At 34.7% G+C, this 230,686-nt stretch carries 233 protein-coding genes, 1 tRNA gene, 1 other RNA gene, 6 pseudogenes, 3 riboswitches and 2 other annotated features; of the genes and pseudogenes, 185 read left to right on the top strand and 56 right to left on the bottom strand.

Annotated features, from left to right (window positions below; all coding sequences use genetic code 11):
• Positions 1-162: 162 nt before the first annotated feature.
• Positions 163-492 carry a hypothetical protein gene (locus tag BCI01S_RS25240; protein WP_141231675.1) on the bottom strand — a complete coding sequence of 110 codons (330 nt, stop codon included), beginning with the start codon at positions 490-492 and terminating at the stop codon, positions 163-165.
• Between the two features lie 152 nt (positions 493-644).
• Here BCI01S_RS25240 and BCI01S_RS10270 point away from each other — a divergent pair, with 152 nt between their 5' ends.
• On the top strand, positions 645-1,355 hold the full coding sequence (locus BCI01S_RS10270) for a tRNA (adenine(22)-N(1))-methyltransferase (protein WP_061798589.1): 711 nt from the start codon (positions 645-647) through the stop codon (positions 1,353-1,355).
• Positions 1,342-2,457, top strand: coding sequence for a Nif3-like dinuclear metal center hexameric protein (locus tag BCI01S_RS10265; protein ID WP_061798587.1), 1,116 nt, complete (start codon positions 1,342-1,344; stop codon positions 2,455-2,457). Before BCI01S_RS10270 ends, BCI01S_RS10265 begins: the two co-directional genes overlap by 14 nt.
• Positions 2,458-2,844: 387 nt before the next feature.
• Here BCI01S_RS10265 and BCI01S_RS10260 read toward each other — a convergent pair whose 3' ends face one another.
• A complete protein-coding gene (locus BCI01S_RS10260; RefSeq protein ID WP_047941280.1) occupies positions 2,845-3,786 on the bottom strand; it encodes a 4-hydroxy-3-methylbut-2-enyl diphosphate reductase in 942 nt (313 codons plus the stop codon).
• Positions 3,787-4,021: 235 nt separating this feature from the next.
• Positions 4,022-4,612 carry a VrrA/YqfQ family protein gene (gene vrrA / locus BCI01S_RS10255; RefSeq protein ID WP_061798584.1) on the bottom strand — a complete coding sequence of 197 codons (591 nt, stop codon included), beginning with the start codon at positions 4,610-4,612 and terminating at the stop codon, positions 4,022-4,024.
• A 265-nt stretch (positions 4,613-4,877) separates the two neighbouring features.
• Here vrrA and BCI01S_RS10250 point away from each other — a divergent pair, with 265 nt between their 5' ends.
• Both BCI01S_RS10250 and BCI01S_RS10245 read left to right on the top strand, forming a co-directional pair.
• Complete coding sequence (locus tag BCI01S_RS10250) at positions 4,878-6,188, top strand: DEAD/DEAH box helicase (protein WP_047941279.1); 1,311 nt, start codon at positions 4,878-4,880, stop codon at positions 6,186-6,188.
• A 19-nt stretch (positions 6,189-6,207) separates the two neighbouring features.
• Positions 6,208-7,101, top strand: a complete 894-nt coding sequence (locus BCI01S_RS10245) for a deoxyribonuclease IV (protein ID WP_061798582.1) — start codon at positions 6,208-6,210, stop codon at positions 7,099-7,101.
• Positions 7,102-7,144: 43 nt separating this feature from the next.
• Here the strand turns inward: BCI01S_RS10245 and BCI01S_RS10240 are convergent, their stop codons facing one another.
• On the bottom strand, positions 7,145-7,402 hold the full coding sequence (locus BCI01S_RS10240) for a DUF2624 family protein (protein ID WP_016202998.1): 258 nt from the start codon (positions 7,400-7,402) through the stop codon (positions 7,145-7,147).
• 273 nt (positions 7,403-7,675) lie between these two features.
• Here BCI01S_RS10240 and zur point away from each other — a divergent pair, with 273 nt between their 5' ends.
• On the top strand, positions 7,676-8,089 hold the full coding sequence (gene zur, locus BCI01S_RS10235) for a zinc uptake transcriptional repressor Zur (RefSeq protein WP_047941277.1): 414 nt from the start codon (positions 7,676-7,678) through the stop codon (positions 8,087-8,089).
• A 71-nt stretch (positions 8,090-8,160) separates the two neighbouring features.
• Here zur and BCI01S_RS10230 read toward each other — a convergent pair whose 3' ends face one another.
• Complete coding sequence (locus tag BCI01S_RS10230) at positions 8,161-8,739, bottom strand: 5' nucleotidase, NT5C type (RefSeq protein WP_061798579.1); 579 nt, start codon at positions 8,737-8,739, stop codon at positions 8,161-8,163.
• 159 nt (positions 8,740-8,898) lie between these two features.
• Between BCI01S_RS10230 and BCI01S_RS10225 the strand changes: the two genes are divergently transcribed.
• On the top strand, positions 8,899-9,291 hold the full coding sequence (locus tag BCI01S_RS10225; protein WP_061798577.1) for a DUF4190 domain-containing protein: 393 nt from the start codon (positions 8,899-8,901) through the stop codon (positions 9,289-9,291).
• Positions 9,292-9,344: 53 nt separating this feature from the next.
• Here the strand turns inward: BCI01S_RS10225 and ispG are convergent, their stop codons facing one another.
• Both ispG and yqfZ read right to left on the bottom strand, forming a co-directional pair.
• Positions 9,345-10,463 carry a flavodoxin-dependent (E)-4-hydroxy-3-methylbut-2-enyl-diphosphate synthase gene (gene ispG / locus BCI01S_RS10220; protein WP_171510336.1) on the bottom strand — a complete coding sequence of 373 codons (1,119 nt, stop codon included), beginning with the start codon at positions 10,461-10,463 and terminating at the stop codon, positions 9,345-9,347.
• Between the two features lie 236 nt (positions 10,464-10,699).
• Entirely contained in the window at positions 10,700-11,020 is a 321-nt protein-coding gene (yqfZ, locus tag BCI01S_RS10215; protein WP_061798573.1) for a protein YqfZ, read from the bottom strand.
• Between the two features lie 180 nt (positions 11,021-11,200).
• Here yqfZ and BCI01S_RS10210 point away from each other — a divergent pair, with 180 nt between their 5' ends.
• Positions 11,201-12,922 (top strand): methyl-accepting chemotaxis protein, encoded by a 1,722-nt coding sequence (locus tag BCI01S_RS10210; protein ID WP_047941273.1) that lies wholly within the window; start codon positions 11,201-11,203, stop codon positions 12,920-12,922.
• A 128-nt stretch (positions 12,923-13,050) separates the two neighbouring features.
• Here the strand turns inward: BCI01S_RS10210 and BCI01S_RS10205 are convergent, their stop codons facing one another.
• Positions 13,051-13,830: a DUF1189 domain-containing protein gene (locus tag BCI01S_RS10205; protein ID WP_047941272.1), complete on the bottom strand. Its 780-nt coding sequence runs from the start codon at positions 13,828-13,830 to the stop codon at positions 13,051-13,053.
• Positions 13,831-13,977: 147 nt separating this feature from the next.
• Between BCI01S_RS10205 and BCI01S_RS10200 the strand changes: the two genes are divergently transcribed.
• Positions 13,978-14,457, top strand: a complete 480-nt coding sequence (locus BCI01S_RS10200) for a DUF456 domain-containing protein (protein WP_047941271.1) — start codon at positions 13,978-13,980, stop codon at positions 14,455-14,457.
• Positions 14,458-14,594: 137 nt separating this feature from the next.
• On the opposite strand, the gene BCI01S_RS10195 is transcribed toward BCI01S_RS10200, so the two are convergent.
• Positions 14,595-15,290, bottom strand: coding sequence for a Crp/Fnr family transcriptional regulator (locus tag BCI01S_RS10195; RefSeq protein ID WP_053215611.1), 696 nt, complete (start codon positions 15,288-15,290; stop codon positions 14,595-14,597).
• A 550-nt stretch (positions 15,291-15,840) separates the two neighbouring features.
• Here BCI01S_RS10195 and BCI01S_RS10190 point away from each other — a divergent pair.
• The 9 genes from BCI01S_RS10190 to phoU all read left to right on the top strand — a co-directional run bounded on the left by BCI01S_RS10190 (position 15,841) and on the right by phoU (position 27,055).
• A complete protein-coding gene (locus BCI01S_RS10190) occupies positions 15,841-16,449 on the top strand; it encodes a superoxide dismutase (RefSeq protein ID WP_061798570.1) in 609 nt (202 codons plus the stop codon).
• Between the two features lie 167 nt (positions 16,450-16,616).
• Complete coding sequence (locus tag BCI01S_RS10185) at positions 16,617-17,834, top strand: MFS transporter (protein ID WP_061798568.1); 1,218 nt, start codon at positions 16,617-16,619, stop codon at positions 17,832-17,834.
• Between the two features lie 149 nt (positions 17,835-17,983).
• On the top strand, positions 17,984-20,104 hold the full coding sequence (locus BCI01S_RS10180) for a peptidoglycan D,D-transpeptidase FtsI family protein (RefSeq protein ID WP_235844480.1): 2,121 nt from the start codon (positions 17,984-17,986) through the stop codon (positions 20,102-20,104).
• Between the two features lie 264 nt (positions 20,105-20,368).
• Positions 20,369-22,468, top strand: coding sequence for a peptidoglycan D,D-transpeptidase FtsI family protein (locus tag BCI01S_RS10175; protein ID WP_061798565.1), 2,100 nt, complete (start codon positions 20,369-20,371; stop codon positions 22,466-22,468).
• A gap of 188 nt (positions 22,469-22,656) precedes the next feature.
• Entirely contained in the window at positions 22,657-23,625 is a 969-nt protein-coding gene (locus tag BCI01S_RS10170) for a PstS family phosphate ABC transporter substrate-binding protein (protein WP_061798563.1), read from the top strand.
• Positions 23,626-23,692: 67 nt separating this feature from the next.
• Positions 23,693-24,643 (top strand): phosphate ABC transporter permease subunit PstC, encoded by a 951-nt coding sequence (gene pstC, locus BCI01S_RS10165; protein ID WP_061798561.1) that lies wholly within the window; start codon positions 23,693-23,695, stop codon positions 24,641-24,643.
• A 1-nt stretch (position 24,644) separates the two neighbouring features.
• Complete coding sequence (gene pstA / locus BCI01S_RS10160) at positions 24,645-25,523, top strand: phosphate ABC transporter permease PstA (RefSeq protein WP_061798559.1); 879 nt, start codon at positions 24,645-24,647, stop codon at positions 25,521-25,523.
• 62 nt (positions 25,524-25,585) lie between these two features.
• Positions 25,586-26,365, top strand: coding sequence for a phosphate ABC transporter ATP-binding protein PstB (gene pstB, locus BCI01S_RS10155; RefSeq protein ID WP_235844481.1), 780 nt, complete (start codon positions 25,586-25,588; stop codon positions 26,363-26,365).
• Positions 26,366-26,401: 36 nt separating this feature from the next.
• On the top strand, positions 26,402-27,055 hold the full coding sequence (gene phoU / locus BCI01S_RS10150; RefSeq protein ID WP_061798557.1) for a phosphate signaling complex protein PhoU: 654 nt from the start codon (positions 26,402-26,404) through the stop codon (positions 27,053-27,055).
• 188 nt (positions 27,056-27,243) lie between these two features.
• Here the strand turns inward: phoU and BCI01S_RS10145 are convergent, their stop codons facing one another.
• Positions 27,244-27,726: an endolytic transglycosylase MltG gene (locus BCI01S_RS10145; RefSeq protein ID WP_061798554.1), complete on the bottom strand. Its 483-nt coding sequence runs from the start codon at positions 27,724-27,726 to the stop codon at positions 27,244-27,246.
• A gap of 4 nt (positions 27,727-27,730) precedes the next feature.
• Positions 27,731-28,120, bottom strand: coding sequence for a hypothetical protein (locus BCI01S_RS10140; RefSeq protein ID WP_047941261.1), 390 nt, complete (start codon positions 28,118-28,120; stop codon positions 27,731-27,733).
• A gap of 456 nt (positions 28,121-28,576) precedes the next feature.
• Between BCI01S_RS10140 and BCI01S_RS10135 the strand changes: the two genes are divergently transcribed.
• The 7 genes from BCI01S_RS10135 (at position 28,577) to yqgO (ending at position 34,307) form a co-directional block, all read left to right on the top strand.
• Positions 28,577-29,284, top strand: a complete 708-nt coding sequence (locus tag BCI01S_RS10135) for a DUF4912 domain-containing protein (RefSeq protein ID WP_061798552.1) — start codon at positions 28,577-28,579, stop codon at positions 29,282-29,284.
• Entirely contained in the window at positions 29,281-31,734 is a 2,454-nt protein-coding gene (locus tag BCI01S_RS10130; protein ID WP_061798550.1) for a glycosyltransferase, read from the top strand. The genes BCI01S_RS10135 and BCI01S_RS10130 overlap by 4 nt, the downstream gene beginning before the upstream one ends.
• Positions 31,735-31,759: 25 nt before the next feature.
• The gene (locus BCI01S_RS10125) at positions 31,760-32,386 is read left to right on the top strand and encodes a hypothetical protein (protein WP_061798548.1); all 627 of its coding nucleotides are present in this window, start codon (positions 31,760-31,762) and stop codon (positions 32,384-32,386) included.
• Positions 32,387-32,453: 67 nt separating this feature from the next.
• Positions 32,454-32,603 (top strand): 50S ribosomal protein L33, encoded by a 150-nt coding sequence (rpmG, locus tag BCI01S_RS10120; RefSeq protein ID WP_016204868.1) that lies wholly within the window; start codon positions 32,454-32,456, stop codon positions 32,601-32,603.
• 68 nt (positions 32,604-32,671) lie between these two features.
• Positions 32,672-33,241, top strand: a complete 570-nt coding sequence (locus tag BCI01S_RS10115) for a 5-formyltetrahydrofolate cyclo-ligase (RefSeq protein ID WP_061798546.1) — start codon at positions 32,672-32,674, stop codon at positions 33,239-33,241.
• Positions 33,234-34,010 (top strand): DUF92 domain-containing protein, encoded by a 777-nt coding sequence (locus BCI01S_RS10110; RefSeq protein ID WP_061798544.1) that lies wholly within the window; start codon positions 33,234-33,236, stop codon positions 34,008-34,010. Before BCI01S_RS10115 ends, BCI01S_RS10110 begins: the two co-directional genes overlap by 8 nt.
• Positions 34,011-34,106: 96 nt before the next feature.
• Positions 34,107-34,307 carry a protein YqgO gene (gene yqgO / locus BCI01S_RS10105; RefSeq protein ID WP_047941256.1) on the top strand — a complete coding sequence of 67 codons (201 nt, stop codon included), beginning with the start codon at positions 34,107-34,109 and terminating at the stop codon, positions 34,305-34,307.
• A 265-nt stretch (positions 34,308-34,572) separates the two neighbouring features.
• On the opposite strand, the pseudogene BCI01S_RS10100 reads toward yqgO, so the two are convergent.
• A pseudogene (locus BCI01S_RS10100) lies at positions 34,573-35,055 on the bottom strand (DinB family protein).
• Positions 35,056-35,641: 586 nt separating this feature from the next.
• On the opposite strand from BCI01S_RS10100, the gene BCI01S_RS10095 reads away from it, so the two are divergent.
• Positions 35,642-37,159, top strand: a complete 1,518-nt coding sequence (locus BCI01S_RS10095; RefSeq protein ID WP_061798542.1) for a rhomboid family protein — start codon at positions 35,642-35,644, stop codon at positions 37,157-37,159.
• On the opposite strand, the gene BCI01S_RS10090 is transcribed toward BCI01S_RS10095, so the two are convergent.
• On the bottom strand, positions 37,149-38,021 hold the full coding sequence (locus BCI01S_RS10090) for a hypothetical protein (RefSeq protein ID WP_061798539.1): 873 nt from the start codon (positions 38,019-38,021) through the stop codon (positions 37,149-37,151). The genes BCI01S_RS10095 and BCI01S_RS10090 overlap by 11 nt on opposite strands.
• 282 nt (positions 38,022-38,303) lie before the next feature.
• Between BCI01S_RS10090 and BCI01S_RS10085 the strand changes: the two genes are divergently transcribed.
• The 7 genes from BCI01S_RS10085 (at position 38,304) to BCI01S_RS10055 (ending at position 45,352) form a co-directional block, all read left to right on the top strand.
• Positions 38,304-38,519: a YqgQ family protein gene (locus BCI01S_RS10085; RefSeq protein ID WP_047941253.1), complete on the top strand. Its 216-nt coding sequence runs from the start codon at positions 38,304-38,306 to the stop codon at positions 38,517-38,519.
• Positions 38,519-39,481 carry an ROK family glucokinase gene (locus tag BCI01S_RS10080; RefSeq protein WP_047941252.1) on the top strand — a complete coding sequence of 321 codons (963 nt, stop codon included), beginning with the start codon at positions 38,519-38,521 and terminating at the stop codon, positions 39,479-39,481. Before BCI01S_RS10085 ends, BCI01S_RS10080 begins: the two co-directional genes overlap by 1 nt.
• A 290-nt stretch (positions 39,482-39,771) precedes the next feature.
• Positions 39,772-41,670, top strand: coding sequence for an LTA synthase family protein (locus tag BCI01S_RS10075; RefSeq protein ID WP_061798537.1), 1,899 nt, complete (start codon positions 39,772-39,774; stop codon positions 41,668-41,670).
• Positions 41,671-41,800: 130 nt separating this feature from the next.
• Positions 41,801-42,988: a M14 family metallopeptidase gene (locus BCI01S_RS10070; RefSeq protein WP_047941250.1), complete on the top strand. Its 1,188-nt coding sequence runs from the start codon at positions 41,801-41,803 to the stop codon at positions 42,986-42,988.
• A gap of 173 nt (positions 42,989-43,161) precedes the next feature.
• Positions 43,162-44,289, top strand: a complete 1,128-nt coding sequence (locus tag BCI01S_RS10065; RefSeq protein WP_061798534.1) for a YqgU-like beta propeller domain-containing protein — start codon at positions 43,162-43,164, stop codon at positions 44,287-44,289.
• Between the two features lie 96 nt (positions 44,290-44,385).
• Complete coding sequence (locus BCI01S_RS10060; protein ID WP_047941248.1) at positions 44,386-44,703, top strand: MTH1187 family thiamine-binding protein; 318 nt, start codon at positions 44,386-44,388, stop codon at positions 44,701-44,703.
• Between the two features lie 13 nt (positions 44,704-44,716).
• Positions 44,717-45,352 (top strand): MBL fold metallo-hydrolase, encoded by a 636-nt coding sequence (locus BCI01S_RS10055; RefSeq protein WP_061798530.1) that lies wholly within the window; start codon positions 44,717-44,719, stop codon positions 45,350-45,352.
• A 34-nt stretch (positions 45,353-45,386) separates the two neighbouring features.
• Here the strand turns inward: BCI01S_RS10055 and BCI01S_RS10050 are convergent, their stop codons facing one another.
• On the bottom strand, positions 45,387-46,085 hold the full coding sequence (locus BCI01S_RS10050; RefSeq protein WP_061798524.1) for a helix-turn-helix transcriptional regulator: 699 nt from the start codon (positions 46,083-46,085) through the stop codon (positions 45,387-45,389).
• 270 nt (positions 46,086-46,355) lie between these two features.
• On the opposite strand from BCI01S_RS10050, the gene BCI01S_RS10045 reads away from it, so the two are divergent.
• Complete coding sequence (locus tag BCI01S_RS10045; protein ID WP_061798520.1) at positions 46,356-47,399, top strand: flavin-containing monooxygenase; 1,044 nt, start codon at positions 46,356-46,358, stop codon at positions 47,397-47,399.
• Between the two features lie 43 nt (positions 47,400-47,442).
• Positions 47,443-48,375, top strand: coding sequence for a cation diffusion facilitator family transporter (locus tag BCI01S_RS10040; protein ID WP_047941244.1), 933 nt, complete (start codon positions 47,443-47,445; stop codon positions 48,373-48,375).
• A gap of 66 nt (positions 48,376-48,441) precedes the next feature.
• Here BCI01S_RS10040 and BCI01S_RS10035 read toward each other — a convergent pair.
• A tRNA-Gln gene (locus tag BCI01S_RS10035) sits at positions 48,442-48,513 on the bottom strand.
• Positions 48,514-48,735: 222 nt separating this feature from the next.
• On the opposite strand from BCI01S_RS10035, the gene comGA reads away from it, so the two are divergent.
• The 8 genes from comGA to BCI01S_RS09995 are packed head-to-tail and all read left to right on the top strand — an operon-like array spanning position 48,736 to position 52,965.
• The gene (gene comGA, locus BCI01S_RS10030) at positions 48,736-49,800 is read left to right on the top strand and encodes a competence type IV pilus ATPase ComGA (RefSeq protein ID WP_061798515.1); all 1,065 of its coding nucleotides are present in this window, start codon (positions 48,736-48,738) and stop codon (positions 49,798-49,800) included.
• The gene (gene comGB, locus BCI01S_RS10025; RefSeq protein ID WP_061798512.1) at positions 49,790-50,824 is read left to right on the top strand and encodes a competence type IV pilus assembly protein ComGB; all 1,035 of its coding nucleotides are present in this window, start codon (positions 49,790-49,792) and stop codon (positions 50,822-50,824) included. Before comGA ends, comGB begins: the two co-directional genes overlap by 11 nt.
• A gap of 12 nt (positions 50,825-50,836) precedes the next feature.
• Complete coding sequence (gene comGC / locus BCI01S_RS10020; protein ID WP_047941179.1) at positions 50,837-51,151, top strand: competence type IV pilus major pilin ComGC; 315 nt, start codon at positions 50,837-50,839, stop codon at positions 51,149-51,151.
• Positions 51,148-51,585, top strand: a complete 438-nt coding sequence (gene comGD, locus BCI01S_RS10015; RefSeq protein WP_082138260.1) for a competence type IV pilus minor pilin ComGD — start codon at positions 51,148-51,150, stop codon at positions 51,583-51,585. The genes comGC and comGD overlap by 4 nt, the downstream gene beginning before the upstream one ends.
• Positions 51,569-51,892, top strand: a complete 324-nt coding sequence (locus BCI01S_RS10010) for a hypothetical protein (protein WP_047941177.1) — start codon at positions 51,569-51,571, stop codon at positions 51,890-51,892. Before comGD ends, BCI01S_RS10010 begins: the two co-directional genes overlap by 17 nt.
• Positions 51,889-52,335: a competence type IV pilus minor pilin ComGF gene (gene comGF, locus BCI01S_RS10005; RefSeq protein ID WP_235844479.1), complete on the top strand. Its 447-nt coding sequence runs from the start codon at positions 51,889-51,891 to the stop codon at positions 52,333-52,335. Before BCI01S_RS10010 ends, comGF begins: the two co-directional genes overlap by 4 nt.
• A 6-nt stretch (positions 52,336-52,341) precedes the next feature.
• Entirely contained in the window at positions 52,342-52,722 is a 381-nt protein-coding gene (gene comGG / locus BCI01S_RS10000) for a competence type IV pilus minor pilin ComGG (RefSeq protein ID WP_061798510.1), read from the top strand.
• Between the two features lie 54 nt (positions 52,723-52,776).
• The gene (locus BCI01S_RS09995; RefSeq protein WP_061798507.1) at positions 52,777-52,965 is read left to right on the top strand and encodes a YqzE family protein; all 189 of its coding nucleotides are present in this window, start codon (positions 52,777-52,779) and stop codon (positions 52,963-52,965) included.
• Between the two features lie 63 nt (positions 52,966-53,028).
• Here BCI01S_RS09995 and BCI01S_RS09990 read toward each other — a convergent pair whose 3' ends face one another.
• The gene (locus BCI01S_RS09990; protein ID WP_061798501.1) at positions 53,029-53,826 is read right to left on the bottom strand and encodes a YqhG family protein; all 798 of its coding nucleotides are present in this window, start codon (positions 53,824-53,826) and stop codon (positions 53,029-53,031) included.
• Entirely contained in the window at positions 53,795-55,507 is a 1,713-nt protein-coding gene (locus BCI01S_RS09985) for a DEAD/DEAH box helicase (protein WP_061798499.1), read from the bottom strand. The genes BCI01S_RS09990 and BCI01S_RS09985 overlap by 32 nt, the downstream gene beginning before the upstream one ends.
• Before the next feature lie 292 nt (positions 55,508-55,799).
• A riboswitch (glycine riboswitch) is annotated at positions 55,800-55,891 on the top strand.
• Positions 55,892-55,893: 2 nt separating this feature from the next.
• Positions 55,894-55,981: riboswitch (glycine riboswitch) on the top strand.
• Between the two features lie 102 nt (positions 55,982-56,083).
• On the opposite strand from BCI01S_RS09985, the gene gcvT reads away from it, so the two are divergent.
• From gcvT to gcvPB, 3 genes are read left to right on the top strand one after another with little or no spacing between them, the layout of a single operon-like run.
• Entirely contained in the window at positions 56,084-57,184 is a 1,101-nt protein-coding gene (gene gcvT, locus BCI01S_RS09980; RefSeq protein WP_061798497.1) for a glycine cleavage system aminomethyltransferase GcvT, read from the top strand.
• Between the two features lie 58 nt (positions 57,185-57,242).
• Positions 57,243-58,589, top strand: a complete 1,347-nt coding sequence (gene gcvPA, locus BCI01S_RS09975; RefSeq protein ID WP_047941170.1) for an aminomethyl-transferring glycine dehydrogenase subunit GcvPA — start codon at positions 57,243-57,245, stop codon at positions 58,587-58,589.
• The gene (gcvPB, locus tag BCI01S_RS09970; RefSeq protein ID WP_047941169.1) at positions 58,582-60,039 is read left to right on the top strand and encodes an aminomethyl-transferring glycine dehydrogenase subunit GcvPB; all 1,458 of its coding nucleotides are present in this window, start codon (positions 58,582-58,584) and stop codon (positions 60,037-60,039) included. Before gcvPA ends, gcvPB begins: the two co-directional genes overlap by 8 nt.
• A 105-nt stretch (positions 60,040-60,144) precedes the next feature.
• On the opposite strand, the gene BCI01S_RS09965 is transcribed toward gcvPB, so the two are convergent.
• A complete protein-coding gene (locus BCI01S_RS09965; RefSeq protein WP_047941360.1) occupies positions 60,145-60,522 on the bottom strand; it encodes a rhodanese-like domain-containing protein in 378 nt (125 codons plus the stop codon).
• 209 nt (positions 60,523-60,731) lie between these two features.
• On the opposite strand from BCI01S_RS09965, the gene lipM reads away from it, so the two are divergent.
• The 7 genes from lipM (at position 60,732) to BCI01S_RS09930 (ending at position 68,772) form a co-directional block, all read left to right on the top strand.
• The gene (gene lipM, locus BCI01S_RS09960; RefSeq protein WP_061798495.1) at positions 60,732-61,568 is read left to right on the top strand and encodes a lipoate--protein ligase family protein; all 837 of its coding nucleotides are present in this window, start codon (positions 60,732-60,734) and stop codon (positions 61,566-61,568) included.
• A gap of 533 nt (positions 61,569-62,101) precedes the next feature.
• Positions 62,102-64,654, top strand: a complete 2,553-nt coding sequence (locus BCI01S_RS09955) for a vitamin B12-dependent ribonucleotide reductase (RefSeq protein WP_061798492.1) — start codon at positions 62,102-62,104, stop codon at positions 64,652-64,654.
• A 276-nt stretch (positions 64,655-64,930) separates the two neighbouring features.
• Complete coding sequence (locus BCI01S_RS09950; protein WP_061798648.1) at positions 64,931-65,629, top strand: response regulator transcription factor; 699 nt, start codon at positions 64,931-64,933, stop codon at positions 65,627-65,629.
• Positions 65,622-66,734, top strand: a complete 1,113-nt coding sequence (locus BCI01S_RS09945; RefSeq protein ID WP_061798650.1) for a HAMP domain-containing sensor histidine kinase — start codon at positions 65,622-65,624, stop codon at positions 66,732-66,734. Before BCI01S_RS09950 ends, BCI01S_RS09945 begins: the two co-directional genes overlap by 8 nt.
• A 90-nt stretch (positions 66,735-66,824) precedes the next feature.
• Entirely contained in the window at positions 66,825-67,721 is an 897-nt protein-coding gene (vanY, locus tag BCI01S_RS09940; protein ID WP_047941165.1) for a VanY-A/VanY-F/VanY-M family D-Ala-D-Ala carboxypeptidase, read from the top strand.
• Between the two features lie 464 nt (positions 67,722-68,185).
• Positions 68,186-68,485 (top strand): DUF2089 family protein, encoded by a 300-nt coding sequence (locus tag BCI01S_RS09935; RefSeq protein WP_061798489.1) that lies wholly within the window; start codon positions 68,186-68,188, stop codon positions 68,483-68,485.
• Entirely contained in the window at positions 68,485-68,772 is a 288-nt protein-coding gene (locus BCI01S_RS09930) for a hypothetical protein (RefSeq protein WP_047941163.1), read from the top strand. Before BCI01S_RS09935 ends, BCI01S_RS09930 begins: the two co-directional genes overlap by 1 nt.
• 216 nt (positions 68,773-68,988) lie before the next feature.
• On the opposite strand, the gene ymaG is transcribed toward BCI01S_RS09930, so the two are convergent.
• A complete protein-coding gene (gene ymaG, locus BCI01S_RS09925) occupies positions 68,989-69,273 on the bottom strand; it encodes an inner spore coat protein YmaG (protein WP_047941162.1) in 285 nt (94 codons plus the stop codon).
• A 327-nt stretch (positions 69,274-69,600) separates the two neighbouring features.
• Between ymaG and BCI01S_RS09920 the strand changes: the two genes are divergently transcribed.
• Positions 69,601-70,485, top strand: coding sequence for a patatin-like phospholipase family protein (locus BCI01S_RS09920; protein ID WP_061798487.1), 885 nt, complete (start codon positions 69,601-69,603; stop codon positions 70,483-70,485).
• Between the two features lie 60 nt (positions 70,486-70,545).
• Here the strand turns inward: BCI01S_RS09920 and BCI01S_RS09915 are convergent, their stop codons facing one another.
• Complete coding sequence (locus BCI01S_RS09915) at positions 70,546-70,935, bottom strand: SA1362 family protein (RefSeq protein ID WP_235844478.1); 390 nt, start codon at positions 70,933-70,935, stop codon at positions 70,546-70,548.
• Between the two features lie 191 nt (positions 70,936-71,126).
• The gene (locus tag BCI01S_RS09910) at positions 71,127-72,062 is read right to left on the bottom strand and encodes a DUF1385 domain-containing protein (protein WP_061798482.1); all 936 of its coding nucleotides are present in this window, start codon (positions 72,060-72,062) and stop codon (positions 71,127-71,129) included.
• 229 nt (positions 72,063-72,291) lie between these two features.
• Between BCI01S_RS09910 and BCI01S_RS09905 the strand changes: the two genes are divergently transcribed.
• The 15 genes from BCI01S_RS09905 (at position 72,292) to BCI01S_RS09835 (ending at position 91,717) form a co-directional block, all read left to right on the top strand.
• Complete coding sequence (locus BCI01S_RS09905) at positions 72,292-72,822, top strand: YqhR family membrane protein (RefSeq protein WP_047941157.1); 531 nt, start codon at positions 72,292-72,294, stop codon at positions 72,820-72,822.
• A 253-nt stretch (positions 72,823-73,075) separates the two neighbouring features.
• Positions 73,076-74,137: a M24 family metallopeptidase gene (locus tag BCI01S_RS09900; RefSeq protein ID WP_061798480.1), complete on the top strand. Its 1,062-nt coding sequence runs from the start codon at positions 73,076-73,078 to the stop codon at positions 74,135-74,137.
• Positions 74,138-74,149: 12 nt separating this feature from the next.
• Positions 74,150-74,707 carry an elongation factor P gene (gene efp, locus BCI01S_RS09895; protein ID WP_047941155.1) on the top strand — a complete coding sequence of 186 codons (558 nt, stop codon included), beginning with the start codon at positions 74,150-74,152 and terminating at the stop codon, positions 74,705-74,707.
• Positions 74,708-74,781: 74 nt separating this feature from the next.
• A non-coding RNA gene (ssrS, locus tag BCI01S_RS09890) (6S RNA) lies at positions 74,782-74,973 on the top strand.
• Positions 74,974-75,493: 520 nt separating this feature from the next.
• Positions 75,494-77,725, top strand: coding sequence for a glycosyl hydrolase family 95 catalytic domain-containing protein (locus BCI01S_RS09885; RefSeq protein WP_082810044.1), 2,232 nt, complete (start codon positions 75,494-75,496; stop codon positions 77,723-77,725).
• Between the two features lie 112 nt (positions 77,726-77,837).
• Positions 77,838-79,604, top strand: a complete 1,767-nt coding sequence (locus BCI01S_RS09880) for a cache domain-containing sensor histidine kinase (RefSeq protein ID WP_061798475.1) — start codon at positions 77,838-77,840, stop codon at positions 79,602-79,604.
• A gap of 12 nt (positions 79,605-79,616) precedes the next feature.
• On the top strand, positions 79,617-81,071 hold the full coding sequence (locus tag BCI01S_RS09875; RefSeq protein WP_047941148.1) for a response regulator transcription factor: 1,455 nt from the start codon (positions 79,617-79,619) through the stop codon (positions 81,069-81,071).
• Entirely contained in the window at positions 81,040-81,729 is a 690-nt protein-coding gene (locus BCI01S_RS24730) for a DUF624 domain-containing protein (protein ID WP_235844477.1), read from the top strand. The genes BCI01S_RS09875 and BCI01S_RS24730 overlap by 32 nt, the downstream gene beginning before the upstream one ends.
• On the top strand, positions 81,726-83,009 hold the full coding sequence (locus tag BCI01S_RS09865) for a hypothetical protein (protein ID WP_047941146.1): 1,284 nt from the start codon (positions 81,726-81,728) through the stop codon (positions 83,007-83,009). Before BCI01S_RS24730 ends, BCI01S_RS09865 begins: the two co-directional genes overlap by 4 nt.
• 290 nt (positions 83,010-83,299) lie before the next feature.
• Complete coding sequence (locus tag BCI01S_RS09860) at positions 83,300-84,256, top strand: ABC transporter permease (protein WP_061798469.1); 957 nt, start codon at positions 83,300-83,302, stop codon at positions 84,254-84,256.
• Positions 84,257-84,266: 10 nt separating this feature from the next.
• The gene (locus BCI01S_RS09855; RefSeq protein WP_061798467.1) at positions 84,267-85,181 is read left to right on the top strand and encodes a carbohydrate ABC transporter permease; all 915 of its coding nucleotides are present in this window, start codon (positions 84,267-84,269) and stop codon (positions 85,179-85,181) included.
• A 45-nt stretch (positions 85,182-85,226) separates the two neighbouring features.
• Positions 85,227-86,876 (top strand): ABC transporter substrate-binding protein, encoded by a 1,650-nt coding sequence (locus BCI01S_RS09850; protein WP_047941143.1) that lies wholly within the window; start codon positions 85,227-85,229, stop codon positions 86,874-86,876.
• Positions 86,877-87,006: 130 nt separating this feature from the next.
• Complete coding sequence (locus tag BCI01S_RS09845; RefSeq protein ID WP_061798465.1) at positions 87,007-87,921, top strand: ROK family protein; 915 nt, start codon at positions 87,007-87,009, stop codon at positions 87,919-87,921.
• Positions 87,908-90,214, top strand: coding sequence for an alpha-xylosidase (gene yicI / locus BCI01S_RS09840; RefSeq protein ID WP_061798463.1), 2,307 nt, complete (start codon positions 87,908-87,910; stop codon positions 90,212-90,214). Before BCI01S_RS09845 ends, yicI begins: the two co-directional genes overlap by 14 nt.
• Before the next feature lie 39 nt (positions 90,215-90,253).
• Positions 90,254-91,717, top strand: coding sequence for a glycoside hydrolase family 1 protein (locus tag BCI01S_RS09835; protein ID WP_061798461.1), 1,464 nt, complete (start codon positions 90,254-90,256; stop codon positions 91,715-91,717).
• Positions 91,718-91,825: 108 nt separating this feature from the next.
• Here the strand turns inward: BCI01S_RS09835 and BCI01S_RS09830 are convergent, their stop codons facing one another.
• Positions 91,826-92,542, bottom strand: coding sequence for a M23 family metallopeptidase (locus tag BCI01S_RS09830; protein ID WP_053215601.1), 717 nt, complete (start codon positions 92,540-92,542; stop codon positions 91,826-91,828).
• 67 nt (positions 92,543-92,609) lie between these two features.
• A complete protein-coding gene (locus BCI01S_RS09825) occupies positions 92,610-93,995 on the bottom strand; it encodes an alkaline phosphatase (protein ID WP_061798458.1) in 1,386 nt (461 codons plus the stop codon).
• 229 nt (positions 93,996-94,224) lie between these two features.
• On the opposite strand from BCI01S_RS09825, the gene spoIIIAA reads away from it, so the two are divergent.
• From spoIIIAA to spoIVB, 20 genes are all read left to right on the top strand, one after another.
• Entirely contained in the window at positions 94,225-95,151 is a 927-nt protein-coding gene (gene spoIIIAA / locus BCI01S_RS09820) for a stage III sporulation protein AA (RefSeq protein WP_061798456.1), read from the top strand.
• Complete coding sequence (gene spoIIIAB, locus BCI01S_RS09815) at positions 95,152-95,667, top strand: stage III sporulation protein SpoIIIAB (protein ID WP_047941135.1); 516 nt, start codon at positions 95,152-95,154, stop codon at positions 95,665-95,667.
• A 17-nt stretch (positions 95,668-95,684) separates the two neighbouring features.
• Entirely contained in the window at positions 95,685-95,891 is a 207-nt protein-coding gene (spoIIIAC, locus tag BCI01S_RS09810) for a stage III sporulation protein AC (protein ID WP_016204918.1), read from the top strand.
• Positions 95,892-95,899: 8 nt separating this feature from the next.
• Positions 95,900-96,295: a stage III sporulation protein AD gene (gene spoIIIAD, locus BCI01S_RS09805; protein ID WP_047941134.1), complete on the top strand. Its 396-nt coding sequence runs from the start codon at positions 95,900-95,902 to the stop codon at positions 96,293-96,295.
• A 23-nt stretch (positions 96,296-96,318) separates the two neighbouring features.
• A complete protein-coding gene (spoIIIAE, locus tag BCI01S_RS09800) occupies positions 96,319-97,560 on the top strand; it encodes a stage III sporulation protein AE (protein WP_082810041.1) in 1,242 nt (413 codons plus the stop codon).
• Between the two features lie 15 nt (positions 97,561-97,575).
• Positions 97,576-98,208: a stage III sporulation protein AF gene (gene spoIIIAF / locus BCI01S_RS09795; protein WP_061798454.1), complete on the top strand. Its 633-nt coding sequence runs from the start codon at positions 97,576-97,578 to the stop codon at positions 98,206-98,208.
• A complete protein-coding gene (gene spoIIIAG / locus BCI01S_RS09790) occupies positions 98,201-98,851 on the top strand; it encodes a stage III sporulation protein AG (protein WP_047941131.1) in 651 nt (216 codons plus the stop codon). Before spoIIIAF ends, spoIIIAG begins: the two co-directional genes overlap by 8 nt.
• 13 nt (positions 98,852-98,864) lie before the next feature.
• Positions 98,865-99,419, top strand: a complete 555-nt coding sequence (locus BCI01S_RS09785) for a SpoIIIAH-like family protein (RefSeq protein ID WP_047941130.1) — start codon at positions 98,865-98,867, stop codon at positions 99,417-99,419.
• 547 nt (positions 99,420-99,966) lie between these two features.
• The gene (gene accB, locus BCI01S_RS09780) at positions 99,967-100,440 is read left to right on the top strand and encodes an acetyl-CoA carboxylase biotin carboxyl carrier protein (protein ID WP_047941129.1); all 474 of its coding nucleotides are present in this window, start codon (positions 99,967-99,969) and stop codon (positions 100,438-100,440) included.
• 17 nt (positions 100,441-100,457) lie between these two features.
• On the top strand, positions 100,458-101,816 hold the full coding sequence (gene accC, locus BCI01S_RS09775) for an acetyl-CoA carboxylase biotin carboxylase subunit (RefSeq protein WP_047941128.1): 1,359 nt from the start codon (positions 100,458-100,460) through the stop codon (positions 101,814-101,816).
• A 15-nt stretch (positions 101,817-101,831) separates the two neighbouring features.
• Complete coding sequence (locus BCI01S_RS09770; protein ID WP_047941127.1) at positions 101,832-102,239, top strand: Asp23/Gls24 family envelope stress response protein; 408 nt, start codon at positions 101,832-101,834, stop codon at positions 102,237-102,239.
• 275 nt (positions 102,240-102,514) lie between these two features.
• Entirely contained in the window at positions 102,515-102,907 is a 393-nt protein-coding gene (gene nusB, locus BCI01S_RS09765) for a transcription antitermination factor NusB (RefSeq protein ID WP_047941126.1), read from the top strand.
• Between the two features lie 192 nt (positions 102,908-103,099).
• The gene (xseA, locus tag BCI01S_RS09760) at positions 103,100-104,446 is read left to right on the top strand and encodes an exodeoxyribonuclease VII large subunit (protein WP_061798452.1); all 1,347 of its coding nucleotides are present in this window, start codon (positions 103,100-103,102) and stop codon (positions 104,444-104,446) included.
• 2 nt (positions 104,447-104,448) lie between these two features.
• Positions 104,449-104,688, top strand: a complete 240-nt coding sequence (locus tag BCI01S_RS09755; RefSeq protein ID WP_061798450.1) for an exodeoxyribonuclease VII small subunit — start codon at positions 104,449-104,451, stop codon at positions 104,686-104,688.
• 3 nt (positions 104,689-104,691) lie between these two features.
• A complete protein-coding gene (locus tag BCI01S_RS09750; RefSeq protein ID WP_061798448.1) occupies positions 104,692-105,585 on the top strand; it encodes a polyprenyl synthetase family protein in 894 nt (297 codons plus the stop codon).
• A 436-nt stretch (positions 105,586-106,021) separates the two neighbouring features.
• Positions 106,022-107,914 (top strand): 1-deoxy-D-xylulose-5-phosphate synthase, encoded by a 1,893-nt coding sequence (dxs, locus tag BCI01S_RS09745; protein WP_047941356.1) that lies wholly within the window; start codon positions 106,022-106,024, stop codon positions 107,912-107,914.
• 7 nt (positions 107,915-107,921) lie between these two features.
• Entirely contained in the window at positions 107,922-108,752 is an 831-nt protein-coding gene (locus BCI01S_RS09740) for a TlyA family RNA methyltransferase (protein ID WP_047941122.1), read from the top strand.
• A gap of 292 nt (positions 108,753-109,044) precedes the next feature.
• Positions 109,045-109,494, top strand: a complete 450-nt coding sequence (gene ahrC / locus BCI01S_RS09735; RefSeq protein WP_047941121.1) for a transcriptional regulator AhrC/ArgR — start codon at positions 109,045-109,047, stop codon at positions 109,492-109,494.
• 16 nt (positions 109,495-109,510) lie between these two features.
• Positions 109,511-111,199: a DNA repair protein RecN gene (gene recN, locus BCI01S_RS09730; RefSeq protein WP_061798446.1), complete on the top strand. Its 1,689-nt coding sequence runs from the start codon at positions 109,511-109,513 to the stop codon at positions 111,197-111,199.
• A gap of 210 nt (positions 111,200-111,409) precedes the next feature.
• Entirely contained in the window at positions 111,410-112,702 is a 1,293-nt protein-coding gene (gene spoIVB / locus BCI01S_RS09725; protein ID WP_047941119.1) for a SpoIVB peptidase, read from the top strand.
• Between the two features lie 62 nt (positions 112,703-112,764).
• Here spoIVB and BCI01S_RS09720 read toward each other — a convergent pair whose 3' ends face one another.
• The gene (locus BCI01S_RS09720) at positions 112,765-113,679 is read right to left on the bottom strand and encodes a 1,4-dihydroxy-2-naphthoate polyprenyltransferase (protein WP_047941118.1); all 915 of its coding nucleotides are present in this window, start codon (positions 113,677-113,679) and stop codon (positions 112,765-112,767) included.
• 475 nt (positions 113,680-114,154) lie between these two features.
• Here BCI01S_RS09720 and spo0A point away from each other — a divergent pair, with 475 nt between their 5' ends.
• The 8 genes and pseudogenes from spo0A to BCI01S_RS24720 all read left to right on the top strand — a co-directional run.
• Entirely contained in the window at positions 114,155-114,937 is a 783-nt protein-coding gene (gene spo0A / locus BCI01S_RS09715; protein ID WP_047941117.1) for a sporulation transcription factor Spo0A, read from the top strand.
• A gap of 292 nt (positions 114,938-115,229) precedes the next feature.
• Positions 115,230-115,466 (top strand): hypothetical protein, encoded by a 237-nt coding sequence (locus BCI01S_RS26345; protein WP_309325049.1) that lies wholly within the window; start codon positions 115,230-115,232, stop codon positions 115,464-115,466.
• 1,665 nt (positions 115,467-117,131) lie between these two features.
• The gene (locus BCI01S_RS09710; protein ID WP_061798444.1) at positions 117,132-118,328 is read left to right on the top strand and encodes a DUF262 domain-containing protein; all 1,197 of its coding nucleotides are present in this window, start codon (positions 117,132-117,134) and stop codon (positions 118,326-118,328) included.
• Positions 118,318-118,941: a HEPN domain-containing protein gene (locus tag BCI01S_RS09705; RefSeq protein ID WP_061798442.1), complete on the top strand. Its 624-nt coding sequence runs from the start codon at positions 118,318-118,320 to the stop codon at positions 118,939-118,941. The genes BCI01S_RS09710 and BCI01S_RS09705 overlap by 11 nt, the downstream gene beginning before the upstream one ends.
• A gap of 168 nt (positions 118,942-119,109) precedes the next feature.
• On the top strand, positions 119,110-119,436 hold the full coding sequence (gene tnpA, locus BCI01S_RS09700; RefSeq protein ID WP_061798441.1) for an IS66 family insertion sequence element accessory protein TnpA: 327 nt from the start codon (positions 119,110-119,112) through the stop codon (positions 119,434-119,436).
• Positions 119,426-119,701: an IS66 family insertion sequence element accessory protein TnpB gene (tnpB, locus tag BCI01S_RS09695; RefSeq protein ID WP_082810040.1), complete on the top strand. Its 276-nt coding sequence runs from the start codon at positions 119,426-119,428 to the stop codon at positions 119,699-119,701. The genes tnpA and tnpB overlap by 11 nt, the downstream gene beginning before the upstream one ends.
• 142 nt (positions 119,702-119,843) lie before the next feature.
• Positions 119,844-121,381, top strand: a pseudogene (gene tnpC / locus BCI01S_RS09690) (IS66 family transposase).
• Between the two features lie 48 nt (positions 121,382-121,429).
• A pseudogene (locus BCI01S_RS24720) lies at positions 121,430-121,609 on the top strand (transposase); the annotation flags it as partial.
• A 2,589-nt stretch (positions 121,610-124,198) separates the two neighbouring features.
• Here the strand turns inward: BCI01S_RS24720 and BCI01S_RS25920 are convergent.
• Positions 124,199-124,384 carry a hypothetical protein gene (locus tag BCI01S_RS25920; protein ID WP_061798434.1) on the bottom strand — a complete coding sequence of 62 codons (186 nt, stop codon included), beginning with the start codon at positions 124,382-124,384 and terminating at the stop codon, positions 124,199-124,201.
• Between the two features lie 458 nt (positions 124,385-124,842).
• Here BCI01S_RS25920 and BCI01S_RS09675 point away from each other — a divergent pair, with 458 nt between their 5' ends.
• The 13 genes from BCI01S_RS09675 (at position 124,843) to BCI01S_RS09615 (ending at position 137,440) form a co-directional block, all read left to right on the top strand.
• Positions 124,843-125,043 carry a cold-shock protein gene (locus BCI01S_RS09675; protein WP_047941113.1) on the top strand — a complete coding sequence of 67 codons (201 nt, stop codon included), beginning with the start codon at positions 124,843-124,845 and terminating at the stop codon, positions 125,041-125,043.
• Positions 125,044-125,159: 116 nt separating this feature from the next.
• Positions 125,160-125,882, top strand: coding sequence for a glycerophosphodiester phosphodiesterase (locus BCI01S_RS09670; RefSeq protein ID WP_047941112.1), 723 nt, complete (start codon positions 125,160-125,162; stop codon positions 125,880-125,882).
• Between the two features lie 255 nt (positions 125,883-126,137).
• A complete protein-coding gene (locus BCI01S_RS09665; RefSeq protein WP_061798432.1) occupies positions 126,138-127,748 on the top strand; it encodes an AAA-type ATPase lid domain-containing protein in 1,611 nt (536 codons plus the stop codon).
• A 23-nt stretch (positions 127,749-127,771) separates the two neighbouring features.
• A complete protein-coding gene (gene buk / locus BCI01S_RS09660) occupies positions 127,772-128,863 on the top strand; it encodes a butyrate kinase (RefSeq protein WP_047941110.1) in 1,092 nt (363 codons plus the stop codon).
• A 6-nt stretch (positions 128,864-128,869) separates the two neighbouring features.
• The gene (gene lpdA, locus BCI01S_RS09655; protein ID WP_047941109.1) at positions 128,870-130,294 is read left to right on the top strand and encodes a dihydrolipoyl dehydrogenase; all 1,425 of its coding nucleotides are present in this window, start codon (positions 128,870-128,872) and stop codon (positions 130,292-130,294) included.
• 75 nt (positions 130,295-130,369) lie between these two features.
• Positions 130,370-131,362 (top strand): thiamine pyrophosphate-dependent dehydrogenase E1 component subunit alpha, encoded by a 993-nt coding sequence (locus BCI01S_RS09650; protein ID WP_047941355.1) that lies wholly within the window; start codon positions 130,370-130,372, stop codon positions 131,360-131,362.
• Between the two features lie 15 nt (positions 131,363-131,377).
• The gene (locus BCI01S_RS09645; protein WP_047941108.1) at positions 131,378-132,361 is read left to right on the top strand and encodes an alpha-ketoacid dehydrogenase subunit beta; all 984 of its coding nucleotides are present in this window, start codon (positions 131,378-131,380) and stop codon (positions 132,359-132,361) included.
• 25 nt (positions 132,362-132,386) lie between these two features.
• The gene (locus BCI01S_RS09640) at positions 132,387-133,640 is read left to right on the top strand and encodes a dihydrolipoamide acetyltransferase family protein (protein WP_061798430.1); all 1,254 of its coding nucleotides are present in this window, start codon (positions 132,387-132,389) and stop codon (positions 133,638-133,640) included.
• A 102-nt stretch (positions 133,641-133,742) separates the two neighbouring features.
• On the top strand, positions 133,743-134,183 hold the full coding sequence (locus BCI01S_RS09635) for a BrxA/BrxB family bacilliredoxin (protein ID WP_047941106.1): 441 nt from the start codon (positions 133,743-133,745) through the stop codon (positions 134,181-134,183).
• 349 nt (positions 134,184-134,532) lie between these two features.
• Positions 134,533-135,318: a transporter substrate-binding domain-containing protein gene (locus BCI01S_RS09630; RefSeq protein WP_047941105.1), complete on the top strand. Its 786-nt coding sequence runs from the start codon at positions 134,533-134,535 to the stop codon at positions 135,316-135,318.
• 117 nt (positions 135,319-135,435) lie between these two features.
• A complete protein-coding gene (locus BCI01S_RS09625; RefSeq protein WP_061798429.1) occupies positions 135,436-136,095 on the top strand; it encodes an amino acid ABC transporter permease in 660 nt (219 codons plus the stop codon).
• Positions 136,088-136,810 (top strand): amino acid ABC transporter ATP-binding protein, encoded by a 723-nt coding sequence (locus BCI01S_RS09620; RefSeq protein ID WP_047941103.1) that lies wholly within the window; start codon positions 136,088-136,090, stop codon positions 136,808-136,810. Before BCI01S_RS09625 ends, BCI01S_RS09620 begins: the two co-directional genes overlap by 8 nt.
• 123 nt (positions 136,811-136,933) lie before the next feature.
• Positions 136,934-137,440 carry a L,D-transpeptidase gene (locus BCI01S_RS09615; protein WP_061798427.1) on the top strand — a complete coding sequence of 169 codons (507 nt, stop codon included), beginning with the start codon at positions 136,934-136,936 and terminating at the stop codon, positions 137,438-137,440.
• 51 nt (positions 137,441-137,491) lie between these two features.
• Here BCI01S_RS09615 and prli42 read toward each other — a convergent pair whose 3' ends face one another.
• Entirely contained in the window at positions 137,492-137,593 is a 102-nt protein-coding gene (gene prli42 / locus BCI01S_RS25235) for a stressosome-associated protein Prli42 (RefSeq protein WP_152679997.1), read from the bottom strand.
• Between the two features lie 208 nt (positions 137,594-137,801).
• On the opposite strand from prli42, the gene BCI01S_RS09610 reads away from it, so the two are divergent.
• The 5 genes from BCI01S_RS09610 (at position 137,802) to BCI01S_RS09590 (ending at position 142,829) form a co-directional block, all read left to right on the top strand.
• Positions 137,802-138,923 carry a tripeptidase T gene (locus tag BCI01S_RS09610; protein WP_061798425.1) on the top strand — a complete coding sequence of 374 codons (1,122 nt, stop codon included), beginning with the start codon at positions 137,802-137,804 and terminating at the stop codon, positions 138,921-138,923.
• Between the two features lie 156 nt (positions 138,924-139,079).
• Positions 139,080-139,547 carry a chemotaxis protein CheW gene (locus tag BCI01S_RS09605; protein WP_047941099.1) on the top strand — a complete coding sequence of 156 codons (468 nt, stop codon included), beginning with the start codon at positions 139,080-139,082 and terminating at the stop codon, positions 139,545-139,547.
• Between the two features lie 79 nt (positions 139,548-139,626).
• Positions 139,627-140,892: a DNA polymerase IV gene (locus BCI01S_RS09600; protein WP_061798423.1), complete on the top strand. Its 1,266-nt coding sequence runs from the start codon at positions 139,627-139,629 to the stop codon at positions 140,890-140,892.
• A gap of 142 nt (positions 140,893-141,034) precedes the next feature.
• Positions 141,035-142,447, top strand: a complete 1,413-nt coding sequence (gene gnd, locus BCI01S_RS09595; protein ID WP_047941097.1) for an NADP-dependent phosphogluconate dehydrogenase — start codon at positions 141,035-141,037, stop codon at positions 142,445-142,447.
• A gap of 124 nt (positions 142,448-142,571) precedes the next feature.
• On the top strand, positions 142,572-142,829 hold the full coding sequence (locus tag BCI01S_RS09590; protein WP_156485414.1) for a hypothetical protein: 258 nt from the start codon (positions 142,572-142,574) through the stop codon (positions 142,827-142,829).
• Positions 142,830-142,874: 45 nt separating this feature from the next.
• Here BCI01S_RS09590 and BCI01S_RS09585 read toward each other — a convergent pair whose 3' ends face one another.
• Together BCI01S_RS09585 and zwf are read right to left on the bottom strand one after the other, a co-directional pair.
• A complete protein-coding gene (locus BCI01S_RS09585) occupies positions 142,875-143,987 on the bottom strand; it encodes a metallophosphoesterase (protein ID WP_047941095.1) in 1,113 nt (370 codons plus the stop codon).
• A 95-nt stretch (positions 143,988-144,082) separates the two neighbouring features.
• A complete protein-coding gene (zwf, locus tag BCI01S_RS09580) occupies positions 144,083-145,555 on the bottom strand; it encodes a glucose-6-phosphate dehydrogenase (RefSeq protein WP_047941354.1) in 1,473 nt (490 codons plus the stop codon).
• 417 nt (positions 145,556-145,972) lie between these two features.
• Here zwf and rnz point away from each other — a divergent pair, with 417 nt between their 5' ends.
• Positions 145,973-146,887, top strand: a complete 915-nt coding sequence (gene rnz, locus BCI01S_RS09575; protein WP_047941353.1) for a ribonuclease Z — start codon at positions 145,973-145,975, stop codon at positions 146,885-146,887.
• A 56-nt stretch (positions 146,888-146,943) separates the two neighbouring features.
• Here rnz and proC read toward each other — a convergent pair whose 3' ends face one another.
• Positions 146,944-147,780, bottom strand: a complete 837-nt coding sequence (proC, locus tag BCI01S_RS09570; RefSeq protein ID WP_061798418.1) for a pyrroline-5-carboxylate reductase — start codon at positions 147,778-147,780, stop codon at positions 146,944-146,946.
• Positions 147,781-147,834: 54 nt separating this feature from the next.
• Positions 147,835-148,058 (bottom strand) — a binding site (T-box leader).
• A gap of 126 nt (positions 148,059-148,184) precedes the next feature.
• On the opposite strand from proC, the gene BCI01S_RS09565 reads away from it, so the two are divergent.
• Together BCI01S_RS09565 and BCI01S_RS09560 are read left to right on the top strand one after the other, a co-directional pair.
• The gene (locus BCI01S_RS09565) at positions 148,185-149,294 is read left to right on the top strand and encodes a DUF1835 domain-containing protein (RefSeq protein WP_061798416.1); all 1,110 of its coding nucleotides are present in this window, start codon (positions 148,185-148,187) and stop codon (positions 149,292-149,294) included.
• Between the two features lie 179 nt (positions 149,295-149,473).
• On the top strand, positions 149,474-150,265 hold the full coding sequence (locus tag BCI01S_RS09560) for an SDR family NAD(P)-dependent oxidoreductase (RefSeq protein WP_047941092.1): 792 nt from the start codon (positions 149,474-149,476) through the stop codon (positions 150,263-150,265).
• 6 nt (positions 150,266-150,271) lie between these two features.
• On the opposite strand, the gene BCI01S_RS09555 is transcribed toward BCI01S_RS09560, so the two are convergent.
• Complete coding sequence (locus BCI01S_RS09555) at positions 150,272-150,466, bottom strand: YqzH family protein (protein ID WP_061798414.1); 195 nt, start codon at positions 150,464-150,466, stop codon at positions 150,272-150,274.
• 672 nt (positions 150,467-151,138) lie between these two features.
• On the opposite strand from BCI01S_RS09555, the gene BCI01S_RS09550 reads away from it, so the two are divergent.
• From BCI01S_RS09550 to BCI01S_RS09510, 10 genes are all read left to right on the top strand, one after another.
• Positions 151,139-151,600: a MarR family transcriptional regulator gene (locus BCI01S_RS09550; RefSeq protein WP_061798413.1), complete on the top strand. Its 462-nt coding sequence runs from the start codon at positions 151,139-151,141 to the stop codon at positions 151,598-151,600.
• 20 nt (positions 151,601-151,620) lie between these two features.
• On the top strand, positions 151,621-152,811 hold the full coding sequence (locus BCI01S_RS09545; protein WP_082810038.1) for an MFS transporter: 1,191 nt from the start codon (positions 151,621-151,623) through the stop codon (positions 152,809-152,811).
• A gap of 255 nt (positions 152,812-153,066) precedes the next feature.
• Complete coding sequence (gene msrA, locus BCI01S_RS09540) at positions 153,067-153,579, top strand: peptide-methionine (S)-S-oxide reductase MsrA (protein WP_047941089.1); 513 nt, start codon at positions 153,067-153,069, stop codon at positions 153,577-153,579.
• 217 nt (positions 153,580-153,796) lie between these two features.
• Positions 153,797-155,509, top strand: coding sequence for a methyl-accepting chemotaxis protein (locus BCI01S_RS09535; RefSeq protein WP_061798411.1), 1,713 nt, complete (start codon positions 153,797-153,799; stop codon positions 155,507-155,509).
• A gap of 378 nt (positions 155,510-155,887) precedes the next feature.
• Positions 155,888-156,544 (top strand): Type 1 glutamine amidotransferase-like domain-containing protein, encoded by a 657-nt coding sequence (locus BCI01S_RS09530; RefSeq protein WP_061798410.1) that lies wholly within the window; start codon positions 155,888-155,890, stop codon positions 156,542-156,544.
• Positions 156,545-156,758: 214 nt separating this feature from the next.
• Complete coding sequence (locus BCI01S_RS09525; protein WP_047941085.1) at positions 156,759-157,037, top strand: CD3324 family protein; 279 nt, start codon at positions 156,759-156,761, stop codon at positions 157,035-157,037.
• A gap of 145 nt (positions 157,038-157,182) precedes the next feature.
• Positions 157,183-158,073, top strand: a complete 891-nt coding sequence (locus BCI01S_RS09520) for a GNAT family N-acetyltransferase (protein WP_047941083.1) — start codon at positions 157,183-157,185, stop codon at positions 158,071-158,073.
• A gap of 367 nt (positions 158,074-158,440) precedes the next feature.
• Positions 158,441-159,118 (top strand): toxoflavin lyase-like VOC family protein, encoded by a 678-nt coding sequence (locus BCI01S_RS09515; RefSeq protein WP_061798407.1) that lies wholly within the window; start codon positions 158,441-158,443, stop codon positions 159,116-159,118.
• Positions 159,119-159,257: 139 nt separating this feature from the next.
• Positions 159,258-159,413, top strand: a complete 156-nt coding sequence (locus BCI01S_RS25230) for a hypothetical protein (RefSeq protein ID WP_156485413.1) — start codon at positions 159,258-159,260, stop codon at positions 159,411-159,413.
• A 217-nt stretch (positions 159,414-159,630) separates the two neighbouring features.
• Positions 159,631-160,101 (top strand): NUDIX hydrolase, encoded by a 471-nt coding sequence (locus BCI01S_RS09510; protein ID WP_061798405.1) that lies wholly within the window; start codon positions 159,631-159,633, stop codon positions 160,099-160,101.
• Positions 160,102-160,254: 153 nt separating this feature from the next.
• On the opposite strand, the gene BCI01S_RS09505 is transcribed toward BCI01S_RS09510, so the two are convergent.
• From BCI01S_RS09505 to BCI01S_RS26190, 3 genes are all read right to left on the bottom strand, one after another.
• Entirely contained in the window at positions 160,255-161,475 is a 1,221-nt protein-coding gene (locus tag BCI01S_RS09505; protein WP_061798639.1) for an MFS transporter, read from the bottom strand.
• Between the two features lie 68 nt (positions 161,476-161,543).
• Positions 161,544-161,799, bottom strand: a binding site (T-box leader).
• A gap of 256 nt (positions 161,800-162,055) precedes the next feature.
• Positions 162,056-162,964, bottom strand: a complete 909-nt coding sequence (locus BCI01S_RS09500) for an alpha/beta hydrolase (RefSeq protein ID WP_061798403.1) — start codon at positions 162,962-162,964, stop codon at positions 162,056-162,058.
• A 225-nt stretch (positions 162,965-163,189) separates the two neighbouring features.
• Complete coding sequence (locus BCI01S_RS26190; RefSeq protein WP_268874817.1) at positions 163,190-163,324, bottom strand: hypothetical protein; 135 nt, start codon at positions 163,322-163,324, stop codon at positions 163,190-163,192.
• 123 nt (positions 163,325-163,447) lie between these two features.
• Between BCI01S_RS26190 and BCI01S_RS09495 the strand changes: the two genes are divergently transcribed.
• On the top strand, positions 163,448-163,897 hold the full coding sequence (locus BCI01S_RS09495; RefSeq protein ID WP_061798399.1) for an OsmC family protein: 450 nt from the start codon (positions 163,448-163,450) through the stop codon (positions 163,895-163,897).
• A 25-nt stretch (positions 163,898-163,922) separates the two neighbouring features.
• Positions 163,923-164,171 carry a YqkE family protein gene (locus BCI01S_RS09490; protein WP_047941071.1) on the top strand — a complete coding sequence of 83 codons (249 nt, stop codon included), beginning with the start codon at positions 163,923-163,925 and terminating at the stop codon, positions 164,169-164,171.
• 39 nt (positions 164,172-164,210) lie between these two features.
• On the opposite strand, the gene BCI01S_RS09485 is transcribed toward BCI01S_RS09490, so the two are convergent.
• Entirely contained in the window at positions 164,211-164,525 is a 315-nt protein-coding gene (locus BCI01S_RS09485; RefSeq protein WP_047941070.1) for a hypothetical protein, read from the bottom strand.
• Positions 164,526-164,717: 192 nt separating this feature from the next.
• On the opposite strand from BCI01S_RS09485, the gene BCI01S_RS09480 reads away from it, so the two are divergent.
• Both BCI01S_RS09480 and BCI01S_RS26440 read left to right on the top strand, forming a co-directional pair.
• On the top strand, positions 164,718-165,230 hold the full coding sequence (locus BCI01S_RS09480; RefSeq protein WP_061798397.1) for a ribonuclease FAU-1 family protein: 513 nt from the start codon (positions 164,718-164,720) through the stop codon (positions 165,228-165,230).
• Positions 165,231-165,374: 144 nt separating this feature from the next.
• The gene (locus BCI01S_RS26440; protein WP_369988174.1) at positions 165,375-165,557 is read left to right on the top strand and encodes a hypothetical protein; all 183 of its coding nucleotides are present in this window, start codon (positions 165,375-165,377) and stop codon (positions 165,555-165,557) included.
• A 688-nt stretch (positions 165,558-166,245) separates the two neighbouring features.
• Here BCI01S_RS26440 and BCI01S_RS09465 read toward each other — a convergent pair.
• The 3 genes from BCI01S_RS09465 to BCI01S_RS09455 all read right to left on the bottom strand — a co-directional run bounded on the left by BCI01S_RS09465 (position 166,246) and on the right by BCI01S_RS09455 (position 167,918).
• Positions 166,246-166,686, bottom strand: a complete 441-nt coding sequence (locus BCI01S_RS09465; RefSeq protein WP_047941068.1) for a hypothetical protein — start codon at positions 166,684-166,686, stop codon at positions 166,246-166,248.
• The gene (locus BCI01S_RS09460; protein ID WP_047941067.1) at positions 166,683-166,889 is read right to left on the bottom strand and encodes a helix-turn-helix transcriptional regulator; all 207 of its coding nucleotides are present in this window, start codon (positions 166,887-166,889) and stop codon (positions 166,683-166,685) included. Before BCI01S_RS09460 ends, BCI01S_RS09465 begins: the two co-directional genes overlap by 4 nt.
• Before the next feature lie 141 nt (positions 166,890-167,030).
• On the bottom strand, positions 167,031-167,918 hold the full coding sequence (locus BCI01S_RS09455) for a ribokinase (protein ID WP_047941066.1): 888 nt from the start codon (positions 167,916-167,918) through the stop codon (positions 167,031-167,033).
• Positions 167,919-168,103: 185 nt separating this feature from the next.
• Between BCI01S_RS09455 and BCI01S_RS09450 the strand changes: the two genes are divergently transcribed.
• The 15 genes and pseudogenes from BCI01S_RS09450 (at position 168,104) to BCI01S_RS09385 (ending at position 179,235) form a co-directional block, all read left to right on the top strand.
• Positions 168,104-168,655: a short-chain dehydrogenase gene (locus BCI01S_RS09450; RefSeq protein WP_047941065.1), complete on the top strand. Its 552-nt coding sequence runs from the start codon at positions 168,104-168,106 to the stop codon at positions 168,653-168,655.
• A gap of 32 nt (positions 168,656-168,687) precedes the next feature.
• Positions 168,688-169,017 (top strand): HIT domain-containing protein, encoded by a 330-nt coding sequence (locus tag BCI01S_RS09445; protein ID WP_047941064.1) that lies wholly within the window; start codon positions 168,688-168,690, stop codon positions 169,015-169,017.
• Between the two features lie 216 nt (positions 169,018-169,233).
• Complete coding sequence (locus BCI01S_RS09440; RefSeq protein ID WP_235844476.1) at positions 169,234-169,635, top strand: histidine phosphatase family protein; 402 nt, start codon at positions 169,234-169,236, stop codon at positions 169,633-169,635.
• Positions 169,608-169,844 (top strand): histidine phosphatase family protein, encoded by a 237-nt coding sequence (locus tag BCI01S_RS25915; RefSeq protein ID WP_235844475.1) that lies wholly within the window; start codon positions 169,608-169,610, stop codon positions 169,842-169,844. The genes BCI01S_RS09440 and BCI01S_RS25915 overlap by 28 nt, the downstream gene beginning before the upstream one ends.
• Positions 169,845-170,127: 283 nt before the next feature.
• The gene (locus BCI01S_RS09435; RefSeq protein ID WP_053215600.1) at positions 170,128-172,527 is read left to right on the top strand and encodes an Ig-like domain-containing protein; all 2,400 of its coding nucleotides are present in this window, start codon (positions 170,128-170,130) and stop codon (positions 172,525-172,527) included.
• Between the two features lie 127 nt (positions 172,528-172,654).
• Positions 172,655-173,416, top strand: coding sequence for a GNAT family N-acetyltransferase (locus BCI01S_RS09430; RefSeq protein WP_047941063.1), 762 nt, complete (start codon positions 172,655-172,657; stop codon positions 173,414-173,416).
• Positions 173,417-173,543: 127 nt separating this feature from the next.
• Positions 173,544-174,074, top strand: coding sequence for an RNA polymerase sigma factor (locus tag BCI01S_RS09425; RefSeq protein ID WP_047941062.1), 531 nt, complete (start codon positions 173,544-173,546; stop codon positions 174,072-174,074).
• Entirely contained in the window at positions 174,058-174,771 is a 714-nt protein-coding gene (locus BCI01S_RS09420) for a DUF4367 domain-containing protein (protein WP_047941061.1), read from the top strand. The genes BCI01S_RS09425 and BCI01S_RS09420 overlap by 17 nt, the downstream gene beginning before the upstream one ends.
• A 90-nt stretch (positions 174,772-174,861) precedes the next feature.
• A pseudogene (locus BCI01S_RS09415) lies at positions 174,862-175,273 on the top strand (NUDIX hydrolase).
• Between the two features lie 266 nt (positions 175,274-175,539).
• Complete coding sequence (locus tag BCI01S_RS09410) at positions 175,540-175,899, top strand: GNAT family N-acetyltransferase (protein ID WP_053215599.1); 360 nt, start codon at positions 175,540-175,542, stop codon at positions 175,897-175,899.
• A gap of 41 nt (positions 175,900-175,940) precedes the next feature.
• On the top strand, positions 175,941-176,795 hold the full coding sequence (locus tag BCI01S_RS09405) for a DUF2785 domain-containing protein (protein ID WP_061798393.1): 855 nt from the start codon (positions 175,941-175,943) through the stop codon (positions 176,793-176,795).
• A 2-nt stretch (positions 176,796-176,797) separates the two neighbouring features.
• Complete coding sequence (locus BCI01S_RS09400) at positions 176,798-177,340, top strand: DUF4269 domain-containing protein (RefSeq protein ID WP_061798637.1); 543 nt, start codon at positions 176,798-176,800, stop codon at positions 177,338-177,340.
• Positions 177,341-177,368: 28 nt separating this feature from the next.
• A complete protein-coding gene (locus tag BCI01S_RS09395) occupies positions 177,369-178,079 on the top strand; it encodes an alpha/beta hydrolase family protein (protein ID WP_235844474.1) in 711 nt (236 codons plus the stop codon).
• Positions 178,080-178,098: 19 nt separating this feature from the next.
• Positions 178,099-178,674 carry a histidine phosphatase family protein gene (locus BCI01S_RS09390; protein WP_061798388.1) on the top strand — a complete coding sequence of 192 codons (576 nt, stop codon included), beginning with the start codon at positions 178,099-178,101 and terminating at the stop codon, positions 178,672-178,674.
• A gap of 15 nt (positions 178,675-178,689) precedes the next feature.
• Positions 178,690-179,235, top strand: a complete 546-nt coding sequence (locus BCI01S_RS09385; protein WP_061798386.1) for a ribonuclease FAU-1 family protein — start codon at positions 178,690-178,692, stop codon at positions 179,233-179,235.
• Positions 179,236-179,446: 211 nt separating this feature from the next.
• Here the strand turns inward: BCI01S_RS09385 and BCI01S_RS09380 are convergent, their stop codons facing one another.
• Positions 179,447-179,755, bottom strand: coding sequence for a YnaG family membrane protein (locus tag BCI01S_RS09380; RefSeq protein ID WP_235844473.1), 309 nt, complete (start codon positions 179,753-179,755; stop codon positions 179,447-179,449).
• 157 nt (positions 179,756-179,912) lie between these two features.
• On the opposite strand from BCI01S_RS09380, the gene BCI01S_RS09375 reads away from it, so the two are divergent.
• The gene (locus BCI01S_RS09375) at positions 179,913-180,890 is read left to right on the top strand and encodes an HD domain-containing protein (protein WP_061798380.1); all 978 of its coding nucleotides are present in this window, start codon (positions 179,913-179,915) and stop codon (positions 180,888-180,890) included.
• Positions 180,891-181,043: 153 nt separating this feature from the next.
• Here BCI01S_RS09375 and BCI01S_RS09370 read toward each other — a convergent pair whose 3' ends face one another.
• Positions 181,044-181,847 carry an SMI1/KNR4 family protein gene (locus BCI01S_RS09370; RefSeq protein WP_053215559.1) on the bottom strand — a complete coding sequence of 268 codons (804 nt, stop codon included), beginning with the start codon at positions 181,845-181,847 and terminating at the stop codon, positions 181,044-181,046.
• Between the two features lie 196 nt (positions 181,848-182,043).
• On the bottom strand, positions 182,044-182,484 hold the full coding sequence (locus BCI01S_RS09365) for a GNAT family N-acetyltransferase (protein ID WP_047940297.1): 441 nt from the start codon (positions 182,482-182,484) through the stop codon (positions 182,044-182,046).
• Positions 182,485-182,591: 107 nt separating this feature from the next.
• Here BCI01S_RS09365 and pdxR point away from each other — a divergent pair, with 107 nt between their 5' ends.
• Complete coding sequence (pdxR, locus tag BCI01S_RS09360) at positions 182,592-184,004, top strand: MocR-like pyridoxine biosynthesis transcription factor PdxR (protein ID WP_061798379.1); 1,413 nt, start codon at positions 182,592-182,594, stop codon at positions 184,002-184,004.
• A 73-nt stretch (positions 184,005-184,077) separates the two neighbouring features.
• Here pdxR and BCI01S_RS09355 read toward each other — a convergent pair whose 3' ends face one another.
• From BCI01S_RS09355 to mciZ, 4 genes and pseudogenes are all read right to left on the bottom strand, one after another.
• Entirely contained in the window at positions 184,078-184,635 is a 558-nt protein-coding gene (locus BCI01S_RS09355; RefSeq protein ID WP_061798377.1) for a cysteine hydrolase family protein, read from the bottom strand.
• Between the two features lie 110 nt (positions 184,636-184,745).
• Positions 184,746-184,983: pseudogene (locus tag BCI01S_RS24710) on the bottom strand (DUF3977 family protein).
• A gap of 523 nt (positions 184,984-185,506) precedes the next feature.
• The gene (locus tag BCI01S_RS09350) at positions 185,507-186,418 is read right to left on the bottom strand and encodes an aldo/keto reductase (protein WP_061798372.1); all 912 of its coding nucleotides are present in this window, start codon (positions 186,416-186,418) and stop codon (positions 185,507-185,509) included.
• Between the two features lie 71 nt (positions 186,419-186,489).
• Positions 186,490-186,630: a Z-ring formation inhibitor MciZ gene (mciZ, locus tag BCI01S_RS09345; RefSeq protein WP_047940302.1), complete on the bottom strand. Its 141-nt coding sequence runs from the start codon at positions 186,628-186,630 to the stop codon at positions 186,490-186,492.
• Between the two features lie 90 nt (positions 186,631-186,720).
• Between mciZ and BCI01S_RS09340 the strand changes: the two genes are divergently transcribed.
• Together BCI01S_RS09340 and BCI01S_RS09335 are read left to right on the top strand one after the other, a co-directional pair.
• Complete coding sequence (locus BCI01S_RS09340; protein ID WP_061798369.1) at positions 186,721-187,269, top strand: NUDIX domain-containing protein; 549 nt, start codon at positions 186,721-186,723, stop codon at positions 187,267-187,269.
• 2 nt (positions 187,270-187,271) lie between these two features.
• The gene (locus tag BCI01S_RS09335) at positions 187,272-188,438 is read left to right on the top strand and encodes an endonuclease Q family protein (protein WP_061798367.1); all 1,167 of its coding nucleotides are present in this window, start codon (positions 187,272-187,274) and stop codon (positions 188,436-188,438) included.
• A 39-nt stretch (positions 188,439-188,477) separates the two neighbouring features.
• Here the strand turns inward: BCI01S_RS09335 and BCI01S_RS09330 are convergent, their stop codons facing one another.
• Positions 188,478-189,035: a GNAT family N-acetyltransferase gene (locus tag BCI01S_RS09330; protein ID WP_156485412.1), complete on the bottom strand. Its 558-nt coding sequence runs from the start codon at positions 189,033-189,035 to the stop codon at positions 188,478-188,480.
• A 152-nt stretch (positions 189,036-189,187) separates the two neighbouring features.
• On the opposite strand from BCI01S_RS09330, the gene spoIIM reads away from it, so the two are divergent.
• The 7 genes from spoIIM (at position 189,188) to BCI01S_RS09290 (ending at position 195,583) form a co-directional block, all read left to right on the top strand.
• Positions 189,188-189,853: a stage II sporulation protein M gene (spoIIM, locus tag BCI01S_RS09325; RefSeq protein ID WP_061798358.1), complete on the top strand. Its 666-nt coding sequence runs from the start codon at positions 189,188-189,190 to the stop codon at positions 189,851-189,853.
• A 147-nt stretch (positions 189,854-190,000) separates the two neighbouring features.
• Positions 190,001-190,465, top strand: a complete 465-nt coding sequence (gene fur / locus BCI01S_RS09320; protein ID WP_047940307.1) for a ferric iron uptake transcriptional regulator — start codon at positions 190,001-190,003, stop codon at positions 190,463-190,465.
• A 222-nt stretch (positions 190,466-190,687) separates the two neighbouring features.
• A complete protein-coding gene (locus tag BCI01S_RS09315) occupies positions 190,688-190,918 on the top strand; it encodes a YqzK family protein (protein ID WP_047940308.1) in 231 nt (76 codons plus the stop codon).
• 4 nt (positions 190,919-190,922) lie between these two features.
• The gene (gene xerD / locus BCI01S_RS09310; protein ID WP_047940679.1) at positions 190,923-191,816 is read left to right on the top strand and encodes a site-specific tyrosine recombinase XerD; all 894 of its coding nucleotides are present in this window, start codon (positions 190,923-190,925) and stop codon (positions 191,814-191,816) included.
• Between the two features lie 272 nt (positions 191,817-192,088).
• Positions 192,089-193,273, top strand: a complete 1,185-nt coding sequence (gene deoB / locus BCI01S_RS09300; protein WP_047940309.1) for a phosphopentomutase — start codon at positions 192,089-192,091, stop codon at positions 193,271-193,273.
• Positions 193,274-193,285: 12 nt separating this feature from the next.
• A complete protein-coding gene (locus tag BCI01S_RS09295; RefSeq protein WP_047940310.1) occupies positions 193,286-194,107 on the top strand; it encodes a purine-nucleoside phosphorylase in 822 nt (273 codons plus the stop codon).
• A gap of 165 nt (positions 194,108-194,272) precedes the next feature.
• Entirely contained in the window at positions 194,273-195,583 is a 1,311-nt protein-coding gene (locus BCI01S_RS09290) for a pyrimidine-nucleoside phosphorylase (RefSeq protein ID WP_061798346.1), read from the top strand.
• Between the two features lie 58 nt (positions 195,584-195,641).
• On the opposite strand, the gene BCI01S_RS09285 is transcribed toward BCI01S_RS09290, so the two are convergent.
• From BCI01S_RS09285 to map, 3 genes are all read right to left on the bottom strand, one after another.
• On the bottom strand, positions 195,642-196,937 hold the full coding sequence (locus tag BCI01S_RS09285) for a DUF4179 domain-containing protein (RefSeq protein ID WP_061798340.1): 1,296 nt from the start codon (positions 196,935-196,937) through the stop codon (positions 195,642-195,644).
• Positions 196,925-197,461 (bottom strand): RNA polymerase sigma factor, encoded by a 537-nt coding sequence (locus BCI01S_RS09280; RefSeq protein WP_061798334.1) that lies wholly within the window; start codon positions 197,459-197,461, stop codon positions 196,925-196,927. The genes BCI01S_RS09285 and BCI01S_RS09280 overlap by 13 nt, the downstream gene beginning before the upstream one ends.
• A 130-nt stretch (positions 197,462-197,591) precedes the next feature.
• Positions 197,592-198,338 (bottom strand): type I methionyl aminopeptidase, encoded by a 747-nt coding sequence (map, locus tag BCI01S_RS09275; protein WP_061798331.1) that lies wholly within the window; start codon positions 198,336-198,338, stop codon positions 197,592-197,594.
• 192 nt (positions 198,339-198,530) lie between these two features.
• On the opposite strand from map, the gene BCI01S_RS09270 reads away from it, so the two are divergent.
• The 9 genes from BCI01S_RS09270 (at position 198,531) to lysA (ending at position 206,276) form a co-directional block, all read left to right on the top strand.
• A complete protein-coding gene (locus tag BCI01S_RS09270; protein WP_061798325.1) occupies positions 198,531-199,694 on the top strand; it encodes a D-alanyl-D-alanine carboxypeptidase family protein in 1,164 nt (387 codons plus the stop codon).
• 131 nt (positions 199,695-199,825) lie between these two features.
• Positions 199,826-200,176, top strand: coding sequence for an anti-sigma F factor antagonist (gene spoIIAA / locus BCI01S_RS09265; protein ID WP_061798320.1), 351 nt, complete (start codon positions 199,826-199,828; stop codon positions 200,174-200,176).
• Position 200,177: 1 nt separating this feature from the next.
• Complete coding sequence (spoIIAB, locus tag BCI01S_RS09260) at positions 200,178-200,618, top strand: anti-sigma F factor (RefSeq protein WP_047940317.1); 441 nt, start codon at positions 200,178-200,180, stop codon at positions 200,616-200,618.
• Between the two features lie 12 nt (positions 200,619-200,630).
• Complete coding sequence (gene sigF, locus BCI01S_RS09255; RefSeq protein ID WP_061798315.1) at positions 200,631-201,389, top strand: RNA polymerase sporulation sigma factor SigF; 759 nt, start codon at positions 200,631-200,633, stop codon at positions 201,387-201,389.
• Positions 201,390-201,541: 152 nt separating this feature from the next.
• Positions 201,542-202,162 carry a stage V sporulation protein AA gene (locus BCI01S_RS09250; protein WP_061798632.1) on the top strand — a complete coding sequence of 207 codons (621 nt, stop codon included), beginning with the start codon at positions 201,542-201,544 and terminating at the stop codon, positions 202,160-202,162.
• Positions 202,152-202,571, top strand: coding sequence for a stage V sporulation protein AB (locus BCI01S_RS09245; RefSeq protein ID WP_152679991.1), 420 nt, complete (start codon positions 202,152-202,154; stop codon positions 202,569-202,571). The genes BCI01S_RS09250 and BCI01S_RS09245 overlap by 11 nt, the downstream gene beginning before the upstream one ends.
• 37 nt (positions 202,572-202,608) lie before the next feature.
• Complete coding sequence (gene spoVAEA, locus BCI01S_RS09240) at positions 202,609-203,220, top strand: stage V sporulation protein SpoVABEA (RefSeq protein WP_047940319.1); 612 nt, start codon at positions 202,609-202,611, stop codon at positions 203,218-203,220.
• Positions 203,171-204,646, top strand: coding sequence for a spore germination protein (locus tag BCI01S_RS09235; protein WP_047940320.1), 1,476 nt, complete (start codon positions 203,171-203,173; stop codon positions 204,644-204,646). Before spoVAEA ends, BCI01S_RS09235 begins: the two co-directional genes overlap by 50 nt.
• Positions 204,647-204,950: 304 nt before the next feature.
• A complete protein-coding gene (lysA, locus tag BCI01S_RS09230; protein ID WP_061798308.1) occupies positions 204,951-206,276 on the top strand; it encodes a diaminopimelate decarboxylase in 1,326 nt (441 codons plus the stop codon).
• A gap of 52 nt (positions 206,277-206,328) precedes the next feature.
• Here the strand turns inward: lysA and BCI01S_RS09225 are convergent, their stop codons facing one another.
• Entirely contained in the window at positions 206,329-207,195 is an 867-nt protein-coding gene (locus BCI01S_RS09225; protein WP_047940322.1) for a DUF1002 domain-containing protein, read from the bottom strand.
• An 844-nt stretch (positions 207,196-208,039) separates the two neighbouring features.
• Between BCI01S_RS09225 and BCI01S_RS09220 the strand changes: the two genes are divergently transcribed.
• The gene (locus BCI01S_RS09220; RefSeq protein ID WP_047940323.1) at positions 208,040-208,405 is read left to right on the top strand and encodes a GNAT family N-acetyltransferase; all 366 of its coding nucleotides are present in this window, start codon (positions 208,040-208,042) and stop codon (positions 208,403-208,405) included.
• A 78-nt stretch (positions 208,406-208,483) separates the two neighbouring features.
• Here the strand turns inward: BCI01S_RS09220 and BCI01S_RS09215 are convergent, their stop codons facing one another.
• Positions 208,484-209,011, bottom strand: a complete 528-nt coding sequence (locus tag BCI01S_RS09215; RefSeq protein WP_061798304.1) for a DUF309 domain-containing protein — start codon at positions 209,009-209,011, stop codon at positions 208,484-208,486.
• Between the two features lie 210 nt (positions 209,012-209,221).
• Between BCI01S_RS09215 and BCI01S_RS09210 the strand changes: the two genes are divergently transcribed.
• The 11 genes from BCI01S_RS09210 to BCI01S_RS09160 all read left to right on the top strand — a co-directional run bounded on the left by BCI01S_RS09210 (position 209,222) and on the right by BCI01S_RS09160 (position 220,013).
• Complete coding sequence (locus tag BCI01S_RS09210; protein WP_082138214.1) at positions 209,222-209,974, top strand: segregation/condensation protein A; 753 nt, start codon at positions 209,222-209,224, stop codon at positions 209,972-209,974.
• Between the two features lie 4 nt (positions 209,975-209,978).
• Entirely contained in the window at positions 209,979-210,560 is a 582-nt protein-coding gene (gene scpB / locus BCI01S_RS09205) for an SMC-Scp complex subunit ScpB (protein WP_061798302.1), read from the top strand.
• A gap of 222 nt (positions 210,561-210,782) precedes the next feature.
• Entirely contained in the window at positions 210,783-211,676 is an 894-nt protein-coding gene (locus BCI01S_RS09200) for a superoxide dismutase (protein ID WP_047940326.1), read from the top strand.
• A gap of 170 nt (positions 211,677-211,846) precedes the next feature.
• Positions 211,847-212,998, top strand: a complete 1,152-nt coding sequence (locus BCI01S_RS09195; RefSeq protein WP_047940327.1) for a D-alanyl-D-alanine carboxypeptidase family protein — start codon at positions 211,847-211,849, stop codon at positions 212,996-212,998.
• Complete coding sequence (locus tag BCI01S_RS09190) at positions 212,991-213,578, top strand: nucleoside recognition domain-containing protein (RefSeq protein ID WP_047940328.1); 588 nt, start codon at positions 212,991-212,993, stop codon at positions 213,576-213,578. The genes BCI01S_RS09195 and BCI01S_RS09190 overlap by 8 nt, the downstream gene beginning before the upstream one ends.
• 6 nt (positions 213,579-213,584) lie before the next feature.
• The gene (locus BCI01S_RS09185; RefSeq protein WP_047940329.1) at positions 213,585-214,118 is read left to right on the top strand and encodes a spore maturation protein; all 534 of its coding nucleotides are present in this window, start codon (positions 213,585-213,587) and stop codon (positions 214,116-214,118) included.
• Between the two features lie 356 nt (positions 214,119-214,474).
• Entirely contained in the window at positions 214,475-215,203 is a 729-nt protein-coding gene (gene rluB, locus BCI01S_RS09180) for a 23S rRNA pseudouridine(2605) synthase RluB (protein ID WP_047940330.1), read from the top strand.
• A 340-nt stretch (positions 215,204-215,543) separates the two neighbouring features.
• Positions 215,544-216,260 (top strand): response regulator transcription factor, encoded by a 717-nt coding sequence (locus BCI01S_RS09175; protein WP_047940331.1) that lies wholly within the window; start codon positions 215,544-215,546, stop codon positions 216,258-216,260.
• The gene (locus tag BCI01S_RS09170; protein ID WP_047940332.1) at positions 216,257-218,029 is read left to right on the top strand and encodes an ATP-binding protein; all 1,773 of its coding nucleotides are present in this window, start codon (positions 216,257-216,259) and stop codon (positions 218,027-218,029) included. The genes BCI01S_RS09175 and BCI01S_RS09170 overlap by 4 nt, the downstream gene beginning before the upstream one ends.
• A 276-nt stretch (positions 218,030-218,305) precedes the next feature.
• A complete protein-coding gene (sigX, locus tag BCI01S_RS09165) occupies positions 218,306-218,851 on the top strand; it encodes an RNA polymerase sigma factor SigX (protein WP_047940333.1) in 546 nt (181 codons plus the stop codon).
• Positions 218,829-220,013 carry an RsiX family anti-sigma factor gene (locus BCI01S_RS09160; RefSeq protein WP_061798300.1) on the top strand — a complete coding sequence of 395 codons (1,185 nt, stop codon included), beginning with the start codon at positions 218,829-218,831 and terminating at the stop codon, positions 220,011-220,013. Before sigX ends, BCI01S_RS09160 begins: the two co-directional genes overlap by 23 nt.
• Before the next feature lie 370 nt (positions 220,014-220,383).
• On the opposite strand, the gene BCI01S_RS09155 is transcribed toward BCI01S_RS09160, so the two are convergent.
• A complete protein-coding gene (locus tag BCI01S_RS09155) occupies positions 220,384-220,560 on the bottom strand; it encodes a hypothetical protein (RefSeq protein ID WP_235844472.1) in 177 nt (58 codons plus the stop codon).
• Positions 220,561-221,314: 754 nt separating this feature from the next.
• Between BCI01S_RS09155 and BCI01S_RS09150 the strand changes: the two genes are divergently transcribed.
• Together BCI01S_RS09150 and BCI01S_RS09145 are read left to right on the top strand one after the other, a co-directional pair.
• Complete coding sequence (locus BCI01S_RS09150) at positions 221,315-222,091, top strand: M23 family metallopeptidase (RefSeq protein ID WP_082810034.1); 777 nt, start codon at positions 221,315-221,317, stop codon at positions 222,089-222,091.
• 237 nt (positions 222,092-222,328) lie between these two features.
• Positions 222,329-222,463: riboswitch (FMN riboswitch) on the top strand.
• A 168-nt stretch (positions 222,464-222,631) separates the two neighbouring features.
• Entirely contained in the window at positions 222,632-223,213 is a 582-nt protein-coding gene (locus BCI01S_RS09145) for an ECF transporter S component (RefSeq protein WP_047940335.1), read from the top strand.
• A 183-nt stretch (positions 223,214-223,396) separates the two neighbouring features.
• On the opposite strand, the pseudogene BCI01S_RS09140 reads toward BCI01S_RS09145, so the two are convergent.
• Positions 223,397-223,567 (bottom strand): annotated as a pseudogene (locus BCI01S_RS09140) (transposase); the annotation flags it as partial.
• A 395-nt stretch (positions 223,568-223,962) separates the two neighbouring features.
• The gene (locus BCI01S_RS09135) at positions 223,963-224,211 is read right to left on the bottom strand and encodes a ferredoxin (RefSeq protein WP_047940337.1); all 249 of its coding nucleotides are present in this window, start codon (positions 224,209-224,211) and stop codon (positions 223,963-223,965) included.
• 314 nt (positions 224,212-224,525) lie between these two features.
• Between BCI01S_RS09135 and BCI01S_RS09130 the strand changes: the two genes are divergently transcribed.
• The 5 genes from BCI01S_RS09130 (at position 224,526) to BCI01S_RS09110 (ending at position 229,070) form a co-directional block, all read left to right on the top strand.
• Positions 224,526-225,578 (top strand): YpbB family protein, encoded by a 1,053-nt coding sequence (locus BCI01S_RS09130; RefSeq protein WP_061798295.1) that lies wholly within the window; start codon positions 224,526-224,528, stop codon positions 225,576-225,578.
• A complete protein-coding gene (locus tag BCI01S_RS09125) occupies positions 225,575-227,068 on the top strand; it encodes a RecQ family ATP-dependent DNA helicase (RefSeq protein ID WP_047940339.1) in 1,494 nt (497 codons plus the stop codon). Before BCI01S_RS09130 ends, BCI01S_RS09125 begins: the two co-directional genes overlap by 4 nt.
• Positions 227,069-227,077: 9 nt before the next feature.
• The gene (locus BCI01S_RS09120; RefSeq protein ID WP_047940340.1) at positions 227,078-227,662 is read left to right on the top strand and encodes a CPBP family intramembrane glutamic endopeptidase; all 585 of its coding nucleotides are present in this window, start codon (positions 227,078-227,080) and stop codon (positions 227,660-227,662) included.
• Between the two features lie 76 nt (positions 227,663-227,738).
• Positions 227,739-228,488 carry a LysM peptidoglycan-binding domain-containing protein gene (locus BCI01S_RS09115; RefSeq protein WP_061798289.1) on the top strand — a complete coding sequence of 250 codons (750 nt, stop codon included), beginning with the start codon at positions 227,739-227,741 and terminating at the stop codon, positions 228,486-228,488.
• A gap of 123 nt (positions 228,489-228,611) precedes the next feature.
• Entirely contained in the window at positions 228,612-229,070 is a 459-nt protein-coding gene (locus tag BCI01S_RS09110; protein WP_047940341.1) for a DUF2663 family protein, read from the top strand.
• Positions 229,071-229,393: 323 nt separating this feature from the next.
• Here BCI01S_RS09110 and BCI01S_RS09105 read toward each other — a convergent pair whose 3' ends face one another.
• From BCI01S_RS09105 to BCI01S_RS09095, 3 genes are read right to left on the bottom strand one after another with little or no spacing between them, the layout of a single operon-like run.
• Positions 229,394-229,963 (bottom strand): manganese catalase family protein, encoded by a 570-nt coding sequence (locus BCI01S_RS09105; protein WP_047940342.1) that lies wholly within the window; start codon positions 229,961-229,963, stop codon positions 229,394-229,396.
• Between the two features lie 47 nt (positions 229,964-230,010).
• On the bottom strand, positions 230,011-230,271 hold the full coding sequence (locus BCI01S_RS09100) for a spore coat protein CotJB (RefSeq protein ID WP_047940343.1): 261 nt from the start codon (positions 230,269-230,271) through the stop codon (positions 230,011-230,013).
• Between the two features lie 7 nt (positions 230,272-230,278).
• Positions 230,279-230,500: a spore coat associated protein CotJA gene (locus BCI01S_RS09095; protein ID WP_047940344.1), complete on the bottom strand. Its 222-nt coding sequence runs from the start codon at positions 230,498-230,500 to the stop codon at positions 230,279-230,281.
• Positions 230,501-230,686: the final 186 nt, after the last annotated feature.

Raw genomic sequence — 230,686 nt, 5'->3', positions numbered from 1 at the left:
GAAGTGGCTATTTCTTTTTTTTAAGGTTTTATTTTTTCTTGGTTTACTTAATTTAAACTACAGGAAGTGATACTTAAAAATGCAAGATCAGCGAAAAACGATTATTGTTAAGGAAATCGCTTATTGGAAAGAAAATAAAATGCTTCCAGAACATTATTGTGATTATTTACTTACCCTATATACTGAAGGTAATGGGGTAGAGGAAAATACAATTAGTAAAAAAAGAAGGGGTTTCTTACTTTCTTCTTTACTATTTTTTTCTTTCATCCCAATAACTATATTTTTATTATATTTTACTGAATTGTCTTTTATTTTGCAAATGGCTATTTCACTAATTTTTCTGATTTTTTGTTTTGTCGGTATTTTTTTGTATAATAAAAAACAGTTAAATGTAGATATCCCAGCCACTGTTGCTGCTATTATTTTTCTTTTATTCAGTGTAGCATTTGTTTTATACTTTTTTGTAAATGAAATAATATTTTTATATATCATTTTATTTCTTAATTGTTTATTTTGGTATATGTGCGGTAAAAGGTATAAACTGCTATATTTTACGATTTCTGCTTATATTGGAGCCTTTTTATTAGTCATACTTGTTGTATCCAAGTATATGTTTAACTAGAACTTGAAATGTGGGGGATATAATGAATACAGATAGATTATCAAAACGATTAGAAACCGTTGCTAAATACATACCTAGAAATTCAAAATTTGCGGATATTGGTTCAGACCATGCTTATTTGCCATGTTATATGGTAAAAAGAAAAGAAGTTCAGTCTGCCATTGCAGGTGAGGTGGTGGAAGGACCATATCAATCAGCGATTAAACAAGTAAAACAAGAAGGTTTTACTTCGAAAATATCTGTACGCAAAGGAAATGGTTTAGAAGTAATTGGAGAAAATGAAGTAGATTGTATTACCATTGCAGGAATGGGAGGGGCATTAATTACATCCATTTTGGAAAATGGAAAAGATAAATTACAATCTGTGCAGAGATTAGTCCTCCAGCCCAATATTAGTGCATTTTCAATTCGCGAGTGGCTATTAAAAAATAACTGGACTTTAGTGGCAGAAGAAATTTTAGAAGAGGATGGGAAAATATACGAGGTTCTAGTAGCGGAAAAAGGGGAATCTCCATCTTTATCCGAAGAAAGAGCCTTATTATTTGGACCATTTTTAATGAAAGAAAAAGATGCAGCATTCGTTAAAAAATGGAAGCTTGAGAAAAAGAATTGGCAAAGAATTCTTGATCAGTTAGAATCTGCACCTGACTCAGTGGAAAATATGCAGAAACGGACCGAACTACAGAATAAGATAAAATTAGTGGATGAGGTGATAAACAATGAAGAATATTAATGGTTATGAAATAATATCTTTATTTGAACAATTTTCCCCTAAAGTTTATGCAATGGAAGGAGATAAAATCGGGCTGCAGGTGGGAGACTTAAGTAGGCCAGTAAAACGTGTTATGATTGCTCTAGACGTTCTCGATGAGGTAGTCGAAGAAGCAATATCAAAAAAAGTGGATTTAATCATTGCTCACCATCCTCCTATTTTTCGCTCTCTTTCTAAAATAACAATGGACAATCCAGCAGGAAAATTAATGCATAAATTAATTAAGAATGATATTGCTGTATATGCTGCTCATACGAATCTTGATGTTGCAAAAGGCGGGGTAAATGACCTTTTAAGTGACGCTCTAGGCATTCAGGATGCGGAAGTTTTAGTTCCTACTTATGAAGAAAAATTAAAGAAATTAGTAGTATATGTCCCGAAAGAACATGTAGAACAAGTGAAAAAGGCGATTGGCGATGCAGGCGCAGGATCAATAGGGAATTATAGTCACTGCGTTTTTTCGACGGAAGGAATTGGAGAGTTTCAGCCATTGGAAGGAGCTGTTCCCTATATAGGAAGTGTTAATAAGCTGGAGCAAGTAGAAGAAGTCAAGATAGAATCGGTTTATCTTGCTTCGAAAGAAAAGAAAATAGTAAGAGCAATGGTAAAGGCACATCCATATGAGGAAGTGGCTTATGATATTTATGATTTACAGATAAAAGGAGAGCAGTTTGGATTAGGGCGTATTGGAAGAGTAGAAGAGACAACACTGGGAGAATTTGCTGACCATGTCAAAAAAGTCCTTGATGTAAATGGAATACGTGTAGTGGGGAATTTAGATTCTCGAGTTAAAAAAGTAGCAGTATTAGGTGGAGACGGCAATAAGTATTATTCACATGCTTTAATGAAAGGGGCAGATGTCTATATTACAGGGGATATGTATTATCATGTTGCCCATGATGCCCAAGCAGCGGGACTAAATATTATTGATCCAGGACACAATGTTGAAAAAGTGATGAAGAATGGTGTAACAAAAGTTTTAAAGAGGATGTGTGATGAGAAAGGATATGATGTGGAAATTTTCCCTTCCTTAACTCACACCGATCCTTTTACATTTGTATAATCTAGATTCAAGGTAAAAAGCGGACAAACTTTTGGAGGGAGACCAAGGGAATGTCTGCTTTTTTCTTTGTAAAGAAAGTATACAAGGGGCGTTTTTCAAGGGGGAACGCTGAAAAAGGAGTTGAACGCCGAAGTTAGAGAGAGAAAAGAGTAAAGCGGTGTTCATGAAAGGGATGAACACCGAAACCTAAGAGGGAAGAGAGCAAAATGGCGTTCATGAAAGGAATGAACGCCGAAATCGGAGAGGGAAGAGAGCAAAGTGGTGTTCATAAAAGGGGGTGAACGCCGAAATTACCAGTGAAGGAAGAAAACAAGCGTTCATAAAGAGAGAATGTACCAAAATAAAAACAAGCACTCCATTTAAAGAAGAGAGCGCTTGTTCTATACATTATTTTGCCTTAACTTTCGGCAAAATCTTATTTAAAGGAACTTTCTTTTCAAATTGCCATGTTTTCTCGTCTTCTGGATCGTATTGGTCTAGAAAATTTATTACCTCTTTCGTAATAGGAGTCGGAGTGGATGCACCAGCAGTCACTGCCACACTGCTCGCTCCTTTCAACCATTCTAGCTTGAGTTCTGAGATGTCTGCTATGCGATAAGCAGTAGTATGGGCAATTTCTTCGGAAACTTGTGCTAATCGGTTAGAGTTATTGCTCTTAGGGTCGCCAACCACAATTAATACATCTGCTTCACCTGCTTGTTTAGCAACAGCTTCTTGTCTAACTTGAGTTGCTAAGCAGATTTCTTTATGAAATTCAGCTTGTGGAAATTTTTCTTTAATGCTTTCCATTAAATCAGCTACATCCCATTGACTCATCGTTGTTTGGTTTGTTACAAGGATTTTCTCATGGTTAATTTCTAAGCCGCTAAGGTCCTCAAGTGTCTCTACTAGTGAGACGGCGTGTGGAGCGACACCAACAGCTCCTTCTGGTTCCGGATGGCCTTTTTTTCCTATATAAATGATGTAATAACCTTCTTTAACCTTTTCGCTAATTAAATCATGAGTTTTGGTTACATCTGGACAGGTTGCATCCAATGTTACTAACCCTTTTTCTTTCGCTATTCTGCGGACTTCTGGTGATACACCATGGGCAGTGAAAATGATTGTTCCTGAATCAACTTTATCTAATATTTCTTTTCTATTTTCTCCATCTAATGTGATAATACCTTCCTCTTCAAATGCATCTGTTACATGTTTATTATGAACAATCATCCCCAGAATGTAGATGGGGCGAGGTAATGTTTTATCTAAAGCAGCATTTCGAGCAATTACCATAGCATCAACAACACCGTAGCAATAACCTCGTGGTGCAATTTTAATAACTTTCATTCTCCGATTCCTCCTGCATGATCCTACTATATAACAAATATATTAAGTTATAGATACTATTATTTCCTTTATAATATAACATGTTTATTATATATAACATAAGAGAGGTTTACAAAGCATAAGTGTCTGGAAAATAAGTTAGCCAAAAAAGGATAAAAAAATACTGACCAACTGAAGCAAAAACCGATCCAATTCAAATATACTGAATGGTTTTGCTAGTTATGGCCAGCCGAATTTATACATAAAGTTTTGGTTTTGAGGCACCAGTAGTTTTTTCTGGTAATGATTCTGTTTCTGTTTCCAAATCATGATGATCTGTTTCGGGATTTTTAATTTTTTTCTTAGTTTGTGGTTTGCTAGTAGTTTTTTTATTTATTTCCTTACTTGTCTTTTGCTCCGTTACTTCTGTCTCTTCTGTCTCCTTATTTGAACTTGTTAGTCCTCTATACATTTTCCATATCGCAGGGATGTTTTTCACCATTGGTCCATATTGGTTAATCATGGGACCGATTTGGCTTGCGGTATTAAGGAATTTTTGAGAATTAGCCAAAAATCCATTAATGGAGGAAGGGTTAGTTAACGTTTTTAGCAATCCACCGCCTCCAGAAGCGGCACTTCTTGCTCCAGCATTCGTAGCTGCCCCAGCAGCATTATTGCCTCCTCCAAGTAATCTTGATAATAGTCCTCCGCCTCCGCCATTTCCTCTGCTAGGCATTGCACCTCTCCCCATCGGTCCGCCAGGAAAATTTGAAGGACCTCTCATTCCTGGCATTCTTCCGCCCATTTGCGGTCCTTGAAACGGTCCACGCTGTCTTGGTGGCATCATATTTAAAACGCCTCCTTTCACTTATACTACTTTATAGAATATGCAACAGATACTAATATGTTTAGGTTTTAACAGAAAATCTGGATAGCTAGCAAAAGAAAGATAAAAGCTAGAAATAGAGTAAAATACATTGGTAAAAATAAAAAGGGCGCACGTTATAGCCTTTTAAGCGATTTTTTATTATAATTAAATGATGGACAAAAGAGCTATAGGTAAATGTCAAATCTGTGCACACTCATTTATCTGGCTAATAAGGAGTTTTTATATGAGTAATAATCTATTTAACCAATATGAATTAAAACCATTTATTATAGATGCAATTGATGAATTAGGTTTTTATGAACCGACAGAAATTCAGCAGAAGGTCATTCCACTTATCTTAAAAGGGGAAAGCGCCATTGGTCAGTCACAAACAGGGACAGGCAAAACGCATTCTTATGTTTTGCCAATCATTGAAAAAGTCAATCCGGAAAAGCAAGCAGTGCAAGCAGTTATTACAGCGCCGACCAGAGAATTGGCTAATCAAATTTACCAAGAAATACAGAAAATTACGAAGCATTCTGATCAGCCGATTTCTTCGCGATTATTTATTGGGGGAACGGATAAACAACGTTCGATTGAAAAATTAAAAACGCAGCCACAAATTGTTGTTGGAACGCCAGGTAGAATTAATGATCTTGTCAACGAGCAAGCATTATTTGTGCATACAGCAAAAATCCTTATTGTCGATGAAGCAGATCTGATGCTAGATATGGGCTTTATTGAAGATGTGGATCAAATTGCTGCAAAAATGCCTAAGGATTTAAGTATGTTTGTTTTCTCAGCAACAATACCTGAGAAATTAAAACCTTTCTTAAAGAAATATTTAGAAAATCCAACCTTTATTCATATTGAGCCAAAGCAGTTAACGGCAGCAAAAATTGAACATGTGTTAATTCCTTCTAGACATCGAGATAAAATTACAACGGTATATGAGGCATTAGTAAGCTTTAATCCTTATCTTGCTATTGTATTTACAAATACAAAACAGATGTGTGATGAAGTTGCAAATGGTTTATCAAGTAAAGGTCTTAAAGTTGCTAGAATTCATGGTGGCTTAACACCTCGTGAACGTAAAAAAGTAATGAAACAAATTCTTGATTTAGAGTTTCAATATATTGTGGCAACAGACCTAGCAGCAAGAGGAATAGATATTAAAGGAATCAGTCATGTTATCAACTATGAGCTTCCGTCAGACTTAGATTTTTATGTACACCGTGTTGGTAGAACGGCCAGAGCTGGTTATTCAGGTATAGCATTAACGATTTATGAGCCTTCCGATGAGGACAAGCTTAATCAATTAGAAAAACTTGGCGTTGAATTTAAGCATATGGATCTAAAAAAGGGTGAGTGGATTGAATTAGATGATCGCAATCGTCGAAAAAACCGCAAAAAACAAGTAGATGAAATTGATTTAAAGGCAAAATCCCTTGTCAAAAAACCGAAAAAAGTGAAACCGGGCTATAAGAAGAAAATGCAGCAGCAAGTAGAAACAATTAAAAAGAGAGAAAAGCGTATTAAGAGTAGAAGAAAATAGGGAAAGAGGAGAGATTGAATTGCTGAAAATAGGTTCACATGTATCAATGAGCGGGAAAAAGATGTTATTAGGCGCAAGTGAAGAAGCAGCCTCCTATGGGGCAAATACTTTTATGGTCTACACAGGCGCACCCCAAAATACGAGAAGAAAAAAAATAGAAGATTTAAATATTGCTGCAGGACAGCTTCATATGGAGCAAAATGGAATTGGCGATATTATTGTACATGCACCGTACATTATTAATATTGCTAATACTACGAACCCGGCAACCTTTGAATTGGGTGTAAATTTCTTACGCAGTGAAATCGAAAGAACAGAAGCGCTAGGAGCAAAACAAATCGTGTTACATCCCGGTGCTCATGTAGGTGCTGGTGCGGATGTAGGGATTAAAAAGATTATTGAAGGCTTGAATGAAGTACTTACAGGAAATGAAAACTTACAGATTGCTCTTGAAACAATGGCTGGAAAGGGCTCTGAATGCGGTCGTACATTTGAAGAACTAGCGATGATTATGGAAGGCGTTACACATAATGATAAATTATCTGTATGCTTTGATACATGTCATACACATGATGCTGGTTACAATATTGTCGAGGATTTCGATGGGGTTTTAGAGGAATTCAATCGAATCGTTGGAATAGATAAATTAAAGGTATTGCATATTAATGATAGCAAAAATATCGTTGGTGCAAGAAAAGATAGACATGAGAATATAGGGTACGGGCAAATTGGCTTTGATCCATTAATGAAAATTGTTCATCATCCAGAGTTAGCGGATGTTCCAAAGATATTGGAAACACCGTATGTCGGTATCGATAAAACAAATAAAAAAGCGCCATATAAACATGAAATTGAAATGATTAAAAATAAAACCTTTAATGAAAACTTATTGCAAGAAATCCTAGAAAGTTAAAAAAACGCTCATCTGAGCGTTTTTTATTTCCATTAAGTAGATATTACTGTTCGGCAAATAAATTAAATAAATCATTTAGTTCTTTTGCTGTCGCAGGACTTGTTAATTTAGCTACCTCTCTAATTAATTGTGCACGTTCATTAGGCTTAAAAATATTTACCTTTCGGCCGTTAAGATGATTAGCAAGCTTTACTGCTTCTTCATTTGTAATTTTAATTTTGAATTGCTTACTGTATTTCAATAATTCAGTAGAGGTTATGTTGTTAATTTTATGATTGATTATGTTTTCAAAAATTTTCATGTCATCACTCCCCATTCTAACATATGTGGCGAATAACAAAAATGTGCTAACTTTTTTTGATTTCTTTGGCAAACTTATCTGGATGAGATATCTTTACAACAATCAATCGTTCTTGTATACTGATTTTGAATCATTTATTGTAAATAAATCGTAATGATTACTATAGATTTATATTTGTATATTGGGGAAATGAATATTTAGAGAGTATGATGTTTTTCTTCCTCATTATTCAATGAAATTATTTTAAAAAAGTGTAAGAGATGAGGTGGAGAAATGAATGTACAAACTGCACTTGATATTCTGAAGGAAAAAGGGTATAAACATACCGATAAAAGAGAAGATATATTGGCACTATTTTCTAATGAGAATAAATATTTAACAGCTAAGGATGTTCTGGAATCGCTAAAGGATGATTATCCGGGTCTTAGTTTTGATACAATTTATCGTAATTTATCCTTATTTGAAGAATTGGATATTTTTGAAATGACGGAATTAAATGGAGAGAAGCATTTTCGTTTTACTTGTTCGCACCAGCACCACCATCATCATTTTATTTGTTTAGATTGTGGAAAAACAAAAGAAATTATTACTTGCCCAATGGAAGAGCTATCAGAAAGCTTGAAAGGATACGATGTATCTGGTCATAAATTTGAGATTTACGGGAAATGCCCAGAGTGCAGAAATTAAAAAAACGAAGCATATCATAAGATATCGCTTCGTTTTTTTATAGAGATAGTATCTTGCAACGAATAAAGGAGTTATTTAACAGAAGACTTAGCCCATTCATCTACCCATTTTTTTGCTTCACTCCAAGAAGTTACGCGTTTAACACCCTTAGGAATCGGTTTCCGATTATAAGGTGTGTCAAAAAGAATAACTGGTATCCCTAATTCTTCATGGAGCATCACTGCATTATCATGCTTATCTTCAAAGAAAATATCAACCTTATTTTTTTGGGCGGCCGCTATTTTATGATGGGAACCAATTAACTCGATATGGTTAAAACTGATACCTTGATTAAGAAACCATTCTTTTGTCAATTCAAGCATTCCTTCGCCTCTAGCACTAATAAAGATAAGTTCATGTTGTTCAGCCCATTCTTGGAGAACAATATTTGCACCCTCTGCAAGAGGAGAGGCTGCATAAATTCTTGCCTCGTTTTCGATAAACCATTTGTCAAATTCCTCATTAGATACATTTACAAGAGGGTAAAATTCATACTGTACAACATCTTCTAGCGTAATATTTAATTGAAAGCTTTCATTTAAAAAAGGAACAAATGCAGCTGGGCTGGTTACTGTTCCATCAATATCGATTCCAAAACGCAATTTCTTCATTTTGTGCTCCTTTTCCACTGTTGTTCCTCTCTAGCTTACCAAATTATAAAGATAAGGAAAAGAAGGAAGAGAAAAATCATGTAAAACTTTAACAGACATAAGAATCAAAAACTTGGTGATGATAATAAATGCTCCTATGAAAGAAAGCGAGGGATTATCATGGCAGATCAAAATAGCAATGAAGGATATAGTCACGATTTTCAGGATAGAGAGCGAACTAAATCACCTGTAGATTATTTGGAAGAAACATCAGCAGAAATAACACCTCCAATGACTTATAATGCTACACCTCCGATGACCTCTGCTGATACACGCCCTGTCACCTCTGATGTAGAGGGGGACAGAGGAGTAGTAGGCGGTAAAGGGGTTGGTATTGCGGCGTTAGTAATTTCTATCCTATCATTATTTGTAATGCCTATCATTTTAGGGATTGTTGGGATAGTATTAGGTTTCGTCGCAAGAAGCAAAGGAGCAAGTTCATTAGGAACATGGGCTATTGCACTAGGTGCTATCTCCATTATCATTGGAATTTTTATTGCTCCATTCTTTTAGCAAGAAGCAATTAAAAAATCTAACCTCTTATTTGAGGTTAGATTTTCCTAAAGTTATGGCTGGACACTGATAGTATCCATCTCTTTTTCTTCTGCAGCTTTTTTTGCAAAGTATTCCGCTGCAATTGCATCGATTTCTTTCTTTAATTCTTCGACCATCGTATCTTCTGGAACCTTGCGGACTATTTTGCCTTTACGGAAAAGTAGGCCCTCTCCACGAGCTCCAGCAATGCCGATATCCGCTTCTCTTGCTTCTCCTGGTCCATTTACTGCACAGCCTAGCACAGCTACCTTAATAGGTGCCTTTATAGTAGAGATATAATCCTCTACTTCGTTTGCAATACTGATAAGATCAATTTCAATACGGCCGCATGTTGGGCAAGAAATTAATGTTGCAGCATTAGAGGAAAGTCCAAATGACTTTAACAGTTCTCTAGCAACTTTTACTTCTTCAACTGGATCAGCACTTAAGGAAATACGTAAAGTATTACCGATGCCTTTGCTTAAAATAGCACCTAACCCAGCAGCGCTCTTTACAGTACCAGCAAATAACGTACCAGATTCTGTTATTCCTAAATGTAGTGGGTAGTCAAAAGCCTTTGCTGCCTTTTCATATGCTTCTATTGCTAAGTTAACATCAGAAGCTTTCATGGAAACAATGATATCATGAAAATCAAGGTCTTCTAGTATTTTGATATGATGCAGGGCACTTTCAACCATGCCGTCTGCTGTTGGATATCCGTATTTCTCCAAGATTTTCTTTTCTAGCGAGCCGGCATTAACCCCAATTCGGATAGGAATTCCTTTCGCTTTTGCCGCTTTTACAACAGCTTCCACTTTTTCTCTTTTCCCAATATTACCTGGATTGATTCGGATTTTATCTGCTCCGCCTTCAATTGCTTTTAAAGCTAAACGATAATCGAAATGGATATCCACGACTAGTGGTATATTTATTTGCTTTTTAATTTCACTGATAGCATTTGCCGCACGTTCATCTGGACATGCTACGCGCACGACTTGACAGCCAGCTTCTTCTAAGCGTTTAATTTGGGCTACAGTAGCTTCCACATCATGTGTTTTAGTTGTGGTCATACTTTGGATAAATAATTCATTACTTCCCCCAATAGTAATATTACCTACTTTTATTGGTCGGGTTTTTGTACGATGTATAATTTCACTCAATGGTGATTCGCTCCTTTTATATTGGACAAGCCAAAATAATTAGCTTTTTATTTAATTCTTGATATCCTTACCTATTGTATCAATGAAACATTGAAATTGACAAGAAACTTGCTGAAAAATGCTTAGCTTTTTACTGGGAATACTTCTAGGATAGGTAAAAATGAACTTGTTGGTTAAAACAAAAAAACTTCCTCAGATTAGATTATTTTTGGAAGTTCTCTTTTATGCTATTTATAAATCGGAAATAGATAGGTTTGGCCAATTTGAATATCTTCCGGTTTTAATCCATCATTTAATTTTTGAAAGTCATTCACTACTGTCTCAAGACTAACGGATAAACCGCCAGTTGAATATTGTTCAACAATTGAAAGAACGGTGTCACCAGATTTTACTTTTTGCTCAAAGGATAAGGACGAATCTTGAGGAGTGCCCTGTGTCTCTATTGTAGGTTCTTGTTCTTTTTGGGAGGAGAGTGTGCCTTCGTTTAAATCAATATAGATGACATATATGGTAACTAGAACTGCAAAGGTAATAAAAAACCTTTTCATCGTAAATCCCCCTAAACTGATTATAGGAAATTATATGCTTGTCCCCTATTGGTTAGAACCAATGAAATGCTAGGAAGGTGGATATAGGTAAAAAGTCATAAAAATTAACATTAAATTACTTTGCCTTTACATGTCCTTAACAAATATTTGTGAAAATGTTTGAGAAGGGGGGACGAGTAGATGAATAAAATCAAGGACAGGAAAAAAGAAAAGGAAAAGCTTTCTATTCAAAATCGGTTATTTCTGTTTATCTTACCGTTATTTATTATTACTATCTTAATCTTGACATTTATTTCTATTAATAGTTCTACCAAAATGACTATTAAGATGATGCATGAAAGATTAGAAAAAGAGGCAAATACTATTTACGTAATGGCACAAAATACGATGTTAATGTATGTTGGCCAAGAAGAAAAGTTCCAAACAAAAATGGAACAAATAATTAGAGATCAAGATGCTAGTTTTGCCCAAGAAGGTTTAAATGCCTCTTTTTTTGTACTCACAGAAAAGGAAGTCAAGCCTTTTAAAGTAAGTCAAACATCCAATTTTACGTGGGAGGACTCCTTCATTCAAAAGGTAACTGATTTAGAATCGGGAGTATTGGAAACGAAATGGAATGGACAAACATATACCGTTGCCTTTCAGCAAATTCAAGAATTGAAGGGGATATATTTATTAGCAGTTCCACAAGAAGAATACCTGCATAATGTAAAGCAATTAAAAAATAGTTTATTACTGTTTTCGGCATTGAGTATTATTATTATTGCAATTGTTATTCGTTTTTTTGTTAAAACGATGGTAAGTCCCTTATTGAAATTACGGGAAATCATGCGGATTGCCAGAAATGGCCATTTAACAGAGGTAACATCCATTAAAAACTCGATACCAGAAATAAATTCGCTTATAAACAGCTACAATTTATTGATTAAGCGGTTAAAGCATGTCCTATCTGAGATGCAAGCAACAAGTGTTCATTTATCTAAAACAAACGATATATTACATACAGAAGCTGTGCAGATGATTGATAGTGGAGAAAACCTCACGGAAATGATAAATACGGTGAAAAATGGAGCTGAGCAGACAGCTATTAGCTCCGAACATAATATCAGTGTTTTTCAAGAAATGAAGGCATTAAGCGAGCAAATTGAAAAAAGCAGCCAGAAAATAAAGGAGCATACGGAAGAAATGAATCTTGCTGCCATTCATGGCGAAGAAAATATGAATAATTTGTTTGCCAGCCAACATGTACTGCAAGACAAAGTGAAAGTGATATATAGCAATAATGATTTATTAAATAACCATGCTTTATCGATTAAAAAGGTAGTAGAAGATATTAAAGGGCTGGCTGAACAAACCAAGCTTTTAGCTTTGAATGCCACATTAGAAGCGGCTCGAGCAGGCATCCAAGGAAAGGGATTTGCCGTAGTAGCTAATGAAGTAAGAAAACTAGCTGTTTTATCATCTAAATCCGCTGAGGATATTAAATCATTTACGCTCGATATGGATCAAATTATTCAAAAGTCATCATCTGATTTAGAAGATATTCAAATGAACTTCACGAAAAGTGCGGATTTAGTTCAAACAGCAACAGTTTCAATTGATCAGTTATTGGAGGGAATTTCTCTTGTTATTTTTGGGCTAAAAGATAACCATCATTTATTAAATGAACTCCAAGCTTTTTTTCCTAAAATGGAACATAGTACACTTCATGTTACATCGATTAGTCAACAAACACTTGCTAGTTCCGATGAAATGAAAAGGATAGGAGAAATACAGCAAGAGAGTATTCGCGTAAATGCCGAGATAAGCGCTAGATTAGCAACGTTAGTAGCCGCTTTAGAAGAGAATATTAAGATGGAGGAAAAAACTGCTCCTGAGGATGGGAGTGAATTAAATAGATAAACTGATGATTAAACCGCAATTGTAGCTTAATGTAGACAATTCCACTTTATAAATGAAAAAGCCAAACAATCGCACAAAGCGTTTATGATTGTTTGGCTTTATTTCTAAAATACCAAGAGTATTTTTCTTTATGGTTGCAGTGGCTTTTCTGTTTGTATTTCTTTAATAGCTAAGCAGACAAGGAATAAACTAATAAACCAATTTAATAAGTAGCCATTAGGAACAACTGTCTGTAAACAATCCATAATAGCAAAGAAAATTACTGGAATAGTGATACTGTAGACAGTGATTTTCCAGCATTGTGCATAAGTCAATCTTTTGCCGAATATTCTCGCGAAAAAGCTTCCAAACATAGAAAGCACAAGTGTTTGTAATGCTTTATAGAGAAGCATGAACAGAATGTAAATAACAACTAATATAATAATAAACACATAGGATAATGAATCCATTCCTTGGATAAAGTCAATGAGCTCCTCACTTGTCATTGTAAAGTTACCGAATGAGGAATATGCAAATGTTTGAGCTTGTCCAGAAGTTACTATTACGAATTCATTCTTTAAAAGGGCAACTGTATTTCCATAGGAACTAACCTTCGCGTGATCATAAGTTCCTGAGGAATCGACAATGATTGTTAAATCCGGCTTTTCAATAATAGTAGGTTCTTCATCATTATCTGTATGTAGGATATTATCACTTATTGTAAAAGAAGGTACTTCGTCCTCCATGGTTACACTAAACGTATGTATTGCTTCATTTATTCCCTTATTTAAATAATATAAATTAGGTAGTGATGCAATAATCGTCAAAAGCAACAAATAAATAATGGTTTTTCCGATACCTTGAAAACGGAAGCTTGCTATATCTTTTGGAGAATAGAGGCTTCGATAAAACTGCTTAAAAATATTCATTCTTACACATCCTTCAAAAGTTTCATTCCTATTGTATCTTTTTACAACCGATAGATACAAGTCCGAGCATTTGATTTGCAGAAAAAAGTGTGGTAAACAAGATGAATGGGTAACATAATAGATAAATAAGAAGAAAAGAGGATCGGTATGGATATTATTTATTGGACAATTATCAGTGTATTATTCATTATTGCGTTTATTGGATTGATTTATCCAATCATTCCAAGCGTGATCTTTATACTAGCCGGTTATCTTTTATATGGTCTGTTCTTTTCTTTCGAAGAACTTAGTATCCTATTTTGGATTATCCAAGGGATGTTTGTTATTTTATTATTCTTTGCCGATTCCGTATCTAATTGGATTGGAGTAAAGAAATTTGGAGGGACAAAGGCTGGTATCTGGGGAAGTACAATTGGATTACTTATAGGTCCTTTTGTTATTCCTGTGCTCGGAATTCTTCTTGGTCCATTTATTGGGGCAGTCCTAGCTGAGCTCGTTGTAAGTAAGACAAATTGGAAGAATGCCTTGAAAATTGGAGTAGGTTCATTAATAGGATTCCTAAGTAGTGTAGTAACAAAAGGAATTATCCAAGCAATCATGATTATTTATTTCCTCATTAAAATATAAAACAGGCTATAAGCTGAAATCCACAGACCTTCTTTCTGAAATGGAAAAACAACCTGAACGATTATTCGAAAGCATTGCCATTTCAGAATAATTGTTCGGGTTACTATTTGCTTAAAGTAAGTGTGTGCCAGCTTCTTTTAATTAAGTCCACAAATATCGACTGGACAATTTTGACAATCAACTGCTCTTTTTAAATAGGCAAGGTTTTTCACGGTGATTTTTTGGTTACTATAGTCTATTACTTCCCTTTCTCTTAAATCTTTTAATATGCGTTGAATCACTTCTCGTGTCCCAAAAGTTAAGTTTGCTAATTCTTGATGAGTGATAGGGATATCAATCAAAATGCCTTCATTATTTTTTATCCCAAAGGAATGACATAATCGGATTAAAATACTGTAAAGCCCCCCTTTTTTTCCATTCATAATAAGATCCTGGCATTTCATATGTGCTTTTAGATAGCCTGTACTTAACCAACTCGTAATAGAAGTTAATAAGACGGGGTCTTTTAATGCTAATTGTTCAAATTCTGTTCGGTCTATAGCAAGGACATCACAATCAGTTATACTTTTCGCAAAAAAATAGTATTTAGGAGAATGTTTAAATAATTGGTATTCCACTAATAATTCCTCATCATGAAGGATTTTAATGACGAATTCTTTTCCTTTTTCGTGTACTCTTCCAAGTGAAATGGTTCCATTTAATAATATATATATCTTTTGGACAGGGTCTTTTTCTTGGAAAAGTAAAGTCCCTTTTTTTATATGTTCTATTTTTTCAATCTCAAAAAAATGTTGTATGAGTAAACTATATAATGATAGCTGCACTTCATTCATAGGAAAGCACTCCTTAAAAAGCCTCTTTTCTTGATTAAAAAACATTGTGAAATATTTGTCAATCTCAAAATGGAATATAATGGAATTGTAGAAACTGTAATGATTTTTAGGAATATCAGGAATGCTGATGCATTGGGCGAAAATGAAAAAATGACAATTTAACGAACTTATTCTAGGAGAATCTTAGTAGTATATTTATAAATAGGTAATACTTAAGGGTGATGTTAATCACAAGAGAATACAAAGCATTTTTACTTAAGGAATCGAAGAGAGATAGTTAATATATATAAAGAAATAAAATGCTTTTCTCCTTACTGATAGTAAAAGGAAAAAACCATTTGGTATTAGAACTTTAGATTCTTTTATTGAGACGTTTTAAAATGATAACAAATGGGTACTTTAAAAAGGGAATCTTTTCAAGCAAATTGATTGAAAGTAAGCACTTTATTTGATAAGGTATTGTTAAAGGCTTCTCATATAATAATTGTCGGAATAGGGCAAACTATTAGAGGGAAGAACATAATACATAAAATATTAGGAGGAATTAGACATGGCATATTCATTACCACAATTACCTTATGCTTATGATGCATTAGAACCACACATTGATAAAGAAACGATGAACATTCACCATACGAAACATCACAATACTTATGTAACAAATTTAAATAATGCATTAGAAGGAAATGATGAATTACTATCTAAAACAGTGGAAGAGCTTGTATCTAATCTTGATGCAGTTCCAGAAGCTGCTCGTACTGCAGTTCGTAACAATGGTGGCGGTCATGCAAACCATTCATTATTCTGGGAAGTAATTTCTCCAAATGGTGGCGGTCAACCAACTGGTGATTTAGCTGCTGCTATTGACAGCAAGTTTGGAAGCTTTGAAAACTTTAAAGAAGAATTTTCAAAAGCTGCTACAACTCGATTTGGTTCTGGTTGGGCTTGGCTAGTTGTGAACAACGGTGAATTAGAAGTTACTAGCACACCAAATCAAGATAATCCATTAATGGAAGGTAAAACACCTGTTTTAGGATTAGATGTTTGGGAACATGCTTACTACTTAAATTACCAAAACCGTCGTCCTGAATATATTAGTGCATTCTTTAATGTTATTAATTGGGATGAAGTAGCAAAACGTTTTGCTGCTGCAAAATAAGAAATAGAAATGCAAAAACCTGTGAGCATATATTGTTTACAGGTTTTTTTATTGTTCCATTTTATCGGTCATAATGTGGTCTTATTTTCATAATTGTTAGTTTTTATATATAATGCATAACGAAATTTGTTTTGTTAGAAACTACTCTAGAACAAAGGGGAGTTTCTATGATGAAAATAGGAAAATTAATAGGTGATGTAGAGCTAACAAAAGATTTGAAAATTTTGTTGGTTACAGGAGGGCTGTACTCACTTAGTGTAGCACTTTCTAATACTTTCGTTAACGTGTTTCTATGGAAACAATCAGGTGAATTTAGAGATTTAGGCTTATATAATCTTGCTATCATTTTGTTGCAACTATTTACCTTTACACTTGCTGGCAGATGGGCGAAGAAAATTGACCGAGTTATTGTATTTCGAATTGGAGTAGCTTTTCTTACCATATTCTATTTAACAGTATTACTGATAGGAGACAAAGCATCAACGTTTCTGTTAGTACTAGGAGCCATTCTTGGAATTGGCAACGGATTTTATTGGTTAGCCTATAATGTCTTAACTTTTGAAGTAACAGAACCAGAAACGAGAGATTTCTTTAATGGTTTTTTGGGATTGTTAAATTCTGTTGCTGGTATGATTGGACCAATGATTGCAGGATATATTATCTCCCAGCTCACGAAGTCTACAGGGTATATGATTGTTTTTGGAATGTCTCTTGGTCTTTTTCTTCTCGCGGTTGTTTCAAGTTTCTTTCTAAAAAGACGGCCAGCAGAAGGTAAATATTTTTTTAAAAGAATTGTCAAAGAGCGAAAACATAATTATAACTGGAAATTGATTACGAATGCTCATTTTTTCCAAGGGTTACGAGAAGGTGTCTTTGCATTTATGATAACTGTCTTTGTTTATATAGCAACAGATAGTGAATTAGCTTTGGGAAAATTTGGGTTGATCAATTCAGGAATTTCCTTTATTGCCTATTATATTGTTTCAAGGACAGTCAAAAATAAGAATCGGAATAAGTCCATTTTAATTGGAGGAATAATGTTATTCTTATCGATGTTTATTATTGTTTTTGACTTTTCTTATACGAAATTATTGATTTATGCAGGTATAATAGCTATTGCTTACCCATTAATTTTAGTACCTTACACCAGCTTGACCTTTGATGTTATTGGAAAAGGCTGGAAAGCAGGAGAAATGAGAATAGAATATATAGTAGTGAGGGAATTGTTTCTCAATCTGGGAAGACTTTTATCGGTTCTTCTTTTTATCATTGGCGTCAGTGTATTCAATCCAAATAAAGTAATCCCGATACTGTTATTTATACTAGGAAGTGGACATTCTGTGATCTATTTCTTTGCTCGAAAGATTAGGTGGAAAACAGCATAAAGCAAAAAAGGATTTGTCATATCTACAGATCCTTTTTTGCTTTATCAATAAGGTGAAGAAAAGAGTATTCAGTTAAATATAAAATAATCATATAGTAATCTTTGTAAATTTCCTTTAAAATAGAAAATAGGAAAGTTTTGGAGGAAAAGGTGGAATCGATCGTGGGGGAAAAAAAGAAAAAAAAGAGAAATCCAATACCTTTAAGAGTTAACATTATATTCTTTACGGTATTTTTATTGTTTTCAGCACTTATTTTAAGATTAGGATTTGTTCAGATTGTTTATGGAGATGAATATAAAAAGCAAGTCGAGAAGAAAGAGGACATTATCATCAGCACATCTGTCCCAAGAGGAGAAATCTATGATCGAACGGGAGAAAGCATTGTAAGTAATGTCGGTAAAAATGCGATTACCTATACGAATTGGAAAAAATATAAACCGAATGAAATGCGGGATACCGCCGAAGAATTAGCAAAAATTATTAAGATGGACAGTGAAAAAGATCTTAAAAAGATATCAGAAAGAGATAAAAAAGATTACTGGATTCTTATTCATCCGAAAGAAGCAAAGAAGAAAATACCCAAAAAAGAAAATGAGAAACTACAAGAACAATATAAGAATGACAATAAAGAATACCAAAAAGCATATGATGAACTTTTGCGTGAGCGGATAACAGAAAAGGATTTAAACACACTTACAGATCTAGATATGGAAACATTAGCTATTTATCGGGAATTTCAAAGCGGATATTACTATACACCACATATTGTTAAAAATGAGGGGGTTACCGATAAGGAAATCGCTGTAATCAGCGAAAATTTGGACAAACTGCCAGGTGTCGATACAGTTCGGGACTGGGACAGAAAATATGATTTTGGGTCGACATTAAAAACCGTATTAGGGAATGTCAGTACTTCACAAAGAGGGGTTCCTGCAGAAGAAAAAGACAGCTATATAGCAAAAGGTTATAGCATGAACGATAGAGTCGGACTTAGCTATTTAGAAAAGCAATATGAAGATATTTTAAAAGGACAAAAGAAGAAAGTTAAGTTTATGAAAGATAAAAAAGATGAAATAGTTAATTCGGAAGTGATTGCCAATGGAGCTGCCGGTAATGACTTAGTATTGACAATTGATATGAAATTACAGCTAGAAGTAGAAAAAATTATTGAAGAAGAGCTGAAAAAGACGAAATATGGCTATGCTGGCACTCAATATTTAGATAGAGCATTTGTCGTATTAATTGATCCTCATACGGGTGAAGTATTAACGATGGCCGGAAAGCAGTTAGGCAAAGATGAGAAAACAGGCAAGCAAGTTGTGCAGGATTTTGCGTTAGGTAATATTACTACTTCTTATAATGTTGGCTCCGTTGTCAAAGGTGCAATGGTATTGACAGGATATAAGGAAGGGGTTATTTCTCCGGGAGCTCCCATACTAGATGCAACCATGCAAATTAAAGGATCGCCTCCTTTTAAATCATGGAAACCAATGGGCATGATCAATGATTTAACAGCGTTAAAAGAGTCATCTAACGTCTATATGGCTAAAACAGCTATTAAGATTGGGAAAGGGCATTATGGTTATATGCAGCCATTAAACATTGATTTGGAAGCATATCCTAAAATCAGGAATTCCTTTTCAGAATTTGGGTTAGGTATTCGGACTGGAATTGATTTACCAAATGAAACGGCTGGGTTGAGAGGAGTAGTGGATCCAAACCAGCCAGCAAACCTAATGTTCTTGTCGATTGGACAATATGATACGTATACGAACATGCAGTTAGCCCAATATGTTTCAACAATTGCTAATGGAGGGTATCGTATTCAGCCACACTTAGTGAAAGAAATACGTGAAACTTCTAAGGAAGAAGGGAAGTTAGGACCGATTGTTCAAGAAATTCAACCAAAAGTATTAAATAAGTTGGAATTGAAGCCTGGATGGATGGAGCAAATTCATAGAGGATTTCGTCTTGTTATGACAAGTGGTACAGGAGCTAAAGCTTTCGCGGGTTCTTCTTATAGTCCAGCGGGAAAAACTGGCACGGCTGAGGCCTTTTATGATGGACCATTAAGAAAAAATAGAGATGGAGAACCGCCCCAAGTAATGAATGTAAGCTTAATCACCTATGCGCCTTCCGAAAACCCAGAGGTTGCCATGGCTGTCATGGTTCCTTGGGTGTACACAACCAACAATGGACCATCACCAAACTTAACTATCGGAAAACGTGTTATGGATAAATATTTTGAATTAAAGAAAGAAAAAGAATAGATTAAGAGTTTCTTAAATAAAAAACACTATCTATGGGTATGTACATTGCTGCCTTTTAGATAGTGTTTTTGGTTTTTTTTGGATAAAAGAAAGGTGGATATATAGATGTATTTCCTCCCATATTAATGAATAACAGAGCAACTTATAGCAAGATTTGATACATTCAACAATCCTAGCATATTATTCCAATTAGTTATTAATAGAATAATCTACGATTTTCTATTACAATAGAAAAAGAATATCGAAGGAAAGTGTGATTAAACGTTGGGAAAAAAGAAAAAGAAAAAAACGATACCTGTACGTCTTAACATTATTTTCTTTTTTGTCTTTTTATTATTTTCAGCATTGATTCTGCGCCTAGGCTTTGTGCAGATTGTTTATGGTGAAGATTATAAAAGAGAATTAGAGAAAACAGAAGATGTTACAGTAAATACCTCTGTACCACGTGGCAAAATGTATGATGCAACAGGAAAAGTGATAGTAGATAATGTAGCAGAAAAAGCAATTACTTATACGAATTCTGGTGCGAAACAAGAAGATATGCTCAAAACCGCTGAATTACTTTCAAAATATATTATAAAAGATACGAAAAAGGTGACGGAGCGCGAGAAAAAAGACTATTGGATTATAAAAAATAAAAAAGAAGCGGAAAAGAAAGTCACTGAAAAGGAAAAAAAAGCTTTAGCTGAGAAGTATCCAGATCAAGAAGAATACAATAAGCAAGTGTATCAGTTGCAGCTGGATCGGATTACCGCGGAGGATATAAAAACACTTACTAATCATGATTTAGAAGTGCTAGCTATCTATCGTGAGTTTATCAGCGGTTATAAACTAACACCGCAAATGGTCAAAAATAAAGAGGTAAGCGACGAAGAATTTGCTGTAGTTAGTGAGAATTTAGAAGCCTTACCTGGTGTCGATACGACAACAGATTGGGAGAGATCCTATGCATTTGGGGATACCCTGAAATCTGTTTTAGGGAATGTGAGCTCCGCTGAAAGAGGACTGCCAGCAGAGAAATTAGATTATTATGTTTCCCGAGGATATAGCAGAAATGATCGGGTCGGTACCAGTTACTTAGAACTTCAATATGAGGATGTTCTTAAAGGGCAAAAAGAGAAAATCCGCAATAAAACAGACAAAAAAGGTAATATTGTTAGTACCGAAGTCATTACAGAAGGAAAACGTGGCAATGATTTGGTACTATCAATTGATATGGAGCTTCAATTAAAAATAGAAAAAATCATTGAGGAAGAATTAAAAAAAGCAAAAACATTTGCGGGAACGAAATTACTTGATCGTGCCTATGTTGTTTTAATGAATCCCAATACAGGGGATGTCCTGTCCATGGCAGGGAAACGACTAGTGAAAAATGATAAAACAGGTAAAATAGAAGTTCAAGATGATGCACTTGGTAATATTACAACTACTTACAACGTAGGTTCTGTTGTAAAAGGTGCAACTGTTTTAACTGGTTATAAAACAGGAGCGATTTCTCCTGGGACAGTATGGAATGATACACCTGTGAAAATTGGAAATACCATCAAAAAATCGTGGACGACAATGGGACCAATCAACGATCTTACCGCTTTACAACGCTCATCCAATGTTTATATGTTTAGAACGGTAATGAACATGGCTGGTGCTAACTATGTATACGGTAAACCACTATCTGTTTCATTAGCTGACTTCTCGTTAGTGAGAAATGAATTTGCCCAATATGGACTTGGAATCCGTACTGGTATTGATTTGCCGAATGAGCAAGTTGGCTTTAAAGGACAAGACACACTGCCAGGTTTCTTACTGGATTTATCCATTGGACAATATGATACGTATTCCAATATGCAGCTTGCCCAATATGTTTCCACCATTGCTAATGGCGGAAACAGAATGGAACCACATATTGTAAAAGAGATCCGCGAACCAGTGGCGGATGACAGTACACTTGGACCGGTAGTAGAAACAGTTAAACCAAAAGTATTAAATAAGGTTGATGTCAAACCTGAATGGATCAAACGGGTACAGCAAGGATTTAAAATGGTGGCACAAACTCCAAAAGGTACTGCTTATTCTAATCTAGGTGGAAAGGATTATTCACCTGCAGCAAAAACAGGGACAGCAGAGGCATTTTACGATGGACCTTCTCGCAGTGATTATGGAAAAGAACCGCCGCAAGTTATGAATTTAAGTTTAATCAGCTACGCACCTTCCGATAATCCAGAAGTTGCCATGGCTGTAATGGTTCCTTGGGCATACCAAGGAAGTGTGGATAATGGTGCCAATAAGAAAATTGGAGAACGCGTTTTGGATGCGTATTTTGATTTGAAAAAAGAAAGACAAAAAGAAGAGAAAAAAGACAAATAATAGGATCAAAAAGGACAAAACTAGCATTTACTAGTTTTGTCCTTTTTTTATTTGAAAAAGAGTACGAAAACCTTCTAAATTTACAATGTGTTTACATTGATTTACAAATAGTTAAAACCAAGTTAATACTAAAGTCTTATAGTTATCTTGTAAACAAAACAAGCATCCTTAGGGGGTAAAGAGAAAAAATGAAGAGCCTTAAAACAGTAGGATTGACAGCAATGATTGGAACAATGTTAGCATTATCAGCGTGTGGTGGAAATAACGACGCTAGTCCATCAAAGTCATCTGATTCATCAAAAGATAAAGGATCTGAACAATTATCAGGTCAAATCAAATTAGACGGATCATCCACTGTATATCCAATTATGGAAGCAATCGTTGAAGAATACCAAGCAGAGCAGCCCAACGTGAAAGTTTCTGTAGCATCATCTGGTACAGGTGGCGGCTTCAAAGCATTTATCGCAGGGGAAACAGATTTCAGTAATGCATCCCGTCCAATTAAGGATGAAGAAAAATCCGAGTTAGAATCAAAAGGAATTGACTATACAGAATTAAGATTAGCATATGACGGTTTATCTGTTGTGGTGAATAAGGATAACACATGGGTTGACCACTTAACTCTAGATGAATTAAAGAAAATCTGGCTTGAAGATGGTACAGCAAAAAAATGGTCTGATATCCGTGAAGGATGGCCAGAAGAAGAAATTAAATATTATTCTCCAGGAACTGATTCTGGAACTTTCGATTATTTTGATGAAGTAATTTTAGAAGATCAGCCAATTGCTAAAGCAGCGACATTATCAGAAGACGATAATATTTTAGTACAAGGGGTAACAGGCGATAAAAACGCAATTGGATACTTTGGTTATGCTTACTATGCTGAAAACAAAGATAAATTGAAAGTAGTACCAATAGACGGAGGGAACGGCCCAGTTGAACCAACAAATGAAACGGTTGAAAGCGGCGAGTATTCTCCATTATCAAGACCATTATTCACTTATGTAAAAAATGAATCGGTGAAAAAAGAAGAAGTAGCTGATTTTGTAGAATTCATAATTGAAAATGCGGCTGATTTATCAGAAGACGTAGGCTATGTAAAATTGCCAGATGAGGAATACAAAAAAGATTTAGAATTAATCGAAGGACTTAAGTAATAAGTTTTGATGGAAAGCTTTGTACTTAGCTTTCCGTCTTGCTGTTGGATTAAGGGGGACTTAAAGCATGATTAAACAAACGACAAATGTGAATGCAAGATCTGTACAAGAGTTAATTGCTGAAAAAAAACAGAAAAATAATCTAAGTAAGATGTTAGAAAAAATTATGCCTAAAGTATTATTGATTACTGCAATCTTTTCGGTATTAACGACGCTCGGTATCCTATTTACATTAGTAATTGAAACATTTACTTTTTTCGAAAGAGTAAATATAAAAGAGTTCTTAACAAGTAAATCATGGTATCCATTTTCTGATCCAGGTTCTTTTGGAATCATGTCACTTGTGTCTGGGACATTAAAAGTAACGCTGATTGCTGGGATTATTGCTGTGCCGATAGGGTTAGCATCTGCCATTTTTTTAAGTGAATACGCGAGTGATAGAACAAGAAGAATAATTAAGCCAATTTTAGAAGTACTTGCTGGTATTCCTACAATTGTCTACGGGTTTTTCGCTTTAACATTTATAACGCCATTACTTAGATCCATTATTCCTTCTTTAGAAATGTTTAATGCTTTAAGTCCAGGAATTGTTATTGGGATTATGATTACGCCAATGATTGCTTCTCTATCAGAAGATGCAATGAGTGCCGTTCCAAGGGCAATGCGGGAAGGAGCATTAGCAATGGGTTCTACTAAATTTGAAGTTGCTTTAAAGGTAGTCTTGCCTGCAGCAGTTTCTGGAATTGTTTCTTCCATTGTATTAGCTTTATCAAGAGCGATTGGGGAAACAATGATTGTCGCAGTTGCAGGAGGCAGTACACCTAATCTAAGCTTCAATGTAACAGAATCTATACAAACTATGACAGCCTATATTGTTCAAGTAAGTCAAGGAGATGCAGGATATGGAACAACGATTTATTACAGCATTTATGCGGTTGGATTTACCTTATTCCTATTCACTTTCTTGATGAATCTGCTTGCTCAGTACATTTCTCGTCGTTTTAGGGAGGAATATTAAGATGAAGTTAGTAAACCATTCAGAAGTTATTAAGCGAATGAAACCAAGATTAATGAAAAACGTCATAATGAAAGGATTATTCTTTAGCGCAACTTTATTTGGTTTAATTGTTCTGGGTGTCCTTTTTTATCGAGTATTGACTCAAGGAATTGGCTATTTAGATTTTCAGTTTTTAACAAGCCTGCCTTCCCGTAAACCTGAAAATGCAGGCGTCTATACCGCATTGATAGGAACAGTTTGGCTTATGGCAGTAGTTGCACCTGTATCACTTTTAATTGGAGTGGGCACGGCGATATATTTAGAAGAATACGCAAGTAAAAATAAATTCACGAATTTTATCCAGATTAATATATCGAATCTTGCAGGTGTACCATCCATTGTTTTTGGTCTATTAGGATTGACACTCTTTGTTCGTGCTTTATCACTTGGAACAAGTGTCCTTGCGGCAGGGTTAACAATGAGCTTATTAGTATTGCCAATCATTATCGTTGCATCTCAGGAAGCTATCCGATCCGTTCCTAGGGAATTAAGAGAAGCCTCCCTTGGTATGGGAGCAACGAAATGGCAGACAATTGTCAGAGTAGTCATGCCTGCAGCTATACCAGGTATTTTAACTGGAGGGATATTGGCACTTTCACGGGCAATTGGCGAAACTGCTCCACTAGTAGTATTAGGTTTACCTTTATTCCTAGCATTCTTGCCGAGAACTGTTTTTGATATGTTTACAGTGCTGCCAATGCAAATCTATAACTGGACCGGAAGACCGCAAGAAGAGTTTCAGAGTCTTGCAGCAGCAGGAATAATTGTTCTTTTAGTTTTATTGATTTTAATGAATTCTATTGCAGTATTGATTCGAAATAAATTTCAAAAACGTTATTAAACGTATAGGGGGAACTTCAAATGAGTACAGTCTTTGCAGATAAAATTAAGAAAGCAGTAGAAATGAATGCTACAGACGGTAGAGTGAAAAACTCTGTTTATAAAACAAATCAGCTTAATTTATGGTACGGGGATAACCATGCGCTGAAAAATATAGATTTAGACATAATCGAAAACGAAGTAACTTCTATTATTGGACCATCAGGCTGCGGTAAATCGACATATATCAAAACTTTAAATCGGATGATTGAATTAGTGCCAAGTGTAAAAACATCAGGTGAAATTAATTATCGTGGCAGAAATATTTTTGATAAAGACTATGGAGTGGAAGAATTAAGAACAAAAGTCGGAATGGTTTTTCAAAAACCAAATCCATTTCCAAAATCTATTTATGAAAATGTAGCATATGGACCAAAAATTCATGGGATACGAGATAAGAAAATTTTAAATGAGATTGTGGAGAAAAGTTTAAGAGGAGCGGCAATTTGGGATGAAGTAAAAGATAGATTACACCAAAATGCATATGGACTTTCTGGTGGACAGCAACAGCGCCTTTGCATTGCAAGATGTCTTGCGATTGAACCAGACGTTATTCTTATGGATGAGCCAACCTCTGCACTTGATCCAATTTCGACATTAAAAGTGGAAGAGTTAGTTCAAGAACTAAAAGAAAACTACAGCATTATTATTGTTACACATAATATGCAGCAAGCAGCACGTATTTCTGATAAAACAGCATTCTTCTTAAATGGAGAAGTAATAGAGTTTGATGTAACCGATAAAATATTCTCTAATCCAAAGGATAAAAGAACAGAAGATTATATTACAGGTAGATTTGGATAATTATTTAAGCTGAATTCAAAAAAAGGAGATCTTACTATGCCAGTTAGAGAGAAATTTGAAGCAGGGCTTAAGGAACTGCAAGAGAAACTGACAGAGCTTGGTGAATTTTCGATTCAAGCACTTGAAAGATCGTTAGAAGCACTTGAAACACAAAATATAGAAATGGCTTTAGAAATTATTGATGATGATGTAAAGGCTGATAATTTGTATGAAGAAATAAATGACTTTGCTATTCTATTAATTGCGAAGCAGGCACCTGTAGCAATTGATTTAAGACGTATAATTGTTGGAATTAAGATTGCAACCGATATTGAAAGAATCGCAGATTTTGCCGTTAATATTGCAAAAGCTACTATTCGAATTGGGAATCAAGACTTAGTGAAACCAATCATTCATGTAAAAAAAATGTTAGAGATTACTAATGAAATGCTGCGCTTATCCTTAACTGCTTATAATAAAGAAGACACAAAACTAGCTCGAAAAATCGCGGAGATGGATGATGAGGTAGATGGTTTAAATAAACAAGCGTTTGTGGAGCTTTTAGAAATTAGTAAAAATAAACCTGAGTATTTACAGCAAATTTCGCAATTGACATTTGTTTGTCGTTATTTAGAAAGAGCAGCAGACCATACAACTAATATAGCTGAGAATATTTTCTATTTAGTTAAAGGCAGACAATATGATTGGTAAATAAAAAAAGACTGGAACATAGGATTTCACCCCAAATATTATACGGAGATACTTACAACATCTCTATAATATTTGGGGTTTCATTATTTCATAGCTTTTAACTAGTTAGTGTGCTTCATTTATACTTAATAGCTAAATAAGGATTGTTCGACCTTTTAGATCACTTATTTAATTATGTTCCAGCTCGTTTATTTCGTAAGAGTTTCGGCAATTTTTTTATGACTCATGTCACTAGTTAAAGGAAAGCTGCCGACTTGAATTTTTGTATGGTAGCCATTATCAATTAAGTATGTTTCAAACTCTTCTTGATCTTTGACGATTTTTTCTTTATATAATAACTCAGCAATTTGAGAGATGCTCATACCACTTTTAACTTTTAACGTATAGGCAATGTTCTCGTGTTGTTCTTCTTTTGGCTCTTCCTGCTTCTTTTCTTTTGCTGCTGATTTTGCTTGTTCTTGTTTCTTCTCTGCTATTTGCTTTTGTAAATTCTTATATTCGACCTCTGCTAACACAGTAAAACCCTTTTTTTGTAGATAGGATGTTGCTTCAGATACACTAATCGTTGCATGTTCTTGACCTTTATTTTCGAGATAGTAATAAAAACTACCAATAATGCTTGCTGAAAGGAGCATTCCGATGGCAAATGAACGTAAACTATGCTTTTTCATTTAGTTACTTTTCGACCCTTTCCTTTATAATTTGCTGAACTTGAGTGATAGATAAGGAAGATTGATTGGCAATCTGCTCAATCGGTACTCCGCTAGCTGCAAGGGTCCAGACTTGGTTTTTAATAATAGCGTGAATGGGCTGTGGTTTATCCATTTCCATTGCGGATGGGTTTTTTAGGGTAGAAGATGGCTTTAAAGAAAAATCTTCCTCACCGATCATTAACTCTTCTTCTAATAGTTTTAATTTCTTTTTTATTTTGTATAGCTCTTGTACTTGTTGAATGGAAAGCTGATCTATTTCCTCTCGTAAATCTTTAATGGGATCACGAAGGAAAAGAGACAGAATAAGAAGGAATAAAGAAATTCCTATAATTACTAACATTACAATTAACATAATTCACCTCAGAATAAAATCTTCATTTCAAATGACATAAATAATAAGAGACCTAAAGAAGAACAAAGCAAGCTAAAGATATTTTATCATTATCTATCGTTAATTCCTATTAAATCAAGATTGTGGATGACAATATTCGAATAGATCTGCGAAACAGTTAAGAATATGTCGTAATTCATCTTGAATTTTTAAAAACATATGTCGAATCGATGTTGTACTAGCTAATGGAAAAATGCAAAAAAAATTTTTTTGCTCTATTACAATAAACGTACGTAAGTTTAAGCATATTCCGACAAAATCTGTTCGTTGTGGCAATGCCCATTCAGTGGTAACATAATAAATATAAATAGCGAACTAAATGGAATCTTGTATGCATATACTAGTAAATTGCGATCATACACCACAGCAATTAAATGACATTGGATAAATAAAATTTAGAAAGAGGTGCAATTTCTATTGATTGAACAAATTGTAAATTTAAGACGTAAAGGACTGTCTTTCCGGAAAATTGCCATCGAACTAAATTCAACTGTAGGAAAAGTACAATACCAATGGAAAAAATATGTGAAGGAACAAGAACATCATGGGAATGCTGGACAAGCCGAGGAGCAAAAGAATGTAATCCAAATGCAAAAGCAGGAATCATATATAACGGAAAGTTTTTGGACAAGCGTGGATTTATTAGCAAAGAAAAATGGGATGGAAGCTTGGTTAACATCGGAAGACACTGCATTAGTATTTTGGAGAATTCCCGAAGGAAAATGGCAGTTAATTTCAACTTATTATGATATTGATCCGGAAACTTGTTCGCTAGCAGTAAAGATTAATGATATAACTTGTATTATCTATAATGGAAGAAATGCGCATAATTCTCGCATTCTGCCTGTTGAAAATAGGCAAGAATCAGTGGTGTTACAAGACTTATCACCCAATAGAAGTTTTTGTTTCGAAATTGGGGTTCTTGATGTGTATCAATCCTTTTTACCGATATTACAGTCAAATCCCTTGCATACACCGAGAACGGCACATAACCAAACAGGCCAATTAGCAAAGGATTTACAGGAGTGGGAGAATGGGGATGTTTCTGTCCCAAATTGGATTGAACACGTAAGCACCTATAGCTATTATGAATTAGAAGAGCAAGAGGATGTGAAAAAGAAATGAATGGTTCCTATTTTCAACTGATTGTAATTAATAAGATTCCTTTTATGAACTATTTTTCAAAAGATAAACAGAAGAAAAAGGAATTATATGCGGAGACTATTAACTTTATCAAGTTTCTTTTCGAAACAGAAAAGAATCAACTTCCATATACCATTCAAATTGTTGTTCCGCCAATTTATCTCGAACAACTTGATGCGCAGTCATTTCGAGAAGAAATAACAGAATTTTTAGAAAAATACTATCCCGATGATGAATTGTATTCTTTCTGGATAGATAAAGAAACAAATCTATTGAAGGTTCTTAAATCGCTTCTCCAAGAAAAGCGGATCGAATTGCTGGCAAGTCCCGCTTCCTTTTCGCCTTTATCAAATGTATCGACAAGTACAGGTATTCAATTACAAATAGAGTTAGGTTTATCCATTATAGATGATTATTTAGACTACCGGCCGACAGGATTTTGGTTTCCAGAAGGAAATTTTTCACCTGGTTTAGATTTATATTTGAAAAAAGAGAACTTTTCTTATAGCTATCTAAACAGTAGGACAATCGATCATAGTGATCCTTTACCGAGTGATACAGGTATTGCGGTTGAATCACCACATAATATTGTGTTCTTTCCTGTAGAAGAAAAGCTGTATCAACTTTTTAAAGAGGAGAAAGCAACAAAACAAGTATGGGATAAATGGATCTTAGATTTGCTAGAATCCTATCCTCCATACATAAATGAGTCCATTTTAACTTTCCCAATTGATTTAGCTGATTATGTAAAGATACAAGACGAGTTGAATAAAAGTATTCGTTATTTAAATGATGAAGGCTATATGGTTCATATTACGCCTGAAACATATATAAAGCAATTCAGTCAAGGAATGGATTGTGTCCATCTCTGTGCTTCCTTCTTAGAGCGCAGAGGGAGAGAAGAGGTTGTTAAACATCGTTCTTCCTATGCTGCTTTAGCATTTTGGGAAAGAGAGCTTCATGAATGGAGACAAATTTCTTTACCGCCAGCAACTCATAGAGTACAGAAGCAGATGGAAAAGGAATGGTTGTTATTGAGCGCTCTCCTTTATCAAGATAATAATTGGACAAGTGAAGAAGTAACAAACCATCTAGAAGCGGCAAACAAATTAAACGGTTATTGGAAAGGACCAATCGATAAAGACTGGCTTTCCTTAAGAGAAAGTAAATATCCAATTTTAAATACAACGATACAGATCCATAAACCGGTTCGGTCTCAAAAGGAACCGACAAACAAGAAGAGTGTTTTAATCTTATCTTGGGAGTATCCGCCCAATATAGTTGGTGGTCTTGGTGCTCATGTAGTTGGGTTAACAAATAGCTTAATAAAAAATGGCTATGAAGTTCATCTTGTTACAGCACAAGAGATGAATAAAAATCCCGAAGACGTAGAAGAAAAGGCTGGCTTATTTGTTTATCGGGTCAAGCCAATTTATAGTAAAGATCAAAACTTTATTCACTGGATTGGCGGCTTAAATTTAGCAATGTGGGATAAAGCAATAGAGATAGGAAAGAACACAACATTTGAATTAGTGCAGGCACATGATTGGTTAGTAGGTGCAGCTGCTATTTCTTTAAAGAATCAATTAAATGTTCCTTTAATAGCCACCATACATGCAACAGAGCATGGAAGAAACGGTGGTATCTATACAGAAATGCAGAAATTTATCCATAGGAAAGAAAGCCAGTTAATAGATACAGCTGATTCTTTAATTGTGTGCAGCGAATATATGCAGAATGAGTTAATGACAATTTTTGAAGTAGAACAAACGAAAATTAATATCATTCCCAATGGAGTAGAAATCTTGAAGAAGGAAGCTATATCGGCTGCTCCGGTTGAAAATTTTTCAAAGGACAACAAAAAAGTGGTTTTTGCTATGGGGAGATTGGTAAAAGAAAAAGGCTTTGGAACTTTATTAGAAGCAGCAAGAAAGTTGCATAAAAAGCGAAATGATCTATGTTTTGTTATTGCTGGAGTCGGTCCGATGTATGATGAATATCAACAATTTATTGAAAGACATCAATTAGCAGAAAGTGTTCACTTAATAGGGTATTTGCAGGAAGAACAGAAGAATGCACTCTATGCACTAGCAGATATAGTTGTTATACCGAGTTCCTATGAGCCTTTTGGAATCGTAGCATTAGAATCCCTTGTTTTCGCTATTCCAACAATTGTATCCCAGACAGGCGGCTTAAAAGGAATCATTAAGGATAGAGAGACAGGACTATATATGGAGCCAAATAATGCAGAAAACTTAGTAAAGAATATCGAGTATTTAGTAGAAAATCCAGCCGTGGGTAAAGAAATTGGTAAGAAAGGGCAAATATTAGTTAGCCAGCTTTTTAGCTGGAATCGAATTGGCGAAGAGACAAAAAGAATTTTTGATGAATTGATTGTACAGGCAAAGGTGAAGGAATCCATATCTAATTAAAAATATTAGAGTAGGTGAAGGAAGAATGAAAATTGAGGCCAATTTACAAAAAGACTATCAAAGTGTTCAAAGAAAGTTATTAGTAAAAAAAATAACGACAACTCCTGGAATCTGGGTTGATGGAAAAACGTATTGGATTCAAAATGGTTATGAAAAATTAATACCAGAACATTCTATTTCCGTTCATGTAAAACAAATACACAAGCACTCAAAAATTCAATATAATGAGATTTTTGTCAGAAATCACTCTCAAGAACCGAAAAAAATGAAAGTTTTAGTTTTGAATTATTTTCCAAAAGCTTTTCATAATCATCTTTCTTTTGTATCACCTACGGAAAACGTCATCTATCATTCCATTGAGGAACAGCTATATTTAGTAAATGGAGAACATAATTCAAGCTGCATGGAACAGAGAACCGTACAACCTCTGTGGAATGTTCATACTGATCATATTTGGAGCAATAATCAAAATGGTACCCTCAAATATCAGCCTATGGCAAAAGGCTCCAGTGTAAGTATTTTTTCTTTAAATATGGAGGTAATGCCTCAATCAACTGGTATTAGTCGGGCTTGGTCCATTATGGGGACAGAAAAAAAGGATATTTTAGATATGAATCATATTCTAATGAAAACAAGTACTAGCATTTCCTAACAAAAGATGTTATCATATAAAAGTCGTATGCACGAACTAGCAACCTATAGTTTGGAGGGAAATAAACATGCGTGTAAACATTACGTTAGCTTGCACTGAATGTGGTGATCGTAACTACATTTCTAAAAAAAATAAACGAAATAATCCAGATCGTCTTGAGCTAAAAAAATATTGCTCAAGAGAAAAACGTACTACAGTTCATCGTGAAACAAAATAAGCAGAAGGGGGATATCCCTTCTGTTTTTTTCATATTTATAACGAAAATGTAAGGAAGGTGTACATAAAATGCAGGAAAAAAAACAATTCCGATCAGATATGATAAAACAACTCCAATCAATCAATAAACCACAATATGAGCATATGTCCTACCAAATAGCTTCCCAATTATATAATGATGCTTCCTTTATTTCTGCTAGTCATATAGGGATTACCATTTCCAAGTTTCCTGAGGTGGATACATACCAAATTATTCGTACAGCTTGGCAATTAGGTAAAAAAGTAAGTGTTCCCAAGTGCATCCCTGCATCTAGACAAATGATTTTTCGCGAATTAGAGCAATTTAATCAACTTGAATCGGTTTATAGTAACCTGTTTGAACCAGTTATAGAAAAAACGAAACCAACAGATTCTAAACTAATTGATTTACTTCTTGTTCCTGGATTAGCTTTTTCGCCAAAAGGATATAGATTAGGATTTGGGGGCGGTTATTATGACCGCTTTTTGCAAAATTATGATGGACAAACAATATCACTAGCATTTTCTATGCAAATACAGCAGCAAATTCCCGTTGAGAATCATGATTTAGCTGTTCAGAAAATAATTACAAATGAAGGAATTATTTACGCAAATGAGTAGTATGATGTATGCAGTAGTCATTTTATTTGTCTCTTTTTTGGCATATAAACGCAGATCATTAACGATGAGTGGCGCAATTGCGGCTTTTTTTGTTGGGAGCGGAATTGCGCTAGGATTTGGCTCTAAGGGATTAGTAGTTCTAGGAGTATTTTTTGTTTCTTCTAGTATGCTTTCAAAATATAAAAGCAAAACTAAACAGGCGATGGAGGACAAAACCAAAAAAGGGTCACAACGAGATGCATGGCAAGTTATGGCAAATGGAGGTTTTGCAGCAATTGTTGGTATCATCTATTATTTTGCAAAAGAATCAGTTTGGATTAGTGTATTCGCCATACTTCTTGCAGCTGCCAACTCGGATACATGGGCATCAGAGATTGGATCCTTAAGCAAGAAAAAGCCAATCTCTGTTCGAACGTTTAAACAAGCGGCCACTGGAACATCTGGAGCAGTCAGTGTCCTAGGAACAATTGCTGCATTTGCTGGATCACTCTTAATAGCGTTAACAGCGAATTTCTTATTTGCTTTGGAGTTTGGTAGTTTTTTTGTCATCCTTGTATTTGGATTCTTAGGTAATATCGTGGATACTCTTTTAGGTGCCTTTGTACAAGTGGAATATAAATGTCCTGTTTGTGGTCGAATAGTTGAATCAAAAGTAGAATGTCACACTAACTTAGTGAAAATAAAGGGTTTTGCACTTTTTAATAATGATATGGTAAATGTTCTTTCCGGCTTCTTAGCTGCGTTGATATATAGATTTTTCTTTTTGTAATAATTTTAATCACGTCAATACATTAACATTTTTATTCGTTTACACGGATAAAAAATAATATTATTACCAAACTAGTTAGTAGGAGGGATTTCAAAAATGTCAAAAGTATTCTCCATTTTACTAATTGTTTTAGGTGGATATTATTTATTTCAAAAACGGTATCGTGTCATTAATACGGTATTAAGAAGTCCATTTATTCGTAAATATGCAGTTAGAATATTAATGAATATTCCAAGTGTAAAAAGAATGACAATGAACTCTGTTTTTGGACGATCGCAAAATACGATTTATCAATGAATAAAAAAGAACAGATGCGACGGAAAATAGCGTTTAAATGAGCTGGGAATAAGTAGCCTGCACAAAAATAAGGCCGAACAATTACAAGAAGTAACGTAATTGTTTGGCTTATTGGCTTCTAAAAGTGTAAGGGACAGCTACTGTAAGCTTGAATACACAAGTCATGTTAATCCTATGCTCTGCTTTTAGACTGCCGAAACTCAGCTGTCTTGCTAATCTATGCCAAGGTGTACATTTAGTATTACAAGGATATCTTCTTGAACTGTTAAAGTGGTGGATTGTCTTTGTCTAGTCCTACAAGAATCCAACCTTCCTTTGATGGTCCATAAACTCCAAATGGTTTGACTCTTGCTGCATCAGAATTGTAACTTGTTGTCCGCGGTGATGAACAATATGCTTAATGAGCCCCATTAAAATTTGATCATTTGTTTCTTCTCTGCCAAAGGCTGATTGCACTTCCTTCAAGGATTCGTCTGTCCATTGTTCTTCTATCACTTTGATTGCAGTAGAACTGAGAAGTTTAAATGTATCGGTTATTTCTTTAGCTGCAGCAGGAATATTTTTTGCATTATCTAGTTCATTTATTTTCTGCCCGAATTTGAGCTAAATATTCCGGTCTTCCTAATGTACGACCTTCAGGGGAGACTTTTTGCTGTAAAGAATTATCGGTTAAACCTTCTAAAATCTTTTGAGTCAGCTCTGCCTCCCACTTCCACTCTATAATAAAATCTGCAATCGTTACATACATATTATAAAAGACCTCATAGTTAAATTTTAAAGATTTTTATTTGATACAGTAAGACTTTCCGCTTTTTGTATACGGTAATTGGTTGATATCCTTTGACATAGTGTTAAATAATTGCTATCTTAATATCTATTCGAACGTTCGTTCTCAAATGGATAATATCAAGATTTTGGTCATATATAAATATCTTTAATTGGATTTTTTGAAAATATGATAAATAGATCCCGAAAAGGGAGAAGGTATACACAGAGTGTCCGCAACATAATGGTACCAATTGGTTACTTTTGTTCTATCCTTTTTTCCTTTTACCAAATGTGTTTTTAATCTTTTTAAAAAGGTAATAACAAATAATAACGTTCATATCTTCAAGCGATATGCTTGTCGAATGTCACTTTCATTTATAAAATACATAAAATAAGCTAAAATGAAAGATGGATTTTGTGACATTTAAATGAAATGAAGGAAAAAAGAAACATATATAGTATTGTTACATAGAAAGCGTATTTCCTTAAAAAGCAACTATTTTTAAGAACTTGAAGAATATAGTGTCATTACCTTTCAGGATGTTCGGAGAGTAGGGAGAGAACAGATGGAGCTAGAACATTATAAGTATTGGAGAATCATCCATATACTAGTAAATGAATATCAGTATAAAATTATCTACTTATCAGAAGATCAACAAGAAATATGGCTAGAGGCTCAAGAGAATAAATCAAAATCTCCCGTTATTCGCTTATTTCAAATCGATATTAACTGGAGTAATTGGTTAAGCAGGGATATAGAAAGGACAGCGTTAAATGCTGAAAGGATAAGAAGTTCGCTGCATAGTCGTTCCCTTAGGGTGGTGAGCATTTATATATCTGCTTATCCGCCTGTAGATTCATATGAACATATTATCAATCCAGTATTTTTAAGCCCAAATAAAAAAATACAAATTGAAACAGTTCTTCTTGATCGATCCGTCCAAGACTGGGAAATAGGAGAGTTTAAAATAGCAGAATTACAAGGTATGCCAGAAACGGAAGCAGAGCGAGAAACGCATATTCAAAAATATAAAGATGCTATCTTTACACGCTTAAGACAAAATGAAAAAGAAGAAAGACAGTTATTTAATTTTGGAAAACCATGTATCACGTATTTTTTCATTGCTATTCAAGTGATTGTATTTTTCTTAATGGAATTAAGTGGCGGAAGTACAAACAGTGAAACGTTAATTAAATGGGGAGCAAAAGTAAATTATTTAATTGCCAATGGGGAATGGTGGCGATTTGTAACACCTGTTTTTTTACATATTGGTATTTTGCATTTACTTATGAATTCCATTGCTCTATATTATGTTGGACCATTGATTGAGCGGATTTTTGGATCGAGCCGATTTATGTTTATTTATTTATTTGCTGGGTTTAGTGGGGTATTTGCTAGTTATTTATTAAGTCCGTCTTTATCGGCTGGTGCAAGCGGCGCGATTTTTGGCTGTTTTGGTGCACTTCTTTATTTTGCGTGGCGCTTTCCCCAGCTATTTTTTCGTGTAATGGGCTGGAATGTCATTATCATCATAATTATCAATCTTATTTTTGGTTTTACTATACAAGGAATCGATAATGCAGGACATATTGGTGGTTTGATAGGCGGCTTCTTAGCCACAGCGATTGTTCATTTTCCAAAGAAAAAAAACTGGAAAATCCAGCTTGGTGCCGCCTTTGTTACTATACTGCTTTTGGGAATAGGTGTCCTTTATTCATTCCATCAAGATGTATTGCAAAGACAAGAACAATCAGCCTATATGCTGATCCATGATTATATCCATGATGAGAAATTTCATCAGGCTGAATTGGCTTTGGAGAAACTGGAACCAAAGAATAATGAAGATTACTACTTTTTACTTTCTTATATTCAACTTAAGAAGAGTAATCTAAATGATGCAGAGAAGAACCTGCAAAAAACAATCGCGATAAATCCAGAATTTCATGAAGCATATTATAATTTAGCGGTTGTAAGTATATATAATAAGAACTTGGAAGAAGCAAGGAAGTATTTACAATCAGCGATAAAGTTGGACGAAAACAATTCTAAATATCTTCTATTATGGGATAAAATTAAAGAGTAGATATTTGTTGTCTTAAAACAATTGCCTCACCATCTACTGTTGTAAATAAGATAAGAAGATGGTTATCATTAATTAATAATACAGGAATAGAACTACCGATGGGATCAGCAATGGTTCCATCTTCTTTTATAACGCCAAGAAAATAATTTTTATAGAGCCCCTCTGTTAGTTGTCCAATTATTTTTGCGCTTTGTTCTTTTGAAAAGTTCGGGAGAGGTGCATCGTTATAGTTGATTAAGTCTGTAAGTAATAGTTTTGTATGATATTGCTCAGGTGAAATATGGAATTTTTTTAATACTTGAAGATAAGCATACTCTACATTGTTTAATGCTTCTTTCTCTAAGGTCTTTGCCCAATCCTTTTCTGTTAAGTTACTGGCAGTATGAAAAGTTAGGGGAGCATTTTCAAACTTGGAGTTAATAATATATAAGTTGTCCGTGGAAGTTTTTTGTGAACTGAAAATTCTTTCACTACTATCGTGTATTTCCGCATAATGAAAAGTTATTGCTTGTAAAAAGTTACTTTCTCTTTCCACGATTGTTTTTTTTCCTGAAAGCTCCAAAGTGTTTTGTTTCCATTCTCCCATTGTGTTTATTAGTTTTCCATTTGCATACAATAAGCTCATATCCTGCCGTAAATATGCGACCTTATTAATGGATGAATGGCTCTCCCAAAGAATACTGTATTCATCAAATCTTTTTTTACTAAAAGTAAGAGTTGTGTTTGCTTTCGGAAAAGTGACAGTAGGATCAATCGGAAAATAGGTGATACTCTCCTTAGCAATCTGCTTTTGTTGAAAAATATAGAAAATAGAAATAAGGATAATAAGAGAAAGACTTAAACGAATAAAATCTTTTTTCATTATTTTCACCGCTCCATGTTAAGTATGCTCAAAATATGAGCCTGTCTCATCTATACTTCTTTAAATATATGTATGGAAAAGAAAATTATGATAAAAGAAGAAAGAGGAGGGAATATCTTTTGTTTTCTAGCTTTAAACATATATTTACTTTCCTAATAAGGGAAAAGAATCTGCTGTTGAGGAAACAGTCCGTATCCTTTATACTTAATTTGAAAACGATTAATTTATCACTTTATGCAAACCTTTGCAGTGGATAGAAAAAGAATGAAATCGAGGGGTACCATGCAAACAATTTATGACGTGCAGCAGTTTTTAAAAAAGTACGGGACAATCATTTATGTTGGAGATCGAGTAGGCGATTTACAATTAATGAAATCCGAAATTAAAGAATTATATCAATCTCAATTAATAAAAGAACAAGAATTCGATTCTGCTATGCGACTGCTTAATCAAGAAATACAATACTTAGAGGATAAGAGAAATCGGGGGAATGTGTGATGCAAGAAAAATGGGTAGCTGGAATAGATTTAGGCGGAACAACGGTGAAAATTGCTTTTTTATCTTTAAATGGCGATTTAATTGATCATTGGGAAATCCCAACAGATAATTCTGAGGAAGGGAAAAATATAACATCTGATATTGCAAAATCCATTGATGCTAAATTGAAGGAATTAGGTCATTCGAAAGAGGATGTTTTAGGTGCAGGAATGGGTGCGCCAGGTCCTTTTGATTATGAAACAGGAATTATTTTTAATACGGTAAATTTAGGCTGGCCCGATAATTTTCCTTTAAAGGCTCGCCTTGAAGCAGATTTAGGATTGCCAGTAACGATTGATAATGATGCTAACTGTGCTGCTTTAGGTGAAATGTGGAAGGGAGCTGGAGAAGGAGCAAAGGATTTAGTTTGCGTAACACTGGGTACTGGTGTTGGCGGAGGCGTTATTATTAATGGAGATATTGTGCAAGGCGTTAAAGGAGCTGCTGGTGAAATAGGTCATCTAACTGCAATTGTGGAAAATGGAGCTCCTTGTAACTGTGGGAAAACTGGCTGTTTAGAAACGATTGCATCTGCAACGGGAATTGTTCGTTTAACGAAAGAAAGATTAGCGGAAAGACATACATTAAGCGAGCTTCATTCGTTACTAGATCAAGAAGGGGCGATTACAGCAAAAGATGTATTCGATGCAGCTAAAGGAGGGGACGAATTAGCTAATGAAATCGTTCAATTTGTTGCATTTCATTTAGGGCTAGTGTTAGCAAATATTGCTAATACGTTAAATCCTGAGAAAATTGTCATAGGTGGAGGAGTATCAAAAGCTGGAGATGTCCTGTTAGATCCTGTAAAAGAGAATTTTATGAAATTTTCCTTTAAAAGTGTAGCAGAGTCAACTGTCATTGATGTTGCGACTCTTGGAAATACAGCAGGGGTAATTGGTGCTGCGTGGTTGGCTAAAAGTTAATCGAGCTAGGTACAAATAGATAGGATTATTAAGAATGAAAAAAATCTTCTTCCGTTTGGAAGGAGATTTTTTTTAGGTATTTTAAATGATAGGAATAATTACGATAAAATTTCTGAAACTTTTCGTCTGATTGGACGTTTAAAAAAGAGTAAGCTATTATAATAATACACAAAGATGAAAATTAGATTAAAATTTCATAAAGATTAGCTTTATATAATAAAAATATTGTAAAATGTGTAAAGTGATAATTTTCGAGATTTTGTTTGATCAATAGTTAGGAGGATTCACCATTGTTTAAGAAAAAATTGGAGTGGTCAAAGCTGTCACTTATAACGATTGCAACAGTTTTACTATGGATTAAAACAAATATTGCCTATATTACAAGCTTTGATATTAAAATTGAAAATTGGATTCAACAATTCATATTAATCATTAATCCTTTAAGTTCCATATTATTTATACTAGGAATATCCATGTTTTTCTCAGAAAAAAATCAAAAGAGATATATATTAATTTCAAGTCTGATTCTCTCGTTTGTTTTGTACGCAAATGTGGTTTTTTATCGAGTTTATACAGATTTTTTAACTCTGCCGCTTTTATTTCAAACAAGTAATATGAGTGATTTAGGAAGTAGTATTAGAGAGTTAATCCATGTTACGGATATTCTTTTCTTTGTTGATATTATTTTGCTTATTGTCATTATGAAAAAGAAACCAGCCTTTGTAAAAATTCCGAAATACACAAGAGTTCACAAGAGTATTTTCTATTTACTTACGATAAGCTTAGCTTTTTTTAATCTAAGTTTAGCAGAAACGCAAAGAACGCAATTGTTAACTCGAACATTTGATAGAGAGCTTTTAGTGAAAAATATTGGAACATATAATTATCAACTTTATGATATTTTTCTGCAAACAAAGACTTCTGCACAAAGAGCATTTGCAGATGGCAGTGAATTAACAGATATGGTTAATTATAATCAGGCAAATTATACAGAACCAAATAAGGACATGTTTGGTATTGCTAAAGGTAAAAATGTAATCATGGTTAGTCTAGAGTCTACTCAGTCGTTTACAATCAATCGAGAAGTTAATGGCGAAGAAATTTCACCATTTTTAAATGATTTTATTAAACAGAGCTTCTATTTTGAAAATTTCTACCACCAAACTGGACAAGGTAAAACTTCAGATTCGGAATTCATTGTGGAAAATTCATTGTATCCATTAAGTAGAGGGGCTGTTTTCTTTACTCATTCTGGAAATGAATATCAGGCAACTCCTGAAATTTTAAATGAAAATGGATATTACACAGCTTCCTTACATGCAAATAATAAGAGTTTCTGGAATCGTGATATTATGTACCAAAGTATAGGATACCAACGATTTTATGAGATTAATGATTATGAGGTGAATGAGGAAAACTCTGTTGGCTGGGGGCTGAAGGATATTGACTTCTTCGAGCAATCAATCGCTCATTTAAAAGAAATGCCGCAGCCTTTTTATAGTAAATTTATTACGCTGACAAATCATTTTCCTTTTGAGTTAGAAGAGGAAGACAAATTTATCGAGCCATTAACAACCGGCAGTAAAACACTGAATAATTATATTCCTACTGTCCGTTATCAGGATGAAGCATTGAAAAATTTTATTGAGAAACTAAAAGAAGAAGGTCTCTATGAAAATAGCATTATTGTACTGTATGGAGATCATAATGGCATTTCGGAAAATCATAATAAAGCAATGAGTGAGTTATTAGGAGAAGAAGTGACTCCTTTTGTAAGCACTCAATTACAAAGAGTGCCTTTTGTTATCCATATTCCAGGAATGGAAGGGAAAACATTGTCAACAGTATCTGGTCAAGTGGATATCAAGCCGACTCTTCTTCATTTGCTCGGGATCGAGACAAAAAATGATATTCAATTTGGATCTGATCTTTTCTCTGATAACAAGGATCCGTTTGTTGTCTTACGAGATGGCAGCTTTATCACAAATGATTATGTGTATACGAAAGAAGTTTGTTATGATCGAGCAACTGGAGAAGCAGTCAATGGAGACGGGTGTGAGCCTTATATAGAGCAGGCGAATTTAGAATTGCAGTATTCTGATAGTATTATTTATGGAGACTTATTGCGGTTCTATGATAAAGAAAAAGGGATGCTTGAGATAGTGGAAGAAGCGAATAAAAAAGAGTAGAATGATGGAGCTTTGTGATAAATGTAGAAATACCTACTTTGTCACAAAGCTTTTTTTATGAATAAGAAAAAGTACCATAAGTAATGTTTTTTAGTGCGGTTCATATATATATAGGGAGAGGAGTGGGCATATGGAGATTAAATTGAGACCAGGAGATACACTTTGGTACTATAGTCAGCTTTTTATGGTTCCCTTGAATCTTATTTTAGACAGTAATCCTCATGTTAATCCAAATAAATTAGCAGCTTCAGAAACTATCCAAATACCTGGATTTGAATTACAGGTTCATAAGATAAAGCAGGGAGAAACTCTGTGGAAATTGGCAGGAGTAAGAAATATTTCAGTGGATAGTATTTTATTAATAAACCAACATGTAAATCCGAATAATCTTCAAGTAGGCGATGAAATTTATATTCCAAATCGCATTATTGGAAGAATAGTACAGGGAAAGAAAAAGTATGATTATCATTCCTTGCAAGTCGATCTAACTAGATTAAAGAAAATTTTTCCATTCATTCAAGTGAAGAGTATTGGTAAAAGTGTATTAGGACATAATATTGAGGAAATTAGAATAGGAAAAGGTACAAAAAAGGTTCATATAAATGCATCATTCCATGCCAATGAATGGATTACTACGCCGATTTTAATGGTGTTTTTGAATGATTTTTTATTATCTTTAACGAATGGGACAAATATTCATCGTGTTCATACAATGCCATTATATCAGTCTGTTGACTTATCCATTGTACCGATGGTCAATCCAGATGGAGTTAATTTGGTCTTAAATGGTCCTCCAGAAGAAGAGAAGGAGAAATTATTCTCGATAAATGGTGGAAGCACTGATTTCACTAGCTGGAAGGCAAATATCCGTGGGGTTGATTTGAATAATCAATTTCCGGCAAATTGGGAAATTGAAAAGGAAAGGAAAGAACCAAAATCGCCAGCACCAAGAGATTATCCGGGAGACACGCCATTGTCTGAACCTGAGGCTCAAGTGATGGCGAAGCTTGCGCATAAAGAGAATTTTGACTGTTTAATAGCATTGCATACGCAAGGAAAAGAATTTTATTGGGGCTATGAAGGGCTAGAGCCAGCAGAATCGCAAACGATAGCAAATGAATTTTATAGAGTGAGTGGGTATAAAGCCATTCAAAATGTAGATAGTCATGCTGGTTATAAAGATTGGTTTATTCAAGAATTTAGAAAGCCAGGATTTACATTAGAGTTGGGAAAAGGGATAAATCCTCTTCCTCTATCCCAATTTACTGAAATCTATCATGACACATCAACGATTTTCTTAGCGTCTTTATATTTGTAGATTTACAGTAGATGAAATGTATGGAGTGTAAATAAGCACCTATTATGGAGGAATATTTCTCATTTTAGTAAAATATCAAAGCGTATTTGAAAAAAAGCCGAAAAAATCGGCTTTTTTATGTTACTATTCTATAGAGTAAATAAAACATGAAAAGTAGTATAGGAGTGTGAAAAATGTTTCCATTAGGTAAGAGAAACACACTAGGAATAGTTCTTCTCTTCACTTTTTTCACACTTATTCTGTCTGGCTGTGTACCAAGACAGAATAATTCAGCCAGTGAAAATGAAGCGAAGGACAAAAATATCAATAACAACACGATGCTTCCTCCTATTAGTCCAGTTGAAGGAGATTTTGAGCAAGTATATGGCTGGATAAAGAATGATACAATTTGTTATTCGGCGAAAGTAGAGGGTGTTAATAAAATTTACACTTATAACATCTATACTGGAAAGCATATTCCTTTATATGAATCGGTAACAGAATTGTCAAATGTGATACTCAATAAAAATCAACTTTTAATATACAATGCTCTTTCTGATGAAGAAGGAGAAATTCATATCATTGATATGAAGGGAAATGAAGTGCTTACTAGAAAATTGCAAAGCTATGAAACAGATTTTGCGTGGAATCCTTATAGTGAAAATGAACTATTAATTACTACTTTCACCAAGGATTGGGAAAGTAAAGTATCTGTATTGGATATTCAAGAAAATGAATTAAGTGATTTTCCTGTGTCTACGCCCTTTCCCCAATGGCAATCAAAGGAAAAAGTAATGTATTTAGAGTGGGACCAAAGCTCCCCTTCCTTTTACGCTCCTCTTAAAATTTTCAATTTGGAAACAAAAGAAGAAAAAGAATGGGACGTACCTGATATTTATTTTATAGAAGAGAAAAATGGTTATCTCCTTACTCTGGCCGGTTCATCTAAAGAAGAGGAAGCCATTTATACCTTTTATGATTCTGAATTAAAGAAGCAAGGAAGTGTCCGCTTACCTAGATTATCTAAATTTTCCAATTGGTTAGTACCAAACTATACTTTTTATGAGAATAAATTTCTTACTTTTGTTCCCAAAAATAGTGGTAATGCGGAAACTTATCAAGATGGCTTTAATCTTGTTGAAATAAATATGGAAACAGGTGAAAGCAAAAAGATAGATACGGAAATGGAATTAGAGGATCAGCCTATCCAAATTTCGAGTGATGGAAAATATTGTCTATTTGGTTATTATTATGAAAATATGCTGGATATGGAAACGGGCGAAATTAGCTCCTTATTTTCTACCACTATTCACAATAGTTGATGATGGCATAAAAATATGCCATCATAATCATGGAACATAATCAAGTATCTTGTCTTATATATGGTTAAATATACGGTTGAAAGGAGAATATAGTTAATGGCAATTGTAGATGTAACAGTTATACCAGTAGGAACACAAACACCAAGTGTAAGTGCATATGTAGCAGATATACAAAAAGTGCTTATGGGTTATGAGGAAAAAGGGCAAATTCGGTTCCAATTAACGCCGATGAATACAATTATTGAGGGAGAGCTTCCTGTTTTATTTGAAGTAATCCAAGCTATGCATGAAGTTCCTTTTGAAAAAGGGCTTGTTCGTGTTTGTACAAATATCCGAATTGATGATAGACGGGACATTAGTAGAAAAATGGAAGATAAAGTAGAACGTGTTGTAAGTCAATTAGAGAGTAGATAGGAGGGGTTATGGGATGGAGTATAAACAAATTCCTTTAGGACCAATCCAGACAAATTGTTATTTAATATGGAATGAAAACAAGGATTGTTTGGTGATAGATCCTGGGGCAAATGGAGGAAAGTTAATAAAGATAATTCAGGAGTTAGGATTATCTCCTATAGCAATTCTGTTAACACATGCTCACTTTGACCATATTGGTGCAGTGGAAGATGTTCGGACAGAGTATAGTATTCCCGTATATGTACATAGCAAAGAGGAAGAATGGCTAATTAATCCGAAATTAAACGGAAGTGAAGCATTTAGGCTGCCGAATCCGATTGTAACAAGACCTGCTGAGCATTTCTTAGATGAAAATCCAAGCATGACAATCGGTGATTTTACCTTTCAAGTGATGGAGACACCAGGGCATTCTCCAGGCAGTGTTACGTTTTATTTTGAAAAGGAGAATTGGGCATTTGTAGGCGATGCCCTTTTCTATGAAAGTATCGGCCGAACAGATTTAGCTGGCGGGAATCAAAGAACATTGCTAACTAGTATCCATGAGAAGTTATTGAATTTACCTGAAGACACATTAGTGCTTTCCGGTCATGGCAGAAAAACGACGATTGAGCATGAAATGGAACATAATCCATATATTAATGGCTTTTAAATGAGAAAAAAGAGAAGGGGCTCCTTCTCTTTTTTTATTGCACGATCGTTTTATAAGCGCATTGATCACAACCAGTAATAATATTTTGTTTCTCGATTAACTGAACATCTTTAAACAAAGCTTCGAACATTCCTGTAAAGAAGGATTGGTGCATGGTACAAACTTTATTCTTATGTTCTACAGCTACTTCTTTAAATGGACAGTTATAAATTTCAAAATATAAAGAGGTTTGATCATCATTCCATTCCAATGCAGGTAACTGTCCGGTCATTAAACTAGCATTTTGTAATAAACGTATTTTATCCTCATTCGATAATAGTGCTGTGTTGTTTGTAATACGTGCAATCTCCTGCTCCATCATGTCTTTGCCAAATGTTTTTCCTGTTTCATAAAGTGCTTTGCTTCCCTCTGCTCCAAGGCTTTCAAGCGTTTTCAATAAAATGCTGCTTAATAATTGATAATCTCGAAAAGGAAAGCTAAATTGAATAACTTCATCTGATAAACGATATAGTCTGCTGGGGCGACCACCTTTACCTGTTTTTTTTGTTTCTGAGTGTAGCATTCTTACATCTTCTAACTTAGATAAATGCAAGCGAGCTACATTTGGATGGATGGAAAATTCATCCGCTATTTCTTGAACAGTGACATCTTGATGACGTTTTGTAATGTACTGATAAATATAGAAACGAGTTGGATCTGATAAGACATTTGTAACTTTTAGTGTATTTTCCATATTAAATGTTCCTCCTGAGGACTAATTTTCTTTATTATAATATAGCAATCTACCATAAACATGGTTAAAACGATAAGTTTATAAAATGTTCACAACTTCACAAATGTTTTGTTCATAAATTGTACATATTCACTATTTGAAGCATGAGCAACGTTTTAAGTAGTTTATTAAAAGAGAAGTGGAACTTATTGTTAATTTTTATTGACAGATTTATTAATTAGATTATAATGAATATATGAACATATATTCATATAATGGAGGACGGTTGTTATGAGTTACGATGTAATAATAATTGGCGGCGGGCAAGGCGGGCTTGCGATGGGTTACTTTTTAAAGAAAAGCGGCTTATCTTTTCTCATAGTAGAAAAAGAAACATCTATAGGTGAAAGCTGGAGAAAGAGATATGATTCATTAACTTTGTTTACTCCACGTTTTTACAGTTCTCTTCCTGGATTTCCGCTGTATGGGGATTTGGATGGCTATCCCACAAAAAATGAAATAGCAGACTATTTATTTGATTATGCGACCACGTTTTCGCTGCCAGTTCAATTAAATACAGAGGTAAAGGAACTATCAAAGACAAAGGAAGCCTTTAAGGTAGTTACTAATGAGGGTGTATTAGCAGCTAAAAAAGTGATTATTGCTACTGGTCCCTTTCAAAAACCATTGATACCTTCATTTGCTTCTAGCTTATCTGAAAATGTAGTCCAGCTTCATACATCGCAATATCATAATCCGAAACAAATTAAAGAAGGACCGGTTTTAATTGTAGGAGCCGGGAATTCAGGGGCGCAAGTTGCAGCGGAGCTTTCAGACAAATATTTGGTATACCTATCAGTAGGTCATAAAATTCGTTTTTTACCACAAAATATAGGGAATAAGAGTATTTTCTGGTTATTTGAGAAAATGAAAATATATAAAGCAAGTACCTATTCCAAAATAGGTCAATGGCTAAGGAAGAAACCAGACCCAGTTTTTGGATTTGAATTAAGAGCAAAAATAAAAAGTGGAGCAATAACTGTATTTCCGCGCACAGAAAGAATTGTCGATGATACTTTTGAGTTTATAGATAAACGCAGACTAAAAGTTAACACTGTTATCTGGGCTACCGGTTTTTATCATGATTATAGTTGGATTAACATTCCACAAGTAATAAATGTAAACGGAAATCCTATTCATAAGAAGGGAATAACGAATATTGCTGGATTGTATTTTTTAGGATTACCATGGCAAACAAATAGAGCTTCCAGTCTGCTTCAAGGAGTTGGGGATGATGCAGCATATATCTATCAACATTTACGGAGAAACATATAAAAAGCAAGCAAATATCATTTTTTAGAAACAGGAGGAAGATAAGATGGGACATTCTCATGGGCACGACCATAGTCATCATGGACATCATCATGGTTTCGAAGAAATAAGAGAAGGAAATAAAAAGGGCTTACTTATAGCGTTAATCATAACAACTGGTATTATGCTGTTAGAGTTTTTTGGTGGTTTACTTACAAATAGTCTTGCTTTATTGTCAGATTCAGGTCATATGCTAAGTGATGCAAGTTCTCTTTTTTTAAGCTTTCTAGCAATCTGGTTCGCCACACGACCTGCCTCTTCGAGTAAAACCTACGGCTATTATCGTTTTGAAATTTTAGCTGCCTTATTTAATGGTGTTACATTGTTTGTTATCGCCTTTTTTATCATATTAGAGGCAATCGAACGATTTTCCCAACCACCTGCTGTCTCAAGTGGAACGATGATGATAATAGCTGTAATTGGACTATTAGCGAATATGATCAGTGCCCTAGCATTATTGAGAAAAGGCGATGTAGAGGGCAATGTTAATTTGCGAAGTGCTTATTTACACATTCTAGGTGACGCATTGGGCTCTGTTGGCGCAATAATTGCAGGCTGTCTCATGATTTTCTTTAAGTGGTATATTGCTGATCCAATCATATCTGTTGTAGTTGCGCTATTAATTTTGAAAAGCGGCTGGGGAGTAATAAAAACGTCCATCCATATTTTAATGGAAGGAACACCAACCACTATTAATAAAGAAGAGGTAAAAAAGGAGTTGGAAGGAATCGCTGGAGTTATCGATGTTCATGACTTGCATATATGGACAATCACTTCTGGATTGGATTCACTAAGCTGCCATTTATTAATTGATGATAAGAGTGATAGTCAAGTAATTCTACAGGTCGCGATTGATCGTCTGAAAGCTAAATTTAATATGGAACATACAACCATCCAAATCGAAAAGTCACAGATTCGGCATGATGATATGAATGTATAATAAAAGGTAAAGCCTCGATCTACTCGAGGCTTTTTTACAAAAAAAGACCCAGAACACGGGTCTCTACTGGGCTAGCTGGATTCGAACCAACGAATGACGGAGTCAAAGTCCGTTGCCTTACCACTTGGCTATAGCCCAAAATAGTTGACATCTATAGTATGGATAGGAGCTGGCATTTTATACAGATTTGTTGAACTTCTTGGAAAGATTGTTAGTCAATGTAGTGATGGAAAAGGACGATACTATTGTATAAGTATATTCTGACATTAAATTTAGCAAAAAAATTAAAAAGAAAGAAGGAATTTACCCTTTTTTGTCGAAATACATATTTGAAAAATATAAAGGTGGTGTTAAATATAAGTGTTATCGATTGAAGCTCTAGCAAATCGTATTATATGTGAAGCAGTAGAACAGAATGCTACTGATATTCACATAACCCCAAAACAGAAGGAATCTGTTCTCCAATTTAGAATTGCCAATCATTTAATTAATTACTTAGTAATTTCAGCAAATGAATGTGACAAGTTGATCTCTCATTTTAAATTTACAGCTTCTATGGATATTGGCGAAAGAAGAAAACCGCAAAATGGATCCATTTCCACAACAGTCAAAGGTCAGTATATTGGCTTACGACTTTCAACCTTACCATCTCACCCTCATGAGAGTTTAGTAATTCGTATACTTTCCGACCAAAATATGCTTCCAATCTATCACATCTCTTTATTTCCAAATATTTCTCGTAAATTAATCTCCTTGCTAAAGCACGCACACGGATTAATAATTCTGACCGGTCCAACTGGATCAGGGAAAACAACAACACTCTACTCTCTCCTAAATGAAAATGCTCATCTTTATCAGCGAAATGTAATTAGTTTAGAAGATCCCATTGAAAAAACGCAGGAAAACGTTTTGCAAGTTCAAGTCAATGAGAAAGCAGGTATTACGTATTCCACTGGCTTAAAAGCAATTCTTCGCCATGATCCAGATATTATTATGGTTGGAGAAATCCGCGATAAAGAAACCGCTCATATTGCAATAAGGGCGAGTTTAACAGGTCATTTAGTATTGAGCACAATGCATACGAGGGATGCGAAAGGTGCGATTCATCGACTGCTAGAATTTGGTATTAAGGAGACTGAAATTGAACAAACCTTAATTGCTATTACTGCTCAAAGACTAGTTGAAATGGTGTGTCCATTTTGTGATCAAGATTGTTCTCCTAACTGTTACCGTTTAGATAACCGCTTAAAACGATCAACCGTGTTTGAAATGATAACAGGCAGGATGATTTCTGATATTCTCTATAACCGAAGAGAATATCAGAGAGCGAACTATAAATCACTAGGAGATATTATTTCCAAAGGGATAGCGCTAGGTTATATAAAGAAAGGAGAATATGAACGGTGGATTTATGATGAAGAATAATCATGCATGGTCTAATATAGAACAAGCGAAATTTTTAAAGTGTATTGGTGAGCTGCTGGATAGAGGTTATTCGATGGCAGAGGCAGTCCAGTCTTCTCGTTACTATATGCCTGATCGTCGATTGGAAGATATTAATGCGTGTTACGGTTCTTTAAAAGGAGGAGAGTCGTTTTTTGAGAATCTAGTACGATTCAATTTTGATTATCAAGTGATAAGTTTTGTTTACTTTGCTGAAAAGCATGGCGGATTTGCTAGTGCTTTTCAAGATGCAAGTAGAATGATTCAGAATAAGCAAGATACAATAAGAAAATTAAAAAAAATCCTTACCTATCCTCTTTTTCTTTTGTGTTTTACCTTCGTTTTATTTTTCTTTGTTCAAAGTATCCTCATCCCGAAGTTTAATTCTATCTTTTTAACGATGAATATTAACAAGAATTTCTTTCTCCTGTTTCTCCAATTTATTGGTCACATTATTCCATTTCTTCTTGTTTTCTTATCCTTATGTTTTATTTCCGCGCTTCTCTACTATTATTTTTCTTTTCGAAAATTAGATGTTATTAACCAAATAAATGTACTAGCGAGTATTCCGATGATTGGGATATTTGTTAGACGTTATTTTTCCTATCTACTATCCGTACAGTTAAGTTATTTATTATCAAGTGGTTTTTCGATTTATGAGTGTATGCAATTTTTTCTTGAAAATAAGGAGCAAAAACTATATTCCAAAATAGGCGAAATCACTATTTCACAGTTAAAAAAAGGAGTGCGACTTGAACAAGCTTTTGCTTCCTTTGATTTTTTGGATAAAGAGCTATTACAAATTATTCAGCACGGCCAGGAAAATGGAAAGCTTGATCAGGAATTCTATTATTTCGGTAACTATTGCTTAACACAAATAGAAGAAAATTTACAAAAAACATTAAAAGTTCTTCAACCTACATTGTATACAGCTGTTGGAATTCTAATAATTTCTATTTATTTATCTGTGTTAATGCCAATGTTTCAATTACTGGAGGGCTTTTGAAAGGAGAAAAAAATGAAGAATGAGCAAGGATTTACCCTAATTGAAATGATGATTGTTTTGGTAGTTATTTCCATATTATTGATTATCACCATTCCCAATATAACCAAGCATAATTCCAAAATCAATAATACTGGGTGTGAAGCATTAACAAAGATGGTACAAGCAGAGGTTCAATCTTACTATATAGAGCATAAAGCATATCCAGAGAATCTTGCTAAACTAGAAGAGGAAAATTATATAACAGCAGACCAAAAAAAATGTCCCAATGGCAAGGAGTTAAATATTAAAAATGGAGTAATTACAACATCAGGTTCAGAAAATCCATGATAAATAATCAAAGAGGCTTTACGTTAATGGAAATGCTTGTTGCCATGTCTTTACTAGTTGTTCTTTCCTCTCTATCCATATTCCTTGTTACTTCCCAACAAACTTCTCTTAAAGAAACTCACTTCTTAGCGCAATTGGAAGGTGATCTTTATTATGCCCAAGCGTTTGCGCTAGAAAATCAAATCCCCATTCAAGTGAGGATATATCCAACTTTACATTATTACTACATGCGTGCTGATGCTGATACTGGGAATATTGTGGAACGTTATTATGCAGATGATGTTATATTTTCTACTAACGCGACACTTTCTTTTAACATTAATTCGAATGGTAATTTTTCGAAATTTGGCACATATGAATTTAGAATTGGTAAACAACCCTATAAATTAACCGTTTTAATAGGGAAAGGACGATTTTATGCGACTAAATTGTAAAGGCTTTATGCTGCCGGATTATCTATTGTCCTTTACGATATGGCTCTTAATAGCGCTAACATGGATGCCGGTTTATATCCATGTGTTAAAACAGCTAGAAGATTCCGCGGATAGCAGGCTAGTAAATGAATTGTTTTATAACCATTTAATAGAGCTTAAATTAGAGGAAGTGGAGAGAGGGAATACGACGATTGAAAAAGAAGGAACAAGCTACTCGATTGTCTGGGAAAAAGATAGTATTGTCTGTTTGCAATATAAGGATGTATTTCAGAAAAACAAAAAAATCTGTGAAGTGTGGAAAGAATGAACAAATTAATACTTCATAATAATAATAAGGGCTATGTGTTGGCAGAAATGCTTCTTTCCTTTTTTATTTTCACGATTATTCTTACTCTCCTGTTAACTCCTTTGCGACTTATGCTTGACAAGCAGTTTTCGGAAAAAGAATTACAAGAAATGGAGTGGGAAGTGTTCATTCTTGAATTAAAAAAAGAAACAAAAATGTCACAAGGAATTTCTGTTTCAAACAATAAATTGGTACTCTATGTGGATGGCAGGGTTGTTACTTATGAAAAATATGGAAGCAGTGTTAGAAGGCGAGTAGATTCAACAGGGCATGAGGTAGCATTACAAGCCATTAACAAGGTAGAATTTATTATGCAGAAGAACGGATTTCGGGTTAAGGTAGTTGACCGATTTGGTATGGCAAAAGAGACTAGTATAAGATCTTATCTTACCTTTTTGGAGTGATGGGAATTGATTAAGAACAATAAAGGATTTATTTACCCATTATCTTTATGTGTATATATCCTTTTTATCCATTTTTTATTTATACTATATGGAATTTATGTAAATAAGAAGGGGATAGATTCAGGAGTCAAAAATAGCAATATTCAAGAATATTATTTTTTGTCTTCCTTAAAAGAAATCGAGCTAGACCTTTCAACAAAAGAGAATCCTGACCTTTCAGGTACAAAGAATTTTTTACATGGTAATGTCTTTTATACAATTGAAAAAAATTCGCGTACTACTTTTAAAATCGATTATCAATTAAAGATGCAAGGTGGGGTAAAGCCGATTTATGCGATAAGTTACTTTGATATAGAGCAGAATAAAATGACGAAATGGGTTGAATGAATAAAAAACAAACGATAGGGCTATCCTAGTACAAATGCTAGAGTAGGTGATTAGATGAATACCAATGATTATGTGAAGTATTTAACCCAAACATTTGTCCAGTACATGGATCAGCCCAAAGAAGAAAGAAAAAAATTAAGAGCGGAAAGAAAAGGACTGAAAGAACCTTTCATGCTGAGGTGGTTTGGGATTTTACCTTATTTAATTTTATTCAGTTGCAAGCGTAGAAATGTAAAGAGATAGGTTTGGAAAGGAGTAGATGCTGCTTATGACAGCAATTTACTCCTTTTTTAATAAAGCTGATCTTTACGAAACAGCTTCTGAAGCCAAATAGAAGAGCCCGCCATTAATAATCGAAATATTAATCTTTGGCTCATATTGTTCCTGCAGGGCTAACCTTTCCGTTTCCAAAGTTTCTTGTTCTTCTTCCATATCCTCATAAAAATGCTCTAGCAATTCTAAATCCTTTTTCCACCTTTGCTTCGCTTCTTCTGCCCATAAATGCTCTTCTGCTAATAAAGATTGTTTTATCATATTCTCAATTCTTGTTATCCCACTTTTCGGCATGATTAAGGGAGAGAGCGTAAATGCATAATCAGGAATTTTGGCAGAAAGGTTCATTTTCTCCACTTTTGCCTGGAAATTTGTTGCTATTTGGCCATTGATGAGCTGCAGTCCAATCGATTGAAATACGTCTCGTTTTCTGTCACATTGATAGGAAATTTTCACATTAAGAGCAAGCCATGGTTGTAAAGGGGTTTGCTGCTTTCCATATGCTATCTTATTTTCATATAAACGAATATACTTTGATAAATTTTTTGCAGAAGCAAAAAGTTGATGAAGACGGGGAGACCCAAAGTGGATCAGTTCGCCCTTCAAATCCTCTGGTGCCAGCTTTGGATCAGTAATGAGGGTTAGACTGGCAGGATTCGGAACGCCGCCAGTCTTTTCAAGATAGTGCCAATAAAAAGGTCGATTCATTAACTCCTTGTCCATTTCAATTGTTAATTGGACAGTTAGATAACCAGGTTTATTCTCCACTATCTCACAATCATTTGCGACAAAAAATCGTTCAAGAAATTGATGAATTTCCTGCTGCTTCATACGGCTCATCCTCCTTCATACTTTGTGCGAATTCAATCATGCTTGTTAAATTATCCATTTTTATTTTCATTTCTCCTTCTGATTTAGAGTGGGAGAAAATATCAATCATATAATCATCCATATTGCCAAAATCCAATTTCGTCAAAATATCATCTAGCTCGCCAATAACTTTTTCAAAAAGATGGATTTTTTCATAAAGTAATTTTAAAATATGATCTTCCACTGTGTCTTTTACGGCAAAATTATAAATCTTCACATCTTCTTTTTGACCAAGCCGATGAATCCGGCCAATTCTTTGCTCCAATCTCATTGGATTCCATGGTAAATCAAAGTTTATAATATGATGACAAAATTGGAGGTTGATTCCTTCGCCGCCGGCCTCTGTGGCAATTAATACTTGTGCATGATTCTGGAAGAGATCTCGCATCCAATCCTTTTTGCCGCGTTTAAATCCACCGCGAAATGGAACAGATGTAATACCGTGCTGCTTCAAAAACCATTGTAAATAAAGTTGTGTAGCCCTATATTCGGTAAAGATGATTACTTTATCATTAATTTTCTTAATAAGCTCTAGTGCCTTGTTTGCTTTTGAATTTTGCTGAACCGCTTCTACTTTTTTTACCAGTTCTTGTATTCTTTGTTGGAATTGTGGTGTTGGATTTTCCACTTTCTTCACCATGTTTTGCAGTGTATAATACACTGCTTCTCTGCTGGAACACGCCTCTCTTTGTAATGTAATCATCGAAAAAGGACTGCGGGGATTTTCGATGTTGCTAGAAAGATTGGTTTCAGTTTTTAAATCTGCCAGTCCTTCATACAATGCTCTTTCTTCTTTTGTAAATTCAATAGGAACGGCTTCAACAATTCGTTTGGTCCATTCAATCCCTGTATCATGGCGTCTGTTTCTAATCATGACTTTATTGACCAATGCTTTTAGATTTTCATCATCATCAATGGAGCGAGCATCTTTTTTATATTTTTCATAGAAAGATGATTCGCTTCCTAGATGACCTGGCTTTAATAAAGATACTAAATTAAAAATTTCGCTAATTCTATTTTGGATAGGAGTAGCTGTTAATAGCAAACAAAATTTCTTTTTTAAATTTTGGACAAACTCATAGTTTTTTGTTTTATTATTTTTGAGTTTATGCGCCTCGTCAATAATCACCAAATCATAGTCCAGATTGTTTATAATATCACGATGCGGCTGTCTTTTTGCTGTATCAATAGAAGACACGACAATGTCGCATTGCTCCCAAACATAACTTTTGCGCTGAACCATTGCGGGAATATAAAATTTACTATTTAACTCATAAGCCCATTGTGTGACAAGAGAGGCAGGAACTAAAATCAGCACCTTTTTTACTAAACCACGAATCATGTATTCTTTTAGTATCAATCCTGCTTCAATCGTTTTTCCAAGACCTACTTCATCTGCCAAAATAGCTTTTCCATTCATATCTTCTATTACTTTTTTCGCAACCTCCAGCTGGTGAGGCAATGGAGAAAGGTCTGATAGGTATTTAGGGGCTTGGAGACCTTCGAATTCTGGTATGATATTATGTTGTTCCACTTCTACTGCTAGCTTATATAGTTCCCAATTGGCCCATGGACCATCATCTGAAATTCGCTTTAATAGCTGATCATTCCACGAATCATCAAAATTGATTTGGAGTGTCATCGTTTATTCATCCTTTCTAATGTTTCCTCTGGTAAAGCTAAAATGTTATGTATATGAGAAATAAAAAAAGAAAGCTAGTAAACATAAAAACTTATTGCCACCTTTTCATTCGGATGTTAGGATAAAAGGGTAAAAAAGTTTTTAATTTTGTCACAATTTATTTATATTGGGACAAAACATGAACATTAAATGAGAAAAAATAAATATTAATCGTATTTTGCTAATTACATAAACAAACTTTATTTCTGGTAGTATTTAGTATGACCAATGGAGAAAATTTTATGAATCGCGGATGAGAAATAGGGGAGAGACTACGTTTGTAGCGCCGAAGGAGCAAGCAATATTATTTGTGAATCTCTCAGGCAAAAGAACTCTATTTGGACGCAGCTCTGGAGAGTGCTTACAAGTAAATGTGTAAGCCACCAAAGGGGACAGCCGACATTATCGGTAAACTTTCAGGTGCAAGGACAGAGCCCTTACTTTTTTAAAAGGGGGGTTTCTGTCTTTTTTTGCTGCCATTTTATGATATGCAATAAATGAGAATGTCTAATACATAGGGGAATGGAGTGCTGTTCATTGACTTTATTAAAGCAAACACCGTTATACGAAGTGTATAAACAGTATGGCGGAAAGACAATCGATTTCGGAGGCTGGGATTTACCTGTACAATTTTCTGGCATAAAACAGGAGCACGAGGCAGTTCGTACAAAAGCAGGCTTATTTGATGTTTCCCATATGGGGGAAATCGAAGTTAAAGGGAACGATAGTTTAGCATTTCTGCAAAAAATGCTTACAAATGATATTGGAAAAATCAATATTGGTGCTGCTCAATATTCAGCAATGTGCTATGAAAATGGTGGGACTGTAGATGATTTATTAACATATAAGCTAGCAGAGCATCACTATTTATTAGTTGTAAATGCATCCAATATCGAAAAGGATTTCGAATGGTTACAAAAGCATGCAAGTGGGGATGTACTCTTAACGAATTTATCTCAAGATTTTGCTCAATTAGCACTGCAAGGTCCATTGGCAGAAGAAGTGCTAAGAAAAATAAACCCTTCTATTGATTATGCTTCAATAAAATATTTTCACTTTCAGAACAAGGTGAATGTAGCAGGTAAAGAAGTTCTTTTATCCCGTACTGGCTACACAGGTGAAGATGGATTTGAAATTTATTGTCAAAGTGAAGATGCTATTGACTTATGGAGTGAAATATTGACAGCAGGAGAGCCGTTAGGCGTACTTCCGTGTGGATTAGGGGCAAGGGATACTTTGCGCTTTGAAGCAGCACTTGCCTTGTATGGGCAAGAATTATCCGCTGATATCTCTCCATTGGAAGCCGGGATTGGATTTGCGGTTAAAGTAAATAAAGAAGCAGACTTTATTGGAAAAGAAGCTTTAATGAAGCAAAAAGAAGAAGGACCGATTAGAAAGTTAGCCGGTATCGAAATGGTAGATAGAGGAATACCAAGACATGGCTATAAGGTATATGCAAACGGATTATGTATTGGAGAAGTAACTACGGGTACACAATCACCAACCTTAAAGAAAAACATTGGTCTTGCATTAATTCAAAGTGATTATGCAGCAATAGATACAGAAGTAGAAGTCGAAATTAGAGGAAAGTATTTAAAGGCAAAAGTAACTAAAATTCCTTTTTATAAACGAAAATAATTTTTAAGCTTTTTTTCTACAAATAAATCAAATGGGCTAATGACTGGGGGAAAAACGAATGAAGCATCGTTATTTACCGATGACGGAACAGGATCAAAAGGAAATGTTAGCGGCAATAGGGGTAAGTTCAGTAGAAGATTTATTTTCAGATATACCAGAAAAAGTGCGTTTTCAAGGAAACTATTCGATTAAACCGGCAAAAAGTGAATCAGCTTTATTGAAAGAATTAACAAAACTTGCCCAAAAGAATGCTGATGCAAAAGCGAATGTTTCTTTTTTAGGTGCAGGAGTTTATGATCACTATTCGCCTGTTATTGTCGATCATGTTTTATCACGATCTGAATTTTATACAGCCTATACTCCATATCAACCAGAAATTTCTCAAGGGGAATTACAGGCTATTTTCGAATTTCAGACAATGATATGTGAACTGACGGGAATGGACGTAGCAAACTCTTCTATGTACGATGGGGCAACGGCATTAGCAGAAGCAGGAATGTTAAGTGCAGGTACGACGAAACGGAAGAAAATTCTTCTCTCGAGTGCTGTCCATCCTGAGGCAAAAGAAGTAGTGAAAACCTATGCAAAGGGACAGTATATTGAGGTTATCGAGATTCCGCATAATGAGGGAATAACAGATATAGAAGCATTAGAGGAAATGGTAGATGATACAGTTGCAGCTGTGATGATCCAATATCCGAACTTTTTTGGGAGAGTAGAGCCGCTTAAGGATTTAGAAGCAATTATTCATGCTCATAAATCATTATTTGTTGTATCTAGTAATCCATTAGCTTTAGGGGCGCTGACTCCCCCAGGAAAATTTAATGCAGATATTGTCGTGGGGGATGCGCAGCCTTTTGGAATTCCAATGGGCTTTGGAGGTCCACACTGTGGTTATTTTGCTGTAACGTCAAAATTAATGCGTAAAGTGCCTGGGCGTTTAGTAGGGCAAACTGTAGATGACAATGGTCAAAGAGGTTTTGTGTTAACACTGCAGGCGCGAGAACAACATATTCGCCGTGACAAGGCAACTTCTAATATTTGCTCGAACCAAGCACTTAATGCATTAGCTGCTTCCGTTGCTATGACTGCACTTGGAAAACATGGCGTGAAAGAAATGGCGATTGCTAATATACAGAAAGCCCATTATGCTAAAACCAAATTAAAGGAAGCTGGATTTGAAATAGTGTATGAAGGACCTTCCTTTAATGAGTTTATTATTAAATGTAATTCCTCTATTTCGGCAGTAAACCGAGCATTATTAGAAAAAGGTATAATTGGTGGCTATGATTTAGGAAGAGACTTCAAACAATTAGAAAATCATATGCTCATTGCAGTAACCGAATTGCGTACAAAAGAAGAAATAGATGAATTCGTTGCAGAAATGGAGGATTATCATGTCTAATCAAAATCAACCTCTTATCTTTGAAAGCAGTACACCAGGCAGAATTGGCTATAGTTTGCCAGAAATGGATATTCCGGCAGTAGATCTTACACAATTACTGCCAAATGATTATATCAGAGAAGAAAATCCAGAATTACCAGAGGTCTCTGAATTAGATATTATGCGTCATTATACTGCATTGTCCAAACGAAATCATGGCTTGGATTCTGGTTTTTACCCACTAGGTTCGTGTACGATGAAATATAATCCGAAAATAAATGAAAATGTGGCAAGATTCAATGGGTATGCCCATATTCATCCGCTCCAAGAAGCGTCATCTGTACAAGGGGCTCTTGAGTTAATGTATGATTTACAACAGCATCTTGTTGAAATCACAGGGATGGATGAAGTAACCTTGCAGCCAGCTGCAGGTGCACATGGCGAGTGGACTGGGTTAATGTTGATTAGAGCATACCATGAAGCAAATGGAGATATGCATCGTACAAAGGTAATTGTTCCCGATTCTGCGCACGGAACCAATCCTGCTTCGGCAACCGTTGCTGGCTTAGAAACAATAACGGTTAAATCAAATGAACATGGACTTGTTGATCTAGTTGATTTAAAACGTGTAGTAGGAGAGGATACTGCAGCATTAATGTTAACAAATCCTAATACTTTAGGTCTATTTGAAGAAAATATTCTAGAAATGGCGGAAATAGTCCATAATGCCGGTGGAAAATTATATTATGATGGCGCCAATCTAAACGCTGTTCTTTCTAAAGCAAGACCTGGAGATATGGGTTTTGATGTTGTTCATCTAAATTTGCATAAGACATTTACAGGACCGCATGGCGGCGGTGGACCGGGTTCAGGACCGGTAGGAGTGAAAGCTGATTTGATTCCATTCTTGCCAAAGCCAGTATTGACCAAAGTAGGGGAAGAATTTGTATTAGATTACAATAGACCTCAATCGATTGGCAGAGTGAAGCCGTTCTATGGTAATTTTGGGATTAATGTCCGTGCTTACACGTATATCCGTTCTATGGGGCCAGATGGCTTAAAAGCGGTCACAGAAAATGCTGTATTAAATGCAAACTACATGATGCGTCGATTGGCTGAACATTACGATTTGCCATTTGATCGTCATTGTAAACATGAATTTGTGTTAAGCGGAAGACGGCAGAAGAAACTAGGTGTGAGAACACTTGATATAGCCAAAAGGCTGCTGGATTTTGGCTATCATCCACCTACTATCTATTTCCCGCTTAATGTAGAGGAGTGTATAATGATCGAGCCGACTGAGACCGAGTCAAAAGAGACATTAGACAGCTTTATCGATGCAATGATTCAAATTGCAAAAGAGGCAGAAGAAACACCGGAAATCGTTCAGGAGGCTCCACATACAACGGTAATCGGTCGCTTGGACGAAACATTAGCAGCGAGAAAACCTGTTCTGCGCTATACAAAGTAATTCGTCAGTGCTATGAAGCTATTTATATTTAAGTAATAAAAAAGCTGATGTCCATGTAAATTGGCATCAGCTTTCTTCTATATAATAATTCCTATAAGAGCATTATTATTTTTTTGCTTTAATTTTCCCTGTCCACTTTTTAAATCCGCCTTCTAATTGGGTTAAATCTTTGTACCCTTTACGATATAGAAATTGAGCTGCTCTCCCGCTTCTCATCCCATTTTGACAGTATAGGTATACTGGTTTATCAGGACGGATTTCACTTTTTCTCATCTTTAGCTGTGATAGTGGAATATTTCTTGCGCCAAGTACATGTCCTGCCTCATATTCGTTGGGTTCACGTACATCAATTAATTGTGCTTTTCTGTAGCCTTGACGGAATTCATCTTGGCTCACAGTTTTAACAATTCGGCGTTGATACAGCCACATCACTAATGAATATACAAGGAATGCGACTAAAATGATGAGAAGAGTATAAATCATTGTCAATTCTCATTTCTCCTTTCAATTACTTGCACTATCTCTATTATATCTATCAACTGGTATAGTAGTAAAGTAAATACTTACATGAGTCTTCTAAAGTTTCAAAGAATATCACTTTTCTCATGCAAGTTACTTTTAAATAATCTGATATTTTGATATCCTTAGTAAGGATTTAGGAATACATCATACATAGAAAAAGAGGGTTCATCATGGTAAAAGAAACATGGAGATTTATTGATTCAGGCAATCATTCTCCTTCTTTTAATATGGCATTAGACGAAGCTTTATTAGAATGGCATTCTAAAGGAGTTTTTCCGCCGGTTATCCGTTTTTATGGCTGGAATCCTGCTACTTTATCTATTGGATATTTTCAGAAGGTAGAGAAAGAAATTGATTTAGATGCAGTGAAAGAATTGGGACTTGGATTTGTTAGAAGACCGACAGGCGGAAGAGGTGTACTGCATGAACACGAATTAACATACAGTGTTATTGTGTCAGAAGAACATCCTAATATGCCTAAAACAGTTACAGAAGCATATCGTGTAATTTCGGAAGGTATTTTAAAAGGTTTTCATTTTTTAGGTTTGGATGCTTATTTTGCAGTGCCGAAAACAGAAGAGCAGCGAAATAATTTAAAAAGCCCAAGATCCGCAGTATGCTTTGATGCTCCCAGTTGGTATGAATTAGTTGTGGAAGGCAGAAAAGTTGCCGGAAGTGCACAGACAAGACAGCAAGGTGTAATTTTGCAGCATGGTTCCATTTTACTTGATTTAGATGAGGATAAATTATTCCGTTTATTTAAGTATCCAAATGAACGTGTCAAAGAGAGAATGCAAAAAGCATTTAAGAGTAAAGCGGTGGCAATTAATGAGTTAACCACAAGAAATATTACCATCGAAATGGCGAAAGAGGCCTTTAAAAAAGGTTTTGAAGTAGGATTAAATATTCAATTAGAAAACTATCAACTAACAGATGAAGAATTAGGATATGTTGAAAAAATCGCCAAAGAAAAATATGAAAAAGATGAATGGAACTTTAGACGATAACATCCTTAAACACGAAATTCTTTTATTAATGGAATTTCGTGTTTTTCTTTTGTAGACAAATGTTTATGTAAAAATATTTTGAGCTAATATCTCAATCGATTAAGCGCTCTATACCAATGGCTTATGCTTTTTTGTATGCTGCAAGTGCAAAAGAAGTTGAAAATCCTTTTAAATAACCAGTTTTCTTCATTTCTCTTACCTTTTCTTTAAAATTTACTTATTTTATCATTTGACAAATTGGTTAACACTCTATCCATACACAATATATAGATGTTTTATGTTTGTTTATATACTATATATTGATTTCGCTGTTTTGGTGTGATAGATTAAGGTTATTGCAATACTAGACACCTATTGATAGATTTATCCCACTCTTAAACTTCTATAAAGGAGAGAAGGATAGATATCAACTGTTTGGAAAGGGATGTATGGTTCAATTAACCATGGTTATGGATGGGAGTTTCTTATTTAAGTATAAAAGAAATTTTTCATCAATTAGATAGCATTTTTATATGAGTGAAGGAGTTGTCCGTATGTCTACAATGTTAAGTCGGGGTATTAAATTAAATGTTGAGAAACTGAATAAGGATATTGCTTTATTTCCGGAGGTCTATCCAATTACTCCAGATATGAAGCTAACACATAAAGGCGTTTCTCGACTAGTAATGCTTGATCGTTATACGTATAAAGATACAGAGAAAATTACATTAACTGCTGGTGATTTTGTGGTTTTAACTATTAAAGAGGACCCTAAGTTTCCAGCAAGAGGACTTGGATTTATTCAAGAAATTGATCATGTCTTAAACACAGCAACAGTGTTAGTAGAAGAAGATTATCGTGGTGTGCTGGAAGGAAAAGAAGCAGAAACAGGAGTTGTCATTCGTTCTTTAGATGTTATTGAAAAACCATTGGAGATATATTTTGAGCAAATCGCTAAGCGTAATGCAACTGGTCTAGCGTCAGTAGAAAAGACGGAAGAGAAAAGAAAAGAATGGTTCGAAAAGTTTTACCAGGAGCTTGTTAATTTGAACTTCATCCCGGCTGGTCGTGTGTTATATGGAGCAGGTGCAGGAACGGATGTTACATATTTCAATTGCTATGTAATGCCTTTTGTTCCAGATTCAAGAGAAGGTATTTCCGAGCATCGTAAGCAGGTTATGGAAATCATGAGTCGTGGAGGCGGTGTAGGAACAAATGGATCTACATTAAGACCGCGGAATACATTAGCAAAAGGAGTTAATGGAAAATCTTCAGGTTCTGTTTCTTGGTTGGATGATATTGCAAAATTAACCCATTTAGTAGAGCAAGGTGGATCTCGTCGTGGTGCTCAAATGATTATGCTAGTTGACTGGCATCCAGATATTATTGAATTCATTATTTCGAAAATGCAAAATCCTCGCATTTTACGGTTCTTGATCGATAATACACAAGACCAAACCATTAAAAAATATGCACAAGATAAATTAAAATTTACGCCATTAACGGACAAAGAGCGTGCCATGTATCGAGGCATTCTAAATTATAAGAATATCCCTGGCCAAGGTGGTTTTAACGAGGAAATTTTCAGGGATGCAGAAGAAAAGCTTTCAATCGGAGGGACATATTCTGTTCATCAGACAGAATTTTTAACTGGCGCAAATATTTCTGTCTGCTTAACAAAGGAATTTATGGAAGCGGTGGAGAAGGATGAAGAATATGCACTTCGTTTCCCAGATGTAGAAAGTTACGATAAGGAGCAAATGCAGCATTATAATGAAGAATGGCATAAAGTTGGTGATGTAAGAGAGTGGGAGGGAAAGGGAAATAGAGTTCGTATTTATCGTAAAATGAAGGCAAAGGAATTATGGAACCTAATTAATATCTGTGCAACTTATTCTGCAGAGCCCGGTATCTTCTATATTGATAATGCAAATGAAATGACAAACGCAACTAGCTACGGTCAAAAAGTTGTCGCGACAAACCCATGTGGTGAGCAGCCGCTGGCACCATATAGTGTATGTAACCTTGCTGCTGTTAATCTTGCAGAAATGGCAGATAAAGAAAACAAGACTGTTAATTTTGAGAAGCTTAAGAAAACAGTAGAAGTAGGCGTAAGATTGCAGGATAATGTTATTGATGCCACACCTTACTTCTTGGAAGAAAATAAAGACCAGGCTCTAGGAGAGCGTCGTGTTGGACTTGGAGTAATGGGTCTTCATGATTTACTCATATACTGTGAAACAGAATATGGCAGTGAAGAAGGAAATGTTTTAGTAGATAAAGTATTTGAAACGATTGCAACAACTGCATACAGAACATCGATTGACTTGGCAAAAGAAAAAGGCAGCTTCCCATTCTTACAAGCAGAAACAGAAGAGGGAGAAGCGGGATTACGCAATGCTTTTATTCATACTGGCTACATGAAAAAAATGCCTAAGGATATTAGAGACAATATTCTTCAATATGGTATCCGTAATTCCCATTTACTAACTGTTGCACCAACCGGAAGCACAGGTACAATGGTTGGGGTATCAACTGGTCTGGAACCATACTTTTCCTTCTCTTACTTCCGCAGCGGGAGACTTGGAAAATTTATCGAAGTAAAAGCAGATATTGTTCAAGAATATTTAGATGCACATCCAGAGGCAGATCCAGATAATCTTCCCAATTGGTTCGTTGCTGCAATGGATCTGGAACCTGAGGCTCATGCTGATGTACAATGCATCATTCAACGATGGATTGACAGCTCTATTAGTAAAACGGTAAATGCGCCAAAAGGTTATAGTGTAGAGCAAGTTCAGAAAGTATATGAGAGATTATACCGTGGCGGCGCTAAGGGTGGTACGGTATATGTTGATGGTTCACGTGACAGTCAAGTGCTTACATTAAAGGCAGAAGAGAATACATTCGAAGATATACTACTACAAAAACAGGAAAAAACACATGTTGTACTTGTTGATACAATAAATGAATTGCAATCAACAAACGTAACGATTGGGTCAGAGATAGGCGATACTTGTCCTGTATGCAGACAAGGCGTCGTCGAAGAAATTGGTGGCTGTAATACTTGTACGAATTGCAACACACAATTAAAATGTGGACTTTAATAAATATTAGGTATAGAAAAATGGCTGAATTGAAAACATCCCCCCAAAAAACCTCTTCTTAATATTAATGAAGAGGTTTTTTTATAGCTGAAAGTTGAGAATGAATTTATGTGATACTAAATAGGGACAGGAGAAGTTGCGTAAAAGTAGTATAACAGCTTATAGTAATGAATAGAACTCGGAGAGGATATATTGAAAAAGATATTCCTCCTAAACATTTTTGAAGCTTGGAGTTTTGCTATTAAAGCGATGAAACTTCTTAAAGGAGTGAAACAGATGAAAACTATTTCGATTTTAATTGCAGATGATGAGGAAGAGATTGCTGATCTGGTTGCAATCCATCTAGAAAAAGAAGGTTACAATTGTGTGAAAGTGCTTAATGGCCAAGATGCAATATTAGCTATTCAGACTCGGTCCATTGATTTGGTGATTTTAGATATAATGATGCCGATAATGGATGGATATGAAGTAACTCGCCTGATTCGGGAACAGTATAATATGCCTATCATTTTTTTGAGTGCAAAGACTTCTGATTTTGATAAAGTCCATGGATTAGTGATTGGAGCAGATGATTATATGACAAAGCCATTTATTCCCATTGAATTAGTGGCACGTGTGAATGCTCAATTACGACGATTTATGAAGCTGAATAATCCAATCGCAAGCACTAATAAAACAATCTTGGAATTTGGTGAAATAGTCATTTCACTTGAGCAACGTACTGTGTTGCTTCATGGAGAAACGATTGAACTGACTCCGAAAGAGTTTGATATTTTACATTTGTTAGCTAGTCATCCGAAGAAAGTTTATAGTGTTGAAAATATCTTTCAAAAAGTATGGGGGGATGCATATTTTGAAGGAGCTAATACGGTGATGGTGCATATACGCACATTGAGGAAAAAGCTTGGAGAAGATAAGCGGAAAAATAAGATTATCAAAACTGTATGGGGAGTGGGGTATGCCTTCAATGGCTAAATTTATGCGCAGTTTTCGTACTAGAATAACTGCATTATTTGCTGCCAGTATGTTTCTGACAGGTATCATCACTTATTTCATTTATAAAGTGTTACAACTTTACTATCATACGATGGTTCAATATGGTGATTCACTAGTACTGCTTCGTCAATTCATCAAAAGTATTGGAGATTTTGCCTTCTTTTTTATACTATTTTTCTGCCTGTCCTTATTGTTTTTTTATATACTCACAAAGCCTTATTCAAATTATTTCAAGGATATATCCAATGGAATTCATTATCTTTCTCATGGGAACTTTAAACATAAAGTAATTATCCACTCAAATGATGAATTTGGAGATATTGGACAAGCAATTAATCGGGCTAGCGAGAAATTAGAAGAGGCCATACAAAGAGGCGACTTTTCAGAAAGTAGTAAGGAACAGTTAGTTGTAAATTTGGCTCATGATTTGCGTACTCCCTTAACTTCTATTTTAGGTTATTTAGACTTAATCCTGAAGAATGAGAAGTTGACTAAAGAACAACTAAGGCATTTTTTAACGATTGCTTATACTAAATCCCAGCGTTTAGAAAGATTGATTGATGAATTATTCGAAATTACTAGAATGAACTATGGCATGCTGCCAATTGATAAGAAGGAAATTAATATAAGTGATTTACTTCTTCAATTAAAAGAAGAGTTATATCCAATTTTTGAGAAAAATGATTTAATTGCTCGAATAAACATGAAGCCTAATTTACTTATTTGGGGAGATGGAGAGTTATTAGCTCGTGTATTTGAAAATCTTTTAACTAATGCTATTCGATATGGATATGATGGCCAGTATGTGGACATTAATGGTTTTGTTGAAGAAGATGTAGTAGTTGTTCAGGTTGTAAATTATGGAGATAGTATTCCGGCTGAAGAACACCCTTTTCTTTTTGATATGTTTTATACAGGTGATAAAGCACGAACTCAGCAAGAAAACAGCACAGGCCTTGGTTTATTCATTGCAAAGAATATTGTGGAGCAGCATAATGGCAAGATAAAAGCTGAAAGTAATTTGATACGTACTGTGTTTGAAGTACGTTTACCGCAGGAAAATGCTCCAATTGAAATTTTATAAAGAATTTAAGAAAAATTTAAACTTTACCCTACTCTTTTTTTAAAAAGTTGTCCCTATTCTATTATTTATAAGAATAAGGAGGATTTTAAAATGAAGAAGTGGGGATGTTTATTGTTATTATTAATAGGTGTGTTTTTTTTCTTTGTCTATAAAGAATCTCCTCTTTCAGATAAAATAGTGATTCAAAAAAACAGTGGATATTTAGAAAATCGCGCTAACGATGAGGGTTTACGAAAGATAAAGATTTCAAGAGAAATGGTCTTTCAAGGAAATTTGCTCTTGATTAATAATGAATTTCCGGTTCATCAAGAGAGTATAAAGTCAGATATTGTCGAGTTATTCAGGCATAAAGAATGGACACAGGGATTTGTACTGTTTGATAATGATATTAAATTGTCTAAGGAGGTACTCCATAAATTCTCAGAGATGATAGCTGCCGCTAAAAAGGAAGGGGTTGATCATTTTCTAATCAGTAGTGGCTTTCGAGACTTTGAGGAGCAAAATGTTCTGTATCATGAGATGGGGGCAGACTATGCTTTGCCGGCAGGCTATAGCGAACATAATTTAGGTTTATCACTTGATGTAGGGTCTACACAAATGAAGATGGAGGCAGCACCTGAAGGTAAATGGTTAGAGAATAACGCTTGGAGATATGGCTTTATATTACGTTATCCCAAGGATAAAACAGAAGTTACTGGAATTCAATATGAACCTTGGCACATTCGCTATGTTGGATTGCCGCATAGTGCAATTATGGCGGAAAAGGATTTAGTTTTAGAAGAATACTTAGCTTATTTAAAAGAAGAAAGAAACATTTCGATTACGCTAAATGAGAAAAAATATGATGTCTCTTATTATCCGCTCGCAAAAACTACGGATATTCATGTACCAGACAATCTTCACTATGAGCTATCAGGCAACAATATAGATGGTGTTATAGTGACAGTATTTGATGGGGAAACAAATTCTTCTCAGATGGATAGATGAGGGGATGCAAAATGTGATTAATAACGAAACGATTAATCCCAAAACTGTTTTACATGTAAAAGAAGGCTGTGAAATGTACAGCCTCTCAGACCATAGACAAACTCCTTGAAATTTGAGGTTTTGTCTATGGTCTTTTTTTATGACCTCTTCTAATAGGGTATTGATTTCCGCTACAGGGGTTCGCTTTCCATGGGGCGAGCGCCGAGCCGCTTCGTCGCATACGTGAACTGCACCCTAATTATTGGTAGAGAGAGTAATAGAAAGAAGTAGACATAAAAGGAATTCTTTTGATTTAAAGTAATAACTTCTTTCATTCTTAAATAAAATTCTAAAATTTTTAACTAAATTATCATAAAAATTAAAGTGTAGGTATAAAATATTTTTAATAAAATTAATATTTTATTTTACTTTATTAAAAAATATGTTAAACTAATTTTGTGATAAATAGAAAGGAGTGAGGTTGTGTGGATATAAAAGATGTGCCAAACTGGATTTTAACCTTAGAAATTGAAGATCTTGAATTTATCAAGAAGTTTATTCTAACTTCAGGATCATTAAAAGAAATTGCCAAAATCTATGAGGTTTCCTATCCAACAGTTAGACTTAAACTTGATCGTTTAATAGATAAAATCAAAATGAATGATGTCGTGGAAAACGAAGAGTTTATTAAATTTATCAAAGGCCTGTCAATTGATGATCGTATAAGTGTGGAAGATGCAAAATTAATTATTGAAAAATATAAAAAAGAAAGGAATGAGACATAATGGATATAGATTTTTATGGCGTTTTTATTACTGCTGGTATTCTGGCTGTTCAGTTCTTCTTTTCAACTAGAAACAGTATTTACTGGGGAGCAGTTTTACCTTTACTTTATATTGGCTTTGTTACATGGATGCTGGCAACAGATCGAATCGAAAGTTTTATTGCATACATCCTTATTCTATTATTAGGAAGTTTATTTCTTCTTGCAGAATGGAGTGGCGGAAGAAAGTATCTGCACGAAAAAAGAAGAAAAGAATTAGATAAAATGAAATCACATGATATGAAATAGCGAAAGCTTAGTAAAAGTACTTCAGAAGTATGTATATTGGCCGCGAATAAATACCTAAACAATAATGTAATGGCATTTACATATTATTGTTTAGGTATTTTGATTGCAAGATTGCAATATTTAATTCTTCTTTTCATTAAATTTGCAAATGTTTATATGATTTAGTTATGATTTACATTGTCAGGACCATACATACACTACTGGGAACAACTAGTTTTAATAAAATCCATAAGGTGGATAACCATACCCATAACTGTACGGTGGATACCCATAACCATAAGGTGGATAACCGTATCCTCCATATAGAGCTGGAGCAAGTAACGCGCCTGTTGCTAACCCGCCAAGTAATCCCAGTCCAAGTCCGAACCCAGGTCTTCCAAAGCCAAAGCCAGGTCTTCCGAAGCCAAAACCAGGTCTTCCGAAACCAAAGCCAGGTCTTCCAAAACCAAAGCCAGGGCGAATTCTCCTCACATCATTTGCATCAATGTAGTGATTTTGCATAATGATTCCTCCTCTTTTCTTTTTCGCTTCTTTTAACACCTAACCTCTAAACATACTACCTCTTTTTACTATCTTGTTTGCAAGGAAAAGTGCCTAGATTTTTCTGCTTTCAAAATAGTTTATGTGTTCCTGCACTAATTTGCTTGATACAAATGCCTAACTGCATACAGCAATTTTTAGTGGAACTAAAGAGATGCTGATAAAAGCATGAACTTTTAACTTGTCTTCTGTACTATTTTTCACTTCGTAATACTAAATTTGAGGTAGGGAGGTGTAGGGATTCCATCTATATCTTTCGCCTTAACTGCTTTTAAAAGGAGTGATTAAATGTATATAGACGGGGTATTTTCTGGCGGAGGAATTAAGGGGCTGGCATTAGTTGGCGCCTATGAGGTAGTTGAACAGCGTGGCTTTCAATTTGCTAGACTAGCAGGAACTAGTGCAGGTTCCATTGTTGCAGCCCTAATTGCTGCAGGCTATACAAGCAGAGAGATAGCCCAGCTTCTTGAAGATTTGGATTTGAATATGTTTTTGGATGAAAGAAAGTTATTTATCCCCTTTCCTCTTGCAAAATGGTTCTTTCTCTATTGGAAATTAGGTCTATATAAAGGAGAGGAATTAGAAAAATGGATAGAAGAGAAATTAGCTGCAAAAGGATTAAGAACTTTTGCGGATATTCCTCCTCAAACATTACGTTTTATCGCTTCAGATATTACAAATGGCGTATTAATGATTCTGCCAGATGATCTACCGAAATACGGCATCAATCCTCAGACATTTTCCATTGCAAAGGCTATTCGAATGAGCTGTAGTCTTCCTTATTTTTTTGAACCAGTGATAATCGGCAGTAAGGCAAATAAAAATGTGATTGTCGATGGCGGTGTATTAAGTAATTTCCCAATGTGGTTATTTGATCAAGAAAATGTATTAAAAACACGACCGATATTAGGGATAAAGTTAAGTCATAATATCAAGGAGCATCCAAAACATAAAATCACAAATGCCATTGATTTATTCGCAGCCATGTTTGAAACAATGAAAGATGCTCACGATTCGAGATATATTTCGCGAAAGCATGAGAAAAATATCATATTTGTACCAACTGAAGGTGTTTTAGCAACAGAATTTGCGCTTACGAAAGAGGATCAAGCGAAGCTCATACAACTAGGGAGAGATTGTGCCATTAAATTTTTTAAATCATGGGCTTATTAAATTGTTTCTCTTATGAGGTGTATCGCTAATGATAAGAATATTAAAAAAGGAATCGAGCCCTTATAAGGAAGCTCGATTCTTCTTTTTGCTCTTCTTGCCTTCAATAACAGTCAAATGAGCAGTACTCTTACTTCTTTTATGCTTATTGGCTTTTATGGAAGAGGTTTTTGTTGATTGTTGTTGTCCAGAAGATGATCTGTCCCTTGTCTGTAGCCTTTTTTTTGATTGCTTTGCAGCTTTTAGAAAAGCTTTTTGCTCTTTTTTTTGTGGGCTAGATGTACTGAAATGGCGATAAATGAACCATATAATGGCACCAACAGCGACCATCACAACAATGTTTAGAAAAAATCCACTAGGATTTTTAATTAAATTTACAGATAGACCGATGAAAGCAAGGAAAATGATACTTCCAAATAAGATAAGTGAAAATCGGTTCTTCAAAAAAGCCACCTCCCTAAAAGCATGATAAGCATTTTTTCTAACTTTTAAACTATTAATAAGAAAAGTTTATTCAAAAAGGGGTAAATTGTTCACTTGAAAAAGTTTTCAGAAAAAAGATTTTTCGCATCGAAATGATATGAACCATTAAAAAAGGGGTAATCCCTTTTAAAAGATAATACCCATTGCTTCTATTTATTCAATCATTGTCTTGATAATTGTGCTTCTGTTTCTTCCTCGCGTCTTTTTAATTCATTAAAGGAAAGTATTGCTATTTCTACTTGATCATCGCTTGGTTCTTTTGTCGTTAATAATTGCAGCCATAGACCTGGCAAACCAAGATATTTTAACACAGGAACGTCTCTTAATTTATTCGTAATTTGAAGTACTTCAAATGAAATCCCGATAACTACTGGAATTAAAGCAATTCGGATTAATACTCTTTCTAACAGATTTTCTGGATAGAAGAATAGATAAAGGAATAAACCAACTATTACGGTGAAAAGGATAAAGCTTGATCCACAACGATAATGTAATCTAGAAGCTGCTTGCACATTTTGCACAGTCAAATCTTTCCCATTTTCATATGCATTAATTACTTTGTGTTCAGCTCCATGATACTGAAATACTCGTTTTATAATGGGAGTGAGGGACACAAAGTAAATATACCCAAGTAAAAGAATTAGTTTAAACAAGCTTTCTAACAATATTTGGGCAACATGACCAGAAATAATCGGCATAAATAAAGCTGCTAAAAAAGTTGGAATAAGCGTGAAAATGAATTTTCCGAATAGAAAGGATAGGACTCCCAGAACAGCGACTCCTAAAATCATCGATAATTTAGAAGGTTCTTGTTCTTCTAATTTATAATCATCAGAAGGATCTAAATCAAACCGATCTGTTGAAAAATTTAAATGTTTTGTTCCATTTCCGCTCGATTCAATAATGGCAATAAGCCCTCTTAAAAACGGGATTTTTTTTAATTTTGTAAGTTTATCATTATACGTTCTTGGAAGATGAAAGTAATCTACAGACTGATCTTTTCGTCTAATCGCGGTGACATAATGATGTTTTCCACCAAACATGACACCTTCTACAACAGCCTGGCCTCCGTATAATGGTTTTTGTTCACTTGACATGTATAATTACACCAACCTCAGGATAAATTAGGTGAAAACAACAAGCTTCCTATTAAAGGGAAGAATATGAAGGTTGTAAATTCCCCTATTACTATATTACTAAAAAATTCAAAAAACCACTAGCAGGACATTCTTTTCTTCCATAATACTTTCTTCTAAATGATGTTAATCAGATATTTTGCAAGGAAAGAAAAGGAATGGGACATACTATTATTCGGAGGTGGATAGGATGGATAATCAACATGATTCACATGAAAAAGGCAGGCCAATGTCTTTTATTTCTTTAGTAATTTGGACAGGAATGTTTGGTGGAATATTCTGGACGCTTATCGGTTACATAGGATATATTTTTAATTTTACCGAATTACGCCCTAATTTTATTTTAGAACCTTGGGCGATTGGAAGCTGGAAATATGGATGGCTGGGAACGGTAATTAGCTTCATTGCCATTGGTTTTTTCTCCACTGGAGCAGCGTTTGCCTATTACCTTATCTTAAGAAAATTTAAAACCATTTACATAGGCATGGGGTATGGTATTGCCTTGTTTGTTTGTGTTTTTATTATTTTAAATCCCATTTTTCCAAGTATGGCGCCTTTTTTGGAATTAAAAAGAGATACAATCATTTCGTCGGTATGTTTGTATATTTTATATGGAGTTTTTGTTGGAACCTCAATCTCTTATGAAGAAAGTGAAATTCAGTTAAAAAAATGGAAAGACAAAAAAGCAGTTACGAATATGACAGGGAGAGAAGGGGACTAAGCCAATAGTATATTTGAAAAGGGGTAAACAGACTCTAATTTTCAGTTTCCTAAGATTGTGTTTTTTGGTCAGCTAGTTAGGGTAACTAAAATCTCTGTTTACATACAATTTCGCCTGTATTCTACCTGTATTTATGTTAAAATAATTAACATGAGTGTACTTTTTTCATCATTCAGATTTTTACCTTGTCTAGAATTGGGAAGGCTGAACCACGAGCCTCTAGGAAATGTATAAACTAAGGGAGAGGATTTTAATGGAGAAACTAAAGAGAATAAGAGAAGCGCTGACAGAGGTTGGGGCAGATGGCATTTTAATAACAAGCACTTATAATAGACGCTATGTAAGTAATTTTACAGGTTCCGCTGGAGCAGTCTTAATCAGTGGGGAAAAAGCGTTATTCATTACAGATTTTCGTTATGTAGAGCAAGCTGGTAATCAGTGTATTGGCTTTGAAATCGTGCAGCATAAAGGAGCGATTCTACAAGAGGTTGCTACTCAAGCAGAGAAATTAGGAATCAAGAAATTGGCATTCGAACAAGATTATACAACATTTACTCAGTTTAAGGAGTTAGAAACAGTAGTAAAAGGTGAATTAGTGCCTGTTTCAGGAATAATTGAAAAGTTACGCTTGATTAAGACAAATGAAGAGATTAAGATATTAAAGGAAGCTGCTAAGATTGCTGACGCTGCTTTCACCCATATTCTTGATTTCATCAAGGTCGGGAAAACAGAATTGGAAGTTTCGAATGAATTAGAGTTTTTTATGAGAAAATTAGGCGCCACTTCATCTTCCTTTGATACTATTGTTGCATCAGGAAAAAGATCTGCATTGCCGCATGGGGTAGCATCCGATAAAGTGATTGAAGCTGGTGACTTCATTACATTAGACTATGGTGCGTATTATAATGGATATGTATCTGATATTACGAGAACAATCGCTGTCGGTAACCCAGATGAGAAATTAAAAGAAATCTATGATATTGTTTTAACAGCTCAACATAAGGGTATGGAAGGCATTAAACCAGGTATAACTGGTGTCGAAGCAGATGCACTTACTCGTGATTACATAACTGAAAAAGGATATGGAGAGTATTTTGGACATACAACAGGTCATGGAATAGGGTTAGAAGTCCATGAAGGACCGAATCTATCCTTCCGAAATAATGCTCCATTAGAACCAGGTATGGTAGTAACAGTAGAGCCAGGAATTTATATTCCAGGTCTAGGTGGAGTGCGTATTGAAGATGATACAATTATAACCGAAGATCATAATGAAGCTTTAACCCATTCAACGAAAGAATTGATTATTTTATAGGAGGATTACTGCATGATATCAGTAAACGATTTTAAAACAGGTTTAACAATTGAGGTAGACGGAGGAATTTGGCGCGTACTGGATTTCCAACACGTTAAACCTGGTAAGGGTGCAGCTTTTGTTCGTTCAAAATTAAAGAATTTACGTACAGGTGCTGTTCAAGAAAAAACTTTTAGAGCTGGGGAAAAAGTAGCGAAAGCACAAATTGATAACCGTAAAATGCAATATTTATACGCAAATGGTGACCAGCATGTATTCATGGATGTAGAATCTTATGACCAAATTGAACTTCCTGAAGCTGTTATTGAATATGAATTGAAATTCTTAAAAGAAAATATGGAAGTCCATATTATGATGTACCAATCAGAAACATTAGGGGTAGAACTGCCAAATACAGTTGAATTAGAAGTTACCGAAACAGAACCGGGTATTAAAGGAGATACTGCTTCTGGTGGTACTAAACCAGCTGTAATGGAAACAGGGCTAACGGTTCAAGTTCCTTTCTTCGTTAACCAAGGTGACCGTTTAATCATTAATACATCTGAAGCAAGTTACGTTTCACGCGCATAATTAGGCAGGGAAATCGGAAAATATACTTTATTTTCCATTTGCTTTTCTTTCCTTAATCATGTATGATAAAAACATAGAAGCTGCGTTGTACGTTATCGTATGAAGTTTCAACCTTTATCGATAATTAGGGAGTTCTATATTAAAGCAGGATCAGCAGGCCTAATGCCATTTGTCATTAGGACATATGATGAGAGCTTTTGCGAACACCCACCTGGTGGAGCAGGTTTTGAAACTCCATACATCAAAGCGGCAAATGCGGCAAAAAAGAAGGAAACCATTGGTTTCCTTCTTTTTTATTTTAATTGTTTTTTAGAAACCACTAATTTTTCTATTTTTATAACTAATATTTACAGCTATTTTTAATGGCATAATTGTTATTATTAAAATATGTAAGCGCAACCATATTTTAGAGGGATTTCATGCTCTTCCGACAAAAAAACTATCAGGTAAATTTTGGAAATGATTAATCAAGCAACTGCAGAGCGCAGTGTAATATTATTTATTCCGAAGGGAAAAAGTATTCGCGACCTATGGAGAGGGAAAATTCTATCCATATACATCTGTTGTAATCAAACATTATTTAGGTAAGGGACAAGCGTTTTATGTAGATACAATGCTAGGAATTAGGGGAAGGGAGTTTTACTTGAGCTAGTGTTAGATGGACTATAGATCTCGCAATATCATCTACCAGAGGGTTAGAAACAATGCTGCGTAAGAAAAATGGTGAAAAGTTCATGTTCATTATAAATCATCGAAATAACTTATTTAAAAGAAAGGGGAGAGTTAATGATGACAAAATTAATTAATCGTTCCATCGCTGATCGTTGGGAAGATGGCCTATTAATTGGAAATGGAAAAATGGGGCTAGTTCTATATGGAACTCCAAGTGTCACTTATTTGGATTTTACAGTACAAGACCTATTTCTAAAAGATAATCAAATGCAAAAGCTGCCATATTTAGCTCCCCATCTAGAAGAACTTCGCTCCATTATAGATAAGCAAGGCTATAGGGAAGGAATTAGTTATTTTTATGAGAAAGCCCAAGAACAAGGCTATGAGGGTTTAACGATGAGTGATCCTTTTATACCAGCTGCTAGGTTCCTTATAGAGATTAAGCAAGATTCAATAGAAAATTATCAGCGGATCATTGATTTTCAAAATGGAATGATACAAGTAACTTATAATTCTTCAATAGGAGGCAAGGTAGAAGAAACCTTATTTGCCTCCAAAAAGGAAAATTGTATTTTTGGTAAAATTAAAAGTGAAAAACCGTTAACTGGAAGCGTTATTCCAGTTAATTGGAAAGAAATGAAAATGAAAGAGAAGATAACTGTCGCAGCGAATGATCAGTTAAAATGGGAACATAGATATCAAGATCAAACAGGCTATGATGTAATCTGGTCTATAGATTCCGCTGATGGGAGAATCATCCCTCAAAGAGATAGCCTGATGTTTCATGATTCTACCACCATCTATTTTACAATCCAATACGTCGAAAAAGACAAAGAGGAAAGACAAGTCCATTGTTATGAAAAGGCAATTATAGAACACAAAAAGTGTTTTTCTAAAAAATTTAACGCTGTCAAACTGTTATTAACGGATGAACAAGAAACTATTTATCTTGAAGAAGTTCTCTCAGAAATGCGAACTCGAAAACAAATAACACCAGTATTTATGCAGCTTTTTTATCAAGCATCACGATATGTCATTCAATCAATGGCAAATGGAATTCCAACATTGCAGGGAATATGGTCGGGAACCTTACATCCTGCTTGGAGTGGTGATTATACATTTGATACAAATGTCCAGCTGGCTATTTCATCATTAGCAAGCAGTGGCTATTTTACAGAATATCGCAGCTTTTTTGAACGATTAAAACAGTATTACCCAGATTTTAGAGAAAATGCGCAATCCTATTATGGTTGTCATGGATTTTTGGTACCTGTACATGCCAGTACTACAGCAAAACATGTTCATTGGAATGAAGAATGGCCGCTCATTTTTTGGATATCAGGGGCCGGATGGCTCGCTTATTTTTATTATGAATATTGGCATTATACAAAAGATGCAGCTTTTTTGAAACATGAATGCATCCCTTTTTATGAAGAAGTGCTGGCATTTTATATAGACTTTGCGCAGTGTAAAGAAGGAAAACTTCGCTTGTCCCCAAGCTATTCAGCTGAAAATGGAATGGGAGACAATACAACAATGGATATTGCGATTGTTAAGAGTGTGATAAAGTACTATATTGAGGCGAAAACCCAATTGGGTGACGAAGTGGCAAAGATTTATAAACAATTATATGAACAAATTCCACCTTACCGTTTGTTAGAGGATGGTGGTATAGCGGAATGGCTAGATCCAAGTACAGTAGAGAATGACAATCATCGTCATTTTTCCAATCTGTATCCACTGTTCCAAACAAAAGAGATTAATCAAGATACACCGGAATTATGGGAATCAGCAAAAATAGCTTTTCGAAAACGAATGGATTCTTGGTTAAATAATTTGGAAGGCGATACAACGTCTTCCCATGGGAGAATGCATGCAGCAATGTGTGCGATAAGTTTAGAGCAAACAAAAGAAGTAACAGAATCATTGGAAGCACTTGTGTTGGAAAATGCATTTATGGATTCATTGGCGACTGCCCATTATCGCGATAAAAATATATTTAATGTAGATGCAAATGGTTCTTTGCCAAAAGTAATTCATGATTGCCTAATCTACCCGGAACATAATGATAGTGTCACCATCTTAAAGACGGTCCCATACTTTTTAAGCAGAGGAAAGGCTACTGGTATCTATTTACCTGATAATCTTTATGTTCAAGCATTAGAATGGGATTTAGAAAAGGGCAATGTTTCGGTCATTTTAGAAAAACGGGAAAATCGCTTTCCAAATGTGAATTTGGGTAATCATTATGATGTGAAAAAAGAGACCTCAGATCAAAAACTGATAAACAAAAGTAAGTGGCAATATACTTGGACTTGTACTTTTGATACATTGGAAAAAAGATAAGTATTTGATTAGTTCTTGCGATAAGTTGTGATGTGCAGTCCAATAACGAATAAGACATGGATATCGTCTTCTCCTAAAAAATAGTGTTGTCTAAGTAAAGAGGCGATAAAAGATGCATAGTAAATTTATACCTATAAAAAAAAGATTGATGCTAATGTTCTTAAGTGTAGTTATCCCAATATTTATTGTAGGTATTTATTTAACAATAAATATAAGGCAGGATATGATCGAGTCTCGAGAAAGAGATATACTGGTTGAAACCGAAAGAGTAAGGAAGGGGTTAGAAGATAATTTCACTTCCATTATCCAAATATCAGATTGGATATATCAGGATGAAGGCTTGGAAGAGCTAGTAACAAAAAGGTATGCCAATCCTAAGGAAATGATTGAAGGGTATAATGAATTCACTTTATTTGATTATTTTCTTAGGTATCATAGTAATTTAGCCAATATTCGATTTTTTGTAGATAATAAATCATTTATGACCAATTCGAACTTCGTTTTTGCAGATGAACAAATAAAAGAGACGGAGTGGTATGAAATGGCTCTACAGGGAAAAGGAAAGATTTATTGGTACAATTTAGTAGATCCAGTAACAGAGAAACCTTTTTTGGCATTAGTCAGAAGCGTATATAACTTGGAAAATCAGTTTCTTGGTGTTCTTGCCATTTATGTAGATGAGTTATTGTTAATGGATATATTAAATTCAGCAACAATTGATAACGCATTACTATTAGACAAAAAGCTAACGAATTTTCAATATACGAACCATACACCAAAAAAATACTTAACAAAACAATTGCAAAACAAAATGAAAAATCATCCAATAAATGTTGGGGATACTTATTCCATTGAAATGAAAGACACAAAACCATTTATATTTTATGGGCAGATGTTAGATTTGCCTAAGTCCATTACGAATCATTTTCAAGTAGTGACAGTAATGAATAATCAAGAAATATTGAACGAAGTAAATAAAATAATGATAAAGAGCTATACAATTATCGGTCTTGTTATGTTACTAGTATTATTTGTTATTAAAAGATATACGAGTTCCATGGATAGAAGGATATTACAATTAAAAGATTCTATGCATAAAGTGGCAAACGGTGATTTTGATATTCCGATAACGATTGATGGCAATGATGAAATAAGAGATATCTATAATCAGCTCTATACAACAATGGAAAGCTTAAGAGAATTATTACATAAAAATTATCAGCATCAATTACAAGAAAAAAACTGGCAGCTGCAGCAGAAGGAATCGGAATTTAAATTATTGGCGAGCCAAATTAATCCACATTTTCTTTATAATACATTAGAAATGATAAGGATGAGAGCATTAAAGAATAAGGATAAAGAAGTATCAGAAAGTGTAAAAATTTTAAGCAAACTTTTAAGAAGATCCCTTGAAAATAATCAGCAGAAATATGTGAAATTAAGTGAGGAAATTGATTTTTTACTGCTATATCTGCGAATTCAGCAGCTTCGCTTCGGAAATAGAATAAGATATGAAATTACATCAGATGTAAATACAGCACAATATCATATTCTTCCCCTTATCTTGCAGCCTATTGTTGAAAATGCATTTGTGCATGGGATTGAAGAAAAAGTAGAAAGTGGGCTTATTCTAATAAATATTGTGCAAATGGAAGAAGCTATTCATATTTTTATTCAAGATGATGGCAAAGGCATACCGAAAGAAAAATTAATCGAAATTCAACAAATATTACATAAAGAGAAAATAGGAAACCGTATTGGCTTGAATAATGTGAATGAAAGAATAAAAAGAATGTATGGAAAAAAATACGGACTAACAATAACTAGTACAGAAGGGAAGGGAACGATTGTAAAAGTTACCATCCCAATAAAAGCATAGGGGGCGTAAATAATGAAAAAAGTACTAATTGTTGATGACGAGCCGGTAATTAGAGAGGGGCTGCCTTATATTATTGATTGGCAGGAATATGGATTTGAAATTGTTGGTTCTGCCCAAAATGGGAAAGAAGGAATAAAACTAATTAAAGAATACCAGCCTGATTTAGTAATAACAGATATACGAATGCCTGAGATGGACGGGTTAGAAATGATACAGACTGCCCAAAAAAGAGGAGAAACTTTTTATTCTATTATTCTATCAGGATATTCAGAATTTACTTACGCTCAAAAAGCCATTCGCTTAGGAACAGTATCTTATTTGTTAAAACCAATAGATGAAGATGAATTAACAGATATATTGTTAGGGATACGAAAAAAAGTAGATAAACAGAAAGAGACGAATAATGATATCTACAATGTTCTAAGGAAAAATATTTTTGAAGGGGATTTTACACCCTGTACACAAGAATATAGGTTGGCTTGTTTAATACGTTTTTCAAACCAATCCATAGCAAGGGAATTTCAGACAAGAATAAGGGAGAATAAAAACGTTCTTTGTTATTTATTAACACACGATGATTATACGTATATATTGACACTAATTTTAGATGATTTTGATTTAAATACCTTGGAAAGGGAACTGCTGTCTATAGCTAGTCAAGAAGGGGAAGTTATACTTCAGTCTTCATGGCAAAATAAAAGCAGCCATTTGAAACAGCTATATAAAGAGATAAGAAAGTTAAAAGATATTACCTTTTCTTATGCTAACTTAGGTCTTATTTCAAATGAAAGAATAAAAAGTTTACAAGCCAAAACTCATTTTACAGGAAATATAACAGAGCAGCTGTTAAAGGATATTTTGTATGATGGAGATCTTGCAAATTCTCTTTTTAAATATAAGGAAAACTTCCGTTATCATTCACTACATGAAAATGAAATCAAATGGAATGTCAGTAAGGAGTTCCAAAGTGTTGTAAATAACGTGATAGATACTATTAATCCAACAGATAGAGAGCGCTTGCAGGAAGTGGTAAATACTGCTGAAAAGAGTATCGCAAGAAGTAGAACGATGGAACAGTTAATGAAGGAAATGGAAAATAGTTATCGAGTGTTGCAGCAAATTGTGAATGAAAGCTTTAATAGAATTAATACTATCCAAGAAATAGAAAGATATACACAAAAACACTATAAGGAAGATTTAAATCTTAAAATTATATCAGAGCACTTTAATTATAACAACGCTTACATCGGCAAAAAATTCAAAAAAGAAACTGGAAAAAGCTACTCTCAATATCTAGATGAAATACGGATGGGCAAAGCAAAACAACTACTAAAAGATTCTAATTTAATGATTTATGAGATTGCAGAAAGAACAGGTTATGCTAATTTGGACTATTTTTATAAAAAGTTTAAGCGACATTGTGGCATGTCACCAAATGAATACCGAAAATTACAAGGTAATGGGTGAAGCGATGAATAGTAGGAAGCTTTATCAAACTCTAAATTACATATCCACTTTCTTTCTTTTGAATCTATGTTTTGTATTCAGTAACATATTATTCTTTACTGCTTTATTGCTTTTTCCATTTTCCCTAGAAAATATTATGCTGTTTTATATATCGCTTCTTCCTATGGGAGCAAGTCTCACTGCCCTTTTCTCCACTAACGGCCGATTGTTAAGAGAAGGAAGTATCACTCCGGTAAAAGATTTTTTCATGGATTATAAAACAAATTTTAAACTCAGTTTTATTTATTGGTTTATACAGTTAACCATCCTTTTAATCTTATTTGTTGATTTTTTTTATATGCTACAAAAAAATAATTTAATACTGGCTTGTGTAGTTGCTATTCTTTTAGCAATTGTCTTTATCACCACAAGTATTGGTCTTAGTGTATTAAGCAGATTTGAAAGTAATATGAAAACATTATTAAAAGCAGGACCGTTTATATTGTTGCGATTTCCAGGAAAAGCATTCTTACACTTATCCACTTCTGTTATTCTAGTTGTCTTTTTTTACTATGTCCCCGCTGTATCCTTTTTATTTGCTTTTAGCCTGTTCGGCTTTATTTTAATGTATTATACAAATCCGGTGCTGTATCGACTAGAGAAGGAGTTAAAAAAATGAAAATCAGTCCAAAAAACTATCTATATATTTTTATCCCTCTAGTAATGTTTCTGATGGCAAGCTGCAATCAAGAAAAAGAACATGCTTCGCCTATAAAAAGCAGCATAAGCTTAAAAAACATCGAGCAGGCAAGTGAGCTGCGTATTAAACAACAGGACAGTTCGATAAAACTAAGCAAAGAAGGAAGTTATTGGACTGTAAAGGAACAGACTTTCCAAGATGATATGGCAAATCAATTTGTTCTAGCTTTATCAAGTATGAGAGGAGATAAAGTGAAAGAGCAGAAGGAAATGGATTTATTAATCGAGGTGGCAGCAGATCAATCACAAATGAAGTTATATAAAAAGAAAAATCAATATTATTTAGTGAGACAAAACCAAACTTATCAGCTTTCTTATGTTCCAAACCTTGTGAAATTCTACTCACCGATAATTTTTTCAGAAAGGAAGGCATTTCCACTAGAAGCAGATCAGATAAAAAAGATTGAATTTCGAGGAAAGCAAGCTCACTATTCCTTGAGTAAACAAACTACTTATTCATCGGTCGAAAAAGCACCCTTTATAAGTGGATGGTTTCTTCATGACTATTATTCACACGATTATTCAGTGGAATACAAAAAAATGGATGAAATCTTGTCTACACTTACACATTTAAAAGTATCAGATCCATTAAAAGAAATCGATCAAAGTAAGCTGACCAATTGGAAGGAGATTATTATTCAAGAAGAGGGTAAGGAATATACTTTACAATTGCTAAAGGATGAAAATAATCAATACTATGCGACCGTTAATAAAGAAAAAAAGCTGTTTTTCGTTCCAAAAGGGCAAATTGAAAATTTAGTAAATCACCCTTTTTCTATTATCGATAAGTTTCTGTGCCTTATTATGGCAGATGCTTTGAACAAGTGGACAATTGAAGGCAAACAATCAGAGCAGATTACTGCTTTCCATCGACTTAATAGTAAGTCAGATAAAATTATTTCTTCCTTTCAATTAAATAATAGAAATATAGACGAAGCAGACTTTCGAAATTTATATCAATATATTGCTGTACTATCTGCAAATGAGGAATATAAAGGAGAGGCATTAGAAAATAACCCTTATTTGAAAATGACGTACGATTTTACATCTGACGGAAGCGAACATAGTCGAAAACTAGAATTTTATCCATTGAAAACTAATGATAGTATGTTCGCTATTAAAGAAAATGGCAATATTGATTTTGTTATCAAAAAAGACCAATTAGTAACGATGCTTAAGCAAGTAAATGAATTTGATTAATCGAATAATTAGATGGCTGAATTCCTTTATATAGGGCAGCTTAGAAATATATCCAAGAGGCAAATTTGAAGTAGTACTTCTAGAAGAGAAATTTGCCTGTTATCAAAGTGCTCATTCAATCATGAGCACTTTTGGTTTATTACTGTTTGAAAGTATATATCAATAGATTAAACGCTTTCAAAACACTGTTTTTTACTACTTACTACACTAAGAATTACTATTAAAAATGAAAGCGTAACCAATTATACTTTATCTATAAAGAAGTTACTTTAGTTAGGGAGTGGGGAGAGATGGAGATAGCACCTCTTGTTAAGCAAGAAAAAAAGCCCCAAAAGGAGAAAAAGATCACCTGGAAAAAGCTGAAAGATCAAAAAGTACTTATCATGATGGCACTACCCTTGGTAATTTGGCTTATCGTATTTTGTTATGTACCTCTTTTTGGATGGATAATGGCTTTTCAAGATTATAAGCCTGCATTAGGAGTTCTAGGATCTCCATGGGTTGGACTTAAGCACTTTAAAGCACTGTTTGAGGACGAATTGTTTTATCGGGCATTAATTAATACTTTGGGAATGGGTGGGTTAGGGATTGTTTTTGGAACCGCAAGTTCAATTGCTCTGGCTCTCTTATTAAATGAGCTCCGGTTCACAAGATTTAAGAAATTTACACAGACCGTATCATACCTTCCGCATTTTGTATCGTGGGTAATTGTAGCAAACATTGTAACTACCATGCTTTCAACTAATGGAGCATTGAATGAATTATTATTGTCCCTCCATATTATTGATAGCCCAATACAATTTATGAGTGATCCCAATAAGTTTTGGTATATTGTCACATTCTCTGACGTTTGGAAAGAAATGGGATGGAATGCAATTATTTATCTCGCAGCAATGGTGAGTATCGATAAAGAAATGTATGAAGCAGCTTGGGTAGATGGAGCAAGTCGGTTTAAACAAATGATCCACATTACACTTCCATCTATCAAACCTATTATCCTTATACTATTAATTTTGAGTATTGGCAACCTTATTAATATCGGATTTGAAAAACAAATGCTGCTTGGAAATAATATCGTAGCAGATAAAGCGCTTGTACTGGACAAGTATGCTCTTGATTACGGTATTGGTATGTTTAGATATTCCTATGGTACAGCAATAGGAATTTTTAAATCAGTCGTTAGTATTATTCTTATCTTTATATTTAATAATATTGCCAAAAAATCAGGGAATGGCGGACTTATGTAAGGAGGCTAAAATGACAAATTTATTCAGGAAGAAAAAGAGCATAAATCGACCTACTGGCTTTGATGTAGTCATTGGATCAATAATGATCATCATCATTATCGCCACACTCTATCCATTTTTAAATGTTCTAGCTATTTCATTAAATGATTCAGTGGATACAGCTAAAGGTGGATTGCACATTTTGCCAAGGGAATTTACTTTTGCAAACTATATAGAAATCTTCAGCAATAATGATCAACTGCTGTTAGCCTTTACCAATTCTGTTTTAAGAACAGTCATTGGTACTATTGCAGGAGTTTTATGTACATGTGTCATGGCTTATGTCATTAGCCGAAAAGACTTCATCTTTCGAAAACATCTTACAACATTGCTGATCGTTACGATGTATGTCAGTGGCGGGCTAATCCCTGGATATATTTTAATTCGCAATTTAGGATTGATTAACAGTTTTGCTGTCTATCTTATTCCAGCATTACTAAGTGCTTTTAATGTAATCGTTATAAGATCCTTTATTGATAGTTTACCAGATGCACTGGAAGAATCAGCAAAAATAGACGGAGCAAATGATTTTGTTATATTTTACAAGATTATTATGCCGTTATGCATTCCAGCGATTGCTACAATTGCTCTTTTTATCGCTGTTGGTCAATGGAATAGCTGGTTCGATACCTATTTATATGCGAGGGGGAATGTTAATCTAACAACACTACAATATGAATTAATGAAGATTTTAGACAATGCTAGTGCACAATCAACGGGAAATGTCAGTAATTCAGCTATGGAGCAATTAAATGCAGGGAAAACTACTCCAGAATCTATTAAGATGGCAATCACTATTATTGCTACTGTACCTATATTGCTAGTATATCCATTTCTGCAAAAATATTTTGTTTCAGGATTAACATTAGGAGCAGTGAAAAATTAATCAGCTAGGTTAGCCTATTTTGCTTATTATTAGGAGGGATTTTTAATGAAATGGAAGAAAATCATAATGGCAGGTTCAGTGTTATCGGCAAGTCTGTTACTTGCAGCTTGTAATAATGCTGTTGATTCAGAAAAAGAGCAAGATGGAGACATTACAACCCTAACGTTTTTTAGTGCGGATTTAACGAAGGATGACAAATTTGATAATCCGGTTGCTAAAGAAATTACCAAAAAAACAGGGGTAAAGTTAGAAATTTCTCATCCGGTTGGTGGCGATACACAAGCAGTTCCTTTAATGATTGCAAGCGGCGATTATCCTGACTTAATTTTTGGCAAAGGCGATCTTAATAAATTAATTGATGCTGGAGCTGTTATCCCATTAGATGAACTGATTGAAGACAAGGGGGAAAATTTGAAAGCTCTGTATGGTGATCAACTAGTCCGCCTAAAGAACAATACAGAAGATCCGCAGATTTACCATGTGGGTACAGGCGGCATGACGAATACAGTATTAAATCCTAGCGGAACATTTAAAATACAATTAGAAGTATTAAAAGAATTAGGCTATCCAGAGATTAAAACTTTAGAAGATTACGAGAATGCTTTAAAAGCTTATAAAGAAAAGTATCCGCAAATCAATGGACAAGATACGATTGGCTTATCTTTATTAGGTAGTGACTGGAGATGGCTCATTACAGTAGGAAACCCAGCAGGATATGCATCTGGATATCAAGATGATGGGCAATGGCTGGTGGATGAAAGTACAGGCGAGACAAGATATAAATTCCAAGATGAGAAAGTAAAAGAGTACTTTAAATGGCTCAACCATATGTATGATGAAGGATTAGTAGATCCAGAGAGTTTTACTCAAAAATATGACACATATATCGCAAAAATATCTTCGGGTCGTGTCATAGGTTTAGCGGATCAAAACTGGGATATAAATGATGGAATTGCGGCCCTTAAAGCAGACGGCCAGTCGTGGAGAACTTACGCACCACTTCCTGTGACATTGGAAGAAGGTATTTTACAGCCAGATACAAAAGACTATGGATATACAGGTACGATTGGTGTTTCCATTTCCTCTACAAGTAAACAACAAGAAAAGGCTTTTGAATTTTTAGACTGGATGGCGTCAGAAGAAGCACAAATCTTAGTTAACTGGGGGATTGAAGGAGAAAACTATGAAATCAAGGATGGAAAACGTGTTGCTACCGATATTAAAGAATCGCAAACAGATCCTAATTATTCCCTTAAAACAGGAGTCGGGAACTATATTTACCCGTTTCCACAATGGGGAACAGGAGCAGTTGATTCCACTGGACAACCAATATCAAGGTCTGATACGAAAGAATTAGCCATGTCGAATTACACTGAGGAAGAAAAAGAGGTTATAAGTAGTTATGGTCATGAAGTGTGGGCAGACTTCTTCCCATCCCCAGATGAATTAGGACAGACAAAGCACGGTCGTGCTTTTGAAATAGCTATTCCAGCAAGCAGTGATTTGACAGTGATTCAACAAAAGGCAGACGACTACACAACACAAGCAATTACTGATATTATCATTTCCCCTCCAAGTGAGTTTGAACAGAAATGGTCAGAAATGCAAACAAAATTAAAAGAGATGGGGATTGATAAAGCTAGTTCGGATATGACTGGATTAGTAAAAGATCGCATGAAGTTATGGGAGAATTAAAGATTTACTTTTATGGGTGAAACATCTGAGGAAATAAAAACTATTTCTTCTTTAAACGATACTGTTGGAACAAAGCAGAATAGTTTTTCCTATCTTTCTAATGTTTCATCCCTTTAAGGGGAGATTGGTAATGGCTGTCATAAGTTTTGATGTAGGTGGAACATATGTGAAATATGGATTGATCGAAGACTCTCACATTGTTCAAAAAGGAAAATTCAAAACAGATAAGTTTGACAAAGATAGTTTTCTATCTAGTTTGGCTGCAAAAATAGAAGAATTGAGCCTGTTAGCATCTATTAAAGGAATAGGTATAAGCTTTCCAGGGTTTATTGATACAGTAAATGGAGTTCCTATTCTTGCAGGCGCAATTACTTCTATAAATGGAGTAAATATAGTAAATGAAGTAAAGAGAAGATTAACAATGGATTGTCCAATCTATATAGAAAATGATGCGAATTGCGCCGCTATAGCAGAAAAGTATAATGGTGCAGCAATTGATAATAATGATTTTATTCTCTTAACACTTGGGACGGGAGTAGGCGGTGCGATTTACTATCAGAATCAAACAATAAAGGGTCACTCTTATCGAGCTGGTGAATTAGGTATGATGCTTACAGATTATGGGGAATATCCGAATAAAACACTTCATGAGTTAGCATCCACAAGTGCACTTATCAGCCTTTATAAAGAAAAATATAGACTTCCGCCTGAAGCGGAAATAACTGGTGAAGAAATATTTTCTCTAACAAATGATTACAAGGTAGAAGCGATAATTAGAGAGTGGAGTAAGTACGTTGCGGTAGCGATATTTAATTCTGTCGTTATTTTCAATCCCGAAAAGGTTCTAATTGGTGGCGGCATAAGTCAAAATCCTGCACTATATCCTTATATAAACGAGGCATTAAACTCGATACCTTACTGGCAAGATTTCATTATACCTGTTGAAATTTGTAGGCATTATAATGATTCGGGTTTATGGGGGGCTTATATTTTAGTAGAAAACCATTTAAAGCAAGGGGAGTGTGAAAGAAATGAAATTTCTTAACGGCGGATGGTTAGTTAAAGACGGTTTTGAAGTAAATTATGCTACACATGTGTATTCGACAAGACAATCAAAAAATATCTTAACTTTATATGCTCCTTTTTCCTATATAAATCATAAAGGGTCAACATTAGATGGCGGGATGATGACCATTGAACTATTCACTCCACATCCAGATATAATCGGTGTCAGAATGTACCATTATAAAGGAACAAAAAAACTTGAGCCGTGTTTTGTGATCAATAAAAAAGAAATTGTTCCAGATATTTCAGAATCGGAATCTGCATATTCTTTTGTTGCTGGGGATTTAAGTGCCGTTGTGACAAAGGGAGAAACCTTTACGATAACTTTTAAATATAAGGGACGAATCCTTACAGAAAGCAATCCAAGAAGTAAAGGATATATTAAAGATCCACAGGGAGATTCCCATATCAGTGAACAATTGTCTATTGGTGTAGGAGAAAACATTTATGGCTTAGGAGAACGGTTTACTAATTTTGTGAAAAACGGGCAAACAGTCGATATTTGGAATGCAGACGGAGGGACTGGTACGGAACAGGCATATAAAAATATTCCATTCTATGTAAGCAGCAATGGGTATGGTGTATTTGTGAATACTCCAGGGAAAGCCAGTTTTGAAATTGGAAGTGAAAAGGTTTCGAAGGTGCAATTTAGCGTACCTGGTGAAATGATGGAATATTATGTAATTGGGGGCGGAAATCTAAAGCAAGTATTAGAAAATTATACTGACTTGACAGGGAAACCATCAATGCCGCCCGCATGGTCCTTTGGTCTTTGGTTAAGTACTTCCTTTTTAACAGATTATGATGAAAAAACAGTTACTTCTTTTGTAGATGGAATGGCAGAGCATGATATTCCTTTAGAAGTTTTTCATTTTGATTGTTTATGGATGAAAGAATATGAATGGTGCAATTTTACTTGGGATCAAGATATCTTTCCAGAACCTGAAAAGATGTTAGCGAGGTTAAAAGCAAAAGGATTAAAAATCTGTGTTTGGATTAATCCGTATATTGGCCAAAAGTCACCTTTATTTGATGAAGGAATGGAAAAAGGCTACTTCTTAACAAAAGCTAATGGTGATATTTGGCAATGGGATAAGTGGCAAGCAGGAATGGCAATTGTGGATTTTACTAATCCTGCAGCAGTAAAGTGGTATCAGTCCCAGTTAACCTCTTTGCTTGATATGGGAGTCGACTCTTTTAAGACAGATTTTGGCGAACGTATTCCAATAGATTGCGTTTATTATGACGGATCTGATCCGGAAAGAATGCATAATTATTATGCCTATTTGTATAACGAAGTAGTTTATAACCTGTTAGTAGAGGTGCGCGGCAAAGAAGAAGCCGTAGTCTTTGCCAGGTCTGCATCCGTTGGTTCGCAAAAGTTTCCAGTACATTGGGGTGGGGATAGTACTTCTGATTATCCATCAATGGCTGAAACACTTCGGGCAGGGTTATCTTTTGGCCTTGGCGGTTTTGGTTATTGGAGTCATGATATCTCAGGATTTGAGGCAGGAGCAACGCCAGATATTTATAAAAGATGGACGCAGTTTGGCCTATTATCTTCCCATAGCCGCTATCACGGAAGCTGGGAGTATAAAGTGCCTTGGATGTATGGAGAAGAGGCAGTGGAGGTTACACGCACCTTTACAAAATTGAAACTGAGTTTAATGCCATATTTAATTGCTCAATCTGTATATACTGCAGAAAAAGGGATACCTATGATGAGACCAATGGTTTTAGAGTTCCCACATGATATTTCTACTCATACTTTAGATCGTCAATACATGCTCGGAGAAAATCTATTAGTAGCACCAATTTTTAGAGAAGACGGCAAAGTTAATTTTTATGTACCAGAGACAAAAGGAGTTTGGACCAATTATTTAACAGGAGAATTATATGAGGGTGGTCATTGGTATGAGCAATCGTATGATTATTTTACGCTGCCGTTATTGGTCCGCCCAAATAGCATTATTATCGAAGGAAGCTGCAGGGAACAAGCAGTATATGATTATACGGAAAAGCCGAAGATTCACGTATTTGATTTACATGAAAACCAACTCCTTTCAGCTGCGATATATAGCAAAGATGGAGAAAAACAAGCGAATGTCATGTTATCGAAAAAGCACGGGCAGTATGAAATAGAGGTTACTGGCATAAATAAATATGAAATTATTTTACATGGAGTAACGGATATTCCTCCAGCTCCAGAAGTGAAAGTAGAGAATAATTCCACCCGGATTGTTTCATCCAAACAAAAATGGACACTTGGCTAAACGAGTAGAAGGGTTAAGGAAAAGGAAGGGACAGAAGTTATGTACCATAAACAACTAGATGACTTTCCAGCCGATTTTCTATGGGGTGCTGCATCAGCTGCGTACCAAATTGAAGGTGCTTGGAATGTTGATGGGAAAGGGCCTTCTATCTGGGATACTTTCTCCAAAATAAAAGGAAAAACATATGAAGGAACAACTGGAGATGTAGCCGTCGATCATTATCATTTATATAAGGATGATGTGAGATTGATGGCAGAAATGGGTTTAAGGGCATATCGCTTTAGCGTTTCTTGGAGCAGAGTAATTCCAGATGGTGACGGTCGTGTGAATGAAGCAGGCTTATTATTTTATGAAAGATTAGTAGATGAGTTATTGGCTAATAAAATTGAGCCGGTTATCACTCTTTATCACTGGGATTTACCACAATCATTACAGGATCGCTTTAATGGCTGGGAGTCTCGAGAAACAATTAAAGCTTTTAAAAAATATTGTGAAGTGTTATATCGTAGATTGGGAAAAAAGGTTACTTATTGGGTATCCATGAATGAACAAAATGTTTTCACCACACTTGGTTACCGATGGGCCATACATCCACCTGGAGTTACCGATTTAAAAAGAATGTATGAAGCCAATCATATTATTAATCTTGCAAATGCGGAAGCAATTAAGTTATTTCATGAATTAGTGCCGAATGGAAAGATCGGACCAAGTTTTGGATATGGACCGATGTACCCTTTAAATGCAGATCCAGCTAATGTATTGGCAGCAGAAAATGGCGAGTCCTTTAACAATGATTGGTGGCTAGATGTATATTGTAAAGGGACTTATCCAAGGTTTGTGAGGAAACAACTAGCGAGACTTGGAATTGCTCCCACGGTTTTGGAAGAAGATGAAATTTTATTAAAATCTGCTAAACCAGACTTTTTAGGTATTAATTATTACCATGGTGGCACAGCACAGCAGAATCGATTGGAGCTTTCTGACAAGGATTGTGAAAAAGAATTTTTAGGAACTGATCCATATTTAATGCAGCCTAAAAGCGGTCAAGCAGTTACTCCAGAGATTCCGATGTTTAATGCAGTCGAAAATCCATATTTGCAAAAGACAGATTGGGGATGGGAAATAGATCCAATTGGTTTTCGAATAGCATTAAGAAGAGTTCAAGCAAGATATGATTTACCAATTTTTATTACAGAAAATGGCTTAGGTGCTATTGATACAATTGCTGAGAATGGACAAATAAAGGATTATTACCGTATTGATTATTTAAAGAATCATATATTAGAAATGAAAAAAGCAATAACAGATGGAGTGGACATTATCGGATATTGCGCATGGTCTTTTACTGATCTGTTAAGTTGGTTGAATGGATATAAAAAACGTTACGGTTTTGTTTATGTAAATAGAACGGAGCATGAAGAAAAGGATTTAAGAAGGATACCGAAAGAAAGCTATTATTGGTATAAACAGCTTATTTTAGAAAATGGTGTGTCGATTAAATAGCGGAAAGCAACACCCTGTTTCAAAGAAGTTAATAAATAAACCCAACTCAGTCTTTTATTTCCAAAAAATAAGAGTTTGTCTACAATCTAAGAGTAGGATAAATATAATTTATCCTACTCTTAGTTTTTGGCCAGGGTAAATTTTGTCTACATTTTTCAATTGATTCCATTCCTTTATTTTTCCTGCACTTGTATGAAAATTTTTTGCTATTCGGCTGACTGTATCTCCTTTTTTGACCACATAATAGACAGCCTTTTGGGAAGGTATTTTGATTTTTTGTCCGACTTTGATGATATCTTGGTTTTCTATCTGGTTAAAAGCACGTAGAACTTTAATCGTTGTCTTATATTTTCTGCTAATTTGATACAGGGTATCCCCTTTTTTCACAATATATTCTGTATTATGTGAAGGGATTGTATTAGAATCTAATTCAAAATATGGTAATGGATTAACTGCGTTAGATTTATTGATATTCCAACGACCAATGTGTAATTCAAAGTGCAAATGCTGACCTGTTGATTCTCCTGTACTTCCCATAATGCCAATAACTTGTCCTTTTTTTACATAATCGCCAACCTTCACTTTTCGAGATCCTCTTTTCAAATGCGCATACACTGTTTCATATTCTTGTCCAGATATTTTATGAAGAATCATAATGCATTCTCCGTAACTTGCCGAGTAATAGGATCTGCTGACAATCCCGTCAGCACAAGCTTTAATTGCATTGATGCCATTGTGGGCAAAATCTATCCCAAAGTGCATGTTTTTACCAGTTGCACGAAATTCGTTTGATATATATGTCACGGAAGTTGGTTTAGAAAACATATCATATCACCTCATGATAGCATATGACGAAGTGGTTATAATTGGTTGGACTTTCCCTTTTTATTTCTTAGAAGGCATATCCCATAATCTCAGCAATTTTTCTGGGGATACCGGTGTTATCTAAAACACCATGAAATTCTTCTGCTCCTGTCCCAACTGCAAATACAACAATCATATTGCTTGTATGGCCGCCTGTTGAACTAAGCTGCTGGGTGAGTGGATGTACTATGCCTGCATGATAATGGTTCGCGATAATAGTGCCAATTTTCCAGTCCATTTGTTGTTCTCGATATACTTGTCCGTTATTTACTTTCGGATTTATTTGCAGCTGAAGCAGCTCATCTTTCCTGAGGTCTATTCCAGCATAGTCTTTAAAAACTTTCTTTATGCTTTTTGTCGTATAGCCATTTTTTGTTTTTTTCTTTATTAATTGCTGAGCCATATAATGAGGGGACGCTGAAACCTTTTTTAAACCACTAATATCTAACGCTTCTGTAGCAGATATGCCCATTGTTTCGTGATCTGCTGCAACAACAACCAATGTATCGTTTCTTTTATTCGCCCATTCCACACAGTACTTAACCACTTCATCAAATGCAACTGTTTCTTTCCATATACCAGTTATATCAGAAGCATGAGAGGCGTGATCTATTCGACCTCCTTCAATCATTGCAAAAAATCCTTTTTGTTCACTTGATAGCACGTCTAATGCCTTTTTCGTCATTTCTTCCAATGTTGGTTCAGTTGTTTTGATATGACTTCTATCAAGGTGAAAATTCAAATGAGCATCACCGAATAATCCAAGCCATTTTTGGGCATTCGTTTTTTCTAATTCCTCAGCGGTTGTTAGAAAATCATATCCAGCTTTTTTATAAGCACCGATAAGATCAATTCCTCGTTTATCCTTATGCGTAAAGTACTTTTTGCCTCCTCCCATGATAATATCCACCTTATTATTCAATTGTTGTTTAGCAATTTCCTCCTGGTCTGCCCATCTATTATTGACGCTTGCGGTAAAGCTGGCAGGTGTTGCATCTGTAACAGAATTTGTCGTGATGATGGCCGTTTTTTTACCATCCTTTTTAAATTTGTCTAAAATACTATCTACATTTTTTCCTTCTGGTGTAATACCTATCATTCCATTATTTGTTTTCCTTCCTATTGCAAGGGCTGTTCCTCCAGCAGCAGAGTCTGTTACCCGATTATTGCTAGATGAAGTATGAACTATGGAAGTATAGGGAAGTGTTTCTAGAAAAAGTCTTCCATTTACTCCATGTTCAAATAATCGAGCAATCTCCATTTGTCCAATGCCCATACCATCACCGATGAGTAAAATAACATTTTTTGGTTTTTTCTGTTGTTCCTTGCTAAAAGCAGGCTTTTCTACCATTGTTTGCATGGAAAGAAAGAACCCTAAACTAATGGAAAGAAAGGCGATAAGTAGTCTTTTCAAGTCTTTTCCCCTCCTTTATTTTTTGCTTTTAATCCTATATAGCATTTGAAAAAAAACTAATTTTTAACCACTTGTAACTAAATGTCGCTTTTTTTTCTGAAAAAAAACTGAATTAATGAAGAGATGACATAAAAAAAGAAGACAAGCATACATTTTAATAAGTCATCCTATATATGTCATTACAAAGCAGCCAATTTAAACTAGGAAATTTCATTAAGGAGGAACTATTGTGAATACTATCTATTCTTTTTTGCCTAAAGCAATCGAAAATCATATTCTCACAATCCCTCCATCAGAAAGATTAGGGATGGAAGAGATTCGAGTTCGCATAGGTAGACCTTTAGAAGTATTTATAAATGGACGTTCTATCTTTTTTCCATTTATTGTTTCGAAAGAAGATGGGAACCAATTATTGAATAAAATCAGTCAGTATTCGGTCTATACAATGGAAGAAGAATTGAAAAGAGGATATATCACTATTCAAGGTGGACATCGGATTGGACTAGCAGGCAAGGTCATTTTACAAGATAGCAAAGTTAAGGCAATAAGGGATGTAGCATCTTTTAATATTCGAATTGCAAAGGAGCAAATTGGCATTGCTAACCCATTTATTCCTTATTTATATGATAAAGGGAAATGGCGTCATACGATGATTATTGGCCCTCCACAGACCGGGAAAACGACTTTATTGAGGGATATTGCTAGATTAATTTCTTCTGAAGCGGAAAATTCTTTGTTAAAACCAGCTAAAGTAGGAATTGTGGATGAGCGGTCTGAAATTGCCGGATGCTTGGATGGTATTCCACAAATGACATTTGGTCCTCGTGTAGATGTACTGGATGCTTGTCCAAAAGCAGAAGGAATGATGATGATGATTCGCTCCATGAGTCCAGACGTCCTCATAGTGGATGAGGTTGGTCGGAAAGAGGATGAAGAAGCAATACTAGAAGCAGTGAATGCAGGTATTCAATTAATAATGACTACACATGGTTCAAGCTTGGAAGAAGTAAAAAAACGACCAATGCTTTCTAGCATGATAAAAATGGGCATATTCGAACGTTATATTGAATTAAATAGAAGGAAAGGTCCTGGGACTGTGACAGCGATAAAAAATGGACAAGGCCAGTTATTGATGGATGAAATGAAGGTGGAATAAATGATTAAAATAATTGGTGCAATCTTGATCCTTGCTTCTACAAGCTGGGGTGGAATGGAATTTTCCAAGCTATTAAGTCAAAGACCAAAGCAAATTCGCGCTTTAAAATCTGCTCTGCAATCTTTAGAGGCGGAGATTATGTATGGACATACCCCCTTGCATGAAGCGAGTAGACGATTAGCTGAACAATTAAGTGAACCATTACGTTCCTTTTTTGCGAGCTTTGCAGAACGCCTGCTTAAAGAGGATACAACAGTGAAAGAGGCATGGACAGCCTCTTTGCATGAGATTTGGAAAAAAACAGCGATGAAGGATTCAGAATTAGAAATTATGAAACAATTTGGAGAAACATTAGGAAGACATGATCGTTTTTCCCAGCAGAAGCAGATTATGTTAACACTTACCCATCTGGAAAGAGAAGAAGAGGAAGCAAGGGAAATACAAGGGAAATATGAAAAAATGATAAGGAGCTTAGGATTTCTTTCGGGTCTGCTGATTGTCATTTTATTGATGTAGTTTAGGAGGAGACTTTTATGGGTTTAGAGGTCGATATTATATTCAAAATCGCTGGTGTTGGAATCGTTGTTGCTTTTTTACACACAATCCTCGACCAAGTCGGCAAAAAAGAATATGCACAGTGGGTTACATTATTTGGATTTATTTACATTCTATTTATGGTAGCGAATATTGTAAATGACTTATTCCAGAAAATCAAAGCAGTATTTTTATTCCAAGGGTAAAGGAGGATATCATCATTGAAATTCTTCAAATAGTTGGAATTGCACTTGTTTCCACATTTTTAGCACTCGTTGTAAAAGAACAAAAGCCAAATATCGCCTTTTTATTAGTTGTTTTTGTCGGCTGTGCCATCTTTCTTTTTCTTGTAGACCAAATAGCTGCAATCATCCAAATGGTGGAAAGAATCGCATTGAATGCAAAAGTAAATACCGTTTATGTCGAAACGATTCTAAAAATAATTGGTATTGCCTATATTGCAGAATTTGCTGTGCAAATTACAAAAGATGCGGGACAAGGATCGATCGCATCCAAGATTGAACTAGCAGGGAAGATATTAATATTGGCAATGGCTGTTCCGATCTTAACCGTCTTAGTTGAAACTATTTTAAATATGATTCCCAATTAACTTAGGAAACCGCTTATTTCGAGGTGAAAAAATTGAAAACAAAGCTGAAAGTCGTCCTACTCGTTATGGCAGCTCTCTTTTTTCTATATCAACCGATTGTACAAGCCTCACCTCACGAATCACCAGACTCTCAAGAAGCAGAAACAGCAGAAGAAATAAAGGAAGAAGGAATGGATCCGACAAAATTAGTTGAATCTCAACTAGAATCTCTGGATCTCAATGAATTAACAACTTTTTGGGATTCCATTAAAACAGAGTATGGTGGTTTTCTCCCAGAAAGTCAAAAAGGCAGTCTATATGATTTTATGACAGGGAATAAAAGCTTTGATTTACAAGGGTTCTTTCATGGAATGCTTCAATTTGCTTTCCACGAGATTATTGTAAATGGAAAATTATTAGGTTCGTTAATTCTACTGACTATTTTTAGTGTCATGCTTCAAATGCTTCAGAATTCATTTGAGAAAAGCTCCATCAGTAAGGTGGCATATGCGATTGTCTTTATGGTTTTAATTATTCTGGCATTAAATAGCTTCCATGTCGCTATTACTTATGCCAGTGATGCTATTTCGAATATGACCCATTTTATATTAGCCTTTGTCCCGCTATTGCTGGCGCTTATGGCAGCCTCTGGCGGTGCCATATCTGCTGCATTCTTCCATCCGGTTATATTATTTTTGATGAATACAAGCGGTATGTTAATTGAATATATTGTGCTGCCTCTATTATTCTTATCAACGCTGCTTCATGTTGTCAGCAGTTTGTCCGAACAATATAAAGTTACTCAGCTAGCTAATTTGCTGCGTAATATTAGTATTGGGATTCTAGGGATTTTCTTAACTATCTTCCTAGGAGTAATTTCTGTGCAAGGAGCATCTTCTGCAATCACGGATGGAATTACAATCAAAACAGCTAAGTTTGTAACTGGTAATTTCATCCCGGTGATTGGACGAATGTTTACCGATGCAACAGATACAGTCATTAATGCTTCGTTATTATTAAAAAACACGGTTGGAATCGCAGGAGTAGTTATTCTCCTTCTTCTCGTAGCTTTTCCAGCCATAAAAATTTTAATGATTTCTTTTATCTATAAATTTGCAGCAGCGATTCTACAGCCAATTGGCGGCGGGCCTGTTATTAAATGTTTGGATGTTATTAGTAAAAGTGTCATTTATGTCTTTGCGGCACTTGCGATTGTATCCCTGATGTTTTTTCTAAGCATTACAGTGATCATTGTTGCTAGTAATCTAACGATGATGGTTAGGTAAAAAGGGGGCGAAAGAATGAATTTTATTACAGAATGGGTTACAAATATTATTCTATTTATTTTGTTAGCAACGGTCGTAGATATGCTACTGCCTAACTCTACCTTTCAGAAATATGCAAAGATGGTCGCAGGCCTGCTCTTAATAACCGTCATTTTAACACCTGTATTTAAGCTGATATCCAGTGACTTTGAAGCAGTGTTTTCAGCTAGTGCCATGGGTGAACCTGAACAAAAAAATATGAATAATTCCATTGAATTAAAAAAAAGAGAAATACAAGCCTCACTTGATGAATATACATTAAATAAAATGGCTGTCCAATTAAAAGAGGATGCAAATGAGGAGTTGATAGCAAATTACGGAATGGAGATTAATTCAATTCAATTATCAATTGACAAAGAAAAAGAGGGTGGCTTTCCTGCAAATCTAACTGAAATGGTTATTCATATGAAGGAAAGCCAGGATCCCAATAATGTTGTGGAAGCTGTAAACCCTGTTCGAATTGATACACAGCAACCTCTTCTTGATAAAAAGGAAACAAAGCAAATGGACACAGAAAGTATTATTTCCTTTCTTTCTGAAAAGTGGGAAGTGCGAAATGATGCAATTGTAATTATGTACGAAGGAGGGGAGGAGGGGAAAAATGGATAAAAAGGACAAAGGGCCATTAAGCTGGTTGAAAAATGTTCTGTCAAGCGACGGAAACGAAAAAAAACAGGGGAAAACCACTTATATTGTCATCGTTGTATTATTTGGAGCAGCCATTATGCTGTTAAGCAATATGTTCTTTAAAGACAATAAAGCTCAAGAAGTCGCTGCTTATAATAATGAAGCATCTTCTGAAGAGGCGGAAGAGACATTTGGGCAAAAAGCCAATAGTAGTAATTTAACCATTGCTGATTATGAAGAACAATATAAAAAAGAAATTAAAGAAGCCATATCAGCGATAGCAGGGGTTAAAGACGCTATTGTCTATGTAAATATAGAAGGATCAGAAAAGAAAGTATATGAAAAAAACCAATCCCAAACGATCCAGAAAACAGAAGAAAAGGATACTCAGGGAGGGAATCGAAATGTGGAAGAAACATCGAATGAAGAAACAGTTGTATTAGTACCGAATGGGGATAAACAAGTTCCGCTTGTAGTGGAGACGATGAAACCTAAAATTGCAGGAGTTCTCGTTGTTGCAAAAGGAGCTGGAGATATAAAAGTAAAAACGATGATTGTAGAAGCAGTTACTCGGGCGCTGGATGTTCCTAGTCATAGAGTTTCTGTACAACCTAAACAAAACTAAGGGGGAAGAATAGATGTTATTAAAAAAGCAAACGGTATGGTTGTTAACAATGTTAAGCTTGGTAGTGGTGTTATCGGTATACTATATTACTTCACCGGAATCCCGTGTAAATGAATTTGCAGCAACAGAGGATAATAATAAAGGAAAAAGCAATGATGCAGAAGAAGCAGCGAAAGATAGCAAAGGAGAAAGCACGGTTACTACTACTGATTCTGAAGCAGTATTTGAACAAATGCGCCTAGATCTAATGGAACAACGTGACAAAATGAAAGAAGAGTTAGTAACTATTCAAGGATCTAAAGATAAAACTGCAGAAGAAAAAAATGAAGCAACTGAAAAAATCAACGAACTACAAGAAATGACAGATAATGAAAAGATAATGGAAAGCCTTATTAAAGCAGAAAACTATGAAGATGTACTTGTTCAGACTGCTGATGATGGCACAGTAAAAGTAACAGTGAAAGCAGAAGAACTTTCTGCAGATGCTGCCAATGAAATCGTTCAGCTAGTCCGCAAAAATATGGATGCACCAAATGCAAATGTTGCGGTAAAAATTGATCCGAAATAAATAGAGCTGTGAAGCAGCAAGGACAAGAAGAGGGGAAAAGCGAATAGTACGTTTAAAACTGTAGATCACTGCTAGAAAGTGACTACAGTTTTTTAAATAACTAAAAGCAGCAGGAAGAAGAATACAACTATTTCCTCTAACATAATCTTATCACTATTGAAGAGTAAATTCGGTAAAGCGTACGAAGAGCAGCAGCCTCGTTAAAGGAATAAGCATGGAATTTTAAAATAATGGTTATTAGAGAAAAACTTCTGCTATTCATTCCTCCTCACGATAATTAATTTTTGCTCTTTTTAAAGTAAATATAATAGTAAGCGATTTCGGATTAATTGGTCAGCTTTGATTAGTTATTTTATAAAGATAGTGGTATGATAAGTAGGGAGAAAGAGAGATGATTTCCTACAGATTTAACTTTCTGAGAAAAATATGGAAAAAGATTTAGTAGCAAAAAAGTCATGTTTTAAAGATGCTTATTGAATTATCATAAGGTCTTATCGTATGATATTAGTATCTAGTCCTAATAGAATGTTTTAAGGGGTGCAATTATATGTTAAAGATTTCAGAAATTAAAGAACTAATAAAATTAATAGATGAATCGACTATTAGCAATTTTTTATATGAACAAGATGGCGTGAAAGTTGAAATTAAAAAGAACATGGTGGAAATAGCAGCACAAGCTCCAGTTGTGACAAAAACATTTCAACCAGAAGAAGTAAAAGCAACAAAAGAAGTAGCAGTGGAAAGTGTAGTTGCAGACACACCTGCAAAATCAAGTGATGATAACTTACATAAAATAACTTCTCCAATGGTAGGAACTTTTTATCAATCAGCCTCTCCAGACTCTCCTGCATTTGTAAAAGTGGGGGATAAGGTTACAAAGGATTCTGTTGTTTGTATCGTAGAAGCGATGAAATTATTTAACGAAATTACAGCAGAAGTAGATGGCGAAATTGTAGAAATCCTTGTAAAAGATGGAGAACTTGTTGAGTACGGGGAACCATTATTCCTAGTAAAGGCGTAACAAAGAGGGGTTAATCCATGATAAAAAAACTATTAATCGCAAATAGAGGAGAAATAGCTGTTCGTATCATCAGAGCTTGTCGTGAGCTGGATATTCAAACGGTAGCTATATACTCAGAAGCTGATCGTGAGGCTTTACATGTCCAAATTGCAGATGAAGCATATTGTGTTGGACCGAAAGCTTCAAAAGACAGTTATTTAAACTTTACAAACATAATTAGTGTAGCAACTTTAACAGGATGTGATGCTATCCATCCTGGATATGGTTTTTTAGCAGAGAATGCTGATTTTGCGGAACTTTGCAGAGATTGCAAAATCACGTTTGTAGGACCTAGTCCAGAGGCTATTAATAAAATGGGGACAAAAGATGTTGCAAGAGAAACAATGCGACAGGCTGGTGTGCCAATCGTACCTGGTTCCCAAGGCATTATTAAAGATGTAGAAGAGGGAATGGAACTTGCAAAAGAAATAGGATATCCAGTAATTATTAAAGCTACAGCTGGTGGCGGCGGTAAAGGTATCCGTGTAGCCAAAACGGAAGAAGAGTTGATTAAGGGGATTAACATTACCCAGCAAGAAGCATTAACGGCATTTGGTAATGCAGGTGTTTATTTAGAAAAATATATCGAGGACTTCCGCCATGTAGAGGTACAAGTGCTTGCTGATAATTATGGGAATGTCATTCACTTAGGCGAAAGAGATTGCTCGATTCAGCGAAGATTACAAAAGCTGTTGGAAGAAACACCATCTCCAGTATTAACCGAAGAAATGCGGGCGAAAATGGGAGATGCTGCTGTAAAAGCTGCAGCTGCAGTAAATTATACAGGTGCAGGAACTGTTGAATTTATCTTTGATTATCAGAATCAAGCATTTTACTTCATGGAAATGAATACGCGTATTCAAGTAGAACACCCAGTAACAGAAATGGTAACAGGTATTGATTTAATTAAAGAACAAATACTAGTTGCATCAGGTAAACCTCTTGAACATAATCAAAAGGATGTTACATTTACTGGCTGGGCAATTGAATGCCGTATCAATGCAGAAAATCCTGCGAAAAATTTCATGCCTTCACCAGGGAAAATTAAGATGTATTTACCGCCAGGTGGTTTAGGAGTACGTATTGATTCAGCTGCTTATCCTGGTTACACGATCCCACCGTACTATGATAGTATGATTGCGAAAGTGATTGCCTATGGATCTACTAGACAAGAAGCTATTTCCCGCATGAAACGAGCACTGAGTGAATTTGTAATCGAAGGTGTCGATACTACGATTCCGTTTCACTTAAATCTCCTTAATCATGAAAAGTTTGTGGCAGGCAACTTCAACACAAAGTTTTTAGAAATGTATGATTTAATGAAATCAGAAGATTAAAAGGAGGAATAGGTAATGAGCGAAACAACAAGTTTAGAAATGAACCAAGAGTATACTGGTCTAGGAAAAGTAGAAATTGCTCCTGAAGTAATTGAGGTTATCGCAAGTATTGCTGCTTCTGAAGTAGAAGGTGTAGCTCAAATGAGAAGCAATTTTGCAACTGGCGTTGTGGAAAAGTTCGGAAAAAAGCTCCATAACAAAGGGATAAAAGTCGACCTCAGTGAAGAAGGAATAAAAGTAGAAGTATTTTGCGTAATGAATTTTGGTGTATCTATTCCGCATGTTGCTCAGCAGATTCAAGATAATATTCGTCAAACATTAATCAATATGACTGGGTTGGAAACAGAGGAAGTAAATATTCATATTGTTGGTGTTCAGTTCGAAACAGCAAAACAAGAACCTGAATTACAGCAAGAAATGTAAGGAATAATACTCCCTAAAAATTAGCATAGAATTACTTTAAATAACAAAGGCTGAACAGGAAAGAATAAAATAGAAACTAATAGGTCTTCCTCTTAGTTTCTATAAGTTTTTTCTATGGACAGCCTTTGTTTTTGTGAGAATGACCAGAATAGTAAACTAATTATAGGTTTTTTTCTCGTAAGATAGAGTTTTGTTTTTATTTATGCTATTATTCATGTAGCATAGATAAATAGGTTGTCTTAAACCTATGGAAGGATTTTAAAGGAGCTTAAATAATGAAGAGAAGAACTGCCAGAGAAAAGGCCTTACAGGCACTATTTCAAATTGATATTAGTGATATAGACAAAGAAACAGCAATAGAGCATGTATTAGAAGGAGAAAAATCTGATCCCTACCTTACAAAATTAGTGGATGGGGTATTAAATAATCAAGTTTCTATTGATGAAACCATAAAGCAATATTTAGAAAATTGGACGCTAGAAAGAATTGCAAATGTAGACCGAAACATTCTACGTCTAGCCACATATGAAATGATTTATGGACAAGCAGATGATGTACCTGTAAATGTTGCGATTGATGAAGCAGTGGAGATTGCCAAACTTTATGGTGATGATCAATCTGGTAGATTTGTTAATGGATTATTATCTAAGATAAAAGAAAATCAGTAATATTAAGAGAAACGTTGGTTTGATGAAAAAAGCTGATTAGTGGACAATGTAAATCTTTTATGCAATATCGGCAAATAAGATTTGTTATCATCCTAAATTGTTTCCTTCTATAACCTATAAACATGAATGATTAAGGGATGTGGTGTATGATACTACACCCCTTTTTCCATCCTGTATAAGGAGTTTTTATAAATGGAATCACGGTATTTAACAGTACATGCTTTGACGAAATACATAAAAAGAAAATTTGATGCAGATCCTCATTTACAGCAAGTCATGGTAAAAGGGGAAATATCCAATTTTAAGCAGCATTCAAGTGGGCATATGTATTTCACCTTAAAAGATGAAAAAGCCAGAATTTTAGCAGTTATGTTTGCCCGGAATAATCAGCAAATGAAGTTTACGCCTGAAAATGGGATGAAGGTGCTGATTAAAGCAAGTATTACCGTATACGAATCAAGCGGTCAATATCAAATGTATGTGGTTGATATGCAGCCAGATGGAATTGGTCAGCTCTATCTAGCTTATGAGCAGTTGAAAGCTAAATTGGAACAAGAAGGATTGTTTCTTGCAGACCATAAACAGACAATTCCTAAATATCCGAAAACAATTGGTGTTATTACCTCACCGACTGGCGCTGCAATTAGAGACATTATTACAACCATTAAAAGACGCTATCCGATTGCTAACATCCAGATTTACCCCGCGTTTGTACAAGGTGAAACAGCGGCTCCTTCTATTGTAAAGGCGATTCAACAGGCGAATGAACAGGAGTCTCCTGCAATTGATGTCCTCATAGTAGGCAGGGGTGGCGGTTCCATTGAAGAATTATGGGCTTTTAACGAAGAAATCGTTGCTAGAGCCATTTACACTTCCAGAATTCCCATTATTTCTGCTGTCGGTCATGAGACAGACTTTACCATTGCAGATTTTGTTGCAGATATGCGGGCACCGACACCAACTGGTGCAGCAGAGCTCGCTGTTCCTCATATCGATGAGCTGGTGGAAAGGATTTTGTCTAGACAAAGCCGTTTAATAAGAGGGATAAAAGAAAAAGTAGAATTGCAAAAGTTACGTTTAAATAGAATTAAACGTTCCTATGCTTTTCGTTATCCTAAAGTTTTATACGATCAAAAAATGGAGCAATTAGACAAACAGACAGAATTATTAATACGTAATGTTCAAAGAGTTTTTGAGCAAAAGAATAATCAGCATCAATTAATAAAAAAGCAGCTAGTAAGGAATCACCCGCATCAATATGTGATGAAGGCCCAACAAGATTTGGCTAATTTACAAAAAAACATGATTCGTAATACGGAGCTTATTCTTCAAGCAAAAAAGCAGTCTTTTCTTTCGACAATAGGAAAGATGGATGCATTAAGTCCGTTGAAAATAATGGAAAGAGGCTACAATGTAGCATATGATCAAAATGGGAAATTAATAGCTAGTATAAAGCAAGTTAAGCCTAAGGAGCATATTGAATTAAACTTGGCTGATGGTACGGTAGAGGCAGAAATTATGGAGATAAAGGAGAGATAGACATGGCAACTAATCGAGAAAATAAGCCAACCTTTGAAGAAGCTATGGAAGAATTAGAACGAATCGTTGAAAAACTAGAAGAAGGAGATGTTCCATTAGAAGAGGCTATCAACACGTATAAAAAAGGAATGGAGCTTTCTAAATACTGTCATGAAAAATTAAAAAGTGTCGAAGAACAATTAGCAGAAGTAGTGCTAGAAAACGGCAAAAAACAACCTTTTTCCATCGCTGAGGAGGAATAACACTTGAATAAAATTTCTTTGTCAGCATTTACAAAAAACTATAAAGAAGTACTGGAAAAAGAACTAAAGAAAAATGTCGAAAAGCTTAATGCTCCTTCCAGTTTAAAAGATTCTATGCTCTATTCCCTAAATGCAGGGGGGAAGAGAATCCGGCCGCTGCTTTTATTTGCTACCCTGCAAGCATTTGGAAAAGATCCACTTGAAGGTTTGCTTCCAGCAGCTGCCATTGAAATGATTCATACGTATTCTTTGATTCATGATGATTTACCAAGTATGGATGATGATGACCTGCGAAGAGGCTTACCGACGAATCATAAAGTTTACGGAGAAGCGACAGCTATTCTAGCAGGAGATGCACTTCTTACATATAGTTTTCAAATGATGACATATATGACAAAACAAAATATTCCATCTGAAAAGATTCTTACTAGTATTGGCTTTTTAGCAAAAGCAGCTGGAGCAGAAGGGATGGTAGGTGGACAAATTGCCGATATTGAAGGGGAAAGCAAGACGTTAAATCAAAAAGATCTTGAACATATACATCTACATAAAACAGGAAAGCTAATAGAAGTAAGTATTTTAATTGGCGCAATATTAGCAGATGCTGCTGACGCGGAGTTAGAAACATTAAAACGTTTTGCTTATCATCTAGGCTTAGCCTTCCAAATTAGAGATGACATTCTCGATTTAGAAGGGGATGAAGAAGTGATTGGAAAGCCAATTGGCAGCGATATGGATAACCACAAAAGCACCTATCCGAAAATATTAACTATGGATGGAGCAAAAAGAGAATTGGATTTGCATATTAAACAGGCTAAAGGTCTTCTAGCCGGTTTAAATTTTGATCGCTTTCTATTAGAAGAAATTACAGATTTAATTGCCTATAGAAATAATTAAAATATCCTCTTTAAACGGTTTAAAAGCTTTTTATAGATGGTATATAATAAAACTAAGCGAAATATATATAAGGGAAATTTAGAATAACGAATAACACATATCAGGGTGTCTCAATATTTGACATCACTAGAGCTTTTTCAAAAGATAAATTTGTAAAATGCGCTAGTGATGCTCCGCTTTGAGGCATCCTTCTTTTAAGCACGGAAAGTCTTCTGTGTGCTAACTATGTAGAATTACTACTATTATCAGTGAAGGAATGGTATAATACATATTTAATAATACGAATAAATTAGGTTTTTTGATAAAAATAAGGTATTCTAATAAATAATACAATCTTGACAAAAAGAAATGGTTAAACGGAAGGAAGATATACCAATTAATCAGTGGTTTTCATCGCTTTATTGGTTATATACTGAATGAAAGTGAGTTGTTACAAATGGATTTAATGTCAATAGAAAATCCAGCATTTTTAAAAGGATTATCGAACGAGGAACTGAATATCCTTAGTGAAGATATCCGTCACTTTTTAATTAATAGACTTTCTCAAACTGGCGGTCATATTGGTCCGAACTTAGGAGTGGTGGAATTAACCATTGCTCTTCATAAATGTTTTGATAGCCCAAAGGATAAATTTCTTTGGGATGTAGGTCACCAATCTTATGTTCATAAAATATTAACTGGCCGTGCTAAGGATTTCGATACGCTTAGACAATACAAAGGCTTAAGTGGTTTTCCAAAAATGAATGAAAGTGAGCACGACGTATGGGAAACAGGTCATAGCTCTACTTCCTTATCTGCTGCAATGGGTATGGCTGTTGCAAGAGATTTAAAAAAGGAAGATTCCTACATCATTCCTATTATTGGGGATGGAGCTTTAACAGGGGGTATGGCTCTCGAGGCACTAAATCATATTGGCGATGAAAAGAAAAACATGATTGTTATCTTGAATGATAATGAAATGTCGATTGCTCCAAATGTTGGTGCTCTTCACCAAGTATTAGGCAGATTAAGAACTGCTGGGAAGTATCAATGGGTAAAAGATGAACTAGAAATGCTCTTAAAGAAAATTCCTGCCGTAGGTGGCAAGATGGCTGCAACTGCTGAAAGAATTAAAGATAGTCTTAAATATTTGTTAGTTTCCGGTGTTTTTTTCGAAGAGTTAGGTTTTACGTATTTAGGTCCAGTAGATGGTCATGATTATAACGACTTATTTGAACAGCTAAACTATGCAAAGAAAACATCTGGCCCAGTTTTACTGCATGTCATTACGAAAAAAGGCAAAGGATTTTCTCCAGCTGAAAAGGATAAAATCGGTACATGGCATGGAACAGGTCCTTATAAGATTGAGACAGGAGATTTTGTAAAACCTGCTATCACTGCACCTGCATGGAGTAAACTAGTGAGTGATACAGTGTTAAAATTGGCAAGAAAAGACGAGCGAATCGTTGCCGTTACTCCTGCCATGCCAGTTGGTTCAAAATTGGAATCATTTGCAAAAGAATTTCCTAGTCGAATGCTTGATGTCGGGATAGCGGAACAGCATGCTGTAACATTAGCAGCTGGACTTGCCACACAAAAAATGAAGCCGTTTTTAGCCATTTATTCGACATTTTTACAAAGAGCATATGATCAAATGCTTCATGATGTTTGCCGCCAGAAATTAAATGTCTTTATTGGCATCGATCGTGCCGGCTTAGTAGGAGCAGATGGAGAAACCCATCAAGGTATTTATGATATTGCGTTTTTACGTCATATGCCAAACTTGGTTTTAATGATGCCAAAGGATGAAAATGAAGGGCAGCACATGGTAAATACGGCTATCCAGTACAATGATGGCCCAATTGCGATGAGATTTCCGCGGGGAAATGGGATTGGTGTGGAGCTTGATTCTACATTAAAGACGATTCCAATTGGTACATGGGAAGTATTAAGAGAAGGTTCTGATGCTGCAATTCTTACATTTGGAACAACGATTGAAATGGCAATGGAAGCAGCCAGCCAGCTTGAATTACAAGGGATTCATGTTAAAGTGGTAAATGCGAGATTCATTAAGCCGTTAGACGAGAAAATGCTTTCTGACTTATTGAAAAAGCAAATACCAATTTTAACGATTGAAGAAGCAGTACTGCAAGGCGGATTTGGAAGTTATTGTATCGAATATGCCCATGACCATGGTTTTGGAGCAAATGTAATAGATCGCATGGGAATTCCAGATGAATTTATTGAACATGGAGATGTAAATTCATTATTAGAAGAAATAAATTTAACAAAAGAGGAAGTTGTAAAAAGAATATCAGCCATTGCTAGAAAAAAACAAAAGAGGGCTTAGAGCATTCATGAAGAAAGAAAGAATTGATGTATTATTAGTTGAGCAAGGTTTATTCGAAACAAGGGAAAAGGCAAAAAGAGCTGTAATGGCTGGGATTGTCTACTGTGAAGAGAATAGACTAGATAAACCCGGTGAAAAAATAAATACAGATTCTAAGTTATCTGTTAAAGGAAAGACACTTCAATATGTGTCAAGAGGTGGCTTAAAGCTTGAAAAGGCACTTAAAATATTTGATGTCGATATGAAAGATAAAGTCTTACTTGATATTGGCTCCTCGACAGGAGGATTTACGGATTGTGCCCTGCAAAATGGTGCAAAACAATCTTATGCATTAGATGTAGGCTATAATCAATTAGCGTGGAAGCTTAGACAAGATGAACGTGTGATTGTCATGGAAAGAACCAACTTTCGTTATGTAACTCCTGTCGATTTAAAAGGTGAGATGCCGAATATTGCTTCAATTGATGTTTCTTTTATTTCGCTAAAGCTAATTTTACCAGTTTTAAAGACACTATTAGTATCTGGCAGTGATGTTATTGCTTTAGTGAAGCCGCAATTTGAAGCTGGAAGAGAACAAGTTGGGAAAAAAGGGATTGTCAGAGACCGTAAAGTCCATGAGTCCGTTTTAGAGAAAATTATAGCTTTTTCTATAGAAGAAGGATATATTGTTAAAAACCTATCATTTTCACCAATTACAGGCGGAGATGGAAATATTGAATTTTTACTCCACCTCTATTGGGATGAGCGTGCAGAGGAAAAAACGCATTATTTTCAAATAAAAGAGACGGTAGAAGCGGCACATTCCGAATTGAAAGCAAAAAAAGAAACGGAAGAATAAGCTATGTAAAAGGGTTTGACTGCAGCAAGAGAACTATTAGTAACGTGGGATGCTAATAGAAAGGTTCTCCATGCAGGCTGACCCTTTTTGGTTTGTCTATCATGAATAAAGATAGAGCGGAGATGTAATTTGTTTTCTTTGTTCTTGTAAAAAGACGAACAAACACGGTAAAATAGATAAAAGGAAGATTGTCTAAAAAAATCGAATGAACGTATGATAAGGAACAAATACTTTTAATAAAAAGTGATACATATGGAATAAAAATGATAACCAATGATAAAGGATGGAATATATGAATAAGGGCCAGAGGCATATAAAAATAAGAGAAATCATTACGAATAATGATATCGAAACACAAGACGAATTAGTAGATGAACTGAAAAGTGCTGGATATAATGTAACACAAGCTACTGTATCAAGAGATATTAAAGAGCTGCATTTAGTGAAAGTGCCACTTCAGGATGGCAGATATAAATATAGCTTACCAGCTGATCAGCGCTTTAATCCATTACAAAAATTAAAAAGAATGTTAATGGATTCCTTTGTGAAAATCGATTCAGCTGAAAATTTGCTTGTCCTAAAATCACTGCCAGGGAATGCACAAGCGATCGGAGCATTAATTGATAATCTTGATTGGGATGAAATATTAGGAACGATTTGTGGAGATGATACTTGTCTAATTATTTGTCGCACTGCAGATGATGGCAAGAAAATTAGTGATCGTTTTCTTGATATGCTTTAATTTGGGGGGACATTAATTGCTAAGTGAATTATCGATTAAAAATTTTGCAATCATTGAAAGTCTATCCATATCATTTAAAAAGGGACTGACTGTATTAACTGGTGAAACAGGTGCAGGAAAGTCTATCATTATTGATGCGATCAATTTATTAGTTGGAGGACGCGGTTCGGCGGAATTTGTTCGCCATGGAGAAGAAAAAGCAGAAATAGAAGGGCTATTTTATATAGAAGACGGTCATCCTTGTTTTCAAAAAATGAATGAGTTTGGTATCGATATAGATGAGGGTGCTATTGTATTAAGAAGAGATATAGCTTTATCTGGTAAGAGTGTCTGCCGGATAAATGGCAAGCTTATCACAATCGCTGTATTAAGAGAAATAGGTTCCACTTTAATTGATATTCATGGTCAGCATGAACATCAAGAATTAATGGATGAAACGAAGCACTTACAGTTGCTGGATACTTTTGCAATGGGAGAATTAGCTCCTGTTTTAGAAGAATATGAAGAAATTTATCGCTCTTATACTCAAACTCAAAAGAAACTAATGAATTTAACAGAAAATGAACAGCAAATGGCTCAAAGACTTGATTTATTACAATTTCAGTTTAATGAAATTGAAAGTGCTCATTTGAAAATTAATGAAGATGATGAGCTGTTAGAAGAAAGGAAGAAATTAAGCAATTTCGAGAAAATTTATGATAGCATACAAACAGGCTATACTGCTCTTAGGGGAGAACAAAAAGGGCTGGATTGGCTTGGTGAGGTCATGGGGAATATGGAGGAAGCTGCAAGCTTAGACACTGAATACAAGGATATGGCTGAGTCTGTCTCCAATAGCTATTATATTTTAGAGGATATTGCAAGACAGATGAGAAGTGCTTTAGATTACCTAGAATATGACCCCGAAAGGTTAAATGAGATTGAAACAAGACTAAATGAAATCAATACCTTAAAACGCAAATATGGAAAAACAGTAGCAGAGATCCTAGAGTATGCTGCAAAAATAGAGGAAGAATTAGAAACATTACAAAATAAAGAAACCCATATCGATTTATTGGAAAAGGAGTTAGCTTCTCTTAAAAAAGATCTTTTAGTGGAAGCAAAGGAATTGACTGCCTTAAGAAAGAGAGCAGCTCTTCGTCTGACAGATAGTATTCATCAAGAATTAAAAGAACTCTACATGGAAAAGACTGTTTTTGAAGTAAGAATTCATGCTGATGAGAACAATGTTACGAAAAAAGGGATAGATGAAGTGGAATTTTACATTTCTACAAATCCTGGAGAACCGTTAAAACCACTATCCAAAATTGTGTCCGGTGGAGAGCTTTCCAGAATGATGCTTGCTTTAAAAAGCATTTTCTCTAAGCATCAAGGGGTGACATCCATCATATTTGATGAGGTAGATACTGGGGTGAGTGGAAGAGTAGCACAAGCAATCGCTGAAAAAATCCACCATGTGTCGGTTGATTCTCAAGTGCTCTGTATTTCCCATCTGCCGCAGGTGGCAGCAATGGCAGATACCCATTTATTTATCGCAAAAAAAATTGAGGATGGCCGCACATCTACGTCTGTCACACCATTAGTGCAGCAAGATAAGGTAAAAGAGATCGGACGAATGATTTCAGGAGCGGAAATTACGGAATTAACAAAAAAACATGCAAAAGAACTGTTAAAATTAGCGCAAAAAGCTAAGAATAAAATATAGACACGTAAAACCTCTGTATATGTGCAGAGGTTTATTTTATTCTTATGAAGAGTTGTCTATTTAATGGTGCGTGGGAAACTAATTGCAAGGATTATCCATTATGGGTAGGTATTTAAAATTTTTAACAGTTATAAATGATGCTGTTACAGGCAAACTTATAAATGTAGCCGGAGAAGTAGTGGTGAAAAGAAGCGAGGAGAGTGAAGTGAATTGAAAAGTGATATCCTTAGAAAAATAATTGGTGGGATTCTCCTTGTTTCATTAATATCTTTAGTATGTAATCAATCATTTCAAGAATATCTTCATATCCCAAAAAGCATTACATTGTTTGAAGGACAATCAATGGAGATCAACAATAGTGAGGCGATTTCTGTGACAGCAAATGTGGCAGACGAAGATTCGGTTGTTGCATTAAGTCAAGAAAAAGGGAAATTTTCTTTGCAAGGAAAAGTTAGTGGGAAAGATGAGATGATGCTTGAACTTGCAGGTTTTCCAATAAAAAAAGTGGATGTGAATGTTCTTAAAGACTTTAAAGTAATTCCCGGTGGTCAGTCCATTGGGGTGAAACTAAATACTGTTGGCGTACTGGTGGTAGGGCACCATCAGGTAAATACAGAAGAAGGAAAGCAATCACCTGGTGAAAAGGCCGGGATAAAAGTTGGCGATATGATAGTCGAAATAAATGGAATGAAAATAGAAAAAATGGCAGATGTAGCACCTTTTGTTCAAAAAGCAGGCGAAGGAAACAAACCTTTAGAGTTGGTTGTAAAAAGAGAGAAAGAGGAGTTTAAAACAAAGTTAATGCCCTTAAAGGAAAAAGGGGATAACATATTTAAATTAGGGCTTTATATAAGGGATTCAGCAGCTGGGATTGGAACAATGACTTTCTATCACCCAGATTCCATGAAATATGGAGCTTTAGGACATGTAATCTCAGATATGGATACAAAAAAACCAATCGTTGTGGATGATGGAGAAGTACTAAGATCTACTGTAACAAGTATTGAAAAAGGAAGTAACGGAAATCCTGGTGAAAAATTAGCGAGATTTTCAGAAGATAAAGAAATAATCGGGGATATCAAAACAAATAGTCCTTTTGGAATATTTGGTGTATTAAATAAACAAATTAAAAATGGAATAATGGATAAGCCGATGCCGATTACGTTATCAGACCAAGTGAAAGAAGGACCAGCGCAAATTTTAACGGTTGTGGATAATGATCAGGTGAAGCTATTTGATATAGAAGTAGTAAGCTCTGTACCTCAAAAGTATCCTGCAACAAAAGGGCTAGTCATCAAAGTGACAGATAAAGAATTATTAAGCAAAACAGGCGGTATCGTTCAAGGAATGAGCGGAAGTCCAATTATTCAAGATGGTAAGGTCATTGGTGCTGTAACCCATGTATTTGTAAATGATCCGACAAGCGGATATGGAGTTCACATTGAATGGATGTTAAATGAGGCAGGAATCGATATATATGAAAAAGGGCAAAAAGCTTCATAAAAATTAAAATGTCTCATGTAAAAGGATGAATCGACAATCCTTTTACATGAGACATTATACTACTACATATTTTGCATGATAAAATCTAACAAATAACCAACTGTGATAAACAATCCAAACATGGTGTTTGTTAAACCAGTGTTTTTCATGGCAATCGGTGTTTGGCTTCGATCTCCTTTGAAGCCCTTAATGGCATCTAATGGTTTTTTGAAACTAAGCAGTACGATTAATAACCAAGGACTAAAGAAACCGAGAGCAACGAAAATAATAATCCAGAGGTAGGATAAGATAAATAATGCCGCAAGTAGGTTAACCGCTTTGTTAAAGCCGATAAGTATAGCAATCGTTTTTCTGCCGCCTAATGTATCCTCTTCAATATCTCTAATGTTATTCGATAAATTAATCGCACCAATAAGAATAGCGATTGGAACAGAAATAAGGATGCTTTCTTGGCTAATGTGACCTGTTTGGATAAAGAAAGAGATAAGGATGAAGATACATCCCATACATATGCCAGAAAACACTTCTCCAAAAGGTGTATAAGCTATTGGAAGCGGGCCTCCTGTATATAAATAGCCAATCGCCATACCGAGTAAGCCGACTAATGCAATCCACCAAGAAGTATTAGAACAAATATAAATACCTAAAAGTAGTGCAAGTATATATAGGCTGATCGCCATATTTAAAACTAATTTTGGCTTCATCCCATGATGAACAATTGCTCCGCCTATTCCTACTGAATCAGCAGTATCAATTCCTCTTACATAATCATAGTACTCATTAAATAAGTTGGTTGCGATTTGAATAATCAAACAAGCAAACATCATGGCAAAAAATAAACCCCAGTTTGTTGAGGCATGAGGGAAAGATAATACCGTACCAATGGAAACTGGTACAAAAGAAGCTGTTAACGTATGCGGTCTCGTTAGCTTCCATAGTATTTTATAAGTGTTGTTTTCCTTAGTGACGTTCTCCATAAAAAAATCCTTTCTATACTTTGGGAAAATGAAAACACAAATACTTAATAAATTTGTGCAACCTTTATCTGTTTTATGCAGATAAAGGTAAAAACAAAAAAACTAGACGTTTTTTTGTCCAACTTTAATAATACCGTATAAAGTTGTATCCCAACAAGAAAATATTCATAAAAAAGTCATAATTTTTTCTTCCAAATAAAGAAGTGTTTGGCTATATGGAAGATAAGTAACTTGATTGCTTTTGCTATAGCCTAGTGTTGTGTATAATATAGCCATAAAGATTTTTCGACAAAAAAATGAAATGTATCGAAATCAGTCGAAAACGTGAGAAAATGAGAGAATTAATAGGGTTTTTCCTATTTTTTAAGTTTTTTTTATAAAATCAAAGGATTTTTGGTTGCTTTGTCGAAAATGTCCTTTAGAATAAAAATATAGATAAAATTAGAGACATTTGGATTGAGGGAGGAAACAATCGTTGAAGAAAATAAAAGTATGCATTGTTGATGACAATCGTGAACTGGTAGGATTATTGGAAGAGTATATAGATGCTCAGGACGACATGGAAGTAATTGGTGTAGCGCATAACGGCCAGGAGTGTTTAGAACTAGTGGAGCAGCTTGAACCAGATGTGATGGTGCTAGACATTATCATGCCTCATTTAGATGGTTTAGCCGTATTAGAAAGAATGCGTCAAATGAATAAACCTATGCCTAACGTGATTATGTTAACTGCCTTTGGTCAAGAAGATGTTACAAAAAAAGCGGTTGAATTAGGTGCCTCTTATTTTATTTTAAAACCGTTTGATATGGAGTATTTAGCAAGCCATATTCGCCAAGTAAGTGGCAAAACAACCGGATTTGTCAGAAAATCTTCTTCTTCTTTCAAAACACAAGAACCAAAAACGAAGAATTTGGACGCAAGCATTACAAGTATTATTCACGAGATTGGAGTTCCTGCCCATATTAAAGGATACCTCTATTTACGCGAAGCCATTTCCATGGTTTATAATGATATCGAATTATTAGGATCCATTACAAAAGTATTGTATCCAGATATCGCAAAGAAATTTAATACAACAGCAAGCCGAGTCGAGCGGGCAATCCGTCATGCCATTGAAGTGGCATGGAGCAGAGGCAACATCGACTCCATCTCATCCTTATTCGGCTACACTGTCAGCATGTCTAAAGCAAAACCGACTAACTCAGAATTTATCGCGATTGTGGCAGATAAATTAAGGCTGGAACATAAGGCTTCTTGAGAGGGTTAGGGCTGTTGGTAGGAGAGGGTTTTTAACACAGAATGTAATCAGTTAACTACTCAGAAAGATAACCAATAAACTACTGAACTAACCACTAAATAACTGATATTCAAGGCAATAAATACTGAACATTCTTTTAGGTAGTTTATCCATGCTAAATAAAGGAGTGTTCATTTTTTATGTCAGGTTTTAATTTCCAGTTAGAAAGTTTTATGCTTACCTGCTCAAGTAAAACCTCTCTAAAAAAACCTTAGCAAGTTATGAACAGAGTTTAAAACTGTTTGGGCATAATTTGAAAGAACAGTTTAATATTGATGATGTTGAAAAGGTGAAAACTGCTCATATTAGACACTACATAAAACATTTGCAGGAAAGAGGAAAATACACTGTAGTTTCTAATGAAAAAAGCAGAGAGACAAATCATCCAATAAATAGAACTGATTACAGTAAGTCAATAAGTGATACAACAATTGCAAATTATGTAAGGTATATTAAAGTTTTTTACTATCTGTTCAATGTTGAAAATTAAAAATAAAAATCCTATTGAAGGTGTACATAATATTAAGCAACAGAGGAAACAAAAAAGTTATTATCAAGAGAAGATATATTAGCAGTCCAATCCCATTACAATATCACCACTTTTCGATTATCCAATAACTAGATTACTGTTGGATACTGGTATGCGGATTGGGGAATAATGTCTTGCACTTTGGATTGAGCATATTGACTTTAAGAATAAATCTATCAATTAAGAAATGGCTTTGCTAAGTATTATCTACTTAATGGTAGAGACTTTGCTACTTTATCAAGGATATTAGGATATCATAATGCATAGGAAACTCTGAAAGCATATTTGGATTTTACAGAAAAGGAAATAGGGCAGAAATATCAAAGCATTGTCCAGTTACATATTTGGACATAAAAAAAGTTAAAGAAGGATTGCAATTAGAATTCACACTAACAGACAGATATCTTAACAAGGACCTTTAGGCAAATCCCTTTAAAGGTCTTTTTTTGATTTGTTTTTTATAGTGCTTTTATATGTTTATTCTTTAAAAAAATTGTTAAAATAAGGAAGAGAAGAGAGAGGGAGATATAGTGAAAAAGAGAAGATAAATAAAGAGGTATAGATATACCAAAGATAAATTCAATTTTAAAGAGAAAAAGGAAGAAAGTAAGGATAGAGAAAGATTTAACTGGCCTGATACTAGCTTAATAATTGGATTTGTAACAATTATGGGATATTTTATAGCTTATACATATAAAAAGGGTTTTTTAAGCTATTATGGAGTAATCTTCTATATTTATTAGCCAAATTGACATAATTACAATACTTATATCAATAATTACTCTTGGTGCTGTTGCAATTGTTGCATATATCAGTATTGTTCAGTTTTATAAGATGCTAGAAGAGTTTGAAAACACTTTCATAAAATTGTTTAATAGAGAAAACTATCAATATATAGTCATTTTGATTTTCATATATTTTTTGGACAGTAGATTGGCCATATTCTTTAGTATTCTTTTTTATTATAATGACTTATATTACTCCTTTAATAAGATATAGGGATACACAGGGATATAGAAATAAAATTGAACAAGCAATTATGAGAAGAAGAAAGGGGCAACTACAAAAACTTATTTAGTGTTTTTAAGTATGTACCAAGTCAAAGAATTGTAATAGTTCTATTTTGTTTCTTTATTTTTATATCCTGTATTAACTATTGTTGTAGTTAAAACTGCTGAAATAAAAAAGGATTATTACATTGTCAATAAGAATGATACAAATTATTTAATTATAGACAAGATTAATGAAAAGTTAATTGTTGCTCCAATGAATACAGAGAATTACACAATGAAAAAGGAATTTCAGGTAATAGGAATAAGTTCAGATTTAGAAAATGAACTATCAATTAAGTGCATAAAAATAGATAAAAAAATTCAAGTAGTAGATAAATAAAATCTTAGCTATTAAATGTTTTGAATGCACTGTATAGTTTTGGTTTAAAAACCTTTATTGTAAGTTGCATTGATGTTTAAAAAAATAATTTTATTAATAAAATTATCAATGATTGATATTCCATTTAATGTAAGAAAAAATATAAATTCATCTGTCGATTTTTGTTTATTAATGGTATTATAAATAGTAAAATAACACTATTTTATTTAAAGGGATTGGGTGAGGAGTTAGTAAATGGTTGAAAATACATTAGAAATAAATAAACTAGGTTATCAGGATGGTATAGAAGCGGCAAATATAGAAAACGAAGAAAATGATCCTGAGTTTTTGGAAGAAGTAGAAGTTACAACAAGAGGAGTAGACTTTTCCGTCCGTGAATTAGTAACAATGCTAAAGGAAGAAGAACTTATTACCCCAAAGTTCCAACGCGAATTAGTTTGGGATAAAAAAAGAAAATCTCGTTTTATAGAATCCATACTATTGGGATTTCCAATACCAGGAATGTTTTTTTCAGAAAAAGGCAATCATCAATTATTGATCATTGATGGGCAGCAAAGGTTAGGTGCTTTAAAAGAATTTTTAAATAATGAGTTAAGAATCTCAAAAAGTGAACAAATAAATCCTAAGTGGAGAGGTAGCTTGTTCAAGGATTTAGAACCAGATTATCAGAGGAAAGTAAGAACTACTAACATAAGAGCCTCAGTGTTTAGAACATTACCAGAAGAAGAAGAAAATAATATAGCACTATATGGATTATTTGAAAGAATTAATACTGGAAGTGTTCAACTAAATGCACAAGAAATTAGAAATGCGATTTATCCAAGTTATTTCACTGAACAGGTAAAAGAAGTAGTTGATAACCCTATTTGGAAGTCTGCTTATAAAAATATAGATTTAATAACTGCAGAACGTATTGATATTGATAACCGATTACATGATCAAGAGATTATTACAAGGTATTTTATGTTAAATGATAAGTATAAAAATGAAAGCTTAGACTCAGATATCTCTTTTAAAAAAGAATTAACTAAATTTCTATTAAAAATGTCTAAAATTGAAAATGAACAAATTGATAGAGAAGTTAAAGAGTTTTTAATTAAACTAAATTGGCTAAAAGATCAAGGTAATTTTTTGGGTTTCCTTTTTAGAAAACCAAAAGAGGAACTTATGGAAAAGTATAAAATAAGTTTAAATGTAGATGAAATAGAACCATTTTATAAGGGAAAAAGGTTTCATACTGCCATTTTTGAAGCAATAATGACTGCTATTGATGCGAAAGAATTAGAAAAGCTATCATTTGATTTGAAAAAGTACTTAACACTCCTACAAGATCAAAAGTTTCTAGAAGCGATTACTGTGCATACAAATAAATTCGCAAATATAAATTATAGAATCGAAACAGTAAAAAAGGTGCTGCAAGATGAATCTTGATGGATTGGATAGTATAGTTCAAGTAATAGAAGATGAGGATATAGATGAAGGTAGTATTAATATTGATCAGGAATATAGTTGGTATGAACAATCTTTAAATAACTTAGAAGCTTTTATACAAGTTGAAACATATGTTTCTTTTGAAAAAATCTTGTCAAATTTAAAGTCGTTAAAACAAACCCCGCCTCTTGAAAGAAATACAGATTTTTATAGTTTACTTAGTTCTTACTCACTAATTTTGTTAAGTTCTACATATGATATTGCGGTTAAAGAGATTTTTAAATATTCATTAAAATCTTCTTTAAGTGTTATTGAAAGTGTTTCTAGTGAATATATTTTTGAAGTTATTAATACTAAAATACTAAATAGATATTTTACAAATATTAAACATGAAGTTGTAAAAAAATCTCTTTTAGTAACTGCTCCTGGTGATCAAAGAATTCAGATGAGTATATCAAAAATTAATGATTTGATAACTGTAAGAAATACATTAGCTCATGGAATAAATCCTGAAAATAAAACGCACAATGATTTAGAAGAGGCCCTTGAAGCAGTTCTATATTATTTAAACTGGTTTAAAGATTATCTAAAAAGTGAAAAGTTATTATTTTAATGTGTGTTTCAGTATTAATAAAAAGTTAAGGGAGCCATCCATAGTGAATGGTTCCCTTAATTGGTTGAAGAATTCATTGCTAATGAGTAAGCGTCAAACCCTTCCCACATGTTCATACACAATAAATTTTGAGATAATCTCTTCAAATATATTGGAGGAGGTTTTTTCATGACCAGAAGCCATAATTTAGAACTACGAAAAGAATTGGAACAGAGAATTTCTGACTACAAAGCGAGTGGTCAATCCCAAGCTAAATGGTGTGATGAAAATGGGATAAGTTATCATCCATTTGGATACTGGAAGAAAAGGCTTAAAGATCAAAGTACGGAGAAAACAAACAATTCTTGGGTTCCAGTAATCATAGAGGAACCTAAAACAGTGCGATGTGAATCGCTACTGATTAAGGTTGGCTCTGTTTACATAGAAGTGAATTCAGGCTTTAATTCAACACTTCTCACAGAAGTGATAAAGGTACTGAAAGAACATGTTGAATGAACTGACTGTTGATCACGTCTTTCTAGCAAAAGGAAGTACGGATAGGAGAAAATCGATTGATGGATTAGCTGTACTTGCTCAAGAAGTTTTTGAGCTAGATCCTTTTTCTCCTAATCTATTTGTATTTTGTAATAGAAAGCGAGATAAAATGAAGATATTATTTTGGGACAAAAATGGTTTTTGGCTCTATTATCGCCGTCTAGAAAGTGGCCAATTCCAATGGCCATCTGATGACCAAAACACAACCGCTCTAAAAGTAACCTGACAACAATTACGCTGGTTATTGGATGGACTTGGCTAGAACCATCATCTAATCGATACGTCTATTAGATAGAGACAATTTATCTGTTTTTTCGTATATTAGAACATATGAATAAGAAAAGAAAAAACTCATCTCCTACACCTACATTGAAGAACTTCTCGAGCGCGTTCAACTTCTTGAAAAGCACAACGCAGAACTAGAGGCGAAGTTAGAAAAGGAAAAATCTAAATCGGAAGCCAAGATTAATTGGTTAAAAGAGCAGCTTCGCCTTTATCAATCTAAGCGTTTTGGTGTTTCCAGTGAAAGAACCTTTACTGGGCAACTGGTATTAGCTCTTTTTAATGAAGTGGAAAAAGAAGCAAACCGCGAATTACCAGAACCTACAGTAGAAACCAACACCTACAGCCGTCGTAAGAAACGTGGCCACCGTCCATTGATGGTAGAAAACTTGCCTGTGGGAACGATAGAATATAGTTTACCCGAAGAAGAGCAGGTATGTTCGTGCTGCAGTGGGAATTTACATGAAATGAGCCCAGAAGTCCGTCAGGAATTAAAATATATCCCTGCTGAATTGAAAATAGTGAAGCATGATCGCTATGTTTATTCCTGTCGACATTGCGAACAGTAAGCGATGGAAACTCCAATCCAAACGGCGCCAATGCCGAAACCAGTAATATCAGGTAGCTTAGCTTCTCCATCCATTTTGTCACATATCATGAGTCAAAAATATGTAGAAGGACTCCCTTTATATCGCCAGGAGAAGCAATTTCATCGAATGGGATTAGCATTATCTCGCCAAACAATGGCTAACTGGATGATCTATGGAGCAGATCGATGGTTGACTCCATTATATGATCGAATGCATCAGCTCCTATTAAAGCTAGATATTATACATGCGGATGAGATTACCCTGCAGGTACTTCGTGAACCTGGACGTCCAGCCACTTCTAACTCCTATCTATGGTTGTATAGGACAGGAATGGAAGGACCACCTATTGTTCTCTATGATTATCAAGAAACCCGTACCGGTGAAAACCCGAAGAAATTCCTTCATGGATTTAAGGAATATTTGCAAGTTGATGGGTTCGCTGGTTATCATAAGGTAGAGAACGTCACCATTGTAGGCTATTTAGCCCATGCGAGGAGAGCATTATCAGACGTATTGAAAACGTTGCCTGAGAACAGTATGAAACCAGTCACTGCGACCGAAGGTCTACAATTCTGTAACCAACTTTTCTCTATTGAACGAAAGCAAAGTAAACCAGTATTAGACGCTTTTTTATCATGGCTAAAAATCCAAGAACAAAAGGTATTGCCTAAAAGCGGAATTGGCAAGGCTGTGACATACTGTCTCAATCAATGGGATAAATTAGTAGCCTTTTTGGAGGATGGTCGATTAGAAATCGATAATAATCGAAGTGAACGGTGGATCAAGTCAGTAGTCATCGGAAGAAAGGCGTGGCTATTCAGTAATACACCGCAAGGTGCTAGAGCCAGTGCCGTCATATACAGTATGGTGGAGACAGCAATCGCAAATGGACTAATGCATATTACTATCTTCGCTATCTATTTGAGCAGCTTCCCAATATGAATTTGACAGATATAGATGCCTTAGGCATAGTGCTTCCTTGGTCAACAACTTTACCCGTTTCTTGTATCTCTTTTAAAAAGATATCTAAATAATAACTTAGGCTCCATCTAAATTAATAGGTGGGGCCTATTTGACCTTACAACTGGTTGCGTACACTGAGTTTTCCATCTTCCTACAAAGGCATTCAAATCCAGACGATTCGCACTCGTTTGATTGAAGTAGCGAGTAAATTGGTGAGATCCGGACGTTCACTGTATTTCAAAATGTCCTCTAGCTTTGTCTATGAACGCTTCTTTTGGGACGTTCTGAACCAAGTGTAGCAGCTGAAATTTACCTAATTATCCCTTTTTAAAAAGTCGAACCTGTACCAAGGGATAACTCTATCCAAAAATCGGTTTTCTCGCGAGACTTGTTTCAAATCTTCTCTAATTAGTCTATTTTTTGGATACAAATTTACCTTACCATTATAAATCTCATGAAATTATCAAAAATTTAGATTGCGATGAATAATTCAGGTATAATTTAGTTTTTTTTATTAATTAGATTAAGTAAGTGACTCCCAATCAAACCAATTACAGATAAATCGATTATTTTAGTGATTAAAACATGTGTTATGTGAATTATTCGTATAAAAAAATTTGTGTTTATCACTTCAATTATATAGGAGATATTATTCTCTCCTATTAACGGTTGGGTGAAGTGAATTGTAAATGATAAATAAAAGTAATCAGAAAGAGGGATGCTTAAATTACTTGTATAAACTGAATAAAACATGCTATATATTAAGGCGAAAATTATATCTGTTGTTAATAAAACAAGCAAAACTGAAAGTATTAAAGCGATACTTTTAGTAATTAAGCTTCGTTTTGTAGACGATTCAATCGACATAATTGTGTTTGAGTGTCTAATAATATAAATTAATAAACTATAAAGGTAGTAAAAGAAAATTAAAACAAGAGGGATAAGTACTAAAAACGCAAAAAATTCTTGATTATTAAACACTGATTCTAACTTTGTTATTTCTGATATTTTCAATAGAGAACTATAGCCCATTCCATAAAGGACTACTTCGATATTTACAAATAAGAATTGATAGAATGGTTCAAGTTGTTTATTTTTTTTCAGTAAGTATACACTTACAAACTTCCTTAACAGAAATATCAATGGAAATACTAGTGAATTTACGAATACTCTAAAATATATATAATGTGATAAAAAAATAAGTATAAACGATTCAGAAAGTACAGCTTTTGTAAATAAAATATTAAAAATTTGATTGTTCATGATTAGTCCTTTTTGAGTAAATTATAACAAATTTTGGTTGTTGTATAAATTGTTATTTCTACGACTTTATTCAGTGACAAAGTAATTAACCTGAAAGGTGGTGATAAATTAGCATTAGGATATGAAATCCTGAAGAAACTATTAGTTAACGCCCATTTTTAATAATCTTTTAGCTATCTTTTTATAATTTCCATCCTTAACATATTGAACCAAAGTTGTAATAGCTGCAATTGATAAAGTATCCCTATAATTATCCTTTATTTTTTTCAAATACAACCATCAATTTTATCTCGCTTATTTTGACTTGGATATCAAGAAGGAGTTCTACTAATTGAAAACGTACCTCTTAAGCCCCGAAATGAAATTGGACAGCTCTAATGTTTATAAAGAATTTTGTTTATTCTTTTATCGTTTATCCTGTTATCTTCTTTACTGTATTTTTACTATATGGGATATTTGATGATAGACCTTATCATAGTACTCCATCTGAAGTAGCAATTATTCTTTGCATCTACTACTTTTTCCTAAGTGTATATCATGGAATTATTAAAAAGTGGACTAAAAAAGAGAATGAATCTTAGTGAAGGAACCAAATTATTCTTCAAATTCTATTAATATAGTTAATTTTTATAAAAAGCCCTAATTGGGCTTTTTATATTGAAAATAAAGTAAAAAATACTAAGGATATAGTGTGTTTTAAATGTTAATATGGAAACTTAACAAATAGAAGAAGATGTCAACTTATAATTATAAAAGTAACTATTAGAAATCAACTATATTCAATTTTGAATCGGGGTTACTTAAAAGGAGAGTTTATAATGGAGACTATCGCTATAATGACTTTATGAGTGGAAATTACAAGGAAGAAAAATACTACGCATCCAAAAAGAATAGTAAAAAAAGTGATTTAGTAAGGTAATTAGGAGAATATGAACATCCATTACTATTCCATTACTAATTGCTAAACGTACATTTGCTGCTAGTCCTGTAGCTATTCCTGTAACTGCTACTGAATTTGCTGGTCATACAGCCCATGGAAACACTGGCTCATGCATTAGATCCATTAGTTGATGTCCTTAGTGCGCTATCTTTTCCAGTTGCTTCAGTAATTATTGCAGATGGATGTTTCTTCTTTATGTAAAACCAACCAAAATGTAAAAAAAGTAAACATTCTCTTTGGATTTAACCAATAAATCTTTACCATCTCACCCAATGAATCATTTGATTTGCTGGGTTTTGTTTTTGTTGCAGCATAGGTAAGATAAAAAAGGACCTAAAAGTTCAAAAACAACCTACTTGGGTCTTTGTGGATAGTTGACTTTATAAACAGCTTTACTGCTATGAAAGTGATTCAGCACTTTTTTTCATGAATTCATAACTATCTTTATGTTTGAAATCATTCTTGCTATAATTTAAGCTATTACAAGTAAAAATTAAATTCTCGAGCCAGTCTAAATCCTTTTGTTTGCATGCTGAAATACATTCTTGTTCTATATAAGGGATAGCTATTGCTTTTCCGAGTTCACGAAAAAGCTCAATTGCGTCAAGAGAACCTGGCCAATTTCTATCTTGCCATAATCTTGCTAATTTAGGTAAAGCTTTTTAATGTTTGGATATCTCATTTTTTATAATTTTACACCATTTTCCCAGCACTCTTTTCCGTATTTAGAAATAATTATATCGGCTTTATCTGGAGGCAAATTAATTAGAAAGTCAATTGCTATCTCTTGATTTTCTTTAGGTAATAGCCAGTTTAAATTATATACATAATATAAAATTTCAGCATCCTCTATTTCGTCAATCTTAGACATAATGGTACCTCTCTGTTACTTAATTGGATTATGTTTTAATATAACAACCTAGTCTATTTTAGCCATTCTATCTTTAGATTAATGTTTTATTCGAGAGGGATTAGGGATTTCATATAAAATTTTTTCAAGATGGGAAGCAAATAGGAACAAAAAGCAATGGGGACAACGAAATACTAAAAAGCAAGAAAATGAAGCGCTTTAAATAGATAGAAAAAAACATTCCCATATAGTTATATTACCGCGATTATTTAACTGAGTAATCCAAAATAAGGAATTTATTTTAAAAAATTGAAAAATAATCGTTCAAAGATTTGCTTTCTGCAGATTAACCTGTTACTATTAAGGAGACTTATTTTTGTTCTTTAGAAAATAGTTGAGAAATACATATTTCTTTATTTTTTACTACGAGCAAGGATAGTAATACATTTGTGCATAAAGCACATAGGAGGAAACAAGAAATGGCTACAGGTAAAGTAAAATGGTTTAACGCAGAAAAAGGTTTTGGATTCATCGAAACAGAAGAAGGACAAGATGTATTCGTACATTTCAGCGCTATTCAAACTGAAGGTTTCAAAACTTTAGACGAAGGTCAAGAAGTAAGTTTTGACATAGAAGAAGGTCAACGCGGACCTCAAGCTGCTAACGTAGTAAAAAACTAATTTAACAAAAGTAATACAGGCTCTGACTTAGGTTAGGGCCTGTTTTTTTCATCTGACCAAAAACATTACATAAATGGCCATATATAATGAAGTTCTACATAAGGAAGTGATTTGTTATGACGAAAATATTTGCACACAGAGGTTTTTCGGCACATTATCCAGAGAATACAATGATGGCTTTTATCGAGGCAGAAAAGGCAGAGGCTGATGGGATTGAAATTGATATTCAAATGTCTAAGGATGGGGAAATAGTCATCATCCATGATGAAAAGGTAGATCGAACAACGAATGCTTCTGGCTATGTGCAAGCATTCAATTATAAAGAGTTAAGATCATTTAATGCAGGACATCGATTTAAGCAAGTCGAGAATGAGCCTATTCCCACTTTAATCGAATTGTTTGATTGGATGCAAGATAATGACATAATCTGCAATATTGAAATGAAGAATAACAAGATTGCTTATGAAGGAATGGAAGAGAAAACAATTGCTCTCATCCGCAAATACGGTTTTGAAAAAAGAATTATTTTCTCCTCCTTTAATCATTATAGTCTCGTACATACCTATCGCATCGCTCCAGAAATTGAAACGGCCCCTTTATTGTCTGATGGAATTTATCAGCCTTGGATTTATGCCAATGCTATAAATGCCAAAGGATTTCACCCTAATTATAAACGGATAAATCGAGAGATAATAAAATCTTCAGAAGAAAATAATATTAAAGTTAGGGCATATACGGTAAATAATCCGAAAACGATGCAAGCATTAATGGATGCTGGAATATCTGCCATTATTACAGATGAGCCAATTATTGCACGAACTGTCCTGACACAATCATAATATAATGGGTTTTCTGCTGTAATCTCTAGTTTAGAGAAGAGGCGGAAAACCTTTTTTTGCGAAAAAAGAATTCTTAAGCAACTATTTGAATACTTCTCCTTAACATGTTAGCGATCTCAAAATGTTAAAACAGACATAACCTTTTTACTTTTCAGAAATAAAAGAAAATGGGAAAAAAATTGCATATTTTTTAGGGAGTAGGTATAGTATAGATATGAAATATATTGCACGGATAGACAGATGGGAAGTGTGCGAATGATTGATCGAATGATACAGTCAACCTCTTATACGCTTTTTGATGAAATAAAGGAAGGCATAATTATAATAGATGATCGCGGCGTTATCTCTTATTTCAATAAAAGTGCGCAAAGTTTGATGCAGAACCAATATCCGCTTCAAATGGATCAGCATATTTTATCCGTTATCCCTAACAGTGGGATGATGAGAGTATTACATACGAAAAGAATAGAAGAGCAGAAAAAGTTTGCTATTTCTGAAGCGGATTATCTTCTTATTTCCCGTTATCCGCTAATAGGAAAAGATAATAATGTAATTGGTGCTGTAGCGGTTTTACAAGAAGAAAGCCAAAAAAGACAATGGATTGATAAAGATAACCTTCAAATGCTGTTAACATTGCTTTTGCAAAAAAGTGCAGAAGCCTATCTTGTAGTAGATGAATTTGGCCATATTGTTATGCAAAATTCGTCATATAAAGAATTGGCTGTTCTCCTTGATCAGCAAAATAACCATCAATTAATGAGAAAAAATAGAGAAGAAGTCATTCAAACAAGAAGAGATGCAGAAATAACCATTCAGACAGACACCTTATGTTTAACGGTAAAAAGTACACCTATTATGGTGGATGGGAAATTAAAGGGCTGTTTGCAGATTCTTCATAATGAAACAGAAACGGCTCAATTAAAAAAAGAACTTCAACAGACAAAAGCCATTATCCGAGGATTAGAACAGAGCTTTCAGTTTGATGATTTTATATATAAGTCGCCATCCATGAACTTCGCTATTGAACAGGCAAAGTTGGCGGCAGGGAGTAAACAGGTTATATTTATCCGCGGAGAAGAGGGAACTGGTAAATTTATGCTTGCTAATGCCATTCATAATTGGAGCGAAAATAAGTTTCATCTATTTAAACGGATATATCCGCAGAAGAATCGAGAACAATTACGAGCATTTTTAAGTACAATGAATTCTTTATCAAAAGGAACCGTATATCTTGAAAATATTACCTGTTTATCGATGGCAGAACAAACCTCTCTATTAAATAGACTGAAGGAATTAGCACAGGAAGAGAAGAAACTATCCTTCCGCTTGATTGTTTCCTCCCCTATTAAGCTAGAAAAAGCATTAATGGCAGGGGACTTTTTAGAAGAACTTTATGATGAATTAATGAAATCAAATATATACTTACCACCTTTAAGGGAACGCAAAGAGGATATTTATCTGTTAGCGAAACATTTTCTTATCGAGTTGAACAAAGAAAACGGAAGATGGATAACAGAGATTGACCCAGAAGCACAAAAAGCTTTGAAAAATTATGGTTATACAAGGAATATCCTTGAATTAAAGGCAATCCTCCAGCTTTCGGTGATACAAGCTAGGGAAGAAGATTCCGTGCTTAAAGTAGAGCATCTCGCGCTTCCGCAAGTAATAAAAAAACAACAAGCGGAATTTCAAGAGGATGCTAATATAGAAAATCAACCATTATCTGTCCTGGTAGAGAAATACGAGAAAGTTATAATCGAACAGACATTGAGAAATCTAGATGGAAATAAAACACTAACAGCTAAAACATTGGGGCTGTCAGTCCGCAATTTATACTATAAATTGGATAAGTATCATTTAAATTAATTCTTTCTTAGGGGCTTATTAAAATGAGGAAATATCGTATATTGGTCATAAACCCACGGGCAGCAGTAACCGAAATCGCGTTATATGAAAATGAAGTACCGATTATTGTAGACGATTTACATCATGATTACAATAAATTGCTAGAATTCTCTTCGATTGTTGCTCAATATAAGTATCGATCAGATGAGATTTTGTCTTATTTGGTGAATAAAGGAATAAACCTTTCCAAATTGGCAGCTGTTTGTGGAAGAGGTGGGCTCCTTAAACCAATTGATGGTGGAACTTATTCGATAAACGCTGCTATGCAGGAGGAGCTGTTTGCCCAAACAAGAGGAGAACACCCTTCCAATTTAGGAGCACTTATCGCTTATGAAATTGCTGAACATTTAGAGATTCCTTCCTATATAGTTGATCCAGTTGTTGTCGATGAAATGGACGATATTGCAAAGATTTCTGGATATCCGAGCATTACAAGAAAAAGTGTTTTTCATGCACTCAATCATAAAGCAACGGGAAGACGAGCAGCGATGGAGTTAGGCAAAAAATATGAAGAAGCACATTTGATTATTGCCCATCTTGGAGATGGAATTACAATCGGTGCACATGCAAATGGAAAAGTGATAGATGTAAATAATGGCTTAAATGGGGAAGGGCCATTTAGTTTGGAGCGGTGTGGTACTTTGCCTCATGGTGATTTAGTTGATTTATGCTATTCAGGTAAATTTACATATGAAGAAATGAAGCATCAATTATTGTATCATTCTGGAGTAAAATCCTACCTTAGTAAAGCGCCTGAAGGTTCTTTTGATATAGAGGAAGAGCTTGGTAAACGAGATAATCCCAATATTCTTATTTATGAGGCGTTAGCTTATCAAATTGCTAAGGAAATTGGCAGTGCGAGCACCGTGCTTTTTGGCAAAGTAGATGCCATTATCTTAACAGGTGAACTAGCCTTTAGTAACCATTTTGTAAAATTAATTATGGAACGTGTTAATTGGATTGCAGATATAATGATATATCCAGGTGAAAACGAACGGCAATCTTTGGCAGAAGGTGTGTTAAGAGTATTACGTAAGGAAGAGAGACCAAAAGAATATGGAGAAAGAGAGGAGTGAAGATAGATGGCTAAAGAGTATGATCTTGTCATTTTAGGAGGAGGAACGGGTGGTTATGTTGCAGCGATTCGTGCTTCTCAATTAGGTTTAAAGACGGCAGTGGTTGAAAAAGGCAAATTAGGTGGAACGTGTTTACATAATGGCTGTATTCCAAGTAAAGCGTTATTAAGAAGTGCAGAGGTTTATGCAACAGCGAAAAAAAGCGAGGAATTTGGGATTATCACCTCGGATATAAGATTAGATTTCAATCGGGTGCAAGAAAGAAAATCCACCATTATTAACCAGCTTTACAGCGGTGTTCAGTATTTAATGAAAAAAGGAAAAATTGATGTTTATGAAGGCAATGGTAGAATAATGGGCCCTTCCATTTTTTCCCCCATGCCAGGTACTATTTCGGTTGAAATGAATAATGGAGAAGAAAACGAAATGCTGATTCCGAAACATGTAATCATTGCAACGGGGTCTCGGCCAAAAAGCTTACCTGGTCTAGAGATTGATGGTTCGACTGTCATTAGTTCAGAGGAAGCGCTGCAAATGGAGAAACTTCCTTCGTCCATTATAATCGTTGGCGGTGGAGTAATAGGGGTTGAATGGGCCTCTATGCTTGCTGATTTTGATGTGAAAGTAACTATTTTAGAATATAGTGACCGATTGGTGCCAACAGAAGATAAGGAAATTAGTAAAGAATTACAAAGAATCCTCAAGAAAAAGGGAATTCAGATTGTAACAGGTGCTAAAGTACTTCCAGAAACTTTGCAGAAGAATGTGGATAAAGTAATCATTCAAGCAGAAAAAAATGGTGAGTCCCAGTCATTTGAAGGGGAAAAACTGCTAGTATCTGTAGGCCGCATAGGAAATGTAGAAGGAATTGGTCTTGAAAATACCGACATTGCGGTTGTTCAAAATCAAATTCAAACAAATGAATACTATCAAACGAAAGAATCGCATATTTACGCAATTGGTGATTGTATAGGAGGATTACAGCTCGCACATGTTGCCTCCCATGAAGGGATAATCGCAGTGGAGCATATAGCCGGTGAAAAACCACATCCACTGGATTATAAAACAGTTTCCAAATGCATTTATACAAGTCCTGAGATTTCCAGTGTCGGATACACAGAAGAAGAAGCAATTGAGCTTGGGTATAAGATAAAAAAAGGCAAATTCTCCTTTAAAGCGATTGGAAAAGCGCTTATTTTTGGAGAACAAGATGGTTTTGTCAAAATAATTACTGATCAAGAAACCGATGATTTATTGGGTGTGCATATTATAGGTGCCCATGCAACAGATCTTATTGGAGAAGCAGCTCTTGCCAAAGTGCTAGACGCAACAGCCTGGGAAATTGGGAATACGATTCATCCCCATCCAACACTGACAGAGGCAATTGGCGAAGCAGCCCTTGCTGTTGAAGGGGAAGCCATTCATGGTTAATAAAGAAATCAAAAAATAATGTCTAGCTAAATAGGGGGAACAAACATGAATCAATTAGGAGGTAATAGTATGACAATGGTTCATAATCGCCATTTAGAGGCGGGATTAACGGATGATCAAGTATTAGAAATGTATGAGCAGATGCTCCTCGCACGAAGAATTGATGAAAGAATGTGGTTGTTAAATAGAGCAGGAAAAATTCCTTTTGTTATCTCATGTCAAGGCCAGGAAGCAGCCCAGGTAGGAGCAGCCTTTGCGTTTGACCGGGAAAAGGACTATATGCTGCCATATTATCGTGATCTGGGTGTTGTATTAACCTTTGGAATGACACCGAAGGAAATTATGTTATCAGGCTTTGCGAAAGCAGAAGACCCTAACTCAGGCGGAAGACAAATGCCAGGACATTTTGGTCAGAAGAAAAATAGAATCGTTACAGGTTCATCACCAGTAACGACTCAAGTACCTCATGCAGTGGGAGTTGCTTTAGCTGGGAAGATAGAAAAGAAGGATTTCGTAACCTTTGTCAGCTTTGGAGAGGGTTCTTCTAATCAGGGAGACTTCCATGAAGGGGCCAACTTCGCTGGTGTGCATAAGCTGCCTGTTATTTTTCTTTGTGAAAATAATAAATATGCGATTTCCGTTCCAATTGAAAAGCAATTAGGATGTGCAAATGTTTCTGACCGTGCAATTGGTTATGGCATGCCGGGATACACTGTAGATGGAAACGATCCAATTGAAGTGTATCGAGTGACGAAAGAGGCGGTTGATAGAGCAAGAAGAGGCGAAGGGCCGACTTTAATTGAAACGATTTCTTATCGTTTAACTCCTCATTCTTCTGACGATGACGACAGCAGCTATCGTGCGCGCGAAGAAGTCACAGAGGCTAAAGCAAAAGATCCATTATTCACTTTTAAAGCGTATTTGCTTTCTACAGGAATACTAACAGAAGAAATGGATCAAGAGTTAAATAAGAAATTGGCAGATGTGATCAATGAAGCAACGGATTATGCAGAAAAAGCACCATATGCACAACCAGAAGATACATTGAAATATGTATACGGGAATTAAGGGGGAAACAGAAAGATGCCAGTAATATCCTATATAGATGCAGTAACTCAAGCCATTCGTGAAGAAATGGAGAAGGATGACAAAGTATTTATTCTTGGAGAAGATGTAGGAGTAAAAGGTGGAGTTTTTAAAGCGACAACAGGTCTGTATGATCAATTTGGAGCAGAGCGGGTAATAGATGCGCCTTTAGCGGAGTCGGCGATAGCTGGGGTAGGAATTGGAGCTGCGATGTATGGCTTAAAGCCAATTGCCGAAATGCAATTTGCTGATTTTATAATGCCTGCTGTCAATCAAATTGTTTCAGAAGCAGCAAAAATAAGATATCGATCTAACAATGACTGGACATGTCCAATTGTTATTCGTGCTCCATATGGCGGCGGTATTCATGGTGCGCTTTATCATTCTCAATCTGTAGAAGCTATGTTTGCTAATACACCAGGACTAAAAATTGTTATGCCTTCTACACCATATGATGTTAAAGGGCTGTTAAAAGCTGCAATTCAAGACCCTGATCCGGTATTATTCTTTGAACATAAGCGTGCTTATCGATTAATTAAAGGTTTTGTTCCAGAAGAAGATTATGTGTTACCAATTGGTAAAGCAGATGTAAAGCGTGAGGGCGAAGATATAACAGTCATCACATATGGTTTATGTGTTCATTTTGCCTTGCAGGCTGCTGAAAAGTTAGCAGAGGATGGCATTTCTGCACATATTTTAGATTTGCGTACAGTTTATCCACTCGATAAAGAGGCTATTATTGAAGCCGCTTCTAAGACAGGCAAGGTACTGCTAGTAACAGAGGATAACAAAGAAGGTAGTGTTATTAGTGAAGTTGCAGCAATTATTGCAGAAAACTGTTTATTTGATTTAGATGCACCAATTATGCGTCTAGCGGCTGAAGATGTTCCGGCAATGCCATATGCACCAACAATGGAAAAATTCTTCTTGGTAACACCAGAAAAAGTCGAAACAGAAATGCGCAAGCTCGCAGAATTCTAAGTCGTACAACAAGGAGGGAAAAACAATGCCGATTGAAAAGATAACAATGCCTAAATTAGGTGAAAGTGTAACAGAAGGAACGATTAGTAATTGGATTGTTGCTGTAGGGGATGCCGTAAATAAATACGATCCTCTTGCAGAAGTAATGACCGATAAAGTAAATGCAGAAATTCCATCTTCTTTTTCGGGAACCATTAAAGAACTTCTTGCAGAAGAGGGGCAGACACTTGAAGTAGGGGAAGTAATTTGTACCATTGAAGTAGAAGGGGACAATACGCAGGTAGAGAAAGAAGCAAAAGCAGAATCGAAAGAAAAAACTGAAGCCCCCCTAACTGAAGCTGCTTCAAGTCAAAAAGCTAGATATTCGCCAGCTGTTTTACGTCTTTCTCAAGAAGCGGGAATTGACTTAACGCTTTTAGATGGAACAGGTGCAGGTGGAAGAATTACTAGAAAAGATGTTCAAAAAGCAATACAAGAAGGAGTTCCCCAAGTTCAAACAGAAGCAAAAGGCTATGTTAATGGAACAGTTAATCATACTCCTCAACGAGAAACAATTGTACATAATGTGCCAGCAAGTGCAGGGGATAAGGAGTTTCCAATTACGGGATTAAGAAAAGCAATTGCTAATAATATGGTAAAGAGTAAACATGAGATTCCTCATGCTTGGACAATGATTGAAGTCGACGTTACTAAACTGGTTCAATATAGAAATAAAGTGAAAGACTCCTTTAAGAAAGAAGAAGGCTATAACTTAACATTCTTTGCTTTCTTTGTTAAGGCAGTTGCTCGTGCATTAAAAGAATTTCCGCAAATTAATTCGAGTTGGGCAGGCGATAAAATTATCCAGAAAAAAGAGATTAATATCTCCATTGCCGTTGCAACAGAAGATGCACTGTTTGTCCCAGTCATCAAAAATGCGGATGAAAAGTCGATAAAAGGAATTGCCAGAGAGATAATAGAACTTGCAAATAAAGCGAGAACAGGCAAGCTTACAGTTGATGAAATGCAAGGCGGCACATTTACTGTCAATAATACCGGATCATTTGGCTCCATTCAGTCAATGGGAATTATTAATCATCCTCAAGCAGCGATTCTTCAAGTGGAATCAATTGTGAAGAGACCAGTTATTAAAGATAATATGATTGCCATCTCTGATATGGTGAATTTATGTATGTCTCTCGATCACCGTGTATTAGATGGTCTTGTATGTGGAAGATTCCTACAGAGAATCAAGGAAATATTAGAGACAACGTCAGAGGAAACAACGCCAATTTATTAAAGAGTGTAATGAATAAAGAAGTTTTGCAAACAAATAAATTGAAAATGAATACTTTTTTTATAATAATGTAAAAAGAAGATATTTCATAAAAGGAGCGAAACGATGAACATTGATTTTAATTTATTCATGAATGATGTTGTCCGTCAAGCACGCCAAGAAATAGTAGAGGCTGGTTACGAAGAACTTACAACAAAAGAAGCTGTAGATGAAGCTTTATCCAAAAAAGGCACCACTTTAGTGATGGTTAATTCTGTATGTGGATGTGCAGGTGGAATTGCAAGACCAGCTGCAGGTTACTCCTTACATTATAAAAAAAGACCAGATCAATTAGTAACTGTATTTGCAGGACAAGATAAAGAAGCAACAGAACAAGCACGTTCTTATTTTACAGGTTTTCCTCCTTCCTCTCCGTCTTTTGCATTAATGAAAGACGGCGAACTAGTTAAGATGGTAGAACGCCATGAAATCGAAGGACATGATCCTATGCAAGTGGTAGAAAAACTACAAAATGCATTTGAAGAATATTGCACAGAAGTAAAATAAGCTTGCATGCACCCTGAAAGTTAAAGTGAAATTTGACTTAAGGGGTGTTTTTTTTATGGAAATAGAGGTTGTCAAATGATTTTACAGCAAGAAAAAAAGAGATTCAAACCTATATTAGATAAAGTTTTCGTCCTAATTTATCTAATGCAACCTTTTGTTTGAAAATTTTATTTTTTCAGAATAGTATTTCATTTGATGAATTTGTATAAATTGTATTGAATAATTATTAGTATGTGTTAAAATTCATATTGTTGCATGAATATAAATTAAAAGACTATCTTATAATTTGCGACAAACTACTAATATTAATAGAGAATAAAAGCATAAGGAACTATAGGGGGATTTTAAGATGAAAAAATTATTAGCATTAATGCTGTTGTCTATAGTAGTCATTTTAAGTGCATGTGGTACTTCTACTGATGAAAAAGGTGCAAACAGCGGAAGCGGATCAGCTGATAAAAAAGTACTAGTGATGGGAACATCAGCGGATTATGCACCATTTGAATATATTGATACTGCAAAAAGTGATGAGATTATTGGTTTTGATATTGATTTAGCCAAAGCATTAAGCGAAAAGTTAGGTTACCAAATCCAAGTGAAGGATATGGATTTTAGCGGATTAATTTCTGCTTTACAATCTGGCAAAGTAGATTTAGTATTATCCGGTATGTCTCCAACACCGGAAAGAGCAGAAAATGTTGACTTCAGCGATATATATTTCACAGCAAAAGACTTAGTTGTAACGACAAAAGATAGCAATATTAAAACTGTTCAAGATTTAGATGGTAAAAAGGTTGGAGTACAACTAGGATCTATTCAAGAAGATGCAGCAAAAGAAATCGCTAAAACAGTAAAAGTTACAGTAGAGAACCGTGACCGTATTCCTCAATTAATTCAAGAAATTAAAGCAGGTCGTTTTGATGCAGCAATTATTGAGGATGTTGTTGCAAAAGGTTATTTAAATAAAGAGGATACATTAACATCTTTCCCAGCGAAGGAAGCAAATGAAGACGCTGGTTCGGCTATTGCATTTCCAAAAGGCAGCGACTTAACAGAAAAGTTCAATGCTGAATTAAAGAAAATGAAAGACAGCGGCGAAATTGATAAGTTAGTTGTAAAATGGTTTGGTAACTAAGATAAGGTAATTGCGGGGGATAGTTTAGGGCAGAATATGCCCTAAACATTTTCTTGTTTTTTAAGCTATATAATAGATAAAAACACCTCCGTTTTTTTAGAAAGGATTGAGATAGTAATGGGCTTAGATTTCCAACAATTTATTCCCTCTCTCCCATATTTGTTAAAGGGAATCACTGTGACTTTGCAAATTGTTGTGGTGGCTGGAATAATTGGTTTTGTATTAGGAATTATACTTTCGATATTTAAACTTAGTAAGCTGCCAGTCCTTAGCTGGATTGCTGCTATTTATACATCAGTTTTTAGAGGAACGCCCCTTGTTCTGCAATTAATGATTATTTATTTTGGGGTACCGCAATTAACTGGTATCCAAATTGAGCCAGCTGTTGCAGCCATTCTTTCCTTTGGCTTAAATTCAGCTGCTTATATTTCGGAAATTATTCGCGCTGGAATTTTAGCAGTAGATCGTGGCCAGAAAGAAGCTGCTATGGCGCTTGGTGTTTCCCCTAGGCAAGCGATGTTCGATTTAATTTTGCCCCAGGCTTTAAAGAACATTTTTCCAGCATTAATCAATGAAGCTGTTTCCTTAACAAAAGAGTCAGCGGTTGTTACTGTTATTGGTGTAACAGATATTATGCGTAGAGCCTATATAATGGGCGGAGAAAAATATGCATACTTGGAGCCGATGATTCTTGCCGGTCTTATTTATTACGTTCTAGTAATGATACTGACAACATTGGCAAAAGTAGTTGAAAGGAGAATGAGAAGAAGTGATTAATGTTGAAAATCTGCATAAATCCTATGGCTCGCTTCACGTTTTAAAAGGGATAAATACACAAGTAGAAAAAGGCGAAGTAGTGACGATTATCGGTCCTTCTGGGTCAGGAAAGTCTACATTTCTGCGCTGTATTAACTTACTTGAAGTACCTACCAAAGGAAAAGTAATAATTGATGGTACGGATATTACAGATAAAAATACAAATATAAAAAAAATAAGAGAAAACGTTGGGATGGTATTTCAACATTTTCATCTTTTCCCACACAAAACGGTTTTGCAAAACGTGACATATGCACCGATCAAAGTAAAGGGACTAAACAAGAGCGAAGCGGAAAAAATGGGGCAGGAGCTTCTAGCTAAAGTTGGTCTTGCTGATAAAGCGAATGTATATCCTAGCCGTTTATCAGGCGGACAAAAGCAAAGAGTGGCAATCGCACGTGCCCTTGCGATGAATCCAGAAGTAATCCTATTTGATGAACCAACGTCAGCATTGGATCCTGAAATGGTGAAAGAAGTGCTTGAGGTAATGAAGTCACTTGCAAACACCGGAATTACCATGCTTATTGTGACACATGAAATGGGCTTTGCCAGAGAAGCGGCAAATAGAGTTCTATTCCTAGATGGTGGAGTTGTAGTGGAAGATGCTCCACCAGCTGAGTTCTTTACCAATCCTAAAACAGACCGCGCCAAAGAGTTTTTGGAGAAAATGCTATAAAAATGTTAAACAGGTTTCTTAGTCGATAAGATCAAGAAACCTGTTTTTTTGATAAAAGAACTTTCTATTCCGTATAAAAATACAATAATCACACAAACTAAGAAAAAAAGAGAGTGTGATTGGATGTTAAAACTAGTTTTGTCTATTCTCTTAACAATTTCCCCCGTTTGGCCATTAGGGATAAATCCATTGCCAGGAGATCCTTTTCTCATTATTAATAAAAAAACGAATCAATTAACCTTGATAGATGAAAATCGAGTGCAGACAACGATAAGTGTTTCGACCGGTAAAAAAGAAGATTTAACGCCAGAGGGTTTATTTACGATAACAGTTAAAGCCGCAAATCCCTATTATCGAAAAAAAGATATTGTGGGGGGAGATGAGAATAATCCATTAGGGACAAGATGGATTGGTTTTGATGCAAATAACACAGATGGAAGAATGTACGGAATTCATGGAACAAACAATCCAGGAAGTATCGGGAAATACGTGTCACAAGGCTGTGTCCGTATGCAAAATGAGGCAATAGAATCTATTTATGATTTCATTCCTTTAGGAACAAAAGTGTTGATTACCAATTCAGATAAAGGTTTTCAAGAGCTAGCAAAGGAATATGGGGCCATTGAATAAAAGCGAAGAAGTTTTATCCTTCTTCGCTTTCTTATGGAAAATAAGCTTAAATTAAAATAACATTCCAATTCCAATCAACAGGGTAGATGCAAGCATAACAAAGATCATTAAATATACAACAATCTTTTGTAATCTATTTTTCTTTTTCTTCATAGTATCCTCCATGTCTTAACCATTCTTATTGTCTATTTTACTAAGAATAGCAGAATGGTACAACTATAAATAGATGGAATATTTGCTTGAGGAAACTTTTCTATTTTTATAAGAAGAAAAATGAGATTTCCCCCTCGTGAATTTTATTTGATGTTCTTTTTTTATAGGCGTATACTAATAATGTCACTAATTTTTGGAGGAACGAAAAATGATCAATCAAGAACGTTTATTAAATCAGTTTTTAGAACTGGTACAAATTGATTCGGAAACAAAATATGAAAAAGAAATCAGCATTGTACTAAAAAAGAAATTTGAAGAATTAGGCTTAGAAGTGATAGAGGATGATACTACAGCTATAACTGGTCATGGTGCAGGAAATTTAATTTGTACACTTCCAGCAACGAAAGAGAACGTGGATCCTATTTACTTTACCTCTCATATGGATACAGTAGTTCCAGGAGTTGGCGTAAAGCCATCCATTAAAGATGGATACATAGTAACAGATGGCACAACAATACTTGGCGCAGATGATAAAACTGGTTTATCCGTTATGCTTGAAATACTTACAGTAATCAAAGAAAATAATATTTCTCATGGAACGATTCAATTTATCATTACAGTTGGTGAAGAATCTGGATTATTAGGCGCAAAAGCACTTGATCCAAAATTAATCCAAGCGAAATATGGTTATGCATTAGATAGTGATGGGAAGGTAGGAAATATCGTTGTGGCAGCACCGACACAAGCAAAAATTAAAGCAACGATTCTAGGAAAAACGGCTCATGCTGGTGTGGCACCTGAAAAAGGAGTTTCCGCTATTACTATTGCATCAAAAGCGATTGCAAAAATGCCTTTAGGTCGTATCGATAAAGAAACAACGGCTAATATTGGCAGTTTTGCTGGTGGAAAACAAACAAATATCGTGTGTGATCATGTAGATATCCTTGCAGAAGCACGTTCATTAGTAGAAGATAAAATGCTTGCACAAGTAGCGAAAATGAAGGAAGCGTTTGAATCGGCAGCTAGTGAAATGGGCGGACAAGCAATTGTCGAAGTGGATGTTATGTATCCAGGCTTTAAATTTGGCGAAGGTGACCATGTTGTAGAAGTAGCGAAAAAAGCGGCTGCAAAAATTGGCAGAAGCTGTGAACTGCAACAAAGCGGTGGTGGAAGTGATGCCAACGTTATCTGTGGTTTTGGTATCCCAACAGTTAACTTAGCGGTAGGCTATGAAGAGATTCATACAACAAATGAAAAAATGCCGATCGAAGAATTAAATAAATTGGCTGAAATGGTACTTGCTATTATAGAAGAAGTAACTGGTCAATAATTATATGACGGAGTCGGGGTGCTTCCTTTAGGGAGGCACTCTTTTTAGTATAAATCAAACAAATGTTTCTATTTTTACTTGCATTTATCTAGAAAACAGAGGAAAATATTGTATAGGTAAATACTACTGTAAAAATAGAATCTTGGGGGAATATAAATGGAAGAAAAGAAGGTTGTTATATTTAAAGTAGCAAATGGAGAATATTCCGTAGATGTTTCTTATGTCATATCGATTGAAAAGGAAGAGCAGATTACTCCTGTTCCTCAATTGCCATCCTTTGTAAGAGGAATAAGAAAAGTAAGAGATGAGCTTATCCCTGTCATTGATTTGCAGATGGTTTTATATAATCAAAAAACAGAAGAAAATGAAAATAATAAATTAATTGTTGCGCGAACAGAAGATATCTCGTTTGCGATGATTGTAAATGATGCAAAAGAAATTCTTGATATAAAAGACGAAGTAATAAAAGAAGTCGGCATTTCTGCTTATCAGAAAACAGAATATATAACAGGTGTTCTTAATTTAGAAAATCGCTTGGTGTTAATGCTTGATCCAACTATTTTATTAGAAACACTTGAAGGTGTAAAAGAAATTAAAGACTATATGAAAAATCAGCCTGCGTAAGCAGTAAGATTTCTGCTAAAAGCAGAGGAATAAGAATAGAAGTGACTATAAATGATCATAAAGAATTGGTGAAAGCAAAATGAAAGAATTTTATCCGAAAAAGGGACGAGTTATTTTACATGTAGATATGAATAGTTTTTATGCATCTGTTGAAATGGCTTATGATCCACAGTTAAAGGGGAAGCCATTGGCAATTGCGGGAAATGAAAAAGAACGCAGAGGTATTATTGTCACTTGCAGCTATGAAGCAAGAAAATTTGGCGTAAAAACAACCATGCCTTTATGGGAAGCGAAGAAAAAATGTCCGGATTTAATTGTTTTGCCTCCAAATTTTGATCGTTATCGAACAGCATCTCTTGCAATGTTTCAAATTCTTCATGAATTTTCCGATATTGTCGAGCCTGTTTCCATTGATGAAGGATATGTAGATATTACACATTGCCATGAGTTAGGAACACCGATATATATTGCAAGAACGATTCAGAAACGAATTTTTGAACGGTTAGACTTACCATGCAGTATCGGGATTGCCCCTAATAAATTTCTTGCCAAAACAGCTTCAGATTTAAAAAAGCCGATGGGAATCACGGTTTTAAGAAAGCGGGATATTCCTAAAGTACTTTGGCCGATGCAAGTAGAAGAAATGCATGGTATAGGAAAAAAAACAGGGGGAAAACTAAGAGCAATTGGCATAGAAACCATTAAAGATTTAGCGATGGCTCAGTCTATTCCACTCAAAGCAACACTTGGCATCAATGGAATTCGCTTAAAGGAGAAAGCCAACGGAGAAGATAATCGGCCAGTAGATCCAGAAGCTGCCAATGAATTTAAAAGTATTGGCAATTCGACAACATTGCCGCGCGATGTCAAGAATCAGCAGGAATTATTTCAAGTATTGGCCTCCCTAGCGAATAAAGTGGCTACAAGAATGAAAAGAAAACATGTACATGCTAATCATTTATCTGTAACCATTCGCTATGGAAACAGAAAAAACTATTCCAAGAGCAAAAAATTAGCAAATCCAATAAAATCAGAGGAAGAGATACTTCAGATAAGCAAAGAGATTTTTACGACAGCATGGGATGGAAATCCTGTTCGTTTATTAGGTATAACAGCAGGAGATTTAATCGACAATAATATTGTAGTAAAACAACTTGATCTCTTTTCCTTTGAAAAAGAAGCAGCGAAAGAACCATTATGGACAGCAATAGATAAGCTGAAAGAAAAATATGGCGCTTCTATTATTGAGCCAGCATCAGAAAGAAATAATATTTCAAAAAAAGAAGAAGACATTGGTACCAAAACTAGTTTCAATAAAGATTTTTTGCAAGGAAAGAAATTTTAGTTAAGTTATATGTGACGAAAAAAATTTTTTGAAATAATCAAGAAAAGTAGTTGCATTTTAGTTGCATAACTTAAAAAATCTTGCTAAAGTTAAGTGAATTCTACTATAAGGATACATAGTTTAGAAGGGACGTTAGGAAAAAATGACAAAACAGCAATTTGGTGTAATCGGTTTAGCGGTTATGGGTAAAAACCTTGCTATGAATATCGAAAGCAGAGGCTATACTGTTTCCGTTTTCAACCGTTCAAAAGAAAAAACAGAAGAAATGCTTAAAGAATCAGAAGGCAAGAATATTGTTGGAACATATACATTAGAAGAATTTGTACAATCTTTAGAAGTTCCACGTAAAATCATGTTAATGGTTAAAGCTGGTCCAGCTACAGACGCAACAATCGAGCAATTAAAACCTTTATTAGATAAAGGCGATATTGTCATCGATGGCGGTAACACATTCTTTAAAGATACACAAAGACGTAATAAAGAGCTTAGTGAACTTGGTATTCACTTCATCGGTACAGGTGTTTCTGGCGGTGAAGAAGGAGCATTAAAAGGACCTTCTATTATGCCTGGTGGCCAAAAAGAAGCATACGAATTAGTTGCTCCAATTTTCCGAGATATTTCTGCAAAAGTTAACGATGAGCCTTGTACTACTTATATCGGTCCAGATGGTGCCGGTCACTATGTAAAAATGGTGCATAATGGAATCGAATATGGAGATATGCAATTAATCTGTGAAGCATACTTCATCATGAAGCATGTATTAGGCTTAGAAGCACAAGAACTTCATGAAGTATTTGCAGAGTGGAATAAAGGGGAGCTAGACAGTTACCTAATTGAAATCACTGCAGATATCTTTACAAAAGTTGACGAAGAAACTGGTAAACCTTTAGTAGATCTAATCTTAGATACTGCTGGTCAAAAAGGAACTGGTAAATGGACAAGCCAAAGTGCTCTAGACTTAGGTGTACCACTTCCAATGATTACAGAATCCGTATTTGCTCGTTTCATTTCTGCAATGAAAGACGAACGCGTAAAAGCAAGCAAAGTACTTTCAGGCCCAGAAATTAAACCTTTCACAGGAGATAAAGCAGCATTTATCGAATCTGTACGTAAAGCTCTATACTTGAGCAAAATTGTTTCTTATGCCCAAGGTTTTGCGCAAATGAGAGAAGCATCTGAAGAATACGATTGGAACTTAAACTATGGCGAAATCGCTATGATTTTCCGCGGTGGTTGTATTATTCGTGCTCAATTCTTACAAAAAATTAAAGATGCATATGATCGTGATCCAGAATTGAAGAACCTTCTATTGGATCCATATTTCAGTGAAATCACTGAAAACTACCAATCAGCATTACGTGAAGTAATCTCTGGTGCTGTCTTAAACGGTATTCCTGTACCAAGCTTTGCAGCCGCATTATCATACTTTGATAGCTACCGTACTGCAACTTTACCAGCAAATTTACTACAAGCGCAGCGTGACTACTTCGGTGCTCACACATATGAGCGTCTTGATAAAGAAGGAATCTTCCATACGAACTGGATGGAAAAATAAGAATGGCGATAAAAAGCACACTACGATTTTATATGTAGTGTGCTTTTTTTTGAAGGAGAAGATGGAGTTTGAATGAACACCAAAAATAAGAGAGTGCAGAGGAAAAGTGGTGTTCACAAGATGGATGAAAGCCAAAAATAAGAGAAGGAGGAAGAAAAGAGGTGTTCATAAGTTGAATGAAAACCTCAATGAAGAGAGAAAAGCAGAAAAAAGGCGTTCATCAGCCAGTTTAGAACCAACCAAAAAAGAAAAAGGCAGTAAAGTGACCTTCATACATAAATTTTACGTATCCAAAGAGTTTAAACAACTACAAAATCTACAAACAAATTACAACGAGAAGGCAAAAAAATATGCTGCTATAACAAGCAGCACATTTATCTAGCAAACTATTTTTTTACAAAAGTAAATAACTTAAAAGTAAAGCAATTTACCCTTTGAATGTTATTTCAATATAAACAATTTCCGATCTGCTGCCAATTCTAATGGGCGGTCCCCAGAATCCAAATCCAGAGGAAACAATTGCATGAAGCTGCTTCTTTTTCTTGTAGCCCCAATCTAATTCAAAAACTCGTTTGGTAATTAAATGGTTTGGTGCCATTTGACCACGATGTGTATGACCGGATAGAATAACATCAATCCCATCATTCATTGCTGCTTCCAGTTCATCTGGCTGGTGATCCATCATCATAATTGGTAGATGGTTACTTTCACTCTCAAGAAGGCTAGGAATGGAAAGTCTCTTTTGGTCCGTTTTATCTTTACGACCGATTAATCGAATGGTTTCATCAATAGTTACTTTTTCATCCATTAAGATGCGAATACCGATTCGGTTCATTTCTTCTAGAAAGGTTGGAATCATTTTGCCGTAATATTCATGATTACCTAATACCCCATAAATGCCTAAAGGAGCTTGTAATACCTTTAATTGCTCTCCCATATTCTTTTTCAAAAAAGGAATAGGATCATCATCAATGATATCTCCAGGCAGTAAGATTAAATCTGGTTGTAAGCCGTTTATTTTTGTTACGAGACGGTTTAGATGACTTTTACCTGATAAAGTGCCAAAGTGCATATCAGAAGCCATAGCAATCCTCAGAGAGTCTCTTTTCGCTTGTTTTTTAGCTACTGCGAGTTTATAAGTTCTAATCACAGGAGAGTAAGCGTTAAATGTTCCGTAAATAAGTAAAAATAGAAGAATTGCTGCAGCAGCGCTTCCTACTATTTTGGTGGCATCTTCAGACGGAATAAATTGGTTTAATATAAGCCATCCTAAATTAGCTAGTGGGAACAGTAAGATACCATATTCAAAAATGGCAAGCCAATACGCGCCAAGTATTTTAAATATGGTAATGGACTTAAGGAAATGGCTGATAATATATGCATAGGAGAAAAGAATAACTGCTCCAATATATATGGATGGATAGGTTAATAGTTTGAAGGAATCAAGCCATGCATAACCATTCCATCCTAAGTAGAAGACGAGTAAATTATATAAAAGGAATACGAGAATGACAGTTAGGATTAATTTGATTTTTTTCATGAGAAACTCCTTAGATTGAAATCATAATTTAGGGAAAGAAAAAACGTGAATACAATAAGATTCACGTTTTTTTAGACAGTCACTTGAAGGGTGAGTTAGCAAACATCTACTTCAAATTGATTAACTGGCCACCAGAAGAAACCATCTTTTTCTAATAATTCATCTGCTTCTTTTGGTCCCATTGTACCAGAAGCATAATTAGGGAATTGAGTAGCAGGTGTTTGTTCCCATGCTTGGGAAATTTTATCCACATAGCTCCAAGATAATGCCACTTCATCCCAATGAGTAAAGTTAGTAGCGTCTCCATGCAAGCTATCGTCAATTAGCTTTTCATATGCTTCTGGCGTATTGATTCCTGCAATACCAGTATTAGCATAGCTTAGCTTGATTGGTGTTGCTTCCATATTCTGTCCTGCTTTTTTAGCGTTTAAATGTAAAGTAATTCCTTCTTCAGGCTGAATATGAATAACAAGAAGATTTGGTGTAATTTCTTGATTTGGACGATTATATAAATTCATTGGAATATCTTTAAATTGTACCACTATTTTTGTTGATTTACTTTCTAATCTTTTACCAGTACGGATATAGAATGGAACACCAGCCCAACGGAAGTTATCAATCATTACTTTCCCAGCGACAAAAGTTTCTGTGTTGGAGTTAGGGTCTACCATTTGTTCTTCGCGGTAGCTCGGTACCTCAACATCTTCCACAAGTCCTTTTCCATATTGTCCTCTTACAAAGTATTTATCAACTTCATCTACTTCAACAGAACGCATAGCACGGAAAACTTTCACTTTTTCTGAGCGAATCTCATCTGGTGTAAGTTTAATTGGAGGTTCCATTGCAAGTAGTGCAACCATTTGCAGCATATGGTTTTGGACCATATCACGAAGTGCCCCGCTTGTTTCATAATATCTTCCACGTTCTTCCACGCCTAATACTTCACTTGAAGTAATCTGAATGTTACTGATATAGCGGTTATTCCATAGATTTTCAAAAATTGCATTGGAAAAACGGATTGTTTCGATATTTTGAACCATCGCTTTTCCTAAATAGTGGTCAATTCGATATACTTCATCTTCAGAAAAGGCAGTACGAATTTGTTCATTTAGTTCTTTGGCTGATTCTAAATCATGACCAAATGGTTTTTCGATAATTAGACGTTTGTACCCTTTTACTTCTGTTAGTCCATCCTGCTTTAAATGAATCGCGATAGGACCAAAGAATTCAGGTGCCATTGCTAAGTAGAATACACGATTACCATTTAAACTATGTTTTACATCTAATTCATCAGCAATGTTTTTTAGCTCTACATAAGAACTTGAATCTGTAACATCATGTGAATGATAGCAGAAATAAGAAGCGAATGTCTCAAGATCATCATTTTTAGAACTTGCAATTGCTTCAGAAACAGAATTAACAACATTTTGCTTAAACTGTTCTTGTGTTAATGTTCTTCTCCCAACGCCTACAACCGCAAAATTTGCTAATTTTCCTTTTTTATACAATCGATAAAGAGAGGGGAAAAGTTTTCTATTGGCTAAATCTCCTGTTGCCCCGAAGATCATAATAAGTGCATTTGATGTTTGTTTTTCATTCACTTTCTTGTACCTCATTTCATTTATATATGTATGAAAATTATTAAATTGCTGTTTTACAAAGGTGCATTTTCTCTTAAATAATACATGTACCTATACAGTTATAAAATTTTATCTTTTTCTTAAGGAGATAGCAACAAATTTGTTTGTAATTTTTGCAAATATTTTTACTATTTGTATTTACAGCAGAAATTTTTCATTCATCCAACATGATATTACAATATATTAGCAAAAGTTACTAGTTAAAAGATTTAGGGATTTGGATAAACAGGCATTAGTAAAGTATACTTAATTCATCTATTCTAATTTAGTATTTAATGATACGCTTTTATTTATACAGTGGATTTCATGACAGGAAGAAAACGAAAGGGGATTAGCAAGCTTATTATGAAGTTGCAATTTTTAGGAACAGGTGCAGGTATTCCGGCAAAATCAAGAAATGTAACAGCGATTGCTTTAAAGCTTTTAGAAGAGAAGGGGAGTATTTGGCTGTTTGATTGCGGAGAAGCAACGCAGCACCAGATTTTACATACCAATATTAAACCAAGAAGAATTGATAAAATTTTTATTACCCATTTGCATGGAGACCATCTATATGGTTTACCAGGTTTTCTCTCCAGTCGATCTTTCCAAGGAGGAGAGACACCACTAACGATATATGGACCGAAAGGAATTAAGGAATATGTACAGATCAGCCTTGCTGTCAGCAAAACTTTTTTAAAGTATGCGCTAAATATTATAGAAATCGATGAAGGTATTATTTTGGAAGAACATGATTTTATCGTAGAAGCAAAAATACTTGAGCATGGTGTTACAAGTTATGGCTATCGGATTATAGAAAAGGATCGACCTGGAAAATTAGATACAGCTAAATTAAAACAATATGGAATAATGCCTGGCCCTATTTATAAAAAAATTAAAGAGGGAGAAGACCTCATCCTTGATGACGGTACTGTCATAGGCAGCAAAACCTTTCTTGGCCCGAATATTAAAGGGAGAATTGTCACTATTTTAGGAGATACTAGAACTTGTGCTTCTGCTGAGGTTTTGGCAAAAGAGGCAAAAATATTGGTTCATGAAGCAACCTTCTCGGAAAAAGAAAGTTCCATAGCAACGGAATACTATCATTCTACAACGGTACAAGCTGCAAAAACAGCTAAAAGGGCAAATGTAGACTGTCTCATTCTTACACATATTAGTGCTAGATATGATCAAGCATTAACAGAACAATTGTTGCAGGAAGCGAGAGCCATCTTTCCCAATACATATATGGCAGAAGATTTTTCAGAATACGAGATATAAGCTAAAAAGGATGTTGTCAAAAAAGCACACAACATCCTTTTTATTTTTAAATAACGTTATTTAGACAGTTTAAGTTCTTCTGTAAGTGCTTTTCCCATCCTTTTTGATTGGGCCGCTGCCTCTTCCATACACGAAATGAAAGCCTTCTGAACATCATATTGCTCAAGAATGTTTATTCCTGCTTCTGTTGTGCCACCAGGACTAGTTACATTCTTGCGGAGCTCAAGAGCACTCTTGGAGGACGATGCGATCATTTCTGCTGCGCCGAGGATTGTCTGCACTATCAACTCATTAGCTACTTCCCGATTTAGTCCAATTTTTACAGCTCCTTTTTCCATCGCTTCCACTAAATAATAGATATAAGCTGGGCCGCTACCAGAAAGACCGGTTACAGCATCTAATTGTTCTTCATGAACAAATGTAACGAATCCAACTGTTTCAAACATGTCAAGGACGAAAGTTTTTTGTGGTTCTTCTACAAAGGAGTTGAAGGCAATACCTGTTGCTGATTTCCCGACTGTTGCCGAAGTATTGGGCATAGCACGCGCAATGGGAACTTCCAGTCCGATCAGCCGTTGCAGACTGTCCATATTTACGCCAGCAAGAACAGAAATGAGCAGTGTTTCTTTTGTGATATAATTTTTCCATTGTACAGTAGCTTCTTTTACATCTTTCGGTTTCATTGCGAGAATAATGGCATCAGCTTCTCCAACTAATTTTTTTAAATCGAAAGAGTAGTCAACACCATAGCGATTTTGTAGTTCAATTAGTCTTTCTACATTCCCTCGGTTTGTGACGGTAATTTCTGTACTCTCCTGCAATTTACTAGAAACAATCCCAGAAATTAACGCTTCGCTCATAGAACCAGCACCAATAATAGCAATTTTCTTCATTTTTATTCCTCCTATAAAATCGTTGTATGGAAATAAGAAAACCTCTCGTCATAATGAAAGGACGAAAGGTTTTTTCCGTGGTACCACCTTAGTTCAATTATAATCTGCACATGCGCGTGATTATACAACTCTTTTCCGGTAACGACGGTTGACGTTTAGGTTTGCCTAACTACTCCTAAGTAGGTTCAATGAAATGAATCTTGATGAAGTTTTGCAGCCATAGAACTTCACTCTCTAGCAAGCCATTATCATTTACTAATCTTAATCATCGCATTACTATGATAAATTTATTTGATTATGCAAGAAGAAAGGCTTGTCTGTCAATAGAAAAAAAGAGTAGTGGGAAAATTAGTTCATTGATTGTATAATTAAATTTAGAATTTTACAAAAAAGGGAGATTCGTAATGGAGAGTAGAATAAATGGTTCTTATCTATATTTCTTGATAGATGATAATCTCATCTATTGCTACAAAATAGAGTCATACACATACATTACATTAGATGACATAAAAAAAACTAAGCATTCTGCTCTTTATAAAATTAAAAATAGACAAGAATTTCAAAACTTTGAACATGAAAATAGTGAAGCAGTGCAAGGTCTTGGATTATTTTTGGATGAAGAAAGTTTAAAAGAAATAGTTATGTGCGTCAACAAAGCGATAAAAAAACAACAGAAGAGAAAAAACGTGAAACACAAAAAAGCTATTCATCTTGTCGCATCCCAATATATTGCAGGTAGATTAGCTGTTAATCTTCAAGAGAATGTCGAAGTGATCGGCTTAGATGGATCCTTTATGTTTGGACCATTACGTCAACTGGATGTACATAATGGTCAAAAGGAACGGTCTGAATGGATTTATGATAATATTAATCGAGAATTCGAGGAGAAAAATCCATACATAACTGCACTACAGAATAAAATGAATAGTTTAGATGACATTGATGATAAAAGACAAGTATATATATGGTATGGGAATAACATCGAAGAACAGCTAGCATTAAGATTTTTCATGTTTATATTTAAAAAAAGATCAAATCCTCTTTATCTTATCGATACAGCAGAAGTCCTTAAAAAAATTGCACCAAATGAAAAGTCAATGATTCATACAGCAGAAATAAAAAACGAATTATTACAATCTATATTAGACCATATTGATAGCAGCTATATGGTAACAACTAATCAAAGAGAAGGATTAGCAACTGAGTGGCAATCGATAGCCAATGCTGATGAACTTTTAAGGATATGGGAAAACCAAGCGATTGTATCGGTGGATTTGGATTATTTTGATCAAACGATTGTAGAAGTACTGAAACGAATGAGTGAAAAGGAAAAATTAGATTATATCAAGACTAGTCAGCTTATTTGGAGAACGATAGAGGAAGAGCATCTTTATATGGATCCCGATTTTCTTGAATATCGGATTCGTCACCTTGTTTATTCAGGGGTGTTTAAGATGAAAGGAATTCCTAAGAATATGAGACGTTATTTTGTTTGTTTACAAAAAGAAGAGTGAAGTCTATGTTGTTATTTTGAACCTTCTATGTGAAAATGAGAAAGGAATCTTGTCTTTATTAAGGCTAAGAAAGAGAAAAGTAGGTTTTAATCGATATAATATATCAATATAATGATGATTATTTAGGAAATAAGTAAATGGGCATTTTTACATCATGCATGTGCTTTTTGAGGTGGATAATGAAGGGATTAAATGGAAAGAACATTGTAATTACAGGTGCATCATCTGGCATAGGAGAAAAAATTGCTATAAAAGCTGCTCGTTTGGGGGCTCGTCCCATCCTTCTTGCTCGTTCAGAAGATAAGCTCGCTGCTATTTGCAAGAAAATAAATAATCAGTTTCCCGGACAAGCTATTTATTTTACTTTAGATGTAAGCAATCCGGAGCAAGTAAAGGAAGTCTTTGCTAAGATATATCAAGAGGTTGATTTTATTGATATTTTGCTCAATAATGCAGGATTTGGCATCTTTGATATGGTTCATGAAGCAAAGATGGAAGACGTTAATCGAATGTTTCAAGTAAATGTAATGGGGCTTATCGCTTGTACCAAAGAGGTATTGCCTTCGATGCTGCAAAATAATGGCGGGCATATCATTAATGTCGCCTCCCAGGCAGGGAAACTCGCTACAGCCAAATCAAGTGCCTATGCTGCGAGTAAACATGCTGTTCTAGGATTTACAAATAGTCTCCGACTGGAAGTAGCCAATTCAAATATAAAAATCTCTGCTGTAAATCCAGGACCAATCGAGACAAATTTTTTTCATACAGCTGACAAAACGGGGAATTATGTGAAGAATGTGCAGAAATTTATGCTTTCAGCTGATACAGTCGCTGAAAAAATAATAAAATTAATGCTACATCCAAAACGTGAGTTAAATTTACCTTTGTGGATGAATTGGGGAAGTGTTCTTTATAATCTATTTCCGGGAATTGCAGATAAGCTCGTTGGCGGGATTCTAAATAAAAAATAGAATTAGCTAAAGTGTATTCGTAATGTAACTATAAACAACATCTTGAACTAGATCATAAAGTTCATGGGCAGGATGTTGTTTTTTTAAAGCGATGATGTGGACTACTAATCGTTCATATTCATGGAGAGGGAGTGAATTGGGTTCCATATGATATTGTTTAAGTGATTTCTGAATCATTTTTTTTATGAGTAATGTATTCATCTTATCTTTCCTTATTAAAGAGTAGTTTTTCTTTTAATAATAAAAAGTGAAAAAATCAGATTATCCGTATAAACACTGAATGTACTAATACCTTTCAAGGAAAAAGTCATTCATATAACTACTATTTTATTACTTTGGGACGAATCTTGATATGTTGAAATAATCTAGAAAAGGAAAAATCCTTCCATTGTGAAAATTAAATACGGAATAGATAGGCACTTTAAAACAAAGTGTCTATTTTTATGTTTTAGAAGATTGGCGTGTGATTTAAGGAAAATACAAATGAATCAACTCTTTGGGATAAGTATTAGAAGAAAAACGATTAGAATCTGGAGTATCACAAAATAAGCTATCAGTTCACGATAGAGTTATCAGTGAAATTCAGACAGGAAAAGTAACTCGTTCTGATTCCTGAAATGGAAAAAAGCCTATATATCGGCTTATAAAAGTGAAGCATTCCTATGACATTTGAAAACGACGATGAGCAATCTATCAAATATCAAATACGGTTTATTACTGAAAGATACCGACATAAAAAGCGTTTGGAAATCCGGGTAAAATATTAACCAGTTAATTATTTTTTATGAAATATGTATTTTATATTGACTGTGATAAAATCTTAATATAAACTACAAATGGTTAACTGGTTAATGAAAATACGAGGTGAAATAAATGGACAAAAGCACAGAAGCACTAGAGGCTTTAGAACAATTCATCAAGGAAAGAGAAGCTGTTGATAAACTAAGAAAACAGATGAAAATAAGCCAAGAAGAATCAATTATATCGGATTGGACACTGACCCAATTACACATCGTGGCAACTATTAAAGAAAGTGGAAGAGCAAATAATACTACATTATCTGAAAGTTTAAATGTATCTAAACCCGCGATTACAAAAGCTGTCAGGAAATTATTAGAGCATCATATCTTAGAAAAGGTACAAGATGAAGATAACAAAAAAGAAATTTACTACTTGCTAACAAAATCAGGCGAAATGCTTGCTCTTATCCATGCACAACTACATAAGCAGGCAAGGGAACGTTATTTGCGTATTTTGAATGAATTTAAACCAGCTGAATTAGAGATCATTATTCGCTTTTTAAATGCTATAACGGAAAGTATAAAGTCTCAATAAGTCTAAAAAGGAGAATATGTATGTCTCGAAAAATGTCTCAAACGAAAATGTTATCTTTATATTTGTTGAGTATTAGTAGTTTTTTCGTTTCTTTAAATCAAAATATTTATACACCGGTGATTCCGCTTATTCGAGATTCCTTTAATGTTTCTATCAGCTGGGTGAATTTCACTGTTAGTAGTTTTATTTTTATCATAGCACTGATTCAAATTATTTTAGGGACTATGATAGATACGAAAAATCAAAAACGTTTAATAATACTTAGTTTTATTTTCATTGCTATTTCAACGATTGCCTGTTCGTTTGTAACCAATTTTATACTCTTTATGATTTTTCGGATGGTTCAAGCAATCGGTGCAGGGAGTGTCCCTTTAGTGGCAATAAATATGATTTCACACTTATTTGAAGGGGAGAAAAGAGGGAGTGCCATGGGTACGTATCAAATATTGCTCACCCTTGCTCCCGCAGTTGCCCCAATATTAGGAGGAATATTAGGAGAACATTTTGGTTATCAAGGGATTTTCCTATTTCTTTTTATTGTTGCGATCGTCTTGCTGCTGTTTATTATATGTACACTTCCTGATAGTGGTGAAAAAGTATATAGTCAGAGAATATCACCAAACTTTATTCAAACCTATCGGGCTATCTTTTCCAACCAAGTAGGTTTTATAACGATAACAGTAAGTTTTTTTATCTTTTTTATTTACTTCGCTATTATCGTATTTTTACCGATACTACTCAACGACCATTATCATATATCCTTGCAAAATATCGGGTTATTATATTTACCTTTAACAGTAAGTATGATTTTAGGGAGTATGCTCTTTAAAAAAGTGCAGATAAGAATATCGTGGAGAAAACTGTTTATGTTTGTTCTTTTTTTGATGCCTCTGCTCATTATAATTTTTGGTTTACTTCATACGAAATCAATCCTAGGGTTAAGTATTCTATTATTTATGTATGGGATAACAGTAGGGTTTGCTTCTCCCTTATTTTCAACGGTTATAAGTAATGAATATAATGAAAACCGTGGTGCAGCTTTAGGTTTGTTTAACTTCATTCGTTATTCTGGTATGGCAGTTGGAGGCATGTTTATTGGATTAAGTCGCATACTACCAAGCTCTTACATCTTTATCTTTTTAGGTGTGTTACTACTTCATCTTTCTCTATTTCAATATTCAAGTTTAAAAAAGACTTGGAAACAAAGATAGCCTAAACACTATAAACAGTCCATTTAAGTTAGATTAGCGTTTTTTCTGTAGTGAATGGTTCTTTAAATTATAAAGGAAGAGGTTAAATGAAGCATTGTTAGATGTAGTATGACGATAGTGATTTCTCTTTCTTAAGTATAAAAAAATAGTATCTTTGTTCAAAGTATTATATACTAATTTTTATCGAATAAAAGGATTATCACTAATTTTTGATAAAATAAACGATAAGGCCAAACCTATAGGGAGATGAGATAAATGGAAAAAGCAACTTTTGCAGGTGGATGTTTCTGGTGTATGGTATCCCCATTTGAAGAACAGCCAGGTATTGGCGGCATTGTTTCAGGTTATAGCGGGGGGCATGTAGAAAACCCAACTTATGAACAGGTGAAAACAGGAACGACAGGACATTTTGAAGTAGTGGAAATCACTTTTGATCCTGAAATCTTTCCCTATGAACGTTTATTAGAGTTATATTGGCAGCAAATTGATCCGACAGATCCAGATGGTCAATTCCATGATCGCGGGCCACAGTATCGAACAGCGATTTTTTATCATAATGATAAGCAAAAAGAACTTGCAGAGAAATCAAAACAAGCTATGGCAGCAAGCGGAAAATTTAAAAAGCCAATTGTTACATTAATTGAACCAGCTGCCATCTTCTATCCAGCAGAAGACTATCATCAAGATTACCATAAGAAGAATAAGCAGCATTATAAAGAGGATAGAGAAAAGTCAGGAAGAGATGTATTTATCAAAGAACACTGGTAAAAAAAGAAAAAAGCGAATTTTGCTAGGAAAACTATCTTTAATGATAGATGTAGCAAAATTCGCTTTTTTGTATTTTATTCAAGCCTTTTGTACTATATTTTTTCCTAATAATCCTAAACAGTTTCGCCCTTCGAAGTTTTTTGTTTTTTAAGCTAAAGTATCGTCGATATATGTCGATATGATATAAGGATTAGATCAATGAAAAGAGGTAGCTTTAATGAAATTTTTACAAAATATCAATATTTCTAAAAAAATATTGATTATCATTATGTTTAGTACTATTGGACTAGTGCTGATCGGATTATTTGGAATATATGGTATAAAGGAGATGGCGAAAAGTTCTAAAGAAATGTATGAAGAAAATTTAATACCTAATACTTACATAGCAAAGATCCAAAACTATCGCCGCACAAACGACAGCTTAGTTATAGAGCTAATGATAACAGAGGATAAAAAGAGAAATGAAGAGTTATTAGAGACTATTAAAAGGAATTCGGAAGAATCGGATAAATATGTCAAAAAGTTAGATGCTATTTCGCTTTCCAAAAAAGAAGCGGATGAATATAAAATTTTTAAAGATGCCTATACAGGCTTTAGTAGTATTCAAGATGAAGTGATATCATTAGCAAACAATAATTTTAATGACTCAGCCTATAATCTTTATACGAAAAACCTTGAATCGAAGAGAAATATTATTAACAGTCAATTGGATGAACTCCAAACAGCAAATGAGGAAAATGCAGAACAGATATCAAATGAAAATAACAAGTATTATAAGACAATGCTATATATTTCTTGGGGAGTTATATTTGTTGCTGTAATACTTGCTGTATTATTAGGTCTCTATATATCCGCAATGATTGTCAACCCAATTAAACGTCTACAGGCTTTAATGGAAAGAGGAGGACAAGGAGATTTCTCTGCAAGATCAAGTTATCAGGCGAAGGATGAAGTAGGTTCTTTATCTGATAGTTATAATAGGATGGCGGATGGAATGAAGGGGCTTATTCAAATGTTATCGGAAACGTCCCATCATCTCGCTTCATCATCGGAACAATTGAGCTCCAGTTCAGAAGAAAGCAGTAAAGCAAGTGAACATATTTCAGAAACAATCCAGCAGCTTGCAGAAGGTTCTGAAACCCAAATGAGATTGATGGAATCAAGTACAGCTGGCATCCGTAATGTAAATGAAACGACTGGCCATATAACAGTGCGTGCAAAAAAAGTGGCTGAAACAGCAGAGCAGACAGCGGATGTATCGCTTGAAGGTGCAAAACGTATTTCAGAAGTAACGACACAAATGAAATCCATTAATAATAATGTGGTGACACTTGCTGAATCAATAGCTACATTAGAAACTAGAATAAATCAAATAGGAGATATTACTATGGTAATATCGGACATTTCTTCCCAAACCAATCTACTAGCATTAAATGCAGCTATCGAAGCGGCAAGAGCTGGGGAACAAGGAAAAGGTTTTGCTGTTGTAGCGGATGAGGTAAGGAAATTAGCGGAACAAACAGCAGGATCGGCTGAGCAAATTACTAATCTTATCAGCCAAATACAAATTGATTCTAAGAATACTTCTTTATCGATGACAACTGCTGCAAATGATGTAGATACAGGATTAACAATTGTTCAGGATGCAGGAGAATCATTCCATAGAATCGAACAATCTGTGCAAGAACTAGTTATATTAGTAGAGGAAGTAAGTCAATCGCTTGATCAATTAAAAGAACATACTAATACGATTAATGGTTCGATTTTGGAAGTGAATTCAATGGCAAGTGAAGCAGCAGCTAGTACAGAAAACGTATCTGCTGCAACCGAAGAGCAGGTTGCATCGATGCAAGAAATAGCAGCTTCTTCTACATCATTAGCACAATTAGCTTCTGATTTACAAGATAAGATAAAGCAATTTAAAATATAAAATTTCATAGAGAATTGCTTAAAATGTATGGCAGTTCATTTCATTTAGTATACGAATAGAGTATACAACAAATATAACCTCAAACCCTTATACGGAAATGGTAGTCAAAATTTCGTATAACGGTTCGGGGTTTTTATTCAAAAGAAATGAAAGAATGATAGATTTAGAATTTGATCTAAGAGGTTATAACAAAAACTTTTTTATGGGTTCAAAGGAGTATCGTATAGTATTATGCGCATTTAAAGATCGTTATCCTTTCGGCAGTATCTTCTAAATTAATATATTGTAAAATTAATCATAGTTTGAAGGAAAGTCGTAACATTTGGAGAAAGCTGGATAGTCTTTGTCACGATAAATTAAATTTGAGGAGGGGTAGCTATGAAAACTCACTATTATTTAGGTTGGTTTAACAATTTTTTCCCAGAGAAGCTAGGAAGAATATTGCAGGAGGATATAACTGATAGAAAATCGCTTGTAATGATCAGCTCGAATCCTCTTTGTGCTCAAGAGAAGGGGGCTACAGAACGATCTTGGCTTGACCATGCTGGCATTATGTTTGATACATATCATTTAATTAATTATAGTGTTCAGAAAAAAGATGCGCATGCTCTAATCGAAAATGCTTCAGTTATATTCTTGTTGGGTGGAGATACACTTAATTTAAATAGTTTTTTGAAGGAATATGAACTGTCGGATTTGATACGAAAAAGCAAGGCTGTTGTAATGGGGGCAAGCGCTGGTGCGATCAATATGTCCGCAAAATGGTTATGCTCTGAACACTTTGGCTATGAAGTGGAAATAAGCACTGTTTATGATGGAATTAGTCTTGGCAATTTTTCGGTTCTGTCTCATTTTGATCTAGAAAATAACCTTGCATTGGTTCAAAAGGAACTATCTTCTTTATCAGAGGAAATAGACATTTATGCATCGAATAAAGATTGTGCTGTACGAGTAAAGGAAGATAAAGTGGACATTTTTGGTGATGTGTATTTAATATCCCACTCAAATATTCATAAATTAAAGGAGACACTCTAATTTATTTAGTAATATACAGAAAATTCTTATGTTAACTTCTTTTATTTTCCTATATTATGGTATGATCTAATTAAGAATAATGAGGGTTCGTTACTGAAAGGGAGGATATGAGTTGAGAAAGTATATTTTTACTGCATAGCAAAGGCTATGTAAAATGCATAATGTAGCTTTTGCTTATTTCTAATAAAACGAAAAAAATTATTAGGAGTGCAAAATGAGCTATAAAAACGCAATGGAACTTTTACCTTCTGAACTGTTGAAGGAGGTTCAAAAATATATCGATGGTGAATGTATCTATATACCAAGGAATGAAAGTAATAAGAAAAGCTGGGGGACTAACACAAGTACAAGGCAAGAATTGAAGGAAAGAAATAAGAATATATATAATGATTATCTAGCTGGTACTGATATGAATATATTAAGTGCAAGGTATTATTTATCTGTCAAGAGTATTCAAAGAATAGTATTAAAAGAAAAAAAGAATAATAGTTAAAATAAGCCAATGCGTTTTTAAGTGTCGCGTTGGCTTATTTTTATTTATGAGTTAAATATTAGGTGTATCTTACAGATTTAGCAAAATATAATTTAATGAGAATGCTAAGATTCTTTTATTAGATTATATTGGGGGGAAGCGGAGGATGGCAAAATATCAACTAATAAGTGACTATAAACATATCGAAACATATAAAGAAAGCTTTAATGAATTAGCTCAAAAGGTATTTGGAATAGACTTTAGTAAATGGGATGAAAATGGTTGCTGGAATGATAACTATATATGTTATTCGTTTATCTATAGGGAACAAGTAATAGCAAATGCCTCTATCAACAAAATGACCGTTGTGTGTAACGGGATTGAATATAAAGCTATTCAAGTTGGTACAGTAATGACACATCCTGAGTTTCGTAATCAAGGTCTTTCTAAAAAATTGCTGAACCATATCATTGAAAAGCATGAAAATGAAATAGACTTTATCTACTTATTTGCGAATGAAACCGTTTTGAACTTTTATCCAAAGTTTGGATTTGAAAAAGTACAAGAAAGCAGCTTTTCTCTTTGTATAGCTGATTTAAAAAAACAAACGGTGCCAACCAAGACCATACGCCAATTAGATATAGAAAATCTAAGTGATTTGCTACTGATGAAGGAATTTGCAAAGAAACGGACATCTATTTCAACCAAATTAGCTGTCGAAAATAACGAGCAACTATTAATGTTTTATTTTCTCCAAGTATTTAACGACGCAATTTTTTATATCGAAGAGGAAGACGTAATCGTCCTCTTTAAGAAGGAAGATGAGCAACTTCATATTTATGATGTCATCAGTAGAAAAGAAGTGGAATTGGAAACCATTATAAATTATCTAATTTCCGATGAAATAAAACGAATTCATTTCTATTTCACACCAAATGACAAGATTAAAAATATCGATACAAAATTTATAACAGCGAGTAATGATACATTGTTTGTCCGTCCATTACTAAAAGCTCTACCGAACCATTTCTTATTTCCTTTGACATCCCACGCATAAATTGTAAGAGAATATATATAAAGAGAAGGATAGAAATTAATATTCTAATTGGGGAAGTATGGAACAATCTACTTACATTAAACTAAAACGGCTAACAAATTATATCAATGGGATGAGAAATGATCAAAAGGGAGTTAGAGGGAGTGTGGTAATAATTAAAGATACAGATATTATCTCCTCTAAAGGTTTTGGCTATGCTTGAAAACAATCCTCAAATAGCGGGATGGATGTGATTCTTTAAGAAAGGGAGATTTCTCGTGAATGAAATGGAAGTAACTCCATCAAGCAATACTTTAGACTACTAAGGATGATATATATTAGAATTAACGGAGTATTAGAAATATTAACGAAAGAGGGGATATAGATAATGGAAGTAAAACTGTTAACTCTGCAAACGAATAATATCAAAAAAATGAAGAGTTTTTATGTAGAGACTCTTGGATTTCCATTGATTAAGGAAGATAGTCATAGCTTTTGCATTAAAGCTGGTTCAAGCAAATTAAAATTTACATCAGAAAATGTATTGGGGAATCCATATTACCACTTTGCTTTTAACATTTTTGCTAATAAATTTGCAGAAGCAAAGTCGTGGGTAAAAGAAAGGGTTGCCTTAAATATTAATGATGAGGGAGAAGATGAAGTGTATTTTTCCAATTTCCAAGCTCATTCTCTCTATTTTTATGATCCTTCTGGAAATATAGTAGAGTTTATTTCAAGGAACTCTATTTCCGAACAAGATGAGGCTCCTTTTTCTATTGAAAGTGTTATAAACATCAGTGAGATAGGGGTAACGGTCAGTGATGTAGCAGCCGCAGGGAAAAGATTGATGGAAGTGGGAATTAATGAACGGGATAATAAACCTTTAGATCTAACATCCATCAACTTTATGGGAGATAAATCAAAAGGCATCTTCTTAATCCTTAATAAACCAGGAAGAGAATGGTTCTTCTCTAATAAAATTTCAGCTGTATTCCCTCTGGAAATTATCACCTCGCAGCATCACACAATTGTGGTTGATGTAGAAGGGAATTTAGAAGTTCTATAATGAAACTCAACAGCTGTATTTTTTTAAAATTTAAATGTTGTTTTATATAAGACGAAATATAAATTGTATAAATTTATATTTGAAACTAAAAGGTTAATTATTCGTATAAGGTATTATAGATTAGAGGAGGTTGGAGAAAATGGATTATACTAAAATATATAGTGAGGAACTGATTACCTTAGTACAAGAAAAAATAAAGTCCGTCGGTGAAATTAAGGCGGTGAAGTTTGTGAGAGAACAAACAGGCATGTCCTTAATACAAGCAAAAAAGTTTGTAGATTTTTGTAAAGAATAGATATAGAATTTAGAGTCACTATATTGTGGCTCTAAATTCTATTAAGAATAGCTTCCATTTTTTATCTGCAAATATATAAAGTTCAACTATCCAAACTGTTCTTAAACACAGCCAAATATAAGTATAGATTGATATTCTAGAAAAGTTAAGTGAAATTAGGTTTAAATGTAACCTTATTAATTATTCTTTTCAAACAAAAATGAGGTTGAGAAATTTTATGGATAGAGATAAAGACTACATTCGTTATATTCGAGGAAAAGTGGGACATGATTTAATATTCCTTAATTTTGCTGGTGGTATTGTTTATAACGAACGGAATGAAATTCTTTTACAAAAACGAGGAGATAGAAATGAATGGGGGTTTCCAGGTGGTGCGATGGAACTTGGAGAATCTCTAGAAGAAACAGCTAAACGAGAAATACTTGAGGAGACAGGAGTAAATGTTGAGGTTGAATACCTTATTGGTGTTTACTCTAAATATTTTGGTGAGTTTCCGAACGGAGATACAGCTCAGACTATCACTCATTTTTTTCAATGCAAACCAATTGATGGAGAACTTATCGCAGATGGTTCGGAGACTTTAGATTTAAAATACTTTCCAATAGACAAAGTACCGAAATTATTCACCAAACAACACGAGGATGCTTTAGAAGATTGGCTTTCCAATAGAAAAGCGGTATTTAAATAATATCTACATTGTATAAGTATTTTAATAAAATTAGCCTAACGGGCAATAAAAAATGTTCAGATTGCTGACAAAAGCTCATGAGAATTGGGATATTCTCATGAACTTTCAAGGTCTTATTATAGGAAAAGCACTAATGAGTATGTGTATTCAGTATTATTCCTCCATATAAAACGCTGCTTTCGAAGGCCGTGTATTAAAGATAAATAATATAATCGTTACTGCAAACATAATGGTGCTTCCTAATATGATAACAGACTTAATGGAAATCATTTCAGCCATTATCCCAAAAAGTATGGTCGAAATAATGATAAAAAAGGCTTCAATGCATCTGTACACACTACCAACCCTTCCCATTATATGTATGGGAACGTTCTTTTGATAAAATGTGTTAAATCCAGTGTTAAGAAAAGCCATGGAAAAGGAAAGAATAAAAAAGCCAATTGCCGCTATCAAAAAATTAGCGGAAAATGCATAAATCAGATATCCGATCGATACCATTAAGGATCCAAGACCAATCAGCCAAGAGGTAGCAACCTTTTTAACAATTATGATATTTACTAGTGCGCCAACAATTATCCCCGCACCAGCAATACTCACCAGAAATCCATAATCTCTCTCTGACAATAGAAGCACTTCTCTCGAAAACGCTGCTTCCAGTGAATCTACAGCAGTTGCCAAAACCATCACTGTACTAAAAAGTAAATAAATAATGATAATATACAGGTGGTTTCGGCTAAAATCGACAACTAATCTCCAATCTTGTTTTAAAATCTTTAAAGTTATTTTTTTATCTTCTGTTTCAATAAAATCATTTTTTTCAATATTTGGCATAATAAGTGTGATAAGAGCTGAAATGAAAAGGGCTATTGCATTACTATAGATGGCAAAATTAGGTGAACCAATCATAAATAGCATTCCCGCAATGGCAGGCCCTATCACAAATGCTCCAGAATCAATTAAGCTTCGAAGTGAATTAAACCTTTTTCTTTGATCGGGTGGAATTAACTTGGTAATGTACGGTACTGACGTTTGTTCATACATGGAACTAGCTACATTAATAAAAAAAACGATTGTATAAATGGCAGAAAGAGATGCTAGGGAAGGCAATATGGCAATGAAAACTGCTTGGAATATGTTTAGCAAAACCATCAGATGTTTTTTATTCAATCGGTCTATTAAACTACCGGACCAAAAGTTTGTAAAAAATGCAGATAGAGCCCTAAGTATATACAACCCCGAAACAGCAAGTACTCCCATCCTATCAAGAACGATTAAATTTAGTGCTATAAAATAGACCCATTCTCCAATACTGGAAACACCAATGCTTGATAATAAGATAGAAGGGTATTTCCACGACTTCACTAACTTGTTTATACGCAATTTATTTCCTCCTTAAAAATGTAAAATTGGATAATAAAAAAACTCACCCCCAAGATTTTAGTCTTGAGGACGAGTTGCTGCGCGCCGTGGTGCCACCCCAGTTTGACAATATGTTACCATATTATCCTTTGTAGGTACGGTATGAATTCCATACGTATACCCTAGCTCGATAACAGGAGCACCTGTCACACCATCACCTATATGGATCCGATGTGCCGCTCAGAGGCTTGCTTCCAACCATTATTCCTACTCCTTTCCACCAACTGGAGCTCTCTTTGAAGAATTGCATGATTGTACTCTTCTCTTCATCGCATGTATTTGTTTGTGGCATTTTAATGTTATATACCATATCAAACCTTCTAGGGGATGTAAAGGAATTTTTTTAAATAATGAAATAATATTGATTATTAAAATGAATGTGTATAGTTTCTCTTTTACGAAGGGGCAAGATGGGCTTTCCAAGAAGGCGATCTTATAACAAATAAAGAATTAATTATAAGAAAAGCCATCGTTTCGATGGCTTTATCTGAATACACTATTATTTAGCAGAATTAGCGTTGTTAAGCCTTAAATTTTAACTTTGCACATATTCCTTTAAAAAATCATCAACGGCTTTTTCATAAGCCTCTTTGTTCTCATTATAGCTTTGAGCATGTGTACCATTAACAGCAAAAAATAATTTTTTAGGACCTTTCTTTTTATCGAAAAGTTTTTGCGTCATTTCTGGCAAGATAAAATCATCTTTCTTGCTATGGATAAATAACATCGGACTTTTTATTTTATCAATGACAGAGATAGGAGAAATATCTTTAATGGAATAGCGAGCTCTGGCACGTAAAAATAAATTAGCGATAGGAATAAAGATTTTTCCAGGTAGTTTTATTTCCTGTTTGATGACATAATCTAAAAGCTCCTTGAAATCGGAAAATGGACAATCCGCAATATAGAAATCGGCGCCATCCTCGATTCCGCCAGCATAAAGAATCATTGTTGCTGCACCCATCGATTCACCATGAATCCCTAAAAGAATATCTTTTCCTTTTTCTTGTTTAAGCCAATCAACAATTTGCTTTAAGTCAAATTTTTCGTAATAGCCAAAGCTTGTATTTTTCCCGCCCGACTCTCCATGTCTGCGATGATCGTAAATAATACCATTGAAGCCTCTTTCTAAAAATAAGTTCATATATTTAATCGAACTCGTTTTATTTTCCGTGACTCCATGGGAAATGATGACATATTTCTTCGTATCAAAAGGCTCTACTAGGATTGCTTTTAAAGCATAACCATAAGGAGAAGGAATGGTAATTTCTTGTTTAGTTAAATTTTCATAAGAAACAGGGTCTAATCTGCCAGCTTCTTTTTCTCTATTTACAATAAAGTCATTGTCTTTTTTCTTCATATACATTAATCGATTGGAACAGTATAAACCAATGGAAGTAATAAATAATAACACAGAAAACAAATAACGAAACAGCTTTCTCAAACCGATTCCTCCAGTAAGTTGAAAAATTTAGCAGAAACTAATTTGAGTGTATCATTTCTTTAGAAAGAAACAAAATGGACAACTTCTTTAATTATCAAAAATTAGACTTATACAGATGGCTGTTATGATAAAAAATTTTATGCAAAATGAAATAAATGGTTACAGATAAAGGTAGCTGGGAGAGAGAAAAGCCACACCTTCGTAGAAGGTGTGGTGTGGCTTGGACTACTGTTTAGAATTTTGTCTGTTTGTTGGATGGATGGCCTTTTCTAATTCTTCTGCGGCAATTGTTTGTTTGACAGTATCTGCATTAGGCTTACCAGCTTGACTGTAGCCTTTGTCGCGTTTCTGAGTCATCATGCTTCCCCCCTTTTTTATAGAAGTGAAGATACTAGCAATCGTCTTCGTATCCAATTCTCTAATATAACTTGAGTAAAAAAATATGTTATTATACATACAGCATAGTAAAAAGAAGGGTGAATTATGGCAGAACATCATTTTTATTTAAAAGCTGATTGGCCAGGATATCGAAATGATATTGGGACAATCGAAAGTGGCAATTTAAAAACAAAAATATCGATTCCAAAAGAAATGGAAGGACCTGGTGTCGGTACTAATCCAGATGAAATGCTTCTCGGAGCAGCAGCAACTTGCTTTATTATTACACTTGCTGCAATGATGGAAAGAAGTCGACTTGAGAAGGAAAGCTTAACATTAGAATCAGAAGCAGTAGTTGATGTCACAAACGGTGTATTTACTTACAAAAAAATTATTCATCGCCCGAAGATTGTGCTCAAAAAAGAGGCTGCTGAAAAAGACATAAAGCTTGCAGCAAAACTTGCCCATAAAGCGGAAGAGAGCTGCATGATTACAAGAGCGATTAAAGGGAATGTAGAAGTCGAATTAGAAGAAACAATAGAACTTGCACTGTAAAATCCAAAGAAGGAGGGGGATTCAGATGGCAAAGCAGCGGAGACATGTACAAAAAACAAAACAGGAGGATAAGCCTGTTACATTAGGGGATCTTCTAAATGAACAGTTAGCAGATCAACTGAAAAATAAAAAGCAAGAACTAAAACAACAAGAAGAGGCCAAGCAAAAAGCAGAAGAAGAAAGAAAAAGAGAAGAACGTCGACAAAGAGAAAAAAATAAAAGTTTTGAAGAACTGTTAAATGAAAATGCGATGAATTGGAAGGATTTTAAGTAAGAAGAAAAGGATATCGATTAAGGTATCCTTTTTTAATAATTACTTTATTTCTGTTATTTTGGTGAAATTTTTTTCTTTTATTTGACTATTTTTGGGGTGAAGCAAAGCTTGGAATTCTTGAAATAACGCAGCAATTTCCGTTTGTTCATTGATTAAAGCAATATTGGCATGATAGTCTTGTTCACTCTGATAGGTCGTGATTTCCAGCCATTTTGTCGGATCATCATTACTTTGTAAATAGGTTGTTGTTGAATCGATATACTTGCGATAGATGTTGCTTGCTTTCTCTTGAATACAGAAATATTCTTTGATTTTATCGGTTGGTATATGATATTCATATACTTTTACATACATTTACTCTCCTCCTTCGATTTTAATTAATTAGTAATTCTTATTTTAGCATGTTTACAAAGACATTTAGTGAGAATGTATCAGGATAAGAATATTTGAGCTGAATATTCTGTGGATTTGATCTGTATAAATGTTTGTTTTGCCTATAAGATAGGGAAAAAAGAGTAAAGTTGAATCGAATTTGGAGATGATAGAGTGGTAAACTTGCAATTAAAGGATAGAGAAAATATAGTCGAACGGAAAATTCGCTATGATTCTACCATAGAAGAATATCAATGCAAACTTCTTCAATCGGATAAAAGGAAAATCACTCTCTTGCATCAAGTGGAAAAGTCATTTGAAATGAGGAAAGGCAAACAAAAACTAGTTATTCCGAAAGGGACCTATACGTTTGCTTATTATTGGTTGGATCAGCCATATAATTTATACTTTTGGCGAGATGCAACTGGAAAATATTTAGGAGCGTATTTCAATATTGTGAGAAAAAATTGGTTTCAAAACGATATGGTTATCTATGAAGATTTAATTATTGATATTGTCGTTAAACCTAATCAAATGTATTATATTTTGGATCAAGAAGAATTACCTCAGCCCATTGAAACGTTTGAAAAAGGATTTGTTCAAAAAGCATTACAACAATTGTTAAAGCATAAAGATGGTATTCTTGCAGAGGTATCTAGAGAAACAGCAGATTTGTTTCGCCTATAAAATGGAGCTATGTACGTATTTTTAAAGGGAAGCTCCAGATCATTGCAGCAAACTTTAGAATATCCTAAAAAATATAGTATGCTCATCTTTCTTTTGTTAAAATTTAACTTAAATTGGCAGGCTTTATTTGAAAGGATGAAGAGCTTGACTATTACCCACGAATTTGGAATCATTGAAAATTTCAATAAACAGTATGTATATAATCATTACACTCCAGATATTTATGATTGTATACCTGTAAATGATGATTTTATACAAGAGCTGATAAAACCATTAGCGATGATGAAAACATACTTCCAACATCTGAACGACCGGCTAAAGGTTTAGCCTATTACGGAATAACACTTATTCCTCCTGAATCGTTACCATTTTTTTTAGATATCGTTGCGTCTAAAAAATCAGGGCAGCTTATTGATCTAGCTCGAAAAATAACAGCAGCGCAGGAAGCAGAAAAATACATGATTCACTATGGGATTTAAGCCATAGTAAATCATGTAATTTTGTCGCTTTATTTTTTACTTTTACCTTGAAAATAAGGAATATCTAGAAACGTAAGACCTATTGCTAAGCCAAGAGAGGTAAAAGAAAATGCAAAAGTCTTCTGATTCGGATGAAAAAAATAAGAAAATAGATAATTAACTAAGCTGAATAAGAGAAACAGGCAAATACATTGCGATACCTTCTTTGCCAATAAAGACCAGCTAAAGTTTTTCTTCCACGTGAATACTGCCATCCATAGTAAGTAAAATATAAAACAAAATAGGAATATGATATATCCAATGATAAAATAAAAGGGAAAAGTGGTAGTAAAATCTTTATAGATAAAATAAAAAGCTATTCCAGTTAGGAGGAAAAAAATAATATATAAAAAAAGGGTTAGCCTGCTAAAAAAATTATTCATATTACACCTTTTTCTAACATTTATTAATGCTATGATTCTAGTATTACACTACAATAATTATAAGCGAAAGTGGTAGATTAATCCAGCAGGCTAAAATAAATGTCAGTAAGAGAGTTAAACTTCATCCTCATCATCCAAATCTCTTCCTTTTTTATTCCGTAAATAATAAGTATAAAGTACAGGTATGATCCCGCATATAAATACTATTCCGCCAATAAGAACACCATTTAAGATACGCTCTCTATCAGAGAGGATTATTAGAATTCCAATAAGCACGGAAAGCAGAGTGACAATAGTAATAGAAAGAGATAGTCCCTTTTTAGGGTCCTTTTTGCTGTTTTCATGATCGACGCTTATATTCATTGATAGATAGGCTGAAATGATGCTAGTAATAATAAATACATACCATAACGGATTGTCTCTCATTCCAACTAAGCCTTTTGTAATAAGGTCATAGCCTAATATGCCAATAATACCAAGCGTTTGAATGATATAGGCTACTTTAATATTTTGTAAGTTTTTCATAATTAGACGTTCATCTTTTATTTTTTTCACTTTTCTTCCTCCTTGTCTACCCAAAATAATTCATCTAATGTTCTGTTGAGGGAATAACAGAGCTCAAGACAAAGTTTTAAAGTAGGATTGTATTTTCCTTTTTCAATAAGACTGATTGTTTGACGAGTAACGCCAATCTTATCTGCTAATTGCTGCTGGGTTAAATCTGCTTGAATTCTTGCAATTTTAATATGGTTCTTCAAGGCAATCCTCCTTATTGATGGAATGTATATATTACATTATAACTAATATATATTGCTAAATGCAATATATATATTCCGTTTGATGATTGTGATTCCATAAAAAAGAGAGAATCACTACTTAAATTCTCACTTTTTTATCTTCTATTTCTTTGTGAACGTCATTACTTCTTGCAAATTTGGAATAGAAGAGGAGGCCCCTTTCCGTGTTACAGCAATTGCAGCAGCTTTTGCAGCCATTTGCAAGGCATGTTTTATTTCCGCCTGCTGGGAAACTTGACTTAAAAAGTATCCTAAAAAGGTATCGCCAGCAGCGGTTGTATCAACTGCATCTACTTTAAAAGCGGCTTGTCTATGTTCTTCTAAACTATCTTTATAAATTACGCCTTCATTGCCCAATGTTAAGACGACTTTTAGCTGCTTGTTTAAGGATAAAAGCTTTTGAAAAATCTTGTCATTTGTATGTTCATTCGTAATGGCTTTTGCTTCTATTTCATTTAATATTAAGTAATCAATTTTTGAAAAATCTAGGTTGGTAATTGTCTCATCGATAGGTGATGGATTAAGAGCAATCTTTAATCCTCTTTTGTGTGCAGTTTCCACTATGTATGCTAAATCGTTTATTTCATTTTGCAATAACAGTAAATCGTTCTGGGAAAAATTCGCTAAAACTTGGTTAATATGATTGATCGTTATTTCTTTATTTGCTCCGCCTAATAAAAGAATACAGTTTTCACCACTAGCAGAGACTTGAATAATGGCGTGGCCAGTTGTGTTCCCATTCTCACAAATCCAATCAACATTTACATTTGCTTCCGCTAATACTTCTTTTAAAAATAAGCCGTCTTTTCCAATATTCCCTCCGTGGTATACTTGTGCTCCAGCTTTAGCAAGTGCAATTGATTGATTTAATCCTTTTCCGCCCGGAAATTCTTCATAATTCGTAGAAGATAAAGTTTCGCCAGCAGAAACAAAGTGAGGAACCGAATATACTTTATCAATATTTAAAGAACCAAAATTCAAAATCTTCAAGTCTTTCCCCCCATAGTTTTTAACTTATTTATAGAATATCACTGATTTTACTTTAAATAAACGGGTTAAGTTTGTTAAAGTAATAAGATAAGAGGAATTATTAGGAAATTTTAGGAGCGTTTTGGGTAGTAAGCAAGACATGAAAACTGATTGGTTAAAGGCTTATTTATAAGGAGGAGCAAAATATGAAGCATGCCTTAATTATTGGAGGCACAGGAATGCTTTTTGATGTGTCTGGATGGCTGGCTGAGCAAGAGGATTGCAGATTATCTATTGTTGGCAGAAAAGCTGCCCCAATAAATAGTTTAATAGATAACCTGGACGATAAAACGAAAATAACCCCCTTACTGGTTGATTATACAAATCACACTGCGTTTAGGGAGAAATTAGAATGGTCTATACAACAGAATGGACCAATTGATTTGGTTGTAGCATGGGTTCATTCGATAGGAAAAAATGCTTTGAATATAGTAAAGGACGAACTTTCCGAAAGCAGACAGAATTGGCGTTTGTTTCACATTACTGGGAGCAGCTCGGATTTGTCCAAAATAAAGAAGGAACTAACGATTCCCCCTAATTGCAGCTATCATCAGATTCAATTAGGATTTATTGTGGAGAATAGCGTCTCCAGATGGCTTACACATAAAGAGATTTCAGCTGGGGTGATTGATGCCATAAAAAATAATTGGAAGAGAAAAGTAGTAGGTGTAGTGGAACCATGGGAGAAAAGACCATAGACAGTGTTTAAAAAGGAAATGGAGGAAAAAAGATGTCAGAAGATTTTTATTGTGACGAAGTTCTTAGTGGAAAAACAAAGGTTAGAAAAGTGATGGAAACTGAAAATGTGTTAGCATATTATCATACAAAACCCTTTTATCCAGTTCATATAGTAGCAATTCCCAAAAAACACATCGCTTCTCTTATTGCATTAGAAGAAGGAGATAATCATTTACTATTGGAGCTTTTGGGCGTTGTAAAGCAAGTAGCTGCTACCGTGACAAAGGAACATGGTGCATGCAGAGTTATCACCAATCTTGGCAAGTATCAAGACTCCAAACATCTTCATTGGCATATTGTTCATGGCAAACCGCTAAGGTAAATGGTCGAATCTAAAAATATAGTAAAATATCATTATTCATTTCAAATACTGAATATTTCTGAAACGGAAATTATTTAATAAGGGAGATTACAAGCTAGGAAGGGGCGCCCCCTATCCTTATGTTCACTATTGAAAAAGGGTTTTATGGAAACTTCATCGGTAAAAGGAATAAAAACCATTTTGTTGTTCAGAAATGGTAGATTAGGAGATCTAGAAATGCTAACCCTTTACATAACAAGACATGGAGAAACACAGTGGAATATAGAAAAAAGAATGCAAGGATGGAGTGATTCAGACTTAACGGAAAAAGGAAAAAAGAATGCAGTATTATTAGGTGAAAGATTGAAAGAGATAGAATTTGCTGCAATCTATACAAGCCCTAGTAAAAGAACGGTCGCAACAGCAAACCTTATAAAAGGAGATAGGCAGATTCCGATTATTTTCGATGATCATTTAAAAGAAATTAATATGGGAAAATGGGAAGGAAAGAAAGCAGAATATTTGAAAGACAGCTATCCAGAAGCATTTGCCCTTTCTTTTGGAATGCCCCTCATCGTTACAAATCCAGCGATGGCGAAGATTTTTTTGCAGTGGAAAAGAGGGTTAAACAAGCATTAAATATAGTGAAAGAAAATTATGCTTCGGGTAATGTTCTGCTTGTAACGCACTCCGTGGTGATAAAGTTATTACTAGCAATTTTTAAAGAGCTGCCAATGGAGAAAATCTGGGAACCACCTTTTATTCATGATACTAGTCTTACTGTTATAGAAATCAACGGTGATATGGGCAGGATTGTATTAGAAGGGGATCTATCACATCGGGTGTAGAGATATTTTGACTACTCCTGTTTATATTTTTTACCACCATTTTATGCTTAAGGCATTAACTTTTTAGATGACTATTTATATAAAATGTTGAGGACGGGAAAAAGATAAAATATGGAAGAAGATTACCGATAAAAAAGAAGAAAGGAGAATTAATGTCGTTTAAAATCAGCAAAAAAAGATTTAAAAATAATTGAAAGCTTGAATTTCAATTGTCTTTTATATTAAGTATAAAATTAATGAAACTAAACAACGATTATAGAGAGACTTACAGGGGGAGAGTTTTTTGCGAAAAAAAGTGCATTTATTTATAGCTATTATACTGCTGTTATCATTATTTGTTCCTTATGGTTCTAACAGCAAAATAAAGGCAGCTTCAAATGCGATATCGATTAATTTCCAAGCAGATGATGCAGTGATTGATCCAAATCGCCCATATATTTATATGGTAGAAACAGGTAAGCCTATTTTGCATAGAGTAAATTATCTAACGGGAGAAATAAAAAAGATAAATCTTAAATACCCAGCAGAAAAAGTGGAAGTATACAAGGACAAAGTCTATGTGACTCAGCATTTAATGAAACATTCATATTATACGGAAAAGGGCTTAAAAGGAGCCATTGCAGAAGTGGATGCCGGAAGTTTTACTTTATTAGATACCTTTCCAATATCCACAGATCCATGGGATATTGCGATCGATCAGAATGGCTACCTTTATATAACTCCTGGTTCTAATCAATGGGAAACTATTAAGGTTTATTCCTTAAATTCGAAAAAAGAAGTAGCAGAAGATGCTGGCGATGATAATACATCCATTTACATGGAATCTAGTATTTCCTACAATGAAAAGTTACACCGTCTTTATACATTGGACTCAGCAATAAGTCCAATAGATGCCTATGCCTATCTAATTGATAATGGCAAGATTGTAGACCATTATGACTCCCCATATCACGGAGACTATCATTTAAGCTCGGAAATGGTTATAAGCCCAGACGGACAATATATGTACAATATGAATGGGGTTGTATTTCGTTTATCAACTGTACAAGAAGAGGATATGACTTTCGATTTTGAATTTAGGATGGCCTATGATGAGGAAAATAATGAATATGAAACTTTTAATGACATTGCCTTTGATGATTCTGGAAGAAGAACTTATATAGCTAGTAGTTTTGGGGGAATAGATGTTTATGGCTATGGATCTGCCGATTATTACTATTCATTAAAAGAAGATTATTTTGTTCATTCTCTCTTTTATCAAAATGGATTAATTGCTATCTATGAAGATGAGAACGGAAATAACTATGTAGAGTATATGAAAAACACTGAGCCGTCTTCCTTTGAATTAACGGATTCATTGTTTTATGATGTTAAAAATGACGTGTGGGCAAGTTTAAGACAAGATAATAGTAATCTGGAAATCGATTCTGAACTTTTATTCTTTTTTAATCAGGGGATTAGATGGAAGGATAGAAATGGAATAACTCTTATGGAGGGGGATAAGAAGATTCCTATTCAAATAGAGTCTGATGATAATTATTTGCATATACTCCCAGAATTATTAACAAAGGGAAAAAAATATAAATTAACGATAAATAAAAATGCTATTAGCGGTTATGCAGGCAAAAGCTTGGATCGTGATATTGTCATAACATTTGGAACGATTGTTGAACCAGTGTCAGAGGTGTTTCTGGAAAAAGATAGTTCACAAGCACCCAAGATGTATACATTTATTGGAGGAACTACGGGAGGAAGCAATCCTCTATATGAGTTTTATATAAAAGACGGGAATAATTGGAAAAAAATACAAAGTTATAGTAGGAATAATAAGCTAGAATGGCAGCCAGCAGGTACTGGAACTTTTCAATTTAAAGTATATGCGAAAAGTTCTGGTAGTAGGAATCTCTATGATTCTGTACGCGAGTTTAGCCAAAAAGTTACAGATACAATAAAGCCGAGTATTACTATTACACAAAAAACTAAGAAACCAACAAACCGAGATATAGAACTCCAAATAACCGCAAAGGATAATTTTGGAATTCGGTATATCCAGCTACCTGATGGGAAGAAAGTGAATAATGAAAACGTAAAGTACATGGTGAAAAAGAATGGAACATATACCTTTACTGTTGTAGATTTGGGAGGAAATAAACAGGTTAAGTCTATAACCATAAAAAATATCGATAAAACACCTCCAAACGAACCTCAAATTAAGGAAGTTACAGATAAGTCGACAACTGTATCAGGAAAAGGAGAAGTAAATGCAAAAGTTGTAGTACTGGCAGGTAAAAAGGAACTAGGAAAAAGTACAGTACAAAAAGATGGTCGTTTCCAAATAAAGATTTCAAAACAAAAGGCAGGAACCAAATTAGTAATTAAGATAATAGACGCAGCTGGGAATAGTACATCCAAAGCAATAAAAGTTATCGACAAGACTCCTCCAGCAAAGCCAAAGATTACGACAAATGTAACATCGAAGACGACACTTATTGCTGGAAAAGCAGAAGCGAACGCAACTATTACTATTTATAATGGAAAGAAATTCGTGCAAAAAACAACAGCTGATGCAAAAGGTTCCTTTAAAATGACAATCAAAAAACAAAAGAAAAATACAAACTTATTGATATATGCACAAGATAAGGCAAAGAATAAGAGTCAAGCAACAAAAATAAAAGTGAAATAAAATAATAGGATATCGTTTGTGTAAGGAAAGGCGATATCCTATTATTATAGTTTTTTCCATAGTTTCTATAATTCGAAGTTTTGGCAGAAATGAGTGAACATTTTGCGATGGGGAGTGGAGAAACATTTTGAATAAAATAGAGCTGATTGAATTAACCGCAGAAAATATACAAGCAAATGGCTGCTATTGTTTAAGAAGCAAACAGAAGTCAACAGGCTATCAAGCAAAAAAAGCATGGTTAATAGATCAATTTGGACAAGGATTGAAATATATTCAACTAATGGAGAATGACAAGCTGGCCGGTTTTATTGAATATACACCCATAGAACATTCCTCCAGAGTAGTATATGGGGAAAATTACTATGTCATCCATTGTCTATGGGTAAATATAACGGGTAAAGGCTATGCAACTCAGCTAATTGAAAAGGTAATTCAAGATGCAAAAAATCATAAAAAGGATGGCGTTATCGTGGTAACAAATCCAACAACCTCTTGGACGCCAAGCAAGGAAGTTTTCTTAAAAAAAGATTTCACTGAACTAGAAGATGCTCCCTATGGATTCGAGTTATTAGTCTACAAAATAAATGAAGCAGCAAATCCATATTTTCCGAATGATTGGGAAGAACGACTGACACTTCATAACAACCAATTAACCATTCTCCGCACAGCGCAATGCCCCTATATCGATATAGCCATCGATAATGTAATAGAAGCAGCTAGTAAATTACAAATAAAGGCAGAAATTCACCATCTCCAAACACGTGAAGAATTATTAAAGCTGTCGCCAACTCCATATGGTGTTTATGGAGTGATTTTTATGAATAAATTAGTCGCTTATCACCGGCTTACAGTTCATTCTGCGATGAAAAGAATGAAGGAATTTATATAAACAGAGAATTACCGAAAGTGGACCTCTTTGCAGGAATCCACTTTTTATTTTTGAAAATATTTAAAAAAAGTAAAACTTTTTAGAACTCTATCCGTCTATACATAGAATTTTTAATAAAGGAGGGGAAATGGTGGAAAATGAGAAAGATAAAATCATCTTAGAATGGTATGAAAAGTTTGGAGAAGCTATTTTTAAATATATTTTCATCATGATTCAAGATTATCAGCAGGCAGAAGATTTAACAAACGATACTTTTTTGAAAGCTTTTATCCACTTGGAAACATTTAAAAGGGATGCAAGTGAAAAAACGTGGCTGTATCGGATTGCTCATAATCTCACCGTCGATATGATTAGAAAAAAGAAGCCGGTAATACTGCTAAAAGAAGCTTTTTTATTTAAAAAAGATGAGAATCCATTACCTGAAGAGATGCTGCAGATCAGAGAACAATCATTAGAAATTTACAAGGCGTTAAGTACCTTGAAATCAACTTATCGAGAAATCATTATTCTAAGAAAATTAAAAGAATTCTCTATTGAAGAAACGGCAGGGATTTTAGGATGGTCAGAGGCTAAAGTGAAGTCGACCTTATTTCGAGCCATGAGAGCTTTGGAGAAAGAATTAAAAAAGGAGGGAGAATTAAATGGAAAAATTATATAAGGAACAACTAGATGCAGAATTGAGGGACTTAGAAGCTGATATATATTGGAATAAAGAACGAAAAGATGCTTTGCATTTAAAGCTGAAGGAGCAGATGAAGAATAATCGGAAAACGAAAAATGCACTTCAACCATTCCCTTTTGTGGCAATTATAGGAGCGGCAGTGATTCTCTTTCTTTTCACTCAAATGGAAATGGAATCACTCCCATTTGAAAAAGGGGCAGCAAAAAATGCAGCTTTCGATATGGAAGCGGATCAAGATGAAAGAGTAGTTTTTACAGTTGAAGAGCAGAATAAAATCGAAAATAAAACAACTGTTTATCTATCAGAGGAAGCGATATTACCATATAACCTAAATACTAAAAATTTATCTTCCATTGTAGTTGTCGGTGAACCAAAAATAAGTGCGAGAAAAGAAAAGCGTTCCATTCTAGTTAATGTTGATTATCCGTTAAAGAATGGCCAATATTTTTCTATCCATTCAGAAAAAAAGCCTAATAATATGCGAGGAAACGGAATAAATAGTGTGGTGAAAAAAGAATACGAGATCACGATTAATAATCAAGAGGCTGTTTTAGTAGATATGGAGAAAAAGCCAAAATTAATACTAAAAACAGATAGATACCAATATACTATCTCGGGTGTAAAAGATGTAAGAGATTTAATCAAAATTGCCGAAATGATAGAATTTTATTGAAGAACAGAATGATAAATTTGTGATTGGAAAATTAATTGTTATTGCTAGCGAGGAAAATCCGAATGGTAAAAATAAGGGAGAGTTAATACATTGAGAAATAGGGGTTCTGTTGTTATTAGCCAAGGGAACAAATTTTGTTTAATTAAAAGAGTAAGAGATAATTCCGTTTATTTTGTTTTTCCTGGCGGAGGAATTGAAGCAGATGAAACGCCCTGAGCAAGCAGCTAAACGGGAAGCATTCGAGGAGTTAGGGGTAACTGTCGAACTAAAAGAATGCCTTGTAGAATTAGAGAAGCAAGGAACTCAGTATTTTTTTCTAGCTGATATCATTCATGGAACGATTGGATCAGGGCAAGGTGAAGAGTTTACTAATTCTAATCGAGATCGTGGCACTTATTTGCCTATGTGGGTAGACATAGATGATTTAACCGTTATGGATGTAAAACCTAATGTCGTAGCTAAAAAAGTGCAAGAATATTTTGCTAGAAAGCATTTATCTTAGAAAAAGTGACCTTTTTTATCGAAGGTCACTTTGCTTTTTTGGTTTTGGAAATTTAATCATATTTTGAGGTTTAATGGTATAATTTTGAAGGGGAGCGAACCGAGTTTTGATCTTAAAAAGCTTATGCTAAAAAAGCATCATAACAGGTTGACTGGTATGAATTTGTATTTTGGAAATTGTTTTGGCTGACAAAGTTGACAAATAAAAAATAGGTAGGCAGACGACATGAAAATAGAAATACGAACATCGCAAGAGAAACCAATTAAATGTTTGGGATAACATTTTTTCTATATCCTGCTCCGTTCTTTCCTTCCACCATCCTGCATTTTTATATAGTTCTATCACCTCGCAAGCCTTCTGTAGGTGCATGGGAAAAGAACAAGCTCATTGGGTTTGCAAGAGCAATATCGGATGGGATTTTTAGAGCGTATATAGAGGATGTTGTTATTTCCAGCTCCTTTAATCGGAAAGGAATTGGCATAAAGCTAATTGCTAAAATGGTAGATGAATTATCTAATATTGATGTTATCAGTTTATTTTGTGAGGAAGATTTAATTTCCTTTTACAACAAGAATGAGTTTAAAAAAAGCAACTCACAGTTTGTCATGCATAAAGTAAAGAAATGAAAATGGATTATACTTCCCTAGTTTTTGATAGGAGTGAGAATTTGAATTTAATAGAAAATATAATTGCAATGAAGGAACAAGAGTTAAAGTACTTCTTAGGAAATGATAAATTGGATGAAATAGTGTCGGATGAAAAAACAAAACAGAAAGTCATCCTGTCCATGCTTAAACATATTGGCTCCCCTGATAGCGAGTTAAGAGATAACTTGATTTATCAAACATTTTGTCAGTTTATATTGGAATCCAAACTAGATAACGATCTATTAATTGAAATATTAGATATTTGTATAAGTGATCAATTTTTATTTAAAGGAATTGGCGAAAAGAATACAGATTCTGTTTTCACTCGTTCTTTCACCTCTTTATTAATAGCACTTATACTTTATCAAGATAATCGCGATGATTTCTTATCAATGGCAAAGGTCCTTGAAGTGAAGGATAAGTTGATTAGCTATGTAAATCGTGAAAAAGATGTGAGGGGATATGTTAGAGAAAAAGGATGGGCCCATAGTATTGCACATGCAGCAGATGCTTTCGATGAACTTGTCAAAAATAAAAAAATGAAGCAAAGTAATTATCCAGAAATAGTGAAGGCGATTTTGGGTAAAATCTATCAGGCGGAGAGTGTCTATATTCATGATGAAGAAGAACGCATGATTATTCCCATTGTACAAATGGCAGATAACGGTTTAGAGAAGGAAGTGTTGGAATCTTGGATAAAAAATAGGAGGAAGGAGTTAGAGAAAGATAAGAATGAATTAGAGGAAGAAAATTATTGGTTTTTGGTAGCGAATTGCAAAAATTTCTTAAAAAGTTTATCGCTGACAATAATAGACAAACCTTCCTTATCTTCTCTACAGCCAGTCGTACTCCATGCTTTAAAGGAGATTTATTAACGCTGGACTGGATACTCTTTGATACGCCAGATTATTTACAGGGAGGTAGTGCTAAACAGCAGCAAGCATATTTAGCATTGAAGAAATTAAAAATAAATGAAATTTTACATTCTTATAAGCCAATTCTTTGCGGAACCATTCCAATTGGAGTGGATATAGAGTCTTCCGACTTAGATATTATAATGGAAGTCTACGAATTTGAAATTTTTAGCCAGATTGTCATCGATTATTTTGGAAAAATGAATCATTTTCGCCTAAAAAGATTAATGATTAGAGAAGTGGAAGTAATCAAAGTGAATTTCTTTTTTGATGGCTTTGAATTTGAATTGTTTGGTCAGCCTATCCCGGTTAAGCAGCAATATGCGTATCTCCATATGATAATTGAACACGCCGTTTTAAGGATAAATCCATCCGTAAAAGAAGAAGTACTTATACGAAAGAAACAAGGCTATAAAACAGAGCCAGCTTTTTGTCAGGTTCTAGGATTAAAAGGTGATCCTTATCAGGCGCTGATAGAATACGGGAAAGCAAAGAGATTCATTTAAGTATCAGCAGAAAAAGGCAGGGACAACAGTGGAAAGAAAAATAATCGGTGAATGGAAGTTTTATCAATCTACGAAAAATATTCAAAATAAAGACAAAATTGTAATCTTATATCATGGTTGGGGTGGAACAGCGAAGGGATACATAGAGTTGGCCGAAGAAGTTGCTCAAGAAGGGTATGGCGTATTATTTCCTGACATCCTATATCACGATGAAAGATTTCCTTTAGAAGATTACTTTGATTACAACATTACTCAGCAGTACTTTTGGGATACTATTTTCCATACTATTGATGAATTCAATGATTTTTTAGGCGTAGTAGGAATAAAGAAAAACAGTATCATATTAATAGGCAATTCAATGGGGGGATTTATAGCAAATGGTATTTTTGCGAGAGAGCCTGACATAAGTGGCTTAGCAAATATCAATGGCTCGGGTTCCTTCCTCCTTACAGAAAAATTATTTCGTATACGAGATGATAGAGAAGAGATGTCTCAAGAAGAAGAGAAGCTAATAAAGAAATACGATCCAATAAACACAACGAGGAGTCTATCACCAGTTCTTCTTATGCATGGAGATAGTGATACGATAATTCCAATCGAGGGTCAAGAAAATTATTATAAGTATCTTAGCCAGGAGAAGGGAAGAATCAATGTGGAGTGGGGAATTTTTGAAAAAGTGAATCATGCATTTACACCCGAAATGGTAGAGAAACTTATTGCTTGGTTAAAGGAAATTTAAAAAAGGATGAGTGGATAAGATGGACTTAATATTTATACGACATGGAGAGGGAGAACACACACTTAACCTTCCTGCTAGTTTACAAAAAAGAAATCCTTCTCTCACAAAAAAGGGGAGGGATCAAGCTAATAAGCTAAAGGAACGTTTGCCTTTAACCACTCAGGATATTGTGTTTATTAGCCCCTTAGTAAGGACATTGGAAACAGCTATGCTATGGACTGATGGAGTGGATTGTAAAAAAATAGTAACTCCTTATGTTTCTCCAAGGATGTTCCCTCACTTAACGAATAAACAAACCTTGCCTTGTGATCTAATGATGGAAAAGGAGAAAATACTAGATATTTTTCCTGTCTTTGAACTAGACGACAATCCCCCTGCGTCATTATGGGAGAATGGATTTAATACAGTTATAGATAGTGAATTTACAAGACAGGCGGAAGAATTTTTAGCAAATTGTAGACATTTAAAAAAAGAGAAAATCTATATTGTTTCACATGACGGCACCATTACTTCCTATCGCCAGTTAATATTAGGGAGACCGTTAAGTAGAGATGATTTTCCGAAAGAGACAGGGTGGTTTCAGATATCATGTTGATTAGGATGGGTGTGTATGCCGGTAAAAAGAAAATTTGTTAATCATAAAAACTGGAAACGGATAATAGAAAAGCGATATGCTCAAACGTTTATGAAGACGGAAGAGTTTACAGGATATTTGGCGCTCTTTCATTCAATAAAGGTAGTGGAGTCAGTAACAAAAAGGTATGATCAGAAAGCTGTGTGTATCCTTGATGATGGCTATATGTGGCTTCATCAGTTTCCCTTATATAAACATCATTCTGTCACTACTATGTTTAATGCAAATGGTGATATTATGCAGTGGTATATTGATATTTGTCTGGAAATTGGAATAGAGAAAAATGTTCCTTGGATGGATGATTTGTTTTTAGATATTGTAATGCTTCCATCTAACGAAATTTATTTACTGGATGAAGAGGAGCTGGAAAATGCATATAAAGAAAATTCAATCACGAAACAACAGTATAACCTAGCATGGAAAGAAGCGAACCGCATTATAGAACAATTAAAGCGGGATCAATTTCCCTTAATAGCATTAGCTAAAGTACAGAAAAAACAAATGGAGAAGCTGTTAAAATAATTAGAAAGCATCCTTATACCAATTAATTTATTAAACCAGACAGTTCCAAATTTATACTTTTTTAATTTGAAAGTGTTTTGTCTTTTTATAAGTTTACTATTATTTCTCTCCTTTATCTAAATTTCAATATGAAAAGAAAGGTTAGTAGGGGAGGCTGAACAAAAAAGTAGATGAAAACCACTAAACTTCAAGTGGTTTTCGTAAATTTATATTAAACACCCATTATAAGCGTGCCTAGTATGTGGTAAAAAATAGGGAACAAAAACAATACTACATTGGCAATTATGCCTACTAGTGATAAGGTATCTCTATTCCGTTTATACCCTAAAAAGCCGATGACTGCTCCAAATGGACACAAAAAGAGCGGCATAAGAACAGGTAACCCTTGAATTTTCTCCAACGGAATGATGTCTGTAAAAAAATTAAGAATCAATAGTCCAAGGACAATAGGAAAAAGAATCGATAGCACACCTAAAAAGCTGCTTTTATTACTTTGTTTTTCTCTGATTTTCTGATGCACATTCATACTCCTTTCAGATTTGCTTTTCATAAATTCATTTTTTGAAAACATGACAAGATAAAACTTTATATGTATACTTTACTATACAATTATTGGAAGTGTATGTAATTTTTTAAAAAAAGTTGTATTTTTACATTGAATAAAAGGGAGAATAATTTTGCTAATATCTGATAAACTGTACGGGAATTTTGAGATAGAAAAAGTTTTAATAGAATTAATAGAAAGTAAGCCAATCCAGCGATTAAAAGGAATTCATCAAGGAGGAGCAAGTTATTTAGTAAATGAAAACTGGAATGTAACGCGCTATGAGCATTCAATTGGGGTTATGCTTTTAATCCGAAAGCTTGGAGGTTCGATAGAGGAACAAATTGCTGGTTTATTGCATGATGTGTCTCATACTGCCTTTTCCCATATTATTGACTTTGTCTTAGATAAACAGAATGAGAATTATCATGAGGAAATATTTCTTTCTGTGATAAAAGATTCTGAAATACCGATAATCTTAGAAAAATATCATTATGACTATGAGAAAATAATCGGAGACGATTCTAAATGGACGATTTTGGAGCAGCCTGCACCAAAATTATGTGCCGATCGTGTGGACTATACATTACGGGATATGTATACATATGGAAAAATATCGTTAAAGGAAGTAGAGGGATTTTTAGAAAATGTTGTAATAGTTGAAGGGAAAATGTGTTTACAACATGTCGATTCGGCAGAATGGTTTGTTGAAACCTATTACAAAGAGGTCATCGATTTTTTCATGCATCCATTAAATATTTATGGATATGACCAGTTAACAAAAGTTTTAAAAGCAGCTTTAGCTCATAGCATCATACAATTTTCCGATTTTTTAGGGGAGGATAAGGAGTTAATTCATAAAATAAGTACAGCCAAGAATGTGGAGCTCCAAATGCTATGGAATAAGCTCCATCCCAGTGTGAAAGTAATCGAAGATGAAGAGGATTTTGATATCCATTTAAAGAATAAGGTTCGACTTATTGACCCATTAATTTTCTGCCGAAATAAACTAATAAGTGCTTCAAGCCTTTCGCAAAAAATTCAAGGGATGAATCATGCAGCTTTGCAAAAAGCGAAGAAAGGTGCTTATGTAAAAGTGATAGAATCGTAAGAGTTTGATGATCAGTTTTTTTATTGTTTTTTTCATCACTTTGTACTCTAAATGATGTCATTACTCAAAAGTAAAAGGGCGGAATTTACAATATGTCGAATTCGGCCTTTTTACTTTTGCTTTCTGTTTATAGAAATGATGGTGTAATTACTTTTAATTGAAATGTTGTTTTACTAAATACTTAAATGGATCCAGATCAGAATCATTCTGTTTCTCCATTTCAGCTAATAATCTTTGAGCGGTATTCTTTGCAAGATCTTTGTTACTTATCATGTCATTAACTACTAAATTAGTTAGTTCTTCAAAAGAATTATAGACAACATCTGAATCTTTATTAAGTTTAATAAAATCAAATAGTATTTTAATTAAAGACTCTATTTCCTCCATTTGTCCTACCCATAAAGATATTCCATATATTATTTCCTCAGAATCATTGCTTTGGATTAAATTTTTTGCGTTTTCTAATGAAATTTCATCCTCATATTGTTCAAAGTCCTCATCTTCATATTCATGTATATATAAAGAATCTATCATTTCGGTATATGAATTAAAAACAACTTCTATTAAATCAAAATCAGTATCAATAAATGTTATTTTCGGTTCCGTTTTACTAGTTCTATAGTCAAGAACAATCCAATAGTGACCATCTCCACTAATAATTACAAAACTGTCTTCCTCAATTCCCCATTCTTTTAATAATTCTTTTGTTTGAAGTATACCTTCGCCTTTTTTTATACCGTATAAAAAAGGGACTGGAATATGATCATCTGCCCAAGAATTTTGAAATTTAACTGGTAGAGCATCGTCTATTAGCGAACCGCCATTTCTAATTTTTAAATGGTTTATATATTCCTCAGGTAATTTGCATAATAAGCACTTTTCAGCAAAATCAATATCTTCTTGGGTGATTGCATCTAATGTATAATAGTCATCTTCTAAATTCCAAATTTTTTTCATAATTATCATTCTCCCTTCTACTAGTTTAATATATCATTATATGTTTAAAATGGAAAAAAAAGCTAGAAAGTCCTGATGATGTTAAAAGTTATAAATGAAGGTAGTTATGAAGAAAAAGGGGGTTTTTTACGAGTATTTTTCAAGTAACGATAAAAGAGACATTTCCTTAAGCAGCAAATGTCTCTTTTACTTTCCATTAGATTTTTTTCAGATAAACATAGCTTACTTTATCATATTCCATTTTCTCTTCATAAAAGCGATGGGCATCGATTCGCTGTAAACCAGAGGATAAAGACACGATAGGATAGTCATTAGCGACAGCCCACTCATGAACATAGTTTAATAATACCTTTCCATATCCTTTCGACCGATGCTTGCTGTCTGTAATTAATTCGCATACCCAGATGAATTTGCCGTTATACAAGGTTATCATAGGCATAAACCCACAAAGGGCGACAATTTCATTCTGATTATAAAGTGCAATCAAACGGTAGTCTTCTTTTTGAACAGACTCTGACACTAATGTAAGATAAGTATCCAAATTTAATTGCGTTCTCAATTGTTTCATAACAGGAAAAGCTTTTTCCCATTCTGCTTCAGAAGTTAATTCTTTAATAAGTAATTGGTCATTTAACATATCCAATCCTCCCTTTCTATCTCTAATGTAATGGCAATCTGGTATAATCTAAAGTGCCAGAATTGTTCTTTTTAAAGGTATCAGCTGAAGGGAAGGAGTGGATACTAATGCTAGAATTAACACCAATTTTACAGAAGGATAGTGGTAAGCCCCTTTATATGCAGTTAGCGGATTTTATTAAACAAGAAATTATGAATAAACATATTTCACCGAATGAAAAATTGCCATCGAAAAGAAAGCTGGCGGAACATTTGCAAATTAGTTTAAACACGGTCCAATCGGCCTATGACCAACTTTGTGCAGAAGGATATGTGGAAAGTATTCCGCGAAAAGGATTATTTGTATTAACTATTGATGAAGAATTTCGTAGCTGGCTCGATACTGAAGAGAATAAGGAAAAGCAAAAGGTGGAACAGGCAAAGCCTGTGAAAATAGACTTTAATTCAGGAAATGTTGATAGTAGCTATTTTCCCTATACTACTTGGAGAAAACTTTCTATGCAATCGATATATGAAGACCAAAACTTCTGGTTTTCGAATGGAGATCCACAAGGGGAATTTAATTTAAGAGAGCAGATTGCTAAACACTTATATGCGACAAGAGGCGTAAACTGTCATCCCGACCACATTATTCTTGGTGCAGGTACGCAAATGCTAATTGGGCTAATGGGTTTATTGATCGGAAGGGATAAAACATACGCTCTTGAAAATCCAGGCTATCATCGAATTAGAGTTGTTTTACAAGATATGGGGATTAAAGTTTTACCAATTTCGGTTGAGGAAAATGGCATGAATGTTTCGCAATTGAATGAGAGTAAAGCAAATATTGCTTATGTAACGCCTTCTCATCAGTTTCCATATGGAATGATTATGCCTATTACACGTCGATTAGAATTGCTTAAATGGGCAGAAAAAAACGGCGGTTATATTATAGAAGATGATTATGATGGTGAATATCGCTACAAAGGAAAGCCGATTCCGGCACTTCAAGGATTAGACAAGAACAATCGGATTATTTATCTAGGAACCTTCTCAAAATCCTTAATCCCATCTCTGCGCATAAGCTTTGCTGTCCTCCCAAAATCTTTATATTCTACATATAGGAAGCATTTTACCGTGTATAAACAGACTGTTTCTCGCATGCATCAAGACACTTTATATCGATTTATTAAAGAGGGCCATTGGAATAGTCATTTAAATAAAATGAGAACATTATATCGAAAGAAGCGCCAAGTATTACTGCAAACGATTCAACATTATTTAGGTGGATTTGTAAAAGTGATTGGAGAAAATGCTGGCCTTCATATTGTTTTAGAAGTTCATACTGAGTGGACAGAAACACAATTAATAGAAAAGGCATTGATCTTTGGAGTTAAGGTATATCCGCTTTCCTTGTATTACTTTGAGAAACGCTATACAGGTAATCCAAAAGTAATTTTAGGGTATGGGGGATTAACAGACACAGAAATGGAAGAGGGTATTGGTTTACTGAGAAGTGCTTGGGAGATCGGGAGTGATTAATGCAATTAGCTAAACAAAAGCCATTTTTAAGATGACTTTTGTTTAGGAATTTTAGATTATTCTTGCGAGAAAATTATCGATATGTATCATGAGTAGGTGTAAACAAATCCTCGGCAGAGGTGCGAACTATGGAAAAATGATCGACATTATAATGGCCATGTAATATTGTATTGTGATGCTTTATAATAGTCTCGGCAGAAAGGATAGAAGAATCAGTTGTGGAATGGCCATCCCCAACTAGCGTGACATCCATATGATTAACCGTTGCTGTTCGGACCGCTGTATCAATGCAATAAGGAGTTTCGCAACCCATAATAACAAGATGGCGCATTTCTTTTTCCTGTAGATACTCTAATAAACCTGTGCCATAGAACGCATTGGTTGCATATTTATCAAAGATTTTAACTTTGCGAGGGACATTTATATCGGAGTGAATGTCAAATCCAGGTCCTTTTCCTCCTGCAACATCTTTATCTCTTACAAAAATGATCTCTATCCCTGATTCAATAGCTTTCTTTATTACTAAATTGATTGTTTCTAATAAACCTTGTTTGTTATAGACCCCTTTTGCTTCTGCATTTCCTTCAACCAGCTCTTGTTGTACATCAATAATTAATAATGCCTGATTCAATCGAAAAACCCCTTTAAGTAAAGAATAGTAGTAGCTTTTTAACTATGATATTATATTCGTGATTGTGGAGAGATTTTCCTTTTGGAGATTAAGAAAGGTTAAATAAACTGTTAGAGGCTTTTTATTCCAAGTATTAATTTGAAGGATTTTCTATTTTTAGTAGCTTTTTTAAATCCTTCTTTTGAGTCGATAATAAGCACTGTTTTTCCAATCCAAATTCTAGTATATAGTGATTGATATTTAATAGGTCTCTTTATTCCTTTTTCCTCAAACTCTGTTCCATCTTGTAATTCTGTTTCTGTTCGTATTGAACCATTTGTTGCCTATACCAAATTCTATGTATTTCAAAGTGATTCCTCGTTTCTCCTATTTAGTTAAGGTGTTATTTCGATAAGAATAATATATTGGTGTTAAAATCATCGTTCATAACCAAGATGAACACCGCTTTTCAAGAGACAGAGCCCAAAAAAAGGTGTTCATAAGCAAGATGAAAACAACTATTCAATAGATAGAGCCCAAAAAAAGGTGTTCATAAGCAAGATGAAAACAACTATTCAATAGATAGAGCCCAAAAAAAGGTGTTCATAAGCAAGATGAAAACCACTATTCAATAGATAGAGCCCAAAAAAGGTGTTCATATTCGAGATGAAAACAACTATTCAATAGATAGAGTACAAAAAAGGTGTTCATAGGCAAGATGAAAACCATTATTCAAGAGACAGAGCTCAAAACTAGCGTTCAAAACCAAGATGAGCTCCACCTTTCAAAAACAGTGAGTAATATCGGCATTCATCTATCATAAAAAATGGTTCATAGAAAAAATTCCATGAACCATTCGGGGAACAAGCTCCGAAATAAACACCTATCCTAATTAACGGTGTGCTTCATAAACAGATGCTTTGGAAATCTTTTTGATGAATGCTATTTCATCCGCAGATAGAGGGGCACTGTTAACTGCTTTTGCGTTAGCGCGAAGCTGTTCTGCTGAGCTTGCTCCTGCAATGATGCTAGCGACAGCGGGATGAGCTAAATTATATTGCACTGCAGCCTCTGTAAGTGTACGATTATCTAAGAATTTCTGTTCCAGTGTTTGTAATACTTCTGTCAGTTTTTCACGAGAATAATCTAAATAGCCTTTCTCCGATAGTTTTTCCCGATATTTAGGACTTAAAAGACCTTTTGCAACCGGTCCGCGAGTGACAACACTAATATTGTTTTCGGCAAGTAATGGCAGTGCTTCTTCCTCAGGACGTCTGTCCAAAATGCTGTATTGCATCATGACAGAAACAATTGAAGAACGTTTCACATATTCGCGAATGACATTGGGACGAATGGAGGAAATACCATAATAATGAATAAATCCTTCTTCTTTTAATTCTTCAAATGCCTCAATCGTTTCCTCTATTGGATCTTCCATCGTGCCTCCATGCAGCTGATATAAATCAATATAATCTGTGCCAAGGCGCTTTAGGCTTTGTTTTACTTGTTCTTTAATATAGGCTTTACTTGCATCCCAAACCCAGCCTTCTTTTCCTTCTTCCCACTTATTGCCTACCTTTGTAGCAAGAATGACATCATCGCGATTATTCTTGAAAAACTGACCGAGCAATTGCTCATTTTTCCCTTGATCATATAGATCCGCTGTGTCAAAATAATTAATTCCTTCTTCAAGTGCTGCTTCTAAAATTGGGAAAGCAGTTTTTTCTTCGGTACCGAGACTCATACAGCCTAGACCTAATTTGGAAACAAATAAGTTAGAATTGCCTAATTGAGACTTTTGCAAAATTGAACACCTCTCCATTAAAGATATCTCTTATTGTACGAAAGATGCTGTTTATTCACAAAGAATATGGCTTATTTTTGAGAGCTGTCAGCATTTGCGTTTATCCAATCTTTTACATAAGTAAATTCCGTTTGGTATTTTTTAAGAATATAGCGGATTTCCCAAGCCTTTCCTGATAAAATAATTCCTTTTTCCTGGATATATACTTTCAAAAGCTTCCCCCAATCCTTTCCATTGAACAGAAATGAAGTATAATAATCTATATGTCAGAGCTTTGACTTAATAGAACAGGAGTGTGTCAAATGAGTACATTGGAAGAAAAAACATTAAAAACAGAGCATATTTATAGCGGGAGAATCATTCAAGTTCAAGTGGATGAGGTCGAATTGCCGAATGGGAAAACGTCCACGCGAGAACTTGTAAAGCATCCAGGCGCGGTTGCTGTAATAGCGATAACGGATGATAATAAACTAGTTATGGTAGAACAATATAGAAAGCCGCTTGAAAAAGTAATTGTGGAGATTCCTGCTGGGAAATTAGAAAAAGGCGAAGAACCAGCTCTTTGTGCTAGAAGAGAGTTAGAAGAAGAGACGGGATATGAATGTGAATCTCTAGAATTGGTAAGATCATTCTATACTTCCCCAGGATTTGCTGATGAAATTATTCATGTATATGTGGCAAAAGGATTAAAGCAAAAAGAAAATGCAGCAGGACTTGATGAAGATGAGTTTGTGAATGTATTAGAAATTACACTAGAGGAGGCATTGGAATTTATCAAAGAAAAGCGTATTTTTGATGCTAAAACGATTTTTGGGGTACAATATTTACAAATTGCAAATTTAAAGGAGTAAAAATGAATTCGTATTACACTGATTTACATATCCATATTGGTAGAACAAAGAGCGGGAAACCGGTAAAAATAACAGCATCAAGAAACTTAACTTTAACGGCAATCATAGAATATGCCAGTAAGCAAAAAGGTCTTGATATGATTGGGATCATTGATTGCCATTCTCCTGAGGTAATATTGGAAATGGAGGACTTAATAGCACAAGGGAAGATGCTGGAATTAGCCGATGGTGGGGTGAGAATGGAAGAAATCACGATTATTCTTGGCTCAGAGCTCGAAATATATGATTCTTTCTGTAAGGGTCCTATTCATGTGCTATGCTATCTACCGACGTTGGCTAAAATGAGGGAATTTTCTAATTGGATTTCTCACCATATGAAAAATGTAACATTAAGCTCGCAGCGCCTTTATATCAGTGGAAAAGAATTACAGTATAAAGTAAAGGAATTAAATGGACTATTCGTTCCTGCCCATGTCTTCACACCGTTTAAAAGTTTATATGGTAGCGGAGTTAATCGTTCCTTTAAAGAAGTTTTTGACGAGAAAATGATTGATGGGATTGAGCTTGGTTTGAGTTCTGATACCGAGATGGCAGACCAAATCGCAGAATTACATTCTTTTTCATTTATAACCAATTCTGATGCTCATTCTTTAGAAAAAATGGCTCGGGAATATCAGGTCATGGAAATGGAGGACGCTTCTTTTGCTGAATTTGCAAAAGTACTTCATCAAGAAGACGGTAGAAAAATCATTGCCAATTATGGATTAGATCCGAAATTAGGTAAATATCACGAAACAGTTTGCATGAAATGCTATGCTCCATTCTCGGAAACGACAGGGATCTGCACAGAATGCGGAAGTCATAAATGGGTAAAAGGGGTGGCAGCAAGGATTAGCGATTTAAAAGATGCAGCCAGTGCACCTAGTAGACCTCCGTATATTCATCAAATACCGTTAGAATATATACCTGGATTAGGAAAAAAAACGATGCAAAAATTACTCGATTATTTTTCAACTGAAATGCAAATCATTCATGAAGCCCCCTATGAAAAACTAGTGGAGATTGTGCCAAAGAAAGTGGCAGATTATATTGTTGCAGCAAGAACGGGAATGGTAGACTTGCAAGTTGGCGGGGGCGGCAAATACGGCAAGGTCAGAGTAGATAAGTAATATCAAAAATCCCACATAATCATTTGTGGGATTTCTTCATTATGTCAAAGAATAAAGACAAATATCTCTTAATTCTTCTGTATCGGCACTTAGTGTCTCATTTTTCAAAATTCCATCTAATGAGAAGCCGAGTTTTTCTGGGATAGCACGGCTTTTCATGTTGGTGGAATCTACTCGTATCTCAATACGATTAGCCTCAAGAGTACTTTGTGCGAACTTTATTAATGCTTTTGTACTTTCGGTAATATAGCCTTTTCCTGTATGAGCTGAATCACACCAATAGCCAATTTCAAACACGCGGACTTTCCAATCCATTGAATGTAGACCGGTTGATCCAATAAATTCATTTGTTGCTTTTAAATAAATATGTAATCGAATATCTTCTCTTAAAATATATTTGGCATATGATTCTCGTACGCCTGCTTCCACTTCTTCTAGTGTTTGCTCCTGATTGGCAAAACTCATCCAAGGTTTAAAGTCTTCTTTAGACCGCTGAATGCTTTCATATACATCTTTGCCATCTCCTGGCATACAAGGGCGTATGACTAGCCTATCTGTTTCGATCGTTTCTGGTAAATCGATTAATACTGGTTTCAAAACACTCACCTCCATTTGTTAATCTATCTATCTCTATATCAATAATATAATAATCTGATTATTTTTTCATTTCTATTAATAATAGATTTATAGTCATATGCCCTTTTTTTTTGCATAAACATTAACTAACAGACTTGGCGGGAGGAAAGGCAATGAAAAAGAAAAAATATCAGAATATCCTAGTGAATCATATACGCGATCATTCCTCAATTTACTTATTTATCATTGTATTGTTTTTAATGGGGGTTATTTTTGGTGCAATTGTAGTGAATAGTTTGTCTCTCTCCCAAAAGGAAGATCTCTATTATTATTTAACACAGTTTTTTGGACAGGTTTCGAATGGACAAGTAGCGGACAGCAAAGATTTGTTTTTTCAAAGCTTTTCGCATAATAGTAAGTATATTGGTTTTATTTGGCTGTTAGGTATTTCGATCATAGGATTGCCTATTATTTTAATTCTACTATTTATTAAAGGAATGGTAGTTGGTTTCACAGTTGGCTTTTTAGTAAATCAAATGGGATGGCATGGATTTCTACTATCATTTGTGTCGGTTCTGCCGCAAAATCTAATTGTTATTCCAATTTTTATAATTTCTGCTACACTATCAGTAGCATTCTCTTTTAAAATGATTCGCCAGCAGTTTATGAAGAAAAAGGGAGAACCAATGCTGCCGCTGTTTGCTAGATATACTATTCTTCTAATAATGGCCTTTATAGTAATCGGCATTGCTGCTGCAGTAGAGGCATATATTTCGCCATTATTAATGAAAGCTGTCATTAATATGGTACAATCTATTATTATTACTATCCTTTTTTAATGGAGGGGTGCTGCTTCATTCATTATCGTTGATAGTCATTATAAATTAATAATTATTATTAATTGTTATTTATAATAATTTTTATTAGGATTCTTTTCCTACTTCTGTTATAATGAGATGGACAGTGGCTAGGGAGGGACTTTCGGAATGGAAAGTAGAATAGATAGAATAAAAAAGCTGTTGCATTCTTCGAGCTATAAATTAACTCCCCAAAGGGAAGCAACAGTTCGAGTATTATTAGAAAATGAAGAAGACCATCTCAGTGCAGAAGATGTTTACTTACTCGTTAAAGAGAAATCTCCTGAAATTGGATTGGCAACCGTATATCGCACACTTGAACTACTTACGGAATTGAAAATTGTTGATAAAATAAATTTTGGTGACGGTGTTTCTAGGTATGATTTGAGACAAGAAGGTGCAGCCCACTTTCATCACCATTTAGTATGTATTGAATGTGGAGCAGTGGATGAAATTCAAGAAGATTTACTAGGAGATGTAGAGAAATTAGTAGAGCGTGACTGGAATTTTAAAATTAAAGATCATCGTCTAACATTTCATGGTATTTGTCATCGTTGCACGGAAAAAAACGAGGATGTTTCATCCGCAGAATAAACCTTTTCAGTTGAGAAGGTTTTTTATTTTTGTTATTTACTAATTCAAAGAAGGAATGTTACCTTTATCACATATTAATAGGATATCAAATGAAAACGAAGGGGGAATTTAACGCTTTAAATAATATTTATTTCTATTATAATAAGAATAATAGGTCCATTAGGTATATTAAATGTCCAATCTGGCATAGCTTGTATTATAGAAGTTATGGAGGGATTTTGGATGAGATGGACAAAAGCAATTATAAATACACTAAAAGTATTTCTCCTATTTACAGGATGTACGATTCTTTTTTATTATGCAATCGTTTGGTTTAATCAAGAATATCAACAACTACATCGCTATGATGAGCCATCAGGTTCTGCCATCAAGGTGAATGCAGATAATAGTCTGGAAACAGAAAAATATTCATGGAGGGATCGAATATTCCTGTTTTACTTAAATGGGGAATAGTCCTATGGAAGATCAATTAAAAGATTTTATACATTATTTATTAGTGGAAAAGGGTTTAGCGAGTAATACACTTGTATCATATGAAAGAGACTTAAAAAGCTATATAAAATATATGAAAAATGTAGAACAATGTAATCTCAAAGAAATACAGCGTTCCCACATTATTCGCTTTTTAGGTTTTTTAAAGGACCAAGGAAAGTCCTCTAAAACAATCGCACGACATATAGCATCTATTCGTGCATTTCATCAATTTTTATTCCGGGATCGTGTGCTTGAAGAGGATCCAACTGTACATATTGAAACACCGCAGGCAGAAAGAACATTGCCTAAAGTTCTATCCATGGAGGAAGTAGAAGCACTGCTTGATTTTCCTCATAAAAATGACCATTATGGACTCAGAGATAAAGCGATGCTTGAGCTTCTCTATGCAACAGGAATCCGTGTGAGTGAGTTGATCAATTTAAATATGGATGATGTTCATCTTACAATGGGGTTTATCCGCTGTATCGGAAAAGGGAACAAAGAAAGAATCATCCCTATTGGCGGAGCAGCTACGAGGGCATTGAAGGATTATTTGCATCAAGGGAGACCAACATTTTTAAACCAAAAGAAATCCACGGAGCATTCCTTGTTTCTAAATCACCATGGCAATCGATTAACAAGACAAGGCTTTTGGAAAATTTTAAAGCGTTTAGGGAAGGAAGCCCATATTGAAAAAGAAATAACACCGCACACATTAAGACATTCGTTTGCAACTCATTTATTAGAAAATGGTGCTGATTTAAGAGCGGTGCAGGAAATGCTCGGTCATGCTGATATCTCAACAACTCAAATATACACCCATGTAACAAAAACTAGATTGAAAGATGTATATAGTCAATTTCATCCTCGTGCCTAGTGGGCGGGAGATAGTTTTTGTTTAAAAGGGTAAATAGTAAGGAGAAAAAGACACTGTCAGCAAACTTGAACAGTGTTCTTTTTTCTTTTTATATGAAAAAAGGTATAATGAAGAAGAAAATAGAAAACAATTTTTATTTTTCCAAAGTGAAAGATAACAATTTTGAAAAAGATGTCAGACTTCTGACGATTATGCTATAATTTTTATGGTTAATAAAGATACATATAGTAGGACAAAATAGGGTTAAATGAAATGGTAAAAGGAGGAAAAAGATGTCTACATATAAATATAATCGTGTTTTCCTAATTGTAATGGATTCTGTAGGGATTGGCGAGGCACCTGATGCGAAAAAATTTAATGATGAAGGAGCACATACATTAGGGCATATTGCTCAAAGAATGAATGGTCTTCATATGCCGAACATGGCGAAATTAGGTCTTAGTAATATTGAGGAAATTGCTGGTGTTGAGCGGGCTGATACTCCAATTGCTTATTATACAAAAATGCAAGAAGCATCAAACGGAAAAGATACCATGACTGGGCACTGGGAGATAATGGGTCTAAACATTGCGACACCATTCCGTGTATTCCCGGAAGGATTCCCAGATGAACTATTAAATGAAATCGAAGAAAAATCTGGACGCAAGATCATTGGAAATAAACCAGCTAGTGGAACAGAAATTCTAGATGAGCTAGGCGAAGAGCATATGAAGACTGGTGCTTTAATCGTCTACACATCAGCAGATTCTGTGCTGCAAATTGCTGCACATGAAGACATTGTTCCTTTAGATGAATTGTATCGTATTTGTGAATTAGCAAGAGAATTGACACTCGATGAGAAATATATGGTTGGTCGTATTATTGCTAGACCATTTATTGGCGAGCCAGGCGACTTTAAACGTACTGCAAATCGTCATGACTATGCTCTAAAGCCATTTGATCGAACTGTAATGAATGAATTGAAAGATAATCAAATTGAGAGTATTGCTATTGGAAAAATCTCTGATATTTATGATGGAGAAGGTGTGACAAAATCATTGAGAACCGTCTCCAATATGGATGGGATGGACAAACTAGTTGACACACTAAAAATGGATTTTACAGGTTTAAGCTTCTTAAATTTAGTAGATTTTGATGCTTTATTTGGACATAGAAGAGACCCAATTGGCTATGGAAAGGCATTAGAAGAGTATGATGCTAGACTGCCAGAAGTATTGGAATTACTGAAGGAAGATGATTTATTAATCATTACCGCTGATCATGGAAATGATCCGATCCATCATGGAACAGATCACACAAGAGAGTATGTACCATTATTAGTATATAGCAAATCATTAAAGGAACCGAAAGAGCTGCCGCTACGTAAAACGTTTGCTGATATTGGAGCAACAGTAGCAGATAATTTCAGCGTAAAGATGCCAAAGCATGGCACAAGCTTCTTAAATGACTTAATATAAGGGGAATAAAAAATGAATTATACGATGATTAAGCAATCAGCTGATTTTTTAAAACAAAAATATGCGAAAACACCTAAAATTGGTTTAATTCTTGGCTCAGGCTTAGGCGTTCTTGCAGGGGAAATCGAAAATCCAGTAAAAATACCTTATGAAGAAATTCCAGAATTTCCGGTATCAACAGTAGAAGGTCACGCTGGACAACTTGTATTCGGTACAATTAAGGGAATCGAAGTGGTAGCAATGCAAGGTCGTTTCCACTTTTATGAAGGGTATACATTTGATAAAGTAACTTTCCCGGTTCGCGTTATGAAGGAATTAGGAGTAGAAAAATTAATTGTAACCAATGCTGCAGGCGGGGTGAATGAAAACTTTGCACCTGGTGATTTAATGCTAATCTCTGATCATATTAATAATATGGGCACCAATCCATTAATCGGACCAAATGACAGTAAGTTAGGGGTGAGATTCCCTGATATGTCAGAAGCATATTGCAGAAATCTGCGTGAAACAGCACGCAAGGTCGCAAGCAGTATTGGACTGAGTATTCAGGAGGGTGTCTATGTGGGAAACACAGGTCCATCATATGAAACGCCAGCAGAAGTAAGAATGCTTCGCGTATTAGGCGGCGATGCAGTGGGGATGTCGACTGTTCCGGAAGTAATAGTCGCTCGTCATGCAGGTCTGAAAGTATTAGGGATTTCTTGTATTTCTAATATGGCTGCAGGTATTCTAGATCAACCACTGAATCATGAAGAAGTAATCGAAACAACAGAAAAGGTAAAAGCAAATTTCCTGCAATATGTGAAAGAGCTAATTAAACATATAGGTGCATAATGAAGTTTTCATCCTAAAGAGTTACTGATTTACCGGTAACTCTTTAGATAGATATATTTTTACACCGTTTACATAAATCAAAAAATTAAAAAAAGCAGTAATTTGACTTGAATTTTTGCAATTTTAAAGAAAAAAATTCCATACATATGAAGGAGAATTCAAATTATGGCATTCAGAATGGTCGATTTAATTGAGAAGAAAAGGAACGGTTTAGAATTATCCAAAGAAGAAATCTCTTTTATTATTAAAGGCTATACAGATGGAACGATTCCTGATTATCAAATGAGTGCATTTAGTATGGCTGTGTTTTTTCAAGATATGACAGCAGCTGAACGTGCTGAATTAACAATGGCAATGGTTCATTCAGGAGATGTCATTGATTTATCTGCCATTGAAGGAATTAAAGTGGATAAACATTCAACTGGGGGAGTTGGCGATACTACCACATTAGTATTGGGACCATTAGTGGCATCAGTAGGTGTTCCAGTGGCGAAAATGAGTGGAAGAGGACTCGGTCATACTGGTGGAACCATCGATAAATTAGAATCAGTAAAAGGTTTCCATGTGGAAATAGAAAAAGAGGAGTTTATTGACCTAGTAAATAAGAATAAATTAGCGGTTATTGGACAAAGTGGGAACCTCACTCCTGCTGATAAGAAGTTATATGCCTTACGAGATGTAACCGCGACTGTTAACAGTATTCCATTGATTGCCAGCAGTATCATGAGTAAGAAAATTGCAGCAGGTGCAGATGCCATTTGCTTAGATGTGAAAACAGGTGCTGGAGCATTTATGAAAACATTGGATGCATCTAGAGAGCTTGCTGAAGCAATGGTGCAAATAGGGAATAATGTGGGCAGGAAAACAATGGCTGTTATTTCTGATATGAGTCAGCCTTTAGGATATGCAATCGGAAATGCACTAGAAGTAAAAGAGGCAATTGATACATTAAAGGGGCATGGACCAGAAGATTTGACGGAACTATGTTTAACTTTAGGCAGTCATATGGTCTATTTAGCTGGAAAGGCAGAATCAACGGATAGAGCGAGAGAAATGCTGCAAGAGGCAATAGATAATGGCAAAGCGCTCGAAACGTTCAAAATTTTCTTAAGTTCCCAAGGTGGAGATGCTTCTGTTGTGGATCAAACAGATTTATTACCTAAAGCTAAATTTATTACGGAGCTTCCAGCAAAAGAATCAGGCTATGTCGCAGAAATAACAGCTGACAGCATTGGGACCGCTGCTATGTTATTAGGAGCTGGCCGAGCAACAAAAGAGTCAGAAATTGATCTAGCGGTAGGCTTAGTTTTACGCAAGAAAATAGGAGATAAAGTGGAGGCTGGCGAATCACTCGTTACGATTTATAGCAATACGGAAGAAGTAGACGATGTAATAAAAAAATTGGATGAAAATATTAAGCTTTCACCAAATGAAGTAAAAGCTCCTACGCTAATTTATGAAATAATTACAGAATAAGAAGAAAAGACTCACGATTGAAGCTAATAGCTGATCATTTGTGAGTCTTTTGCTTTCTTTATTGAAGAGGAATAGCTAAAGTTTTATTGTATTCTTTCACATAATGCAATCCGCCAATATGCAGTTCCAGCGGTCGAGATTTTGTGTTAAATAGCAATGATCGCTCATTATTAATTGTTCCATCCTTGTTAGTTATCAACTGGTGATTGGTTGTTGTTTTTAAAGGAATTCTTTCTTGCTCTTCATTGATAATACTTACTTTATCTAATAAAACAGAATCACTCGAGGAGATACTTATTGATAGCATATCATTTAACTGGATGTTCTTTATAGTTACTTCATCATTCTCTAATGGTATTACTCTATTTTCTTCTTTCCCTGTAAGCGCAATGGATTTATTTATCGATTTATAACCGATAAAGTCTTTCATGAGAATTTCGAGTGAATGGATATCTTCTGGAAGGCCATCATATTCAATCGAAAATGTATTGTTTTTGTTAATGGATGAAGAAGTAGTATAGCCTTCTTGGGAGAGAGGCTGACCATTTGCGACTAGCTCTACTCCATTAAAACCATGATTGAGCCGGTCATAATTGTCGACATGAAACGTGCCTTCTATAACCGTTTGTGTAGGAGTAGCTGTGATTCTTTTAAAATGAATAGTACCTTTATCTACATTCCATTTTTTATTAATAGATTGCTTCATTTTTGTTTGTAATGCTTCCTTATGATTATAGGGAAAGGAGATATCAGTTGTACCTTCCATTGTTTCATCATCTTTCCAGTAAACATAGTGCAGCTGGAGCTTTTTCGAAAAAGCATTAATGGGATCAAAATTTAATATTCCCGTGATTTTTGTTTTGTCATCATTTTTTTCAAAAACGGAGCTATTCATTTTTGCATTTGTAAAAAAGCCAGTAATGTTCCTTGGTGAAAAAATGTGATCTAGATCATTTGGCAAGCCTTTATCATTTTCTAATGTAATATAAACAACCAATCTATTTTCATCGGACATAAGTCCATTGATTGTTAATACAGTACCATTTTCTAATAGATAGGACTTCTCAATATTTTGCCCAAATCCTTTTTCATTTAAATCTTTTAAGGATTGATTCATAATGGTATCGAATCCTAACAGTTTTTTGCCGTAATAAGCCAATGCACTTGATTGATACGTCATAAAAATTAATAGAATTATTACAGCAGCAGATAAGGGAACCCATCTCTTTAGGTTAGGAGAGTTTGTTTTTTTATCAAAAAGTGCTTTGCTTAGTCGCTGTTCTAATTCTGGCGGAGCTGTTATTTCTGCGATTTTCTTTTTTTCCTCTAGTAGTTTATCCTCTAAAGATTCCACTTGTCTTCCCCTCCATACATCTTCTTTAATCGTTTTAAGCCATTGTGTATTCTGGATTTTACTGTGCCGGTAGATACTTTCATGATGCTGGCAATCGTCTCATTATCGAAATCGTGAAAGTACTTTAGCTTGATTGCTTCCGCTTGGACTGGGGGTAATTTTGTTAATAATTGTACAATGTCTAGTGTTTCCACTGAATATTTATAGGGATCGGTTGTATGTAAAAGATTGTGCTGCTCTAAGTCATCCATAACTATTTCTCTACGTTCCTTTTTTAATTTCCCCTTACAAATATTCACTAAGATAGTTTTACTCCAGCTATAGAAAGATTCAATTTTTTCGAGCTGAGCAATTTTCTCATATAAGATGATGATCATTTCTTCCATTGCATCCATCGCATCATGAGAATTCCCCATATAGGAATATGCTAGACGATAATAATCGTCTTTTTGCTGCATCACTAATTGAAGCAAGGCTTTTTTATTCCGCTTTTTTGCCTTCTGTACAAGTTGTTCATCATTCATGTCTTCACCTCTCGCTTATAAGAGTATTTTATCGTTTAAAAAGTTCATTTTTTTGTATTTAATATATAAATATTTTCAGGACAACAAAAAGACACCCAATGGCTTGCAATCTGCCATTGGGTGTTTCCCCTTATTGTTTCGTTAAGATTACTGGTCCATTAGCTGTAATGGCTAAGGTATGTTCATATTGCGCAGAAAGGCTGCCATCAACAGTTCGTGCTGTCCATCCATCCAAATCAACCTTGGCATGATACATACCGATATTTAGCATTGGTTCAATGGTAATAACCATCCCCTCTTTAAGAGGTGTCCCAACGTGTGGAGGACCATAGTGAGGGATTTGTGGGAGTTCGTGCATTTCTCTGCCAATCGCATGTCCTACAAAATCTCGCACTACCCCATAACCTTTTGCTTCAGCGAACGTTTGAATGGCATGGGAGATATCTCCTACTTTGTTTCCAATGACCGCTTGTTCTATCCCTTTGTATAATGCCTCTTCGGTTGTTTTTAATAAGTTTTTTGCCTCTTCGGAGATATTCCCAACCGCATAAGACCAGGCGGAATCAGCAAGCCATCCATCTAAGTTTACTACCATATCTATCGTAACAATATCTCCATCTTTTAAGGGGCTTTTGGAAGGAAAACCATGACAGATTACATCATTAATAGATGCACAAGTTGCAAAAGGATAACCGTGATAGCCCTTTTGTTCTGGAGTGGCTCCTCTTTGTAAAATAAAGTTTTCCGCAAATGCATCGATTTCTTCCGTAGTAATGCCTGATTTGATTAACTTTTTAATTTCTTTATGACAATCAGCAAGAATTTCTCCTGCTTTTCTCATTTTTTCAATTTGCTCAGGTGTCTTTAAATGAATCAATTGTTATCCTCCTTTGAACTCTATTCATTATAACCTAGATCAGTAAACTAGCCTAACGATACCTATGAAATGCATGAAACATTCTATCTTCCTTTAGTGCTATTCAAATTATTTCATGAATATTCTTCATTGGCTGTATAAACTTGTTTTTTTTGGAAAAAATGGATGCTATATAGAATGGAGGGTCAATAGATGAAACGCATCATATCATTGTTAATCATTACCTGTTTTATGACATCAATTTTGGCACCGGGCACTTTAGCTGCTGAGAAAAAGCAAGAATTAGTTGAAAATGTAAAATCAGCCATTTTAATTGATCGAGATACAGGAACTATTATGTATGAAAAAAACAGCGAGGAAAAACTTCCTCCTGCCAGTATGACAAAAATAATGACGATGCTTCTGATCATGGAAGCAATTGATCAAGGAAAATTAAAGTTAGATGAGAAAATACGTACAAGTGAGCATGCGGCATCTATGGGAGGCTCACAAATTTTCCTTGAACCTGGGGAAGAGATGACAACCGAGCAAATGTTAAAAGGAATTGCCATTGGATCTGGAAATGATGCAGCTGTAGCAGTTGCGGAAAGATTAGCAGGATCTGAAGAAGAGTTTGTTCAATTAATGAACGAAAAAGCAAAAGAATTAGGCTTAGAAAGCACCAAGTTTCAAAATGTGACAGGACTTCCAGTAACAGATCATTACAGTTCTGCAAAAGATATGGCATTAATGGCAAAGGAATTGCTTAAATATGAAGATATAACGAAATTTACTGGCACATATGAAGATTATTTAAGAGAAGATACTGATAAGAAGTTTTGGCTAGTTAACACAAACCGTCTTGTGAAGTTTTATCCAGGCGTGGACGGATTAAAAACAGGATTTACAGCTGAAGCAAAATATTGTTTAACCGCAACTGCTATGAAAAATGGAATGCGTGTAATTGCAGTTGTTTTCGGTGCGCCAACCTCGAAAGAAAGAAATGCTCAAGTAACAAAAATGCTGGATTATGCATTTAGTCAATATGAAACACATCCTTTGCATAAACGAGAAGAAGCGATTGGTAAAGTAAAAGTAAGCAAAGGATCAGAGAAAGAAGTGACAGCCGTTACGAGCGAACCAATTTCTATCTTAACGAAAAAAGGGGAGCAAATCGATAAATTAGAGAAGGAAATTACGATGAATAAAAAATTAAAAGCTCCAATTGAAAAAGGGCAGGAAATTGGAAAAATATCCTATAAAAAAGACGGGAAAATCCTTGTGACAAGTCCGTTGGTAGCACAAAAAGAAGTGAAATCAGCAAAATGGTGGACATTATTTAAACGCTCTGCAGGAATGTTTACAAAAACAGAATAGTTTTCTGCTTTTGTCGAATTCATTTATATTCCTTCTGTTTTTAGCGAAAGAACACTAGTTTTGTCTGTGGAGAAGGAAATTGCATGAAAACCTAGAATAGTTTCTTTAAACCAAATAAGGAGGCTATTCTAGTGAGTCTTAATATTGAGTTGGAAATAAAAAATAATGTACTTTGTATACGCCTATCTGGGGAATTGGATCATCACTATGCAGAAGAATTACGGACAAAAGCAACAACTGCAATCGAGAGCTATAGTATCCGTCATATCGTGTTAAATCTTGAACATTTAACGTTTATGGATAGTTCTGGCTTAGGAGTTATATTGGGAAGATATAAGCAAATTAAACAGATTGGAGGAGAAATGGTCATTTGTGCTATCTCCCCAAGCGTTCAGCGTTTATTTGATATGTCTGGCATGTTTAAAATTATGAAGCTGGAAACAAATGAAGAATTTGCCCTACAACGATTGGGGGTAGCTTAAGATGAGAAACGAAATGCACATTCAATTTAGCGCACTCAGCCAGAATGAATCATTTGCACGTGTAACGGTTGCTGCATTTATTACACAGTTAGATCCAACAATGGATGAATTAACGGAAATTAAAACAGTTGTTTCAGAAGCAGTGACTAACTGCATTATCCACGGTTATGAAAATGATCCGAATGGAATTGTTTATATTTCTGTTATATTAGAAGATTCATACATTGATTTAACCATCAGAGATGAAGGGAAAGGAATTTTCGATGTAGAGGAAGCAAGACAGCCATTATTTACGACAAAACCAGAGCTTGAACGATCTGGTATGGGATTTACCATCATGGAAAATTTTATGGATGAAATCGAAATTCAGTCAAGTCCAGATAGCGGAACAGAGATTCGTCTGCGTAAGCATTTAATGAAAAGCAAAATGCTAAGCAATTAAGGAGAATCGTCTATGGATGTGGAGGTAAAGAAAGATAAGAAGGAAACGTATCTAAAAGACCATGAAGTCAAGGACTTAATAAAGCGAAGCCAAGATGGAGATCAATCAGCAAGAGATACTATCGTTCAGAAAAATATGCGTCTTGTTTGGTCAGTCGTGCAAAGATTTTTAAATAGGGGATATGATCCTGATGATTTATTTCAAATAGGATGTATCGGGCTATTAAAATCAGTTGATAAATTTGATTTAAGCTATGATGTAAAATTTTCTACCTATGCAGTACCAATGATTATCGGAGAAATTCAACGATTTATCCGTGATGATGGGACGGTAAAGGTTAGTAGATCGTTAAAAGAATTAAGTAATAAAATTCGAAAGGCGAAGGACGAGTTATCGAAGCAATATGGCAGAACACCAACAGTCGGGGAACTTTCCGAGTTTTTAGAGATACCTCCAGAAGATATCGTTCTCGCACAAGAAGCTGCAAGAGCGCCATCCTCGATTCATGAAACTGTTTATGAAAATGATGGCGATCCCATTACATTACTGGATCAAATAGATGATGGTAATGAAGGAAAATGGTTTGATAAGATTGCTTTACAGGAAGCTATTAGGGAGCTTGATGAACGAGAGCGTCTGATTGTTTATTTACGATATTATAAAGATCAGACTCAATCCGAAGTAGCAACGAGGCTAGGGATTTCTCAAGTTCAAGTTTCTAGGCTGGAGAAAAAAATATTAATACAAATGAAAGAGCAAATGGATCTTTAAAGGAAATAGCCGCAAGTCCGCATCGTGGATTAGCGGCTATTTTGTTTTTATATAAAAAGTGAAAAAATTACCATTTAACAGACTTTCATAATTTTATCATGATAATCGAATACTACAGTCATGGTGAAAACAACGTGTTAGGACGTGAAAAAATGGCAGAGACAATATATATCAGAATGAGACATCGCATTCAAAAAAAGTCAAATGAACGGATATTTCTGAAAGACCTTGCACAAATAATTGCAACAGATGAATTGCTGTCTACACTAAAGGATGTATGTCTATACCATATTACAGAACAAGATAAGAATATAATCATTATTGATAGTACGCTAGTTATTCGTGAAATTAAAAAAATCCATAAAGAAGTTGAAATCCAACTAATTGGACCAGCTCAAACGATCATTGAGGTTGTTTTTAAGAAGAGAAAAGTGACACTTCCGTTATTTATCTTGGTTTGGCTATTACTTTTTATTGGTTCTGGATTAACGATTATGAACTTTCATGAAGATGTAAGCATGCAATCTGTTCATCAGAGAGTTTATAAAATGATTACAGGGAAGGAGATTGAAAAACCATTAATTTTTCAGATTCCTTATTCTGTAGGATTAGGTCTTGGAATGGTCATTTTTTTCAACCATGTGTTTAAGAAACGCCTTAATGAAGAGCCTAGTCCATTAGAAGTGGAAGTATTCAATTATCAGCAGTCCTTAGATCAGTACATGATTATGCATGAAAATAAAGAAAGCATAAAAAAACTAGATGATCATTAATATCTTATTTGTAATCTTTGTCGGTTTAGCGTGGGGAATAACCGTTGGGGCTGGTTACGTTGCCTTTTTAACCGTATTCGGTATTATCCCAAGACTGACACAGCTAACAAAAACATTTAGTAAGATTTATGCATATGAATGGGCTGCTGTTTTAGGAGCTGTTTCTGGGACACTTGCTTTTTTGAGAGAACCTAGTTTTTCCTTACCATCATTTCTGCTTATCATAATGGGCATTGCTGGAGGAATTTATATTGGGATGATAGCAGCAGCATTAACAGAAGTGCTGGATGTATTCCCCCTTTTAGCAAAGCGAATTGGAATTGATGACAAGTTATTGGTATTAATGATGGCTCTTGTATTTGGTAAGATCTTTGGCTCCTTATTTCATTGGGTATATTTTATTCCTTGAGGCTGAATGTAATGGAGACAGAAAGGAAGTATGGGAAATGGAAAATAGGAGAAAGGTAATCCTTATAACAGATGGAGATGAATATGCCAGAAGAGCTGTTGAAATGGTTGCAAAGGAGATTGGGGGAAGATGTATTTCTACCTCCTTCGGTAATCCAAGTAATCATAGCGGAGAGGAAATATTATCTTTTATTAAGCAAGCAAAAAATGATCCAGTCTTAGTCATGTTTGATGATAGCGGCTTTGTGGGAGAAGGAAATGGCGAGAATGCACTAAAGTACATAGCTACTCATCCTGATTTAGAAGTCTTGGGAGTACTTGCAGTAGCAAGCAGAACAAGACGAGAGGAATGGACAAAAATAGATGTTGCCATCGACCAAGATGGTGAATTGACGCCATATGGTGTTGACAAATATGGAATTCCAGAAATGGAGTTAGGAAGAGTTAATGGAGATACTGTGTATATTCTAGATGAATTAAATCTTCCCCTTGTTGTTGGTATTGGGGACATTGGGAAGATGGGGAAAAAGGACTCTTATGAAAAAGGCGCCCCGATTACACGGAAAGCAGTAGAATATATTTTAGAAAGAAGTGGTTTTTATGAGCAGCAAGACAGAAAAGAAGATCCAAATATACGAAGAACTAGATAAAATCGAAAAGTATATGAAGGATCGGGTCGGGCTTGGAACTAGCTTCGATCTGGGTGTTCGAAAATTTAAAGTAATGCGAAAAGAAGTTAATTTATATTATGTAAATGGATTATGCGATAGTGTGTTGATTGCAGAATTATTGGAGCAGCTACTATTTTTAAATGATGCGGATCGTAAATCACAAGCAAGAGATACATTTGATATTATTCAGAATCAATTGGTCCACCAAAGTGTACAAGTTATTGAAAAAATGGATGAATTAGTCGACCAAGTTCTGTCTGGATTAGTAGCAGTTGTTATTGAAGGTTATGATCATGGTCTTATTATTGATGTGCGAAGTTATCCAGGAAGAATGCCAGAAGAACCCGATACGGAAAAGGTAGTCAGAGGTTCACGTGATGGGTTTGTTGAGAATATTATCGTAAACACTGCCATCACAAGAAGAAGAATTAGAGATGAACGATTACGCTTTGAAATTATGAGAGTGGGAGAGCGTTCTAAAACCGATATTGCCGTAGGGTATATTGATGGAGTGGCGGATCCTGATTTAATTGAAATTGTAAAAAAGGAAATGAAAAACTTAAAAACAGATGGACTAACAATGGCTGATAAAACGATTGAAGAGTTTTTATTAAAGCAAGGCTATAATCCTTATCCTCTCGTAAGATATACGGAACGAGCAGATGTAGCTGCAACTCATTTATTAGAAGGCCATGTCATTATCTATGTCGATACATCTCCAAGTGTCATTATAACACCAGCTACTTTTTTTCATCATTTGCAGCATGCAGAGGAATATAGACAATCACCTATGGTTGGAACCTTTGTGAGATGGGTTCGGTTTTTAGGGATTATCGCCTCTATCTTTTTCCTGCCATTTTGGTTTTTAGCTGTGCTGGAGCCATCCCTGCTGCCAGAAAGGCTTGCTTTTATCGGACCAAATGAAACAACAAACATTCCAATTGTTGTACAGATTTTCATTGCAGACCTCGGGCTTGAATTTTTAAGGATTGCGGCCATTCATACACCAACACCATTGTCAACCGCAATGGGCTTGATAGCAGCTGTTCTCATTGGGCAAATTGCGATTGATGTAGGACTATTTGTTCCAGAAGTTATTCTGTATGTATCAGTTGCTGCAATTGGTAACTTTGCTACACCTAGTTATGAACTTGGGATCGCTAACAAAATTGTTCGGCTTGTCTTGTTAATCGTTGTAGCTATTTTTCATACTCCTGGCTTTGTTATTGGAATGACCCTGTATCTTCTATTCTTAATTCGAACAACAACATTAAATGTGCCTTATCTATGGCCATTTATTCCTTTTCATCCAATAGCTTTGGCCCAAATTATCATTCGCCGTGCGGTTCCAGGAAATAAAATTAGACCAAGTCATTTGCATCCACAGGATCGATTTAAGAGGTAGTAAAAGTATATTTATGCGGACAGATTACTTCTTATTAATAGAGGGAATAATCTGTCCGCTCCTTTGTTAAATTAGCTGAACAGCCACTTGAGAATTGGCTGAATTTATGGTACATTTGGATAATTAAACAGAGTTATTAATAAAGTGAAACTTTCATTAGCGCTCCTTTCACAAGTTTATCACAGTGAGACTAATGTTAATTATGATGATATTTATATGTTTCACACACAGACAAGTTCTTCGTTAAGTAGACTGTCTGTTTTTAATAGGAGATATAATTTTATAGAAGAATAGAGGGGAATCCATGCACTATTACGGAACTTCAAAAGTGAACGATGCAGGTCATCTTGAAATAGGTGGAGTCGATACACTGGAATTAGTCGAAAAATTTGGAACACCTGTTTATGTATATGATGTTGAATTAATTAGAGAAAGGGCGAAAGGTTTTAAGGAGACTTTTGATCAGCTTGGAGTAAAAGCGCAAGTGGCTTATGCAAGCAAAGCTTTTTCTACTATAGCAATGGTTCAACTAGCAAACGAAGAAGGCTTATCATTAGATGTAGTTTCCGGTGGTGAGTTATATACTGCAATTGCTGCAGATTTCCCTGTAGAAAGAATCCATTTTCATGGGAATAATAAAAGTAAAGAAGAACTATTGATGGCAATTGACGAACAGATTGGCTGCATTGTTGTCGATAATTTTTATGAGCTTGAAATGCTTACTCAACTATGTGAAGAAAAAAATAGGAAAATGTCGATCTTACTAAGAGTGACGCCTGGAATTGAGGCACATACTCATGATTATATTTTAACTGGTCAAGAAGATTCTAAATTTGGGTTTGATTTACAAAATGGACAAGCAGAAAAAGCGTTGTTAGAAGCGATTAAATCGCCGTTCATAGAGGTACTAGGCCTTCATTGTCATATTGGGTCTCAGATTTTTGATACAACAGGTTTTGTTCTCGCTGCCCAAAAAATAATGGCACATTTATCAGAATGGAAAGCCAATCATCATTTTGAATCAAAAGTATTAAATTTAGGTGGTGGATTTGGTATTCGTTATACCGAGGAAGACCAGCCTATTCAGCCAGCTGAGTATGTAGAAGTAATTATCAAGGAAGTAAAAGAACAAGTAAACAACTTAGAAATGCAAATGCCGGAAATTTGGATTGAGCCAGGCAGATCTCTTGTAGGGGATGCAGGAACTACTTTATATAAAATCGGTTCACGAAAGGAAGTACCGAATGTTAGAAAATATTTAGCAATTGATGGAGGAATGAGCGATAATATTCGTCCTGCTTTATATCAGGCCAAATATGAAGCAGTGCTGGCAAATAAACCGCTGCAAGCCCCAGATGAAACAGTTTCCATTGCAGGAAAATGCTGTGAATCAGGAGATATGCTTATTTGGGACCTTCCTTTACCTAAAGCAGGCGATCATGATGTACTTGCTGTATTCTGTACAGGAGCTTACGGATATTCGATGGCAAACAATTATAATCGAATCCCAAGACCACCTGTTGTGTTCGTGGAAAATGGAGAAGCAAGATTGGTAGTGAAGAGAGAATCATTTGAAGATTTATTACGCTTAGACTTGCCATTAAAAGAAACAGCTTCATTAAAAAAATAAAGCTAAAAAAGGGAGTCGCTAAGACTCCCTTTTTTACTTGAGTAAATAATAGTTAAGAGAAGAAAGATTTGATTGCTTCAACAATACTTGTAAAGACTTCTTTAATCTTTGCTAAAAATCCTTTTCCTTCTTCGCTTTCTAAATAGCCCGTTAATTTATCCTTTGCTTCACTCAGCTGATTTCCAACTTGATTCCAGTCAATATTAAGTTCTTTTAATTTATTAAAGAAGGAAATAAGACTTTGAAGCTGTTCATCCGTTAAACTGATATTTAATTCTTTAGCAGAATCTTGAATAATTGTTTGTATTTCTTCAACTGTTTTTGGTTTTTGCTCTGCTATTTGCTCCTTCACTTTAGCCATTAAAGCAGTGGCTTCCTCTTGGCCAATATCTTCCCCTAAATTAGCTGTCTCCACCATCTCTTCATTGGCAGCTTGCTTTACGTCTTCTGGGATAACAGTATCTGTAGAGACTTCGTATGCTTTAATAATTCCTGTTAATGCAGCTGTACCAGAAACTTCAATAGGCGCAGTAATATAAATTTTTGCATCCTTTACCCCGGCAGTAATCAAGGCATTAATATACATTTCGTCCGTAACCCAATTAATATTTTTGGTAGTAACTTGAATTCCAGTACCTTTGTCCCCGATTGTAATGGCCGAAGAAGAGATTGCTCTAGTACCAATTAACGATTTTGAAATGTACTTTCCTAAATATTGATGCTCTTCTTTATTAGAAACAGTAATAATTTCTGCATCTTCAGGTGCTTTCATTTCAGTTAATAAAAGCTGTTTTTGTTCGGCTGTTAAGTTTTCACCAAGTGTAACAATCATGTCCCCAACTGCTACATCAGCATAAGCTGGAATCGGTATTAATAGTAAGAAAGCTAGAACCATCCATATCCATTTATTTTTTTTCATTCGTTTACCTCCTGTTTTCCTTCTGCAGAACTAGGTGAAAAGTAGCGCTATCCATATTTGATAAAATAGCATAAATTTCCGTGATCTAAAATAACTACATCTAATAGACGTAATTCAACTACAATAAGTTTCTTATTTTAGTTTTATTGTCTTCTTTCCCTTTATTATTCACCGTAACTCCTGAAAAAATGAAGTTTTTGTGTAGCTTTTTAACATATATATGCATATTTTATATAGTATTAAATAAATTTAAAGTGGTAAATAATTTGATTTAGATTGGAAAGTAAAGGTTTTTTCCTTTTAGAAGCTAGATAGTTATTTTCTCAATATCTTTATGTATAGAATTCAGAGTTGCTTTGTTCGGGCTAACAAGAAAGCAATCAACGGGCAGGAATATTAAGAAGTAAAGCTAGTAAAGGGAACGGTAATAGTAATAAATGTTTAAAATATTTAGTGGCTAGCTATTTAGAAATGAAGACGAGGAGGGACAAGCAGAATTTTAGAAGTCCTCAAAAAATTCTCTTCAAAGATGTATACGGAAGAAAGACTTGGATAAATAGTATTATCTCTATAAGGGTAATTTGGCATGGATAGAATGAATCCTTATGCTTAAAAGATTTTCATTGAAGAATACCGCTAATTTATGTATGATAGAACCAATAACATTTATCATATTTTTGGGGCGGTCCTAAATGATTCTTACAAAAAGGAAGAGGATGGTAAAAATTCGTTTCAGTTTCGTACAGATGAAAAATTTTTAATTTAACATCAGGAGATTGATTGAATCTTATTTTTGATGGGAAAACTGTTAGTGAATATGTTTTAAAAATAATGAGGGATATTAATGATTATTCGATATAAAAAGGCATTTGAAAAGATTGCAATGGGATTGCTTTCTTTTATGCCTGCAGAAAAAGATTTAAAAGTATTACAACAAACAATTAAACAATATGAGTCGGAAGAAAATTGGCAATTATTTTTATGGAAGGAAGAGGAAGATATTATTGGCTTAATAGGCGTTATCTTTGAAGATGAATCTTCCATTACCATCCAGCATATAACTGTTAATCCATCTCATCGCCATCAAGGTGTTGGAAAAGCTATGGTTCAAGCTGTTAAAGGTCTTTATCCGAACCGTACATTAAAATCAAATGAATTAATTGTCAATTTTTTATCTAAGTGTAACGATGGTGTTCAAGTAGATAAATAAAAAAGAGGTGTTTTCTAGGAAGAATCCATTGAATTGGTTCTTTAAGAAAACACCTCTTTTGTGATAAGGACGGCACTATTAAAGGTGCTTATCCTTTTGTTTTCTTTGAAGCAGTGCGTTTTCTCGTTCCTTTATAACCATACTTCTATCTCGGCTTATATGACGATGAATGATTTCAAAAGGAACCGGCTCACTATTTTTCCATTTCAGTCCCTTTATATGTGCTGATTCGATACAGTTCATTTCTAAGTTAGGGTCTGTAAATGGTAAATGATAGGTACAGAAGGCATGTTGCTGTTTAATATGCTTTTCTTGTAGCTTTAATAAAAGAAGTAATTTTGAAGCATCGAGACCTAATTTCTTAATTATTTCCTGCTTCTTTTCTAATAACTGCATGCTTTTTATAAGCGTTTTTTCTGCTCCTTTAAAATTTTTTCGGCGATGATGATAGGCAGATACTGCTAAGAGAATAAATCCTACCCAAATAGAATCTTTATTGCCACTATCGACTTTTTTCCAATATTCCTCTAAAATTTCATGACACTCAAAATAATCTTGATCGCAATGAAAATGTACAAGAAACTCTATATATTCATTTGGATACATTATTATCTCCTTATTCTTTACTGAAATTAAAATGGGGTTAAAGGATCCATTACATGTCTGTTATTATATCGATAAATGATAAAAAATGTAACGATAAGACTTAAAATTAGGGAAATGGTGATTTTTCTGTTGGATAACTATTGTGTTTCGTTTATATTAATACTATCATTATTAAGTTAAAGGGATTCTATTAGGATTTTGGTGAGAATAATGCAATATAATGTGAAAATTGATAGTTTTGAAGGACCATTAGATTTACTTCTTCATTTAATCAATAAATTGGAAATTGATATTTATGATATTAACGTCGCAGAAATTACCGAACAATATTTAGATTATGTTCATGCCATGCAAGTGTTACAATTAGACGTAGCGAGTGAATTTTTGGTGATGGCAGCAACTCTTTTAGCGATTAAGAGTAAAATGCTTTTACCAAAGCATGAAGAAGAGTTATTAGATGACGATTTAATGTATGAGCCGGAAGAAGATTCACGAGAAGAGCTAATTGAGAGGTTAGTAGAATATCGTAAATTTAAAGAGGCTGCAGATGATCTAAAAGAGATGGAATTGGAAAGAGGGCTTATATTTACGAGACCTCCAAGTGATTTATCAGATTTTAACGTAAGTAATGAAGAAAGCATCAAACAAGAGTTAGATGTTTCTTTATATGATATGCTTGCTGCCTTTCAAAAATTGCTAAAACGTAAAAAGTTACAGTCACCGTTAGCAACAAAAATCACGCGGCAAGAAATTCCAATAGAAAGTCGAATGGAAGAAATTGTCGGGTTTTTAAGAACTAGAAGAGAGAGAACATCTTTTGAAGACCTTTTTCCAGTCGCCACAAAATCACATATTGTCGTGACTTTTTTGGCAATTTTAGAACTTTTAAAGCGTCGACAAATATTTGTAGAACAAGAAGGAAACTTTGCAGATATTTTTGTAATGGGAAAGGAAGTTGAATAACAGATTGAAAGTGAATGATTGGAAAGCAATCGTTGAAAGTCTTCTCTTTGCCGCGGGAGATGAAGGATTAACGATCAAGCAATTAATGCATGTTTTAGATATGGAGCAATTAGAAGTAGAACAATTAATAGATGAGCTAATAAAAAATTATCGTAAGGATAAAACAAGAGGAATTTCTATTATTGAAATCGCTGGTACGTATCAATTTGCCACAAAGAAAGAGCATTCGGAGTATCTAAAAAAGTTAGTGGAATCCCCACATGCATCTACCTTATCACAGGCAGCTCTTGAAACATTGGCAATCATTGCATATAAGCAGCCGATTACACGTGCAGAAATTGAGGAAATTAGAGGGGTGAAAACGGAAAGACCTCTTCATACGCTTTCAGCAAAAGCGCTCATTAAAGAAGTGGGTAGAGCAGAGGGAGCGGGAAGAGCCATTCTATATGGAACAACCAAAGAATTCTTGGATCACTTCGGATTAAAGAATATTGGGGAATTACCTCCATTGACAGAAAAGGAAGAAGAGTTTAATCAAGAAGAGGCTGATTTGTTTTTTGAATCGTTTCAGCAAATAGAAGAATAAAAAAGGAGTATCTAGGCAGTGGCTTAGATACTTTTTTATTATTTTAAAAAAGAAGGTTTATCTTTTGCTCGAATAATTGTGTCCAAATTCCACGCATTTAAGAAAAACTACATAGAGTACATCCAACAAGATCAGTAAAGAGGTAATTTAAAGACATGATGCTCATCCTTTTATCATACCTTTTATAAGAACGATAATGGAGGAAATGGAGTTGGCACATAGATGAGTAGTTATAATGAATATGTTAGAAATGTGTTAATTTGGAACCAGGAATTAAAGCAGTTATTAGAATCGGAAGAAGTTCAAAAGGAAGAGAGTATTTGGAAAAGGCTTGATAAATTTTCGCAGTTAATGGAAGGTGTTCAAAGAAAACCAATTGAAACAGAGGAATTAATTAGAATTCAGCATGAAGCAGAAGAGCTTCATGAACAAATGGAAAGCTATTTTGCCCAAAGACAACAGCTTGGAACAATATTTATAAAGGAGCCGACAATTGCAGCCGGAGAGCATCAATTGCCGCAGTTAGCATATGCTTATGATGCCCTAGAACCTTATATTTCAAAGGAGATTATGGAGCTCCATCATCAAAAGCATCATCAATCCTATGTGACAGGACTGAATAAGGCAGAAGAGAAACTAAAAGAGGCAAGAAAAAATAATGATTTTGCCCTTGTGAAACATTGGTCTAGAGAGCTGGCATTTCATGGTTCAGGACATTATCTCCATACAATTTTTTGGAATAATATGAGCCCTAATGGTGGAGGCAAGCCCAAAGGTGCATTAATGGAGGAAATAAGGAGCTATTTTGGTAGTTTTAATGCTTTTAAAAATCACTTTTCAGAAGCAGCAAAAGCGGTGGAAGGTGTTGGTTGGGCGCTTTTAGTATGGTCTCCAAGAGCAAGGCGCCTAGAAGTTCTTCAATCCGAACGACATATGCTGTTAACCCAGTGGGACACCATTCCATTATTAGTACTTGATGTTTGGGAACATGCATACTATTTGCAATACAAAAACAATAGAGGCGATTATGTAGATAATTGGTGGAACATTGTTAATTGGAAAGATGTTGAAAATCGATTTTTAAAAGCAAGTGAATTGAAATGGCGCCCCTATTAAAGGGAAGTCATAACTATAATTTAAAAATAACAGAGATATATGCTATAAAATATGCAGTCCCTTTTAGGACTGCATATTTTATTTGCTAGGAAGCTCTATTTATTAGTCATATGCTTGTCTTTTTTTTCATAAACTTGTACAAACCATTAAAGGAGACGAGGTTGTGTTAAATGAAATTACGTAAACTTATTATTCTTACAATCATTACCTCCATTCTGTTTCTCGCTATTCCCCAAAAAAGCAGTGCACAAATGTATGTAAGTGCACAAAGTGCGATATTAATGGAACAAGATTCTGGACGAGTTATTTTTGAAAAGGACGCACATACAAAAAGAAGGATTGCTAGTATAACAAAAATAATGACCGCGCTCCTTGCGGTGGAGTCTGGAAAATTAGAGGATACAGTGACTGTTAGTAGTAATGCAATTAGAACGGAAGGATCATCTATCTACTTACAAGAAGGGGAAAAAATTAAGCTTGAAGATCTTGTATATGGATTGATGCTTCGCTCAGGAAATGATGCCGCAGTTGCTATTGCTGAAACTGTTGGTGGAAGTCTAGATGGCTTCGTCTATTTAATGAATCAAAAAGCAGAAGAAATCGGCATGAAAAACACTCATTTTGCTAATCCCCATGGACTTGATGATCATGAAGACCATTATTCTACAGCTTACGATATGGCACTGCTTACCCGTTACGCAATGAATAATGATACATATAAAAAAATTGCTGGGACAAAAAGCTATCGTTCGGAAAGTACAAACAATGAGTGGGATCGGGTCTGGAGGAACAAAAACAAACTTTTAACAAGTCTATATGAACATTCAACAGGAGGAAAAACAGGGTATACAAAGAGAGCAAAAAGAACATTGGTCAGTACAGCGGAAAAGGATGGAGTAGAATATATAGCAGTAACGTTAAATGATCCGGATGACTGGGATGATCATATTAATATGTTTGAAACCGCGTTTAAAACATATAAAAAAGTGCAGGTACTTGAGGAAGGGAAAATAAAAACAGTTAAAAATAAATTTTATAAAAATAAAGTATATATAAAGTCTGATTTAGAATACCCAGTGACAGAGAAAGAAGAAGATTTATTTAAGGTTGAGTATAGTTTGACAAAGGTGAAGAAAGAATGGGAAAAAAATCAGGAGGAAGTACCTGAAATAGTAGGAGAAGCAAAAATATATATAGATAGTAAACTTGTAGATAGTGTTCCTATTCATTTTAAAAACACTAAGGCAAAAGAATCAAAAAGCTTTCTAGATTATTTTAAGAATATGTTTACAGCAATGACTGGGGTTGGCAAGCATGGTTAATTATATTTGGGCAGCGCTAGCTATTATAGGAATTGTTTTTGCAGCAGTTAATGGAACGATGGATGAAGTAAATAAAGCGATTTTTTCTGGAGCAAAAGAAGCGGTAACAATATGTATTGGGCTTATAAGTGTTTTGGTTTTTTGGCTGGGGATGATGAAAATAGCAGAACAGGCTGGGTTACTTCAAAAGCTTACAAATCTATTTAGACCAATAGTAGCAAAGCTTTTTCCCGAGGTTCCAAAAAACCACCCAGCAATGGGGTATATATTATCGAATATGATTGCTAATATATTTGGGTTAGGTAATGCTGCAACACCTCTAGGGATTAAAGCAATGGAAGAATTGAAAAGATTGAATGGGGGCAAGAATTCAGCAAGTAACAGTATGATTACTTTTCTTGCCTTAAATACGTCATGTATTACTTTAATTCCGACAACGGTTATTGCTATCAGAATGAATTACCATTCTGCTTCTCCGACAGATATAGTAGGCCCAACTATTATTGCAACCATTTTCTCCTGTATAGGCGGGATTTTAATTGATCGCTATTTTTACCATAAGAGAATGAGAAAAGGGTGATGAGTGATGGAGATAGTATCTTTAATTTCATTGTGGATGATTCCTTCCCTCATCGGGTTTATTTTACTGTATGGAACATTTAAAAAGGTTCCAACATATGAAAGCTTTGTTGAAGGTGGAAAAGAAGGAATACAAATTGCGTTCTCCATCATTCCCTATTTAGTTGGAATGCTTGTTTCTATCTCCATTTTTCGCGCATCTGGGGCATTAGAATTTTTTATGAGTTTTCTTAAGCCTGTATTAGACTTTATCGGCGTTCCCTCCGAAGTAGCACCATTAGCAATTATAAGACCAATATCAGGAAATGCAGCATTGGGAATGACAAGTGATTTAATCGCAACATATGGTCCAGATTCCTTTATCGGCAGGCTTGCATCTGTCATACAAGGAAGCACCGATACCACTCTTTATGTATTGACCGTTTATTTTGGGGCAGTAGGGATAAAGAAAATGGGGGATGCCTTGAAAGTTGGATTACTAGCGGATCTTATTGGATTTATTGCTGCTATTTTAGTTGTAACTTTAATGTTTGGTAAATAATCATAAAATGTCTTAGGGAAAGTTTGGGGTATTGGAACTTTTCCTAAGGCATTTTTTTGTTGTTTGGCAGATTCTTTCTCTTTCTATGAGAGTTCTAAAAGATTGTTAAGGTTAATGAGAAAAAATAACAACCAACTATATAAAAATTCTTATTTAATGAGTAGATCCCTAATTTTAAAGATTTCTTTGAAATTTCGTCCATTTATGTCATAATTCATAGGAATGGCAAAAAAAGAACGATCAAGGTTTTGAAATTAGTCTATTTTCATAATAGGATAAAAAATAAACGCTTATAAAATATTTTGTAATATGATCAATCATTTTTTACTGTTGAGAAATTGGATGAGGTGATTTAGATGGAAAGACTACAAAAAGTAATTGCACACGCTGGAATTGCATCAAGAAGAAAAGCAGAGGAATTAATTCTTGACGGAAAAGTAAAAGTTAATGGGAAAACAGTGAAAGAACTAGGTGTGAAAGTAGGTTCTAATGATAAAATTGAGGTAAGTGGAATTCCTGTTGAGAGGGAAGAACCAGTTTATTTTATCCTTTATAAACCAAGAGGGGTAATTTCTAGTGTCAATGATGATAAAGGAAGAAAAGTTGTAACGGATTATTTTTCTGAGATTGAAGCAAGAATTTATCCTATAGGACGATTAGACTATGATACTTCAGGTATCATTCTTTTAACAAATGACGGGGAATTTGCAAACCTTATGATGCATCCAAAAGGAGAAATTGAGAAGGTATATGTTGCAAAAGTCAAAGGCATCCCTGCTCGTGAGAAAGTAAAGCAACTCGAAAGAGGGATTATGCTAGAGGATGGAAAAACAGCCCCTGCCAAGGCGAAAATTCTCTCTGTTGATAAGAAAAAAGGAACAAGTATTGTCGAACTGAAGATTCACGAAGGAAGAAACCGCCAAGTCAGAAGAATGTTTGAAGCGATTGGAACACCTGTAATGAAATTAAAAAGGGAAAGATATTCATTCCTAAATTTAAATGGCTTGCAGCCTGGAGATGCTCGTGAATTAACTGCACATGAAGTGAAATTACTAAGAGCAGAAGCGCAAAAGAAAAAAGGATAAACTGTATATATTTTCGTATTCTCCAGCGTCTATATCCTTGTATTGCATAACAATGTTTACCTACTTAATACGACAGAAATTACACAAAAATGTTCATAAAAGTTTCACATATTGCAATGGATGATAACAATATCTACATGATAATAATGCTATAATAATTGTGGAAGATTAGATAAATCATTTATATAAATTACAATGTTATTGGAGAAATGCAGTATAAATAATAAACGATAAGATAAATAGCTATTACAAATAGACATGGCATTTATTTATACATGCAGCTAACGAAACAATAAAAAAGATAATCGTTTCGTGTATTTTTGTTAGGAGGGTATGAACGATGGAGAAAGAAATAAAAATCCTAGTGGTAGATGACGAAGAAAGAATTAGACGTCTTCTAAAGATGTACTTAGAAAGAGAAGAGTTTATTGTGGAAGAAGCGGAAGACGGAATGAGCGCTCTTTCTAAGGCATTAAACACAGATTATGATGTTATCTTACTCGATCTAATGATGCCTGGTAAAGATGGTATGGAGGTATGCAAGGAGCTAAGAGAAAAGAAGACTACTCCAGTAATTATGCTTACAGCCAAGGGAGAAGAAGTAAATAGAGTTCAAGGATTTGAAGTCGGGACAGACGACTATATCGTAAAGCCATTTAGTCCAAGAGAGGTTGTTCTGCGAGTAAAAGCTTTATTACGCCGCTCTACCAAAACGACTTTTGAGCAAAGCGATAGTTCTTCAAAAGATGTCATCATCTTTCCAGCATTGACTATTGATCATGATGCACACCGCGTATTGGCTAGTGGGAAAGAGGTAAGTTTAACTCCAAAAGAATATGAACTGCTATATTTCTTAGCTAAGTCACCAGATAAAGTATTCGATAGAGAATTACTCTTAAAAGAAGTATGGCATTATGAATTTTTCGGTGATTTAAGAACGGTTGATACACATGTTAAACGATTAAGAGAAAAGTTAAACCGTGTATCAGAAGAAGCAGCAAGCATGATTGTAACAGTTTGGGGAGTAGGATATAAGTTTGAGGTTAACAATGGATGAAGTTTTGGCGGAGTGTAGTATTTAAGCTTTGGATTACTTTTTTATTGTTGGTCTCCGTTGTATTAACGATTCTAACAATTATGCTTCTTGAGTATTTTGAGCAGTATTATACCGAGCAGACGGAAACAGAATTAACAAATACCGCCACAAAAATATCGGAAATAATGAAAGAGCATAATAATCAAATAGGTTTGGAAATTGTAGGAGAACTACTTGATCATTCAACAGGAGCTGTCATCGTTTCCTCTCCAGATCAAGTGTATTATTATCCAGAGAGTGGCTTGCAAGAACTTTCTTATTCTTTCATACAGGGCAATGAAGACTTAAACAAGGTGATGACAAGCAATAAGACAGCAGTTGTAAGGACAGAATTAAACAATAAAGACAATACACCTGAACAAGTAGCGATTGTCGGATCCCCTCTCCATGTGAATGGAGAGGATGGAGCTGTTTTTATTTATCAGTCCTTACAATCGATGAATGAATCTAAACAATCTACCGCCAAATTTATTGTGTTAGCAGCTGTTATTGCGATTATTCTAACAACGATTTTTGCTTTTTTCCTACTAACAAGGATTACTGCTCCGTTAAGGAAGATGAGAGAAGCTGCATTTGAAGTTGCCCAAGGTAATTTTGCAGCTAAGGTTCCCATTATGGCACAGGATGAAATTGGCGAACTTTCCATCGCATTTAATGAAATGGCGAAAAGGTTAAATTTTAATATGAACGCCTTAAGTCAAGAAAAGGAGCAGTTAGATAATATACTAAGTGGAATGGCAGACGGAGTGCTAACCCTTAATCGAAATGGTAGTTTATTGCTTACGAATCCTCCTGCTGAGAAATTTTTGCAGCATTGGTATTATGAAAAAGGCGAATTAAGTGATATGCAAGCACAAATCCCAGAAGAATTACGTAAATTGTTCCAGCTTGCTGTTCATACTGGTAATGAACAAATAGATGAAATCACTTTACAGGGAAGAAACTGGGTAATGATTGTCAGCCCTTTATATGATAAGAAGGATATTAGAGGAGCGATTGTCGTCATTCGCGACATGACAGAGGAACGTAAATTAGACAAGCTACGGATCGATTTTATAGCCAATATTTCTCACGAATTAAGAACACCTATAAGTATGTTACAAGGATACAGTGAAGCGATTGTCGATAATATTGCTGAGTCAGAGGAAGAAAAGAGAGAGATGGCTCGAATTATTTATGATGAATCATTACGTATGGGTCGTTTAGTCAATGAATTTTTAGATTTAGCCAGAATGGAAACAGGTTATCTTGAATTAAGGAAGGAAACAATTGATCTATACCCATATATTAATCGGGTAGCGAGAAAGTTTAATGCCATCGCTAAAGAAAAAGAAATCACCTTTACTGTCTCTATATCGGAGGATATTGGGGAGTACGAACTTGATCCAGATCGTATCGAACAAGTTCTAACCAATATAATGGATAATAGTATACGCCATACACCAAGTGGTGGAACAGTTTTTTTAAGAGGCAGATCGGATGATTATGGAGTGTATCTAGAAGTAGAGGATACCGGTTCTGGAATTCCAGAGGAAGATTTACCATATGTCTTCGAGCGCTTTTATAAAGCAGATAAAGCTAGAACAAGAGGTAATGCTGGGACAGGCTTGGGATTAGCTATTGTCAAAAATATTATTGATTCCCATGGGGGAGATATATCTGTTTATAGTAAATATGGTCGAGGAACGACATTTTTTATCTTTTTACCTCGAAATAAAGAAGAAAATTAGAGAATGTGGCGATTCTTCTTGATTCACAAGAAACAATTTAACATAATAGAACGTATGGGGTGTCTAAAAAAGTATTTGACCCTGCAAGCTATTTTTCCATTTTGTATGTATGAAATTATTACATACAGATATAACTTGTGAGGTCAAACTTTTCAGGGCATCTTTTCTTGTGTTTACGTACTAATGGGATAAAGGAAATTAGAATAATTACATATAAGTAGTGAAACTAAATAAGTTAAACTTACGACTAATATAGTGAACGGGGGAGGGAATGAGATGAACTCCGTTTTTGATGAAATCTATAATAAGTATCATCATGACGTTTTTCAATTTTTATTTTATATGGTAAACCATAAAGAAACGGCCGAAGATTTAATGCAAGAGGTCTATATTCGTGTACTTAAATCTTATCATCGCTTTGAGGGGAAAAGCTCTGAGAAAACCTGGTTATTTAGTATTGCAAGAAATGTCGCAATTGACCACTTTCGCAAACAAAAAAATTGGAAAGACCGTATTATGGATAAATTCGACTGGTCGAAACAGCAAGTAAAAGCAGAAGGATTTCTGCCAGAAGAAATCACCTTGCAAGCAGAAGAAGTAAAAGGTGTTTATCATGCCTTACAATATTGTACAGTAGACCAACGAATGGTTATTGTGTTTCGGTATATTCAAGAATTATCTATTGCGGAAACAGCCAAAGCACTAGGATGGACAGAAAGCAAGGTGAAAACAACCCAGCACCGTGCCTTAAAAGCACTGCGCAACTTTTTAGAAGAGTATGATGGAAAGGAGGATTCTTATGCCGAAACAAAAGTGGAATGATGACAAAATAAAACTGGTGCTTAAACAGATGCCATATATAAAAGATGAGAGAAGTCCAGAATTTATCTATCGTACAATCCAAATGAAAAAGAAGAGCGAACGGAAATCGCGAAGAATAATGCCCGTACTGGCGACCGTATGTACGCTTATGCTCCTGTTCATTATTAGTCAAAGCTTCTTTGATAGTAATAGAGAGGACTCTTTTAAGCGTGAAAGCAAGATGGCTGATAATTCTGCTGAAATGAAAAATAAAAGCTATGATATAGCTGAAACCGCTGAAAGTGAAAATTATGACATGACAGATGAACAAGGAGAAAGGCTCACTACTTCACTCATCCCATCGGCTATTTACGAGAATGAGGTAGGAAAGCAAGAATTATTAACGTACCCAATACCAGATAAAAATGTCCAAGTCATTGTTCCTGTCAGCATTTTAGTGGAAAATCCAAATAAGCTGTCTAGATTTGATTTGTATGTGGAAAACGTGAAGAAAGTAATCGGCGTCAACAAACAGTTAAGCAGCTATTTCCCAATTAGTCCAGAGATGTTTGCATATGATTTAAAAGATGATTACATCGAAGTAAATGTGAAACAGGGAATTTCAAATTTTGGTTCTCATTCCGAAGACTTTTTTAATACAATGGTTCAGCAGCAACTACAAACCATTGGCGCCAAGAAAATGGAGTTTTATACAGACGGTAAACTAGGAGCAGTACTAGGAAATCGCGAAGAAACAAGTATTGAGTATAAACCGTTAGAGAATAGAGCATATTTTCTTTTAGAGAATGATGAACAAGATGATCAACCATTATATGTGCCTTGGGAAAAGCCATATGATACGATTGAAAATGCTTTTGATGCCATGGAAAATAATATAGACACACATGGTTTGTCAGCTTCCATCCCTGATACTATTGATATTGATAAGGTTTCAAAAGACGAGAGCAAGGGAGAATTAGTTGTTCATTTATCTAATGAAAGTAAAATGGAAGAAGATCAAAAAACATTACATGCAATTGAGTCCATTTTATTAACAGCAAAAGATTTTAAATATTCTACAGTAAAGTTTGAGAATACCAATGTTAAAGAAGTAGGTGGATTTGAGCTAACGAAAGAATTAGATGTTCCGGTTGCCGCCAATAAAGTTGATATTGAGCAATAATAAAAGAGAATTTTTTTGTATTAGTGAAGTTATATTAGAGATAATATTACAATAGTTCATTTTACGTGCTTTAGCACTTTATATAGAGAAAAAACATATTAAGATGGGTTGGGACATAAGTATTTCAACAAATATAACTCCGAACAATTATACGTATATCCTAAAAAATTCGTATAATTGTTCTGGGTTTTATTCATTTAAGAAAGAATGCTTTTTTTCATCACCTGCAGACTGAATATACTTCGCTTTCCATTGGGCGAGCTCCGATCCGCTTTGTCATTTCACTCTACAAAATTATAATAGTAAATGATTGAAATTTAAGATAACTGATATATAAATAGAGATGCATAATCTTTATTTAACTTATCAGCTATATCCCACAATAGACCGACAATAACTCCTGAAAAATGGATATTCCATATAAATGAGTCATGTCAGTATCGCTAATAATACTTAAATTAGTATTAACTACCCATCCCGCTACTCCTCCAGCGGTCACACTCACAACTGTTAAGCTTCCACTTCTCCTTTGTATATTCTTTTTCACACAGAACTCTCCTTTAAATAGCTTTGTTACTACTAGTATTAATTGACTATTTTTATGCCTAACTCCCTAAAAGACAATTTTTTCCTTTTTGTTAGTATAGTTAAGGACAATTCCTTATCATCTATTTTGTTTTAACATAAATTTACAAATTAGTTTCCAATAAGAATTACAGAAAGAAGGCATCTTTTTTTGATTAATTATGTATGAATATCCATAGTCATCTATACATAAAAAAGAAAATATCGAAAATCCAATATGCGGTCTGCTAATGGCTTTGTTCTTTTTTACGTTAATCTCCTCCTTAGACTTCATCGTAAAATTCCTTTTTTATGGAAGTTTTTTATTACCTTAGAATAAAATCAGAAAGAATGTAGACAATATATCGTGTCTCTTTTCCAATTAAAATCAGCTATTGGCACATACATAAAAAATAGATATGCATTTTTCTCTATGCATTCTATAGTTCTAACCATTAACATGTACTCATAAGTTGAAAGAGAAGATTGGATAGGGACAGATAGAAACTTGCCTGCAAGTAATTTTTCTATCTTTGCAGGCGGTTAAAACTTACATAGAATGCAGATAAGTGAATAGGATAGCGCGTTAAGTACTTTTTTAAAGAAACCTTCTCTTCTTGAAGAGTTCTTTATAAACCATTGATACAATACTTTACAACCAAAAGAGAATAGGTAGTATTCAACTGAAAACGGTCATAAATAGGCTGTTGAACACGGACAGAATAGGAGGATACCAAATGGGAGACTATATTAGGAGAATACTTATTGCTGCTATCATGCTTTTGTTCATTAGTTTATTGTTTTTAGGAGGGAAGCATTCTCAAGCACAGTCTTTCTCCTTAGCGGAACGAACAAAAACATGGACATGGCCAAGTGAAGGAATAATCACGGATACCTTTAATACTAGAAATGGTACACATAAAGGAATAGATATTGCAGGCGATTTGGGAGAGGACGTTTATGCAGTTGATGAAGGAATTGTAACCAGATCTTATTATTCCCAATCTTATGGAAATGTTGTTTTTGTTAAACATAAAAATGATCTTGAAACGGTCTATGCTCATTTGAATAAACGATTCGTAAAGGAAAAGCAATTGGTGAAAAAGGGTGAAGTAATTGGTGAAATGGGCAATACAGGACAGTCTTCTGGCGTTCATTTACATTTTGAAATACATAATAAAGAGTGGACTGTTGCAAAAGAAAATGCTATTAATCCAATTTTAGTTTTAGGAGATGTAGAGGTAGGGCAGACTGTGAAAATAGCTGTGGAGGAAGAGAGTGAGGCTGTCATAACAGAGCCATTCGAAAACCTTACCCACACACCACATTCGAACTTAGTTCACGAGGAAGAAAAGAAGTTAGAAGAAGAATACATAAGGAGAAGTATTAAGGAAATGGAAATTAATATAGAAGAGGATAACTCGGAACTATCAACAATACCCTATAAAAAAGCAAGTATTTATTTAAAAAGTAGTAAGTATCTTTTAGGAGAAACAAGCGAGGATTATACATAGAAGCTATATATGGAAAGATACAGAATTTCGCTTTTATGGAGGAAAAACCGCGAAAAGAGTTCACAAGATACTATTTTTTTAAGGAATAAATATAATAGTATTTTGTGAACTCTTTTTGAGTTTAAATGGCATATATTTGTGAATTTATGAACAAAATTTGAAATTATAAGCAAACTTCTTCACAAATATTTATTCCTTAGGGTATAATAACTTATGTAATAAAACAAATTAATATTGGTCTATCTTCGGGGCAGGGTGAAATTCCCGACCGACGGTGATGAGTTTGTACTCAAAGTCCGTGACCCTACTACGGTAGGTTGATTTGGTGAAATTCCAAAACCGACAGTAAAGTCTGGATGGGAGAAGATGGAGGTTCTGCAATCGTTCAAATTATCTGTTAAGAACGTTTATTGAGTTTGCGTACCTTTAATTACTCCCTCAAGTCTCTAGAGCTTGAGGGTTTTTATTTGGCGCATTCCTAAAAAATTGCTGAATCTTTCTTCTTAGGTAGATGGATCCTAATTAGAAGGAGAGAAAAAAATGAAGAAAAAAATGAATGTAAGAAAGTATGTTTTAATTGGAATGATGAGTAGTTTAGCCTATGTGCTAATGATGCTTAAATTTCCAATCCCACCATTTCCAAGTTATTTAAAAGTTGATTTTAGCGATATTCCAGCATTAGTTGCCGCACTTATTTTAGGACCAGGGGCTGGAATATTAGTTGAGTTGATTAAAAATATATTAGATTATTTAATAACCGGAAGTGATACTGGAATTCCTGTTGGTCATTTCGCGAATTTTATCGCTGGAATTTCTTTCATCTTACCGACTTATTTTATGTATAATGCGATTAAATCCAAAAAAGGAATGGCTATCGGCTTAGCCCTTAGTATTATCATAATGACGGGATTATTAAGTTTGTTTAATTACTTTATTATGCTGCCATTCTATAATACATTAATGAAAATACCGACTGATACAACTTTATTAAAACAAACGGTTCTTTCAGCTATTATTCCATTCAATTTGTTAAAAGGAGTAATTATTTCTATCATTTTTGCATTAGTATTCTCAAAAATGGGTGTATGGATTAATAAACAAATCCCTTCTAGGAATGTTTAATCAAAAAACAGTTCAGTGTCTATCTGAATTGTTCAGTTTGTCGACAAAAGGGGATCAGAATGTTTTCATTCTGATCCCCTTTTGTAATTTATGGTCTTTTTTTTGTTATTTTATTGTATTTTGATCTATTCTTTATGCTCTTCTTAAGCTGTTACCGGGCTCACCCAAGTCCAGTTGGCCATTTTCTTTTGCATCTGCGAAAACACGTTCAATCGTTTCTTTTCGCTTGGCATAAATTTTTTTGATAACTTGTTTATGTCGAAGGTGATCTGCTTCTTCCACATACTTTTCCCATGCATGTCTTTGAATGAGTTTTTGGTAACTAAGTGATTTGGTGGAACAAGTTGATCTAAAGCAATCATTTCTACTTTGACCTCTTTGAATAGAAGAATGTTTTGGAAAGCATGATTTCACCTCTAAAAAATATCTATATTTTAAACCAGAGCAGTTAAAATTCTAGACTAACTTGATGAAACCAGGTTGATTGGAGCGGAAGGGGGGAGACTCCTAGGGAAGATGCGAGAAAGTCCGAGACCCTGCAGGAGCGTATGCGACGAAGCGGCTCGGCGCTCGCCCCATGGAAAGCGAACCCCTGTAGCGGAAATCAACACCTTATTAAAAAAGGTCACAAAAAAGACCATAGGCAAAACCTCAAATTTCAAGGAGTTTGTCTACAGTCTGAAACAGTTTAAATAAAAAGAACAGAAAGGAATCATTATCCCTTTCTGTTCTGTGTATGATAAAGAGCGCTATTCGAATTTAAGAGGATCTCCATCAAAGGATTCGTCGCTCACTTTAATCGAATCTGTCGGACAACCTTCAAAAGCATCTAACATATCATCTAATAATACTTCAGGTACTTCCACTGTTCCTTGATTATCATCTAACATAACGAAAGCAATCCCTTCGTCATCGTAGTCATAAATATCAGGTGCCGCTGCTCCGCAAGCTCCACATGCAATACATGTGTCTTTATCAACAATTGTATATTTTGCCATGAGTAAAAAAACCTCCAGTGTTATTCATACGGAGTATATACATGACTAGCATACTCCTTACTATTATCTTATTGTAAGACTGAATCTTTAACTTTTCAATATAAAAGAAAGATAAAAAGTAGAAAGTAAGGACTACCTTCCTTAAAATAGTCAAAAACTCAAACGCTTTCCATTATATTTAAAGCCCTTTTTATTGAAAAATATGTGAAGGATATGTGATCAAAGTACACTAAAAAATAAAATTCATGGTAAAATATAAGAAATGTTACAAACAAATTTCAACAAAATTTGTCAAACTGAAGGAAGAGGAAAATATGTCCTTTATTAAAATAATCATTTTAAACTGTCTATATAAAATGAATGGAGAAAGAACTATCTACTCTATTCTTCATATATTAAATGGAAAAAAGTCATCACAAACCATCCAAGATATTCATATCTTTCAGCTGACCTCTTTATTTCAGGCATTCCCTTTATTAACAAGAGAGCAACTGGATCAAATAATTTATACCTTATATAAGGAAGAATGGCTAGAAAAAACAGGAGAAAATCATTATTTAGTTAAAAACGATAGAAAGCTAGAATTAGAAGTATTATTGAAGGATAATCCATTTCCAAAAGATTTAAAAGGCTGGAGATATCATTCATTAACTGGGCCATATTGGCAAAGACTTTCATTATTTGTACAAGTTACTTCTCACTTATCGAAAAAAAGTAATCATTATATGCCGATACAAAGAAACCCTGCAGCACAACTATGGTTGAAGAATACCTTACATACTATGTCGTCTATAGATAGAAGTGAAATGAATCGCTATCTCTATCAGGAAATAGTTGACTGTCTGGAAGAGAGTGAATTAGATCCGCTCATTCTTATTATCCGACTTACCGGAAGTGATAGAATAGGTCTAACTTCAGAGCAAGCAGCAATAGAATTGGAACTAGATCCATACTATTATCAGCTATCTTTCCTTGCTATTCTTCATTACATGATAGAGAAAATTCTATCTAATAAGGGGGAGTTTCCACTGTTAAGTCAAATGATTAAAGAAAGTAAGAAACCATTTACCCTGACAGAGTCAACGGCTAAAACATTTAATTTAATCCAAAAGGGGTTAAGTATCGAGCAAATTGTTCGTGTGAGAAATTTAAAACAAAGCACAATTGAAGATCATATTATTGAAATACTATTGAATGTGCCTAACTTTCCTATAGATAATTTAGTGAGCAGCGAGAATATATCAAAAATCAAAGCATGTATGGAAAAATCGCCTTCTAAATCTTTAAAGGTGATAAAGCAGCAGTTAGCAGATGTTTCTTACTTTGAGATACGTGCAGTGATGGCAGGATACGGTGATTTTTCATGAATTTAGAAGCAATCTTAAAAAACTACTATCAGTTAAGTGCCTTTCGAGGTGGGCAAAAAGAAACGATAGAATCCATTCTTAACAAGAGGCACACATTAGCGATGCTGCCAACGGGGACAGGAAAGTCTCTATGTTATCAATTAGCTGGCAGGCTTATGGAGGGAACAGTAATTATTATTTCTCCTCTCTTGTCACTAATGCAGGATCAAGTGGAGCAAATGAAAATGAAAGGGGAAAAAAGAGTCGTTGCTTTAAATTCCTTTTTGAACCCAGCAGAAAAGAATAAAGTATTACGGCAAATTCAGCAATATAAGTATATCTTTATATCCCCAGAAATGATTTCATTGCCACATATCATAGATCAGCTGCAAAAAATGAAAATTAGTCTATTCGTTATAGATGAAGCACATTGTATTTCCCAGTGGGGATACGATTTTCGACCGGATTATCAAAAATTAGGGGAGATTCGACAAAAAATAAATAATCCCTTAACATTAGCTCTAACAGCAACCGCAACAGAAGCGGTTCGTGAGGATATCATAAAGTCTTTACATTTAGAAATGGTTGAAGAAATCATTTATTCTGTCGATCGAGCAAATATTGCTATAAATCTAGAGGAAGTCTCACACGTTCAAGGAAAAATGGATAAGCTTTTAGAATATATTCAAAGGCTTGATGGACAAGGCATTGTGTATTTCTCTAGCAAAAAGCTAGCTGAACAAACAGTAGCGTTTTTGAAAGAAAAATCTTCCAAACGAATAATGGCATACCATGGCGGCATGACGCAAGAAGATCGTATTCTTGTTCAACAGCAATTCCTAGCAGGACAATTAGATGTTATATGTGCAACAAGTGCCTTTGGAATGGGAATAAATAAAGAGGATATTCGCTTTATTATTCACTATCACCTGCCCACACAATTAGAATCCTATCTTCAGGAAATAGGCAGAGCTGGTAGAGATGGCAAACCGAGTGTATCCATCATCTTGTATACTCCAGGAGATGAGTGGATTGCTTATCAGTTGATTGAATCGGAATTGGCGGACGAATTACAAATTAATAAATGGAAAGCACGCTTAAAAAATTTCCCTTCATTTGAAGCATGGCAGAAAAAAGAAGGCTATCAATTAGAAATGCTCTTTACCGAGACCCAATGGCGCGTGTTGGAGTCTTATATTGAACCGAATAATAAAACGGTCTCCGAGCTATTGCATTCTCTAGATTTATATAACAATTTTAGAGAAAATCGGGTAAATGAAAAAAGACGAAAAGTGCAAGATCTAATGGAATGGCTACATTCTATATCTTGCCGGAGAAGGTATATATTAGAGTATTTCGGAGAAAAGTACGAAAGCAAAGAAAATGAAAATTGCTGTGATAGATGCGGAATAGATTTATCTAATTTCTTTCATAAAAAAAGCATGGAGGATGACGAGGTACTAGTGGATTGGAAGAATCAGCTGGCATTTATTTTAAATATAGTAAAGTAGGATATATAAATGAATAAAGCAAAATATACGGCCATAATTAATCAATTGTCAGACCGAGACTTAATAAAAAATGTATATATAACACAGTTTCTTCTCCTTATCATCACTTTCATACTGTATATTTTTGTTTTTCAATCGAACCCTCCATTAACAACAGTATTTAAGTATGAACAGACAGATTTTATCATTGGTTTGATAGCAGGATTAGCAATAACAGGAATAGATATTTTCTTGATGATACGATTTTCTAAACATTACCACGATGATGGTGGTGTGAATAAGCGAGTCTTTGAAAATAGGAATCCTTTTCATATTGCATTCATCGCATTAATGGTAGCATTTTGCGAAGAAATACTATTTAGAGGAGTAATCCAAACGAATTTAGGGCTGCTGCTAAGCTGTCTCCTTTTTGCTATGATGCATTACCGCTATTTATTTAATCCTTTTTTATTTATGAATGTCATTTTGGTAAGTTTCGTTATCGGTGTCTTATTTGAAGTAACAGAAAATCTCTGGGTGACAGTGATTATGCATTTTCTTATTGATTTCTTACTCGGTTGTATTATTCGGTTCAAGTTATTTCAAACGAGTTGAGTACATCAAGGGGAATGTCATGGAATAACCGCTCCTTTGTTAGGGGATTTTGGGGAATTGTAAGGATGGGATGTTTATGAAGAAAGAGGATCCATATAGAGTTCAGGCACAATTACAAAAACAAAGATTAAAGAAAGTGACAAGTGAAGAAGAAGTACCAGTAACAGAGGAAAGACAAGACTCTTCCCTCCCATCAAGAAGTACTGTTCACAAGAATAAGAAGAAAAAATTAAAGATACCAATTATTAGCTTGTTAGCATTTTTATTTATTTTATTACCAGTAGCTGTATTATTAGTATTAAATGGGAAAGATATTTCCAATCTTTTATCAACCGAGAATACTTCAGGAGTATTTGAAAATGTAAATATTCAAAAAGGGTACTCACCTAATAATAAAACAACACCTGACGATAGTGACAATAATCAAGATGAACTCGTAATTGTAAGTAATTCAACAGTGAAAAAAGAAGAAGAAATTCCTGAAGATAATTTGAAAGAAAAAGCTGAAGAAAAGGCTGAAGAAAAAGAAAAGGAAGCAGAGAAACAAAAAGAACAAAAAGAACAAAAAGAACAAAAGCAACGTTCAGAGAAAAAGATAGATAAGGAGCAGAAGCAGAAGCAAAAAGAAAAAGAAGAGAATTCTAGTCAAACAAATCCTAATGAAAAAATTGTGTACCATACAGTAGCAAAGGGTGAAAATTTATATCGAATAGCTTTAAAATATTATCCAAATGGAGATGGTATGGGGAAAATTAAAGCAGCCAATAATATGACCACAGATCAGGTGCAATTAGGGCAAACGCTGAAAATTATCATTGAACCATAATAACTTATTCTAACTTGTCCTTCCTCCACATATAGTTAAGTAAAGATGTTGAAATTGTTGTTTATACATTACAACGCTATTGGTAAATCAGACTTAATGTGCTATATAAAGGAGGAAGTGACTTTGGAACGATCAATCTTCCCTGAAAGGTATGATTTGGATGGTACGACGAAAAAGGTTCTCATAAAAATCATTGAGAAAAAGAAAAAATATGATAAATTAAAAAATCGACATTTGCTTATTATGTGGTTTACTATCTTTGCCTCATTCTGTTATTTTATTTGGTTATATAAACACATAGCTATACCATATTCACATTCATTTGCAGTCATGTTTTCCGTATATGTAAAAGAGAGTGAAAATTTATATCTCTTATTTCTATTGATTGGTGCATTTGGGTATATGAATGTGTTGAGACAAAAAAGAGATAAAGCGGAAAAGGAATACCATGACTTACGCTGTGAATTTATTGACAAAAGCAAAGATTTATTCGGAAATAGTGAGACTTGGAACGTTCGGCATGAAATATATAATACAATCAAAGATTCATATGATATCAATTTATTCCATCAAGCAAAGTGACAATTAGTTAGGTGGAAGATTACATATCCTGTTACTTATTTAAATATCTGCTTTATATCTATAAGTAGTTAGGGTAAAAACAAAGCAGACTAAAATACACGTAGACTCGTATGGGAGCTTGCAAGAAAGTCACCCGCAGAAACGCAGAGATGAGGAGAATAGGTTCTCAGCCCATGCAGAGAGAAGGGTATTCAGTCTGCGAGTGATTATCGGAAAAGCTGAAACAATCATACGTAATATGGTTAGCATTTCTATATTAAGGTTGCGATTTCTCTTTGGATGGAAAACTTGGAACTCTGCACTGTATTTATATAAAGCGAATACTAAAATATCTTTCGTTGGGCACGATCTTCTTTGATAATTTCTACTGCTTCTCTAAATCGTTGCGAGTGGACGATTTCTCTTTCTCTTAGAAAACGAAGGCTATCATTTAAATCTGGGTCATCACTCATATTAATAATCCATTGATAAGTAGCTCTTGCCTTTTCTTCCGCTGCTATATCTTCATACAGATCTGCGATTGGATCTCCTTTAGCTTGTATGTATGTTGCCGTCCAAGGATTTCCAGCAGCATCATGGTAGAATAAGGCGTGGTCGTGATTGACATAATGGTCACCAAGTCCAGCAGCTTTTAGCTGATCTGGAGTGGCATCTTTTGTCAGTTTATAGATCATAGTCGCGATCATTTCTAAATGAGCAAATTCTTCTGTTCCTATATCTGTTAATAACCCAATAACCCGATCAGGTATGGAATACCGCTGATTTAAGTATCTTAATGCTGCTGCTAGTTCTCCGTCTGCTCCTCCATATTGCTCAATTAAAAATCTAGCAAGCATAGGATTACAAGTACTTACTTTAACGGGATACTGTAATTTTTTCTCGTATATCCACATATCTTTTCATTCTCCTTTATCGCAAAATTATTTAGAAACATATCTTCTTATACTTGCCAAGGCCAAGGAGCAGCATCCCAATCCCATGGGGAACCAGATGGGCTATTTCCAAATTGTAATAAGGGCCCAAAATTATTTTCATATATTTTTTTGAATTTTTCTCTTTCTTTTACATAATGGTTAAATTGATTTATGGCATCTTGATCATAATGATGAGTATCTAAATATAAAGTAAGTTCAACTAATACAAAGTCTACAGCTTGAAGCTGCTCTAATAATTGATAATATTCTGGTGGCAACTGCTTCATTGTCTTTTCACTCCCTTTTCGTTTTTTCATATGGACTGAAATATGGGTCATAGAATGCTTTCCATAATGTTCCTGCTTTTAATGCTTCCATTGGACTAAATTGGGGCAGATTTGGTGGCTGAAAACCTAAAAATAAATTAGGCGGTGTGGAAAAAACTTTTGTTTTTATGGGTGGGCAAGGATCAAATGGACTGATATAAGGCTGATATTCTCTGTAAAATGAAGACATAGATTTCCCTCCTTTTTTTAATTTACTTTACATCTTATGTTGAAAGATTTAGTTACATGCTTGCTTTTAATAAAGTAGCAAATTCGTTTTGGTTTAAGTATGAATAGCTGAAGGGAAGGAAAAAGAGAAGCAGAAATTCTTGAGTAAATTACTTATCATTAGGAGCTATATAGATGGGGAGTGAAT

It is taken from the genome of Niallia circulans NBRC 13626 (assembly GCF_001591585.1).
Lineage (GTDB): Bacteria > Bacillota > Bacilli > Bacillales > Cytobacillaceae > Niallia > Niallia circulans.
This window is presented reverse-complemented; position numbering and strand designations above follow the sequence as displayed.

Excerpts from the sequence above, each read along its gene's own strand:
- BCI01S_RS25240 (WP_141231675.1), bottom strand. The coding sequence starts at position 492 with ATGATATATAAAAATATTATTTCATTTACAAAAAAGTATAAAACAAAT.
- BCI01S_RS10270 (WP_061798589.1), top strand. The coding sequence starts at position 645 with ATGAATACAGATAGATTATCAAAACGATTAGAAACCGTTGCTAAATAC.
- BCI01S_RS10265 (WP_061798587.1), top strand. The coding sequence starts at position 1,342 with ATGAAGAATATTAATGGTTATGAAATAATATCTTTATTTGAACAATTT.
- BCI01S_RS10260 (WP_047941280.1), bottom strand. The coding sequence starts at position 3,786 with ATGAAAGTTATTAAAATTGCACCACGAGGTTATTGCTACGGTGTTGTT.
- vrrA (WP_061798584.1), bottom strand. The coding sequence starts at position 4,612 with ATGATGCCACCAAGACAGCGTGGACCGTTTCAAGGACCGCAAATGGGC.
- BCI01S_RS10250 (WP_047941279.1), top strand. The coding sequence starts at position 4,878 with ATGAGTAATAATCTATTTAACCAATATGAATTAAAACCATTTATTATA.
- BCI01S_RS10240 (WP_016202998.1), bottom strand. The coding sequence starts at position 7,402 with ATGAAAATTTTTGAAAACATAATCAATCATAAAATTAACAACATAACC.
- zur (WP_047941277.1), top strand. The coding sequence starts at position 7,676 with ATGAATGTACAAACTGCACTTGATATTCTGAAGGAAAAAGGGTATAAA.
- BCI01S_RS10230 (WP_061798579.1), bottom strand. The coding sequence starts at position 8,739 with ATGAAGAAATTGCGTTTTGGAATCGATATTGATGGAACAGTAACCAGC.
- BCI01S_RS10225 (WP_061798577.1), top strand. The coding sequence starts at position 8,899 with ATGGCAGATCAAAATAGCAATGAAGGATATAGTCACGATTTTCAGGAT.
- yqfZ (WP_061798573.1), bottom strand. The coding sequence starts at position 11,020 with ATGAAAAGGTTTTTTATTACCTTTGCAGTTCTAGTTACCATATATGTC.
- BCI01S_RS10210 (WP_047941273.1), top strand. The coding sequence starts at position 11,201 with ATGAATAAAATCAAGGACAGGAAAAAAGAAAAGGAAAAGCTTTCTATT.
- BCI01S_RS10205 (WP_047941272.1), bottom strand. The coding sequence starts at position 13,830 with ATGAATATTTTTAAGCAGTTTTATCGAAGCCTCTATTCTCCAAAAGAT.
- BCI01S_RS10200 (WP_047941271.1), top strand. The coding sequence starts at position 13,978 with ATGGATATTATTTATTGGACAATTATCAGTGTATTATTCATTATTGCG.
- BCI01S_RS10195 (WP_053215611.1), bottom strand. The coding sequence starts at position 15,290 with ATGAATGAAGTGCAGCTATCATTATATAGTTTACTCATACAACATTTT.
- BCI01S_RS10190 (WP_061798570.1), top strand. The coding sequence starts at position 15,841 with ATGGCATATTCATTACCACAATTACCTTATGCTTATGATGCATTAGAA.
- BCI01S_RS10185 (WP_061798568.1), top strand. The coding sequence starts at position 16,617 with ATGATGAAAATAGGAAAATTAATAGGTGATGTAGAGCTAACAAAAGAT.
- BCI01S_RS10170 (WP_061798563.1), top strand. The coding sequence starts at position 22,657 with ATGAAGAGCCTTAAAACAGTAGGATTGACAGCAATGATTGGAACAATG.
- pstC (WP_061798561.1), top strand. The coding sequence starts at position 23,693 with ATGATTAAACAAACGACAAATGTGAATGCAAGATCTGTACAAGAGTTA.
- pstA (WP_061798559.1), top strand. The coding sequence starts at position 24,645 with ATGAAGTTAGTAAACCATTCAGAAGTTATTAAGCGAATGAAACCAAGA.
- pstB (WP_235844481.1), top strand. The coding sequence starts at position 25,586 with ATGAATGCTACAGACGGTAGAGTGAAAAACTCTGTTTATAAAACAAAT.
- phoU (WP_061798557.1), top strand. The coding sequence starts at position 26,402 with ATGCCAGTTAGAGAGAAATTTGAAGCAGGGCTTAAGGAACTGCAAGAG.
- BCI01S_RS10145 (WP_061798554.1), bottom strand. The coding sequence starts at position 27,726 with ATGAAAAAGCATAGTTTACGTTCATTTGCCATCGGAATGCTCCTTTCA.
- BCI01S_RS10140 (WP_047941261.1), bottom strand. The coding sequence starts at position 28,120 with ATGTTAATTGTAATGTTAGTAATTATAGGAATTTCTTTATTCCTTCTT.
- BCI01S_RS10130 (WP_061798550.1), top strand. The coding sequence starts at position 29,281 with ATGAATGGTTCCTATTTTCAACTGATTGTAATTAATAAGATTCCTTTT.
- BCI01S_RS10125 (WP_061798548.1), top strand. The coding sequence starts at position 31,760 with ATGAAAATTGAGGCCAATTTACAAAAAGACTATCAAAGTGTTCAAAGA.
- rpmG (WP_016204868.1), top strand. The coding sequence starts at position 32,454 with ATGCGTGTAAACATTACGTTAGCTTGCACTGAATGTGGTGATCGTAAC.
- BCI01S_RS10115 (WP_061798546.1), top strand. The coding sequence starts at position 32,672 with ATGCAGGAAAAAAAACAATTCCGATCAGATATGATAAAACAACTCCAA.
- BCI01S_RS10110 (WP_061798544.1), top strand. The coding sequence starts at position 33,234 with ATGAGTAGTATGATGTATGCAGTAGTCATTTTATTTGTCTCTTTTTTG.
- yqgO (WP_047941256.1), top strand. The coding sequence starts at position 34,107 with ATGTCAAAAGTATTCTCCATTTTACTAATTGTTTTAGGTGGATATTAT.
- BCI01S_RS10095 (WP_061798542.1), top strand. The coding sequence starts at position 35,642 with ATGGAGCTAGAACATTATAAGTATTGGAGAATCATCCATATACTAGTA.
- BCI01S_RS10090 (WP_061798539.1), bottom strand. The coding sequence starts at position 38,021 with ATGAAAAAAGATTTTATTCGTTTAAGTCTTTCTCTTATTATCCTTATT.
- BCI01S_RS10085 (WP_047941253.1), top strand. The coding sequence starts at position 38,304 with ATGCAAACAATTTATGACGTGCAGCAGTTTTTAAAAAAGTACGGGACA.
- BCI01S_RS10080 (WP_047941252.1), top strand. The coding sequence starts at position 38,519 with ATGCAAGAAAAATGGGTAGCTGGAATAGATTTAGGCGGAACAACGGTG.
- BCI01S_RS10070 (WP_047941250.1), top strand. The coding sequence starts at position 41,801 with ATGGAGATTAAATTGAGACCAGGAGATACACTTTGGTACTATAGTCAG.
- BCI01S_RS10065 (WP_061798534.1), top strand. The coding sequence starts at position 43,162 with ATGTTTCCATTAGGTAAGAGAAACACACTAGGAATAGTTCTTCTCTTC.
- BCI01S_RS10060 (WP_047941248.1), top strand. The coding sequence starts at position 44,386 with ATGGCAATTGTAGATGTAACAGTTATACCAGTAGGAACACAAACACCA.
- BCI01S_RS10055 (WP_061798530.1), top strand. The coding sequence starts at position 44,717 with ATGGAGTATAAACAAATTCCTTTAGGACCAATCCAGACAAATTGTTAT.
- BCI01S_RS10050 (WP_061798524.1), bottom strand. The coding sequence starts at position 46,085 with ATGGAAAATACACTAAAAGTTACAAATGTCTTATCAGATCCAACTCGT.
- BCI01S_RS10045 (WP_061798520.1), top strand. The coding sequence starts at position 46,356 with ATGAGTTACGATGTAATAATAATTGGCGGCGGGCAAGGCGGGCTTGCG.
- BCI01S_RS10040 (WP_047941244.1), top strand. The coding sequence starts at position 47,443 with ATGGGACATTCTCATGGGCACGACCATAGTCATCATGGACATCATCAT.
- comGB (WP_061798512.1), top strand. The coding sequence starts at position 49,790 with ATGAAGAATAATCATGCATGGTCTAATATAGAACAAGCGAAATTTTTA.
- comGC (WP_047941179.1), top strand. The coding sequence starts at position 50,837 with ATGAAGAATGAGCAAGGATTTACCCTAATTGAAATGATGATTGTTTTG.
- comGD (WP_082138260.1), top strand. The coding sequence starts at position 51,148 with ATGATAAATAATCAAAGAGGCTTTACGTTAATGGAAATGCTTGTTGCC.
- BCI01S_RS10010 (WP_047941177.1), top strand. The coding sequence starts at position 51,569 with ATGCGACTAAATTGTAAAGGCTTTATGCTGCCGGATTATCTATTGTCC.
- comGF (WP_235844479.1), top strand. The coding sequence starts at position 51,889 with ATGAACAAATTAATACTTCATAATAATAATAAGGGCTATGTGTTGGCA.
- BCI01S_RS09995 (WP_061798507.1), top strand. The coding sequence starts at position 52,777 with ATGAATACCAATGATTATGTGAAGTATTTAACCCAAACATTTGTCCAG.
- BCI01S_RS09990 (WP_061798501.1), bottom strand. The coding sequence starts at position 53,826 with ATGAAGCAGCAGGAAATTCATCAATTTCTTGAACGATTTTTTGTCGCA.
- BCI01S_RS09985 (WP_061798499.1), bottom strand. The coding sequence starts at position 55,507 with ATGACACTCCAAATCAATTTTGATGATTCGTGGAATGATCAGCTATTA.
- gcvPA (WP_047941170.1), top strand. The coding sequence starts at position 57,243 with ATGAAGCATCGTTATTTACCGATGACGGAACAGGATCAAAAGGAAATG.
- gcvPB (WP_047941169.1), top strand. The coding sequence starts at position 58,582 with ATGTCTAATCAAAATCAACCTCTTATCTTTGAAAGCAGTACACCAGGC.
- BCI01S_RS09965 (WP_047941360.1), bottom strand. The coding sequence starts at position 60,522 with ATGATTTATACTCTTCTCATCATTTTAGTCGCATTCCTTGTATATTCA.
- lipM (WP_061798495.1), top strand. The coding sequence starts at position 60,732 with ATGGTAAAAGAAACATGGAGATTTATTGATTCAGGCAATCATTCTCCT.
- BCI01S_RS09955 (WP_061798492.1), top strand. The coding sequence starts at position 62,102 with ATGTCTACAATGTTAAGTCGGGGTATTAAATTAAATGTTGAGAAACTG.
- BCI01S_RS09950 (WP_061798648.1), top strand. The coding sequence starts at position 64,931 with ATGAAAACTATTTCGATTTTAATTGCAGATGATGAGGAAGAGATTGCT.
- BCI01S_RS09945 (WP_061798650.1), top strand. The coding sequence starts at position 65,622 with ATGGCTAAATTTATGCGCAGTTTTCGTACTAGAATAACTGCATTATTT.
- vanY (WP_047941165.1), top strand. The coding sequence starts at position 66,825 with ATGAAGAAGTGGGGATGTTTATTGTTATTATTAATAGGTGTGTTTTTT.
- BCI01S_RS09930 (WP_047941163.1), top strand. The coding sequence starts at position 68,485 with ATGGATATAGATTTTTATGGCGTTTTTATTACTGCTGGTATTCTGGCT.
- ymaG (WP_047941162.1), bottom strand. The coding sequence starts at position 69,273 with ATGCAAAATCACTACATTGATGCAAATGATGTGAGGAGAATTCGCCCT.
- BCI01S_RS09920 (WP_061798487.1), top strand. The coding sequence starts at position 69,601 with ATGTATATAGACGGGGTATTTTCTGGCGGAGGAATTAAGGGGCTGGCA.
- BCI01S_RS09910 (WP_061798482.1), bottom strand. The coding sequence starts at position 72,062 with ATGTCAAGTGAACAAAAACCATTATACGGAGGCCAGGCTGTTGTAGAA.
- BCI01S_RS09905 (WP_047941157.1), top strand. The coding sequence starts at position 72,292 with ATGGATAATCAACATGATTCACATGAAAAAGGCAGGCCAATGTCTTTT.
- BCI01S_RS09900 (WP_061798480.1), top strand. The coding sequence starts at position 73,076 with ATGGAGAAACTAAAGAGAATAAGAGAAGCGCTGACAGAGGTTGGGGCA.
- efp (WP_047941155.1), top strand. The coding sequence starts at position 74,150 with ATGATATCAGTAAACGATTTTAAAACAGGTTTAACAATTGAGGTAGAC.
- BCI01S_RS09885 (WP_082810044.1), top strand. The coding sequence starts at position 75,494 with ATGATGACAAAATTAATTAATCGTTCCATCGCTGATCGTTGGGAAGAT.
- BCI01S_RS09880 (WP_061798475.1), top strand. The coding sequence starts at position 77,838 with ATGCATAGTAAATTTATACCTATAAAAAAAAGATTGATGCTAATGTTC.
- BCI01S_RS09875 (WP_047941148.1), top strand. The coding sequence starts at position 79,617 with ATGAAAAAAGTACTAATTGTTGATGACGAGCCGGTAATTAGAGAGGGG.
- BCI01S_RS24730 (WP_235844477.1), top strand. The coding sequence starts at position 81,040 with ATGAATACCGAAAATTACAAGGTAATGGGTGAAGCGATGAATAGTAGG.
- BCI01S_RS09865 (WP_047941146.1), top strand. The coding sequence starts at position 81,726 with ATGAAAATCAGTCCAAAAAACTATCTATATATTTTTATCCCTCTAGTA.
- BCI01S_RS09860 (WP_061798469.1), top strand. The coding sequence starts at position 83,300 with ATGGAGATAGCACCTCTTGTTAAGCAAGAAAAAAAGCCCCAAAAGGAG.
- BCI01S_RS09855 (WP_061798467.1), top strand. The coding sequence starts at position 84,267 with ATGACAAATTTATTCAGGAAGAAAAAGAGCATAAATCGACCTACTGGC.
- BCI01S_RS09850 (WP_047941143.1), top strand. The coding sequence starts at position 85,227 with ATGAAATGGAAGAAAATCATAATGGCAGGTTCAGTGTTATCGGCAAGT.
- BCI01S_RS09845 (WP_061798465.1), top strand. The coding sequence starts at position 87,007 with ATGGCTGTCATAAGTTTTGATGTAGGTGGAACATATGTGAAATATGGA.
- yicI (WP_061798463.1), top strand. The coding sequence starts at position 87,908 with ATGAAATTTCTTAACGGCGGATGGTTAGTTAAAGACGGTTTTGAAGTA.
- BCI01S_RS09835 (WP_061798461.1), top strand. The coding sequence starts at position 90,254 with ATGTACCATAAACAACTAGATGACTTTCCAGCCGATTTTCTATGGGGT.
- BCI01S_RS09830 (WP_053215601.1), bottom strand. The coding sequence starts at position 92,542 with ATGTTTTCTAAACCAACTTCCGTGACATATATATCAAACGAATTTCGT.
- spoIIIAB (WP_047941135.1), top strand. The coding sequence starts at position 95,152 with ATGATTAAAATAATTGGTGCAATCTTGATCCTTGCTTCTACAAGCTGG.
- spoIIIAC (WP_016204918.1), top strand. The coding sequence starts at position 95,685 with ATGGGTTTAGAGGTCGATATTATATTCAAAATCGCTGGTGTTGGAATC.
- spoIIIAF (WP_061798454.1), top strand. The coding sequence starts at position 97,576 with ATGAATTTTATTACAGAATGGGTTACAAATATTATTCTATTTATTTTG.
- spoIIIAG (WP_047941131.1), top strand. The coding sequence starts at position 98,201 with ATGGATAAAAAGGACAAAGGGCCATTAAGCTGGTTGAAAAATGTTCTG.
- BCI01S_RS09785 (WP_047941130.1), top strand. The coding sequence starts at position 98,865 with ATGTTATTAAAAAAGCAAACGGTATGGTTGTTAACAATGTTAAGCTTG.
- accB (WP_047941129.1), top strand. The coding sequence starts at position 99,967 with ATGTTAAAGATTTCAGAAATTAAAGAACTAATAAAATTAATAGATGAA.
- accC (WP_047941128.1), top strand. The coding sequence starts at position 100,458 with ATGATAAAAAAACTATTAATCGCAAATAGAGGAGAAATAGCTGTTCGT.
- BCI01S_RS09770 (WP_047941127.1), top strand. The coding sequence starts at position 101,832 with ATGAGCGAAACAACAAGTTTAGAAATGAACCAAGAGTATACTGGTCTA.
- nusB (WP_047941126.1), top strand. The coding sequence starts at position 102,515 with ATGAAGAGAAGAACTGCCAGAGAAAAGGCCTTACAGGCACTATTTCAA.
- xseA (WP_061798452.1), top strand. The coding sequence starts at position 103,100 with ATGGAATCACGGTATTTAACAGTACATGCTTTGACGAAATACATAAAA.
- BCI01S_RS09755 (WP_061798450.1), top strand. The coding sequence starts at position 104,449 with ATGGCAACTAATCGAGAAAATAAGCCAACCTTTGAAGAAGCTATGGAA.
- dxs (WP_047941356.1), top strand. The coding sequence starts at position 106,022 with ATGGATTTAATGTCAATAGAAAATCCAGCATTTTTAAAAGGATTATCG.
- BCI01S_RS09740 (WP_047941122.1), top strand. The coding sequence starts at position 107,922 with ATGAAGAAAGAAAGAATTGATGTATTATTAGTTGAGCAAGGTTTATTC.
- ahrC (WP_047941121.1), top strand. The coding sequence starts at position 109,045 with ATGAATAAGGGCCAGAGGCATATAAAAATAAGAGAAATCATTACGAAT.
- BCI01S_RS09720 (WP_047941118.1), bottom strand. The coding sequence starts at position 113,679 with ATGGAGAACGTCACTAAGGAAAACAACACTTATAAAATACTATGGAAG.
- BCI01S_RS09710 (WP_061798444.1), top strand. The coding sequence starts at position 117,132 with ATGGTTGAAAATACATTAGAAATAAATAAACTAGGTTATCAGGATGGT.
- BCI01S_RS09705 (WP_061798442.1), top strand. The coding sequence starts at position 118,318 with ATGAATCTTGATGGATTGGATAGTATAGTTCAAGTAATAGAAGATGAG.
- tnpA (WP_061798441.1), top strand. The coding sequence starts at position 119,110 with ATGACCAGAAGCCATAATTTAGAACTACGAAAAGAATTGGAACAGAGA.
- tnpB (WP_082810040.1), top strand. The coding sequence starts at position 119,426 with ATGTTGAATGAACTGACTGTTGATCACGTCTTTCTAGCAAAAGGAAGT.
- BCI01S_RS25920 (WP_061798434.1), bottom strand. The coding sequence starts at position 124,384 with ATGTCTAAGATTGACGAAATAGAGGATGCTGAAATTTTATATTATGTA.
- BCI01S_RS09675 (WP_047941113.1), top strand. The coding sequence starts at position 124,843 with ATGGCTACAGGTAAAGTAAAATGGTTTAACGCAGAAAAAGGTTTTGGA.
- BCI01S_RS09670 (WP_047941112.1), top strand. The coding sequence starts at position 125,160 with ATGACGAAAATATTTGCACACAGAGGTTTTTCGGCACATTATCCAGAG.
- BCI01S_RS09665 (WP_061798432.1), top strand. The coding sequence starts at position 126,138 with ATGATTGATCGAATGATACAGTCAACCTCTTATACGCTTTTTGATGAA.
- buk (WP_047941110.1), top strand. The coding sequence starts at position 127,772 with ATGAGGAAATATCGTATATTGGTCATAAACCCACGGGCAGCAGTAACC.
- lpdA (WP_047941109.1), top strand. The coding sequence starts at position 128,870 with ATGGCTAAAGAGTATGATCTTGTCATTTTAGGAGGAGGAACGGGTGGT.
- BCI01S_RS09650 (WP_047941355.1), top strand. The coding sequence starts at position 130,370 with ATGGTTCATAATCGCCATTTAGAGGCGGGATTAACGGATGATCAAGTA.
- BCI01S_RS09645 (WP_047941108.1), top strand. The coding sequence starts at position 131,378 with ATGCCAGTAATATCCTATATAGATGCAGTAACTCAAGCCATTCGTGAA.
- BCI01S_RS09640 (WP_061798430.1), top strand. The coding sequence starts at position 132,387 with ATGCCGATTGAAAAGATAACAATGCCTAAATTAGGTGAAAGTGTAACA.
- BCI01S_RS09635 (WP_047941106.1), top strand. The coding sequence starts at position 133,743 with ATGAACATTGATTTTAATTTATTCATGAATGATGTTGTCCGTCAAGCA.
- BCI01S_RS09630 (WP_047941105.1), top strand. The coding sequence starts at position 134,533 with ATGAAAAAATTATTAGCATTAATGCTGTTGTCTATAGTAGTCATTTTA.
- BCI01S_RS09625 (WP_061798429.1), top strand. The coding sequence starts at position 135,436 with ATGGGCTTAGATTTCCAACAATTTATTCCCTCTCTCCCATATTTGTTA.
- BCI01S_RS09615 (WP_061798427.1), top strand. The coding sequence starts at position 136,934 with ATGTTAAAACTAGTTTTGTCTATTCTCTTAACAATTTCCCCCGTTTGG.
- prli42 (WP_152679997.1), bottom strand. The coding sequence starts at position 137,593 with ATGAAGAAAAAGAAAAATAGATTACAAAAGATTGTTGTATATTTAATG.
- BCI01S_RS09610 (WP_061798425.1), top strand. The coding sequence starts at position 137,802 with ATGATCAATCAAGAACGTTTATTAAATCAGTTTTTAGAACTGGTACAA.
- BCI01S_RS09605 (WP_047941099.1), top strand. The coding sequence starts at position 139,080 with ATGGAAGAAAAGAAGGTTGTTATATTTAAAGTAGCAAATGGAGAATAT.
- BCI01S_RS09600 (WP_061798423.1), top strand. The coding sequence starts at position 139,627 with ATGAAAGAATTTTATCCGAAAAAGGGACGAGTTATTTTACATGTAGAT.
- gnd (WP_047941097.1), top strand. The coding sequence starts at position 141,035 with ATGACAAAACAGCAATTTGGTGTAATCGGTTTAGCGGTTATGGGTAAA.
- BCI01S_RS09590 (WP_156485414.1), top strand. The coding sequence starts at position 142,572 with ATGAAAGCCAAAAATAAGAGAAGGAGGAAGAAAAGAGGTGTTCATAAG.
- BCI01S_RS09585 (WP_047941095.1), bottom strand. The coding sequence starts at position 143,987 with ATGAAAAAAATCAAATTAATCCTAACTGTCATTCTCGTATTCCTTTTA.
- zwf (WP_047941354.1), bottom strand. The coding sequence starts at position 145,555 with ATGATCTTCGGGGCAACAGGAGATTTAGCCAATAGAAAACTTTTCCCC.
- rnz (WP_047941353.1), top strand. The coding sequence starts at position 145,973 with ATGAAGTTGCAATTTTTAGGAACAGGTGCAGGTATTCCGGCAAAATCA.
- proC (WP_061798418.1), bottom strand. The coding sequence starts at position 147,780 with ATGAAGAAAATTGCTATTATTGGTGCTGGTTCTATGAGCGAAGCGTTA.
- BCI01S_RS09565 (WP_061798416.1), top strand. The coding sequence starts at position 148,185 with ATGGAGAGTAGAATAAATGGTTCTTATCTATATTTCTTGATAGATGAT.
- BCI01S_RS09560 (WP_047941092.1), top strand. The coding sequence starts at position 149,474 with ATGAAGGGATTAAATGGAAAGAACATTGTAATTACAGGTGCATCATCT.
- BCI01S_RS09555 (WP_061798414.1), bottom strand. The coding sequence starts at position 150,466 with ATGAATACATTACTCATAAAAAAAATGATTCAGAAATCACTTAAACAA.
- BCI01S_RS09550 (WP_061798413.1), top strand. The coding sequence starts at position 151,139 with ATGGACAAAAGCACAGAAGCACTAGAGGCTTTAGAACAATTCATCAAG.
- BCI01S_RS09545 (WP_082810038.1), top strand. The coding sequence starts at position 151,621 with ATGTCTCGAAAAATGTCTCAAACGAAAATGTTATCTTTATATTTGTTG.
- msrA (WP_047941089.1), top strand. The coding sequence starts at position 153,067 with ATGGAAAAAGCAACTTTTGCAGGTGGATGTTTCTGGTGTATGGTATCC.
- BCI01S_RS09535 (WP_061798411.1), top strand. The coding sequence starts at position 153,797 with ATGAAATTTTTACAAAATATCAATATTTCTAAAAAAATATTGATTATC.
- BCI01S_RS09530 (WP_061798410.1), top strand. The coding sequence starts at position 155,888 with ATGAAAACTCACTATTATTTAGGTTGGTTTAACAATTTTTTCCCAGAG.
- BCI01S_RS09525 (WP_047941085.1), top strand. The coding sequence starts at position 156,759 with ATGAGCTATAAAAACGCAATGGAACTTTTACCTTCTGAACTGTTGAAG.
- BCI01S_RS09520 (WP_047941083.1), top strand. The coding sequence starts at position 157,183 with ATGGCAAAATATCAACTAATAAGTGACTATAAACATATCGAAACATAT.
- BCI01S_RS09515 (WP_061798407.1), top strand. The coding sequence starts at position 158,441 with ATGGAAGTAAAACTGTTAACTCTGCAAACGAATAATATCAAAAAAATG.
- BCI01S_RS25230 (WP_156485413.1), top strand. The coding sequence starts at position 159,258 with ATGGATTATACTAAAATATATAGTGAGGAACTGATTACCTTAGTACAA.
- BCI01S_RS09510 (WP_061798405.1), top strand. The coding sequence starts at position 159,631 with ATGGATAGAGATAAAGACTACATTCGTTATATTCGAGGAAAAGTGGGA.
- BCI01S_RS26190 (WP_268874817.1), bottom strand. The coding sequence starts at position 163,324 with ATGATGACTCAGAAACGCGACAAAGGCTACAGTCAAGCTGGTAAGCCT.
- BCI01S_RS09495 (WP_061798399.1), top strand. The coding sequence starts at position 163,448 with ATGGCAGAACATCATTTTTATTTAAAAGCTGATTGGCCAGGATATCGA.
- BCI01S_RS09490 (WP_047941071.1), top strand. The coding sequence starts at position 163,923 with ATGGCAAAGCAGCGGAGACATGTACAAAAAACAAAACAGGAGGATAAG.
- BCI01S_RS09485 (WP_047941070.1), bottom strand. The coding sequence starts at position 164,525 with ATGTATGTAAAAGTATATGAATATCATATACCAACCGATAAAATCAAA.
- BCI01S_RS09450 (WP_047941065.1), top strand. The coding sequence starts at position 168,104 with ATGAAGCATGCCTTAATTATTGGAGGCACAGGAATGCTTTTTGATGTG.
- BCI01S_RS09445 (WP_047941064.1), top strand. The coding sequence starts at position 168,688 with ATGTCAGAAGATTTTTATTGTGACGAAGTTCTTAGTGGAAAAACAAAG.
- BCI01S_RS09440 (WP_235844476.1), top strand. The coding sequence starts at position 169,234 with ATGCTAACCCTTTACATAACAAGACATGGAGAAACACAGTGGAATATA.
- BCI01S_RS09425 (WP_047941062.1), top strand. The coding sequence starts at position 173,544 with ATGGTGGAAAATGAGAAAGATAAAATCATCTTAGAATGGTATGAAAAG.
- BCI01S_RS09420 (WP_047941061.1), top strand. The coding sequence starts at position 174,058 with ATGGAAAAATTATATAAGGAACAACTAGATGCAGAATTGAGGGACTTA.
- BCI01S_RS09410 (WP_053215599.1), top strand. The coding sequence starts at position 175,540 with ATGTTTGGGATAACATTTTTTCTATATCCTGCTCCGTTCTTTCCTTCC.
- BCI01S_RS09390 (WP_061798388.1), top strand. The coding sequence starts at position 178,099 with ATGGACTTAATATTTATACGACATGGAGAGGGAGAACACACACTTAAC.
- BCI01S_RS09385 (WP_061798386.1), top strand. The coding sequence starts at position 178,690 with ATGCCGGTAAAAAGAAAATTTGTTAATCATAAAAACTGGAAACGGATA.
- BCI01S_RS09370 (WP_053215559.1), bottom strand. The coding sequence starts at position 181,847 with ATGAAAAAAATTTGGAATTTAGAAGATGACTATTATACATTAGATGCA.
- BCI01S_RS09365 (WP_047940297.1), bottom strand. The coding sequence starts at position 182,484 with ATGTTAAATGACCAATTACTTATTAAAGAATTAACTTCTGAAGCAGAA.
- pdxR (WP_061798379.1), top strand. The coding sequence starts at position 182,592 with ATGCTAGAATTAACACCAATTTTACAGAAGGATAGTGGTAAGCCCCTT.
- BCI01S_RS09340 (WP_061798369.1), top strand. The coding sequence starts at position 186,721 with ATGAGTACATTGGAAGAAAAAACATTAAAAACAGAGCATATTTATAGC.
- BCI01S_RS09335 (WP_061798367.1), top strand. The coding sequence starts at position 187,272 with ATGAATTCGTATTACACTGATTTACATATCCATATTGGTAGAACAAAG.
- spoIIM (WP_061798358.1), top strand. The coding sequence starts at position 189,188 with ATGAAAAAGAAAAAATATCAGAATATCCTAGTGAATCATATACGCGAT.
- fur (WP_047940307.1), top strand. The coding sequence starts at position 190,001 with ATGGAAAGTAGAATAGATAGAATAAAAAAGCTGTTGCATTCTTCGAGC.
- BCI01S_RS09315 (WP_047940308.1), top strand. The coding sequence starts at position 190,688 with ATGAGATGGACAAAAGCAATTATAAATACACTAAAAGTATTTCTCCTA.
- xerD (WP_047940679.1), top strand. The coding sequence starts at position 190,923 with ATGGAAGATCAATTAAAAGATTTTATACATTATTTATTAGTGGAAAAG.
- deoB (WP_047940309.1), top strand. The coding sequence starts at position 192,089 with ATGTCTACATATAAATATAATCGTGTTTTCCTAATTGTAATGGATTCT.
- BCI01S_RS09295 (WP_047940310.1), top strand. The coding sequence starts at position 193,286 with ATGAATTATACGATGATTAAGCAATCAGCTGATTTTTTAAAACAAAAA.
- BCI01S_RS09290 (WP_061798346.1), top strand. The coding sequence starts at position 194,273 with ATGGCATTCAGAATGGTCGATTTAATTGAGAAGAAAAGGAACGGTTTA.
- BCI01S_RS09280 (WP_061798334.1), bottom strand. The coding sequence starts at position 197,461 with ATGAATGATGAACAACTTGTACAGAAGGCAAAAAAGCGGAATAAAAAA.
- BCI01S_RS09270 (WP_061798325.1), top strand. The coding sequence starts at position 198,531 with ATGAAACGCATCATATCATTGTTAATCATTACCTGTTTTATGACATCA.
- spoIIAB (WP_047940317.1), top strand. The coding sequence starts at position 200,178 with ATGAGAAACGAAATGCACATTCAATTTAGCGCACTCAGCCAGAATGAA.
- sigF (WP_061798315.1), top strand. The coding sequence starts at position 200,631 with ATGGATGTGGAGGTAAAGAAAGATAAGAAGGAAACGTATCTAAAAGAC.
- BCI01S_RS09250 (WP_061798632.1), top strand. The coding sequence starts at position 201,542 with ATGGCAGAGACAATATATATCAGAATGAGACATCGCATTCAAAAAAAG.
- BCI01S_RS09245 (WP_152679991.1), top strand. The coding sequence starts at position 202,152 with ATGATCATTAATATCTTATTTGTAATCTTTGTCGGTTTAGCGTGGGGA.
- spoVAEA (WP_047940319.1), top strand. The coding sequence starts at position 202,609 with ATGGAAAATAGGAGAAAGGTAATCCTTATAACAGATGGAGATGAATAT.
- BCI01S_RS09235 (WP_047940320.1), top strand. The coding sequence starts at position 203,171 with ATGAGCAGCAAGACAGAAAAGAAGATCCAAATATACGAAGAACTAGAT.
- lysA (WP_061798308.1), top strand. The coding sequence starts at position 204,951 with ATGCACTATTACGGAACTTCAAAAGTGAACGATGCAGGTCATCTTGAA.
- BCI01S_RS09225 (WP_047940322.1), bottom strand. The coding sequence starts at position 207,195 with ATGAAAAAAAATAAATGGATATGGATGGTTCTAGCTTTCTTACTATTA.
- BCI01S_RS09220 (WP_047940323.1), top strand. The coding sequence starts at position 208,040 with ATGATTATTCGATATAAAAAGGCATTTGAAAAGATTGCAATGGGATTG.
- BCI01S_RS09215 (WP_061798304.1), bottom strand. The coding sequence starts at position 209,011 with ATGTATCCAAATGAATATATAGAGTTTCTTGTACATTTTCATTGCGAT.
- BCI01S_RS09210 (WP_082138214.1), top strand. The coding sequence starts at position 209,222 with ATGCAATATAATGTGAAAATTGATAGTTTTGAAGGACCATTAGATTTA.
- BCI01S_RS09200 (WP_047940326.1), top strand. The coding sequence starts at position 210,783 with ATGAGTAGTTATAATGAATATGTTAGAAATGTGTTAATTTGGAACCAG.
- BCI01S_RS09195 (WP_047940327.1), top strand. The coding sequence starts at position 211,847 with ATGAAATTACGTAAACTTATTATTCTTACAATCATTACCTCCATTCTG.
- BCI01S_RS09190 (WP_047940328.1), top strand. The coding sequence starts at position 212,991 with ATGGTTAATTATATTTGGGCAGCGCTAGCTATTATAGGAATTGTTTTT.
- BCI01S_RS09185 (WP_047940329.1), top strand. The coding sequence starts at position 213,585 with ATGGAGATAGTATCTTTAATTTCATTGTGGATGATTCCTTCCCTCATC.
- rluB (WP_047940330.1), top strand. The coding sequence starts at position 214,475 with ATGGAAAGACTACAAAAAGTAATTGCACACGCTGGAATTGCATCAAGA.
- BCI01S_RS09175 (WP_047940331.1), top strand. The coding sequence starts at position 215,544 with ATGGAGAAAGAAATAAAAATCCTAGTGGTAGATGACGAAGAAAGAATT.
- BCI01S_RS09170 (WP_047940332.1), top strand. The coding sequence starts at position 216,257 with ATGAAGTTTTGGCGGAGTGTAGTATTTAAGCTTTGGATTACTTTTTTA.
- sigX (WP_047940333.1), top strand. The coding sequence starts at position 218,306 with ATGAACTCCGTTTTTGATGAAATCTATAATAAGTATCATCATGACGTT.
- BCI01S_RS09160 (WP_061798300.1), top strand. The coding sequence starts at position 218,829 with ATGCCGAAACAAAAGTGGAATGATGACAAAATAAAACTGGTGCTTAAA.
- BCI01S_RS09150 (WP_082810034.1), top strand. The coding sequence starts at position 221,315 with ATGGGAGACTATATTAGGAGAATACTTATTGCTGCTATCATGCTTTTG.
- BCI01S_RS09145 (WP_047940335.1), top strand. The coding sequence starts at position 222,632 with ATGAAGAAAAAAATGAATGTAAGAAAGTATGTTTTAATTGGAATGATG.
- BCI01S_RS09135 (WP_047940337.1), bottom strand. The coding sequence starts at position 224,211 with ATGGCAAAATATACAATTGTTGATAAAGACACATGTATTGCATGTGGA.
- BCI01S_RS09130 (WP_061798295.1), top strand. The coding sequence starts at position 224,526 with ATGTCCTTTATTAAAATAATCATTTTAAACTGTCTATATAAAATGAAT.
- BCI01S_RS09125 (WP_047940339.1), top strand. The coding sequence starts at position 225,575 with ATGAATTTAGAAGCAATCTTAAAAAACTACTATCAGTTAAGTGCCTTT.
- BCI01S_RS09120 (WP_047940340.1), top strand. The coding sequence starts at position 227,078 with ATGAATAAAGCAAAATATACGGCCATAATTAATCAATTGTCAGACCGA.
- BCI01S_RS09115 (WP_061798289.1), top strand. The coding sequence starts at position 227,739 with ATGAAGAAAGAGGATCCATATAGAGTTCAGGCACAATTACAAAAACAA.
- BCI01S_RS09105 (WP_047940342.1), bottom strand. The coding sequence starts at position 229,963 with ATGTGGATATACGAGAAAAAATTACAGTATCCCGTTAAAGTAAGTACT.
- BCI01S_RS09100 (WP_047940343.1), bottom strand. The coding sequence starts at position 230,271 with ATGAAGCAGTTGCCACCAGAATATTATCAATTATTAGAGCAGCTTCAA.
- BCI01S_RS09095 (WP_047940344.1), bottom strand. The coding sequence starts at position 230,500 with ATGTCTTCATTTTACAGAGAATATCAGCCTTATATCAGTCCATTTGAT.